Source organism: Methylorubrum sp. GM97 (genome assembly GCF_024347855.1).
Classification (GTDB): domain Bacteria; phylum Pseudomonadota; class Alphaproteobacteria; order Rhizobiales; family Beijerinckiaceae; genus Methylobacterium; species Methylobacterium extorquens.
Window position 1 is genome coordinate 3021322 of sequence record NZ_AP025942.1, and the last position, 223940, is coordinate 3245261.

The window sequence follows — 223940 nt, forward strand, 5'->3', positions numbered from 1 at the left end:
GGGTCTCGATCGAATCCATGGGGGCCTATACCCGGCAACACCCCTGGCGCCTATGGCGCCGGGAGAATGCCAGGGATTCTCCCCGATCAACCGAACCGGACCAAGGACCGGTCCCGGAAAACGGTGCCGGCCAAAAAAAATTGTGGTGCCGGACGGACTTTGTGAAATCTGTTTGACCCTCGGAGCCGGCCGGGTGCTTGCCCGTATCCCGAGGTTGGCGGATAAGCCCGCAACGCAGAGCGTCGCAGGACGCGCGGGCCTCGACGGCATCCGCGAGACGACCCCGCCGCGACGCGCCGCCAAGGAGCGCTCATGACCGCGATCACCAATATCGCCGCCCGCGAGATTCTCGACAGCCGTGGCAACCCCACCGTCGAGGTCGATGTCCTTCTGGAGGACGGCTCTTTCGGCCGCGCCGCCGTCCCCTCCGGCGCCTCCACCGGCGCACACGAGGCGGTCGAGCTGCGGGACGGCGACAAGAGCCGCTACAACGGCAAGGGCGTGCTCAAGGCCGTCGACGCGGTGCAGAGCGAAATTCTCGACGCGATCGGCGGCATGGATGCCGAGGATCAGGTCGCCGTCGATGAGGCGATGATCGCGCTCGACGGCACCCCCAACAAGGCACGGCTCGGCGCCAACGCCATCCTCGGCGTCTCGCTCGCGGTCGCCAAGGCTGCGGCCGAGACCGCCGGCCTGCCGCTCTACCGCTATGTCGGCGGCGTGCAGGGCCGGGTGCTCCCGGTGCCGATGATGAACATCGTCAACGGCGGGGCCCACGCCGACAACCCGATCGACTTCCAGGAATTCATGGTGATGCCGGTTGGCGCCACCTCGCTCTCCGACGCGGTGCGGATGGGCGCCGAGATCTTCCACACCCTCAAGAGCGCCCTGAAGAAGGCCGGCCACAACACGAATGTCGGCGACGAGGGCGGCTTCGCCCCGAACCTGCCTTCGGCCGAGGCTGCGCTCGATTTCGTCATGGAATCGATCAACGCCGCCGGGTTCAAGCCCGGCAGCGACGTGGTGCTGGCGCTCGACTGCGCCGCGACCGAGTTCTTCAAGGACGGCGCCTACCGCTACGAGGGCGAGGGCCAGACCCGCTCGATCGAGCAACAGGTTGATTACCTCGCCAAGCTGACCGAGGCCTATCCGATTCTCTCCATCGAGGACGGCATGTCCGAGGATGATTGGGAGGGCTGGAAGCTCCTCACCGACCGGATCGGCAGCCGTGTGCAGCTCGTCGGCGACGACCTGTTCGTCACCAATGTCGAGCGCCTCGCCCGCGGCATCGAGACGGGGACGGCCAACTCGATTCTCGTGAAGGTCAACCAGATCGGCTCGCTCACCGAGACCCTGGCCGCCGTCGATATGGCCCAGCGCGCCGGCTACACCGCGGTGATGTCGCACCGCTCCGGCGAGACCGAGGATTCGACCATCGCCGACCTCGCGGTCGCGACGAATTGCGGGCAGATCAAGACCGGCTCGCTCGCCCGCTCGGACAGACTGGCCAAGTACAACCAGCTCATCCGCATCGAGGAGGGCCTCGGTGCCCAGGCGCTCTACGCCGGCCGCAGCGCGATCCGCCAGCTCGCCGGGCGCTGATCGCACCTGAATCATCGACGCGCGGCGGGCCGGAAGGGCCCGCCGCGCGTTTTTCGTTTGTGGAGACCAAGGGCGCGCGATTGCGCCGCGCGGAAACGCTTTCTTCACCTTGTTCGGGCGAAGCTCCGAGTTGCCATGGTCATTCGTCGCCGCGTCCGCGCCATCGTCGTCCCCGCCGTCCTCTGGACGGTCTCGGCTCTCGTCGTGGGCTACTTCGTGCATCAAGCGGAGAGCGGCAGCCGCGGCCTCGAAGCCAAACGCGTCCTCAAGGTCGAGGCCTACGGGCTCACCCAGGAATTGAACGCCGCCAAGGCCGAGCGGGCGACCTGGGAACACCGCGTCTCCCTGCTGCGGAGCGAACAGATCGACCGCGACCTTCTGGAAGAGCGGGCCCGCGTCGTGCTCGGCCGCGTCCATGCCAATGACCTCGTTATCATCGGCCCATAAATTTTTATTTCCCCAAGACTAAACGCGATAAATATTCATTTGCACTGTCCTTCCGATTTATCCTCCGTTGCAACCGTGACGGTAACAGCATTTGATGGCTGTCAGCCCGCCCCTCGATTTCCGTAATTCGCTGCCCTAGAACCCTCTGCAACAACGCGATTGCGGGAGGACACCGATGGGTGCGGGCAGCGAGGCGGGGAAACCTGCGGCGGAAACAGACGCGCCGCAACATCGGCCGGCACCGAATATTCCGCAGTTCACGAAGGACGAAGACCTTCACGCCTACCGCGAGATGCTGAGTATCCGTCGCTTCGAGGAGAAGGCGGGCCAGCTCTACGGCATGGGTCTCATCGGCGGCTTCTGTCACCTCTATATCGGCCAGGAAGCCGTGGTTGTCGGCATGCAGATGGCCGGCGAGGACGGTGACCAGAACATCACCGGCTATCGCGACCACGGCCACATGCTCGCCTGCGGCATGGACCCCAAGGGCGTGATGGCCGAGTTGACCGGACGCCGCGGAGGCTATTCCCGCGGTAAGGGCGGCTCGATGCACATGTTCAGCCGCGAGAAGCAGTTCTTCGGCGGCCACGGCATCGTCGGCGCGCAGGTCGCGCTCGGCACCGGCCTCGCCTTCGCCGACGCCTATCTCAAGAACGGTAAGGTCAGCTTCACCTACATGGGCGACGGCGCGGCCAACCAGGGCCAAGTCTACGAGAGCTTCAACATGGCGGCTCTGTGGAAGCTGCCGGTGGTCTACGTGATCGAGAACAACCGCTACGCCATGGGCACTTCGGTGGCCCGCGCCTCGGCGCAGACGGACTTCTCGAAGCGCGGTCTCTCGTTCGGCATCCCCGGCGAACAGGTGGACGGCATGGATGTGCGCACGGTTCGCGAAGCCGCGGCGCGGGCCATCAACCACGCCCGTTCGGGCGAGGGCCCCTACATCCTCGAGATGCAGACCTACCGCTATCGCGGTCACTCGATGTCCGATCCGGCCAAGTACCGGACCAAGGACGAGGTCTCGAAGATGCGCGACGAGCACGATCCGATCGAGATGGTGCGCAAGCGCCTGCTCGAGGCGCACGGCGTGCCCGAGGCGGAGCTGAAGAGCATCGACGCCAAGGTCCGCGAGATCGTCAACGAGTCGGCGGATTTCGCGACCCACGATCCCGAGCCCGATCCGTCGGAACTCTGGACCGACATCCTTCTCGAAGCCCGCGCCTGAATGTGTCCCTGCCCCCCGCGCCGTCTCGGCCCGGGGGGTTCTCAGCGACGCATTCGATAAAAACACGCCCGACCGTCGACGCACCCGGATCGATAGAGCAGCGCATATGGCGACCGACATCCTGATGCCCGCCCTTTCTCCGACCATGGAGGAGGGAAAGCTCGCCAAATGGCTGAAAAAGGAGGGCGATCCGGTCAAGGCCGGCGACATCCTGGCCGAGATCGAAACCGATAAGGCGACGATGGAGGTCGAGGCGATCGACGAGGGCGTCCTCGCCAAGATCCTCGTTGCCGACGGCACCGAGAACGTCGCCGTCAACACGCCGATCGCGATCATCGCCGAAGAGGGCGAGGACGTGTCGGCGGCCGCGAGCGGCGGCAAGGGCAAGTCGGACGGCGCCGCTGGCAGTGCGCCCGCTCCGACCCCCGACATGCAGGCCGAAGGCATGGCCGACAGCTCGGCCGCCACCGCCAAGACCGGCGACGATGCGCAGAAGGCCCCGGCCTCGCCCGCCATCATCACCAACAAGGCGCCGGACCCGGTGATGGAGGAGTTCCCGGCCGACTCGCCGATGAAGACCACGACCGTGCGCGAAGCCCTGCGCGACGCCATGGCCGAGGAGATGCGCAAGGACGACAAGGTCCTCGTGATGGGCGAGGAGGTCGCCGAATACCAAGGCGCCTACAAGATCACGCAAGGCTTGCTTCAGGAGTTTGGCGCGCGCCGCGTGGTCGATACGCCGATCACCGAGCACGGCTTTGCCGGCATCGGCGTCGGTGCGGCCTTCATGGGCCTCAGGCCCATCGTCGAGTTCATGACCTTCAACTTCGCCATGCAGGCGATCGATCACATCATCAACTCGGCGGCCAAGACGCTTTACATGTCCGGCGGCCAGCTCGGTTGCCCGATCGTGTTCCGCGGCCCCAACGGCGCGGCTGCTCGCGTCGGCGCCCAGCACAGCCACGACTACGCGGCGTGGTACTCCAACGTGCCGGGCCTGAAGGTGATCGCGCCCTACACCGCTTCCGACGCCAAGGGCCTGCTCAAGGCGGCGATCCGCGACCCCAACCCGGTGATCTTCCTCGAGAACGAGATTCTCTACGGCCAGTCCTTCCCGGTGCCGGAGATCGAGGATTTCGTCCTGCCGATCGGCAAGGCGCGCGTCCACCGTCCGGGCAAGGACGTCACCATCGTCTCCTTCTCGATCGGCATGACCTACGCCCTCAAGGCGGCCCAGGCGCTGGCCGAGGAGGGCATCGAGGCGGAGGTGATCGACCTGCGCACGATTCGCCCGATGGACAGCGCCACCGTGGTGGAATCGGTGAAGAAGACCGGCCGCTGCGTCTGCGTGGAAGAAGGCTTCCCGCAATCGGGTGTCGGCGCCGAGATCGTCGCCCGCCTGATGGTCGATGCCTTCGACTATCTCGATGCGCCCGTCCTGCGGGTCACCGGCAAGGACGTGCCGATGCCCTACGCGGCCAATCTCGAGAAGCTCGCCTTGCCCAGCGTGGCTGATGTCATCGAGGCGGTCAAAAGCGTCTGCTACAAATAAATATAGGTAAATGTCGGAAACATTCGAAGAACTTGAGATCCCGCCCGACGCCCTGGAACAGGGCGGGATCGAGATCGTGCGCGCCTCCATCGTCGATGGCGCCGTGAGCGTGGCGCTCCGGCGGGCCTTCGATGACCCGGCGACCTGGGGCCGCTTGCTCATCGACCTCGCGCGGCAAGCCGCCCGCGCCTACGCGATGGAAACGGACACCTCGGAGGAGGAAGCCTTCGAGCGCATCCGTGCCGGGTGGGAGGCGGAAAGCCTCGATCCCAACAACGCCCTCAACTGACCCTTCCTCTCAAGGCCGCTCGGGAACGATACGATGCCGATCAACGTCCTGATGCCCGCGCTCTCCCCGACCATGGAGAAGGGCAACCTCGCCAAGTGGCTCAAGAAGGAGGGCGACGCCATCAAGTCCGGCGACGTCATCGCCGAGATCGAGACCGACAAGGCGACCATGGAGGTCGAGGCGGTCGATGAGGGCGTGCTCGCCAAGATCCTCGTGGCCGAAGGCACCGCCGACGTTCCGGTCAACGAGTTGATCGCGCTGATCGCCGAAGAGGGTGAGGATCCGGGCAGCGTCCAGGCGCCCAAGGGTGGTGCCGAGGCGAAGACCGCCCCCGTCGAGCCGAAGGGCACGCCCGACCAGAACGCCGCGCCCGATGGCTCCCACGCCTCCTACGCGCGCGTCGATCAGGTGCCCGAAGGCGCCAAGCCGAACGGCGCGGCGCAGCCGGCAGGCTCCGGCGATCGCGTCTTCGCCTCGCCGCTCGCGCGCCGTATCGCGAAACAGGAAGGCGTCGATCTCTCGGCGGTGAAGGGCTCGGGTCCGCATGGCCGCGTGATCCAGCGCGACGTGCAGGCGGCGATCGAGAACGGCACGGCGAAGGCGGGTGCGGCGGCCAAGCCCGAGGCCAAGTCGGAGGGCAAGAGTGCTCCGGCGCCCGAGAAATCCGCGCCGAAGGCGGCCGCCGCGGGCGGCGCCCCGGCCGGGCTCAGCCTCGATCAGGTCAAGGGCTTCTACGAGAAGGGCAGCTTCGAGGAAGTACCGCTCGACGGCATGCGCAAGACGATCGCAAAGCGCCTCACCGAGGCCATGCAGGTCGCGCCGCACTTCTACCTCACCGTCGATTGCGAACTCGATGCGCTGATGAAGCTGCGCGAGACGCTCAACGGCTCGGCCGGGAAGGACAAGGACGGCAAGCCGCTGTTCAAGCTCTCGGTGAACGACTTCGTCATCAAGGCGATGGGCCTCGCGCTCACCCGCGTTCCCGCCGCCAACGCCGTCTGGGCGGAGGACCGCATCCTGCGCTTCAAGCACGCCGAGGTCGGTGTCGCGGTGGCGATCGATGGCGGCCTGTTCACCCCGGTGATCCGCAAGGCGGACCAGAAGACGCTCTCCACCATCTCCAACGAGATGAAGGATTTCGCAGGCCGGGCGCGCGCCAAGAAGCTGAAGCCCGAGGAGTACCAGGGCGGCGTCACCTCGGTGTCGAACCTCGGCATGTTCGGCATCAAGCACTTCACGGCGGTGATCAACCCGCCGCAATCGAGCATCCTCGCGGTCGGCGCGGGTGAGAAGCGCGTCGTGGTGAAGGACGGGCAGCCAACCGTTGCCCAGGTGATGACGGCGACCCTCTCCTGCGATCACCGCGTCCTCGACGGCGCGCTCGGTGCCGAGCTGATCGCCGCCTTCAAGGGGCTGATCGAGAACCCGATGGGGATGCTCGTCTAGGGCCGTCGACCCGAACCGTCTCTCACGATGCGCGGGGCGAGCGGGATGGCGAATCGGCGCGAGCCGACTGCTCTCGTGATCCCGTCCGTCACCGCCGGCCGATCTGCCCGACCGTCACTCTCACCCCCTCCCCACAAGCGGGAGGGGAGCAGGAGGTCTTGATGTCCGAAACCTATGACGTCCTCATCATCGGCGCGGGGCCCGGCGGCTACGTGGCCGCGATCCGCTCGGCACAGCTCGGTTTCAAGACCGCCGTGGTCGATCGCGAGCATCTCGGCGGCATCTGTCTGAACTGGGGCTGCATTCCCACCAAGGCCCTGCTGCGCTCGGCCGAGATCTACCACTACATGCAGCACGCCTCCGATTACGGCCTCTCCGCCAAGGAGGTCAGCTTCGATGCGGCGGCGATCGTCAAGCGCTCGCGCGGGGTGTCGGGCCGCCTCAACGGCGGCGTTGGCATGCTGCTCAAGAAGAACAAGGTCGATGTGATCTGGGGCGAGGCCTCGATCGAGTCCGGCGCCAAGGGCAACGAGCCCGGCAAGGTCACGGTCAAGGAGACCAAGCGCGCCGAGCCGCCGAAGGGCGCCAAGGGTGCGGGCACCTACGCGGCCAAGCACATCATCGTCGCGACCGGCGCCCGCCCGCGCGTGCTGCCCGGTATCAAGCCCGACAAGAAGCAGATCTGGACCTATTACGAGGCGATGGTCCCCGAAAAGATGCCCAAGAGCCTGCTGGTGATGGGCTCGGGCGCGATCGGCATCGAGTTCGCCTCGTTCTATCGCACGATGGGCGCCGACGTGACGGTCATCGAGTTGCTGCCGCAGATCCTGCCGGTCGAGGATGCGGAGATCGCCGGTCTCGCCCGCAAGCGTTTCGAGAAGCAGGGCATCAAGATCCTGACCAGCGCCAAGGTGACGAAGGTCGAGAAGGGCGCCGACTCGGTCACCGCCACGGTCGAGGACGACAAGGGCAAGACGCAGCAGCTCACCGCCGAGAAGCTGATCTCGGCCGTCGGCGTCGTCGGTAACATCGAGAATCTGGGTCTTGAGAAGGTCGGGGTGAAGATCGAGCGCGGCGTCGTCGTGACCGACGGGCTCGGACGCACCAACGTGCCGGGCGTCTACGCCATCGGCGATGTGGCCGGCCCGCCAATGCTGGCCCACAAGGCCGAGCACGAAGGCGTCCTCTGCGTCGAGACCATCAAGGGCCTACACACCCACCCGATGGACAAGGCCAAGATCCCGGGCTGCACCTATTGCCAGCCGCAGATCGCCAGCGTCGGCGTCACCGAGGGGAAGGCGAAGGAGCTCGGCCTCTCGATCAAGGTCGGCCGCTTCCCCTTCGCGGGCAACGGCAAGGCGATCGCGCTCGGCGAGCCGGACGGTCTCGTCAAGACGATCTTCGATGCCAAGACCGGCCAGTTGCTCGGCGCCCACATGGTCGGAGCGGAAGTCACCGAGCTGATCCAGGGCTACGTCGTCGCGATGACCCTGGAATCGACCGAGGAAGAGCTGATGCACACGGTGTTCCCGCATCCGACGCTCTCCGAGATGATGCATGAGAGCGTGCTCGATGCGTATGGCCGGGTGATCCACACCTGATCCGAAGCGATCGCTACCCCGAGGCTAAGAACATCGATGGGCGTGCAGGATCAGGCTCGTTGCCCCGGCCCTGCGCGCCCACTTCGTTTTGCACGGGCTTCCACGCGCGTTCGGCCCCGCAGCGTGCGGTGCGGGCGCAAAGAATTTCCCGGTGGAATTCGGTAAGGATGTCGGAGGAATTCTTTCGGTTGAACTTCTGAGGCAGAGGCGTGCCGTATACCAGAGATCCTGCACCCTGGATGCGGAAGCTCACCCCCGTCATGATCCTACGAGTTCTTCTGCTCGGCCTCGGACTCGGAGCCATCTACGCTGCGCTGACCACGCTGCGCGTCCACCTCTACGTCACTCTGCTGCTGCTGTTTTTGAGTGCAGGGCCGTTGAGCTACCTCGTCTTCCGGGAAGAGCACGAATAGGCGTCGCCGAGTGCGCCGGAGCCCCTCCCATAGAAAAAGGGCGTGACCGCCTCAGCGCTCACGCCCGTTTTGCTTCGGTCGGACAGGGTCGTTCGCTCAGCGCGGGCCGCCGCCGCGGCGCATGGCGATTTCCTGACCCTCCTGATTCACCGCGCCCGAGGGGGCGTTCCGCTCGTTCGGGACCGGATTCATGCCCTCGTTTGCCGTGCGGGAGGACGGTCGGCCGTCGGCCGGGTTTCCGGCTGCGCGTTTTAGAGCGAGGGCACGGCGGGCCCCGGAGACCGTCCGGCCGCGGGCGTCGGCGACGCGGCGGCGCTCATGCTCCTTGCTGACGCGCTTCACGGCCGCGGCAAGCAAAGCCGCCTTCTCGCGGGTGCCGGAATTGTCGGAGGCCGGGTTCGCTCCGGACGGGGCGGCCTTGCCACGCAGCTCGCGTCTCTGGCGGCGAGACATATCGCGGGCGCGGTCCCGGCGTTCGCGGAGCAGGCGGATCAAGTCGGGCAAGGCCTTGTCGTCTTCCGCATCCAACTCGGGGTGATGCGAGCGCTTCACCAACTCGGTCTCACCGGCATCCAGCAGCCGCTCCTCACGGCGTCGCGATACGGACATGGTTTCCCCCGGTTCCTTCAGACGGCCTGTGGCACGAGCGGACCAGCGCGAGGCGCCAGCGCTCGAACGCCAACACCTCCGTTCCGCGAAGGTTGCCTCGGCCTGCACTCAAGGATCGCGTCGGCGTCATCTTGGCGTCCCTGACACGACCTCCGCTTCGCCGTCCGTGGTGCGGTGGGCCGGCGGTGTTGGTTCCGTAGGGGTCGCAACGCGCGGCAACCGTGACACCCGGGTGGCGTTGGTTGCACAGGCGGACGAGGGCCGGCGCGAAAGCGGGAATCCACCATGACCATGATGCGCACCGTGTGGGTTGGCCTCGTGGCCTCGGGCGTCGGACTCGGCGGCATGCCGGCTCTTGCCCAGACATCCGGCGGCGCTGGATTGCCCTCCGGCTTCACCGCGCCCGGCCTTCCCTTCGGCCCGACTTCATCGGTCGCCACGGTGGCGGCGCCGAGTCCGACCATGGCGCTTGCCAATCCCGGCGGCTTGAGTTTCGGCGGCGCCTCCCGTGCGTCGGGCCTCGGCACATCCACACCGTCCGGCGGCAACGCGGGAGGTTTGAGCTTCGGCGGCGCGGCCTCGACCGCCGTCGGCGGCTCCGGATTGCGTTCGACGGGCGGCGGGGCGGGAGCTCTCGGACGCCGCCCCTCGACGACCTGACCGCCAATCCCGGATCGGGCGGGGGAGGGGGTGCGCCCGCGGGTGCCGGCATCGCCGGCGGCGGAGGCTTCTCCCGCAGACCGACCGATGCTTACTTCGACCCGCTCTCCGGCTCCGGCCTGCGCTGACGGCATGGAGGAGAGCACCACGCTGGGATGTCCACAGTCCGCACCGGTCCCAGTAAGGTTTCGTTAACCAATTCGGTCTGTTCTATCTTCGTTCTCATGCCGAGTCGGAGAAAGAAGATGCCCAAGCCTCAGACTGCCGCGCGGAGCCGAGGCACGTTCACACCCGCAGCCGATCTCAGACAGGAGCGAGCTTCCTCCTGCCCCGTGGAGGAGATTGCGCAGGCCTATCTCAGCAGCACGGACGGTGACGCGGGCATCGCGTTGCGCTGCGCGATCACCGACGCCTTGTCCGATCTGATGGAGGCCGCGCGGCAGGACCGTGAGAACAGTCGCCTCATCTCGCGCGGCTATGTCCGTAACAGACGGCCACATGGGTAGCGATTTGAGGCGTGGCGGTAAGACGCACCGCTTGAAGCGGGGGTGGTGGGACGCATCTTCGAAGGAACGTTGTCCGGGATGACCGATATGCGCCTGTCTTTCCTCACGATTCTTGCGGGCCTCGCCTGCGTCGCCGCGTCCCCGGCGGCGCGGGCCGACCTTCTCATCGCCATCGACAAGGATGCGCAGCGGATGAGCGTGGTGGTCGATGGTTCACCGCGCTACGATTGGCCGGTCTCGACCGGGGTGGCGGGCCACGATACGCCGAACGGCAGCCATCGCCCGTTCCGCATGGAGAAGACGCATTTCTCCCGCGAGTGGGACAACGCGCCGATGCCGCACGCGATCTTCTTCACGCAGGTCGGCCACGCGATCCACGGCACCACGCACACCCGCCGCCTGGGCCGCGCCGCCTCGCATGGCTGCGTCCGCCTCTCACAACGCAATGCCGCGACGCTCTTCTCGCTGGTGAAGCAGCAGAAGATGGCCAACACCCGCGTCGTGATCGAGGGCAGCGTCGGCGACGCCCCGGTCGCCGAGACCCAGCGCCCCGGCAGAGCGCGTTCGGCCGGCCGCGGCTATGACGGCGGCGAGGGTGTGGTCGCCGTGCGCTCCCGGGGCCGGACCTGGGAGGATGAGGCCTACGCGCCCGTGCGGCGCCGCTACCCGGATGTGTTCGACGAGGGATATGGTTCGGGCGTCGGGTACGGCGATCTGTATTGAGGGTCAGGGCACCTAAGCCGCCGACGGCCGGATGATCCCGCCACACGCCGTTGCGTGAGGTCGATGATCTCGGCCCGTCGGTGTTGTTCCACCGACGTCTCGCGATGACGAGCGGATGAAGCGCGTCGTCGTCGCGGGTCGGTCAGGCCGGAAGGTGCCGGCCGTCGATCAGTTCGAGGCTGCGGCGCCGGTCACCCGCCACACGGCATTGCCGACATCGTCCGTCACGAGAAGCGCGCCGGCCTTACCGATCGCCACGCCGACGGGCCGCCCCTGGGCCTTCTCGTCGGCGTTGAGGAAGCCGGTCAGCACATCGACCGGGGCGCCGGCTGGCTGGCCATCCTTGAAGGGCACGTAGATGACCTTGTAGCCGCTCTTCGGCCGACGGTTCCAGGAGCCGTGCTGAGCGACGAAGAGACCGCTCTTCCAGGCATCCGGCAGGCTCGACCCGTTCGCGAAAGCGATGCCCAGCGAGGCCGTGTGGGTGCCGACGGCGTAGTCGGGGGCGATCGCCTGCTTCACCTTCTCCGGCTGCGGCGGCTGCACCCGTTCGTCCACGTGCTGACCCCAGTAGCTCCAGGGCCAGCCATAGAAGGCACCCTCCTTCACGCGGGTGATGTAGTCCGGCACGAGATCGCTGCCGATCTCGTCGCGTTCGTTCACCGCGGTCCACAGGGCGCCCGTCCCCGGCTCGAAGGCGAGACCGTTGGGGTTGCGCAGGCCGGTGGCGTATTCGCGCATCGCCTTGGTGGCGATCGTGTATTCCCAGATCGCGGCCCGGCCCTTCTCGATGTCGAGGCCGTTCTCGCCGACATTGCTATTCGAACCGACGGTGATGAAGAGCTTTTGTCCGTCCGGGCTCGCGACCACGTTCTTGGTCCAGTGGTGGTTGATGCCGGCGGGCAGGTCGACGACCTTTTCGGGGGTCGCCGTGATCTCGGTCTGGCCCTCGGCGTAGGGCACGCGGACCAGCGCGTCGGCATTGGCCACGTAGAGATCAGAGCCAACCAGCGCCATGCCGAAGGGCGAGGTGAGCCCTTTGAGGAAGACGTGGCGCTCCTCGGCGACGCCGTCCCCGTCCCGATCGCGCAGGAGCACGATGCGGTCCGGACTCGCACCGCCGGCTCCGGCGAGGCTCTTCACCTTGTCGGCCACCCAATCGGTGACGCTGGTCGAGTGATCGCCGGATTTCGGTGCCTGGCTCTCGGCGACGAGTACGTCGCCATTGGGCAGCACCACGGGCCAGCGCGGATGGTCGAGCCCGGTCCGCGAAGGCGGCGACGCTCAGGCCCTCTGCGGCTTTCGGCTTGGCGCCCTCCGCCCAGCGCGCCACCCGGGCGATGTTGACGGTCGGCATCAGCGTCGGGTTCGGCGCCGGCAGGGCCGGACTCACCCCGCTGCTCGCCGCCACATCGAGCGCAGCGGATTCCGGATAGACGACGAAACGCAGGAAGGCCGCCCCACCGAGCAGCACGACAGCGAGTGCGGCAAGGCCGACCTTGGCAGAAATGCGCATCGAAAACTCCGCGAGGACCGATCAGGCGGCCGTGGCAGCCGGTGGCACGGCCGCCGCGTCGGCGCCCGGATGGCGGCGGCTCGAATAGTAGAGCCCGATCGCGTTCCAGAACGCGTCGCGCTGCTCCTGGGTGAAGCGTTGGAGCGAGACATCAAGCGCGGTGCGTCCGGCTGCGGCCGCCTCCGCGCGCATCCGCTCTTCGAAAGCGACAGGCGTTTCCGAACGCGTTTCCATCATGGCCCGGCCCTTCGCTGACGCTGATCCAACGCCGTCAACGCCCAAGGTCGCGACTCCGTTCAATGCCGGTCGCGTGTGAGCGCCGAAGGGTGAGCGTGTGCCAAACGACACACCACCCCGGTTTCGATGCCCAGGCTTAACAGTTTCTTTGCACCTGTGGGCGGAATGGTCCAGCTTGGTTACCAACGTCGTCAGCCTTCAGGAGCCTGCATGCGAGCCGACCGGACCCTCCGTCTCCTCTGCCTTTCTGGGCTAGCGCTGACCGGTTCGGGACTTGGGGGATGCGGTCTGCTTCCGCATCAGGCTGAGCTGACCACGGGCTCGATCGCGATGAACGCCAAGGTCGTGCAGCCGCCGACCCCTGCCGACAAGGAATGCCTCGCCCGGGCGATGTATTTCGAGTCGAACCGCAGCGACGAGGAAGGGCTGCTCGCCGTCGGCACGGTGGTGATGAACCGCCTCGACGCACCGGCCTATCCCGGCCGGATCTGCGAAGTCGTCGGTCAGAAGCGGCAATTCGCCAACGGCGTGCTGACGAAGCCCGTCCGTGACCAGGACCGGCCGCGGCTGGAGCGGGTCGCCGACGCACTGCTCTCGGGCAAGCGCCACGACGGGGTGGGGCCGGCGCTGCACTTCCACACCGCGGGCTACAAGTTCCCCTACAACAACATGCACTACGTCGTCGCAGCCGGCGGCAACGTCTTCTACGAGAAGAGCGACCGTGAAGGTTATCTCCCAGCGGTCCAGCCCCGCGCCGTGGTGCAGACGGCCACCGGCCGCCTGATGCCGCTTCAGGTCGCCGCCGCGAATTCCGGCATGATCGGCCTTCCGCTCACCGGCCGCGTCCAGCCGACGCTGACCGCCGAATACACCGCCCCGACGGCCCCCGAGCTGCGCATCCCCGGCCCGGCCCGCTACGCCTCGGCGCCTGCCCGCGACAAGCATTAGGACGGTTCGTCGACGGGGTTACGGCCGGAGCGGGTTGTCGCCCCCGCCCTATGCGCAGGCACCGCAAGGCCTTAAGTCAGGGATGCGGCCGGGTTGCCCGGTCCGGCTCCCGTGAGGCTCACCCCGCATCGCCATGGCCGTTGTCCTCGATCTCCTGAACAAAGACACCCGGCCGAAGCTGGATGCGCCCGCACGTCCGCGCCATCCCGAGAAGGCGCACCGGCCGGACACCGCCATCCAGCGCAAGCCGGACTGGATCCGGGTGAAGGCACCGGGTTCGAAGCTCTGGGCCGAGACCAAGGACATCGTCCGCGCCAACAACCTCGTCACGGTCTGCGAGGAAGCGGGCTGCCCCAATATCGGCGAGTGCTGGGAAAAGCGGCACGCCACCTTCATGATCATGGGTGACACCTGCACCCGCGCCTGCTCGTTCTGCAATGTGCGCACCGGTCTGCCGGCGGCGCTCGATGAGGCCGAGCCGGAGAAGGTCGCCGAGGCGGTGGCCAAGCTCGGCCTGCACCACGTCGTCGTCACCTCGGTCGATCGCGACGACCTCAAGGATGGTGGCGCCGAGCATTTCTCGCGCACCATCGCCGCGATCCGCCGGGCGAGCCCCGGCACCACCGTCGAGATCCTGACGCCCGACTTCCTGCGCAAGCCCGGCGCCCTGGAAGTCGTGGTCGCGGCCAAGCCCGACGTGTTCAACCACAATATGGAGACCGTGCCCGGCAAGTACGTGACCGTGCGGCCCGGTGCCCGCTACTTCCACTCGGTGCGCCTGCTGCAGCGGGTGAAGGAACTCGATCCGACGATCTTCACCAAGTCCGGCATCATGGTCGGCCTCGGTGAGGAACGGAACGAGGTCGTGCAACTCATGGACGATCTGCGTTCGGCGGAGGTCGACTTCCTCACCATCGGCCAATATCTGCAACCGACCCGCAAGCACCATGAGGTCGTGCGCTTCGTGCCGCCGGACGAGTTCAAAGCCTACGAGACCACGGCCTATGCCAAGGGCTTCCTGCTGGTCTCGGCGACGCCGCTCACGCGCTCGTCGCATCACGCCGGCGAGGATTTCGCCCGGCTGAAGGCCGCCCGTCTGGCCAAGCTCGGACCCGCGCCGGTGGCTGCCAGCATCCGCGCCGTCAACGCCTGAGTCCGAATGCCATCCTTCCGCATCACAAGGAAAGTGCGTCACTCAGCGACGCAGATGTATGACCTCGTCGCCGATATCGAGCGCTATCCCGAGTTCCTGCCGCTTTGCGAATCGCTGCGGGTGCTGCGCGACGCGGAGGGGCCGAACGGCACGACGGTCCGGGTCGCGGAGATGGGCGTCGGCTACAAGGCGATCCGCGAGCGGTTCACAACCCGCGTGAGTCTCGACCGCGAGAACCGCAAGATCGTCGCCGAATATATCGACGGGCCGTTCAGGCATCTGGAGAACCGCTGGTCCTTCCGCGATGCCGAGGGCGGTGGCTGTGAGGTCGATTTCTTCATCACCTACGAGTTCAAGAGTCGAACCCTGGGTCTCCTCATGGGCACGATGTTCGACCGCGCCTTCCGCAAGTTCACCGATGCGTTTGAGGGCCGCGCCACCGCGATCTACGGCGTGCCGGCTTAAGCGGCACTGGCAGCGTTCCCGCCGCGCTTACGTCGCCGGGCCGAGAACGATGCGTGATCGGGCGTCTCACGAAGTGCCCCTGGCTCAGCCGCCTTTCCGGGCCGCGAGCAGGATGCTGGTCTCGGAATTGGCGATCCCCTCGAACTGACGAATCGTGCGCAACAGCGCATCAAAATCACCAAGGGTCGGCACCTCGATCTCGGCGACGATATCCCAGCGGCCATTGGTGGTGTGAAGCGCCCGGATCTCCGGCAGGCCGGACAGGCGGCGGATCACGCTCTCGGCATGGCGCCCATCTACCTCGATCAGCGTCACCGCCCGCACGCCTCCGGGCTCTACGTCCCGCACCGTGACGGTGAAGCCGGTGATGATTCCGGACGTCACCAGACGGTCGAGCCGGGCCCGCACCGTCGCCCGCGTGACGCCGAGCGCTGCGGCGAGCTTGGCCACCGGCATCCGCGCCTCGGTGCGCAGCAGGGCGATGAGCTGACGATCGGTCGCGTCGAGCATGGCCTTCCCACTTCGCGCAGCCGAGCTTAGCAGATCGGTCGATTGTCTGTCCCGATCGTGCATTTCATCGGCTGTCGATTGTCCGCTCGTCTCAGCCATGCTTGCGCCACGCAAGATTCGGGAGACGGACGTGACGCGTTATATTGGTAGTGGTGAAATGGCGGCTCTGCTACGCCGGGAGGGACCGGAGCCGATCCTGCGTCGTCTCATCGACGAATTGCGCGCCGATTTCCTGCGCTGGCCCGAGTTCGATCTCGCCCCGCGCCTCGCGAGCCACTCGGCCGGCGGGGTGATCGAGCTGATGCCGATCGCGGACGCGCAGCTCTACAGCTTCAAGTTCGTCAACGGTCATCCCGGCAATACCCGTCTCGGCAAGCAGACGGTCGTCGCCTTCGGCATGCTCGCCGACGTGGCGACGGGTTATCCGCTGCTGATTTGCGAGATGAGCCTGCTAACGGCCCTGCGCACGGCGGCGACCTCGGCACTCGCGGCCTCCCGCCTCGCTCGGCCCGAGAGCCGCTCCATGGCACTGATCGGCACCGGCGCGCAGGCCGAGTTCCAGGCCCTCGCTTTCAAGCTCGCACTCGGCATCAGCGAGATCCGGCTGTTCGACGTCGATCCGGCGGCGATGGCGAAGGCGCGGGCCAACCTCGAGGGCCATGGCTTGCGGCTCGTCTGCGCCCACTCCATCGGTGAGGCGGTGACGGGCGCCGACATCGTGACCACGGCGACCGCCGATAAGACCCGCGCCACGATCCTCACCCCCGGCCTCGTCGAGCCGGGCCAGCATCTCAACGCCATCGGCGGCGATTGCCCCGGCAAGACCGAGTTGCACTCCGACATCGTGGCACGTGCCCGCACGATCGTGGAATACGAGCCGCAATCGCGCATCGAGGGCGAGATCCAGCAGATGCCCGCGGACTATCCCGTTACCGAATTGTGGCGCGTGCTGCGCGGCGACGCGCCGGGCCGCGTAGGCCGGGACGAGATCACCCTGTTCGACTCGGTCGGCTTCGCGCTGGAGGACTTTTCGGCCCTGCGCTGCCTGCGGGCCATCGCCGGCTCTGGGCCGGGCTTGGACATCATCCCCGATCCGAAGGACCCGAAGGATCTGTTCGGGTCTGTCTTTTCACCGGGTGTCGGGTTCGAGAAAGCAGCGTAACAGGTTCGTACAGAGAGTCGGTGGCGCGTCGGACGGGAAGCCGTCCGACGCTCTGGCGACAGAACACGGCGGCCTAAGGCGCCGTGCGCGCCTCGTGGAAAAAATCTGAAGGGCTCTGCGAGACCGAGGCAATATCACCGTCAGCCTCCGGAAAAACCGGAGGTTCAGGTGGCGTAAGGCGGAGGCCCGCGCACAAGCTCGGCACAAGCCACGTGGTTCTGTATGATACCTCCTTCAGAGAATAAGACGCCATGATGCCGATAGGCCAAAGATTCTCGGAATGAGGACTGTGCAATTTTTGTCGTAGGTCGATGATTTCAGCCATTCAATCCGAAGGCCGGACCGTCGGCGCGCGTATTGCCGCAATCGCGACGCATCTCCCTGAGCGCGTCCTCACGAACGAACATCTCGCCGAACTCTATCCCGATTGGTCGTCCGACAAGATCCTGGACAAGACCGGCATCCGCGAACGTCGCGTGGCTGCTGAGTACGAGACGGCAGGCGACTTGGCCTTTCATGCCGCCGAGAAACTGTTTGCTGCGGGCGACTGCGTGCGCGAGGACATCGACTTCCTCATTCTCTGCACCCAGGCGCCCGACTACCTGCTGCCGACCACGGCCTGCCTCCTCCAAGACCGGCTCGGCCTGGGTCGGCATGTCGGCGCGCTCGACGTGAATCTCGGGTGCTCCGGCTTCGTCTACGGTCTCGCCTTGGCAACCGGGCTGATTGCGGCGGGCGCAGCGCGCACCGTGCTTCTCCTGACGGCCGACACCTATTCGAAGTTCATCCATGAGGGCGACAAGAGCGTCCGAACCTTGTTCGGTGACGGTTCCGCAGCAACACTGATCACCGCGAGCAACGAGTCCGTGATCGGCCCGTTTGTGTTCGGCACCGATGGCGCGGGCGGCAAGGATCTGATCGTCGAAGCGGGGGGCTTTCGTACGCCTCGGGGCCGGATACTGCTCTGGCAGAAGCGGATTCACACGGGAATGTTCGTTCGCGCGAGCACCTGTACATGAATGGTGCCAACGTGATGAGCTTTTCCTTGCGGGAGGTGCCACGCACCTTTGCGCGTCTGCTGGAAACAAGCGGCGTTACTCAGTCAGATGTGGATCACGTCGTCCTTCATCAAGCGAACAAGCTTATGTTGAACGCGCTGCAGCGCAAGATGGGCCTCCCAGCCGGAAAGGTGCCGCACCACTACGAAGACATCGGCAACACGGTGTCGTCGACCATCCCCTTCGTCCTGGCAAACCTGCGGGATAAAGGGCAAATGGCACCCGGTCGCCGCCTCGTCGTGATCGGGTTCGGCGTTGGACTCTCGTGGGCCGGGGCTTCGATCGTCTGCTGAGCCTCATGAAGGGATGACAATGAGCGGCTTTTACGAAGAACTCGCGGAGATCCTGGAGGTCGAGCCGGACCAAGTCACGGCCGACCTACGCTTGGAGAGCACGTCGTGGGACTCGCTGGCCGTGGTCTCCACCATTGCCCTGATCGATGAGCAGTATGACAAGGCGGTCAACGCCACGGCCCTCGCTGCGTGCGAGACGGTCGGCGATATCGAGCGCTTGATTGCAGCACGCCAGACCGAGAGCGAGGCGTAAATGGCATCGAGCGGGCAGACCGCGCGCACGTCGGGATCCCGAATCGCCGGGGTGGTCTCCTGTCTGCCCTCGCGTCGAATCGAGAACGAGGACTTTCTCGATCGTTTCGGCGACAAGGTCCACGAGGTGGTCAAGATGACCGGCGTCAGGACCCGCTATTGGGTCGAGGACGGCACCACGACCTCCGACTTGTGCGCCGTCGCCGCCGAATGCTTGCTTGATCGTCTCGGCTGGGAACGCGATAGCGTCGACGGCATCATCTTTGTCTCGCAGACGCCGGATTACCGGCTGCCGGCGACATCCTGCGTGCTGCAGCATCGGCTCGGCCTGCGCACCGGCGTTCTCGCCTTCGACGTGTCGCTAGGCTGCTCAGGATATCCCTACGGCCTCTGGATGGCGATGATGATGGTCCAGACTGGCGCGGCCAAGCGGATCCTTCTCGCCGTAGGCGACACCAGCAGCATCATGAACGATGCCGACGATCGCGGCACCGCCCTTCTGTTCGGCGATGCCGGAACCGTGACCGCGATCGAAGCGACCGTTCCCGACGCCGATCCCGCTTGGTTCATCCTCGGTACCGACGGCCAGGGAGCCGACAACCTCATCGTTCCCGGGGGTGCTTTCCGCAAGCGCGAGGCCACCGGCCGATTGGAGGGCCATCCCCTCGACAAGCTGTTCATGGATGGCGGTGAGGTGTTCAACTTCACGCTCAAGGCCGTGCCGTCGTTGATCAGAGACACCATGGCCGCTGCGGGCGAGGGCGTCGAGGATTACGACATGTTCCTCCTGCATCAGGCGAACGCGTTCATGATCCGCCACCTCGCAAAGAAGGCGAAGCTGCCGCCGGAGAAGGTGCCGATCAACATCGACCGCTACGGCAACACCAGCAGCGCGACCTTGCCGCTGCTCATGACGACCGACCGGGCGGATGCGTTGACCACTGGCGATTGCCGCGTCGCCCTGTTCGGCTTTGGGGTTGGCTACTCGTGGGCCGCGGCCTCGATGCGGATCGGCCCGCTCCGCTGCTGCGAGACGATTTCGCTGTGATCTTTTCCCGCGAAGCCTTCGAGGGACGTCACTTCCTCATCACCGGAGCCTCATCAGGAATCGGTCAGCATACGGCGGTGCGGCTGGCGGAGGCCGGAGCGCGGGTGGCCCTGATCGGCCGCAGCACCGAACGGCTGGCTGCAACCGCTGCCCTGCTCGCGGGCGACGGCCATTCCAGCCATTCCGCCGATCTGAGCGACGCCGAGGTGACAGCGGACCTCGTTCAGGGGATCGCCAAGCAGCACGGTCGTTTCTGCGGCATTTTCCATTCTGCGGGCACGGCGTTGATCCTTCCGGCGCGGGCCACCAAGAACCGCCATCTCGACGATGTCTTCGCGGCGGGCGTCCGCGGCGCCTTCGGCGTCGCTCGGGCGGCGGCGAAGAAGGACGTCGTGGTCGATGGCGGATCTCTGGTGTTCATGTCGTCGGTGTCGTCGATGCGCGGGCGCCCCGGCATGAGTGCTTATTCGGCTGCCAAAGCCGCGGTGGACGGCATGGTGCGCGTGCTGGCTTCGGAAATGGCCGACCGTTGCATCCGGGTGAATTCCATCGTGGCCGGCGGGATCGAGACGGCGATGCACCGTGATTTCACGGAATCGGTCGGCAGCGAAATGGTGCGGAACTACGAGGCGCTGCACATGCTCGGCTTTGGCCGACCCGACGATATTGCCCACGCTGCGATGTTTCTACTCAGCGATGCTTCGCGCTGGATCACCGGCAGCAACATGGTCGTCGATGGAGGGTATACCGCCAAGTGAGCCGCCACCCATGAGGTGCGTGTAGGCGCGCATGAACGCGGCGATCCGGATTTCGTCGCGACCGATCACACCGGGCTTCTCCGACAATTCGACGCCCCGCTGGACATTTTCCAGGATCGCTCGGTCCTCGTCGATCACCGCACGACCCAGCGCCTTGCCCGACTGGTTGATCAGATCCTGTGCCGCGCGCTGCGCACGGGTCAGGTCGAGCTTCGGTTCGAATAGCCGAAAGCGCAGTCCGGTTTCCGTCGCCGACAGAGGCAAAGCGTGGCCGACATAAAAAGACAGACCCTGCGTCGATGAGATGAACAGGTTGGGAAAGATGTGAATGTGGAAAAACGAGTCGTGGGTGAAGGCGCGGGTGTCGAGATAGGCGAGCGCCTTCTGCCGCCGGGCCTCTCCGGCCGTCGCGGTGCGCGGGAAGTGGCTACTGGAATGCGGTCCGTCGAACCGTTCCTGCTCGATGCCTGCTCTGCCAATCCCGAGCGTTTTCACGAACGTGTCCTGATGGACGACCGAGCAATGGTAGCATTCAAGAACGTTCTCGACGAGCAGCTTCCAATTGGCCGCGTGTGAAATTGTTCCAGTATCAATTTCCGGCCCGAAATAGGATCCAATCTGCTCAAGCAGTGGATAGAATGCGCCCAGATACTCGCGCAGAGACGGTCCGCCGCTCCGCTTGCGGAAAAATACGAAAATCCCACACATCTCGATTTCGTAACCGGTCAGGCATAACCGCTCGCGATCATCGAGCGCGAATCCGTCGCGGCGCGGCATGCCGTGCGGGAAACCGGTGCTGTCGAAGCTCCAGCCATGATAGGCACACATCAGCGGCCGGTTGCCGCGCTCGCCCGGCTGGATGCGGTTGAACCGATGGCTGCACACATTGGCGAATGCCCGGATCTCGCCGCGGAAGTTCTGCAGGACGGTCGCGGTGTTCTTGTAATCGACGCAGACGAAATCGCGATCCGCGGCGAGTTCTCCTGCCAGGGCTCCGAATTGCCAGAGTGGATCGAACAGAGTGTCCAGTTCGTCGGCAAGGATCTCGGGACGGTAGTAATTTGCGCAAGGCAGCATGGGCGTTTCGTTCTCGAGCCGGCCTTCTTAGTGTCTCTCACAAAACTCCCGCTGCGCTGCCGTGCTCAGAACGGAGACGATCGGTGGTCGCGAGTTTTGTGAGGCACTCTTACAACTTCCTCGTCAGTCTCGCCTCTCTTGCGAGGTTGGGCCGCGACCATGCCGAGAGAATTTTCCGCCTCAGCACCGCTCAAGTTCGTAGCGGCGAAAGGAAGTGGGATATCGGATTAGGATGATCAGCGGCTCATGTAAAGCAGCACACCAAGTCGCGCCATGTTGAAGAGCTGAGAGAAGGCCCGTCAGTGCGGTGAAATGCAATACCGACATACCAAATTAGCCCAGCATGCAGACGTTTTCCCCTCAAGTTGCGGGGCAAAACACATAAATACAAGGAAAGACCGGCAAAATGGCAGCGCGTGAACGCCTTATTCTGGTCGGTGCCGGCGGATTCGGGCGGGAAGTGTACTTCTGGGCGGGAGACTGCCACGCGGCGGGGACGCTGCCTCCCCTCGCCGGGTATATCGATGACGTGGTCCAGGAGTTGCCCGGCTACGACCTACCCCGACTTGCAGGCCTGCAGGACTACACGCCGGCACCGGGCGATCTGTTCGTGGTCGCGTTAGGCGTGCCTGCCAAGAAACGCCGCGTCGTCGAGTTGCTTCAGACGCGTGGCGCCCGTTTCGCGACGTTGCACCATCCGACCGCAACCGTCGTGCGCACGGCGTCGATTGGGGAGGGCGTCATCCTATGCCCCTATACCATGGCGCTGCCCGACACCCGTATCGAGCGCTTCGTGACACTGAACAATTATTCGGGCTTTGGCCATGACAGCGTGTGCGGGGAGTTCACGACGCTGAGTTCGATGGTCGATGTCACGGGCTATGTGCGGATTGGCCGGGATGTCCTGATCGGTTCGGGGGCACGGCTGTTGCCGAAGGTGACGATCGGCGATGGTGCGACGATCGGGGCAGGCTCGATCGTGGTCCGCTCGGTCAAACCGAACATGACGGTGTTCGCCGCTCCCGCCAAGCTGCTTTCAATGAAGCCCAAAAGCTGAGTGGCAGCGGAAATTCGAAATCCAAAAAATTTCGGACAGAGCGAGTTTTGATCAAATCAATTCTTGCGCGAGAAATTTCTTGATTCTTGGCATCTTGCACTGAATGAGACTTGTGGCCGCCTTCCAATTCCCCCGCTTAAGCGCTGGTTAACAAAATTATCCACGCAAAAGCATCAAGACCGCACCGGGCTCACGCGGAGTGATGCGTCTCGAGCCAGCCTTTCCACATGGAGCGGAACGCGTCGCCCATGTCCTGCGCGAAGCGCGCATGGTCCATGACCGGACCGGCGAACATGCGCTCGCGCAGGTTCGTGCGGATGGCGCGGAGGCGATCCGGATCGCGCGCCAGTTCCAGCGCGCGGGTCGCGTAATCCTCAGGCGTGTCGCCCACGAGTTCTTCCAGTCCGATCGCCTCCAGCAGCGATGAACCGACCCGCGACACCGCCTGGCTGCCCCGCAGCGCGATGAAGGGGACGCCCATGCAGAGCGTGTCGCAACTCGTCGTCCCACCATTGTAGGGAAACGAATCGAGGGCGATGTCGAACTCGTGGTAAAGGTCGAAATATGTCGTCGTGACGCGGGGATGGAGCCGCACCCGGTCGAGCGGAATCCCGGCCATCGACAGGCGTGCATTGACCTTTTCCCGAATGACGGCCGTCTCCACATCGGCCACGACCATGAACAGCCGCGCGTCGGGAAGCGCCTGCAGGATGGCGGCCCAGGTCTTGAAGGCGCCGTCGCTGATTTTCTCGAAGCGGTTCATGACACCGAAGGTGACGAAACCGTTGTCTTCGAAGGGCGGGCGCTCCCGCACGGGCGGGATGTCGTGATGCGCCTCGTAGGTGGCGGAGACGCCCGGCAGCCACCACACCGTCTCCGTGTGCAGGCTCTCCGTTTGGCCGGGCACATCGAGACGGGCATCGGTCAGGCGGTAATCCATGGCGCGCAGGCCCGTGGTCGCCGGGTGGCCCATCCACGTGACCTGAACCGGCGCCGGCTTGCGGGCGAAAACGAGCAGCCGGTGGCCGGCACTGTGGCCGGACAGGTCGACGAGGATATCGATCTTCTCCGACTCGATGAGGTCGGCGGCCTCGTCGTCGTTGAGGCCGGTGATGTTGTGCCAACCATCGAACAGAGTCCGCAGGCGGGCCGAAACCGCGTCTTCCGCTGCCTGGGTCATGTAGGCGCGCGCTTCGAACCGCGTCCGATCCAGGTGGCGCAGGAATGGCTCGATGAAGCGGGCGACGGCGTGGGTGCAGAGGTCGCCCGAGACGAATCCGATTCGCAGGCGGCGCTCGGGATCACGATCGTTGGCGAAGGGGCGCTTGCGCAGCAGTGGATCGGCGAAGCGGGCGCCGAAGCTGCGCGCGTCGGCCGCGTAGTCCGCGTGCGGAACGCCCTCGGCATAGAGCTTGGTGAACAGCCGGTTGGAATGGGCGGTGATATGCGTCGGATCGGTCGCGAGCGCCCGGTCGAAACTCGCGAGCGCCTCGGGCAAGTGGCCGAGACTCTTCAGGCTGCAACCGAGATTGTTGTGCGCATTGGAGAGACCGGGATCGAGCGCAACGGCACGCCGCGCATGGGTCACGGCCGCGCTGTGATGGCTGACGCGCTGATAGACACCGGACAGGTTCGAATGCGCGATCGCGAGGTCGGGATTGAGGGCGACCGCCCGCTCCAGAGCCGAGATGGCGCCGGTGTAGTCGCCCATCGCGATCAGGACGGCACCGAGGCTGCTGAAATAGCCGGCGTTGTCGGGCTCGCGGTAGATCGCGATGCTGAACAGGTCGAACGCCTGCTGGTGTCGGCCCTTCCCCGCGGCGATGGCGCCCGCGAGATGGGTCGCGTTGGCGTGGGTTTCGTCGAGGCCGATGACGAGGTCGGCCAGAGTTTCTGCGCCGGCGAGGTCGCCCGCGCTGTAGCGCTCCTGTCCCCGCGCGAAGGCATGGTCGGCGAAATCCTTGAGGATCGCGCGCGATGCATCGTCGGCGATGTCCCGACTGCGGAATTGCAGGATCAGGGCACGCGCCTCGTCGAGCCGGTTCAGCACGAGGAGCGTCACGGCCAGAGCGAGCCAATAGCGCGGCTGCTCGGGCTCAGCCCTCAGGGCGGCGACGAAATGCGGGACCGCCGGTCCGGGTCCGTCCGCTTTGCTGGTGAGGAGGCCGAGTTCGTGGTGCGTGCCCGCGTGATGCGGCGCCGCGTCCAGCGCGCGCTGAAGGTTGCGGCGGGCTTTGTCATAACGTCCGGCGGTGCGGTGGGCGATGGCCTTGGCGAGGGTACGCTCGATCGAGTCCGCGGCGTGAGCGTGCTCGATCGTCCGCGATTTGCGATGTTCGCGCATGCCCGACGCTCCTTGAGAAGGCAGGAGGGTAGGGACCTTATGCTCAACAAATTGTTAACATCGGCTCTCGTCCACGCTGTCGCGAGACCGACCCAGGCCCTGGGCCTCCGCCCCGTCTAAGGATGGCCCGTCCCTCATGTTCGCGCTCCGGCGACGAAAGCGCGGCGTGGGTTCTGCGGGAGAGACTCAACTGGGCTTGCTTCCGGGCGGCAGGAACCGCCCCGCCCGCGCTTCGAGCAGGCGCACCAGCGCCGGCTCCATGAAGGCGTAGTCGTCGCGCACATCGAGGCAGACGATCCGGGCGTGCCGGAGCGCCGGCCCGAAGCGGCGCATCAGCTTGCGCCGATGCGCGCGCTCCATCACCACGATGGTCTCGGCCCAGGCGAGGTGATCGGCCTCCAGGGGCTCGTCCGCGTCGTCCGAGACACCCGCCGAAGCCGTCTCCAGGCCGGGCCATCGCGAAAACACCTGCTCGGCGGTCGGGCTGCGGGCGCGGGCCCGGCCGCAGACGAACAGGATCCTCACGCGTTCTCCGCCAGCTCCGATTGCCGCTCGAACAGGGCGCGGTAGGCCCCGTTCGGGCGCCGCATCAGCGCGGCATGCGCCCCGTCCTCGACGATGCGGCCCCGGTCGAACACGAGGATGCGGTCGAGGGCGCGCACCGTCGAGAGACGGTGGGCGATGACGATGGCGGTGCGCCCGCGCATCAGCCGCTCCATCGCCTCCTGCACCAGAGCCTCCGATTCCGAGTCGAGGCTGGACGTGGCCTCGTCGAGGATCAGGATCGGCGCATCCGCGAGGAAGGCACGGGCCAGGGCCACCCGCTGCCGCTCGCCCCCGGAGAGCTTGACGCCGCGCTCGCCCACCAGCGTAGCGTAGCCCTTCGGCAGCCGCGCGATGAAGTCGTGCGCGTTGGCGAGCCGCGCCGCCCGCTCGATCTCTTCGGGCGAGGCGCCGGGCCGGGCATAGGCGATGTTCTCGGCGAGCGAGCGGTGGAACAGCACCGGCTCCTGCGGGACGATGGCGACCTGCGCCCGCAGGCTCGCCTGCGTCGCGCCCGCCACGTCCTGCCCGTCGATGCGCACGTGCCCGCCGCTCACGTCATAGAGCCGCTGGATCAGCTTGACGAACGTCGTCTTGCCCGATCCGGAACGCCCGACAAGGCCGACGCGCTGGCCGGCGGGAATCGTCACCGACAGCCCGTCATAGAGTGGCGTGCCGTGGGTGCCGTAGTGGAAGCGCACGGCGTCGAAGCGGATCGCGCCGCCGCTCACAGCGAGCGGCACCGCGCCCGGACGGTCGGCGACGCCCACGGGCTCGGCTTCGAGGGCGACCAGTTCCTCCATCTCGTTGACCGAGCGTTGCAGGTGGTTGATGTGCCCACCGATGTCGCGGAGATAGCCGTGCACCACGAAGTAGGTGGTGAGCACGTAGGCGACTTCGCCGGGGCTCGCCTGACCCTGCCACCACAGCCACAGGGCCGTGGCGACGATGGCGCTGCGGAAGGCCAGCAGCAGCCCGAGCTGAAGGGTGCCGCTCCACGTTACGATCATCCAGGTGCGTCGGGTGCGCCGCCGCCACTTCGACAAGACGCGCGCAAGCCGCTCATCCTCCCGTGCCTCGGCGCCGAACGCCTTCACCACCGCGTTGTTGCCGATCGTGTCGCTGAGCGCGCCGCCGAGCCGCGTGTCGAGGGCATTCGAGAGTGTCGCCGCAGGGGCGATTACCCGCGTCGCCAGGAACACGGCGGTGCCGACATAGGCGAGCGTGCCGAGCCCGATCACCGCGCCCATCGCCGGCCAGTGCAGGCCGAGCACCACGGTCGTGCCCAAGAGCACGACGACGGAAGGCAGAATCGAGAGCAGCAGAACGTCGTTGAGCCCGTCGAGAGCCCACATCCCGCGCGAGATCTTGCGCACGGTCGAGCCGGAGAAGGTGTTGGCGTGCCACTCGGTCGAGAAGCGCTGGACGCGGGCAAAGCTCTGGCTCGCGATGTCGGACATCGTGCCGAGCGTCAGCGGCACCACGAGGCTCCAGGCGACATGGCGCAACAGCACCGTCGCGAGGCTCAGCGCGGTCATGATGGCGAAAGCCGGCAGTGCGGCCTGCAGGGCGGCTTGGCGCTCGGCACCGGCGAGCGCATCGACGAGGCGCCCGGCATAGAGCGGCAGCATCACGTCGGCCAGCGTGGCGAGCGTGATGGCGGCCACGAGAGCGGAGACGAGGCCGACGCGCCGGCGCCAGCCACGGACGACGAAGGCAAGGACGCGGCGGACAACGTCCGCGCGCCGGGGAGAAGACAGGGACATGGCAGTGCCCGACGATGAAGCGTCGGCTCCGAAAGACGCGGGCGCCGCGGATTGGATCGCGCGGTCCGGCGAGGTCAGATCGGGGAGGGTGCGTGAGCCGCGGGGGCCGTCAGGCCGAGCGGCGGGGGAATGCGCCTAAGCGATTCCGGCAGGCGCTACAGCGATTCCTGCACGACGGAAGACGATGCCGACAACCATGCTGCGTCTCCCTGTTCGAACGCGACCGGCTCGACCGATACCGAACGGGGGTCCGATTCGCAACGTCCGATACGGGTCGGCCCGAGCGTATGACTTGGCGGAGAGCGGCACCATCGAAGTCCGTGAAGGCGCGTTCCACTGGTCCGTTATGCCGAAAACTTGCGCTTTGCTACTCAACCTGTCTCGCGGCATTCTTGGTCCAGAATAGCACAGCAGATCCCGTGGGTGTCAGAGTCGATACGGAGACAGCGCGCAGCAAGCCGACCGACAGCAGCACCAAAGGCGCTTCGTCATCACCGATGGAAGCGCTCAAGATGACGAGTTGGAGTGACGATGACGCTCTCCGCAGGTCTCCCGTCGAACCTGAACTGATAGCCGCTGCAACCGCGCGAGAGACGTTCGGCGCAAAGGGGACGGCGTCCGGTCCTCGCGTGGATGACGGGTCTGTCCGGCGCCGGCCAATCGACCATCGCCGATGCGGCCGATTGCGCACTGACGGAAGCAGGCCGGAGCACCACTCGGCCCCCTACGTGGCTCCGACCGAACCGGACCTCGCGCTCCAGACCCGTGACGACGCTGTCGCAGACTCCGCCCAGCTGCTCATCTCCGCGCTGTTCCGCCTGAGCGCCCATGCGCAGGGCCGACCGGCATAGGCCGCTCGCTGCTGCGGCGCCCCGACGAAGGTGAGTGGCATCGAGTTTGCTGAGGCGAGCGTGACGGTCGGTTCCGTCGCATCCCCTGGTCGCGCGCAACGGCCGGGCTAATTGAAACGCTTCCAGACAGGATGCGAGCCCCGGGAGCCGTCTCCGCATGACGTTTCGTCTGACGCTGACCGTCAACGGTGAACCGCGCGCGATCGAACTCGACGATCCGCGCGTCACCCTCCTCGATCTCCTTCGTGAACGGCTCGGCCTCACCGGCTCGAAGAAGGGCTGCGACCGGGGCCAATGCGGCGCCTGCACCGTCCTGCTGAACGGGCGGCGGATCAATTCCTGCCTTGCGCTCGCCGTGAGCCTGGACGGGGCCGAGGTTCTGACCATCGAGGGCCTGGCGGTCGGCGAGCAGCTTCACCCGGTCCAGGCCGCCTTCATCGAGCATGACGGCTTCCAGTGCGGCTTCTGCACGCCGGGGCAGATCATGAGCGCCGTCGGGCTGATCCACGAGGGCCATGCGGGCGATGATCCCGAGCGGGTGCGCGAGGGGATGAGCGGCAATCTCTGCCGTTGCGGCGCCTATATCGGCATCACCGAGGCCGTGCTCGACGCCCAGGCCCGCAGTGCCGGTGTCGATCAGGGAGAGGCTGCGTGAACCGCTTCGACTATGTCCGCCCCGGCAGCGTCGCCGAAGCCGTCGCCGCAGCTGCCGAACCGGGCGCGGCCTATCTCGCGGCCGGCACCAACCTGCTCGATCTGATGAAAGGCGGCATCACCCGCCCCGGCCGCCTTGTGGATGTCACCCATCTGCCCGGCCTCGACCGGATCGAGCACTTGCCGGATGGGGGCGTCCGCATCGGCGCGCTCGTGCGCAACAGTGACCTCGCCTACGATCCGCACGTCTCGAAAGCGCACCCCGCCGTGGCCGAAGCCCTCCTCTCGGGGGCCTCGGCGCAACTGCGCAATGCGGCGACCGTGGCCGGCAACCTGCTGCAGCGGACCCGCTGCCCCTACTTCTATGACCCGGCCAGCGCCTGCAACAAACGCGATCCCGGCGCCGGCTGTGAGGCGCGCGGCGGCGAGACGCGGCTCCACGCCGTGCTCGGCTGGAGCGAGCACTGCATCGCCACCCACCCCTCCGACTTCTGCGTCCCGTTGGTCTCACTCGACGCCGTCGTCGAGATCGAGGGCATAGCCGGCGCCCGCGAGGTGCCGCTCGACGCACTCTACCGCCTGCCGGACGACCGGCCGGACCGGGAGACGGTGCTGGAACCCGGCGACCTCATCGTCGCCCTGCGCCTGCCGGCGGACGCCGCGGGTTTTGCCGGGCATTCCCGCTACCTCAAGGTCCGCGACCGCACCTCCTACGCCTTCGCCGTGGTCTCGGCAGCAGCCTCGCTGCGGCTCGATGGCGGGCGGATCGACGAGGCGCGGATCGCGCTGGGCGGCGTCGCGCTCAAGCCCTGGCGCGCCCGCGCCGCCGAGGCGGTGCTGGCCGGCGCGGAACTGAGCGAGCGGCGTTTTCGTGAGGCGGCGGATGCGGCCCTGGCCGAGGCTCTGCCGTCCGGCGACAATGCCTACAAGATCGAGCTGGCTCGCCGCCTGATCGTACGGGCACTGACCCTTGCCGCCGCCGGCACCCCGGAGCGCATGCCGGCGCTTCCGGCCTCCGCCTTCTCGGGAGACGCGCTCCATGCCTGACATCGCCTACGAGCAGGCCCGGCACGGGTCGAGCATCGGCCAGCCGCTCACCCGCCGCGACGGTCTCCTGAAGGTCACCGGACAGGCGACCTACGCCGCCGACAACCGGCCGGAGGGCTTGCTCCACGCGGTGGTGGCGGTGAGCCGCATCGCCCGCGGCCGGGTGGCCCATCTCGACGTCGCGGCGGCCAAGGCCCATCCCGGCGTGGTCGAGGTGATGACGGGCGCCAACGCGCCGCGGCTCGCCCAGGACCCGGACGCGAAGGACAACCCCTTCATGTTCCGGCTCGATCTGCTGCAGAACGACCGCGTCCGCTACGCGCACCAGCCGATCGCCGTGGTGATCGCCGAGACGCTGGAGGCTGCGACCGAGGGTGCCGAGCTGCTGGCCCCGCGCTACGAGGTGGATTCGCCGCGCATCGGGCTCGATGCCGGGGATCCGGAGGAGCCCGAGGGCGTCGGTGCGGGCGACAAGGCGATCGTGTCGCGCGGCGATGTCGAGGCCGGGCTGGGACAGGCCGAGCGCCGGGTCGAGGCGACCTACGAGACACCGGCGCAGTATCACAACGCGCTCGAACCCCACGCCATCGTGGCGCAGTGGGATGGCGACCGGCTCATCGTCGACACGCCGAGCCAGGGGCTCGCCATGGCCAAGATGCGGCTCGCCGGCCTGTTCGGGCTCAACCCGAAGAACATCCTCGTCCGCTCTCCCTTTCTCGGCGGCGGCTTCGGCTCGAAGGGTTTTCTCTCCGGGCCGCAGATACTCGGCGTGATGGCGGCCAAACTCGTCGGACGGCCGGTGAAGCTCGTGCTGCGTCGGGAGCAGATGTTCGGCCCTGTCGGCCACCGCGCCGAGACGCGGCAGACGCTGCGGCTCGGCACCGACGCAGACGGATCGCTCACCGCCCTCGACCACCACACGCTGACGGCGACGAGCCGGTTCGACGACTTCTACGAGCCGGCCAGCGCCATCTCCCGGTACCTCTACGCCGCGCCCGCGGTCTCGACGCGTCATTCCGGCGTGCGGGTCGATACCGGCACGCCGCTCTTCATGCGCGCGCCCGGCGAGGCTTCGGGCAGCGTCGCCCTGGAGGGCGCGATCGATGAGATGGCGGAAGCCTGCGGCCTCGACCCGCTCGAATTTCGCCTAAGGAACTACGCCGAGGACGAGCCGATCTCCGGCAGGCCGTTTTCCTCGAAGGCCCTGCGCGAATGCTATGCGCAAGGCGCCGCCCGCTTCGGCTGGGACAAGCGCGCCCCGGCGCCCCGATCGATGCGCGATTCCGCCGGGCGCCTCGTCGGCTACGGCATGGGCACGGCCCTGTTCCCGGCCCTGATGATGCAGGCGGAGGCGCGGGCCGAGATTCGCGCCGACGGCACCGGCACGGTCGCGCTCGGCGCCCACGACATGGGGCAGGGCGCCTGGACCGCGCTGGCGCAGATCGCCGCCGACGGCCTCGGGATCGACCTTGCGCAGCTCGATTTCCAGAGCGGCACGTCGGACCTGCCGAATGCCGGCATTGCCGGCGGCTCGGCCCACACCGCCACCGCCGGCACGGCGATCCATTCCGCCGCTGCCGCGGTGCTGGCGCAACTTGCCGACCTCGCGACCAACGATGAGCGCTCGGCCCTCTATGGCGCCGGCAATGCCGGCGTCTACGCTCGCGGCGGCAGGCTGATCCGACGGGACGACGAGGGACGCAGCGAGTCGTTCACCGAGATCCTGAACCGGGCCGGCCGCGCCTCGATCTCGGCGCAAGGGCAGGGCGCCCCCGATCCGGCGGCGCGCGAGGCCTACGCGATGCACGCCCACGGCGCGGTCTTCGCCGAGGTCAGCGTCGATCCCGATCTTGGCCAGATCCGCGTCACCCGCCTCGTCGGCGCGTTCGCCGCCGGCCGAATCGTCAACCCGCGCCTCGTCACGAGCCAGTACAATGGCGGCATGATCTGGGGCGTGTCCTTCGCGCTCCACGAAAACGCCGTGGTCGATCCCCGTTCGGGCCGGGTGATGAATGCCAATCTCGGCGAGTACCATGTGCCCGTGAACGCGGACGTACCGTCGATCGAAGCGATCCTCGTCGACGAGCACGATCCGCACGTGAACCCGCTCGGCATCAAGGGCGTCGGTGAGATCGGAATCACCGGCACGGCGGGCGCCATCGCCAACGCGGTCTATCACGCCACAGGGATCAGGGTGCGCAAGACGCCGATCACGCTGGACCGATTGTTGGGGTGATCGGCGCTTCCAATACACTGCCCTCATCCTGAGGTGCCGCAAAGCGGCCTCGAAGGATCCTCCAGTTCCCGCGCGATCCCTGGAAGATCCTTCGAGGCTCCGCTTCGCGGCGCACCTCAGGATGAGGATCAGGATGGGAGAAGTGGGGTCAGATGGCTTCGCCTGATGGCGAGCCGGGGCGATGCAAATCGACGGATTCCAGAAGCGTCAGCGCCTCCGCCACCGACAGCCGCCGGATCTCGGCTCGGCCCGGATCGCTGAAGCGGCGCTCGGCGTGGCGGGTGGGGCTGTCCTTCACGGCGAGCCCGAAATGCACGAGGCCGACTGGCTTGGCGTCGCTGCCGCCGCCCGGCCCGGCAATGCCGGTGACGGAGACCGCCACGTCCGCGTGTGACGCTGCGAGCGCGCCTTCCGCCATGGCGCGGGCCACCGGCTCGCTCACCGCGCCATGCGCCGCGATGAGGTCCATCGGCACGCCGATCGACTCGGCCTTCGCCTCGTTGGAATAGGTGACGAAGCCGCGCTCCACCACCGCCGAGGAACCGGGCACTGCCGTGAGCAGCCCGGCGACGAGACCGCCGGTGCAGGACTCGGCGGTCGCGATGCATTTGCCCGCCGCCGCATAGGCACGCACCAGCGCCTCGGCGCGGGCCAGCAACGCGGCGTCTTCGATCACGAACGGCGCTCGTTGGTCTCCGCCTCGGTCTCCAGCTCGGCGCAGACCTCCGGTAGCCGCACCGTCGCGGCGGCTTGGGCGGCGAGGCCCTCGGCGCGACCGACGAAGCCGAGCTTCTCCGTGGTCGTTGCCTTGATCGACACCGAGGAGAGCGGCACGCCCGCGATCTCGGCGATGCGCGCGCGGATTGCCTCGCGGTGCTGGCCGATGCGCGGGGCTTCCGCCAGCACCGTGATGTCGAGATGGTCGATCTTGCCGCCGCGCGCCCGCACCAGCTCGCAGGCATGGGCTAGGAACTGGTCGGAGGCCGCCCCGCGCCACTTCTCGTCGGAGGGTGGGAAGTGTGTGCCGATGTCGCCGTCGGCGATGGCGCCGAGCAGCGCGTCGGTGAGGGCGTGCAGCGCCACGTCGCCGTCGGAATGGGCGAGCACGCCGCGGTTGGCTGGGATCTTCACGCCGCCGAGCCAGACGTGGTCGCCCTCCGTGAAGGCGTGGACGTCGAAGCCGGTGCCGAGGCGGGTCACGTAAGTGGTCATGGTGTCATCCGATATCGCGGCCGCAGGTTCAGAGAAAGCCCGTCCGGAGAATGCCCGGTCGGCCTCGATCAGGTCCGCGGCCTGGGTGATCTTGCGGTTGCGGGCGTCGCCCTCGAACACGACGACCGGCAGCCCGGCCCATTCGGCGAGCGCCCCGTCATCGGTGAAGCCGTCGCGGCCCTCGGCAACGGCCCGGCGATGCGCGTCGAGAAGCAGGCCGAAACGGAAGCTCTGCGGCGTCTGCACCGCGCGGAGATTTTCGCGAGCCGGAGTTTCGTGGACGCGGCCGATGCCCGGCGCGATCTCCTCCACGAGCTTGATCGTGTCGGAGACCGCGATGCCCGGCACCGACGCGCCGTGCTCGGAGCCGGCCGCGACCGCGCGGGCGATCAGCGCCTCGTCCACGAAAGGCCGCGCCGCGTCGTGGACGAGCACGAGATCGGGCGCGCCCGAGCGGGCGAGCCCTTCGAGCCCGGCCGCCACGGATTGCTGGCGCGTCGCCCCGCCCGGCACCGGCTCGGCGAGCTTTTCACGATGGGTTTGCTCGAGATCGGCGAGGCATTCGCGATAGAAGTCCTGCGCATCCGGCGCGATCACCGGCTGGATGCGGGTGATGCGGGGCGATTGCGCCAGCGCCGCAAGCGTCCGCGTCAGCACGGCCCGGCCGCCGACGCGGCGATATTGTTTGGGTAAGTCGCCGCCGACACGCAGGCCCTTGCCGGCCGCCACCACGACCGCCGCCACCGATTTATTCCCCGGCTCCTGTCCAGGCGGCCGCGCGGCTTGGTCGGACATGCTGGGCCTCGAATGGAAATCATCTGGGGATGGATGGGGATCGCCGCGTCCTTATGCGGCAAGATGCGCGAAGGCAAACGCCGCAGGCGCTTGCGTCTGCCAGCCGTTTGGCTACTTATTGGGCACAATGACACGTGACCATTATTTGAGCGCGCTACGCGGGGCTGACGATCGGGGGGCGGATAGCCCGCCGGTCCTGCTGGCACCGCTATCGGGCGTCACCGATCTCCATATGCGGCGTCTCGCCCAGCGGCTCGGTGCCAGTGCCGTGGTCTCCGAGATGGTCGCGGCGGCCGAGCTGGCGAAGGGTGACGCCGAATCGCAGGTCCGGGCCGAGGGTGCGGGGGTGGACCCGCATGTGGTGCAGCTAGCCGGCTGCGCGCCCGAACTGATGGCCGAGGGGGCCCGTATCGCCGTGGCGAACGGCGCCGATGCCATCGACATCAACATGGGCTGCCCGGCCAAGACCGTGACCGGCGGCGAATCGGGCTCGGCGCTGATGCGCGACCTCGATCACGCCGCGCGGCTCCTCGCGGCGGTGCGCGGCGCGGTCGATGTGCCTGTCACCGTGAAAATGCGGCTCGGCTGGGATCACGCCAGCCTCAACGCCGCCGAACTGGCACGGCGTGCCGAAGCCCTCGGACTCGACGGCGTAACGGTTCACGGCCGCACCCGGCAGCAATTCTACAAGGGCCGGGCCGATTGGTCGGCGATCCGTCCCGTGGTCGAGGCGGTGCGCATCCCCGTCATCGCCAACGGCGACATCACCGGCGTGGAGGAGGCCCGCGCCTGCCTCAGCCAATCCGGAGCGGCGGGCGTGATGGTCGGGCGCGCGGCGGTCGGGCGTCCCTGGCTCGTCGGCGAGATCGCCGCCGGGCTCGCCGGGCGTGTGGCTGCGCCGCTCTCGGCCGAGCAGCGGGCGGCGGTCGCGGCCGAGCATTACCAGGGGCTGATCGCGCTCTACGGCGCGGCGATGGGCGTGCGCCACGCCCGCAAGCATCTCGCGGCCTATGCCGACGCGGCTGGCGGACTGACCCCGGACGACCGGCGCCGCCTCGTCACCACACACGATCCGGCAGAGGCGCTCCGCCTCCTGCAACGCGCGTTCCTCGAACCGGCCGGGACGGCGACCACGCCCCTCGGCGAGGCAGCCTGATGCCCTTTTCCGACGAGCCCGCCCCCGAATCCCTGCCGCCGGCCGAGGCCGTGTTGAATTCGCTGCCGCTGCCGGTCCTCACCATCGGGCCGGATGAGCGGATTCTGCGGGTCAACCACGCCGCCGAGCTGTTCTTCGACGCCTCGGCCCGGCTGATGCTGCGGGGACGGCTGCGCGACATCATCCCGTTCTCCTCGCCGATCATCGCGCTGGTGACTGAGGTGCGCCGCCGTCGCTCCTCCGTATCGGAATACCGGGTCGAGCTGGTCCAGCCGCGCTCGGGGACCGAGCGCAGCGTCGATGTCTTCGCCACGCCTCTGCGCGACGAGGACGACTCCGTGGTGCTGATGCTCCAGGAGCGCACCATCGCCGACAAGATGAACCGGCAGCTCACCCATCGCGGCGCCGCGCGCTCGATGGTGGCGCTCGGCGCGATGCTCGCTCACGAGATCAAGAACCCGCTCGCCGGCATCCGCGGCGCGGCGCAACTCCTCGAACAGGAGAGCGACGAGGAGGACCGGCTTCTGACCCGCCTGATCTGCGATGAGTCGGACCGGATCGTGCGCATCGTCGAGCGGATGGAGCTGTTCGGCGATGAGCGGCCGGTGGAGCGCGGCCCCGTCAACGTCCACGGCGTGCTCGATCAGGTGAAGCGCTCGGCCCAGTCGGGCTTTGCTCGTCACATCCGCTTCGTCGAGAACTACGATCCCTCGCTGCCGCCCGTCCTCGGCAACAGGGACCAGTTGATCCAAGTGATCCTGAACCTCGTGAAGAACGCGGCCGAGGCGATCGGCACGGACACGGTCGAGGGCGAGATCACCCTCTCGACCGCCTTCCGCACCGGCCTGCGCCTTCAGATCCCCGGTTCGCGCGAGCGCGTCAGCCTGCCGATCGAAGTGGCGGTGCGCGACAACGGGCCGGGCATTCCGCCCGACATGCTGTCGGACCTGTTCGACCCCTTCGTCACCACCAAGGTGCAGGGCTCCGGCCTCGGACTTGCATTGGTGGCCAAGATCGTCGGCGATCATGGGGGCATCGTCGAATGCGATCCCGTACCCCGCCGCACCGCCTTCCGGATCCTCCTTCCCATGTCGAGCGCCCGCGACGGGCGTGAATCGGCCGCGGAGCGCTGAGTCGAGAGCCATGCCCAACGGCCACATTATCGTCGCGGACGACGACGCCGCGATCCGCACCGTGCTCAACCAGGCCCTGTCCCGGGCTGGCTACGAGGTTCGCACCACCTCGAACTGCTCGACGCTCTGGCGCTGGGTCGCCCAGGGCGAGGGCGACCTCGTCATCACCGACGTGATGATGCCGGACGAGAACGTGTTCGACCTGCTGCCGCGCATCAAGCGCGTTCGGCCGGAACTGCCGATCATCGTGATGAGCGCGCAGAACACCTTCATGACCGCGATCCGCGCCTCCGAGCGCGGCGCCTACGAGTACCTGCCCAAGCCCTTCGACCTGAAGGAGCTGATCGCGATCGTCGGCCGGGCGCTGTCACGCCCCCGCGGGACGCCCGCCCCCGGCGCCGGGCCGGAGAATGAGGATATCCCGCTGGTCGGCCGCTCGCCGGCCATGCAGGAGATCTACCGGGCACTCGCCCGTCTGATGCCGACCGATTTGACGGTGATGATCACGGGCGAGTCCGGCACCGGCAAGGAGCTGGTTGCCCGCGCGCTCCACGATTACGGCCGCCGCCGCACCGGGCCGTTCGTGCCCGTCAACATGGCCGCGATTCCCCGCGACCTGATCGAATCGGAGCTGTTCGGCCATGAGAAAGGCGCCTTCACCGGCGCGCTCTCACGCTCGGCCGGCCGGTTCGAGCAGGCGGAGGGCGGCACGCTGTTCCTCGACGAGATCGGCGACATGCCGATGGAGGCGCAGACCCGGCTGCTGCGCGTGCTTCAGCAGGGCGAGTACACCACCGTCGGCGGGCGCGTGCCGATCAAGACCAACGTCCGCATCATCGCCGCGACCAACAAGGATCTGCGCGTCTCAATCCAGCAGGGGATTTTTCGCGAAGACCTGTTCTTCCGCCTCAACGTCGTGCCCCTACGTCTGCCGGCGCTGCGCGAGCGATCGGAGGACGTGCCGGACCTGATCCGCCACTTCTTCGTCCTGGTGGAGCGCGAGGGCCTGACCCGAAAGACCCTCGACGCCGACGCGATGGAGCGGCTGAAGCGCTATCGTTGGCCCGGCAACGTGCGCGAGCTGGAAAACCTCGTTCGCCGTCTGGCCGCGCTCTATCCGCAGGAGACCATCACCGGCCCGGTCATCGAGGCGGAACTCGACACCCTGCCGCTCGCCCAGCCCGCGGCCAACGGAAACGGCGCGGCCCGCAAGAACGCGAACGGGGCCTCCGACAGCGAGACGCTCTCCGGCGCGGTCGAGCGGCACCTCGCCGACTATTTTTCGGGGTATCGCGACACGCTTCCGCCGCCCGGCCTCTACCACCGCATCCTGCGCGAGATCGAAGGCCCGCTGATCGGGGCGGCGCTGGCGGCCACCCGCGGCAACCAGATCCGTGCGGCCGAGCTGCTGGGCGTCAACCGCAACACCCTGCGCAAGAAGGTGCGGGATCTCGATCTGCAGGTGTTTCGGACGTCGCGGTGACGCGCTCCATCCGGGAACGTCGCTTGGATCGCTTCGCCTGACCCTGGCGATCCAGCGGCGCCACGCGGAACCGGACTGTCGCGTTTCTCCTCTGTTCTCCACGGCCGCGCTTCGCTAAAGGCGCGCCATGCTGCGCCTTCGCGAGTACCAGCGCGCCGCCCTCGACGCGCTCGATTGTCATTGGGACCAGGGCGGCGGGCCCGGCCTCGTCGTGCTGCCGACCGGCGCCGGCAAGGCGCTCGTCATCGCGGCGCTGATCCGCGAATGGCTGGATCGGGCGCCGGGGGCGCGGATCTGCGTCCTCACCCATGTCCGCGAACTCGTGGTGCAGAACCACGGCGAGTTGCTCGCGTACTGGCCTGGGGCGCCTGCGGGCATCTTTTCCGCCGGCGTCGGCCGGCGGGAAGTTCACGCGCAGGTCACCTTCTGCTCGATCCAATCCGTGCGTGACCGGGCCGAATTGTTCGGCGCCATCGATCTCATCGTGGTCGACGAGGCCCATCTGGTGCCGCGGGCGAGCGAGACCGGCTACGGCCGCTTCCTCGCCGCGGCGCGGGCCGGCAACCCGGATCTCAAGGTCGCGGGCTTCACCGCCACGCCCTACCGGCTCGATTCCGGCCGGCTCGACGAGGGCGAGGGCCGGGTGTTCGAGCGGATCGTCTACGAATCGCTGGTCGGCGACCTGATCCATCAGGGCTTTCTGGCGCCCCTGGTCTGCAAGGCGACCGCGCTCGCCCTCGACGTGTCGGGGGTGCCGAAGCGCGGCGGCGACTACATCCCCTCGGCGCTGGAGGCGGCGGTCAACCGCGAATGGATCACCCGCGCGGCGGTCGAGGAGATGGTGGGCTATGGCCGCGAGCGGCGGGCGTGGCTCGCCTTCTGCGCCGGGCTCGCGCACGCGGCCTCCGTGCGCGATGCGATCCGGGCGGAAGGGATCTCCTGCGAGACCGTCACGGCCGAGACCGGCAAGCGCGAGCGAGACCGGATGGTGCGCGACTTCCGCGCCGGAAAGATCCGCTGCCTCGTCTCGGTCGGTGTGCTCTCCACCGGCTTCAACGTGCCGGAAGTCGATCTCATCGCCCTGCTGCGCCCGACTCAATCGGCCGGGCTGTACGTGCAGCAGGTCGGCCGGGCCCTGCGCCGGGCGCCGGGCAAGTCGGATGCGATCGTGCTCGATTATGCCGGACTGGTGCGGATGCACGGCCCGGTGGACGCGGTGACCGCCCGCAGCGTCGCGCTCGGGCCGGCGACGTTGGGAATGGCGCGGGCCAAACCCTGCCCCGGCTGCGGCGCGCTGATCGCCCTCAACGCCAGCACCTGCGAAGCCTGCTGGGTCGAGCCCGAACCGGAGGACGAGGAGGCACCCCACGCCGCGAGCGCGGAGGACGCCATGCCGATCCTATCCGAATCGATCTGCCCCTGGCGCGAGGTCGTGGGTTGGCGCCTCGACCGCGGCCCCGGCGGCTCCGGCCCGGACCGGCTCGAAGTCGCCCTGCGCTGGCGGGGCGGCGGCTGCCGGGTCGAGGTCTGCCTGGAGCATTCCGGCCATGCCCGCGAGAAGGCGGTGCAATGGTGGCGCGCGTTCGGCGGCGCCGATCCGGTGCCGATGTCGGTCGCCGCAGCCCTGGAACGGGCCGACGAATTGGAACAGCCGGAGACCCTACGGGTCGAGGCCGCCGGCCGGCTCTCCGAGAGCGTGACGGTGCGTTTTTCCGACGGGCGGCGGTTCCGCGACCTGCGCCGCTGGGGCACCCTGGCCGCCTGATCGGATCCTCATCCGGTCTGATTCGTATTAATTTCGCCACACTGATGTGGCCCCGCATCAGTGATGCCGCTTCTGTCGCGACGTTCTGAAAACGTGCCGTCCGATGCCCCGTCCCCCGAGGACGGCGCCGAGGCGGTCGCGCGCCGGTTCGACTCGCCCCCCGCGGGCCGGGCTGGATCGGGGCGGCGGTGGTGCTCACGGCGCTGATTTCCGCCTCGGTCACCTTCCTCATCCTCGCCGGCATCATCCAGATCACGCGGACGCCGACGACTGGCGTGGCCTTGCTCTCGGTCAACGCCGCGCTGGTTCTTGCGTTGGTCGTCGTGATTGCCTGGGAGGCGCGGGTCTTCCTGCATGCCCGGCGTACCCACGCCTCGGTGGCGCGGCTGCACACCCGGATCGTCGGCCTGTTCAGCCTGATCGCGATCCTGCCGACCATCCTGCTCGCCATCGTCGCCTCGGTGACGATCGATGTCGGCCTGTCGCTCGGCTTCACCGACCGCGTCCGTGACGTGGTGCTGAAATCGGTGCAGGTCGCGGACGCCTATCAGGAGAATCACTGCCAGTCGCTCGCCCGCGAAATCCGCATCTTCGCCGACGACCTGACGCGGGCGCGGCCGAATTTTGATGTGAACCGCGAGTGGTTCGAGGGCTTCATGACCACCCGCGCCCAGGCGCTCGGCCTGCCGATCGTCAAGATCATGCGCGGGCCGAACGAGGTGGTGGCGCGCGCCAATATCGACGTGCTCAAGCAGACGCGGCTGCCCTCGGCCGCCGCCTTCGAGGACGCGGCGAAGTCGAGCGACCCGATCTGTCTGCTGCCGAACGAGGGGCGAGTCTTCGCCGCCCTGATGCGGATGCCGGCCTACGATAACGCCGTGCTGCTGGTGCAGCGCGAGGTGAGCCAGCTCGCCATCGACTTTCCCGGCGTCGCCCGCGCCGCGGCGGCCGAGTACCTGACCTTCGACGAACTGCGCCGCTACGTGCAGATCGCCTTCGCCTCGGTCTTCATCCTCATCGCCCTGATCACGCTGCTCTCGGCGGTCTGGTTCGGGCTGAACTTCGCCAACCGTTTCGTCGCCCCGATCCGTCGGCTCATCAACGCCGCCGACGAGGTCGCCGCGGGCAATTTCTACGCCCGCGTTCCGGCCCGCAAATCCGATGGCGATCTCGCCCATCTCGGCGAGAGCTTCAACACGATGACGCAGGAGCTGCGCCGCCAGCACGATGGCCTGCGCGCGGCCAACGACCTGATCGACCGCCGCCGCCGCTTCACGGAAGCCGTGCTGTCGGGCGTCTCGCCCGGCGTGCTCGGCGTCGATGCCGACGGCGTCATCACCATCGCCAATCCGGGCGCGGAGCGGACGCTGGGCCTCACGGCCAAGGAACTCGTCGGGCAGCCTTTGACGAATGTCGTGCCGGAGATCGCCGCACTGTTCCCAGAGGCGGAGGGACGCCACCGCGCGCTGCAGCAGCAGATCCAGCTCGTACGCGGCGGCCGCGAGCGCACGATTGCCGTCCGCGTCACCAGCGAGCAGGCGCAGGGCGAGGCGCGCGGCTACGTCGTGACGCTCGACGACATCACCGATCTCGTCACGGCGCAGCGCACCTCGGCCTGGGCCGACGTGGCCCGCCGCATCGCCCACGAGATCAAGAACCCACTGACCCCGATCCAGCTCTCGGCCGAGCGCATCCGGCGCAAGTACGGAAAAGTGATCACGACCGATAAGGACGTGTTCGAGCAGTGCACCGCTACGATCGTGCGGCAGGTGGACGAGATCAAGCGGATGGTGGACGAGTTCTCCTCCTTCGCCCGGATGCCGAAGCCCGCGATTACGCAGCAGGATCTGGCCGAGATCGCGCGCCAGAACCTGTTCATGCTGCGCATGGCGCATCCCGACCTCGATTTCCCCTTCGAAACGGTCGGTGCCGACGAGAAGGGCCGCGTCGTCGCCGCCTTCGACGTGCGGCTGTTCTCCCAGGCGCTCACCAACATCCTCAAGAACGCCGTCGAGGCGGTTCAGGCGGTGCCGGAGGACGTGCTGACGGCCGATGGCGGCAAGGGTCGGGTCGCCCTGACGCTGGTCGTCGAAGAGGTCTTCGTGGTGATCGAAGTCACCGATAACGGAAAAGGCTTTCCGGCAGAGGGGCGCCAGCGCTTGCTCGAACCCTATATGACGACCCGCGAGGGCGGGACCGGCCTCGGACTCGCGATCGTTTCCAAGGTGCTCGAAGAGCATGGCGGGGGGATCGAGCTGAACGACAACCCGGAGGGGCGCGGCGGACAGGTCCGCATGCGGCTGCCGCGGGAAGTCGGACGGCCGGACGAACGGAATTCCGGGACCGGTGCGGGACAGGAGCGGGATCGCTCCGCGGCACCGGGTGCGCGTGACAGGACAACGATGGATAAGAATACGGAGGACGCCATGGAAGCGCGACGCGTCGCGGAGGTGCAGCCATGAGCGCCGACATCCTGATCGTCGACGACGAGGCCGACATCCGCGATCTGGTCGCGGGCATCCTGGACGACGAGGGGCATCGCACCCGAACCGCCGCCGGGTCCGACGAGGCGCTGGCGGCGATCGAATCGCGCCGGCCTCACCTCGTCTTCCTCGACATCTGGCTCCAGGGCTCGCGCCTCGACGGCTTGCAGGTGCTCGACCTCATCAAGGCGGGCCACCCGGACCTGCCGGTGGTGATGATCTCGGGCCACGGCAACATCGAGACCGCGGTGGCGGCGATCAAATCCGGCGCCTACGACTTCATCGAGAAGCCGTTCAAGGCCGACCGCCTGATCCTCGTCGCCGAGCGGGCGCTCGAAGCCTCGCGCCTCAAGCGCGAGGTGCGCGACCTCAAGGTCCGCTCGGGCCAAGCCAGCCGCATCGTCGGCGGCTCGGTCGCGGTCAACCAGCTCCGCCAGACCATCGAACGCGTAGCGCCGACCAACGCCCGCGTAATGATCTCGGGGGCGCCGGGCGCCGGCAAGGAACTCTCGGCGCGCACCCTGCACGCCGCCTCCTCGCGGGCGAGCGGGCCCTTCGTCGTCATCAATGCGGCGACGATCACGCCGGAAACGATGGAAGCCGAGCTGTTCGGCGTCGAGGGCGGCGAGGGCCGGGTGCGGCGCGTCGGCGCCCTGGAGGAGGCGCATGGCGGCTCGCTCTACATCGACGAAGTCGCCGACATGCCCAAGGAAACGCAGAGCCGGATTCTGCGCGTCCTCGTGGATCAGAACTTCCAGCGCGTCGGCGGCACGGCCCGCGTCCATGTCGATGTGCGCATCATCTCCTCCTCGTCCCGCGACCTGACGGAGGAGATCGCCGCCGGGCGCTTCCGGGAGGATCTGTTCCACCGCCTCTCGGTGGTGCCGATCCGCATTCCCTCGCTGGCCGAGCGGCGTGAGGACGTGCCGGAGCTCATCACCTTCTTCATGGAGCAGATCTCGGCCGCCACCGGCCTGCCGCGGCGGCGCATCGCCGAGGACGCGATGGCGGTGCTCCAGTCGCACGACTGGCCCGGCAACGTCCGCCAGCTGCGCAACAACGTCGAGCGGCTGATGATCCTGACCCAGAGCGATCCGGATCAGGACGTCACCTCCGAGATGCTGCCGACCGAGATCGGCGCGCTAGTGCCGACGACGCCGACCGGTGCGGGCGGCGAGAAGCTGATGAGCCTGGCCCTGCGCGAGGCCCGCGAGATCTTCGAGCGGGAATATCTCATCGCGCAGATCGCACGCTTCTCCGGCAACATCTCCCGCACGGCCGAATTCATCGGCATGGAGCGTTCGGCCCTCCACCGGAAGCTGAAGTCGCTCGGCATCGGCCCGTAAGACGTCCCTCGCGAAACGCCCGCTCGCCGATCGCCTGCCCTCCGGGTATGGCGGCGCGGCGGGCGTGTCGTGACAGACGTTCAAACGGCCGCCGCAGGCTCGGCGGGCGAATGAGCGGTGGGAGCAGTTGCAAGGGGTGGATATTGACGCTTTGCGCTGCGGGGGGCCTCTTGCATCGCGGCAAGCTTCGCCCTGTAATAGAAATGGCCCGGCAAAGCGGTCCCAACACGTGAGAGCGCCGCCCCGCGCTTCAGCCACGGGATCGTGCTGATCCGTGGCGCGGGTCTCGAAACTAAGGATAAAAAGAAATGGCGGGCGAGCGCGCTCAGAACCTCCAGGACACGTTCCTGAATCATGTCCGCAAGAACAAGATCCCGCTGACGATCTTCCTCGTCAATGGCGTCAAGCTTCAAGGTGTCGTGACGTGGTTCGACAACTTCTGCGTTCTGCTTCGCAGGGACGGGCACTCGCAGCTCGTGTACAAGCACGCAATCTCGACGATCATGCCGGGTCATCCGGTGCAACTGTTCGAGCCCGACGAAACGGCGCCCGAAAAGGCCTGAACGCGCGAAGCGGGCCGGTTCCCGTCATTTGCGGAAGCCAGCGGATGTAAAATGGCGTCATCGTTCCGACATAAGGGAACGATGACACGGAGACGCCATGACTGAAATCCTTCCGCCCGGCGAAGCACGCCTGCAGGCGAAGGCCGCCCCCGAGGGCGAGATTGCCGCCGCGACCCGCACGCTGGTTCTCGGCCCCTATCTCACACGCGCCGCTCAGCGGCTCGCCCCCGGACAGACGGAGACCGTGCGCTCCGACGAGGCGCGGCTCGACGAAGCCGTCGGATTGGCGGCCGCCATCGAGCTCGACGTCACCCGGGCGATCTCGGTGCATATCCAGCGCCCGCGTCCCTCGACCTATCTCGGCAAGGGCCGGGTCGAGGAGATCGCCGGGCTCATCAAGGCCGAGGAGATCGGCCTCGTGGTGATGGATTGCGCGCTCTCGCCAGTGCAGCAGCGCAACCTCGAAAAGGCTTGGGGCGCCAAGGTCATCGACCGGACCGGCCTGATCCTCGAGATCTTCGGCCGGCGCGCCTCGACCCGCGAGGGCACGCTTCAGGTCGAGCACGCCCATCTCGCCTATCAGAAGTCCCGCCTCGTGCGGTCGTGGACCCACTTGGAGCGGCAGCGCGGCGGCTTCGGCTTCCTCGGCGGCCCCGGTGAGACCCAGATCGAGGCCGATCGGCGGATGATCCAGGAGCGGATGACCCGGATCGAGCGCGACCTCGAAGCCGTGACCCGCACCCGCGGTCTTCACCGCAAGAGCCGCGCGCGGGTGCCGTATCCGATCGTGGCGCTGGTCGGCTACACTAATGCCGGCAAGTCGACCCTGTTCAACGCCCTGACCAAGGCCGAGGTGCGGGCGCAGGACATGCTGTTCGCCACCCTCGACCCGACTGCGCGGGCGACCAAGCTGCCGCACGGCGAGACGGTGATTCTCTCCGACACGGTGGGCTTCATCTCCGACCTGCCGACCTCCCTGATCGCCGCCTTCCGCGCCACGCTGGAAGACGTGATCGAGGCGGACATCCTGCTCCACGTGCGCGACGTCTCGCATGGCGACACCCAGGCCCAGGCCGACGATGTCGAGGGCGTGCTGCGCGAACTCGGAATCGAGGCGGATGCGGAGCGGATCATCGAGGTGTGGAACAAGGCCGACCTCCTCGACGAGGGCGAGCGCACCCGTCTGCTCAATCTCAGTGCCGCGCATCGCGGGGCCGGGCCGGCGCCGATTCTCGTCTCGGCGCTGACGGGGGAAGGTCTTCCGGAACTTACCGAGCGGATCGAGGGGCAAGTGGCGCGGGCGCGCTCGACCTTCGCCGTGACGCTTCCGCCCGAGGACGGCGCCGCGCTCAACTGGCTCTACGAGAACGCCGAGGTCCTCGATCGCCAATCCGAGACCGGCGGCGCGATCGCGCTGACGATCCGCATCGCCCCGGAGAAGGAGCCCCGCTTCCTCAACCGGTTTGAGGCAGCCCAGCGCGTCGGCGGTCCGCAGAGTTCGCCGGCCGCGTAGGGCCTCGCCCGCTTGCGGGTAGCAGCGCTGCGAAGAGAAAACGAAAAGGCCGGTACCGCGATGGGCGGCACCGGCCTTTTCTCGTTCCAGATCTTCGACCCGAAAGCCGGTTCCCTGCGTTCGGGTCGAAGCCTTTGTGCTTGCCGTCAGTCCTTCGGCGCGGCGTGAGCGACCATCGCGAGGCTGTGATGCAGGCCGCTCGCGCCGCCGCCGACGACCTCGACCCTCGACCCGGTCTTGGCCCGCCGCGTCGCCCATTCCCGCATCATCTCCAGGCAGGTGTGATCGACGTGGCGTAGATCCTGTGCTGCGAGACGGATCGGCGAGCCTTCCGGCGTCCGCTCCAGCGCCGCATTGAGATGCGGCAGTTGGAGGAAGGTCGCCGAACCCGAGAGCCGCAGTTCCGGCACCGCCTGAAGCGCTCCGCCTTGCACCGTCTGCGACGCGCCGCCCTCGATCTTGAGCGGACCACGCAGGTAGTGCGGGATCACCTGGAGGAGGCTGAGCGCAAGGCCCGTGAGAACACCGGTCAACAGGTCGGTCGCGACGACCATCACCATGGTCGCGAGCCAGATCGCGGCGGTGGGCAGGCCGTAGCGCTCGTGCAGGTGGAAGGCGTGGGCGGGGCTCACGAGGCGCCAGCCCGTCACCACGAGGATACCGGCGAGGGAGGCGGTCGGCACGACCTTCAGCACCATCGGCAGGACCAGCAGGAAGGCGAGGATCCAGCTCCCGTGCAGGATGGTGGAGGCGCGCGTCGCCGCACCCGCCTGGACGTTGGCCGAGGACCGGACAATCACACCGGTCATCGGCAGGCCGCCCGCGAGGCCGCAGAGGATGTTGCCGATGCCCTGCGCCCCGAGTTCGCGGTTGTACTGCGTGCGCGGGCCGTCATGCATCCGGTCCACCGCCGCTGCCGAGAGCAGGCTCTCCGCGCTGGCGATGACCGCGAGGGTGACCGCCATCAGGATCATCGCCGGCTCGGCCAAGCGGCTCCAGTCGCCCATTCCCGGCATGGTCACGGCGGAGAAGATGTTCTCCGGCACCTCGACGCGCTTGACGTCCATGCTGCCGACGACGGCCACGACGGTGCCGGCCAGCACGCCCATGAGCGCACCGGGAATCAGCTTGAGCTTAGCCGGCCGGATCTTCTCCCAGCCGATCATCGCAACGATGGTGGCAAGGCCGACGATCACGGCCCCGGGGCGGTTGCCGTCCGGACCGGAGACGAAGTTGAAGAACGCGGCGGGGATGGCGACGAGGTTGTCGAGGCCGCTGGCCTTGGGCAGGGCGTCGGTCAGCACGTGGATCTGGGCCAGCACGATCAGGATGCCGATGCCGGCGAGCATGCCGTGCACGACCGCCGGCGAGATCGCCCTGAACCAGCCGCCGACCCGGAGCGCCCCGGCGAGAAGCTGGATGGCGCCCGCCGCGACGAGGACCGGCCCGAGCGCGTCGATGCCGTGCTCACGCACGAACTCGAAGACGATGACGGCAAGGCCCGCGGCCGGGCCGCTGACCTGAAGCGGCGAGCCGGCGAGGAAGCCGACGACGATACCGCCGATGATGCCGGTGATGAGCCCGCGCTCGGCGGGCACACCGGAGGCCATAGCGATGCCCATGCAGAGAGGCATCGCCACGAGGAAGACGACGAAGGAGGCCGGAAGGTCCCGGCCGATGGTCGATGGCATCAGCCGGGCGAGGGAGGCGCGCATAGCAAAAATCTACTCCGCTGCGATAGCGTGGGGGATGGGTTCGGGCCCGGCTTGGGGGCTGGCATGGGGACCAGCATGGGGGCCGGCGAATTCCGGTGTGGCGATCCGCGACGCCGAAGCCTGGGCGACGGGGACACCCGTGGCTTCGTCGATGGGGATGAAGCGGCCGCGCTCGCCGCAATAGGCGAGCACCTGGCCGCTCTCGATTTCGAAGAACCAGCCGTGCAGACGCAGCTTGCCGCGGGCCAGAGCCGTCGCCACGCTCGGGTGGGTGCGCAGATGGTTGAGTTGCACCACGACGTTCTCGAGGGCGACGGCGCGGTGGCGCTCCTTCGGGTCCATGCCCCCGGGATAGGCCTCGCAGACGATCTGTTTCGCCGCATGGCTGTGGCGCAGCCACGCCGCCACGTTGGGCATGTTGCCCAGCGCCTCGGGATTCATGAGCCCCTTCATGGCGCCGCAGTCGGAATGACCGCAGATCACGATGTCCAGCACGCCGAGGGCGACGACCGCGTACTCGATCGCCGAGGACACGCCGCCGTTCTGCTGCGAGAAGGGCGGGACGATGTTGCCGGCATTCCGGCATACGAACAGGTCGCCCGGACCGGACTGCGTGATGTGCTCGGGCGAGACGCGGGAATCGGCGCAGGCGATCATGAGCGCCTTAGGCTGCTGACCGTCGCGCACCAGCCGCTGATACATCTGCTGCTGACCCGGAAAGACCGTTCCCCGCAAGTTCGACAGGCCTTGGATGATGCCGTCCACGTCAAACCTCGCTGTCACCACGCGTGAGCCGACACGCCGGGACGCATGAGATGCTGGCCGGATGACACGCGCATCACGCCTGTCGATCCGCGAAGTCTGATCGGGCGAGACGCGGTGATGCCGGCGCCTCCGGCAGGCACAAGGCTGCCTGCGCTGTCGCAAAGGCTGCGACGACGTGTGAGCCGGTACGGTGTCGTCCGGGAGATTCGGGCGGCCCGAATCGGGGCGGCCGGATATCGGGTGGTGAGGACGTGGCCGGCAGCGCGGTTCGAGCGCCGCCGGCGGACAAGCCTTGGTTAGCGCGCGCGGCGCGGCGCGGTGCCGGCGGACCAATGCGTCTGCACGGCGCCGAGACGGGCGGCGGGGCGAATGTCGCCACCCTTGGCGCCGGCGTTCTCGCTCAGCATCGGCGCGCCGAGGATCTGGCCCGAGCCCGCACGCTGCGAGTGGAGCGAACGGGGGTCGTGGTAGGGATCGTCCACGTAGCTGCTCATGAAACCGCCGCCGGCCTGCTGGCGGCTGCCGTTTCCACCGTCCTGCGCCTGCGCCGTGAGCGGCAAAGCAACGGCCGCAGCCGCCAGGAGACCGAGTGTCACAATCCGCTTCATATCGAACATCCTCTCGTAATCCCTGAGTGGCGAACTTTTTTCGTCTTCTTCAGGTGTCGCAATAAGACAGTAATTCCGTGAATTATATTTGGAAAGTGCGTTTTATCACGACGATATACTTTTAATTTAATCCTGGCAGCTCGTTTGCTTGGTGCGCAACGGCACCTTTCGCCGATAAACTTGACGTGATTGAGGGATGAAAATTGATTGCGTTTGATGAGGATTAAACTGGACTGCACTTCGGTGAACGACCCTGATCGTTCATCGACGAGAAGAGCGGCAGCCGATCATCAAGGTCAGCGAGCCGGTGAGACGGCGTAGCGCCTGGACGAGGGCCGCGACCTCCATCGCGAACGGATCAAGCAGCCATTGAACTGCCGGATTCGAACGGCGGACTTAGAGCAACCTGCCTTCCACTGGAGCAGGGCGGTGAGCAGCAAAGAGCAGACGTGCCGGCGAGGACCATTTCCAAAGGGCGGAGGAGAATATCAGCACTCGCACTTGATCGATCGTCTGTCGATCAAAGTGTCTTGAAGCAAGAGGGGCACTTGCAAATCGGACAAATACTCGTCAATTTTTATTAAGAGTGCTTCCCCAGTCTTCATACTGGTGCCGCTTCTCGAAGCACCGCTCCCGCTCCAACGATCGTTGCGCCACAATAACTCAGTGCTTTCGGTGGTCCCCACATTAGGGTCCCGCACGAATGCTCGGCCTCGAAGCATCCCGCACGGTCGATGCCGTGGCATCGATCGAGCGGGAAGCGCTGCGGCATGCTTCGAAGCCGAGCGGTTCAACCGGTGGAACCGTCATGATCTCTGGAGGAGATCAGCAACAGCGTCTCAGCGGTGATCGGTGGCCTGCTTGCGCTTGAGGAAGGCTTCCATCTGCGCGATTTCCGTATCCTGCGCCTTCACGATGTCTTCGGCGAGCTTGCGGATCTCGGGATCCTTCGAGTGTTCGAGGGCGATCTTCGCCATCTCGATCGCGCCGCGATGGTGCGGGATCATCCCACGCACGAAATCGAGATCGACGTCGTTGGTGTAGCGAATGTCCATTTCGCGGTGCATGCGGGCATCGGCATCGCGAAACGCCTTGGTCGCTGCACTATCCTTCGCCGCGGCCTTCGGGTCCGGTTGAGCCTGCCCGTGATGGTGGTGCGGGTCCTGGGCGAGGGCCGTGCCGGCAAAAATGCAGGCGACCAGAACCGCGGGGATTGTTTTCGACATCGAGAAGGCTCCTGGATCGCGGACGAAAATCAGTCGAAGCGGGCGCTGGCGGTGACGCCGCCCGGTCCAGTGATGCGCACCGCGCCCCTGGGACGGTCCCCCAGGGCCGCCTCGGCCTTGCCGGCCAGCCGGTTGCCCTCGGGGCTGAGCAAGATGCGGGCGGCCTTGGCGCTGGATTTGAGGATGGCAACTGCCTTGAACCCCTCGGCCGGCAGAGGCTTGCCGTCGCCGTCGGTGAGGTAGACCGAGACCGTCTCGGCTCGCGTCACGAGTTCGGCGTGCCACGGGCCCGCATCCTCGACCCGGCCGCCATGGGGCCCAGCCGGATGGTCATGGTCGCGCTGAGCGCTCGCGGGTGCGGCCAGAAGGGTCAGCGCCAGCACGGCGCAGGACATCGCGCGGTTCATCGATCGTCTCCTTGAATGCGGTTGGTTCAAAAGGCTTCACGGACGGGTGCGTGCAGCGCGTCGGCTCCGGCCGGAGCATGAAGCCGAGCGAAGGCGCCCCGCCCGAACATCAGGACGAGGACGGGGGTGAGGACGGCGTCGAGCAGGGTCGCGCTCATCAGGCCGCCGAAGATCGTCACGGCGACGGGGTGCAGGATCTCCTTGCCCGGTGCCGTCCCGTCGATCAGCAGCGGCACCAGGGCGATGCCGGCCGATAAAGCCGTCATCAGCACCGGCGTCATCCGCTCCAGGCTCGCCCGGGTCACGAGGGCGGGGCCGAGGGCCAGGCCTTCGTCGCGGGCGAGGTTCAGCATGTGGCTGATCTTGAGGATGCCGTTGCGGGCGACGATGCCGGTGAGCGTGACGAAGCCGATCATCGAGGCGACCGAGAGCGGCAGGTCGGCGATCCACAGGGCGAGCACGCTGCCGATCAGCGCGAGCGGCACGTTGCCCATGACGATGAGGGCTAGCGGCACGGAGCGGTAGCGCCCGTGCAGCAGGGCGAAGACGAGGGCGAGCGACACGAGGCTGAGTCCGCCGATGGTGCGCGCGGCCTCGCCCTGCGCCTCGTAGCTGCCCTCCAGCCGGGCGCTCACGCCCTCGGGCAGGCGCGTCTCGTCCAGCACGCGGCAGATGCCGGCGATGATGGCCGCCATATCGGTGCGGCCGTCGGAATTGGCCTGCACCACGATGCGCCGCCGCCCGTTCTCGCGCAGGATCTGGTTCGGGCCGTCGGTCTCGCGGATGTCGGCGATCTCGCGGGCCGGCACCCAGCCCGACGGCGTCTCGATCAGGAGGTCGCCTAGCGCCTGCGGGCTGCGCCGGGCCTCGGGCAGGCGCAGGGTGACATCGAAGCGGCGCGGCCCGTCGGCGATGGTCGAGAGCGTGCGGCCGTTGGCGAGCCGGGCGATGGTCTCGACCACAGTCGAGGGCGAGACGCCGTAGAGCGCGGCGCGGCCGTAATCGACCCGGATGTCGAGTTGCGGGATGCGCACCTGCCGCTCGACCTGAAGATCGGTGACGCCGGGCACCGACGCTGCAATCCGCTCGCGGACGTCCTCGGCCGCGGTGCGCAGGCTGTCGAGGTCGTCGCCGAACAGCTTCAGAGCGATCTCGGCGCGCACGCCCGAGAGCATATGGTCGAGCCGATGCGAGATCGGCTGGCCGACATTGACCGTCACCGGCAGAACCGCGAGCCGCTCGCGGATCTCGGCGATCACCGTCTCGCGGGGGCGGCCGGCCTTCAGCCGCACTTCGAGATCGGAGGAGTGGACGCCTTCCGCGTGCTCGTCGAGTTCGGCGCGGCCGGTGCGGCGCCCGACGGTGGCGACTTCCGGCACGTCCAGCACCAACCGTTCGGCGATGGCGCCGACGCGGCTGCTCTCGGCGAGTGAGATGCCGGGGCGGAAGGTGGCGTTGATGGTGAGCGAACCCTCGTTGAAGGTCGGCAGGAAGGCGCGCGGCAGATACGCCGCGGCGATGCCCGCCGCGACGACGCAGAGGGCGATGCTGGTCATCAGCACCCGCGGATGAGCCAGCGCGACCTTGAGCAGCGCCGCGTTGCCGGCCTTGAGCCGCCGCACCAGGAGCGGTTCGCGCTCGGTCAGGCTCTTCATGCCCGGCAGCAGCCAGGAGGCGAGGACCGGCGTCAGCGTGACGGAGACGAGCAGGCTCGCCAGTATCGCGACGATATAGGCTTGGCCGAGCGGGGCGAAGAGCCGGCCCTCGATGCCGGACAGCGCGAACAGCGGCACGAAGACCAGCACGATGATCGCGGTGGCATAGACAATGCCGGAACGCACCTCGCTGGAGGCGGCCACCACCACGTCGAACACGCTGCGGGGCGAGCCCTCGGCCCGGTTCTCGCGCAGCCGGCGGAAGATGTTCTCGACATCGACCACCGCGTCGTCGACCAGTTCGCCGATGGCGATGGCGAGTCCGCCGAGCGTCATGGTGTTGATCGAGAAGCCGAGCGCCCAGAATACCAGGGCCGTGGCCAGGATCGAAACCGGGATCGCGGTGAGCGAGATCAGCGTCGTGCGCGCGTTCATCAGGAAGGCGAACAGCACCACGGCCACCACCGCGACCGCCTCCATTAGCACCCGCTCGACATTGGCGAGCGAGGTCTCGATGAAGTCCGCTTGCCGGAACAGGATCTTCTGAGCATCCATGCCTTTCGGCAGGGTAGAGGCGACCTCCTTCAGCGCCGCCTCGACGTCACGCGTCAGGCGCACGGTATCGATGCCGGGCTGCTTCTCGACCGAGAGAATCACCGCCGGCTCGCCGCGATAACCGCCATCGCCGCGCTTGGGCCGGGCCGCGAACGCGACTTCGGCGATCTGGCGCAGATAGACGCGACCCTCGATCGCCGGGTTGCCGGTGCCAGGCAGGTCGGCCGCCGCAGTCGCACCCTGCGGGCCGGTCGGGATCACGAGGTTGCGTAGGTCCTCCAGGCTCAGGGTGCGGCCGATATTGCGGATCAGAATCTCGCGGGCGTTGGCGTCGGCAAAGCCGCCGCCGGCATTGGTGCCGAAGCCGGACAAAGCGGTGACGAGGGCCTCGTTGCTGACGCCGAGCGCCCGCATCGCCGCCGGATTGGGGCTGACGCGGAACTGGCGCACCTCGCCGCCGATGGGGATCACTTGTGCGACGCCGGGAATCGACAGCAGGCGCGGGCGCAGGATGAAGTCGGCCGTCTCGCGGACCTGCATCGGGTCCGATGTCTCACTCGTGACGGCAACGAGCAGGATGCCGCCCATGATCGAGGCGACCGGGCCCATCTGTGGGACGACACCCGTCGGCAGCTCAGAGCGCACCAGGGCGAGGCGTTCGGCCACGAACTGGCGGTCGCGGTAGAGGTCGGTGTCCCAGCCGAATTCGACGGTGACGATGGAGAGCCCAGCACTCGACACCGAGCGGACACGGGTGACGCCGGGCAGGCCGTTCATCCGCGTCTCGATGGGATAGGTGACGAGCTGCTCCACCTCCGGCGGGGCGTAGCCCTCGGCCTCCGTCATCACCGTGACGGTGGGGCGGTTGAGATCGGGCAGCACATCGACGGGCAGGCGCGTGAGCGCGAGGCCGCCGGCCAGCACCAGGCCGAGACAGAGCGCCAGGACCAGCACCCGGTTGAGCAGGGCGCCGCGGACGAGAAGGGCGAACATGGCGAGGCGTCCCCAGAGCATCATCCCGAAAGGTGGTTGCCGGCTTTCGGAAAAAGTTGATGCAAAACAACAGGCTAGAGCATCGTCCCGAATTCTGTATCCGGGACGATGCTCTAGCGGACCTGATCGAGCAGTTCGGCGCCCTGCACCACGACGCGCCGGCCGGCGCCGAGGCCGCCGGCCACGATCACCTGCTCGGCATCCAGCGGCTCGACCCGCACGGGCCGCGGCTCGAACCGCTCGGCGGAGACGTGCTCGTAGACCACCGCGCCGCTCTCGGTGCGGACGATACCCGCCCGGGGCACGGCCAATCCGCCGATGGTCTCGCCAGTCGGCGCCATCACGGTCACGAACTGACCAAGCCGGACACCCTCAGCGTTTCCGGTGATCGCGAACTGCACCGGCACCGCTTGGTTGCGGTCGGCGAGGCCGGCGCCGCGGGATGCCAGCGCCAGCGTGCGCCCGTCGGGCAGCCGTGCGGTCGCGGCGGCGCCGGGCTCCAGGCCGACGAAGCTCAGCGCCTCAACGTAGAGCTTGTCCGGATCGACGATGCGGAACACCATCGTGCCCGCCGCCGCCATCTGACCGGCCACCGCCGCCCGCTCGGCGACCACGCCGTCCACCGGCGCGATCAGCTCTTCGGGCGCGCGGCGAATCGTGTCGAGGGCGGCGCGGCGGTCCTTCAAGCCGGTGAGCTCGGCGCGGGCGTCCTCCAGTGCCGTCTGCGCCACCGCGCCGGTCGTGGCGAGGCGCTCGTAGCGGGCAACCTTGCGGCCGGTGATGGCGATCTGCTGGTCGAGATCGCCTTGGGTCTGGCGCATGTCGGAGAGATCGACCGCCTGGACCGGCGGCGTGACGGTGGCGAGCACCTCACCCTTGCGGACCCGCGTGCCGAGATTCGGGAAGCCGCCGGGCGGGGGGGCGAGGCGGCCGCCGACCGACGATTGCACGACGCCGCTGGCATTCGGATCGGCGATGACGCGCCCCGGCAATTCAACGGTGCGGCGATGGTCGGCGATGCCGGTGAGGCCGGTGCGCAAAGCGAGCAGGCGCTGCGTCGATTTCGGGACGAACACCGCGCCGCCCGGCAGGCGCCGGGCGCGCTCGACGGACACGGCCGTGGGCGCGGTAAGGGCCACGCCCTGGACCGAAGCGGCCTCCCCTTCGCCGGGACCATTTTTCTGGTGATCATGTCCCTCATGGGCGAGGGCGGCGGTGCCGAGGAGCAGCGTCAGGGTCAGGGCGAGAACCGCGAAGGCGGGGAGGGCCCGGCGCGAGCGCACCAGCATGATGACGGCGAGCCCGAGCAGGAATCCGCCCGCGGCCGCACCGATCGGACCCTGGTGGGTGAGATGACGGCGGAGATTGGCGAGCCACGCCGACGCCTCGGCCTGGACCGGCATCGCTGCCGCCGCCAACTCGGGCAGCTGCAGGTCGAGGGCCAGCACATCCATCGTACCGTCGGCGGTCACGGTGGCCAGCAGATCGTATCGCTGACCGCGGGCGAGCCACGGGGCCGCGATCTCGTAGACGCCGTCGCCGACGGCCCGCGTTTCGGCCGGGCCGTCCGGCGTTTCGATTGTGATCTCGGCGCCGTTCACCGGCTCGTTGCTGGTGAAGCGATCGAGGTAGAATCGTATCCGGTCGCCGGACGCCACCGCCACGAGTTCGAAGCTGGCCGAGGCCGCTTCGGCCCGCGGCGTGGTCTGTGCGGGGAGGGCCGGCGCCTCGACGCCGTGGCTGTGACCCTCATGGGCCAGGGCGACACTGCCCGCTGCCGATGCGGCGGCGAGCACGAGCGAGACAGCCAGCGCCCGAAGCGCCGCCGCGAGACGGATGGTCATGGGGAACGAAACCTTCGCCGGATGAGCAACGACATCACCCGGCACGGAGCGTACCGGATGGGGATCGGGCGTCAGGCGAGGGTTCGGGGGGGTTCGATCTGCGCCTCGGGCACGATGCCCGACAGACGCGGTCCGTCGCGCGCAGGGGCACAGGCCTGCGCGCCGGCCGGCGGAAGATCCGGAACCGGTGACGGGGCGAGCCCGGTGGCGCAGCAGGACGACGGCGCATGGCCACAAACACCGCCCGCCGCGCAAGCCGGGCAGGCGCAGGCCATCCGGGATTGCTCGATTACCGGTATCGCGTCCGCTCGAACGATCGACGCCGGAGCGGCGAGCCAAAGGTCCGATCCGGCCATCGCGAGGTCCGGCGCCCGAGCGACGTGCTCATGCACGCCTTGCTCACGCACGCCTTGCTCACGCACGTCTTGCCCATGGGCACTGTGCGCGCGGGCGCCGGACGGCATCAGCGCCGCGGCGATCATGACGATCACCGCCGCCAGCCAGAGCGCTATGGGACGAGCGGACTTCATTGTGCTTGACCCGTAGCATGGACGCGCCGCCGTCAACAGAGGCCGGCGAGCGAAGAGAGCAGCGACCGCCATGTTCACAAGAACGGCATCCCCCGCCTGAAACCGCTGACTTCAATGGACTTCGCGATACAAATCGAGGCTTGATGACGGCGCGACGGATCGTCTCGCATAGGTTGTATAGCAAAGAATATGAGTGCTTAAGGCGCCGACGCGTCACCCGTTTCCCGTCCACCGTCTCGCGGGTTGGCTTGGGGTGCGAGTGCGGTGCGGCATCGTCCTTCCGCTCCGTTGCGCGTAGTGCGGACGTCGCGACGAAACTCTCGTTCCGTCCGTCGCTTATAGGACGTTCCGGCTGCCGTAACGCTCCGGGTCGGGGCCGGAAAAGTTGAGCTATGACACACCACGGGACCGTGCGAGCCCGCCTTCCATTTAACGTTCTACGCTTCAATGGCAACGCTGGACTTGAGTGTGCCGTCCTTAATACCCACAAGCCTGGCGTAGTTTTTTGAATTCTTCTCTTGCATCGGTGCGCATCACGTATGATTTTGGCGCCCGGGGGCCTACGGAACGGACAAGCAGAATGACAGAAGAAAACCAGAAATCGTTCAACGATTTCGTCGAACTGGCGAGCGACATCGTCTCGTCTTATGTGTCGAACAACTCAGTCCCCGCTTCCGAGCTTCCGGGCCTGATCATCAGCGTGCATACGGCGCTGACGACCCTCAGCAGCCCTGAGGCCGTGGCCGCTCCCGCCGAGGAAGTGATCGAGAAGCCGTCCTCCGGGCAGGTCCGCAAGTCGGTGACGCCGGATGCGATCATCAGCTTCATCGACGGCAAGCCGTACAAGACGCTGAAGCGCCATCTCGGCACCCACGGCCTCGATCCGTACTCGTATCGCCAGCGCTACGGCCTGCCGAACGACTATCCGATGGTCGCGCCGAACTATGCCGCGCAGCGCTCCGCCCTCGCGAAGTCGATCGGTCTCGGCCGGCCGGGTGGTCGAATCGAGGAAGAGGCCCCCGCGCCCGAGCCGGCGACGAAGTCGCGTTCGCGCCAGAAGGTCGCCTGATACGACGCTCGCCGCAGGAACGAACGGCCGGACCGGTCGTTCGTGAAACCTTTGCGTTCGGCGAGCGTCAACCGCATGATCGAGGTAACAAGCGGTCCCGTCGTCCGCTACCGCGGCGAACCGCCTCAAGGACATGCGATGGCGCGTTTGCCCACCCTACTGCTCGACATCGCCGGGACGACCTGTGCGTTGCCGCAGGCCGAGATCCGCGAGATCCTCCCGGTGCCGCGCCTGCACACGCCGCCGGCCGCGGGCGGTCCGCTCGCGGGCTTTCTCAATCTGGCCGGCGAACCGGTGCCCGTGATCGATCTCGCCGCCCTGTTCGCGCTTCGCGACGTGGGCGGCGGTCGTGATCCCTACCGGCACGTCTTGCTGGCCCGCGGCGGCGGCATCGCCTTTCTCGTCGATCGGGCGCTCGACCTCGTTCAGCTCGAGGACGAGTCCCTGCGGCCGGTCGAATCCGCCCGCAGCCTCAACGGCTGCGTCGTCGGCGAATTCGCGATGGGCGACAAACTCGTGCACCTCCTCGCCCTCGACCGCATCCTGACCCTCGAAGAGCGGACCCGTCTCGACGCGCTGACCCGGCAGGCGACGACACGGCTTGCCCGGTTCGAGCCCGAGGGGGCGCGAGCCGTCTGAGGACAAAGGTCGTGACGGCGCCCGTCGAGCGGTCCCGACGCGTCGCGAGCGCGACGGTGGATCCCGGATTTCCGGCTCTGAAGGATCGGGTGATCGCCCGGACCGGGCACAATTATTACGAAGACAAGGACGACCTGCTCTACGACCGTCTGCGCAAGCGGATGCGCAGTCGTGGGGTCGCCGACTGCGCCGCCTACTCATCCCTGCTCGACGGCGCGGCCGGCCGGGAAGAATGGGCCGCACTCGAGGCCGAGATCACCATCGGCGAGACCTTCTTCTTTCGCTACGCCGAGCAATTCGCGGCCCTGCGCAAGACGATTCTTCCAGAATTGATCGAGGCGCGCAGCGAGATCCGACGTCTGCGGATCTGGAGTGCCGGCTGCTCCACGGGGGCCGAGCCGTACTCCCTCGCCATCCTCGTGCACGACCTTCTCGGCGAAGCCCTTGCCGACTGGTCCGTGACGATCCTCGGCACCGATCTCAGCGCCGGGGCGCTCGCCGTCGCGCGCGAGGCGGAGTTCGGCCCCTGGGCCCTCCGCACCTTGGACACCGAGGAGCGCGCACGCTGGTTTCGCCGTACCCCCGCCCGACCGGGCTTGCCGCATGGCGGCTACGCTTTGCGGCCGGCGTTTCGCCGCATGGTTCGCTTCGAGCGGCAGAACCTCCTGACCCTGATCGACGGGAGCGACCGGACACAGGGGGGCTTCGACCTGATCCTGTGCCGCAACGTCCTGATCTATTTCAGCACCGACCATGTCACCCGTATCGTGCGGGCGCTCGGCGAGCGGCTCAACCCGCAGGGCTGGCTCCTGATTGGGCATGCCGAGCCCAATCCAACCTTCTCGCAATGGCTGCAGCCCGTGGCCCTACCGGGAACGGTCGCCTACCGCCCGATCGACACGCCGGTGCCCCCGCCGCCGCCTGTCCTCGTGCCCGCGCTTCCGGATCTGGCGCCGATCCTGGTCGCGCCGGAGCCCGCTCCCGCCGCTGCGCCCGCCCTGCCGATACCGATCCCGGCGCCGGCCGCGATCGCGCATCCGCTGTCGCCGGGCGATCTCCTGGCCGAGATCCGCGTGCTGGCCGATGCGGGCGAGACCGCGCGGGCCTGGCGCCGATTGCACGAAGAAATCGACGGCTACGCCACCGATTCGCCCCTGCGCTACTACGAAGGTCTGCTCGCCCTCGATCTCGGGCGGGAGCGAGAGGCCGAGCGGGCCCTGCGGGGGGCACTGTTTCTCGACCGCGGCTTCGTCATGGCCCATTTTCAGCTCGGATTGCTGCTCGCCCGCGTCGGACGCCGGGGCGAGGCCGCCCGCGCCCTCGACAACGCCCTGCGCCTCGCGCAAGGACTGCCGCCCGAAACGATCCTGCCGGAGGGAGACGGAGTGAGCGCCGCACGCTTGGCCGAGAGCGCACGCCGTGCCCTGGCCGGAATCACGGGCCGAGACGCATGAAGATCGGCGTGACCGCCGGGGCGGATGCCGAAGCGCGCGCCGCCGCGTTGCTCGATGCCCGCGCCGCCGCGCTCGCTGCCCGAACGGTAGGGCAGGAGCGGACGATCGAGACCGCGCCCTATCTCGTCTGCGCCTGCGGGGCGGAGCGCTACGGCCTGCCGCTCACCGCGGTCGCGGGCGTCACGCCCGAGCGGCCCTGCACGGCTTTGCCGGGTGCACCGCCGGCGCTCCGAGGCATCACCGCGGTGTCGGGGGTGATCGTCAGTGTCCTCGACCTCGCGGCCTGCCTCGGGCTCGACCGCGCGGAGACGGAAGAAGGCGGACATGTGGTGCGCCTGCGGGCGCAGGAGCCGCCGGTCGCGCTCGCCGTCGATCGCGTCCTCGGCATCGCGCAGATCGAAACCACGCTGACCCGCCCGACGACGGAGTCGGAAAGTCTGGGACGCGGGCCGCTTTCGGGCTATGCACCGCCCGGCTCGGACAGGACGGGCGGAATCCCCGAGGACTTCTCCCTCATCGATATCCCGGCCCTGCTCGCCCGCTTCACGACCTGATCGTCGCGAGCGCTCCTACGCCGAACCGGACGCAGCTTCGGTGGGGCGCGCGTCAAAACACAAGCTTGGAGCCGCCCGCGATGGGGGGCGGCCCCGAGAACCCGAACCCTCTCCCCGCGCCGCCTGCCGGAGTCATGTCGCCCGTGTCGATCTCGATCGGAAAACGCATCCTCCTCGGCTTCGTGGCGGCGAGCCTGATCGTGGCGCTTCTGGGGGCCTACGCGCTGCGCCAGATCGGCAGCGTGCGCGACATGACCGACCTCATCGTGACGCGCGACGTCGGCGTGCTGCGCCAGCTCGACGACCTCGGCAACGTCGCGCGCAATATGGGTCTGGTGCGCCGCAACGCCGTGATCGCCGTTCTGACGCAGGCGCAGGGAAACACCGCGCCGACCTCGGGCCGCTCGGACGATTTCCTGGGAAGCTGGCGCCAGAATGTGGCGGAGCTGGAACGGCTCCTCAACACCATCACCGGCGAGGTGAAGGAGTACCAATCCGCCGCGCTCTCCGCGGATCGCGTCGTGGCCTGGAGCCGCCTCGGAGCCGTCTTCACCGAGACGAGCGAGGCGTTCCGCCAAGTCCGCAACGCCAGCGAGCAGCAGCTCCGCGCCGTAGATGCCCGCGACATCGCCACGGTCGAGGCGAGAAACGAGGACGTCAACCGGCTGCATGACGGCTTGCTGCGCAGCATCTCCAACGCCCGCACCGCTCTCGACGGCGTCATCAGTGCCGGCCAGCGCAGCGTCAGCGACATCTATCGCAACAGCGTGATCTCCGTTGCGATCACGGTTGCCGCCTCGATCCTGCTCTCCATCCTGGTGACGGTTCTGATCAGCCGCGCGGTGGTCCGCCCGCTGGAGGACGTGATGCGCTTCGTCGCGCAGATCGGTGACGGCGACCTCACGGGGCGCCTGAACCGCTCCGGCAACGACGAGATCGGGCGGCTCGGCGACACCTTGAACCGGATGGTGGCCGGATTGTCCGACCTTGCCCGGACCAACCGCGCCGCCACCGCCGACCTCAACGCCGCGGCGGCCGAAATCCGCGCCTCCGCCCAGGAGCAGGCGGCCAGCGTCGAGGAGCAGTTCGCCGCCGTCCAGGAGACCGCGGCGACCGTGGACGAGATCACCCATTCGGGCGCGCAGATCTCGAAGCGCGCCACCGAAGTTATCGCCACCGCCCAGGCCGCGGCGCAGACCGCGCGTTCGGGCCTGCGCGCCGCCACCGACACCGCCAAGGCGATGGATTCGATCCGAGAGCAGGGTGAGGCGGTCGCCGGCAACATCGTCGCCCTCAGCGAGAAGACGCAGGCCATCGGCGAGATCATCGTCACGGTGAACGACATCTCCGAGCGCACCCACCTGCTCGCCCTCAACGCCGCCATCGAGGCGGCGGCAGCGGGCGAAAGCGGGCGCAGCTTCGCCATCGTCGCCTCCGAGATGAAGCTGCTGGCCGACCAAGCGAAGGGCGCGACCGCGCAGGTGCGCGGCATCCTCGGGGAGATCCAGCGCGGCATCAACGCCTCGGTCATGCTCACCGAGGAGGCGGTCAAGCGTGCCGCCGCCGGTAAGAATCGCACCGATTCGACCGTCCGCACCATCGAGGAGATGGCGGCGCGGGTGGAGGAGGGCGTGCAGACCTTCCAGCAGATCGTGGCCTCGACCAACCAGCAGCAGCTCGGCATCGAGCAGGTGATGGGAGCGTTGCAGAACATCCGGCAGGCGAGCCAGCAGACGGCCGCCGGCACCCGCGAGGTCGAAACCGCCTCGGCTAACCTGACCGAGCTGGCACAGGGGCTGATGGCTCTGGCCGAGCGCTACCGGCTTTAGCGGTTCGGCCGAGCGTCCCGCCGCATGGACATCCGCCAGCAGCTTCTCGCCGCCTTCGAGATCGAGCACCGCGAGCATCTCGACGCGATCCGCGCCGCCCTCGCGGCGGAGGGGCCGGTCGATTGGCACGACGTGTTTCGTCGCGCCCACAGCCTGAAGGGCGCCGCCCGCGCCGTCGACCTGCCTCCCGTGGAGGCGGTCTCGCACCAGCTCGAAGCTCTGTTCGAGCGCATCAGCGCCGGACAGCGCCCGCTCGACCGGGCGGCACGGGCCGCGACCCATCTCGCCCTGGACCGGATCGAGGCCTACGTTGCCGCAACGGCGACAGGGCAGGCGAGCATGCCTGAGGATGCGCTGGCCGCGCTGAATGCCTGCCTCGACCCTGAGGCCGCCGCTTCGGAGCCGGCTCGGCCCGAGCCGGATTCGCCGCCAATCACACCGGCCGCCGCATCACCAGCCGCTCCGGCTGCCGCACCCGAGCCGGCCGCCGAGCCTTCGCAGGCCGTTCTTCGCGTCCCCGCCTCGGCCGTCGAAGCCCTGACGCGGGCGAGCTACGGGCTCTGGGCCGCGTTGCCGGGCCAGGGGGCCGTCGCCGAGCGCATCACGCGGCTCTCGGCGAATGCGGGCGCCCTGCGCCGCCGCACGGAGGCCGCCCGCCGTGTTCCGGATACCGTCCCCGGCGGGGCCGACGAAACGGAGGTTGCGGCTTTGCGCCGGGCGCTCGCCGAGATCGAGACCGGACTGGCCGCCTTGTCGCGCGAAGCCTCCGACCTCGCGCAAGGGCACAAGACCGTCATCCTGTCCGTCGAGACCGCCGCGCGCCGCCTGCGCGAGGAAACCGAGCGCCTCGCGCTGGTGCCGGCTGAGACGGTGTTCGGCGGCCTCGCCCGCGCGGTGCGCGACATGGCCCGCTCCGACGGACAGGACGTCGAGGTCACGACGCGCGGGCTCGACCTACCGGTTGACCGGGCGATGCTTCAGGCGCTCAAGGATCCGGTGCTGCACGCCCTGCGCAACGCGCTGAGCCACGGGGCGGAGAGTCCGGAGAGCCGGCAGCGCCAGGGCAAGCCCGCCTCCCTGTCGATCGGGCTCACCGTCGAGGCACAGGGCGGCCGGCTCGTCCTCGGCATTCACGACGATGGCCGCGGGCCCGACCTCGCGGCGATCGAAGCGACGGGTCGCGCCCGCGGGTTGATCGCGCCGGGCGAAAGGCTCGATCCGGATATGCTGCTCGCGCTGCCGTTCGAGCCGGGCTTCTCCACCGCCGGGGCGGTCGATGCCCTGTCGGGCCGCGGCATGGGCCTGTCGGTCGTGGCCGAGGTCGCCCGCTCCCTGCACGGACAGGTGCAGCTCGTCCGCCGTCATCCGCACGGCACGTCGCTGATCCTCACCTTGCCGCTCTCGGCCGCGCGGCGGCCGGTCCTGATCGTCACCGCCGGCGGTACGCGCTTCGCCCTGCCGAGCGGTGCCGCGGAGGCGCTCTCGCGGCTCGATGCCTCGGCCCTGTCCACGGTGGCGGGCCGGCCGGTGGCGCAGGTGGCGGGGGAGGGCGGCGAGACCCTGACGCTGCCGCTCGCCGAACTCGGCGATCTGCTCGGCCTCGGCATCGCCCGTCCGGAGGGCGCGACGATCCCGATCGTGCGTCTGCGCGGCACGCGGGGGCGCTGCCTTCTCGCGGTGGATCGCCTGGAGGAGGTGCGCACGCTCCTCGTCCTGCCCGCGCCGCCGATCGGCAGCGATCCCGCCCTCGTCACCGGCACGGTGATCCTCGGCACCGATACGCCCGCCCTCGTCCTCGATCCCGACGGACTCATCGACCGACTCGGCCGCGCCGGCCCGCGCGCCGCCCGGTCCCCGTCCAAAGGACTTGGGGACGGCAGCGGAACGATCCCGGAAACGCGACGTTCGACGATTCTTGTCGTGGACGACTCGATCACCACCCGCACTTTGGAGAAGAGCATCTTGGAAGCGGCGGGCTACCGCGTGATCGTCTGCGTCGACGGGCAGGAGGCGCTCGACCGTCTGCGCGCGCGCATCGAGCCGGTCGATCTCGTGGTCGCCGACGTCGAGATGCCGCGCCTCACCGGTTTCGGCCTCGTCGAGGCTTTGCGGGCCGAGGAAGACTTCGCGCGTCTGCCCATCGTGCTGATGACGTCGCGCGGCGACGAGGAAGACGTCGCCCGGGGATTGGAACTCGGCGCCGACGCCTACCTCACCAAGCAGAAATTCGATCAGCGCGAACTTTTGGACACCATCGGTCAGTTGCTGTGAACAGAGGGGCTGCGAATCCGCGCGTGCGCGTGCTGGTTGTCGAAGATTCGCTCGTGGTGCGAATTCTCCTCACCCACATCATCGCCCGTGATCCGCGGCTGGAACTGGCCGGCGCGGTGGAATCCGGCGAGGCGGCGCTCGCGGCGATCGAGACCGTGCGCCCGGACGTCATCTCCATGGATATCCGCCTGCCCGGCATCGACGGGCTGGAGACGACCCGACGGATCATGGCGAGCCGGCCGACGCCGATCGTGGTGATCGCCGATTCGGTCGAGGATTCCTCGCTCAAGATCTCGATGAACGCACTTCGGGCCGGCGCGCTCTCGGTGGTCGAGAAGCCGGTGGCTACGACCAATGACGGCTACGAGGCGGTCGCAGGCCAGATCTGTACGCAGTTGCGCATCATGGCCGCGGTCCCGGTCATCCGCCGCCGTCCGATCGGGGCAGAGTGGAACGCGCGCAAGACCGCTCCCATGCCCGAACTGGGCGTCCCCTTGGAGTCGGAGGCCGCACCGAACGTACTGGCCGTGGCTGCCTCGACCGGCGGCCCGCCGGCGCTCGCCAAGGTGATCGGCGGCCTGTCGGCGGATTTCCCGCTCCCGATCCTGCTGGTTCAGCACATGGGCGCCGCTTTCATGGACGGCTTTGCGAGCTGGCTCGACGGCGTCGTGCCGCTCGCCGTCGGGGTGGCGCGGGACGGTCAGACGATGCAGGCCGGCCATGTCTATGTCGCCCCCGGCGACCGTCATCTCGAACTCGGAACGAACGGCACGCTGCGGGTAAGCGACGGCGCCCCCGTCGGCGGCCAGCGCCCGGCCGCGACCGTGCTGTTCCGCTCCGTCGCCCGGCAGGCCGGCGCGCAGGGCATCGGCGTTCTCCTTACCGGCATGGGCGAGGACGGGGCGCAGGGCCTTCTCGACATGCGCAAGGCCGGCGCCGCCACGGTGGCCGAGCACGAGAGCAGCGCCGTCGTCTACGGCATGCCCGCGGCGGCGGTGCGCCTCAACGCGGCGTCCCGCGTGCTCCCCGTCGATCAAGTGGCGCCCCATCTCGTGCGGCTCGCGCAGAGGAAGCCAGCATGACCGCGAGCGCATCGCCCTCCGGCGCGTCGTCCGCCCCGCCCGGCCACCGCCTGCTTCTGGTCGAGGATTCGGAGACCCAGGCGCTCGAATTGCAGCTTCAGCTCGAAGGCCAGGGTTTTTCGGTGCAGCGCTGCGCCACGGCCGAGGCCGCCCTCGACCTGCTCAACACCGACCTTCCCGATCTCGTCGTCGCCGACCACCACCTTCCCGGCATGAACGGCGACGAGTTCACGCGGCAGATGCGACTGTCGCTGCGCACGCGGGCGCTGCCGGTGGTGATGCTCACCAGCGCCCGCAATGGCGAGCGCCACGGCTTCGAAAGCGGCGCCGACGCCTATGTCGAGAAGTCGGCCGATCGCGACCTGCTGGTGCTGCGCATCCGCGCCCTCCTGCGCGAGCGCAAGAGCTCCGCGACGGAGGGGCCGTCCGGCGCTGCGTTCCGCCGCGGCCGGGTGCTGATCGTCGATGGCAGCGCCACCTACCGCGCCTTCTTCACCGGCCTGCTGACCCAGGAAGGCCACACCGTCGTCGCCGCGGCCGACCGCTCGGGGGCGCTCGCCGCCCTCGACGAGCCCGGCGCCGAGTTCGACTGCGTGACCCTCGACCTCGTCGGCAGCGCCTATGACGGCATCGCGCTCTGCACCGAGATCGCCGAGCGCCGCATGAAGGCGCCGGAGGGCGGCGGCAACGCCTTCCCCCTCGTCGGCATGGCCGGCGACAAGCCGGACAAGAGCCTTCTGGTCGCCGCCTTCGCCGCGGGCGCCGACGACGTGGTCTCGAAGGCCGACGGCGAGGTCCTGGCGATGCGCGTGCGCGGCCTCGTCCGCCGCCGCCTGCTCGAAGAGGACAACCGCCGCATCTCCGGCGAGTTCGGCGACCGCGAGCGGGCGGTGGAACGCGCCCGCGCCGAGGCCGAGGCGGCCGCCGCCCGCGCCGCCCTTGCCGACGCCCTCGGACAAGCCAACCGCGATCTGGAGGACGCCAACCGCAAGCTGACGGAGGCGCAGGCCAAGCTGGTTCAGGCGGCCAAGATGGCCTCGCTCGGCGAGCTGGTCGCCGGCATCGCCCACGAGATCAACAACCCGCTCGCCTTCATCCTCGCCCACCAGGGCACGGTGGAACGCCTGCTCGGTGATTTGCCGCCGCCCGACGCACCGGAGGGACAGCGGGCGCTGATGAAGGCGCGCGACCGGGTCGGCTCGATGCGCCTGGGCCTGACCCGAATCCAGGATCTCGTTCTCAATCTGCGGAAGTTCTCGCGGCTCGACGAGGGCGAGCGCGGGCTCGTTAACGTGCCTGAAGCGATCGAAACGGTGCTGGCCCTGATCCAGCATAAGCTCGGCACCCGAATCACGGTGACCCGCGACTTCTCGGGACGGGCCGAGATTTCCTGCACGCCCGCCCTGTTGAATCAGGTCGTCATGAACATCCTCGGCAATGCAGCGGATGCAATCCACGGCGACGGGACCATCACGGTGGCGACCTATTCGGATGCCGAGACCGATATGATCCGCATCAGCGACACCGGTCCCGGTATTCCCGAAGAATTACGCGAAAAGATCTTTGAGCCTTTCTTCACGACGAAGCCGGTCGGATCGGGCACCGGGCTCGGCTTGGCGATTGCCTACAGCGTCGTTCAGGCGCATAGCGGCTCGCTGATCGTCGAGACGGCGCCGGGCGGCGGCGCGAGCTTCGTCATCGGAATTCCGAGGCAACCGGCACCGGTATGAGCAAAGGCACGATTCTGGCCGTCGATGACGAGCCGGACATCCTGATCGCTCTGGAGGACCTGTTCGAGGACGAGTACCGGGTGCTCACCTCGGCCAAGCCCGAAGAGGCGCTCGACATCCTCCGCGCCGACCCGGACATCGCGGTCGTCGTCTCCGACCAGCGCATGCCCGGCATGACCGGCGACGCGCTGCTGGCCGAGGCGCGCAGCTTCCACGAGGCGCAGGCCATCCTTCTCACCGGCTACGCCGACATCTCGGCGGTGATCGCGGCGCTCAATCGCGGCGGCATCATCGGCTACGTCGCCAAGCCCTGGGACCCGACGCTGCTGCGCGCCACGGTGCGCAACGCCTATGAGCGCCACCGCCTCGGCCGCGATCTCGCCACCGAGCGGGCCCTGCTGCGCGGCCTCCTGGATCACGCCGAGGAGGCGATCTCCTTCAAGGACGCGTCGGGCCGCTTCGTGCGCCTGAACGCGCGCAAGGCGAGCCTCGTCGGCGGCACGGTCGAGGCCTGCCTCGGCCGCACCGAAGTCGAGATCGCCGATACGCCACAGGCCCACGAGGCGGAGGCCGCCGACCGCCGTGCGGTCGCGGCCGGGGAAGCGGGCTCGACGGTGATCGCCCGCGGCGCGCTCGGGGCCGAGCGCTGGTCGCACGTCATCCGGGTACCGATCCGCGGCGGGGCCGGCGAGGTCACGCATCTCGCCACGATCGAGCGGGACGTGACCGAGCAGAAGAGCCTGGAGGCGCGGCTGCGCCAATCCGACAAGATGCAGGCGCTCGGCACGCTGGCCGGCGGCATCGCCCACGACTTCAACAACCTGCTCACCGCGATCCTCGGCAGCCTCGAACTCGTCGGCCCCAAGATCGCCGACCAGCCCCGGGTCAAGCGCCTCGTGGACAACGCCACCGGTGCGGCGCAACGCGGCTCGGCGCTGACCAAGCGACTCCTCAGCTTCAGCCGCTCCAACGACGCCCACGCGCGGCCCGTGGACCCGAACGCGCTGATCGAGGGGATGAGCGCGCTGTTCGGCTCCAGCCTCGGCGGCCATGTCAGCGTCGTGCGGGATCTCGAGCCCGACATGCCTTTCGCCCTGGTCGATCCCGACCAGCTCGAACTCGCGGTGCTCAACCTCTGCATCAACGCCCGCGACGCGATGCCGGACGGCGGCACCGTCACCATCTCGACCCGCCGCGCCGAGATCTCCGACGATCCCGATCTCAAGCCCGGCACCTACGCGGTCGTCTCGGTCGCCGACGAGGGCACCGGCATCCCGCCGGAAATTCTGGAACGGGTCTGCGAGCCGTTCTTCACCACCAAGGCGGTCGGGCAGGGCACCGGCCTCGGCCTCGCCATGGTGTTCGGCCTCGCCCAGCAGGCGGGCGGGCGGCTACGCATCACCAGCGAAGTCGGCCAGGGCACCCGGATCGAACTCGCGCTCCCGCGCGCCGAGAGCGCCGCCCAGGGCATCGAAGAGCCGGCGACCCCGGCGGTGGTGACGGCGGCCAGTCCGGCCCGCATCCTCGTGGTCGACGACGACGAGGAGGTGAGGCACGTCACCGCCTCCTTCCTCAGCGATTTCGGCTACAGCGAAACCGAGGCCGCGGACGGGCACACGGCGTTGGACTTAATGGAGAAGGGCGAGCGCTTCGACCTCGTGGTGGCCGACCTCGCCATGCCCGGCATGACCGGGGTCGAGCTCGCCGCCGCGATCCGCGAGCGTTTCTCCGGCGTGCCGGTCCTTCTGCTGACGGGTCATGCGGAGGCCGTGCAGATCCCCGAGGATCTGCCGGTGATGACGAAGCCCTTCGCCTCCGCCGAACTCGCGGCGCGGGTCTCGCAGCTCCTCGACACCACCGCCTGATCGGGTCTCCCGCCCGCGACACCTGACACATCGGCGCCACATCCGCCGATCCCGTGCGCGCATGGATTGCGCTCCGCATCCGCGCGCAGGAAGATGATTGTGCGCCACGCTGCTTCGGGGCGCGGAAAGAATCGTCTCGAAAAGGATGACCCCGATGGCGAGCGTCGATGTCGATATGGTGAAGTGTGCCTGCCCGGACTGCGTGTGTGTGGTCTCGGTCACCAAGGCGGTGAAGCGCGACGAGAAGGCCTTCTGCTGCGACGAGTGCGCCGAAGGTCATCCCGATCATGCCGGCTGCGACCACGCCGGCTGCAGCTGCCACGGCTGACCCGTTGAAGGCCCGACCGGGCGCCGCTCAGTTCGGCCCGGTCGGCGGCGTCCCCGTCGGCTGTCTCTCCGTTGCCTTGGCGAGGAAGCGCATCAGCGCGTCGCGATCCTCGGCGCTGTTGATGGTCTGCTCCGGCATCCGGGTGCCGGGGGTGAAGCGTGCCGGCCCGACTTCGAACAGGCGAGCGACCGTCTCCGGCGTCCAGACGATGTCCATGCCCTTCAGCGCCTCCGAGTAGCGGTAGCCCGAAACCGTCGCGATGCGCCGGCCGAACAGGCCGGCGAGCGTCGGTCCGGCCCGGGGCGCGTCGTCGGGCGCCAAGGTGTGGCAGGCGACGCAGGCGCGGAACACCTCCGCGCCCCGCTCGCCGTGAAACGCGGCGAGCGCGTCCGCGGGCCGGGGCATGGCGAGGGGGCCGATCGGCTCGCCGGTCGCCGCGTTCCAGCGCCGCACGAGGCGGTCGCCGCCGCCGGTGACGAGTTCGCTCCCATCCGGCCGCCACGCCACCGACCAGACCGGCAGGCCCGGCCCGACCAGCGTGAACAGGATCTTTCCGCTCGCCCGCTCGATCATCGCGACGGTGCCGCCCGCGCTCGCCGCGGCAATCCGGGTGCCGTCGGGCGCGGGCGCCAGCGCGATCACCGGGGCAGGGCCGAGTTCGACCTCTGAACGCACCTGCCCATCGCTCGCAAGGAACCGCACCGTGGCATCCGCCCCCGCCGCTGCGATCTCGCCGTCCGTGGTGACGGCCAACGCGCTGAGCGCGCTCGGCAGCGTCGCGGTCAGAACCGTCTCCCCTTGCGGCGTCCAGATCCGCACGCTCGCATCGGCGCCGGCCGTGACGAGGCGCCCGTCGGGCAGGAAGGCGACCGCGTTGACGTTGCCCTTGTGTCCTTCGAGAGTCCGCGCCGGCCCACCCGCCAGCGGCCAGATTCGCGCGGTGCCGTCCCAGGCGGCGGAGGCGAGCATGGTCCCATCGGGCGAGACGGCGAGCCCGGCAACGGGGCCGGCATGTCCCGCGAGTACGCAGTCCGGCTCGGCCTGTCCCAACCGCCACAGGGCGATGCGCCCATCCTCCGAGGCGCTGGCGAAGCGCCCATCGGGAAGAGCCGCCACCGCGTTCACCGCGCCGTCGTGGAAGCGCAGGACGCTCAAAGCCGCGCCGGTTTCGAGACCCCAGACGATCGCCGCCTGATCGAACCCGCCGGAGATCGCGAGGCGGCCGTCGCCCGTCACGGCGAGCGCACGAACCGGCCCGCCATGGCCGCGCATCTGCGCCACCGCGGGCAAGGCGAGCAGGAGGGCCGCGATCAGACCGAGAATCCGCGTCACCCGCATCGGCATCGTCATCCAACTCCGTTTCCCCGGCGGACCATACGCGACCGGTCGGGACGCCGTCCGCCCACCGAAGGTGAGGGTTTGTGTCTCAGGCGCCGGGAGGGCGAGATGCCGAACCTTGATCCGCGCCCGGCGATGGCGCATCGCTCGCGGTGATGAGACAGGACGGAGCCTCACGCATTCTTGCCGCTCAGCCCGCCGCACTGCCGGCGCGCGCGGACGCTTGAATGATGCGCGCCGCCTCCGCCGCCCTGACACCGCTTGCCGACGCACTCGCCCTGCTGCTGCGTTGCGCGAAGCCGGTCGCGCCGCGATCGGTGCCGCTGGTTCGAGCGGCCGGGCACATCGCCGCGACATCGCTCGCGGTTCCCCATGACATCCCGGCCGGGCTTACCGCCCTGCGCGACGGCTTCGCGGTGGAAGCCGCGCAAATCAGCGGTGCCTCACCCTACGCCCCGGTGATGCTGCCACGCGCCCCCGCCTGGGTCGAAGCCGGCGAGCGCCTGCCGCCCGGCACCGACGCGATCCTGGCCGCCGAGGGGTTGGAGCACCGCAGTGCCGTGGCGGAAGCCGGTCCGGGCGAGGGCATCCGCGCCGCGGGCGAGGATTTTTCCGAAGGTGACGCTCTCCTGACGGCGGGCGAGCGGATCGAGCCGCGCCACCTGCTCGGCCTCGCGGCCGCGGGGTTTATCGAAGTCGCGATCCGCGAAGCCCGGATTCGCCTCGTGGTGACGGGGGCGCCGGACGTCCTGTCGCCGACGCTCAGTGCCGTCATCGCGCGGGCGGGCGGGCTCGCCGAGACGGTGGCGGTGCCGGATGACCCCGAACGGATCGCCCGCGCCATCGCGGCCGACGGGGCGGATGCGGTGTTCGTCCTCGGCGGCACCGGTTTCGGGCGCAGCGATCGCAGCGCCGAGGGGCTGGCGCAAGCCGGACGTGTGGTTGCTCACGGCCTCGCCCTGCGGCCCGGCGAGACGGCGGGGATCGGCGAGGCCGGGGAATGCCCGGTCCTGCTCCTGCCCGGCCGACCCGACGCGGCGCTGGCGGCCGTCCTGGCGCTCGGCCGGCCGCTGATCGCCGCACTGACCGGCGCCGTCAAAGCCGCTCCGAGGACGGGGCCGATCTCGCGCAAGATCACCTCGGTCGTCGGGCTTGCCGAGATCGTCTTCGTTCGGTCCGACGGGGCGGACATCGCCCCCCTCGGCGGAGCCGATCTCGCCCTGCGCCGGTTGATCGAAGCGGACGGATTCGTGCTGGTGCCGCCGGAGCGGGAGGGCTACCCGGTCGGCAGCGTGGTCGAGGTGGTGCCGCTATGAGCGCGGATCGCGAGACGGATTTTACCCGGCGCCTCGCCGCGGCCGCCCGGCAGGAGCAGTTCCTGACGGTGATGAGCCGCGACGACGCGCATGCGGCCTTCCGCGCGGCACTTCCCCACGCAGCACTTCCACCGGAGACCGTTCCGCTGGCCCAGGCGCTCGGGCGGGTGCTCGCCGGCGACATCGCCTCGCCGATCGACGTGCCCCCCTTCGACCGCGCCTTGGTCGACGGCTTTGCGCTGCGCGCCGCCGACACCGAAGGCGCCAACGCTGCGCGGCCCCGCCGGCTTGCCCTCAACCGCGAGATCCTGGCCTGCGGCGTCGCCCCGACGGGTTCGGTCGCCACCGGCACCGCGACGCCGATCGCCACCGGCGGCATGATCCCGCGCGGGGCCGACGCCGTTGTGATGGTCGAGCAGACCGAGTTCTTCGAAGACGCCCTCGCCATCGACGTGACGGGTCCGGTCCGGCCGGGGCAGTTCGTCGGCTATGCCGGCGCCGACATGGCCTCGGGCGAAACCGTCCTGCGCAAGGGGGCGGTGGTGACCGCCCGCGAGATCGGCATGCTCGCCGCCTGCGGGCTCGCCGAGATCGCGGTGGTGCGCCGGCCCCGTGTCGCCGTACTCTCGACGGGCGACGAGCTGGTCGCGCCGGGCGGAAAACTACGAGCCGGCGCCATCTACGATTCGAACGGCGCCATCGTCGCGGCCTCGGTCGCCGAGAACGGCGGCGAGCCCGTGCCGCTCGGCATCGTTCGCGACGACGAGGCGGCGCTTGATGGTGCCCTGCGCGATGCCCTGGCGCAGAGCGATCTCGTCGTGCTCTCCGGCGGCACCTCGAAGGGCGCGGGCGATGTCTCGCACCGCATCCTGTCGCGGCTGGGCCCGCCCGGCATTCTGGTTCACGGCGTCGCGCTGAAACCCGGCAAGCCGCTCTGCCTCGCCGTCGCCGAAGGCAAGGCGGTGGTGGTGCTGCCGGGCTTCCCGACCTCGGCGATGTTCACCTTCCACGAATTCGTGGTGCCGCTGGTGCGCGCGCTGGCCGGCCTGCCGCCGCGGGAAGAGGAGGCGGTGTCGGCGCGCCTGCCGCAGCGGCTGACCTCCGAACTCGGCCGCACCGAATTCGTGATGGCCTCGCTCGCTCAGGCGGCGGACGGCTTGGTCGCCCTGCCGCTGCCGAAAGGCTCCGGCTCCGTCACCGCCTTCTCGCAGGCCGACGGCTTCTTCGCCGTGCCGGCCGCGCGCTCGGGCGTCGAGGCGGGCGAGACGGTCTCGGTGGTGCGCCTCGGGGCCGGGGTGCGGCCGCCCGACCTCACCATCATCGGCAGCCACTGCATCGGGCTCGACCAGGTGGTCGGGCTGCTGGCGGAGCGGGGCTTTCGCGCCCGCACGGTGTGGGTCGGCTCGGCCGGGGGCTCGCGGCCCTGCGCCGGGGCGAATGCAATCTGGCCGCCATGCACCTGCTCGACCCCGAGACCGGCCGCTACAACGCGCCCTTCCTCGAACCCGGCATGCAACTCGCCCTCGGCTGGCGTCGGCTCCAGGGCGTGGTGTTCCGTAAGAACGATGCCCGCTTCGAGGGCCGAAGCGCCGCCGACGCGGTGAATGCGGCGCTTGCCGACCCCGACGCAGTGATGGTCAACCGCAACGCCGGCTCCGGCACCCGCCTCCTCGTCGATGGCCTGATCGGGCCGGCCCGCCCGGCCGGCTTCTGGAACCAGCCGCGCTCGCACAACGCCGTCGCGGCAGCGGTGGCGCAGGGCCGGGCCGATTGGGGTGTCGCGATCGCGAGCGTCGCAACGGCCTACGGCCTCGGCTTCCTGCCGCTGGCGCAGGAGCATTACGACTTCGCCTATCGCGAGGCGGACCGCGAGAAGCCCGCGCTCGCCGCCTTCCTGGCGCTGCTCGCCACACGCGCGGCGGATGCGGCCCTGAACGAACTCGGGTTCGAACCCGGCGGAGGCGAATCGTGAGCGACCTGCGCGTCATCGGCCTCGCCGGTTGGAGCGGAGCGGGCAAGACCACGCTGCTCGCCCGCCTCATCCCCGTGCTCGTCACCCGCGGAATGCGGGTTGCGACCCTCAAACACGCCCACCACGCCTTCGACATCGATCAGCCGGGCAAGGATTCCTTCGTCCACCGGCAGGCCGGGGCGAGCGAAGTGATTGTGTCCTCCGCCCGGCGATGGGCGCAGATCCGCGAGGTCGAAGAGGGCGCGGAGGCGACCCTGCCCGAATTGCTGCGCCGGCTGACGCCGACCGGTCTCGCCTTGGTCGAGGGCTTCAAGCGCGAGGCGCATCCCAAGCTCGAAGTGTTCCGCGCGGCCAACGGCCGTCCGCCCCTGCACGGAGACGACCCGCGCATCGTCGGCATCGCCAGCGACGTTCCCTTCCCGCAGGCGGCGGTGCCGGTGGTCGGGCTCGACGACATCGAGGCCATCGCCGATCTCGTGACCGAGCGCGCCGAGGCTCTTGAAACCGTGCTCGCCCGGCTGGAAAGACCCTGAGCCATGGCACAGCTCACCGACGATTGCTTCGCCTTCGGGGGCAAGCCGATGCGGATCGAGGACGCGGTGGCGATGATCGCCGAGCGCTTCCCCGTGGTCGCCGGCACGGAGACCATACCGCTCGGCCTCGCCGACGGGCGGATCGCCGCCGAGGACGTCTTCGCGCGTCACGACCTGCCGCCCTTCGCCAATGCCGCGGTCGATGGCTACGCCGTGCGCTTCGCCGACCTTGAGGCAGAGACCGAGACCGTCCTGCCGGTCAGCGGTCGTCTCGCGGCCGGTTCGGCGGCCGGAGAGCTGGCTGCGGGCACCGCGATCCGCATCTTCACCGGCGCGCCGATGCCGCCCGGCGCCGACACCGTGTTCATGCAGGAGGATGTGCGCCGCGAGGGCGACCGGGTCGTCCTGCCGGCGGGGCTGAAGCCCGGCGCCAACGCCCGGCCGGCGGGCGAGGATCTGGCGGCGGGCGGGCTCGCGATCCCCGCCGGGCGCCGCCTTCGCCCGCAGGATCTGGCGCTGGCCGCCGCGACCGGCCATGCGCAGATTGCCGTGCGCCGCCGGCTGCGGGTCGCCGTGTTCTCGACCGGCGACGAGCTGACCGAGCCGGGCGCTCCGCTCCGCCCCGGCGCGATCCACGATTCGAACCGCGTGCTGCTCGTGACCCTGCTGAACCGGCTCGGCGTCGCGGTGGATGACCTCGGCATCCTGCGCGACGATCCCGTCACCCTGCCGGCCCACCTCGCCGAGGCGGCGCGGGACCACGACCTGATCCTCACCTCCGGCGGCGTCTCGACCGGCGAGGAGGATCACGTGAAGACCGCCGTCGATGCCCAGGGCCGGCTGATGCTCTGGCGGCTGGCGATCAAGCCCGGCCGTCCGGTTGCGGTGGGACTGGTTGCCGGGACGCCCTTCGTCGGGCTGCCGGGCAATCCGGTGGCAGTCTACATCACGCTGCTCTTCGTGGTGCGGCCCCTGCTCGCCCGGCTCGGCGGCGCACGCTACGAGCCGCCGCTGTCCTGGCCGGTGCGGGCGGGCTTCAGCTACCGCAAGAAGGCAGGTCGCCGCGAATTCGTCCGCGTCAGTCTCGTCCGCAGCGGCGAGGGCGACCTGGAAGCGCAGAAATTCCCACGCGACGGGGCGGGCGTGCTGACCTCGCTCACCGAAAGCGACGGCCTCGTGGAGCTGCCCGACGACGCGACCGGCGTGAGCCCCGGCGATTCGCTGGCGTATTATCCGCACGTCTTGCTGTGGTGAGGGCTCGCCTTTCGACCTGATCGGCGAGGCTGAGCCCCAGATCGCGAGCACGCAACATCACGGGGGCGGCGCGTAGCCGGGCGTCCGTCCGGCGCGGCTGCAGAGATCCTCGCGGAGCGCCCCGAGCCGTTCCGTATCGATCCTCGCGCGGATCGCGAGGAAATACGTTTCCCAACCCACGGGCTGGAAATCCAGGGCGAAGCGCTCGGCGACCACGCGGGTGCCCATGCCGACATCGGCCGCGCCGGTGGCGATCAGGGCTGCCACCGCCTGATGCGTGAATTCCTCGGTCTGATGGCCGACGATGCGCGCGAGGTCGATGCCCGCCTCGGCGCAGAGCCGTTCGAACCAGATTCGGGTGCCGGCACCCCGTTGCCGGTTGACGAAGCGCGCCTGCCGCGCGGCGATGTCGGCGACGCTTCCCAAATTGAGCGGGTTGCCGGCGGCACGCATCAGGCCCTGTTCGCGGCGGAACAGCGGGACGACGACGAGGTCGCGCCGGTCGAACACGGCGCCGAAGGGCGCTGGCGGCGGGCCGTCCGAGCCGTAATGGAAGCCCGCGGCATCCACGGACTCGTCATGCAGCCGCGCCAGGGCGTCGAGGCTGCCGGCGACCATCAGGTCGATCTCGCGCCGCGCCTCGATCGCCTCCAGCAGCAGAGGATCGTGGCTCGCTGCGAGACGGATACGCGCATCGGTCGGTTCCAGAAGCCGCCGCAGGCCGTCCGTCAGCGCCATTTCCTCCGCTGCCAGGGCCGGGGCAAGGCGCGTCTGCGACGCCTGAAGCAACGTCAGCAGCGCCACCCCGAGAGGCGTGAGGCTGCTGCCGTGCCCCTTGGTCTTCACCACGACGGGCTGGCCGAGGGCCTGTTCCAGCGCATCGAGTTGCCCCCAGGCCGAGCGGTAGGAAATCGAGAGCACCTCGGCCGCCCCCTGGAGCGAGCCGGTCCGGCCGAGCGCGTCGAGAAGCAGGTGTGTGCCGCGCAGCGCGAAGTCAGATGTGCCTTCGCAGCGGCCCTCCACATGCAGGCGTACGCAGAGCCCGTCATAACCGGAGGCGACCGAAGCCACAGCCCGTCCATCCTCGACAGCCATATGCAAGGCCTTTCCTATTGATCTTGCGCCAGCTGGCGTATCATCCCGGCTTGCGCCGCGCAGCCCCGGATGCACCTCAGGTGCGCTCCAGGTGCGGATGCGATGATCTTTCGAGCCGAGCCCTTGAGCCAAACCCTTCAGGAGACGTTCTCGCGCCTGTGGACGCTCGACCGGGATGTCCTGGCGATCGCGTGGCTGTCCCTGCGCGTTAGCGTCACCGCGGTGGGGATCGGGCTCGTGCTCGGCATTCCGCTCGGAGCGCTGATCGCGGTGGCGCGATTTCCGGGGCGCGGCGCCGTGGTCGGGCTTCTCAACACGTTCATGGGCCTGCCGCCGGTGATCGTCGGGCTGATCCTCTATCTCGCCCTGTCCCGTTCGGGCCCCTTCGGGGCGTTCGGCCTGCTCTTCACCCCCGCTGCGATGGTGGCGGCGCAGGCGGTGCTGGCGACGCCGCTCGTCGCGGCGCTGACGCGTCAGGTCATCGCCGACGCCGAGGCCCATCTGGGCGAGCAACTGCGCTCCCTTCACCTCTCCGCACCGCAGCGAGCGGGGGTGCTGATCTACGATGCACGCTTCTCGCTGGTGACGGCGGCGCTGGCCGCCTTCGGCCGGGCGATCTCGGAAATCGGCGCGGTGCTCGTCGTCGGCGGCAATATCGACGGGCATACCCGCACCATGACGACGGCGATCTCGCTGGAGACGCAGAAGGGCGACCTCAGCCTCGCCTTGGCGCTCGGCCTCGTGCTGATGAGCCTCGTGCTGGCGGTGAACGCCGCCGCCGCGCTCCTGCGCTCCCATGTCGCGAGGGCCTACGGATGAGCGCCGCGCCCGCCATCCATCTCGACGGCGTCAGCCTGACGCTCGGCGGGCGGGTGATCCTCGACCGTCTCGACCTCGACGTCGCCGCGCACGGCATCACCGCGCTGATCGGCCCCAACGGGGCGGGCAAGAGCGTGACCCTGCGTGTGATCGACGGCCTGTTACGGCCGGATACCGGCACAGTGCGCCTCCCACCCGGCCGCCACGCCTTCGTGTTCCAGCGTCCCGCTCTGGTGCGGGCGAGTGCGGCCGCCAACGTCGCCCTCGGACTGGTCGCGCTGCAGCTGTCCCGCCGGGAGCGCGCCGAGCGGATCGCGGCAGCGCTCGCCCGGGTCGGCCTGTCGGAGCGGGCCAACGACGCAGCGACGCGCTTCTCGGGCGGCGAGCAGCAGCGCCTCGCGCTCGCCCGCGCCTGGGCGATGCAGCCCGACCTCCTGCTTCTCGATGAGCCGACCGCGAGCCTCGATCCGGCCGCGACCGAGACCATCGAGAGCCTGATCACCGAGATGGCGCGGGCCGGCACCACCGTGCTCCTCGTCTCGCACAATCTCGGGCAGGTCGCCCGGCTCGCCGACGAGACCGTGGTGCTCGCCGCCGGCCGCGCCGTGGAGCGGGGCCCGACCCGAGCCGCCCTCTTCTCACCCCGCACACCCGAAGCGCGGGCCTACCTCACCGGAGAACTGCCTTGGACCGCCTTCGCCGCAGCTTCCTGACCCTCTCGCTCCTGGCTGTCCTCGGCACAGCCTCGCCGCTGCGGGCCGAGCCCGCCTCGATCGTCGTCGCCTCTACGACCTCGACCGAGCAATCGGGCCTGTTCAAGCACATCCTGCCGCTGTTCAAGCAGAAGAGCGGGATCGAGGTGAAGGTGGTGGCGCTCGGCACGGGCCAAGCCCTCGACGCGGCGCGCCGGGGCGACGCCGACGTCGTGTTCGTCCATGACCGCCCGGCCGAGGACAAGTTCGTCGCCGAGGGCTTCGCCAAGGGGCGGCAGGACGTGATGTACAACGACTTCGTGCTGATCGGCCCGAAGGCCGACCCGGCTGGCATCCGGGGCAAGGGTGTGGACGAGGCCTTCAAGGCCATCGCGTCGGGACAAGCGCCCTTCGTCTCGCGTGGCGATCGCTCCGGCACCCACAGCGCCGAGCTGCGGAGCTGGAAGGAGGCCGGCGTCGATCTCCCGGCGGTCCGCGGCGACTGGTATCGCGACGTCGGACAGGGGATGGGCCCGGCGCTCAACACCGCCTCGTCGCTCGGCGCCTACATCCTGGCTGATCGCGGCACGTGGCTCTCGTTCAAGAACCGGGGCGACCTGACCATCCTCGTCGAGGGCGACGAGCGCCTATTCAACCCCTACGGCGTGATGCTGGTGAACCCGGAGAAGCACCCCACCGTAAAGGTGAAGGAGGGCCAAGCCTTCATCGATTGGCTGGTCTCGCCCGAGGGACAGCGGGCAATCGCCGATTACAAGATCAACGGCGAGCCGCTGTTCTTCCCGAGCGCGAAGAAGGTCTGACGACCGCCCACAGCCCGTACACTGCCTCATCCAGAGGTGCCGCGCAGGGGCCTCGAAGGATCCTCCCGCTCCCGTGCGGCGATGGGACGACCCTTCGAGGGCGACGCTTCGCGCCACCTCAGGGTGAGGAAGAGAGCTGAAAGAAGGTCGCGGCTGTCCCGCTTCTACCGCGGCGGGCCGGACTGACGCTTGCGGGCGAACATCCACAGGGCCAGCACCGCGAGCGCGATCAGCACGCTCACCCAGACCCAGTTGAAATCGGTGGCCGCGGACGTCGCCGCGCCCGAACTGGAGCCGGCCGGCCCCGATTCCGGAATCGGCGGCGCGGGGTTGGTCGCCTGGGCGAGGGCCGCATGAAGTCCGGCGAACCAGACCGTCAGGGCGAAGGCGGCGTGTCTCATGATACGCAAACTCCAAGGGTTCAGGCCGCCCGGGCGGGGGCAGTTACTGTTTCGCCTTCTCGAACTGGAAGGCCGGCGCGTCGTTGAGCTGTGCCTTGGTCAGGCGCACTTCGGCGTGGATCAGGTCGTGGCCCACGAGCACCGTCGCGGGCGTGGAACTCGGCCGTTTCGGCTCGACCGAACCGGTCGACTCAGTGACGCGGCCGCTATGCTGGTTCTGCACCGCGCCCAGCACCTCGGGGGACACGTTCGAGCCCGGCATCGTCTCCGCGCTGGCCTTGTCGGCGGCCTTCTCGCTCGGTGCGTTGTCCGGCGTCACCACCGAGGACGTCCCGCCGGTGAGCGACACGTCCTCGAAATTCCAGGCGAGCTGATCGAAGGGCACCGCGACATATTTTTCGCCGACGCCGAGGAAGCCGCCGACGCCGATCACCACCGCCTGGATGCGGCCTGTCCCGTCTACGAGCACGTCCTCGATCTTGCCGACCCGGACATGGTCCGCGCCGACCACGGCCACGCCGATCACCTTCGAGCCGCGCATCGTGCCCACCTCGGGCCGTTCGATGAAGCGGGCGGCCGCCGGCCCAGCCGGCGCCGTCTCGGCGAGGGCAGGGAGCGGGGCAACCGCGATTGAGAGGACGAGGGCGGCGAGCGCGGATCGCGGGACGCTGGACAAGTTGGGACGCATCCCTGACTCCGGGTTCGGACGTGCTGGTGCCCCGTTAACGGCCGGCGACCCTGCCCAGTTCATCCGCGTCAGGCGACGCCGTCCCACGTCTCGGTGATGACGCGACCCGCATGCGAGAGGCGGGCACGCAGCACCACGTCCCCCGCGGGCCACGGATCGGGCGGCCGGAACTCGGCATAGAGGCGCCAGCCGCCGGTCTGCGGCACCCGCTCGGCATAGGGCTCGACCAGCGCGCCCGCACTCGCCGAGAGCGCCACGTCGATGGCCGCCTTCGGGTCGTCGGGCAGGCCCGGCCCCTCGAAGTCGATGGCGTAGAGGCGCCGCTGCGGCGAGGGCCGGTCGGTCGGCCTCAGGCGCTCGGCCGAACCGACGCGAGTCGAGACCACACGGGCGAGCGGCGGCGCGAGGGAGGGCGCCGGCTCGGCGCCGACGGTGACGAGGGAATAGGCGAGCCGCAGCGTCTTGCCGGCCTCGACCGGCGCCTCCGGCACGAAGGCGGCGACGATGTTGTCGGTCGCCTCCGTGCGCGAGGGGATCTCGAACAGGCGGACCGCGCCCGCGCCGAAGCCGCCCTGCGGCGTCACCCACAGGCCCGGCCGGTCCTCGTGCTGCGCCTGCACGTCGAGATAGGCGGCGAAGTGGCGCTCCCGCTGCAGCAACCCGAAGCCTTCGAGCGGGGCGGCGCGGAACGACGAGATCTGCGGTGCGGGCCGGCCGTTGACGAGGGGCCGCCACAACCGGTCGCCGGGCGTCTGCACCACCAACCCGTCCGAATCGTGCACCTGCGGACGGAAATCGTCGAACGGCTCGGCGCCGCGCAGGCCCGGCCCGTTCTCGCCGAACAGGAACATGCTGGTGAGCGGCGCGAGGCCGAGCGCCGCAATCGGACGGCGCGGAAACAGGGCGGCTTCGACCGCGACATGGGACGGATCGCCCGGCGTGACGGCGAAGCGGTAAGCGCCCGTCAGGCTCGGCCCGTCGAGCAGCGCGAAAATCGTGATCGACGCCGCGTCGCCCTGCGGCGGCTCGATCCAGAAGCTGGTGAAATCGGGAAACTCCTCGCCCTGCGGCAATCCCGTATTCACGGCGATGCCGCGGGCCGAAAGGCCATAGATCTGCCCCCGGCCACGGATGCGGAAGTAGGAGGCACCGAGGAAGACCAGGAATTCCTCGTGGGCCTGCGGCTGGCTCGCGTCGAACCCGTGGGCGATGCGAAAGCCGGCATAACCGAGCGAGGCGGGATAACGGCGGCCCTGCAAGGCCGGTCCGAGATCGAACAGGTCCGGATCGTAGCCGAAGGGGCGCACGCCCTCGGGCGATTGCAGAAAGATCTCCACCCGCCTGGCGTGCAGGTTGCCGCGGTGGAACGGCTGCAGCGAGAAGCGGAGCCCGAGCGGGACCGTCGCCTCGGATCGGAAGCGGATCGCCTGGAAGGCGTCGTAGTCGAGCGCGGCCAGCTCCGGCGGTAGGGGATTGTTCTGCGGCGCGTAAACCTGCGCCGCCAGCCGCTCGGCCCGTGCCGCCACCGCCTCGAACGTGACCGGACGCGCATCAAGGGGAGCTGGGGGTGAGGCGTTTGGCACCGTTTGAGCCATCGTTCTGGCGGCATTCAGGTCGAAGAGGCCAGGAATGCTCAAGCCGGCCGTACCGGCAAGAGCACCTCGAAAAGCGCCACGGACGATGGCGCGCCGCGAAATGTCGATTTCTTCGGGCGCCTCGTTGTCCGCGTCCGACGGTCCTGCCATCCGTTCATCCCTCCCGCGAGTGTCGACGCCGATCATGTCCAGCCCAGACTTGCCGCAGGCTGAACGCTCCGTCGAGGCGGGGGCCGGGGGTGGAGCCCGGCCGAGGGGCGCGGGCCCTGCGCCGCGACCGGCCTCGTTCCGCCTGCGTCGCCTCGCGCTGGCCGGGCCGACGCTGGCCATCGCCGCGGTCATCGCCGCCCTGGCGCTCGCGGCTTACGGCGTGCCGGAGACGTGGCTCGGGCGCGCCGTGCTCGGGCTCTTCGTCGTGCTGATGGCGTGGCAGAGCTTCACCGCGTGGCAGTATCTCTACGGGCTCATCGCCGCGCTGATGGGCGACCGCGCCCTGTCCGCGCTGGAGCGCCGCGCCGCGACGATTTCGACCCGTCCCACGGGCTTGAGCCGCACGGCGGCGGTGGTGGCGATCCATGCCGAGGACCCGCTCGCGGTGTTCTCCGCCATCCGGGTCATGGCCCGCTCGCTCCAGCGCGAGGGCGGCGACGGTTCGGACATCGACATCTTCGTCCTCTCCGATACCCGCGAGGGCGCGATCAGCGCGGTCGAGGAGCACGAATTCGCCCGCATCCAGGCCTGGAGACAGCGCGAAGGCCGCGGCATGCCCCGCATCCGCTACCGCCGCCGTGCCGACAATTCCGGCCGCAAGGCCGGCAACATCGCCGAGTTCTGCGCCACCTACGGGCACGAATACGACTTCATGATCGTGCTCGACGCCGACAGCCTGATGACCGGCGCCGCCATGCGCCGGCTCGCCCGGCTGATGGAGGAGAACCCGCGCACCGGGCTGATCCAGACCGTTTCCTACGCCGCCGGCCGCGACACGCTGTTCGCGCGTATCCAGCAATTCGCCGTGCGCCTCTACGCGCCGCTCTCCTTACGGTGCCTTGAGACGTGGCAGGGGCCGGACGGCTCCTACTGGGGTCACAACGCGATCCTTCGCATCGAGGCCTTCGCGAACAACGCCGAACTTCCGATCCTCTCCGGCAAGCCGCCTTTGGGTGGCGAAATCCTCTGCCACGACATCGTCGAAGGCGCGCTGCTGCGCCGCGCCGGCTGGGACGTGCGCCTGCTGCCGGAGATGGGCGGCACCTGGGAGGAGATGCCCACCAACCTCATCGACCTGCTCGGGCGCGAGCGGCGCTGGTGCCAGGGCAACCTGCAGCATCTCCGCGTGCTGACGATGAAGGGGCTGCTCGGCGCCAGCCGCTGGCATCTCGGCGTGGGTATCCTCGGCTACTGCGTCTATCCGCTCTGGATCGCTTTCCTCGGGCTCGGCACGTGGCAGGCGGTGCGCTCCGGCGAACTCGGGCTGATCGGCTACGGCCTCGACGGCGGCAACGCGGCGGCCTGGGCGCTCGCGACCCTCGTCATTGCGGTGATGGCGCTGCCGAAGCTCCTGAGCATCGGCTACGTCCTCGCCTCGGCCCGGCGCCGGGCGGATTTCGGCGGCACCCGCTCGCTGCTCGTGAGCGCGGCGCTCGAACAGGCGATCTGGGTCTTGCTCTGGCCGGTGATGGCGCTGTTCGCGGCGGGCGCCGTGGTGACGACCCTGTTCGGGCGGGTGGTCCGCTGGGACACGCAGTCCCGCGACGATCGCAGCGTTCCGTGGCGTGAGGCTTTCCGCCTTCAGAGCGACGCGGTCGCGGCGGGCGGGGCGCTCGCGGTGCTGCTCGCCTTCGGCAATTCCTGGCTCGCCCTGTGGATGGCGCCGGTCGCCCTCGCTTTGCTGACGAGCCCGTTCCAGAGCGTGCTCACCAGCAGCACCCGCCTCGGCCTCGGGTCGAAGGCGCGCGGCCTCTTCCTCACCGAGGACGACACGCGCCCGGCTCCGGAACTGCTCGAACTGCACCAGAGCCGCACCGCCGGTGCCGAGCCGGCGGCGATCACCGCCGCGCCGTCCCCGTGGCTCCCGGTGACCATCGACGAGGCGAGCGCGCCGACCCTGCGCTGAGCCTTCGTCGAAGTGGATTACGGTTCGGCGTGAGGGCGAAGTCCCCGGTGCTCATAAGCCCCGAGGATCGGCGCGGATAAGCCGTCGGGCTACTTGCCCTCGAGCACTTCGATCGGGTTGGTGCGCTGGGTGGGCGCGGGCTCGCGGGTGAGGGTGCTCCCACCCTTCCTGTCGCCGCGGCTGGCTGCACCGCCGCCATCGGACTTCCCGGCAGAGTCGAGAGCGGGCTGTGTCGGGACCGCGCCGCTTGCCAGTTCGAGGCAGGTCAGCAGTTCGACATAGGATGGGAAGCCACCGGCCTGGAATTGCTGCGTGCATTGCGTCCTGGCCGCGGCCGGAAACTCGCTCCAGCGCTTCTTCAGATCCCGCTCGGCGCCGCGCTCGGAATTGAGGCAGGCATCCGCGCTCACATTGTCGCTGAGCGTCTTCTGCACCCGCTGTGCCGATTGGCAGGTCGCCGCGACGTCGAGCTTCGGCGGTCCATCCTCAGCCCGCGCTGCGCCGCAGACAAGGCCGAGGGACAGCGCGGCAAGGAGGAGGGGCGTACGGTTCATCATGGCGGTTTTCGTCCCGTTGGGGGCTCGTAGACCCGACAACGCACGGAGCCCCGCAACAGCCACGCGCCTTCACACAATTCGGAACTGCGTCACTCGGTCGGCCGATGCGCGCCCGTCAGAGCGGCGTCGAGATCGCGAAGCAGGTCGTCCGGATCTTCGATGCCGGTGGAGAGGCGCAACAGGTCGGGCGGGCAGGGGGTGCCCGGCCCCTCGACAGAGGCGCGGTGCTCGATGAGGCTCTCCACGCCGCCGAGCGAGGTGGCCCGCTTCCACAGAGCCACCCGCGCGGCGGTCTCGATCGCCGCCGCCTCGCCGCCGGCCACGCGGATCGAGAGCATGTAGCCGAACCCGCCCGTCATCTGCCGCGCGGCCACCGCATGGCCGGGATGGTCGGGCAGCCCCGGATAGAGCACCGCACTCACGAGCGGATGCGCGGAGAGCCGCTGCGCGAGGTGGAGCGCCCCGGCGCTCTGGGCGGCGGCGCGCAGGGGCAGCGTGCGCAAGCCCCGCATCAGCAAATAGGCCTCGAACGGGCCGAGGATCGCGCCCCAGCCGCCGCGGATCGCCACGAGTCGATCCCAGAACGCATCCTTGCGCGCCCCGGCCAGGACGCCGGCCACCACGTCGGAATGGCCGTTCAGGATCTTGGTGGCCGAATGCATCACGATGTCGGCCCCGAGCGTCAGCGGCCGGGTGAGGATCGGGCTCGCGGCGGTCGAGTCCACGGCGACCCGCGCCCCGGCGGCGTGGGCGATCTCGGCGATGCGGGCGATGTCGGCAACCGTGCAGAGCGGGTTGCCGGGCGTCTCGATCCAGACGAGACGGGTCTTGCCGGGCCGGATCGCCGCACGCACGGCCTCGGGGTCGTCCATCGGCACGAAATCGACCGCGAGGTCGAGGCGCGGCGCCTCCTGCCGCAGCCAGCGGCGCAGCCCCCAGTACATGACTTCAGGCGCGATCACGTGGTCGCCGCGCTCCAGAGCGCAGAACACGGCCGACGCCGCCGCCATACCGGAGCCGAACAGCAGAGCGCCCGCTTCCGCCCGTTCGAGCGCGGCGATCACGTCCTCGGCCTCGCGCGTCGTGGCGTTGTCGGGCCGGGCGTAGACGAAACCGGAGCGGTAGGCGTTGTCGGGGTCGCGCAGATAGGTGGTCGAGAGATGAAGCGGCGGCACCACCGCCCGCGTCACCGGATCGATCCGGCCGAGCGCCTGCGCGGCCAGCGTCGCCGGCTGCCATTCCGCGGGCGACAGCGCCTCCGAGGGGGCTGCATCGGAAGTGCCGTGAGGCGCGTTGGACCGGCTCATGGGTTTCCTCGCTCGAGGTCGGATCGCAATGTCGGCTTGAGCGAATCCGCCGGACCGGGCAAGGCGAAGAAATGAGCGACGGAGCATTGCACAGCGCATGAGCGCACTGGACATCCCCGAGCGGCCGGCCCTGCCGCCGATCCCACGGCTTGCCACCGCGATCCTCCCCGTCCTCCTGGTGACGGCGGTGGGGTCGCTCTCGACCGGCGCCAATATCGAGGAGTGGTACACGACGATCCGCAAGCCGGCCTTCAACCCGCCGAACTGGGTGTTTCCGCTGGCTTGGACCGTCCTCTACACCCTGATCGCTGTCTCGCTCTGGCGGCTGCTCGGCGCACGCCCGGTGCCGGGGCCGGCCCGGAAGGCATGGTGGCTGGCACTCGCCGCCTTCGGCGCCCAGCTCGTCCTCAATGCGGCCTGGACACCGGTCTTTTTCGCTGCCCACCAACTCGGCCTCGCGCTGATCGTCGCGCTCGCCATGCTCGTGATGATTCTGTGGACGATCCGCCTCTCCTGGCGCTTCGACCGGGCCGCGGCGTGGCTGCTCGTGCCCTACGCCGCCTGGGTGGCGTTTGCCTGCCTGCTCAACGGAACGATCTGGCAGATGAACTGAGGCTCGTGGGCGCATCCCGACGAAGGGCGCGCCGGTTGGTCGAAACGCGGTGCCTCAAACCCAGCATCGAGAGGCGCCGGTCCGATGCAATCGGGTCGGATACGGTTCTCGTGCATCGTCCCGAAAGGTCGTGGCGGGCTTTCGGCAGAGAGACGATGCGTTAGGCCGCCAGCGCCCGCGTCACCGTGGAGCGCAGGTCGGCCAGGGAGAAGGGTTTGGTCAGCACGTCGGTGACGATGGCATCGAGGCCGCGGGCGCGTTCGCGCTGGTCGGCAAACCCCGTCATCAGCAGGATCGTGAGATCGGGGTAGTCGCGCTTGGCCGCGAGCGACAAAGCGATGCCGTCCATCAGCGGCATGCGGATATCGGTCAACATCAGGTCGAAGCCGCCGCCGGCCTCCGACAGGCGATCGAGGCCGTCGCTGCCATCGATGGCCGTGACGACGGTGTGACCGTCCAACTCCAGCCCGCGCTTGAGGAAGCCGCGAACCGTATCCTCGTCATCCACGAGCAGGATGCGCGCCATGGTCGGGCGTCCTCTACCGTTCCTTCGATGTGGATCGTCGCGCCCGAGTGACCGCTGGGAAGCGCGGCCTGTCAAGCCTCATGCGCCGACAGAGTTCCATCGGCGGCCGATTTCACGCAAGTCTCGCGTTCTTATCAGGAATTTGCCTGACCGGGATTGATGGTCAGGTGCCGCCGAACAGGTCCGCGTCGCTGCTGTCGTAGTCTACCAGGCCGACGAAGGGGAGTTGGCGGAAGGCGTGGGCGGCGTCCATGCCGTAGCCGACGACGAACACGTCCGGGCAGGTGAAACCGACGAAATCCGCGTCGATCGTCACGGCACGCTTGCCCGGCTTCTCCAAGAGCACCGCGGTCAGCACCCGCTTGGCGCCACGGGCCATCAACAGATCCTTGGCGAAAACGACGGTGCGGCCGGATTCGAGGATGTCGTCGACCAGCAGCACGTCACGCCCGCGCACCTCGCTCTGAACGTCGCGCAGGATCTCGACTTGGCCCGAGGAGACGGTGGAGTTGCGGTAGCTGGAGAGATGCACGAACTCGACCTGCGGCGAGAGCCCGGCCCGGTGGAGCGACCGCAGCAAGTCGGCGGCGAACATGAAGCTGCCCTTGAGCACCGCGACGACGAGCAGGTTCTCGGGCTTGGCCGCGACGATCTCGTCGGCCAACTCGTCGTTGCGCTTGGCGATCGCCGCCTCGTCGAACAGGACGCGGACGCGTTTCGATGCGTTGCTCATGCGGCTCGTGATGGTTTCGCGGAATGTTCCAACGGCACGAACCGCCCTCGGTCATGCCACGCCGCACCATACCATGCGCAGCGGGCTCCGCCAGCGTTGCAAGGCCGACGGAACGAGGACACCCGTCGATAGATCGACGCGATGTATCCGAACTTCACCGCGCACGGGCAGTCGGATTTTATGCTACTCTGTCCCCGCGCAAACCGGGGAATCCGAAATGCCGTCGGCTGAAAAGATCAGCATCACCATGACGCCCGAACAGCTTCGGGTTGTGCGGGAGAGTGTCGCCGCGGGCGAGTACGCCTCGACCAGCGAGGTGCTGCGTGCGGCGGTGCGGCTCTGGCAGCGCCAGCGTCAGGAGGATGCCGAGCGCCTCGACGTCATCCGTGCCCGCATCCGCCGCTCGCTGGATGATCCGCGGCCCGACCTCACCGGCGAGGACGTCCGGGCGCGCCTCAAGGCACTCCACGCCGAAACCGTCGAGGCGCAGCGGAATGAAGCGCCTTGAGGTCACCTACCGGAACGAGGCCGAGGCCGACCTTCTCCGAATCTACCGATGGATCTACGAGGCCAGCCTCAGCCCCAAGATCGCCGACCGCTTCCTGAACCGACTCCTTGAACGGTGCGACCGGATCGGCGATGCGCCGCATGGTGGCCGTCCTCGCGATGATCTGGAGCCCGGCCTGCGCACGGTGCCGTTCGAGCATTCGGCCGTTATCGCCTACCGGGTCGAGGCCGACAGGGTGCGCGTCGTCAACGTCTTCTACGGCGGTCGGGATTTCGAGGCTCTGTATCGCGGCCACGCACCGGACGGCGACGACTGAACCCCGCAACGAGTTCCTAATGGGTCTCACCGGCGCCCGCGCCGACGGCGGCATCGTCCGAGAAGCGCACCTCGACCTGTCGGCCCTTCTCCGGGGGGGCCGAGAGACTTGCCTTGAACCGCGCCCGCTCGCCGGGCTCCAGGGCCGCGCGCGGTCCCGGAACGGTCCAGCGGTAGAGCGACTGTCCCCCGGCGTCGCGGACCTCGACCTCGATCGCCGGCACGGCGACGCGGTCCCGGGCAACCGCCACGAGATCCCCCTCCACGACGAGCCGCGCGGGGTTGCTGCCGTCGGCGGCGACCTGAAACGCGGCGATGTCGGTAAGATCGATGCCGCGCAAATTCACCGGCAGGCCGACGCGGGCGAACAGCCCCGCCGTCTGCGGCATCGCCCGTACGACGCTGGCGCGCCCAAGGAGCGCCACCGGTAGGGCGGCGGCAAGGACGAGGCAGGCGGCAAGCGCCGGGGAGAGGCGCCGGGCCTTGCGTTTCGGCTTGCTCCGTTTCCCGGCCTTCCCGGTGCTCGGCCGCGGACGCGGCACGGGTTCGTCGGCCGGTGCTTCGGTTGGCGGCGGCTCCGGGGATGGCGGAGCGGCGCTGGTCTCGGGCGCCTCGGCCGCCGACATTTCGTCGAACATCGCGGCGACCACCTCGTCGGACGAGATGAACCATGTCTCGCGGCAGGCCGCGCAGCGCACCGAGCGCCCGCTGGTGCCGACGCGGTCGGCATCGATGCGATACTCGCTGGCGCAGGCCGGGCAGACGATCAGCATGGGATGGGGTAAGCCGCGTCGGTGTCGGGTCCCGGCAGCGGGTTGCCGCGCTCTCGAAAAGGACACAAACGTTCTCACCGAGTAGGGTTAACCGGCGGTGAAGCCGGGTATGGCACAGCGGTCCTGTGTCGCGTGCGAAGCGTGGAGTGAGCGGGCCTTGTCGGCTGGGATGAAAACGGGCAGCCTCCTGTCCGGCGCGGAGGAGCCCGTCGTCCGGTTCGAGAGCGTCGGCATGCGCTACGGCCTCGGGCCGGAGGTGCTGTCCGATGTGAGCTTCGAGATCGCGCCGCATTCCTTTCAGTTCCTCACCGGCCCGTCCGGGGCGGGCAAGACGACGCTGTTGCGCCTGATCCTGCTCTCGGTGCGCCCGACCCGCGGCATCGTCTCGGTGTTCGGCCGGGAGGTAAGCGGGATCTCCAACGACGCGCTCACGGGCCTGCGCCGCCGCATGGGCGTGGTGTTTCAGGATTTCCGCCTGCTCGATCACCTGACGACCTACGAGAACGTGGCGCTGCCCCTGCGCGTGCAGGAGCGGGCGGAGGCGAGCTACCGGGCGGAGGTCGTCGAATTGCTGCGCTGGGTCGGCCTGGGCGAGCGCATGCACGTTCTGCCGCCGCTGCTGTCGGGCGGCGAGAAGCAGCGCGCGGCGATCGCGCGGGCCCTGATCGCGCGGCCGGAACTGCTGCTCGCCGACGAGCCCACCGGCAACGTCGATCCGAGCCTCGCCCGGCGCCTGCTGCGGCTGTTCATGGAGTTGAACCGGCTCGGTACGTCCGTGGTGATCGCCACCCACGATTACGGCTTGATGGATCTCGTCGAGGCGCGCCGCATGGTGCTCGCCGACGGGCGGCTGCGGGTGGAAGGGCCATGAACGAGGTGCGCTCCCCCGCCCGCAGCGGCGCGGCCGCGGCGAAAGCGGCGGCCTCCGCGTCCGAGGCGCCGCTTCCGGCCAACCTGCGCCGCAACGCGCCCCTGGTGCCGACCGATTCCGCCGCCAGCCGGGCGCTTGCGGCGGTCATCGCGATCCTCACCTTCCTCGCGGCACTCTGCGCGGGTGCGGCGGAGATCGCCGTCTCCAGCGCCAGCCAGTGGCAGGGCAGCGTCGCGCAGGAGGTGACGGTGCAGATCCGGCCCGGAGCCGGGCGCGACATCGAGGCGGACGTGAAGCGGGCCGAAAGCCTCTCACGCGCCGCGCCGGGCATCGTCGGGGCGCGCATCTTCTCCAAGGCGGAATCCGAGCGGCTGCTCGAACCCTGGCTCGGCAGCGGTCTCGACATGTCGGACCTGCCGGTTCCGCGCCTGATCGCACTGACGCTTGCGAGCGACCGGAGCCCCGACCTGACCGCGTTGCGCGCCGCACTCACCGAGGCGCTTCCGGGCGTGGCGAGCCTCGACGACCATGCGCTCTGGCTTCAGCGCCTCTCGACCATGGCCAACACCTTCGCCGGCATCGGCATCGGCATCGTCCTGCTCGTCCTGTTCGCGACCGGGCTCGCCGTGGTCTTCGCGACCCGCGGCGCCATGGCCGGCAACCGCGAGGTGGTCGAGGTGCTGCACTTCGTGGGCGCCGATGACGACTACATCGCCAAGGCCTTCCAGAGCCGCTTCTTCCGCTTAGGTTTGAGGGGAGGGGCGCTGGGTGCCGGCGCCGCACTTCTGACCTGCGCACTCGCCGGCCTGTTCGCGCGGATGTGGCGCTCGGGCCCAGCGGGTGAGGAGATTGAAGCGCTGTTCGGGACGTTCCAGATCGGCTGGCAAGGTTACGCCATCATCGTGCTCATCGGCGTGATCGCGTCCCTCGTCACGGCGGCCGTGTCGCGCTTCACGGTGCGCCGGTTCCTCCGATAGAATCAGCTCGATCGAAGCCGTTAACGTTTCGACAACCATTGGGAACCGAGAGTCCCGGCATCGACACCGTTCATGAGCCCCTGTCCCGTCCGTCATGCTTCCGCGAGTGCCCCGCCGACAGGCGGCCGGCCCGGGCCGGCTCCCAAACGAATCTCCCTCGGAGTCCCACCGCGAGGCGCTCGGATGGTCCTGGGTGGCGGACCTGTCGGCCCACGCCTCGTCGCAGCCCTGCGCAGCTCGAATGATTGAGGCCCCTGCACGGCCGGGGCGCGGCATCCGGCTCCTTCGGGCCTTCGTCGGCCTTTCCCTCGTCGGCCTACTCGTGCTGGCAGGCGGCTTCCTCGCCTTCGTCGCGGTGGTCGAGCGGACGGACCGGCCGGGCCTGGACGGCGTCGACGGCATCGTCGCCATGACCGGGGGCTCGCAACGCGTCGGCGATGCCATCGATCTGCTGGCGGAGGGCCATGGTCGGCGACTGCTGATCTCCGGCGTCAACGAGCGCACCACCCGCGACGAGATCGTGCGCCTCAACCCGTCACAGGAGCACTGGATCACCTGCTGCGTCGATCTCGATTACCGGGCCCGCAACACCATCGGCAACGCCATCGAGACCCGGCGCTGGATGCGGCGCCACAGCTTCGGCACCGTCGTGGTCGTGACGTCGAACTACCACATGCCGCGCACCCTGGTGGAGCTGCGGCACGCCCTGAAGGACGGCGAGACGCTGATCCCCTATCCCGTCGTCTCCGATGGGCTCGATGTCAGCCGCTGGTGGGCGGATCCGGCGGTCACCCGGCTGCTCGGGGCCGAATATCTCAAATTCCTGGTCGCCTGGGGGCGGACCCGTTTCGAGTCCGACCCGGAGCAGTCACGCTTCGCCGTGCTGATCGGGCGCCGCCAGCCGGTGAAGGTCGTGGCCGAACGGTTGCTGCGCGAAGCGAACTGACCGGCGCGGCGGCCCCGCCCATGGCCGGCACGGCGTGCCGACGATTCAGGCCGGGTGTGCCGCTGCCAAAGCCGAAAAGCCGGGGGTCAGGCGGGCGGCATCAGCGTGCTCAACGCCCTCAAGATCGTATCGAACGTCACCGGCTTCTCGAACCGTGGTACGGCGGCGTACGCCTCTGGAATGGCGCCGGCGTCGTAGCCCGTCACGAACACGAAGGGTGTGCGCCGGGCGATCAGTCGCTCGGCAACGTCGTAGGCGCGCGCGCCCCTGAGCCCGAGATCGAGAATCGCCCCGTCCACGGCGACGGCGGGGTCGAGGATATCCAGGGCCGCCTCGACGCTGGCGACCGGACCGTGGACGACGGCCCCGGCCTTCTCCAAGCCATGGCGCAACTCATCGGCCCAGAAGTAATCGTCCTCGACGACCAGAATGCGTCGGTTCAGGAGGGCACTGACCGGCACGGGGGCACTTCCTCCAATTTTTTAGCGCGTCGGGATGCACGCGGGCTTCGCGTGAGGCCACCCCTCGGCACCATCATTCCAGACCACATGATTAACATGGGCTAGTTTGCCTGGCGTATCACTCGTTCGCGAAAAATCACCTAGAAATTGTGCAGGCCCGAATGCGGCGGACGGCTGATCTGCAGCAAGGATCTGGCCAGGACCGGACGTTTGATGCACAGGAACCGTCTTCGACACCGGCACTCGCCAGGCTCCCCGTAACGACTGTCGCATGACCGCGCTTCTCCCTCCCGCTCTCGAAGATTTCCGCCGCGTCGTCGTGAAGGTCGGCTCGGCCCTCCTCGTGGATCGCGCGCGGGGACGCCTGCGTCACGCGTGGCTCGCCGCCCTCGCCGAGGACATCGCTGACCTGCATGGTCGCGGCGTCGATGTCGTGGTCGTCTCCTCCGGCGCGATCGCGCTCGGGCGCACGGTGCTGGGCCTTCCGCCCGGTGCACTGCGCCTGGAGGAGAGCCAAGCCTCGGCGGCGGTGGGCCAGATCGCGCTTGCCCGATACTGGACCGAGGCGCTCGGTCACCACGACATCGTCGCGGGACAGGTGCTGGTGACGCCCAAGGACACCGAGGAGCGCCGCCGCTACCTCAATGCCCGCGCGACCGTGCAAAAACTCCTCGAAGTGCGGGCGGTCCCGGTCGTCAACGAGAACGACACGGTAGCGACCGCCGAGATCCGCTACGGCGACAACGACCGGCTGGCAGCGCGGGTTGCCACCATGATCGGCGCCGACGTGCTGGTGCTGTTCTCCGACATCGACGGCCTCTACACCGCGCCGCCCCACACCGACCCGCAGGCGCGCCACCTGCCGGTGATCGAGCGGGTGACCCCGGAGATCGAGGCGATGGCCGGGGGGCCCGCTTCCGATCTGTCCCGCGGCGGCATGCGCACCAAGGTCGAGGCGGCCAAGATCGCCGCCAGCGGCGGCACCCACATGGTCATCGCCGACGGGCGCGGAAAAAACCCGCTGCGTGTGGTCCGCGAGGGCGGACGCTGCTCGTGGTTCCTGTCGGGTTCGACCCCCACCGCCGCGCGCAAGACCTGGATCGCGGGCTCGCTCGACGCCTCCGGCACCCTCGTCGTCGATGCCGGCGCCGCCCGCGCGCTTCAAGGCGGGGCGAGCCTGCTGCCGGTGGGCGTCACCGCGATCGAGGGAAGCTTCGCCAAGGGCGACACCGTGCTGATCCGCGGACCCGAGGGGCGCATCCTCGGGCGGGGGCTCGTGGCCTATGATAGCGCGGACGCCGCCGCCATCATCGGTCGCTCCAGCCGCGAGATCGCCGCCGCCTCGGTGCAGGCCGGTCGCACGGAGATGATCCACCGCGACGACCTTGCGATGATCGGGGCCTGATGCGGCCCGCTCCGGCGCGGCAACTTAACATGGACGCTTGTTCAACCGCAGGGCGATGTGCAAAGGGGCGCGGGAGGGTGCATATGCATTCAAATGCGCAATCGCGCCGCCCCAGCGGTGCAAGACGGGAAGCACGAGCGTGCCTGTCCTGAATCTCAAGTCCGATCTCGCGGACGCCGACGACCTCGAGACGCTGATGGCCGGCATCGGCCGGCGCGCCCGCGCCGCCGGCCGGGCCATGGCGCTCGCGCCGGCGCAGACCAAGGATCTCGGCCTGCGGGCCATCGCCGAGCAAATTCGCGCCAGCGCCCCGGCGATCCTGCGCGAGAACGCGCGGGACGTCTCCGCCGCGCAGGCCGCGGGCCTCACGAACGCGATCATCGACCGCCTGACCCTGGACGAGGGCCGGGTCGCGGCGATCGCCGAGGCGGTCGAGAAGGTCGCGGGCCTGGCGGATCCGGTCGGACGCCAGCTCGCCGCCTTCGAGCGGCCGAACGGCCTCTTGATCGAGCGCATCTCGGTGCCGCTCGGCGTCGTCGGCGTCATCTTCGAGAGCCGCCCCAACGTGACGGCGGATGCCGGCGCGCTCTGCCTCAAGGCCGGCAACGCCGCGATCCTGCGCGCGGGCTCGGATTCGCACCGCACCGCGACCGCCATCGCGGTGGCGATGAGCGAGGGCCTCGCCCGCGCCGGCCTGCCTGCGGATGCGATCCAGCTCGTCCCGACCCGCGACCGGGCCGCGGTCGGCCTGATGCTTACCGGCCTCGGCGGCTGCGTCGACGTGATCGTGCCTCGCGGCGGGCGCAGCCTCGTGGAGCGCGTCCAGGCGGAGGCCAAGGTGCCGGTCTTCGCCCATCTCGATGGCATCTGCCATGTCTACGTGGCCGAAGGCGCCGACCTCGGCATGGCGCGCAGCCTGCTCCTCAACAGCAAGATGCGGCGTACCGGCATCTGCGGCGCCGCGGAGACGCTGCTCGTCGATGCGGCGGTTGCCGAGACGCACCTCAAGCCGCTGGTCGAGGCGCTGCTCGAATCCGGTTGTGCCGTGCGCGGCGACGCGGCGACGCAAGCAGCCGACCCACGGGTGAGTGCGGCGACCGACGCGGATTGGCGCACCGAGTATCTCGACGCGATCATCTCCGCGAAGGTGGTCGATGGGCTCGATGCGGCGATCGCCCATATCGAGGCCAACGGCTCGCACCACACCGACGCGATCATCACCGACGACACCGACGCCGCCGCGCGCTTCCTCAACGAAGTCGATTCGGCGATCGTGACCCACAACGCCTCGACGCAGTTCGCCGATGGCGGCGAGTTCGGCTTCGGCGCCGAGATCGGCATCGCCACCGGGCGGATGCATGCTCGCGGCCCGGTCGGCGTGGAGCAGCTCACCACCTTCAAGTACCGCGTCCACGGCAGCGGCCAGACGCGGCCGTGACGCGCTGACGGCGGTTCCTCTGCGCGATCACAGGCTGCCGCCGGCCGCGCCCGGCATGCGGATCGGCCTCTACGGCGGTTCGTTCAACCCGGCGCATGCGGGGCACCTGCATGTGAGCCGCACCGCCCTGCGGCGCCTTCGGCTCGACCGGGTCTGGTGGCTCGTTACGCCCGGCAACCCGCTCAAGGACCATGGCGTGCTCGCCCCGCTGGATGAGCGGGTGGCGCAGGCGCGGGCGCTCGCCACCGATCCGCGCATCGCGGTCACCGGCTTCGAGGGGGGATCGGCAGCCGCTACACCGCCGATACGCTGCGCTGGCTGGTCCGGCGCCAACCCGCTCTTCACTTCGTGTGGATCATGGGTGCGGATTCGCTCGGCACCTTCCATCGCTGGCGCCGTTTCGACGAGATCCTGTCGCTGATGCCGGTCGCGGTAATCGACCGTCCCGGTTACACGCTCACGGCGCCTTCGGCGCGGGCGGCGCAGGCATTCGCGTCGGCCCGAATTCCGGAGGCTGACGCTCCCACCCTGGCGATCCGCCCCACGCCGGCCTGGACTTTCCTCCACGGCCCGCGCTCCGCCTTGTCCTCCACCGCTCTGCGCACGCGGTGACGGGCCTCCTGCCGACCGAGTTCCTGCCGACGACATGATGTCGAAGCGCGCCGTCGCCGCGGTCTACGACACCCAGAAGAAGACGGTCGCATCCGTTTGAAAGCCACCGGCCGCGGTGCCGCGCCGGGCAGCATCCGCGCTCGCCGTACGGCGCCCGCTCGCAGCGTGGCCGTCCTCCGATCGGTAGCGAAACCGTCTATGGGATGGGCGCGCGACGCCGCGTTTTGCCTCCCCAATCGCGGCACACGAGGCTTAGGGCGCTTCTTCCGCTTGAAAAGTGGGCCGAAAGCGGCCAATTTCAGCGCGTGGCGGGATCGCCGCGAACTGATCTTCAGGAACCGAGACCCTGTCCGCACACATTCCACACGTCGGTGTCAGCTCCGATGCCGAGCCTGCCTCCTCCGACGCGCTGAAGGCCCTGGCCCTCGGATGCCTCGATGAGATGAAGGCCGAGGAAACCGTCGAGATCGACCTCGCGGGCAAGACCTCGCTCGCCGATACGATGATCATCGCGTCCGGCCGCTCGCAGCGCCATGTCGGCTCGATCGCCGACAAGATCATCCAAGAGATGAAGGCCAAGGGCTTCGGCAATGCCCGCGTCGAGGGCATGCCGGCCTGCGACTGGGTGCTGATCGATGCGGGCGATATCCTCGTCCACATCTTCCGCCCCGAGGTCCGCGGTTTCTACAACCTCGAGAAGATCTGGGGCGCCGACCGGCCGTCGGGCGCGCTTCTGGCCGGCTGAAACCTTGGTCACGGCAGCGCGGCGGTCACTTCGTCGCGCGCATCGACTTGGTCGGAGAACTCCGCCTCCTGGCGTAGCAGCCGGCCGAGCCAAGCGTGACGGATTTCCAGAACGAACCGGAAAGCGCGGGCGCCGGTGGCGCCGTGGCTGACCGTCAGGGTGCCCGGCGTCAGCCATTGCGGCAGGATGAGCCGGAAGCCCGGAAGATCGATGAAGTAGCGCTCGCTGCGAAACACGAGCGCCCGATCCTCCACCAGAACCCGCAGACTCATGCCGAGCCCGGCGCCGACCCGCTCCTCCAGCCCCGTCGGCCCCCGGAAGCGTTTGGCCGAGTGGATCGCCTGCGGGAAGCCTGAGCCGCGGGCGTAGAGCCGCGTCCAGATCTGGCCGTTGCCGGCGCCGTCCTGGGTGACGGCGACAACGCTCGGCACGTTGGCGATCCGAGCTGTCGGCAGCGGGGCGCCGACCAGGCGCAAGACCTGAGCGAGCAACCAGCCGAGCCGGGTCAGTTGGGTCTCGACCACCCGCCCGACATAGACCGCGCTCTCGCCCTCGCCGAGCCGCTTGGAGAAGCGCCGCCGCACGGCAGGGGGCAGCCGCGCCCAATCCGCCTCCGGCACCAGCGCGCGAAAACGCAGGTCGAACAGTTCCGCCGGGCGGACCGGGGCTGCGTTCGGAATGGCGGCTTTGCCGGCGGCGCGCATCAAGGGCCTCCTCAGACACTCCCCCGGAGGCCGGACGCCCGGCCGGCAGGGGATCAGGCCTCGGACTTCACGGGCAGGTAGCGGACGATGCGTCCGCCGAGCCGGATCAGCTTGGCCAGGGTGTTGTGAGGCACGTTCAGCATCTGCGCGTACCAGCCGTCGAGCGTCTGGGTGAAGTCGAGCATCGCCTTGAGCCGCCGCCCGGCCACCGCCCCGACCCGCGGATCGCCTTCCGCCTCGGCCACGCATTCCCGCAGAGCCTTGAGCGCCGGGTCGATCTCTCGCTCTTTGCGGCCGGCGGCGATGCGGGTGACCATCTCCCACAGGTCCGTCTCGGCGACGAAGAAGTCTCGCCGCTCGCCCAGCACCGGCACGCGGCGGATCAGGTTCCAGCCCGCAAGTTCCTTCAGCGAGTTCGAGACGTTCGAGCGAGCGATGCCGAGCGTCCCCGCGATGTCCTCCGCCGCGAGCGGCTTGTCGGAGAGGTAGAGCAGGGCGTGGATCTGAGCGACGGAGCGGTTCACACCCCATTGCCCGCCGAGATCCCCCCAGTGGAGGATGAACCGCTCCACCGCAGGCGCGAGAGTTTGCGGCTGGTCAGAAGTTTCTGTCATGACAGAAACTTCTGACCAAACGAGACGGATGTCAAGCTCCCCGGTTCAGGCTCGTCTCGGTCCTTGCTTTGTGACGGGCTTGTCCGCTCAGCCGACCGAGAACCGGTAGGTGCTGATCGAGGTAAAAACCTCGCCCGGCCTCAGGATGGTGCTCGGAAAGTTCGGGTGGTTCGGCGCATCGGGAAACCCCTGCGTCTCGAAGCAGACGCCGTCGCCCGAGCGGTAGGTGCGGCCGGACGGGCCGACCAGCGAGCCGTCGAGATTGTTGCCGCTGTAGAGTTGCAGCGCCGGCTGGGTCGTCGCGACGTCGAGGCGCCGTCCGCTGGCCGGGCAGAAGCAGGAGGCTGCCGGGCGCAGCGTGCCGGCGGGATCTCCCAGAGCGAAGGTATGGTCGTAGCCGCCCGCGATCACAACCTGCTCGTGACCCTGCCGAATGCGCGCACCGAGCGGCGTGGGCTCGCGGAAATCGAGGGGCGTGCCGGCAACCGGCGCGATGATTCCGGTCGGGATCTGCGTTGCGTCCGTCGGCGCGTAGGCGTCGGCGACGATCTGCACGACGTGATCCATCACGTCGCCCGTGCCCTCGCCGGCGAGGTTGAAGTAGCTGTGATTGGTCAGGTTCAGCACGGTCGGCCGGTCGGTCTCGGCGCGGTAATCGATGCGCAGCGTTCCGGGCTCGGGCAGGCTGTAGACGACCTCCACGTCGAGATTGCCCGGAAAGCCTTCCTCGCCGTCGGGGCTGCGCCGCCTCAGCACGACCCTTGTGTGGTCCGCCTCCGCCACCTGCCAGAGGCGCTTGGCGAAACCCTCGGGGCCGCCATGCATGGAATTGGGCGGCTCGTTGATCGGCAGTTCGAAGGGGGGCCCGTCGAGGGTGAAGCGCCCCTTGGCGATGCGGTTGGCGTAACGTCCGGCAATCGCCCCGAAATGCGGGCTCACCGTCTCGTAGCCCTCCACCGTATCGAGGGCGAGGACGACGTTGGCGCGGCGGCCCTCCCGGTCCGGCACTTCGATGGTGGTGACGATCGCGCCGTAATCGATCACCTGAACCCGCAGATCGTCGCGCACGAGGGTGTACCGCGTGACGTGCTCACCCGCTCGCGTCGTTCCGAATGGCTCTGACCGCATTCCTAGCTCCCGTCGTGACCGGGAACTACGCGCGAGAGGCCGCGCGGGTGGCATGAGGCCGGTCGATTCGCGCCGGCCGATTTCTTGCTGGCACTTTCAGACCGGGGCCGCCTGCGCTTTCGGCACGCCCGAGTCGTCCGACAATTGCAGCCGGTGCAGGCGGGCATAGGTCCCGCTCGCGGCCACCAGCTCGTCGTGGCGCCCGAGTTCGATCACCCGACCCGCCTCCAGCACCGCAATGCGGTTCGCCTCGCGAACGGTCGAGAGGCGGTGGGCGATCACCAGCGTCGTGCGCCCACGCATCAGCCGCTCCAGCGCTTCCTGCACGAGGTGCTCGGATTCGGAATCGAGGGCGGAGGTCGCCTCGTCGAGCAGCAGGATCGGCGCATTCTTGAGGAAGGCACGGGCCAGCGAGATGCGCTGGCGCTCACCGCCCGAGAGCCGGCCGCCGCCCGGCCCGACCCGAAATGCGTAGCCCTCGCCCAGACGGCTAATGAACCCGTGGGCCGCTGCGGCCCTTGCGGCTGCTTCGATCTCGTCCTGCGTCGCGCCGGGCCGGCCGAAGCCGATATTGGCGGCGACGGTGTCGTCGAACAGCACCACTTCCTGCGACACCACCGCGATCGCCGCGCGCAGGGAGGCGATGGTCACGTCGCGCACGTCGGTGCCGTCGATGAGGACCCGGCCCGCCGTCACGTCCTGAAGCCGGGGGACGAGGTTGAGCAGCGAGGATTTGCCGGAGCCGGAGCGCCCGACGAGCGCCGTCGTCGAGCCCGCCGGCACCACGAGGTCGATGCCCTCGAGGGCGGGCGCGTCGGCCCGGTAGCGGAAATGCACGTTCTCGAAGCGGATCTCGCCCCGCGACACCGTGAGTGGACGGGCCGACGCGGATTCGCGGATCGTCGGCTGCTCATCCATCAGGGCGAAGTAGCGCGTCAGCGCCGCCGCCGCCTCCTGCAGGATGGCGTTGAGGGTGCCGAGCGCCCGGGCCGGCTGCGCGGCCAGCAGGAGCGCGGCGACGTAGCCGGTGAAGTCGCCGACGGTGCGGTCGCCCGACATCACCCGCTGGCCCACCAGCACCAGCACGCCGGCCACCGCGAGACCGCCGCCGATCTCCATCAGCGGATCGAGCCGTCCGCGCGCGTTGGCCGCCTTCATCTTGAGGCGGCGCACCTCGTCCAGCGCCTGCGCCGCTCGGTCCTTGAGATAGCCTTCGAGGGCGTAGGTCTTGGCGACGCGGGCGCCCTGCAGGCTCTCGGTGATGAGGCTCGCGGTCGCGCCCATCTGCTCCTGGGTCGTGGTCGAGACCTGGCGCAGCCGCTTGCCGATCCGGTTGACCGGGCCGGCCACAAGGGGGGCCGTGACCGCGGCGGCGAGGGTCAGCAGCGGGTCCATCCAGACCAGTGCGATCACCAGGGCGGCCAGCATCGCCACATCGCGCAGCAGCACCGTCGAGATGCGGGTCAGCGCCTCCTTGATGAAGGCGAAGTCGGTGGTGAAGCGCTGGGTGAAGGCCGCCGGGCTTTCGCGACCGAGCTGGGCGAGGTCGGCATCGATCAGGTGGGCATAGAGCGCAGCCTGCATGTCGGCCTCGACGCGGGTGACGACCCGGTTGGTCAGCACCGTCTGCCCGAACAGGGCGAAGCCGCGCGCGGACGTGACCGCGATGACGATGAGCGGGCCGTAGGCGAGGGCGCTCATGTCCTTGCGGTCGAACGCGTCGAACGCAGCCTTGATGAGGGCCGGATAGAGCCCCGTCGCCACGCCGACGACGGTGATGAGCACGAGCACCACCGCGAGCGTGGCGCGGTGGGGGGCGAGCCACTCCCGCCAGAGCCGCCCGAGCAGGGGAAGGGTGTCGCCTCTCAGGAGCGGCCGGCGCGCCATCATGTACCGTGTCTGTGCTGACCCCGGCGGAACGCCGGGGCCCGCGGTGTTTGCAGCCGTAAGGGCCGTGGATCAAGCGCAGGCGGTTGCCCGCCGCGAAACCGGCCGCCGCGCAATACTCGCCCTGGTGCCGGGGGCGGTGCACACCCGGTCTGCTCCAGGGAAGCTTCTACCTATTGGACGCCCGGCCCGTTATCCGCTGCACAATCTCAACCCAGCCCTTGGCGATGTGATAATGTTACATTATCACCGCAGCCGAGCGGAGGAGTGTCGGTATGGGTTTGGGCGTAGGGCGCGGCGTCGCCATGGTTGTTCTGCTGTGGCTCGGCCTCGCGCCGTCGATGGCCGCGGCGGACGGCGCGCGGCTGAAGGCGGTGGCGACCTTCTCGATCCTGGCCGATCTCGTGGCGCAGGTCGGCGGCGAGCAGGTCGCCGTGACGAGCCTCGTCGGGCCGGATGCCGACGCTCACGGCTACTCCCCCACGCCGGGCGACGCCCGCAAGCTGGCCGAGGCGAATCTTGTCGTCGTCAACGGCCTCGGCTTCGAGGGCTGGATGGAGCGGCTGATCAAGGCTTCAGGCACCAAGGCGCCGGTCACCGTCGCCTCCAAGGGCGTGAAGACGGTCGCGGGCAGCCACGACCACGATCACGCCGAGGATCACGGACACGATCACGGCGACCACCCCGATCCGCATGCCTGGCAGAACGTGGCGAATGCCAAGCTCTACGTCGCCAACATCCGAGACGGCCTCAGCGCCGCCGACCCGGATCACGCCTCGCTCTATGCCGCGAACGCCGCCGCCTACACGCAGAAGCTCGACGCGCTGGACGCGGAGATCCGCGCGGCTTTGGGCGCGATCCCGGAGGAGCGGCGGCGCATCATCACCACGCACGATTCCTTCGGCTATTTCAGCGCGGCCTACGGCATGCGCTTCCTGGCGCCGCAGGGCATCTCCACGGATAGCGAGGCCGGCCCGAAGGATGTCGCCCGCATCATCCGCCAGATCCGCCGGGACAAGGTGCCGGCGGTGTTCGTGGAGAGCATCGCCGATCCGCGGCTGATGCAGCAGATTGCCCGCGAGAGCGGCGCCAAGGTCGGCGGGCGGATCTACTCCGACGCGCTGAGCGCGCCGGGCGGGCCGGCCCCCGGCTATCTGGAGATGATGCGTTCCAATCTCAGCGCGTTCCGGGACGCGCTGAGCTGACGGGGGATCGCGTCCGTCCGGGGATCAGGCCGGCGCCAGAATCGGCCGGCCGTCCGTTCGTCTTGACCCGGCGTCCCAGAGATTGGTCGAACCGTCCCCTCGGGGCCGCGGCCCTGTCTCAGCCGCCGGTCATCGGCGGGAAGAACGCGATCTCCTGCGCTCCGGCGATGGCGCTGCCGGGCTTGGCGTGGACCCGGTCGATCGCCGCGCGCACCACGCCCTCGTTCTCGAAAGCGTAGGCGTATTCCTCACCCCGCATCCGCAGCCAGCCGATCAGGTCGGCGACGGTGGCGACGTCCTCGGGCGGGTTCACCGTCTCCTCGGGCTTGCCGACGCGCTCGCGCACCCAGGCGAAGTAGACGAGCTTCATCGCATTCATCCCCGGCGGCGCCTCGCAGTGCCGCGCCAAAGAATCCCAAGACAATCAGCGCGGATCGTCGATCACGTGCCGGATCCCGGCCCTCATGTAGTCCCAGCCGGTGTAGAGCGTGAGGGCCGCGGCGAGCCAGAGCAGGACGATGCCGGCGGTAAGGCTGCCGGGAAGGACGGCCTCGCCGGCCGGGCCGGCGACGAGGAAGCCGAGTGCGATGAGTTGGACCGTCGTCTTCCACTTGGCGATGCGGCTGACCGGCAGGCCGACCTTCAGCTCCGCCAGGTACTCGCGCAGGCCGGAGACCAGCACCTCGCGGCACAGGATGACGATGGCCGCCCAGAGCGACATGCCGGCGATGGTGCGGTCGGCCGCCAGCATCAGGAGGAGGGCGGCAACGAGGAGCTTGTCGGCGATCGGATCGAGCATCCGCCCGAGCGCCGAACTCTGCGCCCAGGCGCGGGCGACGTAGCCGTCGAGATAATCGGTGATCGCGGCGGCCACGAACACGCCGAAGGCGGTCCAGCGCGCGGCGAACTCGTCCGGCCAGAACAGCAGGACGACGACGACCGGCACCGCGACGAGGCGGCCGTAGGTGAGGCAGTTCGCGAGCGTCCAGGCCTGCGACCGGCGTCGGGGGAGGACGGCGTTCATCGCCGGGGTGAAATCACGGGCGGCGGGGGGCGTCAACCGCGGCGTCGCTGCATCGGGTGCGGGCTCTCTCGGCACGGGGCTCGGCTCAAGCATTGGCATGGAAGAAGTCGTAGACCGCCCGCGCGGTGGCGGCGTTCACGCCCGGCGCCTTGGCGAGATCCTCCAAGGCGGCACGTTCGATGGCTTTCACCGTGCCGAAATGGTGCAGCAGCGCGCGCTTGCGAGTGGGGCCGATCCCAGCAATCTCGTCGAGTGGGTTTTTCGTCATCTCGCGCTTGCGCCGTGCCCGATGGGTGCCGATGGCGAAACGGTGGGCCTCGTCGCGCAGGCGCTGCACGAAATAGAGCACGGGATCGCGCGGCGGCAGCTTGAACGGGCTGCGGCCGGGCACGAAGAACGTCTCGCGGCCGGCATCGCGGTCGCGGCCCTTGGCGATGCCGACCAGCGGCACGCCGGTCACGCCGATCTCGGCGAGCGAGGCGCGGGCCGCCTCCAACTGCCCGGCGCCGCCGTCGATCAGAACGAGGTCGGGCCAGGCGGGGAAGGCATCGGGATCGTCTTGCACCTCGGCCACCGCCGGAACGGCCTGCTCCGGGGCCTGCGGTTCGCCGGCATCAGCCTCCCGCGGGGTGCGCGGCGCCTCCTTGGCCAGCCGCTTGAAGCGGCGGGTCAGCACCTCGCGCATCATCCCGAAATCGTCGCCGGGGCTCAGCTCCTCCGACTTGATGTTGAAGGTGCGGTAATGCGTCTTCATGAAGCCGGTCGGCCCGGCGACGATCATGCCGCCGACCGCGGCCGTGCCGGAAATGTGCGAGTTGTCGTAGACCTCGACACGGCGCGGCGGCTTGTCGAGGCCGAAGGCTTGGCCCAAAGCCGTCAGCAACTTGCCCTGTGACGCGGTGTCGGCGAGCCGGCGTCCAAGCGCCTCCTTGGCGTTGCGCTGCGCGTAATCGACGAGGTTCTTGCGCTCGCCCCGCTGCGGCTGATGGACCTCGACGCGGTGCTCGACCCGGCTCGACAGGGCAGCGGCCACGAGTTCGGCATCCTCGATCGTATGGCTGACGAGGACGAGTTTCGGGGCAGGCTTGTCGTCGTAGAACTGCGAGATGAACGAGGCCAGCACCTCGTCCGCGCTCATGGAGCGATCGGCCTTCGGGAAGTAGGCGCGGTTGCCCCAGTTCTGGAAGTTGCGGAAGAAGAACACCTCGATGCAGAACTGGCCCGCCTGCTCGTCGATGGCGAACACGTCGGCCTCCTCGACCCCTTGGGTGTTCACCCCCTGCACGCCCTGGATCGCCGAGAGCGCGGCGATGCGGTCGCGGAAGCGCGCGGCACGCTCGAATTCGAGCGCCTCGGAAGCGCGCTGCATCTCCTCGCGCATCCGGTCCTTCACCGCGTTCGACTTGCCCGAGAGGAAGGCGCGGGCGCTGTCGGCGAGCGCGCTATAATCCTCGAGGGCGATCTCGCCGGTGCAGGGGCCGGAGCAGCGCTTGATCTGGTAGAGCAGGCAGGGCCGGGTGCGGTTCTCGTAATAGCTGTCCGAGCAGGTCCGCATCAGGAAGGCGCGCTGGAGCGCGTTCACCGTGCGGTTGACCGCCCAGACATTGGCGAAGGGGCCATAGTAGTTGCCCTTGCGGCGGCGCGCGCCGCGATGCTTGACGATCTGCGGCGCCGGCCCGTCGCTGGTCAGCAGGATGTAGGGGAACGACTTGTCGTCGCGCATCAGCACGTTGAAGCGCGGCTTCAACTGCTTGATGAGGTTGGCCTCCAGCAGCAGCGCTTCCGTCTCGGTCGCCGTGGTGACGAACTCCATCGCCGCCGTCTGGGCGATCATGCGGGCGATACGGTTGGAATGCGCCTGGCCGCGGGCGTAGGAGCCGACGCGGGCCTTCAGGTTCTTGGCCTTGCCGACGTAGAGAACGTCGCCCTTGGAGTCGAACATCCGGTACACGCCCGGCGAGTTCGGCAGGGTCGACCAGAATCGGCGGATGATCTCAGTGCCCGCCTGGACGGCACCGGGCTCGAAATCGAAGTCGATCTCGGGCGCCTCGTCGAGGGAGGCAGCCTCGGTCTCGTCCTCGTCGAACCCGTCGGGCGGGACGTCGTCGAAGGCGGATCGGGTCGCGCGGCTCATGGCCCCGATGTAAGCCGCGGCGATTCCGGTTGAAAGGGCCGCGGCGGCCTGAGCCAGGACAATCGCTTCGCGCGATCGGCCTGCGACGGGGAGCGTCAGTCGAACAGGGCGTCGATGTCCGACTGATCGACGTGGCCGGGATCGTCCTGAAGCTTCGGCCCGTTGAGGAGCGAGCTCTCGTCGTTCTCATCGACAGCGGCCGTCTCGACCGCGAGCAGGTCGCGGAAGCCTTCGAGCCCGCTCCAGGCCTCGATGACGCGGTCGAGATGCTCCTCGACGAATTTCAGCACGTTGACGATCTTGCTGATGCGCTGACCGGTGAGATCCTGGAAGTTGCAGGCCTCGTAGGCCGAGATGACGTTGTCGAGGATGCCGTCGACATTCTCCTGCGCCGCCTTGGTCAGACGCAGGCCGCGCATCATGTTGGCGTTGGTCTCGATCCGCTCGATGCTGCCGAGGATGGTCGAGGTGGCCTGCTCGGTCGATTCGACCACCGCATCGAGTTCGCCGGCGACGCGGCGCATCCCCTTGCCCGTGGTCTCGGAGCGGTGAAGGCTCGCGATCTCGCCCTTGGTGCGGGTGATCGCTTCCTTCATCACCTCGAGTTCGTGGCGCATGGCGAACGCCTCGCCGAGTTCGCGGCGGCAGGCTTCGATGGTCTCGCCGGCACTGGCCTGCGTGATGCGACGCAGGTCGTTGATCGCCGTCAGGATCTCGTCGAGCCGCGGATTCGGAGCTGACTCCGCCGGAGCCGCAGAGATACCGGCCGCCGGAACGGGCAAGCCCAGGCTTTCCTCGATGCGGTAGCGCTTGGTGATCATCGGTCGGACAGGCCTTCGAGGTAAAAACTTGCCTGACACAATCCCGTGCAGTCGTTTCGATTTGCTGAAAGTTTTCAGGGGAACGGCGGCATTTACGGCTCGTTGACGACGACTTGGACTTAGCGGGGGCGCAAGCCCCGGAGCGAATGATTCACCACGTCCGTTCATCGCCCGCAGGCACAACCCGGAAAAGACTTGCCGCATCACGTGGGCAGGGCGGGAGTCGGGGATGCGGGCGAAGTGGGGCGTGGCGCTGGCGGCGCTGGCGCTGATGGGTTCGAGCGCGGTGGCGCAGGCGGAGCCGGGCCGCTACGGCGGCGGCTTCATCGAGTTCCTGATGACGGGGGACGGGCGCGGCCCGGCCCGGCGCCCCGCCGTCGACGGCTACGGCGCTCTCGGCGAGCCCCGCCCGGTAGCGGTCGCTCAGCCGCGCGCCCGGTTCGCGGCGCTGCCGACCGGGCAGGGATCTGAGGAAGGTATGATCGCGCGAGCGGTCGATCCGCGCTTTGCCCGGCAGGTCGTCGCCTATGACGGGCCGGGACGGGCCGGACAGATCGTGATCGATACGAACGCGAAGTATCTCTACCTGATCCAGCCGGCCGGGCAGGCGATCCGCTACGGCATCGGCGTCGGGCGGCCGGGCTTCGTCTGGACCGGGGCGAAGACGATCTCGGCCAAGCGGGAATGGCCCGATTGGACGCCGCCGGCCGAGATGCTGCGGCGCCGCCCCGACCTTCCGCGGCACATGGTGGGCGGCCCGGAGAACCCGCTCGGTGCACGCGCGATGTATCTCGGCACCTCGCTCTACCGCATCCACGGCACCAACGAGCCACACACGATCGGGCAGAACGTGTCCTCGGGCTGCATCCGTATGATGAACGAGGACGTGATCGACCTCTACGAGCGCACGCCGGTCGGCACCCGCGTCGAGGTCATCTGACGTCAACTTACAAAAGCAGAAGCCCAGCGCCGTGGGAACGGCGCCGGGCTTTGCAAACATTCAGGACGTGCGGGCGAGATCAGGCCCAGTCGTCGTCGCCGCCATCGCCGAGGTCGCCGCCGAAATCATCGCCGCCACCGCCGCCGAACGAGGCGTCTTGGAAGCCGCCGTCGCTACCGCCGAGCGCCGACCCGAGATCCTGATCGCCGCCGCCACCGAACATGCCGCCGCTCGTCTCACCGCCGGTCAAGCCCGCCGCCGAGGCGCTGCCGAGCTGAGAGTGGCCGCCGGCAAAGGCATTGGAGAGCGCGCTGCCGAGCAGCATGCCGCCCGCTGCGCCCGCCGCCATCGGAAGGGCGGTCGCCAGGAAGCCGCCGCCGCGTGCGGGCTGCTGAGGCTGGCCGCCCCAGGGTCCACCCTGCGGAGCGCCACCATAGCCCTGCTGCGGGCCGCCCTGCGGACCACCATACCCGCCTTGCTGGCTGTAGCCGCCCTGCTGGCCCCAAGCCTGCCCGCCGGGACGCTGCGGCTCGGAACGCTGTCCGCCGCCGAAGATGCTCGACAGGAACCCACCGCCGCCGGCCGGCTGGGACTGAGCCTGCTCGCGGGCCTGTTCGAGCTGCTGGTTGAGGCTCTTGATCGCCTCTTCCTGCACGTAGATGAGCTGCGCCATGGCGTAGGGCGCGTAGGGCTGGTTGCGAAGCTTCTCGGCGATGAAGCGCTCCGCATCGGCGTCGCGGGCCTGTCCGGACGCCTGTTCGAGCCGCTGGAAGATGCCGTTGATGATGTCGCGTTCTTCGCTGTTCATGGAGCCGTCTCCCTGAGGCGCCGACGGCATCGTGACCGCGCGGCGGCTAGAGCCGTATCCGACCTGATCGCATCAGGCCGTCGTCTCTAGGTCTTCGTTTCGACGCGCATTCGTTCGACGAACCGGTGACCACTTCGTCCGAATGCGCTCTAGGAGATGGGGACCAGCCGAGCTTTTGTCAGGGGTCTCGCGTCGATTACCCGCGCGCGAACGGCCGACCGGCATCCGCAACGGTGCGCCGAACGGCCATAAAAAAAGCCCGGCGCGGAGCCGGGCTCTTCTGGGGGAGGTCCGGCGGTCCGGTGAGGGACCGCCGGAGATCCGGATACTAGTACGAGCCGAACTTGTAGTTCAGGCCGGCGCGGACGACGGCGAACTCGGTGTCGCGGACCTGCTGGCCACCGCTGACGAGCACGGTGCCCGGGCTGCCGATGGAGACCGTGCGGCCCTGGTTGTCGGTCGCGAAGGCGCCACGGCCGCCGGTGCCGCGATCGAGGTTCACGTACAGACCTTCGACCTTCAGCGTCACGGCCGACGACTTGAAGAAGTTCAGGAACGAGTCGGTCGGGAGAGCGTACTCGATACCACCACCGGCGGCCCAGCCGGTCTGGAAGTCGTTGCTCGACACGCCGGTGCCGAACTCACGACCGCCGCCGGAGCCGTAGGCGAAGCCGCCGGTGCCGTACACGAGGGTGCGATCGAAGGCGTAGCCGAGGCGACCGCGGACGGTGCCGAAGAAGTCGAGGCCGGACAGACCGCCCGGGTTGAACACCTGCTGAGCGGCCAGCGGGCTGGTCGAGAGGAAGCGGTTCCGGTCACGGCCGAAATCGGCGTACTGGGCGTCGGCCTCGACACCGATCACGACACCGGAGCCCGGGGTGAACTGGTAGTTGTAGCCGATCTGACCGCCGCCGACGAAGCCTTCGTTGGACTCACGGTTGCTGAAGGCGACCACGGCGGTGGTGCCCGGGGGCACGAGCAGGGAGGCCGGGCCGACGCCGATCACGGTCGGGACGCGGTCATCCTGGGTGCCGAAGCCGTAACCGGCGTTGAAACCGGCGTAGAAGCCCGTCCAGGTGAACACCGGCACCGGCTGGAACACCGGCGGCGGAGCCGCGCGGCGCGGGAGGTCGGCGGCGAGCGCCGAACCGGCGAAGGCGATGCCGGCGATGGCCGTGCCGGCGCGAAGGAAGGATTTCATTACTCTGGTCCTCTCTGACTGTACCGATGCTTCCGAAGAAGCGAGGCGGCACGGTGCCCCGTATCTATGCCAGCATCTCGGAAGATGCTGTTGCGGCTTGACCACGCCGACCGTCTCGAAGGCGGCCCCTTTGTGGCGGTGGTCTTCGTCCGCCGTCGTTCCATTCGGGAAACGCTGCCGAACGGCCAAGGTTCACATACGGCCGAGCTTTTTTTGGCTACGCTTCCGGACAGATTGTCGCAGGGATGCAACCACGGCGTTCCGCGACGGGAAGAGGCTTACGATGGATGCAGTGCGGGATGCGAGTGCTTCCGCGCACAAAAGCCCGAACGTAGACACCTGCACAACCAGCGTTGCACGGATGCAACGACTTTTGTGAGATCCCGAGGAAAACCCTCATGGCGTCAAGGCGATCGCCGAGATGAGGCGCCCGTAATCTGGTTCGTTACGGTGCGTGGTGCGACGGAAACTGTAGAACCGCTCGGGATCGGCATAGGTGCACAAGCCGAGCGTGGTCGCCTCGCCGATCCCGGCCTTGGCCAATCGCTCGAGAATGAAGCCCGGCAGATCGAACTGCGCGTGGCCCGGCCGCCCTTCCTCGAAGAACCTCTCGCAATCGGGCACCTCGGCCCGGAAGCGCTCCATGAAGTCCAGGCCGACCTCGTAGGAGGCCTGCGCGATCGTCGGGCCCAGGACGGCGACGATGCTCCGGCGTTCGGCACCGAGCGCTTCCATGGCTGCGACCGTCGCCTCGACGACGCCGCCGAGCGCGCCCTTCCAGCCGGCATGGGCCGCGCCGACGACGCGATTCTCCGGATCGGCGAACAGGATCGGACCGCAATCGGCCGTGGCGATGCCGAGCGCGAGGCCCGGTACTCTTGTGACCATGGCGTCGGCCTTCGGACGCTCGGCCAGGGGGAAGGGCGCTTCGACGGTCACGACCTCGGCCGAATGCACTTGGTAAAGGCTGACGAGGTTCTCGCGCGGGAGCCCGAGTTGCGCGCACATCCGCGCCCGGTTCTCGGCGACCCGTGCAGGATCGTCGTTCGAGCCGATCCCCCCGTTCAACGAGGCGTAGAGCCCTTCCGAGACGCCGCCCTGCCGGGTGAAGAAGGCGTGCCGGATGTAAGAGTGCGAGCTGAGCTCGGGCGCTTCGATGAACATGGTCTCGCAGGCTCTTTCAGGAGGGCTTAGGTAGAAGCGCTCAGGACGGGGGCGGGAGCGCCGGAAGCGGTCCAAGCGCGGGGTGGCTGGCGCAGAGCACCTTGAACAGGGCGCCCATGCCGCGCGGGTCCGGATCGGTCAGGCGAAGGACGGCGGCGTCGATCGCCAGCGCCTGATCCGGCGTCGCGCGCGCCTTTAGCCGCTCGGCGCGCATCGCGAGGCCAAGCCCCAGCAGGAAATCGCGCTGCGTCACGGGGCCGTGCAGGGCGGCGCCTTCCGCGGCCGCTGCGCGGGCCAGCGCGCCGAAATCGACGTGCAGCGTCAGGTCGGCCTCGCCGGGCCGGGCGAGCGGGTCGGCAAAGCGGTGGCCGGCCACCGCCTGGAACGTGTCGCCGAAGCCGGGCCGGTCGTGTCCGTAATCGATCGCAAGGAGGGCGCCGCCCCGCGCGACGAGACGGCGGGCGAGATCGCGCATCACGGCGAGCCCCTGGCTCGGCAGGGTCAGCACCGCGCCCGCCGGCGCTTCCGCGGTGAGACGCGGATCGGGCTCCGGGTCGAGACCGAAGGCCAGGGCGTCGCCCTCCGGCGTGAGGCCGACGCGGCGTTCGCACCAACCAAGCTCGGTCCGGACGAACTGACGGGCGGGAAGGGCGTCGAAGAACTCGTTGGCGATGATGAGGAGCGGCGCGTCCGGCAGGCTCGCCACCGAGTCGTGGAAGATCGGCGCCGCGTCGGCGAGCCGTTCCGCCTGGAGCCCGCGCAACACCGGGCTGGTCTCGACGAGGTGCAGCTCGAAGTCGGTGCCGGCCGCGCGCAGGGCCCGCAGCGCGTCGGCCATCAGCGTGCCGCGGCCGGGCCCGAGTTCGACGAGGCAGGGACGCACGCCCGTCGCCGGCATCATCGCCAGCACCGCCGCGGCCCAGGCGCCGACCAGCTCGCCGAACATCTGGCTGATCTCCGGCGCGGTGACGAAATCGCCGCCCCGGCCGAAGGGATCGCGCGTGGCGTAGTAGCCGTGAAGCGGATGCCCGAGGCAGAGCGCCATGTAACGGTCGAGGCCGAGCGGCCCGCTCGCGCGGATCTCCCGCGCCAGGATCGCCAGCAGCGGCGTCGCCTCGGGGCTCACGCTCAGATCTGTCCCGCTTCGGCCTGGATCTCCGGCCCCGTCTTCCGGGGTCGTGTCACCCCGCGGGCAGCGAGGACGATGTAGACGAGCCCGACCAGCGCCATCGGCACGCAGAGCAGCATCCCCATGGTCACGCCGCCGCCGAGGGCATTGACGTCCTGCCCGAACAGGAAGCCGAGCTGCCGGTCCGGCTCGCGGAAGAACTCACAGGAGGTCCGCGCCAGCGCGTAGCCGAGGACGAAGATGCCGCCGAGCAGCCCCGGTTTGCGGAAGCCGAAGCGGCGCACGGCGAGCGCCATGACGACGAACAGCAGCAAGCCTTCCGTGGCGGCCTCGAAGAGCTGGCTCGGGTAGCGCGGCACGTCGCCCCCGGTGGGGAAGACGACGGCGTAGGGGAAGTCCGGTGCGGCGCGACCCCATAGCTCGCCGTTCACGAAGTTGGCGATGCGCCCGAAGAACAGGCCCACCGGCACCACCACCGCGGCGATGTCGAGCATGGTGTAGCCGTTGAGGCCGCGTGACCGCGCGAAGAGCAGCAGCGCCAGGATCGCCCCGAGGAACCCACCGTGGAACGACATGCCGCCGTTGCGGATCGCCAGGATCTCCATCGGATGATCGAGATAGAGCGGCAGGTTGTAGAACAACACGTAGCCGATCCGCCCGCCGAGCACGACGCCGAGCGCGACCCAGACGATCAGGTCGTCGATGTCGGCGAGCGTCGGGCGCTTGACCACGCCCCAGAGCGAATCCGCCGCGACCAGCCGGCGCGCATAGAACCAGCCGCCGACGAGCCCCGCGATGTAGGACAGGGCGTACCACTTGATCTCGACCGGTCCGATCGAGACCGCGACCGGATCGATGGCCGGGAAGGGGAGGGCGAGAAGCGGCGGCATCGACGGCCCACGAGCGGCTGACGGTTCTGGAATGCGCGCCGCATTGGACCCGCGCCCGGCGAGGCGTCAAGGCGGGGGCTCGCGTTGCGTGACAAGAGCACCGGGCGCAATCTCCGTAGCACGCCTGAATCGGGAGGAGCGATGCTCGGCAACGCAGAGATGGTGGCGCGCCTCGTGCTCGCAGGCGCCATGGGCAGCGTGATCGGCTTCGAGCGGGAGCGGCTGCTCTGGGCCGCGGGCCTGCGCACGCACATGCTGGTCTGCGTCGGCGCCTGCCTGTTCATGATCGTCTCGGCCTTCGGCTTCTCCGACGTGCTCGGACAGAAGAACGTGACCCTCGACCCCTCGCGCATCGCCGCGCAGGTCGTCTCCGGCATCGGTTTCCTCGGTGCGGGCACGATCCTCCTGCGCGGCGAGGTGGTGAAGGGGCTCACCACCGCCGCGAGCCTGTGGGCGGTGGCGGCGATCGGCCTCGCGGTCGGCGGGGCCTCTACGTGGCGGGCATCGCGGCGACGATCCTCGTCGTCGGCATCCTCGCCGGCGTGAAGCCGATCGAGGAGAGTTGGCGCGACCGGATGCGCACCCACACGCTCCAACTCACCGTGAAGGCCGGCAGCCTCTCGATCGACACGCTGCAGGACGCCACCGGCGAGCGGGCCTCGCGGGTGCGCCAGTTCGTGGTGCGCCCCGGCGCGGAGGAGGGGCTGGAGGAGGTGACGATCGCCTTCGTCCGGCTCTCGCAGACGAGCGTCGCGGCCATCGCCGAGCGCCTGCGGGAAAATCCGGCCGTGGTAAAGGTCCGCCTCGGCTCCGACCGCTGATCGCCGCGTCCGACGATACCTAAATCGGCACCGCAACCCTATACGAACCGGCAAACCGCGCTACGACGTGCGCAGTGTGTCTTCCACGAGAATCGAGCGAACCATGGCGTCGAAGCGGGTTCCTACCAGCCCCTATCCGGACCAGAAGCCCGGCACCTCGGGCCTACGCAAGAAGGTGCCCGTCTTCCGGCAGCCGCACTACGTCCAGAACTTCGTCCAGGCGATCATCGACTGCATCCCCGACCGGAAGGGCGCGACCCTGGTGATCGGCGGCGATGGGCGCTTCTTCAACGAACAGGTCGTCCAGATCGCCCTGAAGATCGCCGCCGCCAACGGCTTCGGGCGGGTGCTGGTGGGTCAGAACGGCCTGCTCTCGACCCCGGCCGCCTCCTGCGTCATCCGCAAGCACGGCGCGGTCGGCGGCATCGTGCTCTCGGCGAGCCACAATCCCGGCGGGCCGGAGGGCGATTTCGGCATCAAGTTCAACGGCAGCAACGGCGGCCCGGCGCCGGAGAGCGTCACCGAAGCGATCTTCGCGCGCACCAAGGCGATCGGCGACTACCGCATCTCCGACGCGCCCGATCTCGACCTGGGCCGGATCGGCACCAGCGAGATCGACGGAATGACGGTGGAGGTGATCGACCCGGTCGCCGACTACGCCGAGTTGATGCGCACGCTGTTCGACTTCGAGGCTCTGTCGAAGATGTTCGCCTCGGGCTTCCGGATGCGCTTCGACGCGCTCTCGGCGGTGACCGGCCCCTACGCCAAGGCGATCCTGGAAGGGGCGCTGGGCGCGGCGCCCGGCACGGTCGTCAATGGTGAGCCCAAGCCCGATTTCGGCGGGCACCACCCTGATCCGAACCCGGTCCACGCCCACGAGCTGTTCGAGCTGATGCACGGGCCCGACGCGCCGGATTTTGGGGCGGCCTCCGACGGTGACGGCGATCGCAACATGATCGTGGCACCCGGCCTGTTCGTGACGCCGAGCGACAGCCTCGCCATCCTCGCCGCCCACGCCCACCGCGCACCGGGCTATGCCGCGGGGCTCGCGGGCGTCGCCCGCTCGATGCCGACGAGCCGCGCCGTGGACCGCGTTGCCGCCGCGCTCAAGATCGAGGCGTTCGAGACGCCGACCGGCTGGAAGTTCTTCGGCAACCTGCTGGATGCCGGCCGCATCACGCTCTGCGGCGAGGAGAGCGCCGGCACCGGCTCGAACCATGTGCGCGAGAAGGACGGGCTGTGGGCGGTGCTGCTCTGGCTCAACATCCTGGCCGCGACCGGTAAGCCGGCGCAGGAGTTGGTGCGGGCGCACTGGGCCGAGTTCGGCCGCGACTACTACACCCGCCACGACTACGAAGAGATCGATTCCGGCGCCGCCAACCGGCTGATGGACGGGCTTCGCGCCAAGATCGGCTCGCTGCCGGGCACCCGGATCGGCGGCCTCACCGTGAAGGCGGCGGACGATTTCCGCTACGTCGATCTGGTCGATGGCTCGGTGACGGAGGCGCAGGGCGTGCGCGTCACCTTCGCGGAGGATGCGCGCATCGTCTATCGCCTCTCGGGCACCGGCACCGCCGGGGCGACCCTGCGCGTCTATATCGAGCGTTACGAAGCCGCCCCCGACCGGCTTGAGCTGCCGGTGGCCGATGTGCTCGGACCCGTCGTCGCGGTGGCGCGGGAACTGGCTGATATCGAGGCGATCACCGGCCGCGCGGAGCCGAGCGTCGTGACGTGACACGACGCGGCCGCGCAGGCGGGGCGGGGCTCGGCCTCGCCCTGCTGTTCGCGGCAGGGCTCCCCGCCCGCGCCGCCGAGGTGACACTCGGGTCGTCCCGCTTCGAGCTGCCCGTCATGTTCGAGGGATGGACACGCCGGGAGGCCGGCGACGGCCTCGTGTTCGAGCGCCTCTTCGAGACGACCACGCCGCGCGGGCGCAAGGGCGCCGCGCTCCTGATCATCGCCAAGCCGAAGCCGGCCTCGGGCCGGTTCGACGAGACGTTCAGCGCCTTCGTCCGCAGCCTCAAGCAGATCCCGCCCGGCGAGAAGCCGCTCACGGCGAAGGCCGGCGAAACCCTCGACGGGCACCGCATCCGCGTCGAGCAGCGCTGCTGCCGCACGACCGACGGCCTGCGCATGGCGGCCTGGCATATCGGGATCGCCACCCGGACGAGCGAGCATTTTCTGATGCTCCTCACCCTCCAGCTCGAACGCGAGCAGCAGAACCCAATCCGCGAGGGGTTCGAGGCGCTGGTAGGCTCCTACCGTCCGGCCAAGGACGACCGCGGCCTCGTTCTGGCACCCGTCCGGGGGGATGGCGGCCTCGACGGGCTCTACACGCGCACCAAGACGCAGCTCCGCCCCAACGCCTTCGGCGGGATGGACTTCACTGCCGACCAAGACACGCTGCTGTTCGACAAGGGCGGCCTCTACACCACGGAGCTTCCGCGCGACGGCGACATGGCGGCCCATTGCCGGGCCGAGCCCGCCACCTGCGGCACCTACGCGCTGAAGGGCGGCTGGTTCTCGGCCAACCGCATCGAGCGGGTCGAGGTGGAGGACGGGTTCGGGCGCGTCACGCGCTCCGGCGAAGCGTTTTCCCGCACCAAGGAGGGACTGACCATCGGCGGCGACACCTACGTCGCGGTGCCGCCCTTCGCCGACGGGTACCGCTTCGACGGCACGTGGAGCCACACGTTCGGATCGAGCGGCGCGATGGGCTCGGTCGGCGGCACGCACTCGCTTGCCCTGACGCCGGACGGCCGCTTCACCCGCGAAGGCGGCGTCGGCTTCTCCTCGACCGGCGGCTCGATGGACGGCGGCACCGTCGTGGCAGGCCACAGCCGACGGCCGGTGCGCAGCGGCCGCTACACGGTTTCGGGTTACCGGCTGACACTTGCCGATGAGGCAGGAGGTACCGAAGCGCTGAGCCTGTTCGCGCCCGACCGGGGTTCGGACAAGCTGCTGGTAATCGGCGGCGCCAACTATCTGAGGCAGGGGCGGTGAGCCAATCTTGGCCTGATCACCTCTTTCCAATCCATCCCTCATCCTGAGGTGCAGAGCGAAGCGGAGCCTCGAAGGATCCTCCAGCATTCGCGCGACCTCTGGAACACCCTTCGAGGCCGCTCACGCGGCACCTCAGGATGAGGTCGTCGATGGGATGACGTTTTGAGACACCATCAGGTCTGGTTCGGCTTCAGCTGATAAAAAATGTGCCGGCCGATCATGTCCTTGCGCTTGAGCCGGCGCGACCAGCCGGGGCGGACGTAATCGGCGTGATAGTGGGTCGCGCCACCGACCTCGCTGACATAGGTGCGGCCGTCGATGACCGCGCTGGCGACGCGGGTCGCGCTGCGCCAGGATTCGGCGTCGGTGATGCGCAAAGCCTTGCCCTCGCAGGCGAAGGAGAACTGGCACCCCATGAAGCGGTGGCGGTTCTGGTAGACGACACCGCAGACCGAGGACGGGTAGAGCCCGCTCTTCACACGGTTCAGAATGACCTGCGCGACGGCGGCCTGCCCCTCCTCGGGCTCGCTGCGCGCCTCGAAGTAGACGGCTTCGGCGAGGCAGCGCTGCTCGCGGTCCATCGCATTCGGATCGATCAGGTCGGCATAATGGGACTTGGCCTCCGGCGCCGTCATCTGCGGATCGAGGACGGAAGGACTGCGATCGAGACGGGCCGAGAAGCCGGGTAGGGCGAGGTTCGCCGCCGCGACCTCGATCGGGGTTGCGTCAGCAGGCGCGGGCGTGACCGAGGACAGGGCGACGGCGCGGGGCGTGGCGGGGGTGGCGCCATCCGAGTCGGCGAGCGCGGGCATGCCGTCTTCTCCGGGCTCGGATTCATGGGAGGCGCCGGGCGCCACGAGACCCGCATCGATGACATCCGGGCTCCAGGCGGTGGACGCCACGAGCGCGCCGGTCGCCGTGACATCCCGCTCCGAGAGCTGGGCGGGCCGAAGCGTGGCATCGGTGCCCGCGGTGGCGGTGAAGGAAACCAGCAGGCCGCTCGCCAGCATCCACGGCACCACGGCCGAGACGATCCAGCGGGGGCCGATCCCCAGGCCTCGAACGCGCCTCGTACGCACCGCCGATACTCCACACTCACGAGCGGCCGGAGGCCTCAGCTTAGACCAAGCCGGGGCGACCGTTCCTCATGAGGAGAGTTTAATCTCGAACGTGGTTGCCGGACGGTTAAGGGGTCGGACGGCCGTGACGCTGGGCCATGCCGTGGACGAGGATCGCGGCGTAACTGCTACCGTTCTGGGCGGCGACGATCATCCGGCCCGCGTCACGGCCGTTACGGTCGGCCTCGAGGTAGACGAGCCCCGTGACACCGGCCGCCGCGGTCAACGTCGCGATGATCCAGAGATAGGCCGCCTGCATCGCCCGATGACCGGGAACGATGGCGCGATGATCGAGGAGGGCTGAGGGAGAGTCGGGATGCGACATAGCTTGAAGTCCCGCGGGTGCCCTGGCCGGAAGACCGAGGCGCTCTCCGCGCTATGGACTCCCGCTAGCAGGTAACGTGCCCGCGCGACACGGGTTCAGCGGGCTGTCCGCAAAATTATTGCGAAGCTTCCCCACCGCCCGGAAAGGCCCCGCGGGTCATGCCCGCGGGGTCGTCATGCGTCGTCTCAGGCGTCCTTGCCGAGGGCCGCCTGCGCCGCGGCGAGGCGGGCGATCGGCACGCGGAAGGGTGAGCAGGAGACGTAATCGAGCCCGACCTCCTGGCAGAAGGCGATCGAGGCCGGATCACCGCCGTGCTCGCCGCAGATGCCGAGTTTGAGCCCTTCGCGGGTCTTGCGACCGCGCTCCGCGCCGATCTTCACCAGTTCGCCCACGCCCTCCTGATCGATCGACACAAACGGATCGACCGAAAGGATGCCCTTCTGGGTGTAGGGGCCGAGGAAGGTCGCGGCGTCGTCGCGCGAGATGCCGAGCGCGGTCTGGGTGAGATCGTTGGTGCCGAAGGAGAAGAACTCCGCCGTCTCGGCGATCTCGCCGGCCATCAGCGCTGCGCGTGGCAGCTCGATCATCGTGCCGACCTGATATTCGAGCGTCGCGCCGGTTTCCTCCGTCACGGCCTTGGCCATGGCGTCGATGCGGGCCTTGACGATGTCGAACTCCATCCGCGTGAACACCAGCGGCACCATCACCTCCGACGTCACCGGGGCGCCGGTATCCTTGGCGGCCTGCACCGCGGCCTCGAAGATCGCGCGGGCCTGCATCTCGGCGATTTCGGGGAAGGCGATGGCGAGGCGGCAGCCGCGGAAGCCGAGCATCGGGTTGTGCTCGGAGAGTTCGCGGATGCGGTTGCGGATCTTGTCCTCGCTGATGCCGGTGGCCGACATCACCTCACGGATTTCCTCGTCCGTGTGCGGCAGGAACTCGTGCAGCGGCGGGTCGAGCAGGCGGATCGTGACGGGCAGGCCCGACATGATCGTGAACAGCTCGACGAAGTCCTGGCGCTGGTAGGGCAGGATCTTGGCGAGTGCCGCGCGGCGTCCTTCCGTGTCGTCGGCGAGGATCATCTCGCGCACCGCCACGATCCGGTCGCCCTCGAAGAACATGTGCTCGGTCCGGCACAGGCCGATCCCCTCCGCGCCGAACTTGCGGGCGGCGCGGGCGTCGGCCGGGGTGTCGGCGTTGGTGCGCACCTTCATGGTCCGCACCGCATCTGCCCATTCCATCAGGGCGGCGAAGTCGCCCGACAGCTCCGGCTGGAGCATCTTGACCTCGCCCTGGATCACCTGGCCGGTCGAGCCGTCGACGGTGATGACGTCACCCGCCTTCAAGGTCACGCCGCCGACGGTCAGGGTCTTGGCTTTGTAGTCGATCCGGATCGAGCCGACGCCCGAGACGCAGGGCTTGCCCATGCCGCGGGCGACCACCGCCGCGTGGCTGGTCATGCCGCCGCGCGTGGTGAGAATGCCCTCGGCGGCGTGCATGCCGTGGATGTCCTCCGGGGAGGTCTCGATGCGCACGAGGATACACTTGCGCTCGGCCTTCTTGGCGGCCTCCGCCTCCTCCGAGTTGAAGACGATCTCGCCGACCGCCGCGCCCGGCGAGGCGGGCAGGCCGGTGGCGATCACCGTCCGCTCGGCATCCGGGTCGATGGTCGGGTGCAGGAGCTGATCGAGCGCGCCGGGCTCGATGCGCTTGATCGCCTCTTCCTTCGAAATCAGGCCCTCGCCCGCGAGTTCGACGGCGATACGCAGGGCCGCCTTGGCGGTGCGCTTGCCGTTGCGGGTCTGGAGCATCCAGAGCTTACCCCGCTCGATGGTGAACTCCATGTCCTGCATGTCGCGGTAGTGCTTCTCGAGGATCCCGTAGATCCGCGTCAGCTCGGCGAAGCTCTCGGGCATCGCCTTTTCCATCGACGGCTTGTCGGACTTGGCCTCGATGCGGGCCTTCTCGGTGATGTCCTGCGGGGTGCGGATGCCCGCCACCACATCCTCGCCCTGGGCGTTGATGAGGAACTCGCCGTAGAGCGCGCTCTCGCCGGTCGACGGGTTGCGGGTGAAGGCGACGCCGGTGGCCGAGGTGTCGCCCATATTGCCGAACACCATGGCCTGGACGTTGACCGCCGTGCCCCAGCTCTCGGGAATCTGGTTCAGCTCGCGGTACTTCTTGGCCCGCGGGATCATCCAGGAATCGAACACGGCGCCGATCGCGCCCCAGAGCTGGTCCTCCGCTCCTTGCGGGAACTCGGAGCCGTGCTCGTCGCGGACGATCTTCTTGTAGACGCCGATCAGGTGCTTCCAGTCGTCGGCCTTCAGGTCGGTGTCAAGGGTGAGACCCTTCTGCTCCTTGTAGTGCTCCAGCGCCTCCTCGAAGGCGTGGTGCTCCACGCCGAGCACGACGTTCGAGTACATCGTGATGAAGCGGCGGTAGGAATCGTAGGCGAAGCGCTCGTCGTCGGCATCCTTGGCCAGGGCTTCGACGGTGGCGTCGTTGAGGCCGAGATTGAGCACCGTGTCCATCATGCCCGGCATCGAGGCCCGCGCGCCGGAGCGGACCGAGACGAGCAGCGGCTTTTCCGCATTGCCGAAGCGGCGGCCGGTCAGCGTGCCGACCTTCTCCAAGGCTTCCTTCACCGCGTCGGTGAGCTCGGCCGGGTAGGTCTCGCCATGCTGGTAATAGTAGGTGCAGACCTCGGTCGTGATGGTGAAGCCGGGGGGAACCGGAAGGCCGAGATTGGACATCTCGGCGAGGTTCGCGCCCTTGCCGCCGAGGAGGTTGCGCATCGCTGCCTCACCTTCGGCCTTGCCGTCACCGAAGGAATAGACCCATTTCTTCATAAGGCTCTCCGCTGGACGGATTTGGCGACCCTAGCGCCGTTCACGCGGGCGTGGCGCATCTCATGTCGCAGTGCAAGGATTAGCTTCGCGTCGCCCCGCGGCGGGGAGTGACGATGTGCAGGCGCTGTCAGGAACGAAACGACGCGCGTCACAGGCCAGAGCCCCAGCGCAAGCGCGCCCAGCGCTGCGTATCGCGCTGCGTCGGAGTCACTTCGATTCAGGAAAAATGACGCAGCACACCCAGGCCGATCAACCCGACGACAATCAGGTAGACCGCCACGATGTAGTTGAGGAGCCGCGGTGCGATCAGGATGAGGATGCCCGCCAGGATCGCGATGATCGGCTGCAGGTTCGACACGGTGATGGTCATGAGAACACTCCACGGCCAAGCTTGACCGCACCGGAAAGACGCTTCGGCCCCGGTTCGAGTTCCTTGACCGGGGATCGCGACGGGCGATCCGCGACCGTTCGCACCCCGGCCGGTGCCACGGATGAGCCACCCGGCTTACCGTCGGCCGTTCTGATCCCGCACGCGGCCGCGCCCCACAAAGAGGCCGACCGGCTCGGGCAGGATGCGCGTCAGCTCTTCGACGCGAGAGCGTCCTCAGGCGCGATATTTGCTGCTGCGCTTCACCACCACACGGGCGCCGACGGGGACGCGCTCGAAGAGATCGACGATGTCCTCGTTGAGCATGCGCACGCAGCCCGAGGACATCTGCTCGCCGATGCTCCATGGTTCGTTGGTGCCGTGGATGCGGAACATCGTGTCGCGGTTGCCTTGATAGAGGTAGAGCGCGCGCGCGCCGAGCGGGTTGTCGATACCGCCCTTGCGCGAGCGCTCGATGCCCGGATTGAGCGAGACCATCGTCGTGGTCGGGCTCCAATCCGGCCAGACGCCCTTGCGGCCGATGCGGGCATCGCCCTTCCAGGAGAAGCCCGCCTTGCCGACGCCGACGCCGTATTGGAGGGCCGTGCCGCCCTCCTGCACCAGGGCGAGATGACGCTTGTCGATATCGACGACGATCGTGCCCGGCGCCTCGGGACCGCTATAGGCCACTTCCTGACGGCGATACTTCGGATCGATGCGCGACCGGTCGACCAGCGGCACGTCGAACGGCTTGTCGGGCATCGTGCCGATGTACCAGGCCGCATCGTCGTCGCCGCCGGCCATCGGGCCCGGCTTCGAGGATTGGCAGGCGGCCAGCGGAATGAGGCAGAGCGCGGCGAGCACGACCCGGCGGGTGCTGCGCGCCGTCCTATCGGCGGTTCGGGGGGCTGCCATGGCGGCTCCTGTCGCCGCCGGTGGGGGCGGGTTGGCGTTACAGATCATGCGCCATGACTACCCGCCCTTGAGCGGATCGGGTGTGACTTCGAGGCCGCATCGGCGGAGGAACGTTGCCGTGAGCTCGTCTCGCCTCGGGCCCAGACCGCGTTATCTCCCGCGCAAGATCGCGTGAGGAGGGGCACGATGCCCGAGACCGAGACCGAACTCGTTGCGGAAACGGGCACCGACGTTACGACGCTCGCGCCGGCGATCCATCTCGACCATTGCGTCATCCACGTCTCCGACTGGGAGCGCTCGACGGCCTTCTACCGGGACGTGCTGCGGGCCGAAGTGATCCCGTTCGGCCAAGGCGTGGTTTTTCGGTTCGGCGGCGTGCAGCTCAACGTGCATGGCCCCGGTCAAATCGGCACGCCGCGGGCGCGCGAGCCGGTGATGCCCGGCGGCAGCGACCTGTGCTTCCGCTGGTCAGGCTCGATCGAGGACGCGATGGCGCATCTCGCGGCCCACGGCGTTGCGGTCGAACTCGGTCCGGTCGAGCGCAACGGCGCGGCGGGGCAGGGCGTGAGCGTCTACTTCCGTGATCCGGACGGCTCGCTCATGGAGTTCATCACCTATCCGACGCCGTGAATGCAGCATCGATGGCGCAACCGGCGATGACGGCCGATCGTTGATCCGTCGTGAGGGGCGGCAAGGGACGATGGAGGAGGGACGATGGAGCGAGCGATGCGACGCCTCACGATCACGACGCTGGCCCTGTCCGCGTCGATCCTCTCGGCCAGTCCGGCCTGGGCCTTCGGCCCCGGCGGCGGGTCATCCGGCGAGGGCGACGGCTACCTGCGGCAGGAACTCCAGAATCCCGACTACATCGAACCGAGCCCCTACGCCTATCGCAACGGCTATCGTCCGAACGATCCGGGCGCTGAATACGAGGCGCGCCGACGGGGGTATCCGATCTACGGCCAATGGGGCTGGAAGTATCGCTGAGCGTCCACGCCGCTCAGTCGCGATAAGCTCACGTCTTCGATGGCCTCAGGCGTTGCCGACGTGCTCGGCCAGCCGCTGATTGGTCTGCTCCAGACGCAGGGCGAGTTCGCGCATGACGGCGATGCTGATCTGCGGAAATTGCGCGAGCAACTCGATGAACACGTCGCGGTCGATCCGCAAAGCTGTCGTCGCCATATCCGCCGTGACGGTCGCCGAGCGCGGCTGATCGGCGAGAATGCCCATCTCGCCGACGAGAGCGTTGGGGCCGAGCAGGGCGAGACGGACGGGGCCGAACGGTCCGTCGATGGACACCGCCGCCGACCCTTCGAGGATGAGATAGGCCGCGTCCGCCGCCTCACCGCGCGCGAAGAAGGCCTGTCCCGCCTCGAAATGGACCCGCTCGCTGGTGAAAGCGAGGAGCTTGAGGCGGGACGTCTCCACCTCGCGGAACAACGGCACCTGCCGTAGGGACATCACCTCGGTGTCGAGGGTCATGGACTCACTCCGATGCGCCCCCTGGGCGGCAGGCGGAAAGGGCCGCGGGTAGACGCACCTGCGAACCGTGTCAAAGCCGCGGTTTGCTTGCCCTTCTGAAGTCCCTGAAAACGAGATCCGACACGACCTCGTCATCGCTCTTGCGACCGGCATCATAATGCCGCATGCACCGATCAGCGTTTCGTGGAAAGACCGATCTCACTTGGCCCCGGCGCCTCCCGCTTCACGCTCGCATTGGGCTGCGGCGAATCCACCGGCTCCTCATGCGTCGTCGGTGTCGGACTGTCCTCTGGCGCCGGCATGGCCGGCATCGGCGTCCTGTTCGGCTGAGGGTCGCCCTTGCTTCCCGAAGCCGCAGCAGACTTGGCTGCAAGTGAAGGCTTTACCATATATCGGTTCGTCATCCGGGTTCCTCTCGGCTGTGGATGGCCTGTGGAAACGCGCTCGCAAGTCAGCGCGAGCTGCTGGCGTGAGCCCAGCTAACGTCTGGACGAAAAAGGGGTTTCCCCGGACCCGGCCGTCGATACAGCCAAGGAACAATCGAGTGGGATGATGGTTGAGAGGGGTGTGAAGAGTTAGCCTGAGGAGGCGCTGATGGCATCTGGTAATTCCACCTCGAAGCGAGGTTTCGCTTCCATGAATATCGAACGGCAGCGCGAGATCGCCAGTAAGGGCGGTCGTTCCGTCCCGGCGGACAAGCGGTCGTTCTCGCAAGATCGTGAACTGGCCTCGTCGGCCGGCCGCAAGGGTGGTCAATCGACCGGTCGCACCGGCGAGGCTTAACCCGGCTGAGGCGGTGACGGGCGCGGGGTCCGCGTCCGACCGCCCAGCCTTCTCAAAACAAGAACTATCTTTCTATTCCACAGGCGCTGAGGGCGTCTGTTTTTTTGAGTGGTTGCGGACGCTCAAGATGCTGCGTCTGCGCGTGCCAATTCACGCCATTTGACGACGAGATCCTCGAACGCGCGAAGATCGGTTTCGTCGAGCTGGCCCAGGGTGCGTGCGACATAGTCAGCCTGCGCCGCGATCCCACGATCAGCAACCTCAGCGCCGGCCTCGGTGAGGTGAAGGGCATGGGAACGGCGATCGCCAGGGATCGGACGGCGCTCGACGAGACCGGCCTCGACAAGACGATCGATAAGGCCGGAGACGTTGCCCTTCGTGACGTAGAGCCGGGCGGCCAGTTCCTGTTGCGTCAGCCCCTCCCGCTCGCTCAAGGTCGACAACACGTCGAATTGCGGGATTGACAGGCCGAGTTCCCGCAACTCCGTGGCGACCGCGGCGGTGACCCGCCGGCTGAGACGGATGAAGCGAAACCAGACCCGAAGCGGATCGACGGGTTCGGCGTTCGATGCGGGGCTGTCTTGACGCTCGGACATGTCCGTCCAGCTTGTAGCAGAGGGATGCACCCCCGACAGCCGAGTGGCGCGCCCCACCCCCAACCTGTAGACTGCCGGACAGGTTATCCTCGTCTTCTTCGCCAACTCATTCGTTTCCGGGGCCATGCGCCGTCAGCTTCTCGATGAACCGGTGACCCGGGCCGGCCGCTACGCGCGAACGCTCGCGCTGTTCTCCCTGATCGTGACCGGCATGGCGGTGCTGATCGTGCGCAGCCCTTCGGCAGAGCCGTCAGCGGCCCTTGCCGTGCTGGGAAGCGGGGTCGCGCTCTCCGTCATCGCGGTGGCGCTCGCCCTGTTCGCGATGGCACGGGTCTGGCGGGAAGGCGCGGGCGGGCTCGGTGCCGCCGTCGGCGGCCTGTTCGTAGCGAGCCTGGTCCTGGCCTACCCGGCCTATGCTGCGCTCAAAGGCGTGCGCCTGCCGGCGCTCACCGATGTGACGACGGATACCGAGCGCCCGCCCGCCTTCTCACGCTCGCGCCTTGCCTTCGCCGCCCGCGAAGGCCGCTACCCGACCGAACCCGGCCCGGCGGCCCGAGAGGCACAGCGGGCGGCCTATCCGCAGATCGCGCCCCTCACCCTCGACGTGGAGGCCGACGAAGCCTTCGAACTCGCCCGCAAGGCGGCGGTGAACCGCAAGTGGCAGATCGTCGAGGCGATCCGGCCCGGCGGGCGGATCGGCAACGGCCGCATCGAGGCGGTGGCCCGCACCCGGATCCTGAATCTGCCCGCCGACATCACCGTGCGGGTGCATCCGCGGGCCGACGGCGCGCGCATCGACGTGCGTTCGGCCTCCCGGATCGGCGACCGCGACTTCGGCGACAATGCCGACCGCATCCGCTCCTATCTCGACGAGGTCGCCAACCTCGCCATCGCCCTGAAGTAGCGCTTCGAAGAATCGGGGTTCAGGCGAGGCGGAACGTTCCGTCGAGCAGGGGCGGGCCGTCGGTGACCGCGAGGCCCCGCTCCACCAGATCCTCGAGATGGGCGAAGACCGAGAGGGCCGCCGCCCCCCGCAGATGCGGTGCGAGCCCCTGGTAGACAGTGCCGACGATGGTTGCGATGTCGCGATCGCCCGCGGCCAGCCGGGCGCGGATCGCTGCCTCACGCTGGCGGCGGTGGGCGGCGAGGCCGCGCACGAAACGGCGCGGATCGCGCACGGGCCCGCCATGTCCCGGCCAGTACAGCGTCTCGTCCCGCTCCCGCAGCCGCTCCAGCGATTCCATGTAGGCCCGCATCGACCCGTCGGGCGGCGCGACGATCGAGGTCGACCACGCCATGACGTGATCGCCGGAGAACAGCACGTTCTCCTCGGGCAGGGCGAAGGCGAGGTGGTTCATGGTGTGGCCGGGCGTCGCGACGGCGGTCAGCGTCCAGCCCTCGCCGGTCAGGCTCTCCCCATCCGCCAATTCCCGGTCGGGCCGATGCTCGCGGTCGGCGCTGGCATCGAGGATGGGTAGCTCGTTCTCGGCGAGCTGCCGTGCGGCCCGGTGCGGGCCGCAGCCGACGATCGGTGCGCCGGTCCGCGCCTGTAGCAGACGCGCACCCGGAGAATGATCGCGGTGGGTGTGCGTGACGACGATCGCCGCCACCTCCTCGCCGTCGAGCGAGGCGAGCAAGCCCTCGACATGCCCAGCATCCGCCGGCCCCGGATCGATCACCGCGACCCGGCCGCGCCCGACGATGTAGGAGCAGGTTCCGCTTGCGGTGAACGGGCCGCCATTGGGACAGATCCGCCGCCGCACGAGGGGGCTGAGAGCCTCCGTCCGCCCCGAGACGGGCAACGTGCTCTCGAAACCAGGGGAGGGGGCCTGCGCGTCCGCGGACGATTCACTCATAGACGACGGCTTCGATACGACGAGGATGCCGCCCGCCTACGACAGCCCGGCGCTTTCGCCAACTCGTCGAGCCCGGCGATCAATGCCCGAACGGCGACGGTGACACGACGCGGACCGCCGCGAACCCTTCGCCGCGGGAAACGACCGGCGCGAAACCGGCGGAAGCCCCGTCAGCCGGTAGCGTTGGGATTTGCGCTTCGGCGACCCGGAGGCGCCGCGAGCCGTGCCCCTTCGCGGCTAGAGCCTCACGGAACGCCACTTTCGCCGCATCGCGGCGCAGGGCGCCGACGCGATCCTCAATGGCGTTGCGATGGTGCCGGCTCAAGGTGGCGACGCGGTAATCAACGAGCGCGGGCCCTGCGCGGGAGAGACCCGCGACGAGATCCGCTCCCTCCTCCGACGCGACGACGTCGCCGGGGCGCAGCGTTCGGTCCTCGGCCAACGGCATCAACAGCGCCGTGGCACCCGGCGGCTGACAGGAGCAGTTCTCGACGCGGGTGCGGCGATAGAGGTTAGCCGTGGCGGCACGCAGATAGGGCCGGCCGTCGAGGGCAACGGACCGCTCGAGTTCGGCCCGCCCCGGCGCCAGGGTGAGCAACTCGGTCGGTGCATTGGGACAGGCTGCGGCGCAGGCCGCCGCGTGAACAGGGAGATCGGCCCGCGCATGCAGGCGGCCGAGGGGGAAGACGTAGCCGTCGCAACGGCGCATGCAGACGGTCCGCGTCCCTGCGGCGAAGGAGGCCGGAGAGGCCGCCCTCGCTCGGGTGCGAATGGGCGTCGAACGCGCATCCAGGCGCGGCGTCCGCTGCACGAAGCGATGTCCGGCGATGCGCCGTGGATCGGGGAGCGACGCGTAGCGCCGGGGTGCCTTCGGCGCCGGCTTTGCGATCGTCGCCGGCGCGGGGCTCGCCGCCCCGAACATCGTCTCGAACAGCCCGTCGAGCAGACCACGCTCCGAGGCCCGCACCATCGTCGTCGCGCTGATCGTCCCAAAGCCGATCAGCAGGCCTACCAGCGCGGTGTCGATGAGACTGCGGCGTGGCTGCACCCGTGCTGTGCCGGCACTGCTCTTGTCCACCCATGCGCCGGGCGCACGCTTGCCGAACCCCATCGTTGCCGCCCCCGTCGATCTGGCGCGTTCGCCACGAAGACGAGACCGGCCCGGCGTTTCGCCCGAGATCCAGCTAGTCGGCTGCTTGCGGGGAGGACAATGTCGGCAAACCACGCAGGAACGGCGGCATTCGCCGGCTGAAAATTCGCCAGACCGCAAAGCCTTGCGGCGGCACCCTCTTTCGATCCGTAGGGCGAACGACGCCGCCAATCGACCGGCACCGCCTCTGTGGACAACCTAATGGCGTGAAAAAAGCGCCGCCCGGTGGGACGGCGCTTGGATCGACAGCATTCGGGTCGATGAAAACCTGCCGTTCAGCGGCGGTGAACAGACTTCACGCGAACGGGAATGGGCTGGAGAACCGGCTGCGGTGAGAGCGCCGAAACGAGCCGTGCAGCGGCCTCCAGAACGGCTTTCGCTTGAGCGATACCGGGGACGAGGGTCTTTTTCTGTGCGGGCACGCTGGGGGCCTCCTTCACATCATCAAGTCTGATTGTCGTCTGATCGTCTAGGGGTGAGATGGTGACGAACTGCCGAATTTGCCAGTCGGTTCCAGGGGCGTAGCACGGTCGCAGGCACCCGGTAAAAAAGTGTTCACAGCGTTGGAAACGCAAAAGGAACCTGCGGCGAAAACTTGGCGTTATTGCTTCCAAGAGGCTGCGGCACGGGCCGCGCCAGTTCTTTGGAAGGAAGTTCGACATGCTCGGTTGGGCTGTAACGTTCCTGGTGGTTGCCCTCGTCGCGGCCCTGCTGGGCTTCGGCGGCATCGCCGGTACGGCCATGGAGGCCGCAAAGCTCGTCTTCTTCGTTGCGATCGTCCTGTTCGCGATCTCGGCCGTGATCGGCCTGATGCGCGGTCGTTCGCCGACCTTGTAGCCGTCCGCGACTACGACAAACGAGCCGCACCCGGCTGCGGGAGCGGCTCGCACCACTGACGAAAACAAAGATGACCGATCAGACGCTCGCCGGATCGTCCGGATTGGCGGGTTCGTCCTCAAGACGTGCGATCAGATCGCGAAAGCGATCTGGAATCGGCTGCTGCACGACGGAATCGTAGAGGGTGCGCAGATGGCTTCCGATGCGCCTCTGCGTCTGGTCATTCAAACCATTGCCGCCACGCCCTCGAGTGGGCCGGTCCCCGGAAGGGAACGCGCCGGCCGGCTCGTTCTCATTCATGCGTTCAAGATCCCCTTGGCGCCACATCTGCCGCGATTGTCTTGCAGCTTGACATGAGTCATGGCTGCAGCAGCAACGCCGACATGCGGTTAGGGTTCCGCATGGGCCAGGAACGGACGTCGAGCCCCCGCGTTAGGGGCGCAGCGACAAACGAAGAGCGAAGAGGCTCAGGGGAACTCATGTCCACAGCACAACTGGTCGTGCAGCACCTTCCGTATCTGCGCCGTTATGCGCGCGCGCTCACGGGCAGTCAGGTGGCGGGCGATGCCTACGTCGCGGCTACCCTCGAGACGCTGGTCAACGAGCCCGAGACCCTCGGCCGCAGCACGAACGTCAAGGCCGACCTCTTCCGCGTCTTCACGCGGATCTGGAATTCGCTTTCCGTGAACGGCCACAGCGATCAGGTGCAGCACGATTTGCCGGCCGAAGTTCGGCTCGGCCAGATCACGCCGCTTCCCCGGCAGGCGTTCCTGCTCTCGTGCCTCGAAGGCTTTTCGGAGGAGGATGCGGGCGTGATCCTCGATGTGGACGTGTCCAAGGTGCGCGATCTCGTGGACGAGGCGGGCCGCGAGCTCGCCGCCGACATGGCCACGGAAATCCTCATCATCGAGGACGAGCCGCTGATCGCCATGGATCTGGAAGCCCTGGTCGAAGGCCTCGGCCACAACGTCATCGGCGTGGCCCGCACCCGCACCGAAGCGGTCAAGATCGCCTCCGAGAGCAAGCGCCCCGGCCTGATCCTCGCCGACATTCAGCTCGCCGATGGCTCGTCGGGCCTGGATGCGGTCAATGACCTGCTGAAGACCTTCGAGGTGCCGGTGATCTTCATCACGGCCTATCCCGAGCGCTTCCTCACGGGCGAGCGCCCCGAGCCGGCCTTCCTCATCGCCAAGCCGTTCCAGCCCGCCAACGTGTCGGCCGTCATCAGCCAGGCTTTGTTCTTCCAGCAGAGCGCGCGCCGCCGCGAGGCGCACAACGCCTGAGCTAAAACTTCAGAACAGCAACCGAGGGCGCCGGCCGAGAGGCTGGCGCCTTTTTTCGTGCGCGACGAGCGCCGCGGCGAGCATATCCGCGGGCGGTCGGCTCGATGTAAACGCGCAAGAAAAAACGGGCCGGACCATTGTCCGACCCGTGAAAAGGTTCCGGCCGATGCACAAGGGGAATGCGGGGAGGACCAGAGTGGCCGGGTGATTCTCTAACGAATGACCATTGGCCAGGTTCCGAAATTGGCTCTGGACCCCGCAGATTTTTCATCCACAGGTGCTTTTTTATCACGACCCTCCGGCGCTCGCCCTCTCCACCCATCCGCTGCATTGCGGGAGCGGATGGGCCGATGAAGATCAAAATACTGATGTGATCCGAAGCGGGACAGTGAAGGAACCGAAGATCTGAAAGCAGCGTTGTGATGACAACCTGTCAAGCTCCCATCGGAGATCGCAAAGATGCTTCGGACCGGCTTCGCCCTCGGTGTGAGTGTTCCCGCTGCGATCATGACCCTGCTGCTTCTGCCGGTCGTCCGGCAGGAAGCCGATGCGATGGGAGCCCCGACGGCTCCGCGCGTCGCCTACGAGGCGCCGGCCACGCCGCTTCCGGGCATGCGTCCCTATTCCACCGCTCTGACCCCGATCCATGTGGCGACGGCGCCCCGCCCGTCCACCCGTTCGGAGTCAATGCCGACCCGCTCCGCTCAGGAAGAGTTGCCGGCCAAGCCCCGTCGCCTGACACGGGAAGGCTGCGAGGCGCCGCTCAGCTCGCTCGTCGGGCCGGAGGCGCGCCGCATGGTCCCCGGCCGCTGCATGACCTGACGGATCCGCACGGAACGGACATGCCGGACCGGTCCACGCCGCGACGGCATCGAGATTTCGGGGCGCTGTAAGTTCGCGTGCTTGAGCAACGGACCGCTTCAAGTCAGCTGCGAGACTTTTTCCACGTCGGCGGTCATCCCCGCCGGCGTCATGCGTTCGCGGCCGACCAACCGGTCGCCGGGCCCGAAGGTGCCGAGGGCCACGTCCCGATCCGGCAGGACGACCGTCGTCACCTTGTTGACGTGGACGAGCACGTAGCGCTGCAGCGGCAGCGAAGCCGCAGCCCAGCGCCGCAATTGGTCGTGATACGGCGCGCGCTTCCAGGCTCCCGCCTGACCGGGATCGACCTGCACGTTGAGGAAGCGGGTCACGGGGTCGAGGCTGAGCACCATCTTGGCCCGGTCCGGACGCCATTCGGGGCCGATCCAGGTTTCCGTCATCCAGAGGCAATGGAAGGCCCGGCAATGGTCGGGCCGCTCGGCATGGATGCCGCAGCCGCCGCCGGAGCGGACATGCCGGCACCACCGCCCTGCCGGGCTCTCGACGGCGGGCACGTCGTAGACCTTGCAGCACAAGGTGCACGGGCCGCAGGCGCGGCCCGGAGCGGGCACGGCGACGATGGTGGCCGGATCGAGCATCGCGAGCGGGTCGGTTGTGTCAATCGATGAGGCGAACGGCGCCTTCCTGAGGGAGATTGCGGCCGTTAGTGTGGCGAGGTTGCCGGCGCGCCCCGTCGGCGAAGACTTCCGGCTGCCGCATCATGCTGTCGAACATCGCCGCCCGCGACGTCGAGACCCTGATCCACCCCTATACCAATCTTTCCACCTTCCGGGAGACCGGCCCGCTAGTGCTGGAGCGAGGCCACGGCGTCTGGGTCTACGACACGGACGGACGCCCGTATCTTGAGGGCATGGCCGGGCTGTGGTGCACGGCCCTGGGCTACGGCAACGAGGAATTGGTCGAGGCCGCGGCCGAGCAGATGGGCCGGCTGCCCTTCGCCCACCTGTTCTCGGGCCGCAGCCACGATCCGGCGATCGAGCTGGCCGAGACGCTCAAGGAGCTGATGCCGGTCCCGACCTCGAAGATCTTCTTCACGTCTTCGGGCTCCGAGGCCAACGACGCACAGGTCAAGCTTCTCTGGTACATGAACAACGCGCTGGGGCGCCCGCGCAAGAAGAAGATCATCGCCCGCAGGAAGGGCTATCACGGCGTCACCGTGGCGACCGCTTCGCTCACCGGCCTTCCTGCCAACCACGCCGACTGGGACCTGCCGATCGACGGCTTCCTCCACACCGCCTGCCCGCACCAATACCGCGGCGCCGAGGCGGGCGAGACCGAGGAAGCCTATTCGCAGCGTCTCGCGGCGGAACTTGAGGCGCAGATCCTGGCCGAGGATCCCGACACCGTGGCCGCCTTCTTCGCCGAGCCAGTGATGGGAGCGGGTGGGGCCATCGTGCCGCCGGCCGGCTATTTCCCGGCGATCCAGGCGGTGCTCGACCGCTACGACGTGCGCCTCGTCGCCGACGAGGTGATCTGCGGCTTCGGCCGGCTCGGCACGTGGTTCGGCAGCGAGGCGCTCGGCATGCGCCCGAACACCCTCTCTTTCGCCAAGGCGCTGACCTCCGGCTATCTTCCGCTCGGCGGCATCAGCATCGACGAGCCGCTCTACCGGGCGATGCTCGACGAGAGCGTCAAGCTCGGCGGCTTCGGCCACGGCACCACCTATTCCGGGCATCCCGTCGCCTGCGCCGTGGCCAACCGCACGCTGCACATCTACCGGCGCGACCGTATTGTCGAGCGGGCCGGGGAGCGTGCGCCGCATTTCCAGGCGGCGCTGGCGCGACTGGCCGACCATCCCCTCGTCGGCGAGGCGCGGGGCATGGGGCTGATCGGCGGCATCGAGATCGTGGCCGACAAGCCCTCGAAGCGTCAGTTCGAGCCGAAGGCGGCAGTGGCGGCGCGCTGCGTCGCCTTCGCGCAGGACGAGGGGCTGATCGTGCGCTTCCTGGCCGGCGACCGCATCGCCGTCTGCCCGCCGCTGGTGATCGAGCCCGACGAAATCGACACCTTGTTCGAACGCCTGACCCGCGCCCTGGATCGCACCGCAGCCTGGATCGCGAAGGAGGGTTTGGAACCGATGCCCGCCCCATAAGCCTCATATCATGAGCGGCGTATCGGGACGGCGGTTCAAGTCACCGGCTCTTCCGGTGTAAATCGACTGAGGGCGTTGCAAGATGGGCCACGTTGCAATGCACTATCGCGTGGCCGAAAAGCGACCATAGGCCGTGCCCGATTTGTCGCCGTGCGCGAAATTCAGGCTCAGCCGAAGTCTTAAGCTGCCGTTCATGTAGTTGGGTCGATCAAAGGGCGGACGGCATCTTCGCAATCTCGCCACGAGCGGGGTGTTGAAGGGTCGTCCTCGCCATGTTCGCGAGGCCAACGATCAAGCCGACGCGGTCGCCAACCGGCCGTCCCGACGCGCAAACAGGACAGGATCCATGTACGCCCCCAGCCGAACCCCGACCTTCGCGGCCGAGCCGGGCATCGCCCGCCCGGTAACCGTGGCCGGGGATCGCGAGAATTTCCGCCCCGTCGCTCTGCCGGCGCTTGCCGCCGCGGTCCATGTCAGCAGCGCTGCCATGAAAGCGGCCCGCGCCAAGGCTGAGGCCCGGAACGCCGTCCGCGTCGTTCACGAGGACGAGCCCGTCGATTGAGGCTTGACGCTGCCGCCACGCCATCGGCTCTGGCGGCATGCTCATTCTCCCGACCCGCAGGCAGGTTCTCGGCGGATTCGGCGCCTCGGCGCTGACCCTCAGCTCCGGGGGCGCCTACGCCTTCATCGTCGAACCGCGGTTCCGGCTCGCGCTGACCCGCTACGGCCTGACGCCGCCGGGTTGGGCCCCCGGACACCGGCTGCGCATCGCGGTGCTCGCCGACATCCATGTCTGCGAGCCCTATATGCCGCTCGACCGGGTGGCAGAAATCGTGGCGGCGACGAACGCGCTCGCCCCCGACCTGATCCTCCTGCTCGGCGATTACCCGGCCGGCCGAAAGGTGACCTGGCACCGAGTGCCGTTGTCCGATTTCGCGCGGGTGGCCGAGGGCCTACGCGCACCGCTCGGCACCTACGCCGTCCTCGGCAACCACGATTGGTGGGACGATCCCAAGGCGATGCGTGCGGGCAAGGGCCCCGTCGAAATCCGGCGGCTGCTCGAAGCGCGCGGCATCCCGGTGCTGGAGAACGACGCGATTCGTCTGACACATGACGGCCGGCCGTTCTGGATCGCCGGACTCGCGGATCAGGAGCCGTTCCGCCCGCTCGGCAGCCGTCAGAGCCTCGCCGACCTTCCGGCCACGCTGGCACAGGTGACGGATGCGGCGCCGGTGATCCTGATGGCGCACGAGCCCGACATCTTCGTGAACGTGCCCTCCCGCGTCTCTCTCACGCTCTCGGGCCACACCCATGGCGGCCAGATCCGCGTGTGGGGCTACTCGCCGGTGCTGCCTTCCCGCTACGGCCAGCGCTTCGCCTACGGCCATGTGGTCGAGGACGGGCGCCACCTCATCATCTCCGGCGGCCTCGGCGTCAGCCAACTCGGCATCCGCGTCGGGGTACCGCCGGAAATCGTCCTGATCGAACTCGGCGGCGAACCACCCGCGGCCTGAGGGCTTGCGCGCCCCTCAGCCCTTCCGACGCGGCGCCGCGCCGACATGCAGGAAGCTGCGCTCCCCGGTCGCGGCTTCCGCGACGTGCTGGATGGTGTCGAGAAGCTGGGCGATCGGCCGAGGCCCGGCATGGGGCGCCAGCGCGTCCGGTGCGACTCGGCGGGCGACCGTGCGCCCGGCGACGAGTTGCGCCTCGCTGAGGACATCGAAAGTACGGCCGACTCGTCGGTTCATCGCTCTCTCCGCTGAGCCCAACCGTGACGCGATCATGGTAAACGCGGCGTTAACACCTACAGGACGAGGCGGTAGCGGCAGAAGTCGTCGGCGGCGACAAAGCGCTCATAGAGCCGCCGAGCCTGCGCGTTCCCGGCCCTCGTATGCCAGTAGAGCCGCGACCAGCCCCGCGCCTTGCCCCGCTCGACGAGGTCGGCGATCAGCGCCCGGCCGATCCCGCCGCCGCGCGCCTCGGGCGCGACGAACAGATCCTCCAGGTAGCAGACCGGCGTCGTACTCCACGTCCCCTCGTGCAGGACGTTGACCGTCATGCCGACGAGCGACCCGTCCCGCTCCGCCAGCCGTGCGAAGACCGGCGAGGCCGGATCGAGAATGCGCGCCCAGGTCGCGGCGGTGACCGCCTCCGGTAGGGTCTCACCGTAGAAGGCGAGGTAGCCGGCCCAGAGTCGGCGCCATCCGGCCTCGTCGGCAGCGGCGGGATCACGGATCGTCATGGCATCCTCCGCGCGGCGTCCTCGGCCCAGAGATGGATCGCGGCATAGGCCCGCCAGGGCCGCCAAGCCACCGCACGGTCGAGAAGTGCCAGCCGGCTTGGCCGCCCGTCGCCGGCATCGAGGGCACGCATCAGCCCGACATCCCCCGCCGGAAAGGCGTCGGCTTGGACCAGAGCGCGCATGGCGACGTAATGCGCGGTCCAGTCCCCGATCCCGGGCAGGGCCTTCAGCCGGGCAACCGTCGCGTCGAGTTCGCCGCCGGGCGCGAACAAGTCCGGCGTGGCGAGCATTGCCGCGGCAAGCCCCTGGATCGCCCGGCCGCGGGCGCGGGGCATGTTGAGCACGAGCGAGATCTCGGCGTCCACAAGCTGCTCCGGCGTCGGAAACAGGTGGGTGAGACCCGGCTCGTTCCCGCACGTCTCCGCGTCGAGGGGCGTGCCGAAACCCGCAACGAGGCGGCCGGCGAGACGCGTCGCGGCCGCGACCGAGACCTGCTGGCCGAGGATCGCCCGGACCGCCAGTTCGAACCCATCAAAGGCGCCCGGCATCCGCAGACCCGGCCGGCGCCCCACGAGGGCGGCGGTGAACGGATCGCGGCCAAGTCCGGCGGCGATCGCCCGCGGGTCGGCGTCGAGATCGAACATCCCCCGCACCCGCGCGAGGATGTTTTCGTGGTCGTCGTCCGAGCCGAGGCCGCGGATACGGACCGACAGAGCGTCCGCTTCATTCGTGACGGCGAGGGTGCCGCGGTGCCCGTCGAGGGCGAAGGTGCGGGCATAGCGCCCGGGCGTCACGGCTTCGACGCCGGGGCTCGCATGGTCGGCGAAGAAGCGTTCGAGATGCGCCCAATCGTAGGGCTGGGGGCAGGCCAGCGTGAAGCGGGTCCCGTCCTCTCGGGTCGCAGGCGAAGGGGTGCACGTCATGGATCAGTGGGGAGCGTGGCAGGAAATCGGCCCCACTGTTGGTCCGGCGTCAGCCCGGCGCAACCGGCTCGGTGCTCTCGAACTCCGCGGTATCGCCCACGAGGTCGGTGAGGGACACGGCCAGGCGCCGGGAATCCTTCAGGTGAAGCGTTGCATCCGGCGTGATCCAGAGCGGGTGCAGGGCCGCGTGCCGGCCGGTGAGGCTGCCATGGGCGACGACGATGCCGCTACGGCGCTCGATGACGACCTTGTAGCGGACCGCGACCGGCTCGATCCCCTGAGCGGACACGGCACCGCGTCCGCTCAGAACCTGGAGGACTTCGTTCGGCTCGAACATGGGGAGGGGTCAGCAGCCGGGAATGAGAGGCAAAACGATTTGCCACTTAATCCCGAACTACGGCACCCGCGTTCCAACGCCAAGATGCTGCAATGACAGTTCCCCGCTTCTCCCAGCCTGCATTGGGACATAGGAGCGCCGTCCGCCGCGACGGTGAACGGCTACGGCAGTTCGCGCACGGTGACCCGGCCGCGCTCGACCGAGAGCGCCATGCGCCCGTGCTTGAGCGCCAGAGCCTTGTCGCCGAACAGGGAGCGGCGCCAGCCCTGGAGCACGGCCACATCCGCCGCGTCGTCCTCGGCGAGCGCTTCGAGGTCATCGACGGTGGCGATGATCTTGGGCGCCACGCCTTCGGCTTCGGCCACCGCCTTGAGCAGCACCTTGAGAAGGTCGATGAGCGCGCCGTTGCCGCCACCGCGGGAGCGGCTGCGCTCGGGCACGGCGATCTGCGAGGGGTCGCGGGCAAAACCCCGCTCGACCGCGGCGAGGATTTCGGTGCCGGTGCGCGAGCGCTCGAAGCCGGCCGGGATGGTGCGCAGGCGCCCCAGGGCCTCGACGCTGCGGGGGCCGGCAGTGGCGATGTCGATCACCGCCTCGTCCTTGAGGATGCGCCCGCGGGGGACGTTGCGGCTCTGGGCCTCCGCCTCGCGCCACGCGGCCACTTCCATCAGCACGGCAATCTCGCGCGGTTTGCGCATGCGCCCCGCGAGCCGGCGCCACGCCTGGGCGGGCTCGGCCTGATAGGTCTCCGGCGAGGTGAGGACCGCCATCTCCTCGTCGAGCCAGAGGCCGCGGTCGGTGCTCAGCAGTTCGGCCGCGAGCACCTGATAGATCGTCACGAGATGGGTGACGTCCGACAGGGCGTAGGCGAGCTGCGCCTCGGACAGGGGGCGCCGCGACCAGTCGGTGAAGCGGGAGGACTTGTCGATGCGCGCCTTGGCGACATCGTTGACCAGCTGCTCGTAGGAGACCGAGTCGCCGTAGCCGCAGACCATGGCCGCGACCTGCGTGTCGAAGAACGGCTGCGGCAGCAGCCCGCCGAGCAGCCAGATGATCTCCAGATCCTGCCGGGCCGAATGGAACACCTTCACGGTGCTCTCATCGGCCATCAGGTCGAAGAACGGCTTGAGATCGAGATCTTTCGCGAGCGGATCGACGAGGCAGGCGAATCCGTCGGGCCCGGCCATCTGAATCAGGCAGAGCTTCGGATAGTAGGTCGTCTCGCGCATGAACTCCGTATCGACGGTCACGAACGGCTGCGCGGCGAATTGGGTGCAGGCGTCGGACAGAGCCTGCGTTGCGGAGATCAGTTCCATAGAACCGGCTATACCGAAGGACGCGCGTCACCGCGAGACGACGAGGGGCCTCTTGTCCCCACGCGATTGCGCTTCACGACGAAAACTTCGCTCCTTCACGCCGCCCGGCGGGGGACGCGCACGCTCCGAGCCTTCCGCTGCGCCTCGGCGCGGGCGAGCAGCCAATCCAGGATACCGGTTTCGATCCGCGTGCCCGAGGCGGGCTCGATGAGCCGTCGGATGCGGTCGGCGCGCAGGCCGCGATAGAGCCCATGCGCCCGGTCGGTGCCGCCAAGCAGGGTGCGGCCGGGCCCGAGCTTCAGCTCGCGCGCGTCGAGCGTGCGGGTCGTCCAGGCGCCGCGGGCGTCCTCGTAGACGACCTCGAAGCGGCCTTCGAGCGGCAGCGTGCGCCACTCGCCCTGCACCCCATCGTCCGACGCCGGCGCAGGGGCGCGACGGGAGCGGGAGGAGGGCGCGTCACTGGGGTGAAAGCGTCGAAATTCCATGGGCTTGATATGGGATTTCCCCTGGTTTTCCACAAGGATGTGCACGGCCCTTCGGCGCGGTCATGACGCGCCGCGGAATCGAACTTTGCCTTCGAAATCGAATTGTATCCGGGCTAAGGTCACGCTTGATCTGGGGCGGGCGGCGAACGGGATCGTGGGAGAGGCCAGGATGTGTGAGAGACGGTTCCGAGCGGCGCGCTGGGCGCTCGCGGGAATGCTGGCCGCAATCGTCAGTGCGTTCCTTCATCCGGCGCCCGCGCGCGCCCAGACGTTCCAGACGGCGGCCGCGCACGCGATCCTGATCGATGCCGATTCCGGCTCGGTGCTGTTCGAGAAGGCGGCCGACGAACCGTTCTCCCCGGCGAGCATGGCCAAGCTGATGACGGCGGAAATCGTGTTCCGCGCTATCAAGGAGGGGCGCCTCTCCATGGACACCGAATTCACGGTGACCGAGGACGCATGGCGCCGCGGCGGGGCCGGCGGCGGCGGCTCCTCGATGTTCGCGCAGGTCAACAGCCGCATCAAGCTCTCCGACCTGCTGCGCGGCCTGATCGTGCAGTCGGGCAACGACGCGGCGATCACCATCGCCGAGAACATGGCGGGCACCGAGGACGCCTTCGCCGGGATGATGAACCAGCGCGCCAAGGAGATCGGGCTGACGCGCTCGACCTTCCGCAACGCGACCGGCTACTCGGCCCCCGACCAGAAGGTGACCGCCCGCGACATGGCGCGGATCGCCCAATACCTCATCGACACCTACCCCGAATTCTACAAGATCTATTCCGAGCGTGAATTCACCTGGAACAAGATCAAACAGCAGAACCGCAACCCACTCCTGACCCTCGATATCGGCGCCGACGGCCTGAAGACCGGCTACCTCGAAGAGTCGGGCTACGCGCTCACCGGTTCGGCGGTGCAGAACGGCCAGCGGCTGATCATGGTGGTCTCGGGCCTGAAGACTGCGCGTGATCGCGCGGCGGAAGCCCGCAAGATGATGGAATGGGGGTTCCGCGCCTTCGAGCCGCGGCAGGTCTTCGCCGCGAACGAGACGGTTGCCGAGGTCTCGGTCTTCGGCGGCGAGAAGGGCTCCGTGCCGGTGGTGGCCAACAAGCCGGTGCGCCTGCTGCTGCCGCGCGGCACCTCGGATCGGGTGACCGCCAAGGTGGTCTACCAGGGGCCGCTCGTCGCCCCCGTGGCGCAGGGCCGCGAGGTCGGCCGCCTGCGCGTCACCCGCGGCGACAGCCTCGCCCTGGAGCAGCCGGTTTATGCCGGGGAGACGGTGGAGGCCGGCACCCTGTCGCAGCGGGCCCTCGACGCGGCGATGGAAGTCGGCACAGACCTCGTCCGCCGCGCCTTCGAGAAGGCCAAGGGCGGCAACGGCTCCGGCAACACGTCCACGGCCGGCACGGCCAGCGGCAACTCCTGAGATCGTCTTCCTGACCCCGGACCTACGCGGTCCGGATGTCAGGGCCCCGTCGCCGGCACGTAGGCGCGGATGCCGAGCGGTAGATCGGCGCCGGGCCGCTGGAAGGAATCTGGGGCGGCACGCTGGCGTGCCTCGTCCCCGGTGGGACGCGGCCCGGCGCTGGCCCGAACGCTCACGGCATCCCAGGGACCGGCGATCTCGAACAGCGTGGCGGGGGGTGACGCCCCGTCGGCGGAGGCGGTTGCCCGGGACAGGATCTCGGCCTGCGCCTGGAAGCGCCGGTCGGCCAGGGCGACGCGCCCGTTCAGGGACGCGCCGAGGGTGCGAGAGGCGAGCCTTCCCTCGACGATCTCGCCGACGCCGTCGGCGAACAACAGGGTCACGGCGGCATGCTCGAAGGGCGTCCGGCCGTTGCGCCGGGCCAGCGCCCCCGGCGCCACCGCGCCGCCGCGATGAACCACGTCGGCGAGGTCGAGCCCGGACAGGGCACCGTCCGCACTCTCCAGCGCGACCCGGCCGGATACGGAACGGGCCAGGGCATCGACATCGTGGCCGGCTCCCTCCAGCGCGAGACTGCCCCGCGTCGCCCCGAGCACCCAGCGGGACTGGCCGAGATCGTCGAGCAGGGCACCGAGATCGAGCCCGTCGAAACTGCCCTGCGCCTTCACGCGGGTGGGGGCCGCCTCGCCCCCGTCGGCGGCAAGGGAAACCCGGCCCTTGACCATACCGCCGCGCACGTTGGCGCGGCCGAGCGACGCCTCGATGCCGTCCTCGCGCACGAGAACGCTGGAGGCGAGGTCCGTCAGCTGCACCGGACCGATCCGGGCATTGCCGGCGGAGATCCGCAGATCGAGGTCGCCCCCGGTGAAGGGACGCAGCTCGAGGGACCGGCTGTGCCTGGCCGCGTCGTCGGCGGCACGATCGAAGCCCGTCAGGCGCAGGAGACCGGCGAGCAGCGGCGAGAGGTTGAGGTTTTCGGCCGCGAGCGTGGCCTGCACCGCGTTGCGCTTCGGGCCGAAGGTGGCCGAGCCTGCCCCCTCGAGCACGTTCCCGTCGCTGCGCACGGTGACGCTCGGAAACTGGATCTGACCGGCGGCCGCCTCGAAGCTGCCCTCCACGGCGAAATCCTCGACGAAGGGCGACAGGGCAAGACCCCCGCCGGTCAGGGCCAGCGTCTTGTGCAGGGATCGGGTCTGGAGGCTGCCGGTGCCCGAGGCCTTGAGGCCGTCGCGCAGGCTGCCGTTGCCCTGGGCGCTCAGGGAGCCCGTTGGCCATGTCAGGGCGGCGGTGAAGGGGCTCTCACCCCCGGAAAAGAGCGCGTAGGGCCGCAGATCCGTCAGCGTGATCCGGGCGCTGCCGTCGCTCCAGCGAAATCCCCCGTTCACCGCAAGGCTCTCGCTCCAGGCCGGCCAGGAGATCGTGAGATCGACGTCGCGGGCCGTCTGCAGCGTCCCGTCCCGCGGGTCGCGGCCCTTGAGCGCGCAGCGGGCGAGGATGATCCGCCGGGGCCGGTCGCCGTTCGCACCGGCGATGCTGTGGGTCAGGCGCTCGGCCGCCGCGGACCAGCGGGGATCCCCCGCTTCCTGCGGCAGCACCAGCTCCGACCCGTCGAGCGTCAGGGAATCGACCTCGACTCGGCCGGTGAGCAGCGCGGCGAGGCCGAGCTGAAGCGACAGGTTTCCGCCCGCGGCCAGCACCGGCCCGGCGGCATCGCCCTCGGTCAGGCGGACATCCTCGAACACGATCCGGGGGAGGGGGAGCAGCACGACCTCCGTGCGCCCCCGGGCCGCCAGCGCCACGCCCCAGCCCTGCTGCAAGCCCCGGCTGACGAAGCGGGCGGTGCCGGGAGCCTCGATCGACCACGGCAGGCAGGCAGCCACCAACCCCGCAGCGACGAGTCCGAGTGCGAGGGCGGAAAGGGTGCGGCGCAGCGACATTGCACTCCGTGGGCGGGCGACGCGGATCGGTTCGGCCGAACCGCGTCGGCGTGGCGAGCCGTGCGATCCGACTCCTTAGCCGTTTCCCGTTCTCCTGTCCCGCGAACGGGGTCAGACCCGCCCGCAATGCAGTGGATGGGGTGGGCCGGGCTTCGATGAGGATCGGCCGCAGCCTCGCCCACCGGGCAAGCGGTTACGGCGCGGGGCTTTTGCATTGCGCGCAAATGCGTCGCCGGTTTGACGGGGCCCGCTTCGCGTTGCACACCCGATCGCCATCGATCGGGAGCGCGGCCGGCGCCGAATCTCGGACCGAATCTCGGACATTGTATCGTGGCCAACGAATCATGGCCCGCCCTGGCGGAAGACTAAGGAAGGGACGCTGTCGATGAAGAAGGTCTATCCGGATCCGAAGGCGGCGCTCGCCGGCCTCCTGCGCGACGGCATGACGATCATGGCCGGCGGCTTCGGCCTGTGCGGCATCCCGGACGAGCTGATCGACGCGATCCAGGCCTCGGGCGTGAAGGACCTCACCGTCATCTCCAACAATGCCGGCATCGACGGTGTCGGCCTGGGCAAGCTGCTCGACACCCGTCAGGTGAAGAAGATGATCTCGTCCTATGTCGGCGAGAACAAGGAATTCGCCCGCCAGTATCTCGGCGGCGAACTCGAGATCGAGTTCAACCCGCAGGGCACGCTGGCCGAGCGCATCCGCGCAGGCGGTGCGGGAATCCCGGCCTTCTTCACCAAGACCGGCGTCGGCACCAAGGTCGCCGAGGGCAAGGAAGTGCGCGAGTTCGACGGCGAGAACTACGTGATGGAGCGCGGGCTGTTCGCGGATCTGGCCATCGTCCACGCCTGGAAGGGCGATACCGAGGGCAACCTCGTCTACCGGAAGACGGCGCGCAACTTCAATCCGATGATGGCCACCGCCGCGGAGGTGACGGTCGCGCAGGTCGAGCACCTCGTCGAGCCGGGTGAGATCGACCCCGACCACATCCACACGCCGGGCATCTTCATCGGCCGCATCCTCCACGTGCCGGTGCGCGAGAAGCGCATCGAGCAGCGCACCGTGCGCAAGCGCAAGGAACCGGAAGCAGCGGCAGCCGGCGGCGGCCAGATCTGATTCGACCATCGGCCGAGAGGCCACGAGCGCGACGGCGCGTCACCGCCCGTTTTGGCGGACGGCGCATCGTCGCTCCGAGGATGCGCCAAACGAGGGAACGTCAAGACCATGGCCTGGACCCGTGAGCAGATGGCGGAGCGCGCCGCCCGGGAGCTGGAAGACGGCTTCTACGTGAATCTCGGCATCGGCATTCCGACGCTGGTGTCGAACTACATCCCCGAGGGCATGTCGGTGCAGTTGCAATCCGAGAACGGCATGCTCGGCATGGGGCCGTTCCCCTATGAGGGCGAGGAGGATCCCGACCTCATCAACGCCGGCAAGCAGACCATCACCGCGCTGCCGACCACGAGCTACTTCTCCTCGGCCGACTCGTTCGGGATGATCCGCGGCGGGCATATCGACCTGTCGATCCTCGGCGCGATGCAGGTGGCGCAGAACGGTGACCTCGCCAATTGGATGATCCCCGGCAAGATGGTGAAGGGGATGGGCGGGGCGATGGATCTCGTCGCCGGCGTCAAGAAGGTCGTCGTGGTGATGGAGCATGTCGCCAAGGGCAAGGACGGCTCGGAGAGCGCAAAGCTCCTGAAGGCCTGCGACCTGCCGCTGACCGGCACCGCCGTGGTCGACATGGTCATCACCGATCTCGGCGTCTTCACCATCGACAAGAAGGGCGATGGCGGCATGACCCTGGTCGAACTCGCCGACGGCGTCACCGAGGACGAGATCCGCGCCAAGACCGAAGGCGAGTTCGCCGTCGCGCTGAACTGAGACGCGAGGGCCGGGAGGGAAGGCGGCCCGTTTCGGGACGCCTTCCGCGCCCCTCGGCCGGGCATGGCTAAGCAGGCATTAATCGGGATCGTCGAAAGCTTCGCATCGACCGGACGGCGCCGTGAGAGCGCGCCGGTCGGGGAGCTTTCCGCGATACGAAGGTACCTGTGTATGCGTAGCGTTCCGGGAACGGACAACGTCATCCCCTTCCGTCGGCCTGCGGCCGCGCGGCAGGGCGCCATCAACGCGGCATTCGGAGCGGGCGAACCTCCCCGCAGCCGCTCGAGGAGCGACCAGCGCAACCTGATGGATGCGGTCTATGCCACGGGCAGCCTGCGGGTTCCGGCGGGTGACCGCGAGACCAAGCTCATCGCCTCGCGCCTGCAGGTCTACGGCTTCCTCACGATCGAGGAGATGGATGAGGACGGCGCGCTGCGCCGCCTGCGTCCCTCCGAGGCGATCCGCGCCCGCGCCGAGCGGCCTTGGCGCCTGTCGAAGGCGAGCTACGGCGCGAGCCTCGCGGTGACGATCCCTTCCGTCGATGACTTCCTGTTCGAGCCGGCGGGCATGCCGGCCTGATTCCGCCGCCGCAGGACGCGCGTCACCCGCGCGCGTCCGCGCCGACTGGGCTGTTGTTTTGCATCATCTTCTTCCGAAAGCCGGTAGCCACCTTTCGGGATGATGCTCTAGAAGCATGGCCATGCGCGAGCGCCCGCACCGATCCGTGCACGGCCGCGCGATCATCGGGGTGATCGCGCTCTACGCGCTTGTCTTCCAGGCCTTCCTCGCGGCTCTCGCGCCCGCCCTGCCGCGCCTCGACGGCGGCATTCTCTGCGCGGAGCATCTTACCGCTTCCGGCACGCCGGCCGACGACGAGCTGCCCTGCGGCCATCACGCCTGCTGCACGCAGGTCCAGGCGGCCCATTTCCTCCCGCCGGCGCAGGTCGCGTCCGCAACCGCTATCTGGCCGCCGCGCGCCGCCCCCGTGCCGTGGCGCGCCGCGGCGACGATCCGCGCCCGCGCACCGCCCGATCAGGGCACCAGTCCCCGAGGTCCGCCCGCCGCCTGAGACGATCGCTCCGATCCCTCAGACGCGGATTTCGAACCTATGCCTTCCAGCCTGTCGGGCACCGCCGGTTTCACCGCCGCGGCGGCTTTGCGCGTCTCGCGCGATGCGGTCTATCGTGCCGTATGGCGCTGGCATTTCTATGCCGGCCTGCTCTGCCTGCCCTTCCTGATCCTGCTCTCGGCCACCGGCGCGCTCTACCTGTTTAAGGCCGAGATCAACGCGACCGTGTTCGCCCACCGCACGGTGGTCGCATCCTCGGGCCGAACCCCGCTCGGGCCCGACCGCCTGATCTTCAACGCCATGCAGGCGGTGCCGGAGGGCAACCCGCTCTCCTACACCGAGCCCGCCGGCCCCGCCGCCTCGGCCCTCGTCACCCTCGCCGAGGGTGGGGGCAAGATCCTCGTCTACCTCGACCCCTATACCGGCGACGTGCTCGATCGCGTCGCCGCGGATCGCGAGTTCTTCGGGATCGTGCGCGGCCTCCACAGCCTCACCCTGTTCGGGACGGCGGCGAACGCCCTGATCGAGATCGTGGCTGGGTTCGCAGTCATCCTCGTCGTGACCGGCGCCTATCTGTGGTGGCCGCAAGGGGAGGGGCAGCGCCGGGGGCGTGCCGTAAGCCTGCGCGAGACGCCGCGACGTCGCGTCTGGTGGCGCGATCTTCACGCCGTCACCGGCCTGTTCGCCGGGGCGGGCCTGCTGTTTCTCGCGCTCACCGGCCTGCCCTGGTCGGTCTGGTGGGGGCAGGAATTGCGGGCGTGGTCGAACCGGGCCGGGCTCGGCCAACCGACCCAGCTCTGGGCCGGCAAGGCCGTCTCCACCGTGCCGATGGGCGCGCGCCTGGAAAGCGCCGGCTGGGCGCTCGAAGACGCCTCGATGCCGCGATCGGCCCCCTCCGGAGCGCCGTCCCTCGGCATCGACCGCGCGGTCGCGACCCTTCGCGACATGGCTCTGCCCGGGGGGTTCGAACTGGCGCTGCCGCTGGGCGAGACCGGCGTCTACGCCGCCTCCGCCTATCCGCGCGACGTCACGGGTCAGCGCATGGTCTCCCTGGACCGCTACAGCGGTCAGCCGATCATCGACGTGCACTTTTCCGATCTCGGTCCCGTAGCGCGGGCGATCCAGTACGGCATCGGCATCCACAAGGGTGAGTTCTGGGGGCGGGCGAACCAGCTCGCCATGCTCGCCTTCTGCCTCGCCACGATCCTGCTCTCGGTCACCGCCGCAGTGATGTGGTGGAAGCGGCGCCCGGCCGGACGCCTCGGCACGCCGCCCTGGCCGCGGGACCGGCGCGTCATCGCCACCGTCACCGGCCTGATGCTCGGCCTCGGCGCCCTGTTCCCGCTGACCGGCCTCGCGATCCTGGCCCTGCTCGGCCTCGACCTTGCTGCCCAAGGCCTGCGCCTCGCCGCGCGCACCTGACGCCTGCCATTCGCGGGCCCCTGCGGCCCGACCCGATCTCACGTCGCCACGAGCCGTCCCATGCGTTCCCACTCCGCCGCGCACCGTGCCGCCTGGCTCCTCGCCGCTTCGCCGCTGGCCCTGTCGGGTTTGGCCGCGGCCCAGACCGCCGGCGAGTCCGTCACCCTGGAGGAACTTGCCGTCACCGGCGAGGGCGCGCCGCAAAGACAAGCGGCGGCCGGGTCCGGTGCGCCGGGCTTCGGGGTTTCCGGCCCGCCGGGCGCGGCCGCCCTCGGCATCGAGCGCCCGATCGGGCAGGTCGTCACTGCGGTCGGGCGCGAGGGGACGATCGCCAACCGCCCTGCCACCTCCATCGGCACGGTGCTGCTCGACAGCCCCGGCGTGACCCTGCGCCAGGGCAATGGCGGGCGCGACGTGGTGATCTCGATCCGCGGCAACAACGCCCGCGCCACCGGCGTCACCCGCAACATGGTGGTGCTGGAGGACGGCTTCCCCGTCACCCAGCCCGACGGCGCCTCGCGCTTCGATCTGGTCGATCCCCGCGCCTATTCGCGCATCGACGTGTTCCGCGGGCCGCAATCGGCCCTGTTCGGCAATTTCGCCACCGGCGGGGCGCTGGCCTTCCGCACCCGTACCGGCCGCGAGATCGACGGCTACGAGATCGGCGTCGATGCCGGGAGCTTCGGCTACCTCAGCAACTACTTCAGCGTCGGCGGCGTGAGCGGTCCGTTCGAGATCAGCCTGTTTGCCAGCGACGTGCGCGCCAACGGCTATCAGGACCATTCCTCCTACGACACCCAGACGATCAACCTGCTCGCGAGCTACACGCCGAGCCCCGACAACCGCTTCACCCTCAAGGTCATCAACAACGAGGTCACGGCCAACATCCCCGCCCGGTCCTCGCTCGACCAGTTCCGCATCAACCCATACCAGCGCGGCTGCGACGCAGCGGCGACGGCAGCCCCCGGCTGCACCACCTTCGGCCTCCTGGCGAACGGCGCCTTCGGCCCGCGGGTGCCGGTGACGGCGAGCGAAGGCGCGTTCCGCCGTAACGACCGGCGCACGATCATCGCAGGCCGCTGGGAGCACGACATCGACGCCCAGACCGCGTGGCGGGTGCAGGTCGGCTTCGACGAGCGCAACTACAACCAGCCGTTCTACACGACCTCGGGACGCGGCAGCCTGCCCTCCTATTTCGTGCAGACCGACCTGACCCGCCGCGGCGAGCTGTTCGGCCTGCCGGCCGTCGGCAGCGTGACGCTCGCCTACAGCGCCGTCGATATCGCGGCGTCCGTCTACAACCGTGCGCCCTATGGCGGCGCCCGTCTCGGCGCGCTGATCGGGTTGCAGGAGGCGCTGCAATCGAATCTCGGCGGCCGGGCTCGGCTCGAACTCGAACTCGCACCGCAATGGACGGCCGTGGCCGGCCTCGGCGCGGAGGAATCGAGTATCATCGGGCGCAATCGCACCTTCGCGACGACGGCCGCCGGCACCGGATCGACCCTGGCGCAGGCCGACCGCCGCTTCCTCAACGTCGCGCCGGAACTCGCCCTGGTCTACCGGCCGGATCCGGACTGGGCCCTGCGCGGCCGGGTGGCCACCGGCTACGCGACGCCGTCCTTTTCCAGCATGTTCGTGAACGCGACCGGATTGCCCGGCAACAACACCGACCTGAAGACGCAGGAGAATCTCGGCTTCGATCTCGGCACCGATTTTATGCCCTTGCCGGGACTACGGCTCAGCCTCACCGGGTTCTACGAGTTCTTCCACAATGAGTTCGTCACGCAGTCGCCGGGGGCGGGCCTGCTGAACTACACCTTCAACGCGCCGGCTTCCGAGCATCGCGGCATCGAGGTTGGGGCCGATTGGACCTTCGTTCCGGGCTGGCGCGGGGTGCTGGCCTACACCTTCGACGATCAGGTCTACACCGATTACGTCGAGCAGCTCAGCGCCGCCGCGCTCACCGCCCGCTTCGACCGGGCCGGCAACCGCATTCCCGGCGTGCCGGCGCATCAGCTCCTGGCACGGATCGGCTACGACGTGCCGGCCGGCGCCTTGGCCGGGCTCGGCGGCTTCGCCGAGGTGGTGGCGCAGGACGGCTACTTCATCGACAACGCCAACCTCCTGAAGGTGCCGGGCTTCGCGATCCTGAACCTCAACATCCACTACGCGGCCCTGCTGCCGAACGGCTACGCCCGGCGGATCGACCTGTACGGCGAGGTCCGCAACGTCCTCGACACGACCTATGTCGGCTCGGCCAACCCGCTGGCAAACACGCTCAACGCGGCGACCGGCGCCCAGAACGGCCGCGCCGCGCTCGCCGGCACCACGGGCTCGATCTTTGCCGGCCCCCCGCGCACGTTCGTAGCGGGGATGAAGCTGTCGTTCTGACGGTCCGCCGATCAGCGTGGGACTGCGCTGGCGCGGGCGTTTCCCGCGCCCCGCCTCCGGGTGCCTGAACCGAAACCGGTGTCAGACCTGCGCATCGGCCCCCTCGTCCTCGTCGCCCGCCCCCGCCTCGACATCCTCACTGCGCAGCAAGCGCGCCTGGAGATCGGCGACGCGGCGGACCGATTGCGCGTGTTTGGGCGAGACTGGTTCCAACGGAGCCAGCCCGCGCTTGATCGCCAGGAGGCCGGGGTCGCCCCAGCGTTCGAGCAGCGCCTGGAAGGCGGCGTGGCGGGCGGGGTCGAAGGCGATGCGGCGGCCCATCCCGTCCTTGTAGGGGTGGGGTGGGTGAAGCCCGCCGCAGGGCACGAAGCCGCCGGGGATCGGCGTCGTCGCCGCATGGGTGCGCCCGGCCCGCAGGAGCTTGGGCAGAACGTGCGTGTGCGGTCCCTTGGGGCTGTTGCCGCCGGGACCGGGGATCGGCGCGTAGACCTCGATCCGCCCGATGCGGGCGCGGAAGATCCGGTGCGGGCTCATTGCTGCGAGGTGCGGGCCGATCGGGTTATCGGTGGCGAAGACCGGCTTCCCGACCCCCGCGCGCAGGCAGGCGATGGTGTCCGGATCGCTCGCGCGCACACAGGCATCGACGGCCCGCAGCCCGAGCCCGAGATCGAACAGGATCGCCGCGCGGTCCTGCTCCCGCGCCGCTTCCCGGTCGGGACCGAGCTCGGTGACGGCCGTTCGCACGCTCATGGCGCAAGCGGAGTCGGGCAGGCACAGGGCCACCGCGTGGTTGTAGCCGCCGGAGAATCCGGTCTCGTAGGCGACCGGCCTGAGGCCGGGGCTGAGTGTCAGCGCGATGGCGCCGCGATCGGTGGCGAGGCCGATTCGCGCGTCCGGCAGGGGCCGCACCGGCTCGTCGTCGTCGCGCATGAACTCGGCGATGGCGCCGAAACTGCCGAGGCTCCAGGCGGTGTCGGCATCGTGGAGCGCAGCGCGCAGCAGGCCTTCGACCTCAGACGGGTCGGGGGTCGGCGGCATCTCTCGTCTCCTTGGCTGTCGCGCGGGCCCAGGGCAGGATGTAGGGCGTGCCGTCGGCTGCCTGTCCGCGCCGGACCGTGACACCGAAGGTCGCGGCCAGACGCGCATCGGTGAGCGCGTCCTCGGGCCGCCCGTCGGCGACGATGCGCCCGGCCTCCATCACCACGATCCGGTCGCAGCAGCGAGCGGCCAGCGTGAGATCGTGCAGCACCGCCACCACGCCCGTCCCACCGCGGGCGATGTCGCGGAGCAGGGCCATGGCGTCGAGCTGGTGGGCCGGGTCGAGGGCGGTGATCGGCTCGTCGGCGAGCAACCACGCAGCCTCCACCGCGAGCGCGCGGGCGAGCAGCACCCGCATCCGCTCGCCGGAGGAGAGCGTCGGCTCGAAGCGCTCGGCGAGGTTGGTGATACCGGTCGCCGCCATGGCGCGGGCGATGGCGGCCGCATCGGCATCCGAGAGGCCGGCAAAGGCGCGGCGGTGGGGCAGGCGGCCGAGCGCCACGATCTCGCGGATCCGCATCGGCCAGCCGACACCCGCCCCCTGGAACAGGGCGGCGATCCGACGGGCGCGGGACTCGCGGGAGAGGCGGTCGAGCGGCGCGCCGTCGAGGGTCACGCCACCCTTCGCCGGGGGAAGGAGGCCGGCCAGAACCCGCAGCAGCGTCGTCTTGCCGGCCCCGTTCGGCCCGACCAGGCCGACGAGGCGGCCGGGTTCGAGCGCGAGGCCGATACCGGACAGGAGGGCGCGACCGTCGACGGCGACATCGACGGCGTGGGCGCACAGGCTCATGCGGGCCGCCCCCGGTTCCGCAGCAGCAGGACGACCAGGAACGGCGCGCCAACGAGGGCGGTGACGACACCGAGCTTCAACTCGGGCCGGGTGGCGAGCAGCCGGACGCCGAGATCGGCCGCGAGCACCAGCACGGCTCCGGCAAAGCCGCTCGGCCACAGGCTCGCCCCCGGCCGGCCGCCGACCCACGGCCGCACGAGGTGTGGGACCACGAGCCCGACGAAACCGATGGCGCCGCTCACCGCAACTCCGCTGCCAACGGCAAGCGCCGCCCCCGCGATCATCCGCAACCGAACCGATATGAGATCGAAGCCGAGGCTCGCGGCGGTGTCCTCGCCAAGCGCCAGGGCGTCGAGCGCGGCGGCCGTCGAGAGCATCAGAGCCCAGCCCAGGGCCATCAGCGGCAGGCACAGCAGGACGTGATCGAGGCTGCGGTCGGCCAGCGATCCCATCAGCCAGAACACGATCTCCAGGGCCGCATAGGGGTTGGGCGACAGGTTGAGGGCAAGCGCGGTAAGCGCGCCCGCGAAGCTGGAAAGCCCCACGCCCGCGAGGATCAAGCCGAGCGTACCGCTACCGCGGGCGGCGAGGCCGATCAAAAGAAGCGCGGCGCACGCCGCCCCCGCAATGCCGCCGAGGGGCAGGGCGAGGCCCACACTGCCGGCAAGGCCGCCATAGAACACGATCACCGCGCCGAGGGCCGCCGCCGAGGAGATGCCGAGGATGCCGGGATCCGCCAGCGGATTGCGCAGGAAACCCTGCATCACCGCCCCGGTCAGGCCGAGGCTGAAGCCGACGAGTCCGCCGAGCAGGGCGCGGGGAAGTCGCAGCTCCCACAGCACCAAAGCGGCCAGGGTCTCCCGGCCGGCGATCCGGTCACCCGCTGCCGCGACGAGATCGAAGGGTGCGTAGCCGACCGCCACCGAGGCCAGCGTGAGGAACACCGAGGCGAGCGCGAGGGCAAGCGTCATAGGTGCCGGCCGCGCCGGGCGGAACCGCCGCGTCGGGCGCTCGGTGCGGAAAAGGGGGGCGTTCACGGCGGTTCCGCCCTCTGCCGGGCAGCCTCGGCGAGGCGCGCCACCACCTCGGCGACCTGCGGGCCGGGGCAGGTCCACAACCGGTTCGGGATCGAGACGACGCGGTCCCGTTGCCGGAGCGCGGCGAGGACCGGATGGTGCAGCAGCGTGTCGGCGAGCGAGGGAGTGCCGGGCTCACTCTCGTCCAGGACAATGAAATCGGGGTTCGCCAGGGCTGCGGCCTCCAGCGGCACCTGTCCGAACCGGTCGCGGCCGATCTCTGCGGCGACGTTGACGAGCCCGGCGGCACGGATCAGCGCATCGCCGAGGCTGCCGGGCGCCACGGTGAAAGCGTTCGGGTGCATGACCAGGGCGCGCAGCGGCTTTTCCGACGGCGTGACCGCGGCGACGCGTGCATCGAGATCTGCGACCATCGCGTCGCCGCGCTCCGCATGGCCCAGAGCGGCGGCCACGGTGCGGATCTGTGCGCGCACGCCGTCGAGATCGGCCGGCGCGCCGAGTTCGAGCACAGGGAAGCCGGCGCGCTTCAGCATGGCCACGGTGGTCCGCGTGGTGAACGCGCCCGCCACGACGAGGCCGGGCCGCAATGCCACGATCTCCTCGGAGAGGCCTCGGATCACCGGCAGGCCCTCGGCCCTGTCCGCCACCAGCGAGCTGCGCGGATCGCGGGCAAACCCCGTGATTCCCGCCACCTGCGCCCGGTCGGCGAGGCGCAGGACCAGTTCGTCGGCGCACAGGTTCATCGAGACCACGCGCGCCGGCATCGACGCGGCGAAAGATGCGTGCGGCAGGAAGGTCAGCAGCAGGGTGAGGGCATGGCGCAGCCGCATCACGGGCTCAGAACGAGGTCAGTCGAGCCCCGCCATAGACCGCGGGCCCCGGCCCGAGGAAGCGGAATAGGTTCTGGTAGCCTTTGTCGAACAGCTTAACGATGCGCGTGTGCCCGTCAGCGTGGGTTCGGGCATCGGGCTCCAGAGCCCTTTGAGGCTTACCTTATGGCGCGGGCGGCGCAGAAACTTCGGCGACGCGTCGATGTGTCGAGCGCCGCTGGAACTCGCCCGTGCGATGCGTCATATGACCATCGAGATGGTCAGGAGCCGGCGATGGACACGATTAACTTGGCGGATGCCAAAGGTCGCCTGAGCGAATTGGTCGATCGGGTCGAGGCCGGAGAATCAATCGGCATTACGCGGCGCGGAAAGCCCGTGGCGAGGCTCACGTCTGTCGCAAGACCGCGGCAGCGGATCGATACGTGTATGCTTCGAGCGTTGACGGCAACGATGCCGCCGCAGACCGAGGGCGCTGCCGAGCTCGTCCGCTCGATGCGGGACGGCGACCGTTCCTGATGCTGTATCTCGATACCTCGCTGATCGTCGCCGCCCTCTCCAATGAGACATCGACGGCGCGGACCCAGCAATGGCTGGGCGAGCAGGAGCCTGAAGATCTCGTCATCAGCGATTGGACCATCACCGAGATGTCGTCCGCCCTCGCCATCAAAGTTCGGACGGGTCAGATCGATCTGAAGCAGCGCGCGGCCGCGCTGGCGATGTTTAACAGGCTGATGGCCGAGAGCTTGCAGGTCCTGCCGATCGCTGGCGGACACTTCCGGGTGGCGGCGAAGTTCGTCGATCAGCAGACGCTCGGGCTTCGGGCCGGGGATGCCCTGCATCTCGCCACCGCGTCGATGCACGGCGCGACCGTCTACACGCTCGATCGCCGCCTCGCCGAAGCCGGCCCGGTTCTCGGCGTCCCGACGCAGTTGCTGGCATGAAGCCGCCTGCGCCGACCAAACCGAGACCGAGCCTCTTAGCGGTCCGTTCTCACTCCCACTCGATCGTGCCCGGCGGCTTCGAGGTGATGTCGTAGGTCACCCGGTTGATGCCCTTCACCTCGTTGATGATCCGCGTCGCGACGCGGCCGAGGAAGGCCATGTCGAAGGGGTAGAAGTCGGCGGTCATGCCATCGACCGAGGTGACGGCGCGCAGCGCGCAGACATGGTCGTAGGTGCGCCCGTCGCCCATCACGCCCACCGTCTTCACCGGCAGGATCACCGCGAAGGCTTGCCAGATCGTGTCGTAGAGACCGGCCTGCCGGATCTCGTCGAGATAGATCGCGTCGGCCTTGCGCAGGGCCTCCAGCTTCTCGCGCGTGATCATCCCCGGGCAGCGAATGGCGAGGCCCGGTCCGGGGAAGGGGTGGCGGCCGACGAAGCTCTCGGGCAGCCCGAGTTCCTTGCCCAGCAGGCGAACCTCGTCCTTGAACAGCTCGCGCAGGGGCTCCACGAGCTTCATGTTCATCCGCTCGGGCAGGCCGCCGACATTGTGGTGGCTCTTGATCGTCACGGAGGGACCGCCGGAGAACGAGACGCTCTCGATCACGTCCGGATAGAGCGTGCCCTGGGCGAGGAAGGCGGCGCCGCCGATCTTGCCGGCCTCGGCCTCGAACACGTCGATGAACAGCCGGCCGATCGTCTTGCGCTTCACCTCGGGGTCATCGACGCCCTCGAGCGCGCCGATGAACAGATCCTGCGCCTGCACGTGGACGAGGGGGATGTTGTAGTGGTCGCGGAACAGGCGGACGACCTCGTCGCCCTCGCCGAGGCGCATCAGGCCGTGATCGACGAAGACGCAGGTGAGCTGATCGCCGATCGCCTCGTGGATCAGCACCGCCGCGACCGAGGAATCGACGCCGCCGGAGAGGCCGCAGATCACCTTTTCCTTGCCGACCTGCTCGCGGATCTTGGCGATCGCCTCCTCGCGGTAGGTGCCCATGGTCCAGTCGCCGGAGCAGCCGGCGATGTCGCGCACGAAGTTGCGGATCAGCAGCGCGCCGTGCGGGGTGTGGTGCACCTCCGGATGGAACTGGACGGCGTAGTAATGGCGGGCCTCGTCCGCCACCGCGGCGAAGGGCGCGTTGCGCGACATCGCGATGGTGGCAAAGCCGTCCGGCAGCTTCGTCACCCGGTCGCCGTGGCTCATCCAGACCGGGTATTTCTCACCCGCGTGCCAGACCCCCCGGAACAGCGGCGAGTCCGAGACGATCTCGACCTCCGCACGGCCGAACTCGGCATGGTGGCCGCCCTCGACCTCGCCGCCGAGCTGGGCCGCCATGGTCTGCTGGCCGTAGCAGATGCCGAAGACCGGCACGCCGGATTCGAAGATTTTTTGCGGGGCGCGCGGCGACAGATCCGTCGTGACCGATTCTGGTCCCCCCGACAGGATCACGCCCTTGGGCCGGTGCGCCTCAAAAGCGGCCTCGGCCTTCGTGAACGGCACGATCTCGCAATAGACGCCCTCCTCGCGCACGCGGCGGGCGATGAGCTGCGTCACCTGGGAGCCGAAATCGACGATCAGGATCTTGTCGTGGTGGGAGGTATCGATGGTCATGCTGCCTCGGGCCTTCTGCGATACCGGTTAGACGAGGCCTCGGAACGGCGCAACGCGCCCCTGGGGTCAGGAGGCGCATGCGGCGGCCCTCAAGTCGCTGCCGTTAATCTTACGTTCACGGTTTCGGGGCGACACGGCACGCCCCTCGAAACGGACAGGAGCCATCCGACCATGAGAGCAGCCCTCTTCGGAATCGCCGTCACGATCGCAGGTTTCGGCGCCGCCGCGCCGGCCCAGGCCCTTCCCCTTTCCGGCGCCGCCCGCTGACGGACGGACTGTTCCAGCAGGCTCAGTACAGCCGCCGCGTCGTCCGCGGCCCGCGCTGCCGGACCGTCGTCACCAAGCGCCGTGGCCGGTTCGGCCGCGTGGTCATCACGCGCGAGCGCCGCTGCTTCTGATAACGACCTCTACCTCAGAACGACGAGCGGCCCCCGGAGTCGGGGGCCGTTTTTATTTGGCGTACCTGCCATCGCGCGGAGACGATGTCCGGGCATCGTCCGCCTCCGGCGGGAAGCCGCGATCCCGACCCTTGAGCCCGAAAGCGGATGCGGAGCGGGGCTTTGCCTCAAAAACGGTGGTCGCTTCAGCCGTGTCGCCGGGCCTCATCCGTGAAGGGGCGGTGACTGACGGCTTCGGCGGCGACACCGATCACGGCACCGGCCAGGACATCGACGGGAAAATGCGCACCGCGGACGACCTGGACGGCCGCGATGGCAGCCGCGGCGCAATAGGCCGGGGCCGCGGCGTCAGGATAGGTGCGCGCCACCGATCGCGCCACGGCAACGCTCAAGGCGGCGTGCCCCGAGGGGAAGGATTGCCAGGGGCCGTTGCCGGTCCCAGGCCGACCGCGGGCGTAGTGCCCCTCGTCCATGAACACGTTGGGACGGGTGCGGTGGACCGTCCGCTTGATCGTCGTCTTCACGAGGCTCGCCACAAGGCCCGCCGTGAGCATGTTGCGTCCCGCATGCGCGAGTCGGCGGTCACGGGCGACTAGGCCGAGGGCCAGGGCCGTCGCCGATAACGCGAACAGAGCCTGCCAACTGCCGATTTCGCTGGCCGATCCCATGGCCTGGACGGCCGGACGATCCTTGGCCCGCGCGAGCGAGAGGCCGGAAGCGACGTCGGCCGCCTCGATGCCAACGGCCAATTGCGTGGCTCGGGCGCGGATCGAATGTCTCGGTGTCTTCGCAAGCATGGCCCTAAACGCCCGGGATCGGCAATCGTTCGCGGCACTAGACGCGACCGCGAGAGAGCTTTTGCACCGTGGCCGATCGGTGTCCGCGTGGGAGCGATTGCAGCGGCGCTACGACTTCAGCAGGCCGTGGCCGCGCATCCAGGCCATGAACAGGGCGGGCCAGGCTGCCGCGGGACTGCCGGGCACGCCGAGCCCGAAGCCGTGGCCGCCGCGCTCGAACAGGTGCATCTCGGCGGGCACCTTCGCCGCCCGCAGCGCCGCGTACATCAGGAGCGGATGGTCGGTTACCGCGATCCGGTCGTCGGAGGCCTGGACCATGAAGACCGGCGGGGTGCGCTCGTTGACCTGTACCTCCACCGAATAGGCCCGCCGCCGTGCATCGGGCGGGTCGTCGCCGACGAGCACCCGGCGGCTCGACATGGTCCGGTCGAACGGTGCCCGCATGGTGACGATCGGGTAGATCAGCCCGGCGAAGGAGGGGCGGGCGCTCAGACCGTCCGCCTCGTCGGTATCGTCGTAGAGATCCTGCTCGGCATCGGTCGCGGTCACGCCCATCAGGTGGCCGCCCGCGGAGAAGCCGAGCACGCCGATCCGGTCGGGGTCGAGGCCGTATTCCTCCGCCCGCCAGCGCACGAGGCGCATGGCCCGCTGCGCGTCCTGCCGCGGCGCGTCGGGGCCGTCGCGCCATTCCTCGCTCGGCAGACGGTAGACCAGCACGAAGGCGGTGATGCCGGCGCGGGCCAGCCATTGACCGACCGGAAGGCCCTCATTGCCGATGTCGATGCGCAGATAGCCGCCGCCCGCCGCGATCACGATCCCGGCGCCGTTCGGGCGCTGGGGGCGGATCACGAGAAGGCAGGGCCGCACCACGCCGGTGATGACGCCGGTCAGGGTCTCGTCGAACCGGTATTCCGACCGGAACGGCCCGCCGCCGCCCGGCGGCAGGTCCGGCCACAGATCGATGATTTCGAGGTCGGAGCCGGGCGCGGATTTCGGCAGGGGCTGGACGACCTCACCGGTCTGCGGACGCACCGGAAGACGCACGTCCGGCGGTATCGCCGATTCCTGCGCCCGCGCCTCGGCCCCGGTCAGAACCGCCGCCGTCCCCGCGAGCAGGGCTCGCCGGTGCAACGTCATGGTCTCGGCCTCGCCGTCATCGAAACTCCCGCCGCGGTAATGCGCAGGAATCTCGTCCGTGGCGGTTGCCCCGGCATGTCCCCCGCGCGGTCCCGGTGAACAACGGGATCAACGCGCAACCGATCCGGCCTCGGATCAGCTTTTGCGTGTCAGCGTCGCGACATAGAAACCGTCGGTGCCGGTCAGCGCCGGGCTCATCTGGATGCCGCGGGCCGTCTTACGGACCTTCTCGTCGAGACCGGGCACGGGCGCGAGATCGGTCGCGACGGGCCGGATCGCCCCGCTGCGCTGGAGCAATCCGTCGACGGCGGCGTCGTTCTCCTCGGGCAGGAGCGAGCAGGTGACGTAGACGAGGGTTCCACCGGGGCGCAGCAGACGGGCCGCCCGGTCGAGCACCTCGGCCTGCTCGGCGAGCCGGCCGGCGAGGCTGCCCGGCCGCAGGCGCCACTTGGCATCCGGGTTGCGGCGCCACGTACCGGTGCCGGTGCAGGGCGCATCGACCAGAACCCGATCGACCGTGCCGTCGAGATCGGCCAGCACGTCGGCGCGCGCCTTGCCCGTGCGCGGCGTGCGCACCTCGACCTGCGCACCCGAGCGGCGCAGACGCTCGTGGATCGGGGCGAGCCGGCGCGGATCGGCATCGGTGGCGATGATGTGGGCGGCGTTGCCGGTGATTGCGGCGAGCGCCAGCGACTTGCCGCCCCCGCCCGCGCAGAGATCGACGACGGTCTCGCCCGATTTCGCCCCGGCGAGCAGGCTCGCGATCTGCGAACCCTCGTCCTGAATCTCGAACCCGCCCTCCAGAAACAGCGGATCGACATGGAGCGCCGGGCCGCGCCCGTCCTCGCCGAGCGGGATGCGCAGGCCGAGGGCGGAGAGCGGCGTCGTCTCGGGCGAGAGGTCGGCCAAAGCCGCGAAGGCCTCTTCGCGGCTCTGCTTCAGGGTGTTGACGCGGATATCGAGCGGCGCCCGGCGGCCGAGCGCCCGCAATTCGGGCAGCAGCGCATCGCCGAGCAGCGCGGTCAGCGACGGCAGCACGAAGGCCGGCGCATCGCCCGCGACCTCGGGCGGCGCGTCGGCGAGGCTTCCCTCCGCCAGTCGCTTGCGCTCGTCCTCGGTGAGGGGAGGCGGTGCGAAGCGCGCGCCGTCGAACAGCGAGGCGATGCTGGGCTCGGCCAGACCGCGCTGAAGGCGCAGCATGCCGATCACGATGGCCCGGCCGGTCTGCGCGCCCATCACCCAGGCAGCGGAGGCCCGGCGCCGCAGCCCATCATAGACGAGGCTGGCGATGGCCGCGCGGTCGCCGGACCCGGCGTAGCGGTGGGCGAGCCCCCAATCCTTGAGGGCGTCGGCGGCCGGACGGCGGCGATCGGCGATGTCGTCGAGGATCTCGATGGCGGCGGAGAGGCGGGCGGAGGGGGTCAGGATCGGCTCCGGAAACGTTTCGTTAAACTTGCCGTCTTGCGGCCACGCTTGGACCCGCAACCCGACACGATAAGGCCGAGCTTCCGGCACTTTGGACGTTCAGAACGGCACGATGGCCCTGTCCGTCAAGGACAAGTGAGGAAAGGACCCTTCGGATGCCGTCCGTAAGCCTGAGTTTGAAGCCCTTGGTGTGCGCGAGCCTGCTCGCACTCACGCTTGCCGCCTGCTCCACCGCGCCGGCCGCACCCAGCCTCGATCCGGTGCCGCCGCCCGCCCGCCGGCCCGACGCCAAGACGCAGCTCGAATACGGCAGCCCGCCCCCGCCGCCGGGCCGCTACTGACGACCGGCGCGAGCGGGGCGGCTCGAGTGCCTCACAAAACTCCCGATCCCTGGCCGTTCCCGCCTTGGCGAGGACGGCGCAGCGGGAATTTCGTGAGAGACAGTTAGGCCGCCTCGCGGGCGCGCCGGTGCTCGTAGGCCTTGAGGTGCGTGAGCACCCGGGCGAGCACCGGCGTCTCGACGCCCTTTGACTGTCCGCGCGCGATCAGGTCGCCGATGATGTGGTCGGCCTCGATGCGGGCGCCGCCCTCGATGTCGCGCAGCATTGAAGCGGTCATCGCCGAGCCCTCCGCCGTCAGCATCTTGCGGGCGCCGGCAAAGACCTTCTCGCGGGCGGCGTTCCCGTTGGCGCCGGCCACCGCCTGGCACTCGTCGTGGAGCGCCTCGATGAAGGCCCGGCCGCCGGGCGCCGCGACGATGTCGCCGAGCGCCGAGCGCATCAGGGTCGTCGATCCCGCGAGCGTCGCGAGGAAGACCCACTTCTCCCACATCTCCAGCAGGATCTTGTCGCTGGCCCGCGGCTGGAAGCGCACGCCCTCCATCTGCGCCTCGATGCGTGCGATCCGCTCGGAGCGCGTCCCGTCGCGCTCGCCGTAGGTGAGCGTGTGCAGATCGGTCATCTGCCGGATCTCGCCGTCACCCGTCAGCGTCGCGACGATGGCGCAGCTTCCCCCCAGCACCCGGTCGGCGCCGAACGCCTGATCCAGCACGTCGAGATGGCGCAGGCCGTTGAGGATCGGAAGCACCGCCGTGCCGGGTCCGACGGCCGGCGCCACGTCCGCGACCACCGAGTCGAGGTCGTAGGCCTTGGCGGAGAGGAGGACGAGGTCGAACGGCCCGGCCCCGGCGAGCGCGTCCGCCGTCACGGTCTTCGGCGCATCGATGCGGATGTCGCCGACCGGGCTACGGACCGAGAGGCCCCGCGCCACCAGCTTTTCCGCGCGCGCCGGGCGCACCAGAAACGTCACGTCCCGCCCGGCCTCCACGAGCCGCGCCCCGAAATAGCCGCCCGTCGCGCCGGCTCCGACCACGAGAATCCGCATCGTCCTCCCTTTCCTGTTGCGTCCTCACATACGCCGAAGCCTCGCCGCCCGCACCCCGCCGAAAACGGGATGCGGCTGGTGATTTTCGAGACGTCGGCGTGCCGCGCGCCACGAAGGAATCGTAACGATCCCGCGGCAAAGCTTGAGTCCACCAGACGGCCCCTGCATTCCGCACCGGCGATTGCTGGCTTTTGCGGATTTCAATCATGCGCACCCTGCCGACCCTCGCCGTCCTGGCGGCCGGACTACTTCCTGGCCTCTTCGCACAACCCGTCTCGGCCGCGGAACGCCAGCCGTTCGAAGTCGTGAAGGGTTGGGAAGTCGAGCGGACGGTCGGCGATACCAGTGCCAATCCTTGCATCATGACCCACGCCTACGAGGACAAGGACGACAACAACGCTGCCAATGCCGTCGTCTTCGCTCTTCGGGATTCCACGGCCGTCATGGTGCTGGTCTATCAGGGCTGGGACTTCGACAAGGAGCAGTCGGTCAAGGTGCCGCTGTTCCTCGACAAGAAGCCGATCAAGGTGAAGACGACCTGGATCGGCGACGGGAAGACCCTGCGCACCCAGCTGCCGGACAGCGTCGTTCCCGATCTGCTCGCGGCCAAGACCGTAATCCTGCGCTTCGAGGACAGCGACGCCGATTTCCGAATCCCGGATTTCGCGGCGGGCTACGAGTCCCTGCGGCGCTGCGATGCCACGCCGGCCAAACCCGCCGCGGTTGCGGCACCGCAGGCTGCCCCCGTCGGGCCCCCCGCGCCGTCGCAGCAGCGAATCGCGGCCTACGTGATCGGGGTGTCCGTGCAGCGCGTGCTGAAGGATTGCGACGTCCCCTCCACCGGCAAGCAGCGCGCCGGGGTGGAAGCGAGGATGGCCGCGCTCCAGCCGGAGATGGCACCGCTCGAAGCGCAGGTGCGCAGCGAATTGAAGCGCAACGGCGAGTCCTGCCCCGCGGCGGACAAGCAGGCGGACTTCCAGGAGATCCTGCGGAAGTTCGTCGAGCTGAGCCCCGAAGACTTGGTCGCCGCCCTGGAAGAGCAGCCCGCGCCGGAGAAGAGCCCGAATACCCCGTCCGATTCGAAGCTGTAAGTCGGTTGCCACTCGATCGAAGCGGGACTGTATTACTCAGTCTGCGCAGCAGATGTGCCAAGCCAAATCCGCGATCCCGAAAGGATCGACCGGATTTGGCATGAGGTTTCGCGACCGCAAATACCGTCCGGGGTTCGGCGCGACGGCGTGCCGAGCCCGCGGGTCGGACGAAGACCGTCTTCGCCTCTGCCCATAAAACGCTGTGAGAGACGCCGGCTTCGAGGCTGGTTGCGCCGGCGGGCTGCGGCTAGGCTTCCCAGGCCGGCTGGCCATCCCGCATTCCGCGGGCGGCGGGGGCCGGCCGTCCCCGCGGGAGTGTTCGCGTGCGCCTCTCACCCGTCACGGCAGCGATGCTGGCGACGCTCCTCGGCGGCCCGCTCGCCGCCGCGGACCGCGCGCCGTTCGAGACCGTGCGCGGCTGGACGGTGGAGCGCCGCGGCAGCGAAACCGGTTCCCCCGCCTGCCGGATGACCCACACCGAGAAGGACGCGCAGGGCGAACTCGCCGGCGTCGTGATCGTCTCGATCGATCGGGGCGGGCTCACCCTGGCGGTCGCCGACCGGAACTGGGACTTCTCGGCGGGCGACCGGTTCAGCGTGCCGATACTGCTCGATGGGAAGCCGGCCGGCGCGACATTGATCTGGACCGGCGATGGCCAAATCCTGCGCACGGCGCTTCCGGAGACGATCGTGCTGGCCCTGCTGGACGCGCGGACGCTGTCCCTGCGTTTCGCGGACGGCGATAAGCCGCTCGTGGCTCCCGATCTCGCCGCCGCTGTCGCCGCCCTGCGACGCTGCGCCGCGGCCCCTTCGAACGGGCCAGCGGTCGCCGCCGCACCGCCGCTGCCGCCTCGGGCACGGATGGCCACCTATACGGTGGGGCTGGCCCTGCAGGGTGTGCTGCGGTCTTGCAGCGTGACGGCAACCGATGCGCAGCGCGCCGCCGTCGATACGAAGATGTCCGCGCTCCAGCCCGAAATGGCGCCCTACGAGGCGGCGATGCGGGCGCAGGTCACGCAGTCCCGCGGCTTTGCCTGCCCCACCGCCGACAAGGATGCGGAGTTTCAGGAGGCTTTGCGCCGGTTCATCACCTTGAGTCCGGACGAGTTCGCGACGGTGATCGACCAGCAAGCGGAAGCCGCCCCGGCGGTCTCGACCGTGAAACCGTAGCGTGTTGTCGAAGCGAATTCGCGCGGTTTGATCTACATCATTGAGCGTGCAGATCCGGTTGTGAGAGGCTTCGGTTGCACCAGCCGAAGTCGCCGCTCGAGTTCCGGAGCGTCGGCGAACCCTCGCGGCTCGATGCATTCCTCCCAAGACTTCTCTCCGCGGCCACCCCCAGGCCAGCGGAGACTTTTTGCGGCCAGCGAGACTTTCACGGCCAAGATTGATCTTTATTAAAACGCCAAACCCTGGATTGCCCTACGCTTGTTGTCTCGCGGAGACCGACCATGGGGCGCATCCGTTCTCCGGACCCGACGGCAGCGCAGGACCGCGCCGTCGCCGCCACGCTCTGCGTGCTGGTCTTCCTGGAATGTCTGACCCTGATCGCGAGCCTGATCTGGCTCTGAATGTCTCTCACGAGACGCCCGATGCGCCGCCGTGCCCGGAACGGAGACGATCGCTGATCGGGCGTTTCGTGAGGCACGCTGAATCCAGCGCCGCGCAATTCCCCAATGGAACCGCGCGGCCCCGTCATCAGCGGCTGGGATAGTTCGGGCTCTCGCGGGTGATCGTCACGTCGTGGACGTGGCTCTCGCGCAGGCCGGCATTGGTGATGCGCACGAACTGCGCTCGCTCCTGGAACTCCGGCACCGTCGGGGCGCCGACATAGCCCATCGCCGCGCGCAGGCCCCCGGCGAGCTGGTGCAGCACCGCCGCGACCGGACCCTTGTAGGGCACCTGACCTTCGATCCCCTCGGGCACGAGCTTGTGGGTGTCGTTGACCTCGGCCTGGAAGTAGCGGTCGGCCGAGCCGCGCGCCATCGCGCCGACCGAACCCATGCCGCGGTAGCTCTTGTAGGAACGGCCCTGGTAGAGGAACACCTCGCCCGGCGCCTCGTCGGTGCCCGCCAGCAGCGAGCCCAGCATCGCCACCGAGGCACCGGCCGCGATCGCCTTGGCGAGATCGCCCGAGAACTTGATGCCGCCATCGGCGATTACCGGCACGTCGGCGCCGTGCGCCGCCTCGACCGCTTCCATGAGCGCCGTGAGCTGGGGCACGCCGACACCGGCGACGATGCGGGTGGTGCAGATCGAGCCCGGTCCGATTCCGACCTTGATCGCGTCGGCACCGGCATCGATCAGGGCGCGGGCGCCCTCGGCGGTGGCGACGTTGCCGGCGATGATCTGCACGGCGTTGGAGAGCTGCTTCACCCGGGCGACGCTGTCGAGCACCTTGCGGGAATGGCCGTGGGCGGTGTCGACCACGACCACGTCGCAGCCCGCATCGATCAGGCGCTCGGCACGCTCGAAGCCGGCATCGCCCGTGGTGGTCGCCGCCGCGACCCGCAACCGGCCCTGCTCGTCCTTGACGGCGTTGGGATAGGTGACCTGCTTCTCGATGTCCTTGACGGTGATGAGGCCGATGCAGCGGTAGTGGTCATCGACCACGAGCAGCTTCTCGATGCGGAATTGGTGCAGCAGCCGCTTGGCCTCGTCCTGCGTCACGCCCTCGCGCACGGTGATGAGCCGGTCGCGGGTCATGAGCTCGGCCACGGGCTGGCCGGCATTGGTCGCGAAGCGCACGTCGCGGTTGGTCAGAATGCCGACGAGCTTGCCGCGCGAGCCGTTGGGGCCGCGCTCGACCACCGGGATGCCGGAGATCCGGTTCCGCTTCATCACCTCGAAGGCGTCGGCGAGGGTCTCGTCGGGGTGGATGGTGATCGGGTTGAGCACCATGCCCGACTCGTACTTCTTGACGAGGCGGACCTGCTCGGCCTGCTCGGCCGGCTCGAGATTGCGGTGGATGACACCGAGACCGCCGTTCTGCGCCATGGCGATGGCCATCGGCGCCTCGGTCACGGTGTCCATCGCCGAGGCGATGATCGGCATGTTGAGCCGGATCGTGCGGGTGAGGCGGCTGGCGATATCGACCTCGCCCGGCATCACCGAAGAGGCGGCGGGGCGCAGCAGCACGTCGTCGAAGGTCAGGCCCTCGATGATCGAGTCAGCGCTGATACGGGCCATGGAAACCAACTCCGGAGACGAGTGTTGCGCCGGGCCGGAAGGTCGCGGCCAGCGGGATCGGGTTGGCAGGGGCCAGTATCATGGGCGCCCCGCGCACGCAAAGCCGCCGCATCCATTCGCGGTGCATGGCTGACCGGCAATCGGCAACGCCCGGCCGATCTCGTTGCGAACCGCAAGACACCATTAACCCTTACGTTCCACCATTCGGGCTGGCCATCCGCGTCTCTTCGCGGGACCGGCCGGCTGGAGACGAGCCCCTCGCCATGATGTCGCGCGCCGAACGCAGCCCCCTCGCGGATTGGTGGTGGACGGTCGATCGCGGCCTGCTTGCGGGCCTCGGCTGCCTGATGGTGGCCGGTCTCGTCTTCCTGATGGGCGGCGGACCGCCGGTGGCCGAACGCATCGGCCTGCCGACCTTCTACTTCCTCAACCGGCAGGCGATGTATCTCGCCCCCACCGTCCTGCTCATCATCGCCGTGTCGTTCCTGTCGGTGCGCCACATCCGCCGCTTCGCCCTGGTGACGTGGCTGCTCGGCGTGGTGCTCTGCATCCTGGCCGGCAAGTTCGGCCCCGAGATCAAGGGCGCGCATCGCTGGATCCAGTTCGGCTCCTTCGGCCTCCAGCCGTCGGAATTCGTGAAGCCCGCCTTCGTGGTCGTCACCGCTTGGGCCTTCTCGGAAGGCGCCAATCGCCGCGACATGCCCGGCGTCATCTTCGCCTTCATGCTTCTGCCGATGACCATCGTGCCGCTGATCCTCCAGCCCGATTTCGGCCAGACCATGCTGATCACGATGGTGTGGTGCACCCTGTTCTTCGTCGCCGGGCTGCACTGGTTCTGGGTGGCGGGCCTCGGATTTGCCGGCATCGTCGGCGTCTTCACCGCCTACACCTTCCTCCACCACGTCCGCGAGCGCATCAACCGCTTCATGGATCCCGAATCAGGCGACAGCTTCCAGGAGGTCTGGTCGCGCGAATCGTTCAATTCCGGCGGCTGGTTCGGCACCGGCCCCGGCGAGGGCGTGGCCAAGCGCCACCTGCCCGACGCGCATACCGATTTCATCTTCTCGGTGACCGGCGAGGAATTCGGCGTGCTGGTTTGCCTGGGCCTCGTGGCACTCTTCGCCTACATCGTCATCCGCGGTCTGAAACTCGCGCGCCGCACCGACGACACCTTCACGAGGCTCGCCATTACCGGTCTGACGACGCTCTTCGGCCTGCAGGCCTGCATCAACATGGCGGTGAACACGCAGCTCATGCCGGCCAAGGGTATGACGCTGCCGTTCGTCTCCTACGGCGGCTCCTCGCTGATCTCGCTTGCGCTCGGCATGGGCTTCCTCGTGGCCCTCACCCGCAAGCGCCCGCGCACCACGGCCGTCAACCAGCGCCCGCCCGGCACCATGCCCTCGGCCGTTCCGGGACTGATGCAGTGACCGTCTTCACCCCCCTGGTTCTCGTCTGCGCCGGTGGTACCGGCGGTCACCTGTTCCCGGCCCAGAGCCTTGCCTACGCCCTGAAAGATCGCGGGATTCGCGTCGCGCTCGCCACCGATGCCCGCGTCGATTCGATCGCGGGCGATTTCCCGGCGGAAGAGATCGTCACCATTGCCTCGGCCACGCCCTCGGGCCGCTCGGTGCTGCGCCGGGCCGGCGCCGTCGTCACCCTCGGCCGGGGCTTCGGTCAGGCCGCCCGCGCCGTGAGGCGGCTCAACCCGGCGGCGGTCGTCGGCTTTGGCGGCTACCCGACCGTGCCGCCGATGCTGGCGGCGCAGTTGCTGCGGGTCCCGACCATCCTGCACGAGCAGAACGCGGTGATGGGCCGGGCCAACGGTTTCCTCGCCAAGGGCGCGCGCGTCATCGCCACCGGTTTCAAGGAGGTGCGCGGCGTGCCCGAGAAGGCGACCGCGCGCCGCGTCCATACCGGCAACCCGATCCGCCCCGCGGTGCTGGCCGTGGCCGAGACGCCCTATCCGTCCCTCGACGCGGAGGCGCCGCTCCGGCTCCTCGTGTTCGGCGGCAGCCAGGGCGCCCGCGTGATGAGCGAGGTCGTGCCGGCGGCGATTGAAAAGTTGCCGCAAGACCTTCGCGCCCGCCTCCACCTCGTGCAGCAGGCGCGGCCCGAGGATCTGACCGCGACGCAGAATCGCTACCTCGCCATGGGGCTCGGCGGGATCGAGGCGGCCCCCTTCTTCAAGGATCTGCCTGGCCGCATGGCGAGCGCCCATCTCGTGGTGGCGCGCTCCGGCGCCTCGACGGTCTCCGAACTCGCCGCCATCGGCCGGCCCGCCATCCTCGTGCCGCTGCCCGGAGCGCTGGATCAGGATCAGGCGGCCAACGCCGCGACGCTGGCCCAGATCGGCGCCGCGCTCTCGATTCCGCAGAGCGCCTTCACCCCCGATCGGCTCGCCGCCGAGCTGGTGGATTTGTTCGAAGCGCCGCGGAAATTGACCCAGGCCGCCGCTGCGGCCAAAACCGCCCGCATCCTCGACGCGGCCGACCGCCTCGCCGCGCTCGTCGCCGAGACGGCGGCCGCGACCTGAAATTAGCGGCAAGCCCGAACGGCTTGCCGCGTCCGGCCGACGGTCGCCCCGCACGCGCGGAGTTCGACGATCCGTGATCGTCGGATTCCGGAACGAGACGGCCGGGGCTCGTCAGCGCCCCGGACTCAAAAGGTTTTCGATATGAAGCTGCCCGAAAAGCTCGGCCCCATCCACTTCATCGGCATCGGCGGCATCGGCATGTCCGGCATCGCCGAGGTCATGGCCAATCTCGGCTATACGGTGCAGGGCTCGGACGCGAACGACAACGCCAATGTCCGCCGGCTGGCCGAGAACGGCATCCGCACCTTCGTCGGCCACCGGGCCGAGAACGTCGAGAACGCGGCGCTCGTCGTGGTCTCCACCGCGATCCGCCGCGACAACCCGGAGCTGATCGAGGCCCGCGAGCGCCGCCTGCCGGTGGTGCGCCGCGCCGAGATGCTGGCCGAGCTGATGCGCTTCAAGTCCTGCGTCGCGGTGGCCGGCACCCACGGCAAGACCACGACGACCTCGCTCGTCGCCACCCTGCTCGACGCCGGCAACCTCGACCCCACCGTCATCAATGGCGGCATCATCAACGCCTACGGCACCAATGCCCGCATGGGTGCCGGCGACTGGATGGTGGTCGAGGCCGACGAATCCGACGGCACCTTCCTCAAGCTGCCGGCGGATGTCGCCATCGTCACCAACATCGACCCCGAACATCTCGACCATTTCGGCTCGTTCGAGGCGATCAAGGACGCGTTCCGGCGCTTCATCGACAACATCCCGTTCTATGGCTTTGCCGTGATGTGCATCGATCACCCGATCGTGCAGGATCTGGTCGGCCATATCGAGGACCGGCGCATCATCACCTACGGCGAGAACCCGCAGGCCGACGTGCGCCTCATCGACATCGACCTGAAGGGCGGCCAGAGCCGCTTCCGGGTGATGATCCGCGATCGCCGCCCCGGCTTCCGCATGGAGATCGAGGATCTCGTCCTGCCGATGCCCGGCCGTCACAACGCGCTCAACGCCACCGCGGCTCTGGCGGTGGCCCATGAACTCGGCGTGCCGTCGGATGCGATCCGCAAGGCTTTGGCGGGCTTTGGCGGCGTCAAGCGCCGCTTCACCCGCACGGGCGAGTGGAACGGCGCGACGATCTTCGACGATTACGGCCACCACCCGGTGGAGATCCAGGCGGTGCTGCGCGCGGCCCGCGCCTCGACCGACGGGCGGGTCATCGCCATCGTGCAGCCCCACCGCTACACCCGGCTTCAGTCGCTGTTCGAGGATTTCTGCACCTGCTTCAACGACGCCGACACGGTGATCGTCGCCCCCGTCTACGCGGCGGGCGAGGCGCCGATCGAGGGCATCGACCGCGATTCGCTGATTGCCGGCCTCAAGGCCCGCGGCCACCGCGACGCCGTTGCCCTTGAGCGCCCGGAGGATCTGGCCCGCCTCGTCGCCGGCCGCGCCGGTTCGAACGACTACGTCGTGTGCCTCGGCGCCGGCACGATCACCCAGTGGGCCTACGCGCTACCGGGAGAGCTGGCGGCTTTGCAGGGGTGAGATGTGCGCTCCGCGGACGACGAGCGGAGTCAGTTTCGCAAACGGCTTCGGCACGACCAGACCGAGGCCGAACGCCGCCTCTGGCTTCGTTTCCGCGACCGTCGTCTCGCCGGATTCAAGTTCGTCCGGCAGGAGAGCATCGGCTCCTACGTGGCGGATTTCTGCTGCCGCGAGGCGAGGCTGATCGTCGAGCCCGACGGCAGCCAGCATGCAGACAGTGCCTATGACGCCGCAAGAGATGCGTGGTTGGTCGAGCGCGGCTACCGAGTCTTGCGCTTCTGGAATGCCGAGGTCATGAGCAATACCCTTGGTGTGCTCGACACGATCCTCGCCGCGCTTCCCCCCTCTCCCCGCCCGCGGGGAGAGGGTCGCGACGACCTCGTCGTCGGCGCGACGAGCCCGCAGGGCGATGGTGAGGGGGCTTCTCAAGCGGAGCCTCCTCCTGATCCGCCCCTCACCCTCGGCTGCCGCCTCGCTTTGCCGACGACGAGGTCGGCAAAGCCCTCTCCCCGCCTGCGGGGAGAGGGGGGAAACGGATATGACCGAGCACTCCCTCATCGACGCGATCCGCGCCGCCGCGCCCGATCTTCGCGGCCGCCTCCTTGAAAATCAGTCGCTCGCCGACCTGACGTGGTTCCGCGTCGGCGGACCGGCGCAGGTGCTGTTCAGCCCGGCCGACGAGGCAGATCTGTCCGCCTTCCTCGCCGCCCTCGATCCAGCCGTGCCGGTCACGGTGATCGGGCTTGGCTCGAACCTGATCGTGCGCGACGGCGGCATTCCCGGCGTGACGATCCGGCTCGGCGGCAAGGCCTTCGGCTCGGTCGAGATCGACGGCGAGACGATCCGCTCCGGCACGGCCGTGCCCGACATGCGGCTCGCTAAGGCGGCGGCGGAAGCCAGCCTCGACGGGCTCGCCTTCTTCCGCGGCATCCCCGGCTCCGTCGGTGGCGCGCTGCGAATGAATGCCGGAGCGCATGGCGGCGAGACCACCGACGTGCTGGTCGAGGTCCGCGGCATCGACCGGAAGGGCGAGGTCCGCCGCTTCAGCCATGCCGAGATGGGGTTCCGCTATCGCCACTCCTCGGCGCCGGACGACGTGATCTTCACGGGCGCGACCTTCCGCGGTCGCCCCGGCAACCGCGAGGCGATCGAGGCGGAGATGGACCGGGTGACCGCCGCCCGCGAGGCCGCCCAGCCGATCCGCGAGCGCACCGGCGGCTCGACCTTCAAGAACCCGGAGGGCGGCAAGGCCTGGCAGCTCATCGACGCCGCCGGCTGCCGCGGATTGATCCGGGGCGGAGCCCAGGTCTCCGAGATGCACTGCAACTTCCTGATCAACCGCGGCGGCGCCACCGCGGCCGACATCGAAGGGCTCGGCGAGGAGGTGCGCCGCCGGGTGCGCGAGCATTCGGGCTTCGAGCTGCACTGGGAGATCAAGCGCATCGGCGTCGAGGCCTCGCCCGCCTGATCGCTCTGCCCCCGGAACCGACCTTCGCCTACGGAGCCCCACCATGTCCAAGCACGTCGCCGTCCTCATGGGCGGCTGGTCTTCCGAGCGGGAAATCTCGCTCCGCTCCGGCAATGCCTGCGCCGAGGCGCTGGAAGGGGAGGGGTATCGCGTCACCCGCGTCGATGTCGGGCCTGACATCGCGACGGTGCTGACCGAGCTGCGGCCCGACGCGGCGCTCAACGCGCTCCACGGCCCAGCCGGCGAGGACGGCACGATCCAGGGCCTCCTGGAGATCCTGAAGATCCCCTACACCCATTCCGGCGTGCTGGCCTCGGCGCTCGCCATGCACAAGGAACGTGCCAAAACGGTCATGCGCGCGGCCGGTGTGAGCGTTCCGGAGGGCCGGGTCGTTAACCGTCATGATGCGGCGAAGTCACACCCGTTAACCCCTCCCTATGTCGTGAAGCCGATCGCCGAGGGCTCCTCCATGGGGGTCATCATCGTGCGTGACGAGCGCTCGCACCCGCCCCAGATTCTCGCCTCCGACGAGTGGGTCTACGGCGAGGAAGTCCTTGCAGAGACTTACGTTGCGGGCCGCGAGCTGACCTGCGCGGTGCTGGGCGACCGGGCCCTCGGAGTGACCGAGATCAAGCCCGTCTCGGGGGAGTGGTACGACTTCGATGCGAAGTACGCCGGAGGGGGTCGATCCACGTCCTCCCCGCGGATCTTAAACTAAATATTTACCAGCGTGTCCAAGAGTTGGCGTTAACGGCGCATCAAGCACTGGGATGTCGTGGCGTCAGCCGTGCCGACCTTCGTTACGACGACACGCCGGGTGGAACCGGCGCTCTCGTCGTCCTCGAGGTCAACACGCAGCCAGGGATGACCCAGACGAGCCTTGTGCCGGAGATCGCGGCCCACGCAGGCCAGAGTTTCGGTGAACTCGTCCGATGGATGGTGGAGGACGCTTCTCTCAACCGCTGAACGCAGCCGGTAACCCCGGCAGCGGCGGGATCCTTGCGGGGCTGCGGCTCCCGAAGATCCTCAGGCGGTTCTCGTCGGCACGTCGGCTCCGGCCGGCGGTACCGATCGAGGCACGCGTGCCGCGGCTCGCGGGCACGGCGCTGGTCGCCGGGCTTGCCGGCACCGTCGCGCTGACCGGCTTCGTCATGAGCGGGCGCTACGATAGCTTCGTCGCCGAGAATGGCCGGCCGCTCGACATCCTCGCGCGGATCGCCGGCTTCGGCGTCGAGCGGGTGACCATTACCGGCCTGTCGCGGATGTACGAGCGCGAGGTGCTGAGCACCGCCGGTATCGACTGGCGCTCCTCCGTGCCGTTCCTCGACGTCGATGGCGTACGCGACCGCCTGCTCGCCGAGAAGCTGATCGCCAGCGCCTCCGTGCGGAAGCTCTATCCCAACGAGATCGTCATCAATCAGGTCGAACGCGAGCCCGCCGCGCTCTGGCAGCAGAACGGCGAGATCCAGGTGATCGCCGCCGACGGCAAGGTGATCGATGACCTGCGCGACGAGCGCTACGTCAATCTGCCGCTCGTCGTCGGCGCGGGCGCCAACGAGCGCCTCAAGGAATATCTCGCGCTGATCGAGGCGGCCGGTCCGCTCGGATCGCGCATCCGCGCCGGCACCTACGTCTCCGGCCGGCGCTGGACGCTCAAGCTCGACGGCGTCGACATCCGCCTGCCCGAGGCCGATCCCGCCGAGGCGCTCGCCCGGCTGGTGCGGCTCGAGCGGGAGAGCAAGATTCTGGAGAAGGACATCATCGCGGTGGACCTGCGCATGGCCGACCGCGTCGTGGTGCGCCTGACCGAGGAGGCTGCGGCCGCCCGGGCGGAGAGCCGCAAGAAGCCGAAAAAGGGGACCGCGACATGAGCGCGTTCCGCCCCGCCGCACTCTCTTCCGTGCCCTGTCGCGTATCCGCCGAGTAGCGTCCGATGCAGACCCATCACGGCCTCACGCCGCGCCTGAAACCGCTTTCCGCCCGTCGGAGCGCGACCATGTCGGTGCTCGACATCGGCACCAGCAAGGTCGTCTGCCTCATCGCCGAGCTGCAGCCGGCCGAGGCGATGTCGACGCTGCGCGGGCGCACCCATCTCGCCCGCATCATCGGCATCGGCCACCAGCGCTCGCTCGGGCTCAAGGGCGGCGCCATCGTCGATCTGGAGGCCGCCGAGGGCGCGATCCGTCAGGCGGTCCACGCCGCCGAGCGGATGGCCAAGGCCGAGGTCCAGTCGGTCATCGTCAACATTTCCGGCGGGCGCATCGCCTCGCAGCATTTCGAGGCGCGGGTGAACGTCCGCTCCGGCACGGTCACCGGCTCCGACGTCGAGCGGGTTCTGGAGACCGCGAGCGCCCACGGCGTCAGCCCCGGCCGGGCGGTGCTGCACGCTCTGCCGACCGGCTACGCGCTGGACGGGCAGGGCGCGGTGATCGACCCGTCCGGCATGATCGGCAACGCGCTCGGCGTCGATCTCCACGTCGTCACCGCCGAGGCGGCCGCCGCGCGCAACCTGATGCTGGCGGTCGAGCACTGCCATCTCGGCGTTGATGCGGTGATCGCCACGCCCTACGCCGCCGGCCTCTCGGCGCTCGTGGACGACGAAGCCGAACTCGGCTGCGCCGTCGTGGATATGGGCGGCGGCACCACCAGCGTCGGCGTCTTCATGGGCGGCCATCTCGTCCATTGCGACGCGGTCGCGGTCGGCGGCCACCACGTCACCATGGACATCGCCCGAGGGCTCTCGACCCGTGTCTCCGTCGCCGAGCGGCTGAAGACCCTCTACGGCTCGGCCATCGCCACGGCCTCCGACGAGCGGGACATGATCGCCGTGCACGGCGTCGGCGAGGACGAGGGCGAGGCGCCCGGTCACGTGCCGCGCTCGCAACTCGTGCGCATCGTCAAGCCGCGGGTCGAGGAGGTGCTCGAACTGGTGCGCGACCGCCTGCGCAATGCGGGCTTCGGCGCCCAGGCCGGTCGCCGGGTGGTGCTCACGGGCGGCGCGAGCCAGCTCGTCGGCATGCCGGAGACGGCCCGCCGCATCCTTCAGGGACAGGTCCGGATCGGGCGCCCGCTCGGCATCCGCGGCCTGCCGGAAGCCGCCAAGGGGCCCGCCTTCTCGGCCTCGGTCGGCCTGCTGGTCTACCCGCAGGTGGCGCATGCGGAGCATTTCGAGCCGCGGGGGCAGGGCGCCTTCGCCGGCACGGGAACGGACGGCTACTTCTCGCGGGTCGGTCGCTGGATCCGGGAAAGTTTCTAGAGCGATGTCGCGCGTCGGGTTTCCGGTTCGCGTGAAGACATCGCGATAAAACAACGACTTGGAGGCGTCCCCGACCCTGCCGGACGGGGAACGGCTCCAACAGAACGACCCCGCGCCGCCGCGAGGCCAGCGCGGGACAAGCAAGACAGGGCAGGCGTCACAAGGCGTCGTTCAGGCAATCGAAAGTCACGAAGGGTTCGACCACATGGCCATCTCTCTTCAGGCTCCGGACATCCGGGAACTCAAGCCCCGCATCACGGTGTTCGGCGTCGGCGGCGCGGGCGGTAACGCCGTCAACAACATGATCGAGTCGGGGCTGCTCGGCTGCGAGTTCGTCGTGGCCAACACCGACGCCCAGGCGCTCACCTCCTCGAAGGCCGAGCGCGTGATCCAGATGGGCATCGGCGTGACGCAGGGCCTCGGCGCCGGCTCGCACCCCGAGGTCGGCTCGGCCGCCGCCGAAGAGGTGATCGACGAGATCCGCGATCAGCTCTCGGGCGCACACATGGCCTTCATCACCGCCGGCATGGGCGGTGGCACCGGCACCGGCGCGGCCCCGGTCATCGCCCGCGCGGCGCGTGACATGGGCATCCTGACGGTCGGCGTCGTGACGAAGCCGTTCCAGTTCGAGGGCATGCGCCGGATGCGCACGGCCGAGGCCGGCATCCAGGAGCTTCAGGCGGCGGTCGATACCCTGATCGTCATCCCGAACCAGAACCTGTTCCGGGTCGCCAACGAGAAGACCACCTTCGCCGACGCCTTCGCGATGGCCGACCAGGTGCTCTACTCGGGCGTCGCCTGCATCACCGACCTCATGGTCAAGGAAGGCCTGATCAACCTCGACTTCGCCGACGTGCGCGCGATCATGCGCGGCATGGGCAAGGCGATGATGGGCACCGGCGAGGCGTCCGGCGAGAACCGCGCCAACCGCGCGGCGGAAGCGGCCATCGCCAACCCGCTCCTCGACGACGTGTCGATGAAGGGCGCCCGCGGCCTGCTGATCTCGATCACCGGCGGCTCCGACCTCACCCTCTACGAACTCGACGAAGCCGCCACCCGCATCCGCGAGGAGGTCGATTCCGACGCCAACATCATCCTCGGCGCCACCTTCGACGAGAGCCTCGACGGCATCATCCGCGTCTCGGTGGTCGCCACCGGCATCGAGCCGGCGCTGATCTCGGCCGATTCCCCGAACAACCCGGAAATCGCCCAGACCGAGCAGCGCATCGCCGAGGTCGCCGAGCGTCTGCGCTCCGAGGCCCGTGCCCGCGCCTCCGCCGCCCTGAGCCCCGCCTCGACGCATCAGGCGGCGCAGCAGAACGGCCACCAGCCGTCGCACCGCCCCGGCCCCGAGCCGCTGCTCGCCCCGAACGCCGGCCCGCGGGCCATGCTGTCGGAGCCGGTGGCGCCGGAGCCGATGCGTGCCGAGCCCGCCCCGGCGATGCACCACCACGATGTCGTGCTGACCCAGGCCCCGGCCCGCGCCGCCGTCCCGGCTTACGAGCAGCCGGCCCCGGCCCAGGCCCAGGAGCCCGCCCAGGCCGCGAACGGCCCCTACGTGCCGCCGCGTCCGCAGCTCGCCCGCCCGCCGCGCATGCCGCAGATCTCGGACCTGCCGCCCCACACCCAGGCGCAGATCCTCAAGAGCCGCGGCGAGGAGCCCCAGCCGGAGCCGAACCAGGATTCCAAGCGCATGACCCTGCTGCGCCGGCTCGCCACGGTCGGTTTCGGCGGTCGCCGCGAGGAAGTTGAGGCCGCTCCGGTGCCGGCGCCCCGCGCCGCCGCCCCGGCTCCGGTCGCCGCGCCCCGCGTCGAGCCGGCCCTGCGGGCGCCCGCGCCTCAGGCGCCGCAGTACCGCCCGCTCAGGGCAATCTCGACGCGCAGGGCCGTGCCCTGCCGCCGCGGATGATGGAAGACGACCAGCTCGAAATCCCGGCCTTCCTTCGCCGTCAGGCGAACTGAAACCTGGTTTGCCTGTGGATCGATGGGGGCAACTCGGCCTCCATCGACCCTCATTGGGGTATTTCGGCCACAGACCCGGAACCGCAAGGTTCCGGGTTTAGCTACTTGTTAAGACCCTGATCAGAAAATGCTTTTCAAAGATCGTGGCGAAACCGTGGCTGTAACAGATCGTAAGAATCCGTGATTTGGCCGGCCTGATTGCCACAGCTATACACGCTTCCGGAACGACAGAAGGCGCGGCCGGTCAATCGACTGCCAGCGCTCGCAGGGGCTTCAAGCAGCGGACGGACTTTCTCATACCGCCCCCCGAAACGGGGTGCGCGGGAAGGATCCTGGCCGAGGGCTAAGGTATGCGGACGAACCAACAGACAACACTCAAAACGTCCGTGACGCTGACCGGAATCGGAGTCCACTCCGGCAACCCGGCGGAGATCACGCTCCACCCCGCCAAAGCCAACCACGGTATCGCCTTCCTCCGGACGGGCACGACCACCGGCAACGACCGGATCATCAAGGCCCACTTCGCCTGCGTCTCCGCCACCGAGCTGTGCACCGTCATCGGTGACGTCGAGACCGGTGCCGTCGCCACCATCGAGCATCTGATGTCGGCCCTCTACGGGCTCGGTGTCGACAACGCTCTGGTCGAGATCGACGGCCCCGAGATGCCGATCCTCGACGGCAGCGCCCGCCTCTTCGTCCAGGCCATCGACAGCGTCGGCCTGGCCCTCTGCCGCGCGCCGCGCCGCTGGATCAAGGTACTCCAGCCCGTTCGCATCGAGGCCGGCCGCGCGTTCGCTGAACTCCGCCCGATCGACCGCGGCTTCCGCCTCGACGTGGAGATCGACTTCGAATCCCCGGTAATCGGCCGCTCGCGCAAGGCGATGGACCTGACCCCGGCCGCCTACCGCCGCGAGATCGCCCCCGCCCGCACCTTCGGCATGATGAAGGACGTGGAGCGCTACTGGAAGGCGGGCTTCGCGCTCGGCGCCTCCCTCGACAACACGGTCGCCGTCGGCGAGACCGCCGTCGTCAACCCGGAGGGCCTGCGCTTCGCGGACGAGTTCGTCCGTCACAAGTTCCTCGACGCGGTCGGCGACCTCGCGCTCGCCGGCCTGCCGCTCCAGGGCGCCTACCGCTCCTATTGCGGCGGCCACCGCATGAATGTCGGCATCCTCGAAGCGCTGTTCGCCGACCGCGCGAACTACGCCATCGTCGAGGGCCAGGGCACCCGCCGCGAGACTGCCCGCGCCGACTTCGGTGCCGGCCTGGGGCTCGCCGCCTTCGCCGCCGAACTGTAACCCGGACGCCACATCGGCCCTCGATCCACGTCGCAGGCGGAATACCTTAAAGGTTCCCTACGCCCTGCCGTTTTGACGCCCGAATCGACGGCCAACCGTAAAAGCCTGCGCGTAGGTCGCGCGCCGCTCCTCAAGCGGCCGGGCCTGACAGGGAAATTGACCGCGATGCCTGTGACCTTCCCGACCCGTGGCGCGATGGCGGCCGTGCTCCTCAGCCTGGGCATCGGGCTCGGCGGCTGCGATGCCCTAGATCCGACCAACCTCTTCGCCGAAAAGTACAAGCCCGAGGCGATCCCGGATACGCCGCGGACAAGCTCTACAGCGAGGGCTTGGCGAAGATGGAAGACAGGGATTACGAGAACGCCGCCAAGCAGTTCGACCAGCTCGACAAGCAGTACACCTATTCCGATTGGTCGCGGAAAGGGCTGCTGATGACGGCCTACGCGAACTACGAGGGCGCGAAGTACGACGACGCCATCAACGCCTCGAAGCGCTACCTCCAGCGCCACCCGGCGAGCAAGGACGCGGCCTACGCCCAGTACCTGATGGCGATGTCGCAATATAAGCAGATCCCGGACGTGACCCGCGATCAGGAGCGCTCCGAGCGCGCCCTCATCGCCCTCCAGGAGCTGGTGCAGAAGTACCCGACCTCCGAATACGCCGCCGACGCCAAGGCCAAGATCCAGATCACCCGCGACCAGCTCGCCGGCAAGGAGATGGAAGTCGGCCGCTTCTACCTCGAGAAGCGCGCCTTCCCGGCGGCGATCAACCGCTTCCGCGACGTGGTCAGCAAGTACCAGACGACCCGCCACGCCGAAGAGGCGCTGGAGCGTCTGGTCGAGGCCTACATGGCGCTCGGCCTCACCGGCGAGGCGCAGACCGCCGCGGCCGTGCTCGGCCACAACTTCCCCGACAGCCCCTGGTACCAGGATGCCTACAAGCTCCTGCAGACCGGCGGCCTGGAGCCGCGGGAGGAGAAGTCCTCCTGGATCAGCAAGATCTATCGCGGCGTGATCGGGCGGACCGCCGCTGCGGAGTAGGGCCTCCTCACAGCACTTGCGCGACACAGGCGAAGCCTTCGAACAGCGTCCCGGATCCGAGATCCGGGGCGCTGTTTTCGTTTCCGTCCCTCCGTCGTCTCCGTGATGCGGAGCCGGCGCGATCCGATCCGCGCACCGTCCGGAGATGGTGCACCGCAGGTCGCTTGGCGGCCGCTCGCGATGGCGGCGTCGGAGATTGAGCCAACTCCAACAAGCCGGACGGATCGGGCTTGGCCTAGCCTTGGGCCGGGCGAGCACGCTTCAGATGAGCCGGTTGATCCGCCGCTCGATTCGCTCGGAATAGGCCCTTGCCACGGGCAGGGCGTCGGTGAGTTCGCCGTAGCGGGTGCACACCTCCGAGAGGAATCCGACGAGCGCTCGGACCGACTGCATCTCCGGATCGTTCGGAGGCGTGTAGCGAAGGGGGCCGCCGCGGTAATCCATTGGGTCGTGGATGGCGCTTCGGTCCTCGTTCTTTCTTCCGAGGAACCCGTCGGACCTCAGCAACGTCTCGGGATGGTCTCTGAGAAGCTCGAACGGTCCGCGGTAATGCGCCGAGAAGCCCCGATCCTGGCAGGCTTGCCCGGCGGTGAGGATCTTCGCCCACCCTCTCACGAATTTGGTGACGTACTGCGCCGCGTTGCGCTCGGAGAAATGTGCGATCCAGAGCCGCCGCTCGACGACCACCGTGCCGCGGCTGCCCTCCGGCAGATGCACGTTGTGCTGCCCCTCCAGCACGAGGCCCTTTTCCTTCGCCAGCCGCCAGCTCGCGATGATCTTGCCGTCGCTGGCGATCTCCGTGCGATGAGTGATGCGGCGCGGGACGAGGTTTTCTCCTGCATCATCCCGGGTCGTATAGTTGTAATGAGCCCAGGGAACCCGGACGGCGACGACGTTCCCGCCGGCGTTTTCCAGCTCTTGGAGGTAGTTCCGCAATCCTCCCGGCAACTGGCGCTCGTCGTAGAACTCGTCGCTGTCGAGACAGGCGACCCAATCCGCATCGTGCCGGTCAACCGCCTCGTTGTAGAGCCAGTTGTTCATGTCGCGCTCGGAGAAGCAGATCGACGGCGACTGATAGACCGTGAGCGGAATCCCCTCTTCGGCGAGTTTTCGGACGATCTCGACGGTCCCGTCCCGGCTGCCGTTGTCGAGAATGATGTGATGATCGACGAAGGCCGCCGCGTGCCGAATGAACGCCTCGATGACATCGACCTCATCGAGCACCCGGCTCACCGCGACCACACGCATGCAATGGCTCTCCAGACGCCTTCAGCCGGATGAACGAAGCAGCCTGCCTCGGGGCCGTCGCGCGGCCGATCGTCGGTCGCGGGTCCCACAGCACTTTCCGGATGAAGTCCTCTCCGCTTACGGCTAAACCCGCGCACAATCCAATAAGGGGCTCTGGCGCCGCTTCATGCTCGTCCAGCTCGCGATCCGCGACATCGTTCTGATCGACAAGCTCGAATTGACCTTCTCCGGGGGGCTCACCGTTCTCACGGGTGAGACCGGTGCGGGCAAGTCGATCCTGCTTGACGCGTTCGCCCTGGCGCTCGGGGGGCGCGGCGATGGCGGTCTCGTGCGGCAGGGCGAGGCGCAGGGCGGCGTCACCGCCGTGTTCGACGTGGCCCTCGACCATCCCGCCCGCGCCGTCGCGGCGGCGGCCGAGATCGACACCGATGGCGACCTGATCCTGCGCCGCACGCAATTCGCCGACGGGCGCACCCGCGCCTTCGTCAACGACCAGCCGGTCGGCGTGCAGACCATGCGGGCGATCGGTACGGCGCTCGTCGAGATCCACGGCCAGCACGACGACCGGGCCTTGGCCGACCCCACCACCCACCGCAGCATCCTCGACGCGTTCGGCGGGCTTCAGGGTCCGCTGGCGCAGGTGGCGTCGGCCGCCAAACGCGTGCGCGCCGCCCGCTCGACGCTGGCCGAGCAGCGCGAACGCGTCGAGGCCGCGCAGAAGGAAGCTGACTTCCTCCGCCACGCGGTGGAGGAACTGGGCACCCTCGATCCGCAGGCGGGCGAGGAGGCCAAGCTCGCCGAGCGCCGCACGCTGATGCAGCAGGGCGAGAAGGTCGCCCGCGAGTTGAACGAAGCACTCGACCTCGTCGGCGGCTCCGGCTCGCTCGTGCCGCATCTCTCCTCCGCCGTGCGCCGCCTGGAGCGGCGCAGCGCCACGGTGCCGACCCTGGTCGATCCGAGCATCGCCGCCCTCGATGCGGCCCTCGTCGCGCTGGACGAGGCGCGCGCCGCCCTCGATGCCGCGGTGCTCGCCGCCGAGTTCGATCCGCGCGAGCTGGAACGTGTCGAGGAACGGCTATTCGCCCTGCGCGCCGCCTCGCGAAAATATTCGGTCCCGGCCGACGACCTCGCCGACCTGCGCAGCCGCTACGATGCGGACGTGGCCGCCCTCGATGCTGGCGAGCAGGCGCTTGCCGGGCTCGAGGCCGAACTCACGGCGGCGGAAGCGGCCTATGCCCAGGCCGCCAAGCGGCTCGGCGATGGGCGTCGCAAGGCGGCCAAGGCGCTCGATGCCGCGGTGCAGGCCGAGTTGCCGCCGCTGAAGCTGGAGGGCGCACGCTTCATCACGCAGATCACCGTGGACGAAGCCTCGCGCGACGCCGCCGGCACCGAGCGGGTCGAGTTCTGGGCGCAGACCAATCCCGGCACCCGCGCCGGCCCGATGATGAAGGTCGCCTCCGGCGGCGAGCTGTCCCGCTTCATGCTGGCGCTCAAGGTCGTGCTCGCCGGCAAGGGCTCGGCGCCGACGCTGATCTTCGACGAGATCGACACCGGCCTCGGCGGCGCGGTGGCCGACGCGATCGGCGCACGGCTCGGCCGGCTCTCGGAGCAGGTTCAGGTCGTGGCCGTGACCCACGCGCCGCAGGTCGCCGCCCGCGCGGTGACGCATTTCCGCATCGCTAAGGACAGCGTGAAGGGGAAAACGGCCAAGGGCGCGGAGAAGAGCGCCGAGCGGGTGACGACCCGCGTGGTCGGGCTCGCGGCGGATGCGCGCCGGGAAGAGATCGCCCGGATGCTGGCCGGCGCCACCGTCACCGACGAGGCGCGCGCGGCGGCGGCACGGCTGCTCCTGGGAGCCGAGGGCTAATCGCCCTCGTCGAGTTCGATCCCGTATTCCGCCAGCACCCAGAAGATCGCTTCCAGATCGTCGGCGGTGACGTCGCGGGGCGGCAACGCCTCTTCGAGGTCGTCGTAGGTGAGCGAGCGGCGGCGCTCGGCATCAGCCTTGGCCAGCAGGCGATCGACCGTCATGCGGATGTCGGCCGGCAGGGCATCGTGGCTCGGCAGCACGATCCCGCCGGCCGGGCGCAGGGCGTCGCTGAGCAAGCGATCGATGATCGCCTGCCGTCGCGCGTGAGCTCCGTCCGAACTGTCCATGCCACGGAATATGGACCGTCGCGGGCGCGCGTCGAGTCTCCCGAGGCCGCCGTCTTACATGACTCCTTGCATGGCTCCTCGCGTCACTCCTTGCCGACCGACATCAGCAGGCGCTCGGTACGGGCATCCTCCAGGCGGTTGACCATGCGGCGGCCCTCATGGACGTCGCGAAGAGTCTTGGTGGCGGTGATGCAGGACTGGACCAGCATCACCGTGCCCATGGCGAGATAGCCCTTCATCCAGAAGTCGAGGGGCATGAACAGGATGCCGAAGCCGACGAGCGCGGCGGAGGCGACGAAGGAGGCTTGGGTGAACACGACCCAGGCGCCGGTATGCTGCGCAGTCTCTTGGGACATGGCTGAATTCCTTGGAACGCGGGAGGGCGGATCAGACGGAGGCGGCGCCGGCGGCCTCGGCGCGGCTTCGCAGGCGGGCGAGCACGTCGTCGGAGGAGGGGCGCGTCCGAGGCCCGAAGCCCTCACGTTCGAGGCGCTCGGCAAGAGTCTCCTCGGGCGTCTCGATCGCGGCCAGCGCGTCGTCGGTATCCGTCGCCTCGGCCTGGAGCCGCTGAAGTCGGGCCAGCGTCGCCTCGGCGTCCCGCAACGTCGCGCGATCCCGCACGCCCTCCGTCCGGCGCAGACGCCGGACTGCTTCGGACGCCGCCGCGACCCGCCGCCCGCGCTCTAAGGCCGCCTGTCGCCGAGTCGCATCGGCGAGCACCGTGCGCATCCGGACCACCTCGGCCGCGAAGGTCGCCCGTGCGGCGCGCAGGGCGTCCCGTTCGGCCTCAAGACTCGTGATCGCCTCGGCCGCCTCATGGGCCAGATCCTCGCGGCCCGCCGCAAGCGCGGCCACCGCGCGGGTCTCCAAGTCGGCGGCGCGGGCCTCGACCTGCGTGAGACGCCGCGCCTCCGCGCTGTGCCCGGCCATGGCTGCGGCCAGCATGCGCCGGCCGCGCTCCAGATCGGCGGCGGTCTCGCGGATCTGCTGATCGAGCACGAGGAGGGCGTGGCGGTCGTGGACCTCCTCGCAGGCTTGGGCGGCAGCGCCGCGGGCGAGGGTTCGCAACAGCGTCAACATAGCATCACTCCGAGGGCGTGACCGCGTCGTCACGCCCTCATGGATGAGCCTGGTTTGCACAGCGTGCAAGTGATGATTTGCACACCGTACAATCTTGATCGCCGTCGGGCGCCGAGCCGGCGGAGCCGGACGAGCCCCTGCTCAGTCCCTCACGGCCAATGTCGCCGCCTTTGCGATCCGCACGGGAATCGCCTTGGCCGCCGGCACCTTGGCCTGGGCATCATGGTGCCAGAGCGGGATCAGCACGTTCAGCTCCGGGTAGTAGCCTGCGCAATTGCCGGCGGGGATGTCGTACTTGACGATCCTCAGGCCCTTCACCTCACGGGCGAACTCGTCGGCGGCCTCGGTCACGACATCGACGGTCTCACCATCGGTGAGTTGCAGCCGCTCGATGTCGTTCTCGTTCATGAACAGCACTTGGCGGGTGCCTTTCACCCCGCGGAAGCGGTCGTGATACCCGTAGATCGTGGTGTTGAACTGATCGTTCGAGCGCAGCGTGATGAGGTCGAGCACGTCGCGCCGGTCGCTCTTCATGTCCGGGTCCATGTCGAGCCCGTCCGGCGGCACGACGAAGTTCGCCTTGCCGGTGGACGTCTCCCATTTGCGCTCGCGCGCGGCGATCGGCTTGTGCTGCCCGCCGGGCTCGAACAGGCGCGCGTTGAAGTTCTTGAACTTCTCCGGATAGGTCGCCTCGATGGCGTCGCGCACCCGCGCGTAATCGCCGACCCACGCGTTCCAATCGACCTTGGGGTTGGCCGGCAGCGTCGCCTTAGCCAGCTGCGCCACGATCCAGGGCTCGGAGCGCACATGGTCGCTCACGGGCCGGGCGACGCCGCGCGAGCCGTGGAAGCAGGAGGTCGAGTCCTCCATCGACACGGCCTGCGGCCCGCTCGCCTGCTCGTCCACCTCGATCCGGCCGAGGCAGGGCAGGATGTAGGCGACCTCACCATGCACGAGGTGCGAGCGGTTGAGCTTGGTCGAGATCTGCACGGTGAGACGCAGCGAGCGCCACGCTTCCTCCATCCGCTTCGTGTCGGGCACCGCGCGGATGAAATTGCCGCCGAGCCCAACGAAGGCCTTCACCTTGCCGGAGAGAACGCCTTCGCAGGTCTCGACCGTGTTCATCCCCTTCTCGCGGGGCGGCTCGAAGTCGTACATTTCCTTGAGTTTATCGAGCGGCACCAGCGACGGCTCGTCGGCGATGCCGACGGTGCGCTGGCCCTGCACGTTCGAGTGGCCGCGCACGGGGCAGATGCCGGCGCCGGGCCGCCCGATATTGCCGCGCAGGAGCAGCAGGTTGACGAACATCTGCACCGTCTCGGTGCCGCGGCGGTGCTGGGTCAGGCCCATCCCATAGATGCCGATCACCGCCCGCGCGCGGGCGTAGACGGCGGCGGCCGCCTCCATCCCCTCGCGCCTCAGGCCGGACTTGGTCTCCAGCGCCGGCCATTCGAGCCGGTCGCAGAACTTCTCGAACTTCTCGAAGCCGTGGGTGTGCTCGGCGATGAAATCGATATCGAAAACGCGCGGGCGCCCCTCCGCCTGCGCCTCTCGGTCCATGGCGAAGAGCGCCTTGCAGATGCCGCCGAGCGCCGCGATGTCGCCGCCGGCCTTCACCTGATGGTACTGAGTCGAAATCTGCGTCGAGGAATGGGTCAGCATCTCGACGGGCGATTGCGGGTTGGTGAACCGCTCCAACCCGCGCTCCCGCAGCGGGTTGAAGGTGATGATGGGCACGCCCCGGCGGCGGGCGTCCTGCAGCGGGTGGAGCATCCGCGGCGAATTCGAACCGACATTCTGTCCGAAGAACAGGATCAGGTCGGTGGTCTCGAAATCCTCCAGCACCGTCGTGCCGACGGGGACGCCGATCGATTGCGGCAGCGCCTTCGAGGTCGATTCGTGGCACATGTTGGAGGAGTCGGGCAGGTTGTTGTTGCCGTACATGCGCGCGAACAGCGCGTACATGTAGCTCGTCTCCAGCGAAGCCCGACCCGACGAGTAGAACACGGCCGAGGTCGGGTCCGTCTCACGCAGAGCCTTCAGCTCGCGTCCGATCTCCGCGAAGGCCTCCTCCCAGGAGACGGACACGTAGCGGTCGCGCTGCGGATCGTAGCGCAGGGGGTGCGTGAGCCGACCCTTCTCCTCGAGGTCGTAGTCCGGCCACGTCAGCAATTCGGTGACCGAGTGGCGCTCGAAGAAGTCGGGGCCGATCCGCTTGCGGGTCTGTTCCCAGGCGGTCGCCTTGGCGCCGTTCTCGCAATACTCGAACGTGGACGGCTTGGCCGGCTTCGACCATGCACAGGACACGCACATGAAGCCGCCCGGCTTGTTCTGCTTCATCAGCATCGCCGCGCCGGAAGCCGGGATCTCCTCGCGGGTCAGGATGTCGATGAGCGAGCGGGCCGACCCCCATCCGCCGGCCGGGTCGGTATAGGCTTCGATCTTCTCGTCGGGCATGGCCAGGCTCGCTTCGCGTGAACCTCCGGCCAACATCCGCGCCAAACGCAGAGTTCCGCCCGTGCGACGATGCCTACGGCTCTGTGAGAAGCGCCACGCGGCCTATTGGTCGGCGAACGGTTCCGCCCCCTGGGCGTCGGGGTTCATCCCCTCCACCGGCGCACGGCTGCGGCGGGGTCGTGCCGGAGCGTTCGCCGCCGTCGGCGTCGCGGTGTTGGCGCCGAGCCGGGTTGCGAGCGCGATCGCCCGCGCCTCGGTGAAGCGCAGGTGACAATAGCCGTGCGCGCCCTCGCGGGCATAGGTCCGGCAGGCCTGCTCGCGGTCGGAGGAGAACGCCGCCTGCTCCTGCACGATCGGGCGGACGTCGCCGCCCCGGGCCCGCTGCGTCATGATCTTGTAATTGTCCCGCACCGCCTTGTCGGCGACGCCGCGGGCGGTGTCGAACTCGCCCGCCTGCGAGAGCAGCGCGGCGGCGTTCGGTCCCCACAGGCCTGACGGCGTCGTCTCGCAATCCGCCGCCGTGAAGGTGCAGGCCGACCCCGAGCCGAGCGGCGTGGCGAGCACGCTGCCATCGAGAATCTCGAAGCGCAGCGGGCATTCGGCGCTTGCCGTCGAGAAGCGGGAGACGCCCTGCGCGCGGCCCTCGGCGCTCAGCGGCATCGGCCTGCCGCCGTCGAGCTTGACCGTGCAGTTCTCGGTCGGCTGCGAGATCTTGGTACCCGGCAGCGTCATCTGGGCGGTAAAGGCCGAGCCGCTCCGCTCGATCTTCAGTGATCCGTTCAGCCCGTTCAGCAGCAGGTCCTGACCCGCGACGTTGTCCTCGGCCGGCACCCGTAGCACCACGGGCTGGCGGGGCTGGGCCGGCGCGCTCGGCCGCGTCTCGGCGCCTTCGCCCGGTACCGGAGCGCCCGGCTCCATAGGTTGCGGCGGCGGCTGGACGGGCACGTTGCGCGGCGGCTGCGGGGGACGGGCCGCCCGCCCGATGCCGAACAGCTCCTCGAAGAAGTTCTGCGCCCGCGCCGGGGTGGCCGGGACCACGGCCAGGCCGGCAAGCACGAGCAACGCCCCCGTCGCGACGCGCAACGGGCGAGGCTTCTTCGCGAAAACCCTTTCGGACACGGGCAGGAACATCAGGCGGTCGGCCTCCCGGTTTGCCGCCACTTCACGGGCGGTATGCATGAGCCATATGCCGGTGTCCTAGCACGTCACCCGTGGCGCGGACGTGGCAGCCTGGCAACAAACAAGCCTTCCTCTCGGTGTCGCACCTCGGAAAGCGGCCCCAGCGCGGCGAAGGATGACGCCCGCCGCTCAACCGTTGAGCGCCGTTCTTGCGGCGGCGTAGCCGTCTTCTTATATGCGGCGGGACACGGGACGAGGCCTGGGAAGCACAGCCCGCCAGGGCGATGCGCTTCGGACCATCCCGTTCTCAAACCAGACGTTTTCAACCGCCATGGGTCGAGCTGCTTCGGGGCTCGGCGGTCTGCTTGAAAAATCCAACAGAGGGATCCCACCATGGGTAAAGTGATCGGTATCGACCTCGGCACCACCAATTCCTGCGTGGCCGTCATGGAAGGCACGCAGCCGCGGGTCATCGAGAATGCGGAAGGCGCCCGCACCACCCCGTCCATCGTCGCCTTCACGGACGACGGGGAGCGCCTCGTCGGCCAGCCCGCCAAGCGGCAGGCTGTGACCAATCCTGAGCGCACCTTCTTTGCGATCAAGCGTCTGATCGGCCGGACCTACGACGATCCGCTGACGCAGAAGGACAAGGGCCTCGTGCCCTACAAGATCGCCCGCGGCGACAACGGCGATGCCTGGGTCGAGGCCGACGGCAAGAAGTATTCGCCTTCGCAGATTTCCGCCTTCACCCTTCAGAAGATGAAGGAGACGGCCGAGTCGCATCTCGGCCAGCCGGTGACGCAGGCCGTCATCACGGTGCCCGCCTACTTCAACGACGCCCAGCGTCAGGCCACCAAGGATGCCGGCAAGATCGCCGGCCTCGAAGTGCTGCGCATCATCAACGAGCCGACGGCGGCGGCGCTCGCCTACGGCCTCGACAAGAAGAAGGCCGGCACCATCGCGGTCTATGACCTCGGCGGCGGCACCTTCGACGTGTCGATCCTCGAGATCGGCGACGGCGTGTTCGAGGTGAAGTCGACGAACGGCGACACCTTCCTCGGCGGCGAGGACTTCGACAACCGCGTGGTCGAGTACCTGACCGCCGAGTTCAAGAAGGAGCAGGGCATCGACCTGACCAAGGACAAGCTCGCCCTCCAGCGCCTCAAGGAAGCCGCTGAGAAGGCCAAGATCGAGCTGTCCTCGGCGACCCAGACCGAGATCAACCTGCCCTACATCACCGCCGACGCCTCCGGGCCGAAGCACCTCGCGCTCAAGCTCAGCCGCGCGAAGTTCGAGTCGCTGGTCGATGATCTCGTCCAGCGCACGATCGAGCCGTGCCGCAAGGCGCTCAAGGATGCCGGCGTCTCGGCCTCCGAGATCGACGAGGTCGTGCTCGTCGGCGGCCAGACCCGCATGCCCAAGGTGCAGGAGGTCGTGAAAGCGTTCTTCGGCAAGGAGCCCCACAAGGGCGTCAACCCGGACGAGGTCGTCGCCATCGGCGCCGCGGTCCAGGCCGGCGTGCTCCAGGGCGACGTGAAGGACGTGCTGCTCCTCGACGTGACCCCGCTCTCGCTTGGCATCGAGACGCTGGGCGGCGTGTTCACGCGGCTCATCGACCGCAACACCACGATCCCGACCAAGAAGTCCCAGGTCTTCTCCACGGCCGAGGACAACCAGAACGCGGTCACCATCCGGGTCTTCCAGGGTGAGCGCGAGATGGCGGCGGACAACAAGCTGCTCGGCCAGTTCGATCTCGTCGGCATCCCGCCAGCGCCCCGCGGCATGCCGCAGATCGAGGTGACCTTCGACATCGACGCCAACGGCATCGTCAACGTGACGGCCAAGGACAAGGCGACGAACAAGGAGCACCAGATCCGCATCCAGGCGTCGGGCGGCCTGTCGGACGCCGACATCGAGAAGATGGTCAAGGACGCCGAGGCCAATGCCGAGGCGGACAAGAAGCGGCGCGAGCTGGTCGAGGTGAAGAACCAGGGCGAGAGCCTGATCCACGCCACCGAGAAGTCGGTGTCGGAATACGGCGACAAGGTCTCGGCCGCCGACAAGGGTGCCATCGAGTCCGCCATCACCGCTCTGCGCTCCGCGCTCGAGGGTGAGGACGCCGAGGGCATCAAGGCCAAGACCAACGACCTGATGCAGGCCTCGATGAAGCTCGGCGAGGCGATGTACGCCGCCTCCCAGACCGAGGGTGCACCCGGCGCCGACGGTGCCGCGTCCACGGACGAGAAGAAGGACGACGTCATCGACGCCGACTTCCAGGAAGTGGACGAGAACGAGCGCAAGAAGCGCGCGTAAGTCCGCAAGGACGGTTCGGGAGCGGTGCGCCAGCGCCGCTCCCGACATTATTTTCATCGTCATCGGCGCGGACGGCTTGATCCTCGGGCAAGGCTCGGGGATCAACCATGCCGGGCATCCGATAGAAGCGAAGGTCGATCCGGCCTGTCCCGTTCGAGTCGGGAGGCGGATCGCGGCGCGGCCACAATCCGGCAGGAATGCCGGTCAGCGAGCCGGCAGCCGACGCGAACGAGAGGCTCCAGGGGCCGGGAATGTCGAAGCGGGACTATTACGAGGTCTTGGGCGTCGCGAAGACGGCCTCGGAGAGCGAGCTGAAGGTCGCCTTCCGCAAGCTGGCCATGGTGCATCACCCAGACCGCAATCCCGGCGACAAGGAAGCCGAGATCAAGTTCAAGGAAGTCAACGAGGCCTATCAGTGCCTCTCCGACGGCCAGAAGCGCGCGGCCTATGACCGCTTCGGTCACGCCGCCTTCAGCCAGGGCGGCGCGGGCGGGCCCGGATTCGGCAACGAGTTCGGCGACTTCATGTCGGACATCTTCGAGAATTTCTTCGGGGACGGACGCGCGGCTCCCGGCGGCGGGGCAGGGCGCGGGCGCGGCGGTGCTCCGGGCCGTGAGCGCGGCTCGGACCTGCGCTACAACCTCGAAATCAGCCTCGAAGAGGCTTTCGCGGGCAAGACCGAAACCATCCGCATCCCGACCTCGATCGCCTGCGAGACCTGCTCGGGGACGGGGGCCAAGGCGGGCTCGAAGCCACGCACCTGCTCGACCTGCGGCGGCTACGGCCGTGTGCGGGCGGCGCAGGGCTTCTTCGCCATCGAGCGGACCTGCCCGAACTGTCACGGCCGCGGCGAGGTGGTGGACGATCCCTGCACGGCCTGCTCCGGCGCGGGCCGAGTCAACCGCGAGCGCACGCTGTCGATCAACGTGCCGGCGGGCGTCGATGACGGTCTGCGCATCCGCCTCGCGGGCGAGGGCGAGAGCGGCATGCGCGGCGGGCCGGCGGGTGACCTCTACGTCTTCCTCTCGATCAAGCCGCACCCGTTCTTCCAGCGCGACGGAGCCGACCTGTTCTGCCGCGTGCCGATCTCGATGGTGACGGCCGCGCTGTCGGGCGAAATCACCGTTCCGGTGATCGACGGCTCGCAGACGCAAGTGCGCATCCCGGCCGGCACGCAGACGGGCAAGCAGTTCCGCATCAAGAGCAAGGGCATGCCGGTGCTGCGCTCACGGGAGGTCGGCGACCTCTACATCCAGGTCTCGGTGGAGACGCCGCAGAACCTCACCAAGCGCCAGCGCGAGCTGTTGCAGGAGTTCGACCAGAGCGCCTCGGACGAGAACCACCCGGAGAGTGCCGGGTTTTTCTCGAAGGTGCGTGACTTCTTCGTGAGCGGCGCGACGCGGGCGTGATCGCTCGCGGTGGACGGGATCAAACCCCGCATTCAACCGGTTATGACCGCGGCTTGCCGCCGCGGCCCCACGCCCAGCCCTTTACGGCGAAGCTTGACTGCTTACGGGTTTTCGTCGTCTAGCCTGTTCGATCCATGATGAGCCGAGGACCTTCGGACGTGCCGCCGCTTCGCCGTTCCAGTGCCCGCGCCGTCTCCGCCGCACGCACCGTCCGTGAGCGCAAAGATCCCTTGGAGGACGAGGCGCGCTTTCTGCGCTCCTGGTTCGAGCGTCCGCTCGTCACGGGCGCGGTCACACCCTCGGGACGGATGCTCGCGCGCACCATGGCCGCCTATGCCGACCCGAATGTCAGCGGCCCCGTGATCGAGCTTGGACCGGGCACCGGCCCTGTGACCGAGGCCCTGATCCGCCGCGGCTTCGATCAGGATCGGCTCGTCCTCGTCGAGTTCAACCCAGATTTCTGCACGCTGCTGCGCCGCCGCTTCCCCGGCGTGACCGTGATCTGCGGCGATGCCTACCGGATCCGCGAGACGTTGCGCGACCGGCTCGGCAGCCTCTGCGCCGCCACGATCTCCAGCCTGCCCCTGTTCACCAAGCCGCTCGAGCAGCGCTTCGAATTGCTGCAAGGCGCCCACGACCTGATGCATCCCGGCGCGCCCTTCGTGCAGTTCACCTACGCCGTCGTGCCGCCGATCCCGGCGAAGTGCGAGGCGGGCAGCTACACGGCGAGCCGCTCCAACCGCGTCTGGCTCAACCTGCCCCCAGCCCGCGTCTGGGTTTATCGGCGTCCCGAGCCGAAGGCCGGCACGGTCTGATCCTGGTCACTTCGCGAGGCCGAACCGCGAAGAGCCGGCTCCACCGCACCACGCAATCTTTGAAAAGCGGCTGACCTTATCCGGATGTTCTCGGGCGCATCTCCGGCGCAATCCGGACGATCCAGCCTGGCTTTCCAGGTGTGTCCGCCGGGCTCGAACGGACTTGTTTCCGATTGTTCGGATCGTGCTCAGTGCGCGTTCATCCGCCGGCTCCTAGCTTCGTCATCAAGGCTGTTGGGACAGCCTGATGAACGGAGGTCACACGATGTCGGACACATCCTTGGGGCGTCGAACCCGCTTCGCCTTCGCCGCACTCGCCCTGATGGCCGGCGGCCTGTTCGGCGCGAGCACCGCCAACGCTGCTCCGCTCGCGCCGGCTCCGGAAGCGGCTCTCGCCTCGGAGGCAACGGTTGAGACGGTGCAGTGGCAGCACCACCATTTCGGCCACCGTCACCATCCCCGCCATTGGGGTCACCGCCACCACCATCACGGCCATTGGGGGCATCACCGCCGCCACTGGGGCCACCGCCATCACCATCACGGCCACTGGGGGCATCACCGCCGGCATTGGGGCCACCGCCACCACTGGTAGGGCGTGAGGCGGGCTTAAGCCGCTCGCTCAGCCCAAGCGCTCCATCACGGCCTCGCGTGGCTCCGGCGGCGTTGCGCCGATCTGATAGGCCGCCCGTAGCGATGCCGCCGCCCGCTCGGCGGCGGCCTCGTCCGCGGCATAGACGATGCCGATCGGATCGTTCGGTGACAGTTGGTCGCCCGGCCGCGCGAGGCCGGTGAAACCGACGCGGGCGTCGATGGCATCCTGCGGCCGGGTGCGCCCGCCGCCGAGGCCAATCACCGCGAGGCCGATGGCGCGGGTCTCCACCGCCTCCACCATGCCCGCTTCCTGGGCCAGCACCGGTCGCACGACCGGTGCTGGGGGTAGGTGCCGGTCTGCCGCTTCGACGAAGTCACCGGGGCCGCCCAACGCCGCCACCATCCGCGCGAAGGCCTCGCAGGCCCGGCCCGAATCGAGCGCCGCCGTCAGCCGCCCCTCCGCCTCCGCGATGTTTGCGGCCAGCCCCCCGATCACCAGCATCTCGGTGGCCAGCGCCATCGTCACGGCGTGGAAGCGCGGTTCGCGGGCGCGACCAGTGAGGTAATCGACGGCATAGACCACCTCGACCGCGTTGCCGGCGCAGGAGGCCAGCGGGGCATCCATGTCGGTGATGAGCGCCCGCGTGCGCAGTCCCGCTGCGTTGGCGACCGTCACGATGCTCTCGGCGAGCGCCCGCGCATCCTCGCGACGGGCCATGAAGGCGCCGGAGCCGGTCTTCACGTCCATGACGAGGCCCTGAAGCCCCGCCGCGAGCTTCTTCGACAGGATCGATGCGGTGATGAGATCGAGCGATTCCACCGTCCCGGTGACGTCGCGGATCGCGTAGAGGCGCCGGTCGGCCGGCGCGAGGTCGGCGGTCTGGCCGATGATGGCGCAGCCGGCCTCGGCCGTGACCTTGCGGAAGCGATCGAGGCCCGGCGTCACGTCGTAGCCGGGGATGCTCGCGAGCTTGTCCAGCGTGCCGCCGGTATGTCCGAGGCCGCGCCCTGAGATCATCGGCACGTAGCCGCCGCAGGCCGCGACCATCGCGGCGAGCGGAAGGCTTACGGTGTCACCGACGCCGCCGGTGGAGTGCTTGTCGAGGACGGGGCCGGGCAGATCCCACGCGAGCACCGTGCCCGAATGCGTCATGGCGCGGGTCAGGGCCACGCGCTCGTCGAGCGAGAGGCCGCGGAAGAACACCGCCATGGCAAACGCCGCGGCCTGCCCCTCGGTGACCTGATCCTGCGTCAGCCCCTCGATGAAGCCCGCGATGTCGGCCTCCGACAGGGCATGTCCGTCGCGCTTGTCGCGGATAATCTCCTGGGGGAGCCTCATCGGGCAGCCTCCTCGGCACGCACGAGTTCGGCGTGGAGCGCGCTGGCTCCGATGCGGAAGGTGTTCGGGCTCACCCAATCCGCCCCCATCATCCGGTCGGCGAGCGCGAGATACGCGGCGGCGTCCTCGACCCGGCGCAGGCCGCCCGAGACCTTGAGCCCCACCGGCCGGTCGCCACCGTGTGTGCGGATCGCCTCCAGCATGATCTCGGCCGCCGGCAGCGTCGCCGAGACCGCTGTCTTGCCGGTGGATGTCTTGATGAAATCGGCCCCGGCTTCGAGCGACAGTCGGCTCGCCTGCGCGATCAGGCCCGGGTCTTCGAGTTCGCCGGTCTCGAGAATCACCTTCAGAAGCTGGCCGCCACAGGCCGCGCGCACGGCCTCCACCATCGTGCGGGCGCTCTCCGCGTCGCCCCGGATCAACGCTCGATACGGTAGGACGAGGTCGATCTCGTCGGCGCCGTCCGCGAGCGTGGCCCGGGTCTCCGCGACCGTGCGCTCCACCGCCTCGCGGCCTTCCGGGAAATTGACGACGGTGGCGACCCGAACGCCACTTCCGCGAAGGCCGCGGACCGAATCGGCGACGAAACGCGTCCAGACGCAGACGGCCGCGACCCCACTCGCGCGGGCCTTCTCGCACAGGTCTTCGACGGCGGCGGTGGTGCAGGCGTCGCTCAGGTCGGTGAGATCGAGCAGCGGCAGGGCGCGTCGCGCCAGATCCGCCCTGACTCGGGCCGCATCCTGCGGGGGGAGGGGGCTGAAGCGGTCATCCGTGTTCCCTACGCTTCGGGCAGCCGGCCGACGAAGCCGGCGGCGAGCCGGGCGAGATCCGCCCCGGCGCGGGCGGCGACCGCCTTGGTTTCGGCATGGTGCGGGTCTCCGCCCGCGATCCCCGCCGCAAGGTTCGTCACCACCGAGATCGCGGCCACCGGCATGCCGAGGAACCGGGCGAGGATCGTCTCCGGCACAGTGGACATGCCGACGAGGTCGGCGCCGAGAATCCCGGCCATGCGCACCTCGGCCGGCGTCTCGAAACTCGGGCCCGAGAACCATGCGTAGACGCCGGAAGGCAGCGGCAGCCCAGTCTCCTCGGCCGCCGCACTGAGGTGAGCGCGCAGGCCCGGATCGTAGGCCTCCGTCATCGGCACGAAGCGGGCGTCGCTCGGCTCCCCGATCAGGGGATTGAGGCCTGACAAGTTGATGTGGTCGGCCAGCATCACGAGGCGGCCGGGGCCGATCTCCGGGCGCAGCGAACCGGCAGCGTTGGTGAGCAGCAGCCGCGCCGCGCCGAGCGCCCGCGCGGCGGCGAGCGGCACCCGCATGGCGGCAGCGTTGCCGGTCTCGTAGGCGTGGGTCCGCCCCTCGAACACGAGCACCGGCCGCCCCGACAGACGCCCGCGATGCAGCCGCCCGCCATGGCCGCTCACACCGGGGGCGGGAAAGCCGGGAATCGCCGCGTAATCGAGGCTGACGCGATCCGTGACCGCCTCGACCAGGGCACCGAGCCCGGTCCCCGTCACGATCGCCAGGGCGTAGGGGCCGGCAAAGCCTGCCGCGCGCAGAGGAGCGATGGCCGCGTCGTCAGGCGCCATGGACGAAATGCTCCGGGCCGAAGGAGGCGGGCAGCAATTGCTCCAGCGTGTAGCGCGCCCGCACGCCGTCGGGACCGGCCGAGACGATCGGCGTGTCGGGACGCGCGAATTCCCGGATGCGCTGGCGGCAGGCGCCGCAGGGCGTCACCGGGGCGGGACTGTCGGCCAGGACGAGGATCGCCCGGATCTGCCGGCCGCCGGCCGCGATCATCGCGGCGATGGCGCCGGCTTCGGCGCAGGTGCCGACGGGGTAGGCGGCGTTCTCGACGTTGCAGCCGGCATGGACGCCGCCCGCGTCATCGACCAAGGCGGCGCCGACGGCGAAGCTCGAATAGGGCGCATGGGCCCGTGCGCGCACGGCGGTGGCCGCCGCGAACAGGGCGTCGAAATCGGGCTCGGTCACGGATGAGGCCTGAGCGGTTCGCGGTGCATCCTGCGGTTTGGCCCGAGGAAAGGGGCCGTGTCGAGGGGGCAACGGTCGACAGAGGCGCGCACGGCTTCTAAGGCAGGCCGATCGCGCGCGGGCGCGGCACCGGGAGCCCACACAATGCTCGGACGCTACGATCGGGGATCGACCGGCGGCGAAGCCAAGGTCGAGTACGGCGACGGCACCATGCGAGTGGTCAAGCCCGGCACCTACGTCCGCTGCGCCGTGACCGGCGAGCCGATCGCCCTCGACGCCCTGCGCTACTGGAACGTCGATCGCCAGGAGGCCTATGCCACCCCCGAGGCGGCGATGCAGCGCCTCAAGGAGACCGGCGCGGCGCGTTGACGGCAGGACGGGCCGTCCGCCGCCCGACCTCGACCGACTGGGTCGGACCGCCTTCGGTTCCTGCCGGTGAACGGCGCCCGCGTCAGGCGCGCGGGAAGGCCGCTGCGAGCTGTTGGCGGAGCCGCGTTTCGTCGGCAAAAGCGAGGGTGACCCGCAACACGGCCACCGCCGCGCGCGCCTCGGCCGGCAGGCGGACCGCGTCCTTCTCCGTCGTGACGAGGCAGGCGCCCTCGCGCGCGGCGAGCGCCGACAACGCCACCCAATCGCCCGGCCGATAGGGATGATGGTCGGGGAAGGCCCGTTCCGCCACGATCTCGGCGCCCAGGCTCCGCAGCGTCTCGAAGAACTTCTGCGGACGGCCGATCCCGGCAAAGGCGACGACGCGGCGGCCGGCCCAGTCCGGCCCGGCTTCGGGAACGAGACGGGCACGGTGGACCGGCAGGCCGCGGCTCTCCGCCTCGGCCGCCGCCGCCTCGCCGGGGCTGCCCTCGCCGACCAGCACGAGGCCGGCGACATGGGACCATTGCCGGGCCAGCGGCGCGCGCAGCGGCCCGGCGGGGAAGGGCAGGCCGTTGCCGAGGCCAGCACCCCCATCGACCACCGCGAGCGCGAGCGTCTTGGTCAGACTCGGATTCTGCAGGCCGTCATCCATGACGATCACGTCGGCGCCGGACGCCGCACAGAGGCGGGCGCCGGCCGGACGGTCGCGAGCGACGATGGTGGGCGCCGCCTGCGCCAGAAGCAGCGGCTCGTCGCCGACTTCCGCCGCCGCGTGCCGCGCGGGATCGACGACCAGCGGCCCGGCGAGCCGGCCGCCATAGCCCCGACTCAGCAGGGCGGGCGTTCGGCCGAGATCGCGCAGCAGGCGGACGAGGGCGAGGGCCGTCGGCGTCTTGCCGGCGCCGCCGAGGGTGAAGTTGCCGACGCACAGGACGGGGCAGGGCGGTGTTGCGCCGGGCCGGTCCATCCGGTTGGCGGTCAGGCCGCCATAGACCCGGCCGGCGGGGGCCAGCAGCCGCGCGAGCAGATGTGTGGGCGGCCGGAACCAGAAGCCGGGCGGGCGCATCGCGGCCTCAGTCGCGCTCGCGCGCGGAGAGCTTCATCTGCGCGACGTAGGGTTCGAGCACCGCGAAAGTGCGCGCCACCGCGCCCTCGAAGGGCAAGAGCGCGGCCTGGCCCTTGGCCCACATCGCCGCCAGCGCGCGCGGGTCGGCGACCAGTTCGCCGACGGCCTTGAGCAGTTCCGCCTCATCCGCAACCCTGCGCGCGCCGCCCCTGGTGTCGAGCGCGCCATAGGGTTCGTGGAAGTTGTGGACATGCGGTCCATGCAGGATCGCGCTGTCCAGGCGCACCGGCTCGATCGGGTTCTGGCCGCCATGCGGCACCAGTGAACCGCCGAGGAAGACCAGGGGGCAGAGCCGGTAGAACAGGCCGAGTTCGCCGATCGTGTCGGCGACGTAGAGGTCGATCGAGGGCAGCGGACGCCCGCCCTTGGCGCGCCGGCTCACCCGCAGGCCGGCGGCGGTGGCAATCCGCGCCGCCTCCTCGCCCCGGCGCGGATGGCGCGGCACGATCACCGTCAGCAGGCGCAGGAAACGCGCCTTCAGGCTGGCATGGACACGGGCGACGACCTCGTCCTCGCCGGCATGGGTGCTGGCCGCGACCCAGACGGGCCGATCCCCGATCATGTCGCCAAGATAGGCAAGCTGCTGCGAATCGGCGGGTGGCACGGCCGAATCGTATTTGAGATTGCCGACGACGTTGATGCGCGGCGCACCGAGCCGGGCGAAGCGCTCGCCGTCCTCGCGGGTCTGGACGAGGCAGACCGCGATCCGCGCCAGCAGCGCCCGGGCGGTGTCGGGCGAGCGCGTCCAGGCCTTGAACGAACGCTCCGACATCCGGCCGTTGACGAGCACCAGCGGGATGCCCCGGCGGTGCAGCGACACGATGGTGTTGGGCCAGATCTCGGATTCGGCGACGATGGCGAGATCGGGCTGCCAATGCGCGAGGAAGCGCTCGATCCAGCGCGGCGCGTCGAGCGGCATGTATTGATGCACGGCGCCGGGGGGCAGGCGCTTGCTCAGCAGGTCGGCGGCGCTGCGCGTGCCGGTGGTGACGAGAACCGAGCAGCCGCGGGCGATCATGCCCTCGATCAGCCCGACGAGGGAGAGCGCCTCGCCGATGCTCGCCCCGTGCATCCACACGAGATGACCCACCGGCCGCGCCCGGCCGGGCAGGCCGCGGCGCTCGGACAGCCGGACCGGATCCTCCTTGCCCCGGCGCGAGCGCCACGCCAGCAGCCCGGCCACGGCGGGTTCGCCGAGATAGAGTCCGTAGCGGTAGGCGCGCAGGGCGACGGGGAGCTTCGGGACCCTCACGCCGGACTGCCCTGCGATGCGGGCGCGGACACGCCGCCGACCCGGTCCGGCCGGCCGACGAGGGTGTAGGCCCGGTCGTGGACGCGGTTCAGCTCGTCTTGCACCCGTTGCCGCAAGGCATCGACCTCCTCGGGCGTGACCTCGCGGGGGACGAAGGTCGCCTCGCCGAACACCATGGCGCCGCGGCCGAAGGGCAGGCCGAGGCAGGCCCGGTCCCAGGAATTGAAACGGATGTGCCGGCTCGTCACCACCGCCACCGGAACGATGGGCGCGCCGGAGAAGCGCGCGAGCAGGATGATGCCGGCGTCGCACACGCGGGAGACCTTGGGTACGTCGGCCGAAAACGCGACGGTCTCGCCGCCCTTCAGCGCCTTGACCATGGCCCGCAGGCCCTCGGCGCCGCCCTTGGCGCGGGCATCCTTGACCGCGCGACCGCGGGCGCCGGAGGCGCGCATCACCCGCACCCCCATCCGCGTCAGGGCCATGGTGTTGATGTTGCCGTCGGGCGAGCGGGAGATGATCGTGGCGACCCGGTCCTGCGGACGGCTCATGAACGAGATCATGATGTGCTGGCCATGCCACATGGCCGCGATGAACGGGCCGAACGCATCGAGCCGCGCATAGGCGTCTGCCGGCTCCAGGGTGAAGCGGTTGGTGCGCCGGACGAGCCGGAGATAGCCCGAGGCCAGATGGCTGAGCGCCCATTGGACGCTCGGCTTGCGGCCGATGGTCTTGATCAGGCCCATGGGTTCTGACCGCTCTGTCCCGATTCGCTCAATCGACCGACCGTCGGCCTCCCGCGCCGACATGCGGGGTCGGCGGCTGTCTAGACCCGACCGTACGGTGGACGCAACGGAGCCGCTCCCAGATATTAACTTGTGTTATACGAAGCCAGCAACGCAAAGCCAAGTCGGCATCGGGGTTGATGCCGCAGGATGCCGGATATTGACGCCGGCCCGCGTTGCCGCGATGCGGGGTCGCGTATGTTCCGTCTTGCTCATCTCACCGATCCCCATGTCGGACCGCTGCCGCGGCCGCGCCTGCGCCAGCTTCTCAGCAAGCGGGCGGCCGGCTACGTGAACTGGCGTCGGGGCCGCAGCCGCCACCACGACATGGACCTGCTCGGCGCCCTCATCGCCGACCTGCACGGCCAGGGCGTCGACCATGTCGCCTGCACCGGTGACCTGTGCAATCTCGGCCTTCCGGACGAATGGGAGAGCGCGCGGGTGTTTCTCGAAGCGCTGGGTCCGGCGGACCGCGTGAGCTTCGTGCCGGGCAACCACGACGCCTACGTCCGCGGCTCGCTGGAGGGGCTGCTCGCCGCGTGCGGCGGCTGGACCGAGGCCGACGACGGGCAGATCCGCCTCTTTCCCTATCTGCGGCGGCGGGGGCCGCTCGCCCTGGTGGGGCTGTCCTCGGCGATCCCGACCAAGCCGTTCGTCGCGAGCGGCCGGCTCGGGCCGGTGCAGATCGAGGCGGCCGAACGCATGCTGCGCGACCTCGCCACAGCGCCGGATCGGCCCTGCCGCGTGGTGATGATCCACCACCCGCCCCATCCAGGCGGGGCGGCCTCGGGACGCGAATTGAAGGATGCGGCCGCCTTCGCCGCGATGATCGGCCGGGCCGGGGCGGACCTGATCCTGCACGGGCACAACCATGTCGGCACCGTGGCTCGGATCACCGGGCCCGACGGGCGGCCGGTGCCGGTGGTCGGCGCGCCCTCGGCTTCGGCGCGCACGCTGCTGACCAACCGGCGCGCCTCCTACTACCTCTACACCGTCACGCCGGGTGAGAACGGCTTTCGGATCGCGGTGACCGAGCGCGGCCTCGACGAGGCCGGCGGCATCGGCGAGCTGTCCGGCTTCGACATCGAGACACCGCCTGCGGACCGGATCGGACTGGTCCATCGGCGGCGCCAGCGCCACACCTGAGCCGACCCGGACGGGTCAGAGCGCGCCCATCTTCGACAGGCCGTTGGCCCGGGGCAGGGGACGCAGCAGGCTCTTCACCTGGGAGAACGGCCGCGGCCGGTTGATCACTTCGTCGAGGCGCGACCACAGGGTCTTGGGCGAGAACGGCTTGGAGATGATCTCGTTGACGCCCAGCGCGATCGCCCGATCGACCACGTTGCGGCGCGGCTGGGCCAGCATGAGGATGATCGGCACGGTCGGCGAGGGCGAGGTGGCCGGGGTTCTGGCGAGCCGGATGAACTCCTCGCCCGACAGGATCGCCAAGTCCCAATCGATGATCGTGAGATCGGGCTTGCTCTCGGCGAGCACGCCGAGCGCCTCCGCGCCGTCGGGCGCCTCCAGCACGCGCTTGATGCCGACGCGCATCAGCATGTCGCGCACGATGCGGCGGATGTAGAGGCTCTCGTCCACGACGAGGGCGGAGAGATCCGGAAAGGTCGGAGTTGCGATCATCGGCAGCCGGTGCCCGGCTCGAATCCGGGCCGTTTCGCGGCGAAACTAACCCCGTTGGGTTTGCGTTTTCCTAAAGCGCGGCCGAGTGCGCGGGAATCAGAGGCGAGAATCGTCCCCCTCTGCGCCCCCTGCGTGCAAGCGTGATTCGGAACGGACGGGATCCCAAAGGGGGTACGTACGCAGTTTCACCGCGAAAATGCGGAGCCTACAGCACGGATCGGTTAGAAGAACCTTGCGGTATGGGCGGGATTGCGTCAGACCTGAGGCATCGCTCCCGGTAGCCGCAGCCGGGGGGATGATAGTGCGGCGCGTCGGCTGTCTCGAGATAGCGCGCACGCGGTATTCGAGACTTGGCGGGCGGACGGTTTTTGCGAGCTTTCAATGGGACGTGGTCGTGATTTCAGGGGGCCGCAGAAGCGCGGCTTCGACGAGGGTGGTTCCGAGCCGCGTTGGCCCGATGAACTGCCCCCGAGCGGTGGTGACCGCTTCGGCGGCGGCGGTAGCGCCGGCGGCAACCGCTTCGGCGGCGGTGGTGGTGGTTACGGCGGCGGCGGCGGTGGCGGCTTCGACCGCGGCCCGGCGCGCGCAGCGGCTGCACCGACGGGACCGGAGCGTGATGCGACGGTCAAGTGGTTCAACAAGGAGAAGGGCTTCGGCTTCGTGGAGCTCGGCGACGGCTCCGGCGATGCCTTCCTCCACATCCGCGCGGTCGAGGCCGCCGGTCACGACGACCTCCTTCCCGGCACACGCCTGACGGTCCAGACCGCCCAGGGCCAGAAGGGCCCGCAGGTCACCGCAGTGAACAGCGTCGACACCTCCACGGCCGAGGCGGCTCCGCCCCGGCGCGAGGCCCCGCGCTTCGGCGGCGGCGGTGATCGCTTCGGTGGTGGCGGCGGTGGCGACCGCTTCGGCGGCGGCGGCGACCGTTTCGGTGGCGGCAGCCGTGACCGCTTCGGCGGCGCGGGTGCTGGCGGCGGCGGCGGTGGACGCTTCGCCTCCGGCCCGTCGGTCGAGATGACCGGCACCGTGAAGTGGTACGATCCGGCCAAGGGCTTCGGCTTCGTCTCGGTGAACGACGGCGGCAAGGACGTGTTCGTGCACCGCTCGGCGCTCTCCCGCGCCGGCCTCGACTCGCTGGCCGAAGGCCAGCAGGTCACCCTCGGCGTGGTCGAGGGCCAGAAGGGCCGCGAGGCCTCGAGCATCACCGTCGAATACTAATCGACGCGGGGCGCCCAGCGGCCCGAACGAAAGCTTACGAAGCGGCGGCCTCAGGGCCGCCGTTTTCGTTTGTCGGGTTGGCCGTCTCGGCTGGCTTCGGCCGGCAACGACGATGAGGGAAAACGCGATGCGTCGGACCGTCAGCGCGCTCGGCCTGTTCCTCCTGTGCACGGCCCCCGCCGCGGCGGAGGATTTCTCCGGCTTCTACGCGGGGGTGAATGCGGGCTGGGCGTTCGAACGCGGCGGCGACCGGGATCTGTCCGTACCGGGGGCACCGGGGGCGGCCAAGCCGGAGGAGGGGCTCCCGCCGAGCGTGGCGCGGGTTCAGGAGCGGCAGTTGCCGGCTCCCGCGCATCCGGCCGGGCGCCGCTGAACAGCGAGCGCTCCATCGCAGAACAGGGCCAAAGCGGCGATCGCCGCCCCCTGAAGGCCGTCAGACGTTGCGGCCGTACCGCTCGGCCACCAGGGCGTAGGCGAGGCGGGCGGTCTGGACCTCCCCGCCCTCCGGCCGGCCCGGCTTGGTCGAGGGATTCCAGCCGTAGAGGTCGAAATGTACGTGCGCCTGGGTCCGGCGCACGAAGCGGCGCAGGAACAGGGCGGCGGTGATCGCCCCGGCAAAGCCGCCGCCCGGCGCGTTGTTGAGGTCGGCGACCTTCGAATCGAGCAGGCTCGCATAGGGCAGGTGCAGAGGCAGGCGCCAGACCGGATCGTTGACGCGCAGGCCCGCTTCCGCGACTGCAGCCGCCAGCCCCTCGTCCTCGGTGAAGAAGGCCGGCAGATCGGGGCCCAGCGCCACGCGGGCGGCGCCGGTCAGCGTCGCGAAATCGAGGATAAGGTCCGGCGCCTCGGCATCGGCCAGCGCCAGCGCGTCGGCGAGGATCAAGCGCCCCTCCGCGTCGGTGTTACCGATCTCGACGGTGAGGCCGGCGCGGGAGCGGATCACGTCGCCGGGCCGGAAGGCATCGCCGGCAATGGCGTTCTCGACACTCGGCACGATCAGCCGCAGCCGCACGGGCAGGCCGGCGCCCATGATCATCTCGGCCGCCGCCAGGGCCGCGGCAGCGCCGCCCATATCCTTCTTCATCAGCAGCATGTTGGAGGCCGGCTTGATGTCGAGCCCACCGGTGTCGAACACGACGCCCTTGCCGACCAGCGTCACCCGCGGCGCGTCCTCGGCCCCCCAGGTCAGATCGATGAGGCGGGGCACCCGCGGCGAGGCGGCGCCGACGGCGTGGACGAGAGGAAACTCTTTCTCGAGATCCGCGCCGATGGTCACGGAGACCGTCGCACCGAACCGCTCGCCCAGCGCTCGCACGGCCGCCTCGACTTCGGCCGGTCCGAGATCGTTCGCCGGGGTGTTGACGAGGTCGCGTCCGGCCGCGACCGCAGCCGCGAGCCGTTCGATCGCCGCCGCGTCGATTCCGTCCGGGGCGACGAGGCGTGGGCGCGGCTCGCCCGGTTTACGGTAGCGCTCGAACCGGTAGCTGCCGAGCAGCCACGCCAGCGCCGCCTCGCTCTCATTGAGATCGTCGCACGGCTCGAACCGGTAATTGCCCGGGGGCAGGGCGCCCGGCAGCTTGCCGGCGAGAAAGCGGTCGCGACCGCCCGCCTTCGCGTCGCCCAGGCCGAACAGCACGCGGCCGAGGCCACCGTCCTCTCCGGGTAGGAGGGCGACGCGGCCGGCCTTGGGGGCAAAGCCGGTGGCGTCGGCAAAGCTGCGCTGGAGCGGCGGCAATCCGGCGGCGACGGCGCCCCGTCCTTCCTCCGTCACGCAGCGGATCGGAACCGCATCCGAGCCTGCATCGAGAAGGGAGGGGCCGTGCTGCGAGAGAGGTGCGGACATGGAAAATAAGCTTAACCGGCCATTAGGGTTAACGCTCTATCACCCCGCCATCGGTACGGCGCAAGCGCCGGCCGTGGCATTGGGGGGAGAGGACACCATGACCGGCATTTGCAGCGCGGCTCCGAGCCAGCCTGGAATGGTCCGGACACGCCGTCTGCTCGCCCTGGCGCTCGTCGGCCTCGGGCTGGCCGGCTGCCAGAGCCGCTCGCCCGAGACGACCGGCTCGATCGGCGGCCTCAACCTGCTCGGCGCGAACCGTGCCGAGCGCTCGCCCCGCGCCGAAATCGATGCCCTGGCCGCGCGCTACAACGCGGACCCGAACGACGTGCGCGCCGCCATGCGCTACGCCGCCGCCCTGCGCGCGACCGACCAGAAATCACAGGCCGTGGCGGTGCTGCAGCAGGTCGCCCTGCGCAACCCGAAGGACAAGGTGGTGCTCGCCGCCTACGGCAAGAGCCTTGCCGATGCTGGCCGCTACCAAGAGGCCAACGAAGTCCTTCAGAACGCCCACAGCCCGGCCCAGCCCGATTGGCGCGTGCTCTCGGCGCAGGGGATGGTGGCCGACGAGACCGGCGACCACGCCCGGGCGCAGAACCTCTACGACACCGCCCTCAAGATCGCGCCGAACGAGCCGCGGATCCTGTCGAATCTCGGCCTGTCCTACGCGCTCTCCCGCCGCCTCGACGAGGCCGAGACGACCCTGCGCCTCGCCGTGGCCCAGCCGAAGGCCGATGCCCGCGTGCGCCAGAACCTCGCCCTGGTGCTCGGCCTCAAGGGCCGCTACGACGAGGCGGAGCAAGTGCTGGCCCAGGATCTCGGTCCGGCGGAAGCGGCGGCCAACATGCGTGAGATGCGCGCCATGGCGGCCCGCCGCGCGGCACCGAAGACGGCCCAGGCCGCCGCTGCGGCTCCGGGGCGCCAGCTCGCACGGTCGGCGATCCAGTAAAGCCGGGATCTTGGCCCGCCGACCTTGACGAAACGGGCGCATCTCCCCTATAGGCTCGCCACTTCCATAGGACTCCGCCGGTATCGATTGTCGCGAGGGTTCGACGCCCTCGGCGCGAGAGCCGTGTGGCATTGCCGAAACGCTTCAGCGCCGAGACCCGGCCTAACGTTGACAGGACTGTAACGATGTCGCGTCGCTGCGAACTCACGGGCAAGGCCGTTCAGGTCGGTCACCTCGTGAGCCACTCGAACCGGAAGACCAAGTGCCGGTTCCTGCCGAACCTCTGCAATGTCACGCTGCAGTCGGACACCCTCAACCGCCGCGTCCGCCTGCGGGTGACCGCCCATGCGCTCCGCTCGGTCGAGCATCGCGGCGGCCTTGACGCCTTCCTCGTGAAGGCCCGTGAGATCGAGCTGTCGCAGACGGCCCGCCTGCTCAAGCGCGAGATCGAGAAGAAAATCGCCGAGCCGGCCACGCCCGCCGCCGCGTAAGTCTTGTCGGGCCGGCTCACGGCCCGAACGATCGTCCAACCGAATCGGAGAGGCCACCGGATGCGCGAATCGCGCCCGGTGGCCTTTTCCGTTCGACAGGGTCCCCCGGCCGATGACGGCGCTCACCCTCATCATCCCGATCTTCGGCCTCGTGCTGGTCGGCTGGCTCGCCTCGCTCACCAAGATCATCTCGGAGCGGGTCGGCGACGGGCTGTCCGAATACGTCTTCTCGCTCGCGGTGCCGGCCCTGATCGTCTCGACGCTGACGCGGCCGGGCCTGTCGGGCGAGATCGCCTGGGGCTACTGGGCGAGCTATTTCGGCGGGGCCGCCATTGCCTGGGCCACCGGCTCGCTGATCGGGCGCCGCACCGAGGGCGTGGACCGGCGCGGGGCCGTGCTGCACGGCTTTGCCGCGAGCCAGTCGAACACCGTCTTCGTCGGCGTGCCGATGATTCTCCAGGCCTACGGCGAATCGGGTGCCTTCCCGCTCTTCATGCTCCTCGCCGTCCACCTGCCCTTGATGATGGGCGCGGCGACCTTCCTGATCGAATCGGAGGGCGGGCGCCCCATGGGCCAGCGTCTGAAGGCGCTCGGCCTCGCGCTCGGCAAGAACCCCATCTTTCTGGCGCTCGCCGTCGGCATGGCGATGAAGGCGGCGGGCCTCTCCTTTTCGGGCATCCCCAAGGCCCTGGTCGATTCGCTGGCCGGCACCGCCTCGACCTGCGCGCTGATCGCGCTGGGGGCCGGCCTCACCCGCTACAAGGTGCTGCACGACCTGCGCGGCGCGAGCATCGTTGCCGCTTTGAAGCTCGGCCTGCACCCGCTCGCCGTCTATCTCCTCGCCTTCCACGTCTTCACCATGCCGCCGGCCTATGCCGGCGTCGCCGTGCTGTTCGCGGCGATGCCGGTGGGCATCAACGCCTACCTGCTGGCCGTGCGCTACAAGAGCGAGCAGGGCTTGGTTGCCGCCGCCGTACTGGTCTCGACGCTGGCCGCGACCGCCACGACGGTGGGCTGGCTGATGCTGCTCGGGCGCGGATAGTTTTTCGGACTTCGCTCTCAAGCGGGATCTCGGGGCGTCGCATAGGATGGCTGCGTTGACCCCGGCCCCCTCGCTCCATAGGTTGCCCGCTCTTGCGCCCCGGCCCGAATGGCCGGCGCGGCGCTTGTCCAGACCCCGAAAAGCTTGCTTGTGATGTCCGCGCCCCTCCGCCTCGACCCCGACATTCTGGAGGCCGCCGCCTCCGCCGCCGCCTGGCCGTTCGAGGAGGCGCGCAAGCTCGTGGCGCGGCTGGAGCGCAAGCCCAAGAGCGAGGTTCTGTTCGAGACCGGCTACGGCCCCTCGGGCCTGCCGCATATCGGCACCTTCGGCGAAGTCGCCCGCACCTCCATGGTACGCCACGCCTTCCGCGTGCTGACCAAGGACGCGGTGCCGACCCGGCTGATCGCCTTCTCCGACGACATGGACGGGCTGCGCAAAGTCCCGGACAACGTGCCGAACCGCGAGCGGCTGGCCGAGGCGCTGAACCTCCCGCTGACCCAGGTCCCCGACCCGTTCGGCACGCATGACAGCTTCGGCGCGCACAACAACGCCGAGCTGCGCCGCTTCCTCGACGCCTTTGGCTTCGACTACGAGTTCCGCTCGGCCACCGAATGCTACAAGGCGGGCATCTTCGACGACACGCTGCGCCTCGTCCTGGAGCGCTACGAGGCGGTGATGGCGATCATGCTGCCCTCGCTGCGGGCCGAGCGCTCGGCGAGCTACTCGCCGTTCCTGCCGATCCACCCCGTCACCGGCCATGTCATGCAGGTGTCGATCGACGAGGTGCGGCCCGCCGCCGGCACCATCGTCTGGCGCGATCCGGCGACGAACGAGGCCTACGAGACGCCGGTGACCGGCGGCCACGTCAAGCTGCAATGGAAGCCCGACTGGGCGATGCGCTGGGTCGCGCTCGGCGTCGATTATGAGATGGCCGGCAAGGACCTGATCGATTCGGTCAAGCTCTCGGGACAGATCGCCCGCGCGCTCGGCGCCGAGCCGCCGGAGGGGTTCAACTACGAACTCTTCCTCGACGAGAAGGGCCAGAAGATCTCTAAGTCGAAGGGCAACGGCCTGACCATCGACGAATGGCTGACCTACGCCACGCCCGAGTCGCTCGCCCTGTTCATGTACAACAAGCCGCGCGAGGCCAAGCGCCTGTTCTTCGACGTGATTCCGCGCAACGTCGATGAGTACGACAACTTCCTCGGCCGTTTCGCTGGCCAGGAAGCCAAGCACCGCCTCGGCAACCCGGTCTGGCACCTGCATGCGGGCGAACCGCCGGCCGTCGAGACCATCGACGAGGCCGGCACCACGCTGTCCTTCGGCATGCTCTTGAACCTCGTGGCAGTGGCCAATGCCGAGGACGAGGCGGTTTTGTGGGGCTTCATCCGTCGCTACGCCCCGAATGTCGGGCCGGAGACGCATCCGCGGCTCGCCGGCCTCGTGACGCGGGCGCTCGCCTATTACCGGGATTTCGTGCGGCCGCAGAAGCAGTACCGCGCCCCGACCGAGGAAGAGGCCGCGGCCCTGCGCGACCTCTCGGACACGCTCAAGGAGCACGAGGACTCGACCGACCCGGAGGCGCTGCAGGCGATCGTCTACGAAGTCGGCCGGCGCCACTTCCCCGACCTGTCGGGCAAGGCCAAGAGCCCGGACGGGCGGCCCGGCGTCTCGAAGACGTGGTTCGCCTCGATCTACAACGTGCTGTTCGGCGAGGCGCAGGGGCCGCGCTTCGGCTCGTTCATCGCGCTCTACGGCGTGGCGGGCACCCGGGCGCTGATCGAGAAGGCGCTGAGCGGCGCGCTGGTGGCCGAGCACGCGGCCTTCCTCGAGAGCCGCAAGGCCGCTGCGGCCTGAGCAGGGGTGGGGCCGATGCGGAGGATGCGGGCGTCGGCTGGCATCCTCCGCACCCTCGCTGCCCTGATCACGCCGAACCGGGCGGTGGTGCGGGCCCTGTCGGGAGGCTGAGCCACACCGCTCGGCTCGTCGCCGCCACCTCACATCACGAAAAATCAGCCGGTCGGCGAGCGATCTTCGCGCGAGGCGGCTCGAAATCGATCTCCGCGGCGCCCGGCATCGCCAGCGCATCGGCAACGTTCCGCCGCCCGTCCGGCCGCCGCGTGCTCCGATCGAGCGCCGCCGCCAGCCCGATGCCGGCGGCGTAGGCCACGACGTTCCACGGTGAGAAGACGCGGCCGAGCAGCAACTGCCCCGCCAGCGTCAAGCGGAACGCGTCGAGCCCCGGGGTGTGGACGAGGCGGAACAGCTCGACCAGCACCGCGGCGATCAAAGCGATCGCCGCCAGCCGCGCGACCGGGGCGGCGGGCCGGGCAAGGGCGACGAGCCCGTAGACCATCGCGCCCCACAGGACGGAGCCCGCATACTTCACGACCTCCCTCGGCAGGCAGAGCGGCAGATAGCGCACGCCGACGCCCGCCGCGATCACGGCAAGGACCGCGGCGAAGAGGCGGAGGCGGCGGGATCGCACGCTGGGCATTGCGGTGCGGCGGTTTACAGGGCGGGAGGCGCCCGGTATCACCCCGGACCACACCGACATACGAGTTTCACACCAGATGCGCGCCGAGATCGAACAGGCCTCGGATGCCGCCAAGCAGTCTATAGGGCTGCTGAGGAGGCATCTTTGACTGGGACACCGTCGATAAACGTCTCGCGGAGCTGAACGCGGCTTCCGAGAACCCCGACCTCTGGAACGATCCGGAGGCCGCACAGAAGGTCATGCGCGAGCGCCAGGAGCTCGACGAGGCCGTCACCGCGATCAAGAAGCTCGAACGCGATCTCGAGGATGGCGCGACGCTGATCGAACTCGGCGAGATGGAGGGTGACCAAGCCTCCATCAGCGAGGGCGAGGCCACGATCAAGGCGGTCGAGAAGGAAGCCGCGAGCCGGCAGGTCGAGACCCTGCTCTCGGGCGAGGCCGACGGCTTCGACACCTATCTCGAAGTCCATGCCGGCGCGGGCGGCACCGAGAGCCAGGATTGGGCCAACATGCTTCAGCGCATGTATGCCCGCTGGGCCGAGCGCCGGAAGTTCAAGGTCGAGATCGTCGAGATGACCGACGGCGAAGAGGCCGGGATCAAGGGCGCCACGCTCCTGATCAAGGGCCACAACGCCTATGGCTGGCTCAAGACCGAGTCGGGCGTGCATCGGCTCGTGCGCATCTCGCCCTACGATTCCAACGCGCGGCGGCACACCAGCTTTGCCAGCGTCTGGGTCTATCCGGTCGTCGATGACCGGATCGAGATCGAGATCAAGGAATCGGACTGCCGCATCGACACCTACCGGTCGTCGGGCGCGGGCGGCCAGCACGTCAACACGACCGATTCGGCGGTGCGCATCACGCATAACCCGACCGGCATCGTCGTGGCCTGTCAGCAGGAGCGCTCGCAGCACAAGAACCGGGCCACCGCCTGGAACATGCTGCGCGCCCGCCTCTACGAGGCCGAGCTGAAGAAGCGCGAGGAAAAGGCCAACGCCGAGGCGGCCTCGAAGACCGATATCGGCTGGGGCCACCAGATCCGATCCTACGTGCTTCAGCCGTATCAGCTCGTGAAGGACCTGCGCACGGGCACGCAATCGACCGATCCGGACGAGGTGCTCGACGGCGATCTCGACCCGTTCATGGAAGCCTCGCTGGCGCAACGCGTGTTCGGCGGCAGCGAAGACGTCGCCGACATCGACTGACGCCCCTTAGAGCATCGCCCTGGATATCAGATCCAGGGCGATGCTCTAAGCACTTGTTTTTGCATCATCTTTTCCGAAAGCCGGCAACCACCTTTCGGGACGATGCTCTAGTCTCCTCCCCTCGCGGGGAGGGAACAGCCGGCCTCAATCCGCGAAGACGAGCTGCGCTCCGGCCCGCAGGAACCGCTGCGGATCGACCGGCTCGCCGTCGATGCGGGTCTCGTAATGCAGGTGGCTGCCGGTGGAGCGGCCGGTCGAGCCGGCAAACCCGACCACACTTCCCGCCTCGACCCGCTGGCCGACCGCGACCGCGGTGCCGGAGAGGTGCGCGTAGCGCGTGACAAGGCCGCGCCCGTGATCGACCTCGACCATGTTGCCGTAGCCGCCGGCATACTCGGCCGCCGTGATCCGCCCGGCGGCGGTAGCACGGACCGGGGCACCGGTCTCGGCGCGCATATCCACGCCCGTATGGAGCGCGTAGCCGCGGGTGAACGGATCGAGCCGGGCGCCGAAGCTGCTGGTGAAGGCAAGCTCGCCCGGAAGCGGCTGGCGGAAGGGGAGGGCGGCGGTCACCCGGCGCAGATGCGTCTCCTCCTCGATCTGACGCCGGGCCTCGGCCAGCGCCTGCTCGAAGGCATCGGGCCCGAGCGGAACGAGAGGACCGCCGACGCCGCCCGCAGGCGGATCGAACCGGGCCGGTGATAGACCCGTGCGGGCGATCAGGTCGCGGAACCGCTCAGCGCTGCGCCCGGCCTGAAGGGCGATGCCGGCCGCGGCGCGCGACTGCGCCTCGGCGACACGATGGAGCGCATCCTCCAGGCGCGACAGGCGCGCGGACGAGGCGCGACCGGCGGCCTCGGCCCGGTCCTCGCCGCCCATGCGCAGTTCCGGCGTCGGGAACGGCTTCTGGACACGCGCCGCGGGCTCCGCGACCGGGATCGGGGCAGGCGGCGGCACATCATCGATCGGCGCGGCGGCCCCACCCAGACCGGAGAGCAACCCCTGGCGCTTCTCGATCAGGGCCTGCCGCTCGGTCAGCGCGGAAAGCCGGTTCTCCACACTGCCGCGCTCCGCGTTGCGCTCGGCCGCCGCGCGGTCGAGGGCGCGTTGAAGGGTGCCGATCCGCTCCTCGTAGGTGAACTGCATTGCGCTCTGGCGCGAAACGAAGCGGGCCAGCATCTCGTCGTGGAAGACGAGGTAGTAGCTCGCCGCCGCCGCCCAGAACGTCGAGACGGCGAGCCCGAGGCCGAGCGCCCGGACGAGACGGCTTTGGGAGAGAGGGGAAAGGCCGGCTTTGCGGCGGGCCTGAGCAGTCGATGGCATGGCACGTCGGACGTTCGAAGACGGGCCCGATCACAGACGATTAAGGTTAAGGAAGCCTAGCGTTTGTTAGCGATCCGCGGCCCGCATCGAAACACGAGGCGCCGGTTCAACAGTTCGCATCATCCCGAAAGCCGATGGCCGTCTCTCGGAATGACGCCGGCGTGCGATCCGTCCTCAGGCCAGGGCTTTGACAGCTTCCAGAACTTCCTCGACATGGCCCGGCACCTTCACCTTGTGCCAGACCCGCGCGATTTGTCCCTCGCGGTCGATCAGCACGGTCGTGCGCTCCACGCCCATGTATTTTCGTCCATACATGCTCTTCTCGACCCAGACGCCGTAAGCTTCCAGCATCGATTTCGCCTCGTCGGAGGCGAGCGGGAAGGTCAGACCGTACTTCGCCCTGAACTTATCGTGGCTCTTGACCGAATCCGGCGAGACACCGACCACCTTCGCCCCGGCTGCCGCGAAGGCCTCGCTCTGGGCGTTGAAGTTCTGCGCCTCGAGGGTGCAACCGCTCGTATCGTCCTTCGGGTAGAAATAAAGCACGATCTTGTGACCACGCAGGCTCTCGAGAGAGATGGTCTCGCCGCCGGCTCCGGGTAACGAGAACAGGGGCGCGGCATTGCCGGTCTCTAGCGGCATTTCGCCTTCCTTTCGGCCGATTGATGGTGTGCCTGATCCCATGCACGCAGACCTCCGGGGACGCCATGCCGGAGTGGCTTGAATCCTGAGGAAAGCCGCCGCGGCAAACGACCTTCGCCCGAACCTACGGGTGTAGCAGCGAACGAGTGATGGATCAGGAAACGGCCAGGACCCTGCTCCAAGAGGCGGTCGAGGCGCCTGCGCCGCGCAAAGCGCGCCGCCGTCGCCGGCGGCCGGTGCTCTGGTGCGCGCTGCTCCTCGTCTTCCTGCTCGGTCTCGGCGGCGGGCTCGTCGCCCTGCGGCTGTCGCAGGGGCCGCTGCGCATCGACGGACTGACGCATCAGGTCGCCGAGGCGGTGGCGGGCCGCTTCGGTCCGGGCTGGCGCGTGGCGCTGCGCGACTCTGCGCTCGAACTCGACAGCGAATCCTCGCTGGCACTTCGGGTCGGCGGGCTCGACATCTTCAACCCAGAGGGCGCGCTGGTGGTGCGCGCCCCGCTCGCGGTGGTCAGCCTCGATACGTGGAGCCTGCTGCGCCTCTCGGTCCAGCCGCGCTCCATCGAATTCCGCGACATCGAGATGACCGCCCTCGTCCATGACGACGGCTCCATCGCCTTCGCCGCCTCGTCACCGACGCAGGGGGATGGGGCGGGGGAGGCGGCCAAGCCTCACACCCTGCCGAGCGTGGACGCCGCCCGCGGCACCGTCTCGCCGGTCTCGGCGGCGGTCGCCTCGATCTTCGGCGTGGTGCTCGATCCGGCCGGCGTCATCGGCGCCCTCGATCGGGCGCGGATCACCAACGGACGCCTGACCCTCGTCGACGACGCCCGGCATCAGGCCACCTTCGAACGGGTGAACGGCCTGTTCCGCCGCGGCACCAGCGACGATTCGCGGGTGTTCGAGCTGCGCATCGACGGGCCCCACGGCGAGTGGCGCTTCGGCGGGCGCGTGCACGAGGCAGGGGAAGGGCGGCGCGCGGGCGTCATCACCCTGGACGACCTGCCCATCACCGATCTGCTGCTGCTGTCCGGCCACTCGAAGATGCCGGTGGAGACCGACCTCAAGCTCTCAGCCCGAGCCGATGTGGCGCTGTCGGGCGGCCGCATCGAGACGATGAAGGCCGAGGTGAAGACCGGCGGCGGCACGCTCCTCATCGACGAGAAGGACTTCAACCCGGTCGTCATCGACGAGCTGCGCGCCGAGGCGAGCTGGGACGAAGCGCGACGCGCGCTCGCCATCTCCGCCATCGACTACAAGGGCGGCGGCAACGACGCGCACCTGACCGGCGCCTTCGCCATCGGTCCGCCTGATGCCGTGGACGCCTGGACGCTCGATTTCGCCGGCAAGGATGCGCTCTTGCGCGGCGCCGCCCGCAGCGACCCGTCCTTCCGCATCGGCGAGATCAGCGGGCGGATCACCGGCCGGGCCGGGGGCGTGAACATCGAGTCGATCGCGCTGGCGGGTGACGGCCTGCACGGCCGCCTGAGCGGGACGGTCGGCACGCGGGCCGACGACGAGGGCATCACCCTGCACATCGTCGCCAGCAACACCGACGGCCGCAAGGCCATGCGGCTCTGGCCCGAGAACATCGCGCCGGGCGTGCGCAACTACCTCGTGGACGAGCTGCGCGGTGGACGCCTCGATCAGGCCGACATCCAGATCGACATGAGCGGACCGGAACTCGCTGCGGCGACCCGTGGCGACCCGATGCCGGATGCCGCGCTCAACGTGACCTTCGCGGTCTCGGATGCCGGCCTGACCATCTCTCAGGACGCGCCGCCCCTGAGCCACGGCCGGGTCACCGGCACGATCACCGGCCGCAGCACGACGATCCAGAACGCGACCGCCGAGATCCGCCTCTCCGACACGCGGGCCCTGACGATCTCGGACGCGTCCTTCCTGATCCGCGATCCGCAGCCGGATAAGATCATCGCCCAGCTCGGCCTGCGGCTGTCCGGCTCCGTCGATTCGCTGGCCGCACTCCTCGAAACCCCAATGTTCAAGGGAATCACGGGCGCCGACATCGATCCGGCCACGCTGAAGGGCAAGGCGGACCTGCGCCTCGACGTGCCGATCAACCTCAAGCACGTGCCCGATCTCGCCGAGATGCCGGTGACGCTCACCGGCTCGATCACCGAATTCAGCATGGACAGGGCGGTCGGCAAGGACCGCTTCGAGGCGGGCCGCTTCACCCTCTCCTTCGACCGCAGCGGCTTCGCCCTCAAGGGCGATGGGCGGCTGCTCGGCGCCCCCGTCGCCATCGACCTGAAGCAGCCCAAGCCCGGCGCCCCCGGCGAGGCGGTGGTGAGCCTGAACCTCGACGACGCCTTCCGGGCCAAGCGCGGCCTGCCGACCGCACCGCAGCTCGGCGGGGTCATCCCGGCCCGCGTCGTGTTGCCGATGGGGCGCCCCGCCTCCGCCGGCAAGCCGCCGGCCCGGGTCGAGGCGGACCTGACCCGCGCCTCGATCAACGGTCTGATGCCCGGCTGGAGCAAGCCCGCGGGCAAGGCCGGGCGTCTCGGCTTCACCCTCGTGGAGGCGGCGGGCGGTGGCATGGAGCTGCGCGACATCACCCTCGACGCCGCCCCCGCGCTTGCCCGCGGCAGCGCCACGATTTCGGCCGAGGGCAATCTCGAACGTGCGGACCTGACCGCGCTCAAGCTCTCGCCGGGCGACGACATGCGGGTCAGCCTCGACCGGACCGGCTCGACCTACAAGGTCGCGGTGAAGGGCGCCGTCGTCGATGCGCGGCCCTTCCTCAAGGGCATGACGAGCGGCGACGACAAGGGCGGCAAGGAGCCCGGCAAGGACATCGAGGCGGATGTCGCCGCCAACATCGTCTCCGGCTTCAACGGCGAGTCGCTTACCAACGCGACGCTGAAGGCCAGCTTCAAGGGCGGTGATCTGCGCGCCGCCCAGTTCAAGGGCCGTTTCGGCGGTTCCCCGCTCAGCGCCGTGGTCCGGAGCGAGCGCGGCGCGCCGCTGCTGACCCTCGACTCCGCCGATTCCGGCGCGACGCTTCGCTTCCTCGACATCTACAAGCGGATGTATGGCGGGCGGCTCGCGCTCAACGTCTACCTCAACGACGGCCCGCAGGCCGGCGTGGTCCAGATCAAGGACTTTGCCCTGCGCAACGAGCCCGCCCTGTCGAGCATCGTCGCCCAGGCCCCACCGCCCTCGGACGGACGGCGCGCGGCCCCGAACGCCAACGATGTCGGCTTCGACAAGATGCGCGCGAACTTCACCCGCAGCGGCCCGCGGGTGAGCTTTTCCGACGCGGCGATTTCGAACGCGGCGATGGGCTTCACCGCAACCGGCTGGCTCGACACGGCCAAGGAGCGCACGCAGATCGACGGCACCTTCGTGCCGCTCTACGGGCTCAACAACGTGGTGGCGCAGGTGCCGTTGTTCGGGCCGCTGCTGGCGGGCGGCAGCAACGAGGGCCTGTTCGCAGTGAACTTCAACGTCTCGGGACCGATCGCCAAACCGACGGTCAACGTGAACCCGCTCTCGGCGGTCGCCCCCGGCTTCCTGCGAAAACTCTTCGGCGCCGGAAGCGGCGACACCTTCGCCAACGGCGCCGGGCCGGGCGGGCCCGAGCGGTAGGGTTCGGAAACTCCGCCGTCCTGTCCCTAGGGAGAGACTGGCAGGGCTTGGGAGCGGATGTTCGAGCGGACGACATCCGGACCGCGCCGAGAGCCGGCTTTGATCGGGCGCGATGCGGCACAACAGCGCTCGGCGGCGTCGCACCCTCGGTGAGTGCGTTGAGCCTGATGACGCAGGCGACAGAGCCCACGAAGAGCCCGTATCGAAAATCCGCGTGGGGCGGATCGGCGGTGGGATGGTGCTTCAAGTCGCGCCTTTTCAAGGATCGGCCTTTCGCATACGGCCTTAAGACCAACCGGTTCGAACGGCCTGACCGGTGACGGCTCCCGCGTCCAAGTCCCCCGTCCAAGTCCGGCGCTCATCGCAGCGTCTTCGAAGGACGGGGAAAGTCATCCTTCCGTCCCAATCCCCGTGAGATCACGGCGCAGGGCCGAGCGGGTCGCACCCTCGGACCGGCTTGGCCGGAACCTCAACGACGAACCGTTCGGACCGTGGAAGCGGGACCGACCGCAGCGGCCCGGTCGCATCACGCGATCGGCTCCTTTTCACGCCTATCCCGCCTCGCAAGGCGCTCGACGAACAGGATTGCCGGTCACTGTGATCGCCGCACCATTGAACCCGACCGCGCAGGGCCCGCTCGCGGACGAGGACGCCCGAACCGAGGACGCGAAGCTCGCGCGGGAGGTGGCCCGACACTGCGCCGCGTTCCGCGAACCGATACCCCGGATGGCCTTTCGGCAGGTGGCCGATACGCTGCTGCCCTACCTGATCCTCTGCGCGGTAATGCTCGTCGCGGCGGCGAACGGCTACGCCCTTCTCGCCCTGCCGCTGGCGGTGCCCGCGGGCGGCCTCCTGGTGAGGCTCTTCATCATCCAGCACGATTGCGGGCACGGCTCGTTCCTGCCTTCACGCCGGGGCAACGATGGGCTCGGCCGCGCCCTGAGCCTGCTGACGGTGACGCCCTACGACAGCTGGAAGCGCGCGCATGCTCTGCATCATGCCACGACCGGCGATCTCAGCCGCCGCGGCACGGGCGACGTCCACACCTTGACCGTGCGCGAATACCTCGCGCTGCCGCGCTGGGGCCGGCTGCGCTACCGCCTCTACCGCAATCCGCTCATCCTGATTGTGCTTGGCTCTCCGATCAACTTCCTCATCTTGCAGCGCCTGCCCACCGGCGTCGGGCTGCCGTGGCGGACGGCATGGCGCGATGTGCTGGCGCTCGACGCCGTGCTCTTTGCGGCCTTTGCGGTGCTGGCGCTGGCCGTCGGCGGCATCGGGCCGGTGCTCTGGGTGTTCCTGCCGGTGATCGCCGTCGCCGCCTGGGTCGGCGGCTGGCTGTTCTATGTCCAGCACCAGTACGAGGAGACCGTCTGGGAGGAGGCCGACGCCTGGGATTTCCACCGCGTGGCGCTCGGCGGCAGTTCCTACTACGCGCTGCCGCGGGTTCTTCAGTGGTTCACCGGCAATGTCGGCTTGCACCACGTCCACCACCTCAACAGCCGCATCCCGAATTACCGCCTGCAGGAATGCCTCGACGGCCACGAGGTTCTCGGTCGGGTGGGCCGTTTGACCCTGCGCGACAGCCTGCGCTGCCTGAAGCTGGCGCTCTGGGACGAAGAGGCACGCAAGATGGTCGGCTTCGCCCGTGTGCGCGGGCTTCAGGCCGCCTGAGGCGCGGGACGCGTATCGATCAGGGGCCCGTAGTACGGACCCCTGGCCGGGCGGATCGGCTATTCCGGCCGCAGCAACACGTGCTTCTTGCGCCCGAACGAGAGCTTGATCACGCCCTCGGCCGTCAGGTCTTCTTTGCGAAGCACCGCCTTCTCGTCGCTCACCTGCACGTCGTTGACCCGCAGGCCGCCGCCCTTGATCTGGCGGCGCGCCTCGCTGGTCGAAGGGACGAGCTTGGCGTAGTCCGGCCCGAAAGCGGTGAGCACGCCGAGGCCCGCCTCGAGCACCGCGGGCGGCACGGGAATCGTCGGCAGGGACTGCGCCAGCGTACCCTCGACGAAGGTTTTCCGGGCGGTTTCGGCGGCGGCGGCGGCGGCGTCCGGGCCATGCATCAGCGCCGTCGCTTCCGTGGCGAGGACCGTCTTGGCCTCGTTGATCTCGGCGCCCTGGAGCGCGGCGAGGCGCTCGATCTCGGGGAGCGGCAGCAGCGTGAACAGCTTGAGGAAGCGGCCGACATCGGCATCCTCCGTGTTCCGCCAGAACTGCCAGTAATCGTAAGGGCTGAGCATCCCGGCATCGAGCCAGACGGCACCGGCCGCGGTCTTGCCCATCTTGGCGCCCGACGACGTGGTCAGGAGCGGGCAGGTCAGGGCGTAGAGCTGCGGCGTGCCCATGCGGCGGCCGAGATCGATGCCGTTGACGATGTTGCCCCATTGGTCGGACCCGCCCATCTGCAGGCGGGTGCCGAAGCGGCGGTTCAGCTCGACGAAGTCGTAGGACTGCAGGATCATGTAGTTGAATTCGAGGAACGACAGTTCCTGGTCGCGCTCAAGCCGCATCCGCACGCTGTCCATCGACATCATGCGGTTGACCGAGAAGTGCCGACCGATGTCGCGCAGCATCTCGATGTAGTTGAGCTTCGTCAGCCACTCGGCGTTGTCGACCATGACCGCGCCGTTTCCGCTCTCACCGAAGGAGAGGAAGCGCGAAAACGTCTGCTTGATGCCTTCCTTGTTGGCCTCGATCTGCTCCAGCGTCAGGATCTTACGCGTCTCGTCGCGCCCCGAAGGATCGCCGACGCGGGTGGTGCCGCCGCCCATCAGAACGACCGGCTTGCCGCCGGTCTTCTGCAGCCAATGCAGCATCATGATCGAGAGCAGGTGGCCGACATGGAGCGAAGCCGCCGTGCAGTCGTAGCCGGTATAGGTCGTCAGCCCCCCTTCCGCCGCCAGGGCGTCGATGCCGGCGAGGTCCGAGGCCTGATGGATGTAGCCGCGCTCCTGCAGCACCCGGATGAAGTCGGATTTCGGCGCGAAGCTCTCGGCGGTCATCGTGATCGGTCTCGGATGGTTTGGCGGCGCGACAGGGGCGCTGCCGCAATGCTATCCCGCGAGGGGAAGCGCTCGCGCGCGCTCTTAGCAGGGCAGGCCGCGAAAGGCACGAGCCCGGATTTTGGGGAACAGGGGCGGCCATGGCGATGAAGCGCGCGATCGGCCTGATGAGCGGCACGTCTCTCGACGGGATCGACGTGGCGCTGATCGAGAGCGACGGCGAGCGCATCCGCCTCGTCAAATCCGCCAACGGCCTCGTCGCGCCGCTCGGGCCGACGGGTTATCGCGGCTACGCGGAGGCCGAGAAGGTGCTGCTGCGCGAGGCGACCCGTGACGCGGAAGGGCTGCGGGCGCGCGCCGACCGGCCGGGACGCCTTGCGGAGGCGGAAGATTTCGTCACCCGCGCCCATGCCGAGGCGATCGAAGCGTTCCTGGCGGAGAACGACCTTCGGCCCGAGGATATCGCCGTCATCGGCTTCCACGGTCAGACCGTGATTCACCGGCCGAAGCTCGGCCTCACGGTCCAGATCGGCGACGGTGCGGCTCTGGCCAAGCGTCTCGGCATCCGCGTCGTGTCCGACATGCGCGCCAACGACGTGGCGCAGGGCGGGCAGGGCGCGCCGCTGGTGCCGGTGTTCCACAAGGCGCTGGCCGAGGCCGCAGGCTTTGCCGGCCCGCTCGGCATCCTCAATATCGGCGGCCTCGCCAACGCCACCCTGATCGATTCCGGCGGCAACATGCTCGCCTTCGATACCGGGCCGGGCAACGGGCCGATCAACGACTGGATGAAGGAGCGCACGGGCCAGGATTTCGATGAGGGGGGCGCCACCGCCGCCCGCGGTACGGTGGATGAAGGTCTGCTCGAAAACCTGCTCGGCCATCCGCTGATCCTGCGCGCGCCGCCGAAATCGCTGGACCGCAACTGGTTCTCGCATCGGCTCGCCGGCTATCTCACGGTCGAGGACGGGGCAGCGACGCTCACCGCCTTCACCGCCCACGCCGTCGCCCGCAGCCTCGCCTTCGCCAGCGAGCGCCCGAACCGCTGGATCGTCGGGGGCGGGGGCGCGAGGAACCGCACGCTGATGGTGATGCTGGAACGGCTCCTCGCGGCGGAAGTCCTAAACGCCGACGCGATCGGCTGGTCCTCGGATTTTCTGGAGGCCCAAGCCTTCGCCTACCTCGCGCTTCGCTCGCTGGAGGGCCTGCCGCTGACCTACCCGACAACCACGGGCGTCGCCGCGCCGGTGACGGGTGGGATCGTCTCCGAGCCCTGAGTCCTTCTCGTGAGCCTTGGCCACGCCCTGCGCCGCATCGTCGAGGAATACCCGCTCGCGCGCACCGACCCGCCGGCCGGGCATCCGCTCGCGCACGTGATTCGAAAAGGCGCGCCGGACGAGCTGCGCCGGGCACTCGCGCCGCTGGACGGGCCGTTCCTGGTCAAGGGCAGCCCCGGCCGTGGCAGCCATTGGGCCGCGGTGCCGTGGCTTGCGGTGTTCGACCCCGCCGTGGCGACGAGCGCCACCCGCGGCTACTATCTCGTCTACCTGTTCCCGGCGCACCGGGAGGCGGTGCATCTCTCGCTCGCGCAAGGAACCGTGGCAGCGATCCGCGAGCACGGGCCGCGCTCGGGCGAGTACCTGCGTGCTAGCGGGGCCCGGCTGCGGGAACGGCTCTCGGATTTCTCAGATGTCCTGCCGGTCTCGGCGATCACCCTCGGCAGCGCGGGCGAATTGCCCGAGGGCTACGAGGCCGCCCATATCCTCGGCCTGACCTACGATCTTGCTGACCTCGGCGACGAGCGTCGCCTGCGCGCCGACCTCGCTACGGGCATCGCCGCGTACCGGGCGCTGAAGGCGCGGGGCGGGCTCGACGGCAACGTCTCGGCGCAATGCCGAGCCGATCAGTGAGGAGAGGCGACCGATGCCGTCAGGCGGACGTTCAAGGCATTGAGGACGCGCAGAGCCGTGTCGAGGCTCGGATTGCCGTCGTCCGACAACGCCCGATAGAGGCTTTCCCGCGATAAACCTGTCTCGCGAGCGATCTGAGTCATGCCACGCGCGCGGGCCGCGACACCGAGCGCCCGGCGAAACAGCGCAGCGTCTCCTTCTTCGATGGCCGCAGCCAGATATTCGGCAACCGCCTCATCGCTTTCCAGGAATTCGGCCGAGTCGTAGGGGCTGGTTTCCGTCATCATTCCGTTCCGTCCAGCATCGTCGCCAAGGTCTTCGCTCGGGAAATGTCGCGCTTCTGGCTCGCCTTGTCCCCGCCGCACAGCAGGACGACCAGGGTCTTGCCACGATACGTGAAGTAGATCCGGTAGCCCGGTCCGTAGTCGATCCGCAATTCGCTGACGCCACCGCCGACAGCTTTCGAATCACCCTCATGGCCGAGTGCAAGACGATCGATCCGCAACGCGATCCGTGCCTTTGCGCGATCGTCCCGAAGCCCCTTCAGCCAATCCGCGAACGTTCGGGTGCGGATGATGTCCGGCATATCGAAATGTAGTCCATAGGCTACGAACCAGCAACACCGCGATACGCAGGTGGCTTCTCGGTGGCTCGGCAATCGGCCGAAATTTGTGCCGCCTCGCATCCCGCGCTAAGGCACGCGCGCCATGTCGCACAACACCTTCGGCCACCTGTTCCGCGTCACCACCTTCGGCGAGAGCCACGGGGTGGCGCTCGGCTGCGTGGTGGACGGGTGCCCGCCCGGCCTCGCGCTGGAGGCGGAGGAGATCCAGGCGGAGCTCGACCGGCGCAAGCCCGGCCAGTCGCGCTTCACCACGCAGCGGCGCGAGCCGGATCAGGTGAAGATCCTGTCCGGCGTGTTCAGCGACGACCGCACCGGCGGGCGGCAGCTCACCACCGGCACGCCGATCGCGCTGATGATCGAGAACACCGATCAGCGCTCAAAAGACTATTCCGAGATCCGCGACAGCTACCGCCCCGGCCACGCCGACTTCACCTACGACGCCAAGTACGGCATCCGCGACTATCGCGGCGGCGGACGCTCCTCCGCTCGCGAGACCGCCGCGCGGGTCGCGGCCGGCGCCGTCGCCCGCAAGGTCATCCCCGGCATCACCATCCGCGCTGCTCTGGTGCAGATGGGGCCGCACGCCATCGACCGCGCGAACTGGGACTGGGAGCAGGTCGGCCAAAATCCGTTCTTCTGCCCCGACGCGAAGGCGGCGGCGCTCTACGAGACTTATCTCGACGCAATCCGAAAGGACGGCTCCTCGGTCGGCGCGGTGATCGAGGTGGTGGCCGAAGGTGTGCCGCCCGGGCTCGGCGCACCGATCTACGGCAAGCTCGACGCGGATCTCGCCGCAGCGATGATGTCGATCAACGCGGTCAAGGGCGTCGAGATCGGCGACGGCTTCGCCGCCGCAGCCCTCCGCGGCGAGGACAATGCCGACGAAATGCGCGCCGGCAATGACGGCCGCCCGCGCTTCCTCGCCAACCATGCCGGCGGCATCCTGGGCGGCATCTCGTCGGGCGAGCCGGTGGTTCTCCGGTTTGCCGTGAAGCCGACCTCCTCGATCCTGACCCCGCGCCAGAGCGTGAACCGCGACGGGGCTGAGATCGATCTCATCACCAAGGGCCGCCACGACCCCTGCGTCGGCATCCGCGCCGTCCCCGTCGCCGAGGCGATGATGGCCTGTGTGCTGGCCGACCACACTCTTCGCCATCGGGGGCAGAACGGCGAGCGCCCGTGAGAACGCACGATCTCCCATCGAACCCCTCATCCTGAGGTGCCGCGAAGCGGCCTCAGGGTGAGGCGGTGGATGGGGGATCGTCGATTGGTGTAACGACTCTTTTCGAACCGCTGAACGAGACGAAGCCCGTGCCCCATTGCAGCGTCACCGAGGCCATCGAAGCCTTCGCCCGCGGCCAGATCGTGGTCGTCACCGACGACGACGATCGTGAGAACGAGGGCGACCTCGTCGTCGCCGCCTCGCTCTGCACGCCGGAGAAGATGGCGTTCATCATCCGCAACACCTGCGGCATCGTCTGCGCGCCGATCACCCTCGACGAGGCGCGCCGTCTCCATCTCGACCCGATGGTGGCCTCGAACGACGCGCCGCTTGGCACCGCCTTCACCGTGACGGTGGATGTTCGCCACGGCCTCACCACCGGCATCTCGGCCGAGCAGCGCTGCAACACGGTGCGCGCGCTCGCCAACGGCAATATGGGCGCGGGCGACTTCGTGCGGCCAGGCCACGTCTTCCCGTTGATCGCCCGCGATGGCGGCGTGCTGATGCGCTCGGGCCATACGGAAGCCGCGGTCGATCTGTGCAAGCTCGCGGGTCTGCCGCCGGTCGGCGTGATCTGCGAACTCGCCAACGACGACGGCACCGTGATGAAGGGGCCGCAGATCGACGCCTTTTCCGAGCAGCACAGCCTCAAGCGGGTCTCGGTGGCGGATCTCATCGCCTACCGCCAGGCCCGCGACCGGCTGGTCGAGCGGGTCGGCACCTTCCCGGTGAAGACCGAGTTCGGCGCGATAACCGGCTACGCCTATGTCACGCCGTTCGAGCCGATCCAGCAATTCGCCTTCGTTCACGGCGCCATCGGCGACGGCCGCAATATGCCGGTGCGCCTGCACCGCTCCAACGTCGTCGCCGACGTGATCGAGGGTGGGGGCAGATCGAGAGCGTGATGCGGCGCTTCGCCAAGGAGGGCCGCGGCATCCTCGTCTATCTGCGCGACGGCACCGCGGGCGTGCCGCTCAACCGCTACGCGGAGGAAGAGGGCGCCGAGGCGCAGCGCGTGCGCCAGTGGCGCGAGGTGGGCTTAGGCGCGCAGATCCTGCGCGACCTCGGCGTCGTCTCGATCCGCAACCTGTCCTCGTCGTCGCGCTCCTATGTCGGCCTGTCGGGCTTCGGCATCGAACTGGTCAGCGACGAGCCGCTGGAGGGCTGAGGACCGGCGGCCGCGCGGCCCCTTGCGGGCAAGCGCGGCCGCCGGCGCTGAGCCTTGTTGCCGGAACCTCTCTGTCCGCCAACGCCGTGCTCATCACGCTGGTCCTGGCGCAGGGGTAGGCCATCCGGCCGGGGCGGTGCCCGTCACCGCCCCATCAGCGCATCCATATGCGCGGCAACCGAGCGGGCGAGGCCGTCGAGGCTGTAGCCGCCTTCCAGGATCGACACGACGCGACCGCCGGCATGGCGGTCGGCGACCTCCATCAGCCGCCGCGTCGCCCAGCCGAAATCCGCCTCGTCGAGCTGGATGTTGGCCAGCGGATCGAGCTTGTGCGCGTCGAACCCCGCCGAGATCACGATCAGGTCAGGCGCGAAGGCGTCGAGCCGCGGCAGGATGCGCGCCTCGAAGGCTTCGCGAAACAACTCGCTGCCGTCGAACGCCTTGAGCGGTGCGTTGACGATGGTGTCGTGGTCGCCCCGCTCACCCGTGGCACCGGAGCCCGGAAACAGCGGCATTTGGTGGGTCGAGGCATACATCACGGTCTTGTCGGCCCAGAAGATGTCCTGCGAGCCATTGCCGTGGTGGACGTCGAAATCCACCAGGGCGACGCGGGTGGCGCCGAACGCCTTCTGAGCGTGGCGCACGGCAATCGCCGCGTGGTTGAACAGGCAGAAGCCCATGGCGCGGTCGCGCTCGGCGTGGTGGCCGGGCGGGCGCATGGCGACAAAGGCGTTGGCGCACTCGCCCTTCATCACCGCATCGACGGCGTGGTTCGACCCGCCGATGGCGTGCAGGCAGGTGTTGAGCGAGCCCGGCGACATCAGCGTATCGCCGTCGATCTGAAAGAAGCCCTCGTCGGGCGAGGCCGCGACGATGGTCTCGACGTAGGACGCCGGGTGGACGAGTTCGGCGACCGAAGCCTCCGCCTTCGGGGCGTGGCAGCGCACCAGGGCGGCGAAGCGTTCGTCCTCGAGGGCGCGCTCGACCGCCTGCATGCGGGCCGGCCGCTCTGGATGGCCGGTCGGGACCACGTGTTCGACCGCGCTCGGATGGGTGACGTAGAGGGTGCTCAGGGCCGTTTCTCCCGGTGCCCGAGACGGTGATGCCTTTTGGGCGCCCCGCCTCGTCACGTGCCGCCCTGCCAAAGCCGGGCGAGCGTGTTGTTGCCGATGCGGTGCGCCCGATCTTGCGCCGGACCTGCCACCGCTCTTGTTTTCTCGAACTTGTCGATCTTGGCGCCCCCGCGCAACAACGCAAACCAAGACAGGGGCTCGGATCGATCTCGTCCACAACCGGCCGTATCGCGGTCCAAGCTTGGCCACAAACGCGCCTTCAACCTGCGGTGGTTTTCTTCGAACGACCGGCCACCCATCATGCGCTCTTCGCCCGCCCTCGCGCTTCTCGTGGACCTCACGCCGCTGGCGGCCTGCCAGTCACAGACGGCGCAGGTTGCACAACCCATCCCCATCGTCGCCGAATTGCCCGCCGTTCCACCGCTGCCGCCGGGGCCGGAGCGCGATGCGTCCTGGATGAAGCTCGCGCCGAAAGCGGCCCTCGATCCGGCCCTGGCCCGCGCCACCGTCGATTTCGCGACCCGGGAGCCTGTGGGCACCCTCGTCGAGACGGCCGAGCGGCGGCTCTACCTCGTGCAGCCCGGCGGCAAGGCGATGCGCTACCCCGTCTCGGTGGGGCGGGCGGGTCTTGCATGGACCGGCCGGGCCGAGATCGACCGCAAGCTCGAATGGCCGGACTGGAACCCGGCCCCGGACATGATCGGCCGCCACCCCGATCTGCCGTCGCGCCTGGAAGGCGGCCCGTTCAGCCCGATCGGCGCCCGCGCGCTCTATCTCGCACAGAACCGCAAGGACACGCTCTACCGCATCCACGGCACCAACGAGCCGGAGACGATCGGGCAGGCGGTCTCCTCGGGCTGCATCCGCATGCTCAACGAGGACGTGATGGACCTCTACGAGCGCGTGCCGGTCGGGACGAAGGTCGTGGTTCGCTGAAGAGAGTCTTACTTCGGACAAGCAAGCTTTTCGAAAGGCTCAATCGTGAGCAGCCGTTTACCTGAACACGGGTTCAGATTTGGCCATTAACCTCTTCGAGCGTTGTCGGTCCGTAATGTCAGCACAGACACGGACGAACACCGGCAACAACGAGCTCGAAAGGCACCAGACCATGACCAACACTGCGCTTGAACTGTTCTGCACCCGCATCGTCGACGCCGGCAGCCTGAACCAGGACGACGTCCGCGAACTCGCCCGCGACATCCTCCCCGACGGCATCATGGGCCGCGAAGAGGCCGACCTGCTGCTGGCGCTCGACCGCGCCGTCGCCGACACCCACGAAGGCTTCTCCACCTTCGTCACGGTGGAAGTCGTGAACTTCGCCGTCTACGGCGAGCGCCCCACCGGCATCATCACCCGCGAGATGTCCGCGTGGCTCTCCGCCTCCATCGCCGGCCGCAAGGGCCCGACCGCGCTCGGAAGCCGCATCGCCATGGAGATCGTGCGCGAGGCCGAGACCAGCGACGAGACGCTGATCGCCTTCGCCCTCAAGGCCAAGAGCGCGACGACGAAGAGCGCAATCGCCAAGGCCGCCGCGTGCAGCACCGGTCGCATGCCCTGCGCTGCATGATGAATTCAGTTTTGACCCCAGATGCGCCGACGGCATCGGCCCCGCGGCTAGCATCCGAGCCCCATCGAAATTCGAATTGACGGCCCTTCAATCGGATTTCACCGAAGCTGGCCTTTTGGGGAGTGCAGCACAGCTTCCGTCTCTCGCATAAGTGCTTTATCGGGATGCGTTCGGGCTTGCCTTCGGGAGGGGCAGGTCGGGACAGTCACCCTCAAGAAGCGGCTGCGATGTTCGATAAGATCCTGATTGCCAACCGGGGCGAAATCGCCTGCCGTATCATCAAGACGGCCCAGAAAATGGGCATCAAGACGGTGGCGGTCTATTCGGACGCCGACCGTGATGCGGTCCACGTCGCGATGGCCGACGAGGCGGTGCATATCGGCCCGGCGCCCGCTGCGCAGTCCTACCTTCTGATCGAAAAGATCATCGACGCCTGCAAGCAGACCGGCGCCCAAGCGGTCCATCCGGGCTACGGCTTCCTTTCCGAGCGCGAGTCCTTCCCCAAGGCGCTGGCGGAAGCGGGCATCGTCTTTATCGGCCCCAATCCGGGTGCCATCGCCGCCATGGGCGACAAGATCGAATCGAAGAAGGCCGCGGC

General features: G+C 69.0%; 207 protein-coding genes and 10 pseudogenes (2 of these 217 only partly in view). 124 read left to right on the forward strand and 93 right to left on the reverse strand.

Going from position 1 to position 223940, the window contains the following annotated elements; all coding sequences use genetic code 11:
- A protein-coding gene (gene queF, locus MSPGM_RS13920; RefSeq protein WP_003597466.1) for a preQ(1) synthase crosses the window boundary here: on the reverse strand, window positions 1-19 show its start. 443 nt of this gene lie to the left of the window's left edge; 19 of the gene's 462 nt are visible here — the first part of the coding sequence; it begins with the start codon at window positions 17-19; the stop codon falls past the left edge of the window.
- Between the two features lie 293 nt (window positions 20-312).
- Between queF and eno the strand changes: the two genes are divergently transcribed.
- From eno to MSPGM_RS13960, 8 genes are all read left to right on the forward strand, one after another.
- The gene (eno, locus tag MSPGM_RS13925; protein ID WP_003597464.1) at window positions 313-1602 is read left to right on the forward strand and encodes a phosphopyruvate hydratase; all 1290 of its coding nucleotides are present in this window, start codon (window positions 313-315) and stop codon (window positions 1600-1602) included.
- Between the two features lie 135 nt (window positions 1603-1737).
- Window positions 1738-2049: an FtsB family cell division protein gene (locus tag MSPGM_RS13930; RefSeq protein ID WP_003597459.1), complete on the forward strand. Its 312-nt coding sequence runs from the start codon at window positions 1738-1740 to the stop codon at window positions 2047-2049.
- A 175-nt stretch (window positions 2050-2224) separates the two neighbouring features.
- Window positions 2225-3274: a pyruvate dehydrogenase (acetyl-transferring) E1 component subunit alpha gene (gene pdhA, locus MSPGM_RS13935; protein WP_003597457.1), complete on the forward strand. Its 1050-nt coding sequence runs from the start codon at window positions 2225-2227 to the stop codon at window positions 3272-3274.
- A gap of 106 nt (window positions 3275-3380) precedes the next feature.
- A complete protein-coding gene (locus MSPGM_RS13940; RefSeq protein WP_003597454.1) occupies window positions 3381-4826 on the forward strand; it encodes a pyruvate dehydrogenase complex E1 component subunit beta in 1446 nt (481 codons plus the stop codon).
- Window positions 4827-4836: 10 nt separating this feature from the next.
- Window positions 4837-5115 carry a DUF5076 domain-containing protein gene (locus MSPGM_RS13945; RefSeq protein WP_003597452.1) on the forward strand — a complete coding sequence of 93 codons (279 nt, stop codon included), beginning with the start codon at window positions 4837-4839 and terminating at the stop codon, window positions 5113-5115.
- A gap of 33 nt (window positions 5116-5148) precedes the next feature.
- Window positions 5149-6561 (forward strand): pyruvate dehydrogenase complex dihydrolipoamide acetyltransferase, encoded by a 1413-nt coding sequence (locus MSPGM_RS13950; protein ID WP_003597448.1) that lies wholly within the window; start codon window positions 5149-5151, stop codon window positions 6559-6561.
- Window positions 6562-6722: 161 nt separating this feature from the next.
- Window positions 6723-8162 (forward strand): dihydrolipoyl dehydrogenase, encoded by a 1440-nt coding sequence (gene lpdA / locus MSPGM_RS13955; protein WP_003597447.1) that lies wholly within the window; start codon window positions 6723-6725, stop codon window positions 8160-8162.
- A gap of 260 nt (window positions 8163-8422) precedes the next feature.
- On the forward strand, window positions 8423-8575 hold the full coding sequence (locus MSPGM_RS13960; protein ID WP_012753140.1) for a hypothetical protein: 153 nt from the start codon (window positions 8423-8425) through the stop codon (window positions 8573-8575).
- Between the two features lie 96 nt (window positions 8576-8671).
- Here the strand turns inward: MSPGM_RS13960 and MSPGM_RS13965 are convergent, their stop codons facing one another.
- Window positions 8672-9184, reverse strand: a complete 513-nt coding sequence (locus MSPGM_RS13965) for a hypothetical protein (RefSeq protein WP_003597443.1) — start codon at window positions 9182-9184, stop codon at window positions 8672-8674.
- A 285-nt stretch (window positions 9185-9469) separates the two neighbouring features.
- On the opposite strand from MSPGM_RS13965, the gene MSPGM_RS13970 reads away from it, so the two are divergent.
- From MSPGM_RS13970 to MSPGM_RS13980, 3 genes are all read left to right on the forward strand, one after another.
- On the forward strand, window positions 9470-9844 hold the full coding sequence (locus tag MSPGM_RS13970) for a 1,3-beta-glucanase (protein WP_261925678.1): 375 nt from the start codon (window positions 9470-9472) through the stop codon (window positions 9842-9844).
- A gap of 245 nt (window positions 9845-10089) precedes the next feature.
- The gene (locus tag MSPGM_RS13975; protein WP_043766261.1) at window positions 10090-10350 is read left to right on the forward strand and encodes a hypothetical protein; all 261 of its coding nucleotides are present in this window, start codon (window positions 10090-10092) and stop codon (window positions 10348-10350) included.
- An 87-nt stretch (window positions 10351-10437) separates the two neighbouring features.
- A complete protein-coding gene (locus MSPGM_RS13980) occupies window positions 10438-11073 on the forward strand; it encodes a L,D-transpeptidase (protein ID WP_012753142.1) in 636 nt (211 codons plus the stop codon).
- 168 nt (window positions 11074-11241) lie between these two features.
- Here the strand turns inward: MSPGM_RS13980 and MSPGM_RS13985 are convergent.
- Window positions 11242-12589, reverse strand: a pseudogene (locus MSPGM_RS13985) (PQQ-dependent sugar dehydrogenase).
- 21 nt (window positions 12590-12610) lie between these two features.
- Entirely contained in the window at window positions 12611-12781 is a 171-nt protein-coding gene (locus MSPGM_RS13990; RefSeq protein WP_012753145.1) for a hypothetical protein, read from the reverse strand.
- Between the two features lie 255 nt (window positions 12782-13036).
- Here MSPGM_RS13990 and MSPGM_RS13995 point away from each other — a divergent pair, with 255 nt between their 5' ends.
- The 3 genes from MSPGM_RS13995 (at window position 13037) to MSPGM_RS14005 (ending at window position 15392) form a co-directional block, all read left to right on the forward strand.
- The gene (locus MSPGM_RS13995; protein ID WP_003597437.1) at window positions 13037-13774 is read left to right on the forward strand and encodes a cell wall hydrolase; all 738 of its coding nucleotides are present in this window, start codon (window positions 13037-13039) and stop codon (window positions 13772-13774) included.
- Between the two features lie 133 nt (window positions 13775-13907).
- Window positions 13908-14927, forward strand: a complete 1020-nt coding sequence (gene lipA / locus MSPGM_RS14000) for a lipoyl synthase (protein WP_003597435.1) — start codon at window positions 13908-13910, stop codon at window positions 14925-14927.
- 6 nt (window positions 14928-14933) lie between these two features.
- The gene (locus tag MSPGM_RS14005) at window positions 14934-15392 is read left to right on the forward strand and encodes a type II toxin-antitoxin system RatA family toxin (RefSeq protein WP_003597433.1); all 459 of its coding nucleotides are present in this window, start codon (window positions 14934-14936) and stop codon (window positions 15390-15392) included.
- An 84-nt stretch (window positions 15393-15476) separates the two neighbouring features.
- On the opposite strand, the gene MSPGM_RS14010 is transcribed toward MSPGM_RS14005, so the two are convergent.
- Complete coding sequence (locus MSPGM_RS14010; RefSeq protein WP_003597425.1) at window positions 15477-15902, reverse strand: Lrp/AsnC family transcriptional regulator; 426 nt, start codon at window positions 15900-15902, stop codon at window positions 15477-15479.
- 130 nt (window positions 15903-16032) lie between these two features.
- Here MSPGM_RS14010 and MSPGM_RS14015 point away from each other — a divergent pair, with 130 nt between their 5' ends.
- The 6 genes from MSPGM_RS14015 to MSPGM_RS14040 all read left to right on the forward strand — a co-directional run bounded on the left by MSPGM_RS14015 (window position 16033) and on the right by MSPGM_RS14040 (window position 20473).
- Window positions 16033-17064, forward strand: coding sequence for an ornithine cyclodeaminase (locus MSPGM_RS14015; protein WP_003597421.1), 1032 nt, complete (start codon window positions 16033-16035; stop codon window positions 17062-17064).
- Window positions 17065-17375: 311 nt separating this feature from the next.
- Entirely contained in the window at window positions 17376-18083 is a 708-nt protein-coding gene (locus tag MSPGM_RS14020; protein ID WP_261925679.1) for a 3-oxoacyl-ACP synthase III family protein, read from the forward strand.
- The gene (locus MSPGM_RS14025) at window positions 18080-18415 is read left to right on the forward strand and encodes a 3-oxoacyl-[acyl-carrier-protein] synthase III C-terminal domain-containing protein (protein WP_261925680.1); all 336 of its coding nucleotides are present in this window, start codon (window positions 18080-18082) and stop codon (window positions 18413-18415) included. The genes MSPGM_RS14020 and MSPGM_RS14025 overlap by 4 nt, the downstream gene beginning before the upstream one ends.
- Window positions 18416-18434: 19 nt before the next feature.
- A complete protein-coding gene (locus MSPGM_RS14030) occupies window positions 18435-18668 on the forward strand; it encodes an acyl carrier protein (RefSeq protein ID WP_003597417.1) in 234 nt (77 codons plus the stop codon).
- The gene (locus MSPGM_RS14035) at window positions 18669-19715 is read left to right on the forward strand and encodes a ketoacyl-ACP synthase III (RefSeq protein ID WP_003597416.1); all 1047 of its coding nucleotides are present in this window, start codon (window positions 18669-18671) and stop codon (window positions 19713-19715) included. It abuts the gene before it with no gap.
- Window positions 19712-20473: an SDR family NAD(P)-dependent oxidoreductase gene (locus tag MSPGM_RS14040; protein ID WP_003597415.1), complete on the forward strand. Its 762-nt coding sequence runs from the start codon at window positions 19712-19714 to the stop codon at window positions 20471-20473. The genes MSPGM_RS14035 and MSPGM_RS14040 overlap by 4 nt, the downstream gene beginning before the upstream one ends.
- On the opposite strand, the gene MSPGM_RS14045 is transcribed toward MSPGM_RS14040, so the two are convergent.
- A complete protein-coding gene (locus MSPGM_RS14045; RefSeq protein WP_012753151.1) occupies window positions 20402-21550 on the reverse strand; it encodes an aromatic ring-hydroxylating oxygenase subunit alpha in 1149 nt (382 codons plus the stop codon). The genes MSPGM_RS14040 and MSPGM_RS14045 overlap by 72 nt on opposite strands.
- 406 nt (window positions 21551-21956) lie before the next feature.
- Here MSPGM_RS14045 and MSPGM_RS14050 point away from each other — a divergent pair, with 406 nt between their 5' ends.
- The gene (locus MSPGM_RS14050; protein WP_003597410.1) at window positions 21957-22607 is read left to right on the forward strand and encodes an acetyltransferase; all 651 of its coding nucleotides are present in this window, start codon (window positions 21957-21959) and stop codon (window positions 22605-22607) included.
- Between the two features lie 190 nt (window positions 22608-22797).
- Here the strand turns inward: MSPGM_RS14050 and MSPGM_RS14055 are convergent, their stop codons facing one another.
- The 3 genes from MSPGM_RS14055 to MSPGM_RS14065 form a co-directional block, all read right to left on the reverse strand.
- Entirely contained in the window at window positions 22798-24951 is a 2154-nt protein-coding gene (locus tag MSPGM_RS14055; RefSeq protein WP_003597409.1) for a tetratricopeptide repeat protein, read from the reverse strand.
- A gap of 186 nt (window positions 24952-25137) precedes the next feature.
- Window positions 25138-25476 carry a low molecular weight protein tyrosine phosphatase family protein gene (locus MSPGM_RS14060; RefSeq protein WP_003597408.1) on the reverse strand — a complete coding sequence of 113 codons (339 nt, stop codon included), beginning with the start codon at window positions 25474-25476 and terminating at the stop codon, window positions 25138-25140.
- The gene (locus MSPGM_RS14065; RefSeq protein WP_003597407.1) at window positions 25473-27260 is read right to left on the reverse strand and encodes an ABC transporter ATP-binding protein; all 1788 of its coding nucleotides are present in this window, start codon (window positions 27258-27260) and stop codon (window positions 25473-25475) included. Before MSPGM_RS14065 ends, MSPGM_RS14060 begins: the two co-directional genes overlap by 4 nt.
- A gap of 576 nt (window positions 27261-27836) precedes the next feature.
- On the opposite strand from MSPGM_RS14065, the gene MSPGM_RS14070 reads away from it, so the two are divergent.
- The 4 genes from MSPGM_RS14070 to MSPGM_RS14085 all read left to right on the forward strand — a co-directional run bounded on the left by MSPGM_RS14070 (window position 27837) and on the right by MSPGM_RS14085 (window position 32048).
- Window positions 27837-28082, forward strand: coding sequence for an adenylyl-sulfate kinase (locus MSPGM_RS14070; protein WP_114404485.1), 246 nt, complete (start codon window positions 27837-27839; stop codon window positions 28080-28082).
- Window positions 28083-28268: 186 nt separating this feature from the next.
- Window positions 28269-28766, forward strand: coding sequence for a (2Fe-2S)-binding protein (locus MSPGM_RS14075; RefSeq protein WP_003597405.1), 498 nt, complete (start codon window positions 28269-28271; stop codon window positions 28764-28766).
- A complete protein-coding gene (locus MSPGM_RS14080) occupies window positions 28763-29812 on the forward strand; it encodes an FAD binding domain-containing protein (RefSeq protein WP_003597404.1) in 1050 nt (349 codons plus the stop codon). Before MSPGM_RS14075 ends, MSPGM_RS14080 begins: the two co-directional genes overlap by 4 nt.
- Window positions 29805-32048, forward strand: coding sequence for a xanthine dehydrogenase family protein molybdopterin-binding subunit (locus MSPGM_RS14085; RefSeq protein WP_003597403.1), 2244 nt, complete (start codon window positions 29805-29807; stop codon window positions 32046-32048). The genes MSPGM_RS14080 and MSPGM_RS14085 overlap by 8 nt, the downstream gene beginning before the upstream one ends.
- Before the next feature lie 148 nt (window positions 32049-32196).
- Here MSPGM_RS14085 and MSPGM_RS14090 read toward each other — a convergent pair whose 3' ends face one another.
- Window positions 32197-32724, reverse strand: coding sequence for a CinA family protein (locus MSPGM_RS14090; protein WP_003597402.1), 528 nt, complete (start codon window positions 32722-32724; stop codon window positions 32197-32199).
- Window positions 32721-34055 carry a bifunctional 2-C-methyl-D-erythritol 4-phosphate cytidylyltransferase/2-C-methyl-D-erythritol 2,4-cyclodiphosphate synthase gene (locus MSPGM_RS14095; RefSeq protein ID WP_003597401.1) on the reverse strand — a complete coding sequence of 445 codons (1335 nt, stop codon included), beginning with the start codon at window positions 34053-34055 and terminating at the stop codon, window positions 32721-32723. The genes MSPGM_RS14090 and MSPGM_RS14095 overlap by 4 nt, the downstream gene beginning before the upstream one ends.
- Window positions 34056-34182: 127 nt before the next feature.
- Between MSPGM_RS14095 and dusB the strand changes: the two genes are divergently transcribed.
- The 8 genes from dusB to hflX all read left to right on the forward strand — a co-directional run bounded on the left by dusB (window position 34183) and on the right by hflX (window position 45497).
- Complete coding sequence (gene dusB / locus MSPGM_RS14100; protein WP_043766265.1) at window positions 34183-35211, forward strand: tRNA dihydrouridine synthase DusB; 1029 nt, start codon at window positions 34183-34185, stop codon at window positions 35209-35211.
- Entirely contained in the window at window positions 35211-36344 is a 1134-nt protein-coding gene (locus tag MSPGM_RS14105) for a two-component system sensor histidine kinase NtrB (protein ID WP_003600275.1), read from the forward strand. The genes dusB and MSPGM_RS14105 overlap by 1 nt, the downstream gene beginning before the upstream one ends.
- A 10-nt stretch (window positions 36345-36354) precedes the next feature.
- Entirely contained in the window at window positions 36355-37827 is a 1473-nt protein-coding gene (gene ntrC / locus MSPGM_RS14110; protein WP_003600273.1) for a nitrogen regulation protein NR(I), read from the forward strand.
- Window positions 37828-37954: 127 nt separating this feature from the next.
- Entirely contained in the window at window positions 37955-39592 is a 1638-nt protein-coding gene (locus MSPGM_RS14115; RefSeq protein ID WP_003600272.1) for a DEAD/DEAH box helicase, read from the forward strand.
- Window positions 39593-39780: 188 nt separating this feature from the next.
- The gene (locus MSPGM_RS14120) at window positions 39781-42054 is read left to right on the forward strand and encodes a sensor histidine kinase NtrY-like (RefSeq protein ID WP_261925681.1); all 2274 of its coding nucleotides are present in this window, start codon (window positions 39781-39783) and stop codon (window positions 42052-42054) included.
- Complete coding sequence (locus MSPGM_RS14125; RefSeq protein WP_003600268.1) at window positions 42051-43421, forward strand: sigma-54-dependent transcriptional regulator; 1371 nt, start codon at window positions 42051-42053, stop codon at window positions 43419-43421. Before MSPGM_RS14120 ends, MSPGM_RS14125 begins: the two co-directional genes overlap by 4 nt.
- A gap of 308 nt (window positions 43422-43729) precedes the next feature.
- Complete coding sequence (hfq, locus tag MSPGM_RS14130) at window positions 43730-43984, forward strand: RNA chaperone Hfq (RefSeq protein ID WP_003600267.1); 255 nt, start codon at window positions 43730-43732, stop codon at window positions 43982-43984.
- A 97-nt stretch (window positions 43985-44081) separates the two neighbouring features.
- On the forward strand, window positions 44082-45497 hold the full coding sequence (gene hflX / locus MSPGM_RS14135; protein WP_003600263.1) for a GTPase HflX: 1416 nt from the start codon (window positions 44082-44084) through the stop codon (window positions 45495-45497).
- Between the two features lie 146 nt (window positions 45498-45643).
- Here hflX and MSPGM_RS14140 read toward each other — a convergent pair whose 3' ends face one another.
- From MSPGM_RS14140 to MSPGM_RS14175, 8 genes are all read right to left on the reverse strand, one after another.
- Entirely contained in the window at window positions 45644-47212 is a 1569-nt protein-coding gene (locus MSPGM_RS14140; RefSeq protein ID WP_012753157.1) for a SulP family inorganic anion transporter, read from the reverse strand.
- Window positions 47213-47221: 9 nt separating this feature from the next.
- Window positions 47222-47977, reverse strand: a complete 756-nt coding sequence (locus tag MSPGM_RS14145) for a carbonic anhydrase (protein ID WP_261925682.1) — start codon at window positions 47975-47977, stop codon at window positions 47222-47224.
- Between the two features lie 296 nt (window positions 47978-48273).
- On the reverse strand, window positions 48274-48585 hold the full coding sequence (locus MSPGM_RS14150; RefSeq protein ID WP_003600258.1) for a hypothetical protein: 312 nt from the start codon (window positions 48583-48585) through the stop codon (window positions 48274-48276).
- Between the two features lie 839 nt (window positions 48586-49424).
- The gene (locus tag MSPGM_RS14155; RefSeq protein WP_003600256.1) at window positions 49425-49811 is read right to left on the reverse strand and encodes a DUF305 domain-containing protein; all 387 of its coding nucleotides are present in this window, start codon (window positions 49809-49811) and stop codon (window positions 49425-49427) included.
- Between the two features lie 29 nt (window positions 49812-49840).
- The gene (locus MSPGM_RS14160; protein ID WP_003600255.1) at window positions 49841-50218 is read right to left on the reverse strand and encodes a hypothetical protein; all 378 of its coding nucleotides are present in this window, start codon (window positions 50216-50218) and stop codon (window positions 49841-49843) included.
- Between the two features lie 26 nt (window positions 50219-50244).
- Window positions 50245-53421 carry an efflux RND transporter permease subunit gene (locus MSPGM_RS14165; protein ID WP_043707234.1) on the reverse strand — a complete coding sequence of 1059 codons (3177 nt, stop codon included), beginning with the start codon at window positions 53419-53421 and terminating at the stop codon, window positions 50245-50247.
- Between the two features lie 113 nt (window positions 53422-53534).
- A complete protein-coding gene (locus tag MSPGM_RS14170; protein WP_003600252.1) occupies window positions 53535-55265 on the reverse strand; it encodes an efflux RND transporter periplasmic adaptor subunit in 1731 nt (576 codons plus the stop codon).
- A 71-nt stretch (window positions 55266-55336) separates the two neighbouring features.
- On the reverse strand, window positions 55337-55795 hold the full coding sequence (locus tag MSPGM_RS14175; protein ID WP_012753161.1) for a hypothetical protein: 459 nt from the start codon (window positions 55793-55795) through the stop codon (window positions 55337-55339).
- Between the two features lie 580 nt (window positions 55796-56375).
- On the opposite strand from MSPGM_RS14175, the gene MSPGM_RS14180 reads away from it, so the two are divergent.
- The 10 genes from MSPGM_RS14180 to MSPGM_RS14225 all read left to right on the forward strand — a co-directional run bounded on the left by MSPGM_RS14180 (window position 56376) and on the right by MSPGM_RS14225 (window position 68616).
- The gene (locus tag MSPGM_RS14180; RefSeq protein WP_003600250.1) at window positions 56376-56864 is read left to right on the forward strand and encodes a MucR family transcriptional regulator; all 489 of its coding nucleotides are present in this window, start codon (window positions 56376-56378) and stop codon (window positions 56862-56864) included.
- Between the two features lie 138 nt (window positions 56865-57002).
- Window positions 57003-57503: a chemotaxis protein CheW gene (locus MSPGM_RS14185; RefSeq protein WP_003600249.1), complete on the forward strand. Its 501-nt coding sequence runs from the start codon at window positions 57003-57005 to the stop codon at window positions 57501-57503.
- Between the two features lie 11 nt (window positions 57504-57514).
- Window positions 57515-58957: a CheR family methyltransferase gene (locus MSPGM_RS14190; RefSeq protein WP_003600247.1), complete on the forward strand. Its 1443-nt coding sequence runs from the start codon at window positions 57515-57517 to the stop codon at window positions 58955-58957.
- Window positions 58954-59511, forward strand: coding sequence for a chemotaxis protein CheW (locus tag MSPGM_RS14195; RefSeq protein ID WP_003600245.1), 558 nt, complete (start codon window positions 58954-58956; stop codon window positions 59509-59511). The genes MSPGM_RS14190 and MSPGM_RS14195 overlap by 4 nt, the downstream gene beginning before the upstream one ends.
- 80 nt (window positions 59512-59591) lie before the next feature.
- Entirely contained in the window at window positions 59592-61340 is a 1749-nt protein-coding gene (locus tag MSPGM_RS14200; RefSeq protein ID WP_003600244.1) for a methyl-accepting chemotaxis protein, read from the forward strand.
- Between the two features lie 24 nt (window positions 61341-61364).
- On the forward strand, window positions 61365-63611 hold the full coding sequence (locus MSPGM_RS14205; protein WP_012753163.1) for a response regulator: 2247 nt from the start codon (window positions 61365-61367) through the stop codon (window positions 63609-63611).
- The gene (gene cheB / locus MSPGM_RS14210) at window positions 63608-64693 is read left to right on the forward strand and encodes a chemotaxis-specific protein-glutamate methyltransferase CheB (RefSeq protein ID WP_043766272.1); all 1086 of its coding nucleotides are present in this window, start codon (window positions 63608-63610) and stop codon (window positions 64691-64693) included. Before MSPGM_RS14205 ends, cheB begins: the two co-directional genes overlap by 4 nt.
- Window positions 64690-66423: a response regulator gene (locus MSPGM_RS14215; RefSeq protein ID WP_261925683.1), complete on the forward strand. Its 1734-nt coding sequence runs from the start codon at window positions 64690-64692 to the stop codon at window positions 66421-66423. Before cheB ends, MSPGM_RS14215 begins: the two co-directional genes overlap by 4 nt.
- Window positions 66420-68288, forward strand: coding sequence for a response regulator (locus tag MSPGM_RS14220; protein ID WP_012753166.1), 1869 nt, complete (start codon window positions 66420-66422; stop codon window positions 68286-68288). Before MSPGM_RS14215 ends, MSPGM_RS14220 begins: the two co-directional genes overlap by 4 nt.
- A gap of 154 nt (window positions 68289-68442) precedes the next feature.
- Window positions 68443-68616 (forward strand): metallothionein, encoded by a 174-nt coding sequence (locus tag MSPGM_RS14225; protein ID WP_003606929.1) that lies wholly within the window; start codon window positions 68443-68445, stop codon window positions 68614-68616.
- A gap of 27 nt (window positions 68617-68643) precedes the next feature.
- On the opposite strand, the gene MSPGM_RS14230 is transcribed toward MSPGM_RS14225, so the two are convergent.
- Window positions 68644-69960 (reverse strand): c-type cytochrome, encoded by a 1317-nt coding sequence (locus MSPGM_RS14230; RefSeq protein ID WP_012753167.1) that lies wholly within the window; start codon window positions 69958-69960, stop codon window positions 68644-68646.
- 224 nt (window positions 69961-70184) lie between these two features.
- On the opposite strand from MSPGM_RS14230, the gene MSPGM_RS14235 reads away from it, so the two are divergent.
- From MSPGM_RS14235 to glp, 4 genes and pseudogenes are all read left to right on the forward strand, one after another.
- Window positions 70185-71270, forward strand: a complete 1086-nt coding sequence (locus MSPGM_RS14235) for a molybdopterin-binding protein (RefSeq protein WP_003606453.1) — start codon at window positions 70185-70187, stop codon at window positions 71268-71270.
- Window positions 71267-73242: pseudogene (locus tag MSPGM_RS14240) on the forward strand (molybdopterin biosynthesis protein). The gene MSPGM_RS14235 and the pseudogene MSPGM_RS14240 overlap by 4 nt, the downstream one beginning before the upstream one ends.
- Entirely contained in the window at window positions 73239-73775 is a 537-nt protein-coding gene (gene mobB / locus MSPGM_RS14245; RefSeq protein WP_003606455.1) for a molybdopterin-guanine dinucleotide biosynthesis protein B, read from the forward strand. The pseudogene MSPGM_RS14240 and the gene mobB overlap by 4 nt, the downstream one beginning before the upstream one ends.
- Before the next feature lie 3 nt (window positions 73776-73778).
- A complete protein-coding gene (gene glp / locus MSPGM_RS14250; RefSeq protein WP_209688529.1) occupies window positions 73779-75029 on the forward strand; it encodes a gephyrin-like molybdotransferase Glp in 1251 nt (416 codons plus the stop codon).
- 57 nt (window positions 75030-75086) lie between these two features.
- Here the strand turns inward: glp and MSPGM_RS14255 are convergent, their stop codons facing one another.
- Window positions 75087-76124 carry a substrate-binding domain-containing protein gene (locus MSPGM_RS14255; protein WP_003607091.1) on the reverse strand — a complete coding sequence of 346 codons (1038 nt, stop codon included), beginning with the start codon at window positions 76122-76124 and terminating at the stop codon, window positions 75087-75089.
- A 123-nt stretch (window positions 76125-76247) separates the two neighbouring features.
- Here MSPGM_RS14255 and MSPGM_RS14260 point away from each other — a divergent pair, with 123 nt between their 5' ends.
- From MSPGM_RS14260 to MSPGM_RS14270, 3 genes are read left to right on the forward strand one after another with little or no spacing between them, the layout of a single operon-like run.
- Window positions 76248-76943: an ABC transporter permease gene (locus MSPGM_RS14260; RefSeq protein WP_043708488.1), complete on the forward strand. Its 696-nt coding sequence runs from the start codon at window positions 76248-76250 to the stop codon at window positions 76941-76943.
- Window positions 76940-77656 carry a phosphate ABC transporter ATP-binding protein gene (locus tag MSPGM_RS14265; protein WP_012753173.1) on the forward strand — a complete coding sequence of 239 codons (717 nt, stop codon included), beginning with the start codon at window positions 76940-76942 and terminating at the stop codon, window positions 77654-77656. The genes MSPGM_RS14260 and MSPGM_RS14265 overlap by 4 nt, the downstream gene beginning before the upstream one ends.
- Window positions 77629-78456 (forward strand): extracellular solute-binding protein, encoded by an 828-nt coding sequence (locus tag MSPGM_RS14270; RefSeq protein WP_003606780.1) that lies wholly within the window; start codon window positions 77629-77631, stop codon window positions 78454-78456. The genes MSPGM_RS14265 and MSPGM_RS14270 overlap by 28 nt, the downstream gene beginning before the upstream one ends.
- A gap of 164 nt (window positions 78457-78620) precedes the next feature.
- On the opposite strand, the gene MSPGM_RS14275 is transcribed toward MSPGM_RS14270, so the two are convergent.
- The 3 genes from MSPGM_RS14275 to MSPGM_RS14285 form a co-directional block, all read right to left on the reverse strand.
- A complete protein-coding gene (locus MSPGM_RS14275; protein WP_012254200.1) occupies window positions 78621-78857 on the reverse strand; it encodes a hypothetical protein in 237 nt (78 codons plus the stop codon).
- Between the two features lie 43 nt (window positions 78858-78900).
- The gene (locus tag MSPGM_RS14280) at window positions 78901-79545 is read right to left on the reverse strand and encodes a PRC-barrel domain-containing protein (RefSeq protein ID WP_003606782.1); all 645 of its coding nucleotides are present in this window, start codon (window positions 79543-79545) and stop codon (window positions 78901-78903) included.
- Window positions 79546-79613: 68 nt separating this feature from the next.
- A complete protein-coding gene (locus MSPGM_RS14285; protein WP_003606783.1) occupies window positions 79614-81290 on the reverse strand; it encodes a glucan biosynthesis protein G in 1677 nt (558 codons plus the stop codon).
- 34 nt (window positions 81291-81324) lie between these two features.
- Between MSPGM_RS14285 and mdoH the strand changes: the two genes are divergently transcribed.
- Window positions 81325-83256 carry a glucans biosynthesis glucosyltransferase MdoH gene (gene mdoH / locus MSPGM_RS14290; protein ID WP_209688527.1) on the forward strand — a complete coding sequence of 644 codons (1932 nt, stop codon included), beginning with the start codon at window positions 81325-81327 and terminating at the stop codon, window positions 83254-83256.
- An 89-nt stretch (window positions 83257-83345) separates the two neighbouring features.
- Here mdoH and MSPGM_RS14295 read toward each other — a convergent pair whose 3' ends face one another.
- Entirely contained in the window at window positions 83346-83813 is a 468-nt protein-coding gene (locus MSPGM_RS14295) for a hypothetical protein (protein ID WP_003600581.1), read from the reverse strand.
- An 89-nt stretch (window positions 83814-83902) separates the two neighbouring features.
- Window positions 83903-85120 carry a trans-sulfuration enzyme family protein gene (locus tag MSPGM_RS14300; protein ID WP_003600583.1) on the reverse strand — a complete coding sequence of 406 codons (1218 nt, stop codon included), beginning with the start codon at window positions 85118-85120 and terminating at the stop codon, window positions 83903-83905.
- A gap of 97 nt (window positions 85121-85217) precedes the next feature.
- Here MSPGM_RS14300 and MSPGM_RS14305 point away from each other — a divergent pair, with 97 nt between their 5' ends.
- Entirely contained in the window at window positions 85218-85733 is a 516-nt protein-coding gene (locus tag MSPGM_RS14305) for a TspO/MBR family protein (RefSeq protein WP_261925684.1), read from the forward strand.
- A 160-nt stretch (window positions 85734-85893) separates the two neighbouring features.
- Here MSPGM_RS14305 and MSPGM_RS14310 read toward each other — a convergent pair whose 3' ends face one another.
- Entirely contained in the window at window positions 85894-86259 is a 366-nt protein-coding gene (locus MSPGM_RS14310; protein ID WP_003600588.1) for a response regulator, read from the reverse strand.
- A 163-nt stretch (window positions 86260-86422) separates the two neighbouring features.
- A complete protein-coding gene (gene hpt, locus MSPGM_RS14315; RefSeq protein WP_003600590.1) occupies window positions 86423-86992 on the reverse strand; it encodes a hypoxanthine phosphoribosyltransferase in 570 nt (189 codons plus the stop codon).
- A 217-nt stretch (window positions 86993-87209) separates the two neighbouring features.
- Here hpt and MSPGM_RS14320 point away from each other — a divergent pair, with 217 nt between their 5' ends.
- On the forward strand, window positions 87210-87500 hold the full coding sequence (locus MSPGM_RS14320) for a type II toxin-antitoxin system ParD family antitoxin (RefSeq protein WP_003600591.1): 291 nt from the start codon (window positions 87210-87212) through the stop codon (window positions 87498-87500).
- Window positions 87487-87816 (forward strand): type II toxin-antitoxin system RelE/ParE family toxin, encoded by a 330-nt coding sequence (locus tag MSPGM_RS14325; protein ID WP_003600592.1) that lies wholly within the window; start codon window positions 87487-87489, stop codon window positions 87814-87816. Before MSPGM_RS14320 ends, MSPGM_RS14325 begins: the two co-directional genes overlap by 14 nt.
- Before the next feature lie 16 nt (window positions 87817-87832).
- On the opposite strand, the gene MSPGM_RS14330 is transcribed toward MSPGM_RS14325, so the two are convergent.
- A complete protein-coding gene (locus MSPGM_RS14330) occupies window positions 87833-88588 on the reverse strand; it encodes a zinc-ribbon domain-containing protein (RefSeq protein ID WP_003600593.1) in 756 nt (251 codons plus the stop codon).
- A 169-nt stretch (window positions 88589-88757) separates the two neighbouring features.
- Between MSPGM_RS14330 and ftsE the strand changes: the two genes are divergently transcribed.
- The 3 genes from ftsE (at window position 88758) to MSPGM_RS14345 (ending at window position 91382) form a co-directional block, all read left to right on the forward strand.
- The gene (gene ftsE / locus MSPGM_RS14335) at window positions 88758-89459 is read left to right on the forward strand and encodes a cell division ATP-binding protein FtsE (protein WP_003600594.1); all 702 of its coding nucleotides are present in this window, start codon (window positions 88758-88760) and stop codon (window positions 89457-89459) included.
- Entirely contained in the window at window positions 89456-90436 is a 981-nt protein-coding gene (locus MSPGM_RS14340) for a cell division protein FtsX (protein WP_003600595.1), read from the forward strand. The genes ftsE and MSPGM_RS14340 overlap by 4 nt, the downstream gene beginning before the upstream one ends.
- Window positions 90437-90677: 241 nt before the next feature.
- A complete protein-coding gene (locus tag MSPGM_RS14345) occupies window positions 90678-91382 on the forward strand; it encodes a YdcF family protein (protein ID WP_012753176.1) in 705 nt (234 codons plus the stop codon).
- A gap of 86 nt (window positions 91383-91468) precedes the next feature.
- On the opposite strand, the gene MSPGM_RS14350 is transcribed toward MSPGM_RS14345, so the two are convergent.
- Window positions 91469-91843 (reverse strand): response regulator, encoded by a 375-nt coding sequence (locus MSPGM_RS14350; RefSeq protein ID WP_003600597.1) that lies wholly within the window; start codon window positions 91841-91843, stop codon window positions 91469-91471.
- A gap of 271 nt (window positions 91844-92114) precedes the next feature.
- On the opposite strand from MSPGM_RS14350, the gene proB reads away from it, so the two are divergent.
- The 4 genes and pseudogenes from proB to rsfS all read left to right on the forward strand — a co-directional run bounded on the left by proB (window position 92115) and on the right by rsfS (window position 96043).
- Window positions 92115-93248: a glutamate 5-kinase gene (gene proB / locus MSPGM_RS14355; protein ID WP_003600598.1), complete on the forward strand. Its 1134-nt coding sequence runs from the start codon at window positions 92115-92117 to the stop codon at window positions 93246-93248.
- 139 nt (window positions 93249-93387) lie between these two features.
- Window positions 93388-94686, forward strand: coding sequence for a glutamate-5-semialdehyde dehydrogenase (locus MSPGM_RS14360; RefSeq protein WP_003600599.1), 1299 nt, complete (start codon window positions 93388-93390; stop codon window positions 94684-94686).
- A gap of 55 nt (window positions 94687-94741) precedes the next feature.
- A pseudogene (locus MSPGM_RS14365) lies at window positions 94742-95298 on the forward strand (nicotinate-nucleotide adenylyltransferase).
- A gap of 442 nt (window positions 95299-95740) precedes the next feature.
- The gene (gene rsfS, locus MSPGM_RS14370) at window positions 95741-96043 is read left to right on the forward strand and encodes a ribosome silencing factor (protein ID WP_003600601.1); all 303 of its coding nucleotides are present in this window, start codon (window positions 95741-95743) and stop codon (window positions 96041-96043) included.
- An 8-nt stretch (window positions 96044-96051) separates the two neighbouring features.
- Here the strand turns inward: rsfS and MSPGM_RS14375 are convergent, their stop codons facing one another.
- From MSPGM_RS14375 to MSPGM_RS14390, 4 genes are all read right to left on the reverse strand, one after another.
- Window positions 96052-96747: a DUF4166 domain-containing protein gene (locus MSPGM_RS14375; protein ID WP_003600602.1), complete on the reverse strand. Its 696-nt coding sequence runs from the start codon at window positions 96745-96747 to the stop codon at window positions 96052-96054.
- A 53-nt stretch (window positions 96748-96800) separates the two neighbouring features.
- Complete coding sequence (locus MSPGM_RS14380; protein ID WP_003600604.1) at window positions 96801-97361, reverse strand: GbsR/MarR family transcriptional regulator; 561 nt, start codon at window positions 97359-97361, stop codon at window positions 96801-96803.
- 87 nt (window positions 97362-97448) lie between these two features.
- Window positions 97449-98489 carry an aldose epimerase family protein gene (locus tag MSPGM_RS14385; RefSeq protein WP_043766278.1) on the reverse strand — a complete coding sequence of 347 codons (1041 nt, stop codon included), beginning with the start codon at window positions 98487-98489 and terminating at the stop codon, window positions 97449-97451.
- Window positions 98490-98585: 96 nt separating this feature from the next.
- Window positions 98586-100379: an ABC transporter ATP-binding protein gene (locus MSPGM_RS14390; RefSeq protein ID WP_012753180.1), complete on the reverse strand. Its 1794-nt coding sequence runs from the start codon at window positions 100377-100379 to the stop codon at window positions 98586-98588.
- Between the two features lie 272 nt (window positions 100380-100651).
- Here MSPGM_RS14390 and MSPGM_RS14395 point away from each other — a divergent pair, with 272 nt between their 5' ends.
- The gene (locus tag MSPGM_RS14395; protein WP_012753181.1) at window positions 100652-101581 is read left to right on the forward strand and encodes a metal ABC transporter substrate-binding protein; all 930 of its coding nucleotides are present in this window, start codon (window positions 100652-100654) and stop codon (window positions 101579-101581) included.
- A 118-nt stretch (window positions 101582-101699) separates the two neighbouring features.
- On the opposite strand, the gene moaD is transcribed toward MSPGM_RS14395, so the two are convergent.
- The 4 genes from moaD to MSPGM_RS14415 form a co-directional block, all read right to left on the reverse strand.
- Window positions 101700-101951, reverse strand: coding sequence for a molybdopterin converting factor subunit 1 (gene moaD, locus MSPGM_RS14400; RefSeq protein ID WP_012753182.1), 252 nt, complete (start codon window positions 101949-101951; stop codon window positions 101700-101702).
- A 54-nt stretch (window positions 101952-102005) separates the two neighbouring features.
- Window positions 102006-102605, reverse strand: coding sequence for a CDP-diacylglycerol--glycerol-3-phosphate 3-phosphatidyltransferase (gene pgsA / locus MSPGM_RS14405; RefSeq protein ID WP_015951316.1), 600 nt, complete (start codon window positions 102603-102605; stop codon window positions 102006-102008).
- An 85-nt stretch (window positions 102606-102690) separates the two neighbouring features.
- On the reverse strand, window positions 102691-104739 hold the full coding sequence (gene uvrC, locus MSPGM_RS14410) for an excinuclease ABC subunit UvrC (RefSeq protein ID WP_003600612.1): 2049 nt from the start codon (window positions 104737-104739) through the stop codon (window positions 102691-102693).
- Between the two features lie 95 nt (window positions 104740-104834).
- Window positions 104835-105560 carry a protein phosphatase CheZ gene (locus tag MSPGM_RS14415; protein ID WP_003600613.1) on the reverse strand — a complete coding sequence of 242 codons (726 nt, stop codon included), beginning with the start codon at window positions 105558-105560 and terminating at the stop codon, window positions 104835-104837.
- A 229-nt stretch (window positions 105561-105789) separates the two neighbouring features.
- Between MSPGM_RS14415 and MSPGM_RS14420 the strand changes: the two genes are divergently transcribed.
- Window positions 105790-106500 carry a L,D-transpeptidase gene (locus MSPGM_RS14420; RefSeq protein ID WP_012753183.1) on the forward strand — a complete coding sequence of 237 codons (711 nt, stop codon included), beginning with the start codon at window positions 105790-105792 and terminating at the stop codon, window positions 106498-106500.
- Between the two features lie 79 nt (window positions 106501-106579).
- On the opposite strand, the gene MSPGM_RS14425 is transcribed toward MSPGM_RS14420, so the two are convergent.
- The 5 genes from MSPGM_RS14425 to lgt form a co-directional block, all read right to left on the reverse strand.
- Window positions 106580-107308 carry a DUF2076 domain-containing protein gene (locus MSPGM_RS14425; protein WP_261925685.1) on the reverse strand — a complete coding sequence of 243 codons (729 nt, stop codon included), beginning with the start codon at window positions 107306-107308 and terminating at the stop codon, window positions 106580-106582.
- A gap of 328 nt (window positions 107309-107636) precedes the next feature.
- Window positions 107637-108509 carry an outer membrane protein gene (locus MSPGM_RS14430; protein ID WP_003605905.1) on the reverse strand — a complete coding sequence of 291 codons (873 nt, stop codon included), beginning with the start codon at window positions 108507-108509 and terminating at the stop codon, window positions 107637-107639.
- Window positions 108510-108905: 396 nt separating this feature from the next.
- On the reverse strand, window positions 108906-109673 hold the full coding sequence (pgeF, locus tag MSPGM_RS14435) for a peptidoglycan editing factor PgeF (protein WP_003605906.1): 768 nt from the start codon (window positions 109671-109673) through the stop codon (window positions 108906-108908).
- Between the two features lie 40 nt (window positions 109674-109713).
- Complete coding sequence (locus tag MSPGM_RS14440; RefSeq protein WP_012753184.1) at window positions 109714-110799, reverse strand: class I SAM-dependent methyltransferase; 1086 nt, start codon at window positions 110797-110799, stop codon at window positions 109714-109716.
- A gap of 2 nt (window positions 110800-110801) precedes the next feature.
- Window positions 110802-111692 carry a prolipoprotein diacylglyceryl transferase gene (gene lgt / locus MSPGM_RS14445; protein ID WP_003599431.1) on the reverse strand — a complete coding sequence of 297 codons (891 nt, stop codon included), beginning with the start codon at window positions 111690-111692 and terminating at the stop codon, window positions 110802-110804.
- A 141-nt stretch (window positions 111693-111833) separates the two neighbouring features.
- Here lgt and MSPGM_RS14450 point away from each other — a divergent pair.
- The 3 genes and pseudogenes from MSPGM_RS14450 (at window position 111834) to MSPGM_RS14460 (ending at window position 115516) form a co-directional block, all read left to right on the forward strand.
- Window positions 111834-112513 (forward strand): annotated as a pseudogene (locus MSPGM_RS14450) (MgtC/SapB family protein).
- Between the two features lie 103 nt (window positions 112514-112616).
- Window positions 112617-114248, forward strand: coding sequence for an alpha-D-glucose phosphate-specific phosphoglucomutase (locus MSPGM_RS14455; RefSeq protein WP_012753185.1), 1632 nt, complete (start codon window positions 112617-112619; stop codon window positions 114246-114248).
- Window positions 114245-115516: a hypothetical protein gene (locus tag MSPGM_RS14460; protein WP_012753186.1), complete on the forward strand. Its 1272-nt coding sequence runs from the start codon at window positions 114245-114247 to the stop codon at window positions 115514-115516. The genes MSPGM_RS14455 and MSPGM_RS14460 overlap by 4 nt, the downstream gene beginning before the upstream one ends.
- A 173-nt stretch (window positions 115517-115689) precedes the next feature.
- On the opposite strand, the gene MSPGM_RS14465 is transcribed toward MSPGM_RS14460, so the two are convergent.
- The 5 genes from MSPGM_RS14465 to MSPGM_RS14485 all read right to left on the reverse strand — a co-directional run bounded on the left by MSPGM_RS14465 (window position 115690) and on the right by MSPGM_RS14485 (window position 121093).
- Window positions 115690-116595, reverse strand: coding sequence for a cell wall hydrolase (locus MSPGM_RS14465; RefSeq protein ID WP_003599441.1), 906 nt, complete (start codon window positions 116593-116595; stop codon window positions 115690-115692).
- Between the two features lie 106 nt (window positions 116596-116701).
- The gene (locus MSPGM_RS14470) at window positions 116702-116959 is read right to left on the reverse strand and encodes a hypothetical protein (protein WP_003599443.1); all 258 of its coding nucleotides are present in this window, start codon (window positions 116957-116959) and stop codon (window positions 116702-116704) included.
- Between the two features lie 185 nt (window positions 116960-117144).
- Window positions 117145-119811 carry a pyruvate, phosphate dikinase gene (gene ppdK, locus MSPGM_RS14475; protein WP_261925686.1) on the reverse strand — a complete coding sequence of 889 codons (2667 nt, stop codon included), beginning with the start codon at window positions 119809-119811 and terminating at the stop codon, window positions 117145-117147.
- Window positions 119812-120028: 217 nt separating this feature from the next.
- A complete protein-coding gene (locus tag MSPGM_RS14480; protein ID WP_003599447.1) occupies window positions 120029-120181 on the reverse strand; it encodes a DUF3096 domain-containing protein in 153 nt (50 codons plus the stop codon).
- Window positions 120182-120415: 234 nt separating this feature from the next.
- A complete protein-coding gene (locus MSPGM_RS14485) occupies window positions 120416-121093 on the reverse strand; it encodes a L,D-transpeptidase (RefSeq protein ID WP_003599448.1) in 678 nt (225 codons plus the stop codon).
- A gap of 186 nt (window positions 121094-121279) precedes the next feature.
- Here MSPGM_RS14485 and MSPGM_RS14490 point away from each other — a divergent pair, with 186 nt between their 5' ends.
- Entirely contained in the window at window positions 121280-121723 is a 444-nt protein-coding gene (locus tag MSPGM_RS14490; protein ID WP_003599450.1) for a VOC family protein, read from the forward strand.
- Between the two features lie 96 nt (window positions 121724-121819).
- Window positions 121820-122080, forward strand: coding sequence for a hypothetical protein (locus MSPGM_RS14495; protein WP_043707087.1), 261 nt, complete (start codon window positions 121820-121822; stop codon window positions 122078-122080).
- A 45-nt stretch (window positions 122081-122125) separates the two neighbouring features.
- Here the strand turns inward: MSPGM_RS14495 and MSPGM_RS14500 are convergent, their stop codons facing one another.
- On the reverse strand, window positions 122126-122575 hold the full coding sequence (locus tag MSPGM_RS14500; RefSeq protein WP_003599453.1) for a Crp/Fnr family transcriptional regulator: 450 nt from the start codon (window positions 122573-122575) through the stop codon (window positions 122126-122128).
- A gap of 183 nt (window positions 122576-122758) precedes the next feature.
- Between MSPGM_RS14500 and MSPGM_RS25360 the strand changes: the two genes are divergently transcribed.
- On the forward strand, window positions 122759-122905 hold the full coding sequence (locus MSPGM_RS25360) for a hypothetical protein (RefSeq protein WP_158020957.1): 147 nt from the start codon (window positions 122759-122761) through the stop codon (window positions 122903-122905).
- A gap of 264 nt (window positions 122906-123169) precedes the next feature.
- Window positions 123170-123358 carry a general stress protein gene (locus MSPGM_RS14510; RefSeq protein ID WP_012254235.1) on the forward strand — a complete coding sequence of 63 codons (189 nt, stop codon included), beginning with the start codon at window positions 123170-123172 and terminating at the stop codon, window positions 123356-123358.
- Window positions 123359-123480: 122 nt separating this feature from the next.
- Here MSPGM_RS14510 and MSPGM_RS14515 read toward each other — a convergent pair whose 3' ends face one another.
- Complete coding sequence (locus MSPGM_RS14515) at window positions 123481-123954, reverse strand: MarR family winged helix-turn-helix transcriptional regulator (protein ID WP_003599458.1); 474 nt, start codon at window positions 123952-123954, stop codon at window positions 123481-123483.
- 124 nt (window positions 123955-124078) lie between these two features.
- On the opposite strand from MSPGM_RS14515, the gene MSPGM_RS14520 reads away from it, so the two are divergent.
- Window positions 124079-124858 carry a DUF1499 domain-containing protein gene (locus MSPGM_RS14520; protein WP_003599460.1) on the forward strand — a complete coding sequence of 260 codons (780 nt, stop codon included), beginning with the start codon at window positions 124079-124081 and terminating at the stop codon, window positions 124856-124858.
- A gap of 19 nt (window positions 124859-124877) precedes the next feature.
- Here MSPGM_RS14520 and MSPGM_RS14525 read toward each other — a convergent pair whose 3' ends face one another.
- Both MSPGM_RS14525 and MSPGM_RS14530 read right to left on the reverse strand, forming a co-directional pair.
- Window positions 124878-125810 (reverse strand): MBL fold metallo-hydrolase, encoded by a 933-nt coding sequence (locus MSPGM_RS14525; RefSeq protein WP_003599461.1) that lies wholly within the window; start codon window positions 125808-125810, stop codon window positions 124878-124880.
- 79 nt (window positions 125811-125889) lie between these two features.
- Entirely contained in the window at window positions 125890-126921 is a 1032-nt protein-coding gene (locus tag MSPGM_RS14530) for a DUF2865 domain-containing protein (RefSeq protein ID WP_003599463.1), read from the reverse strand.
- 699 nt (window positions 126922-127620) lie between these two features.
- Between MSPGM_RS14530 and MSPGM_RS14535 the strand changes: the two genes are divergently transcribed.
- Window positions 127621-127797 (forward strand): DUF1328 domain-containing protein, encoded by a 177-nt coding sequence (locus tag MSPGM_RS14535; protein WP_003599466.1) that lies wholly within the window; start codon window positions 127621-127623, stop codon window positions 127795-127797.
- A gap of 78 nt (window positions 127798-127875) precedes the next feature.
- Here the strand turns inward: MSPGM_RS14535 and MSPGM_RS14540 are convergent, their stop codons facing one another.
- Window positions 127876-128097: a NepR family anti-sigma factor gene (locus tag MSPGM_RS14540; protein WP_261925687.1), complete on the reverse strand. Its 222-nt coding sequence runs from the start codon at window positions 128095-128097 to the stop codon at window positions 127876-127878.
- Between the two features lie 179 nt (window positions 128098-128276).
- Here MSPGM_RS14540 and MSPGM_RS14545 point away from each other — a divergent pair, with 179 nt between their 5' ends.
- Window positions 128277-129080 carry a response regulator gene (locus MSPGM_RS14545; protein ID WP_003599470.1) on the forward strand — a complete coding sequence of 268 codons (804 nt, stop codon included), beginning with the start codon at window positions 128277-128279 and terminating at the stop codon, window positions 129078-129080.
- 459 nt (window positions 129081-129539) lie between these two features.
- Window positions 129540-129902 carry a hypothetical protein gene (locus MSPGM_RS14550; protein WP_003599472.1) on the forward strand — a complete coding sequence of 121 codons (363 nt, stop codon included), beginning with the start codon at window positions 129540-129542 and terminating at the stop codon, window positions 129900-129902.
- A 98-nt stretch (window positions 129903-130000) separates the two neighbouring features.
- On the opposite strand, the gene MSPGM_RS14555 is transcribed toward MSPGM_RS14550, so the two are convergent.
- Complete coding sequence (locus MSPGM_RS14555; RefSeq protein WP_003599474.1) at window positions 130001-130540, reverse strand: hypothetical protein; 540 nt, start codon at window positions 130538-130540, stop codon at window positions 130001-130003.
- 122 nt (window positions 130541-130662) lie between these two features.
- Here MSPGM_RS14555 and MSPGM_RS14560 point away from each other — a divergent pair, with 122 nt between their 5' ends.
- The 3 genes from MSPGM_RS14560 (at window position 130663) to MSPGM_RS14570 (ending at window position 133568) form a co-directional block, all read left to right on the forward strand.
- Window positions 130663-132054 carry an aminotransferase gene (locus MSPGM_RS14560; RefSeq protein WP_003599476.1) on the forward strand — a complete coding sequence of 464 codons (1392 nt, stop codon included), beginning with the start codon at window positions 130663-130665 and terminating at the stop codon, window positions 132052-132054.
- Window positions 132055-132400: 346 nt separating this feature from the next.
- Window positions 132401-132616 carry a hypothetical protein gene (locus tag MSPGM_RS14565; protein WP_003599477.1) on the forward strand — a complete coding sequence of 72 codons (216 nt, stop codon included), beginning with the start codon at window positions 132401-132403 and terminating at the stop codon, window positions 132614-132616.
- A gap of 37 nt (window positions 132617-132653) precedes the next feature.
- Complete coding sequence (locus MSPGM_RS14570; RefSeq protein WP_003599479.1) at window positions 132654-133568, forward strand: metallophosphoesterase; 915 nt, start codon at window positions 132654-132656, stop codon at window positions 133566-133568.
- Window positions 133569-133583: 15 nt separating this feature from the next.
- Here MSPGM_RS14570 and MSPGM_RS14575 read toward each other — a convergent pair whose 3' ends face one another.
- The 6 genes from MSPGM_RS14575 to MSPGM_RS14600 form a co-directional block, all read right to left on the reverse strand.
- Complete coding sequence (locus tag MSPGM_RS14575) at window positions 133584-133802, reverse strand: hypothetical protein (RefSeq protein ID WP_003599481.1); 219 nt, start codon at window positions 133800-133802, stop codon at window positions 133584-133586.
- Between the two features lie 56 nt (window positions 133803-133858).
- Window positions 133859-134296, reverse strand: coding sequence for a GNAT family N-acetyltransferase (locus tag MSPGM_RS14580; protein ID WP_003599483.1), 438 nt, complete (start codon window positions 134294-134296; stop codon window positions 133859-133861).
- Window positions 134293-135219 carry a DNA-3-methyladenine glycosylase family protein gene (locus MSPGM_RS14585; RefSeq protein WP_003599485.1) on the reverse strand — a complete coding sequence of 309 codons (927 nt, stop codon included), beginning with the start codon at window positions 135217-135219 and terminating at the stop codon, window positions 134293-134295. The genes MSPGM_RS14580 and MSPGM_RS14585 overlap by 4 nt, the downstream gene beginning before the upstream one ends.
- A 49-nt stretch (window positions 135220-135268) precedes the next feature.
- Entirely contained in the window at window positions 135269-135556 is a 288-nt protein-coding gene (locus MSPGM_RS14590; protein ID WP_003599487.1) for a hypothetical protein, read from the reverse strand.
- A 161-nt stretch (window positions 135557-135717) separates the two neighbouring features.
- Window positions 135718-136872, reverse strand: a complete 1155-nt coding sequence (gene rnd / locus MSPGM_RS14595; RefSeq protein WP_003599489.1) for a ribonuclease D — start codon at window positions 136870-136872, stop codon at window positions 135718-135720.
- Window positions 136873-136967: 95 nt separating this feature from the next.
- Window positions 136968-137357 carry a hypothetical protein gene (locus MSPGM_RS14600; protein WP_261925688.1) on the reverse strand — a complete coding sequence of 130 codons (390 nt, stop codon included), beginning with the start codon at window positions 137355-137357 and terminating at the stop codon, window positions 136968-136970.
- 169 nt (window positions 137358-137526) lie between these two features.
- On the opposite strand from MSPGM_RS14600, the gene MSPGM_RS14605 reads away from it, so the two are divergent.
- Window positions 137527-138783 carry a D-alanyl-D-alanine carboxypeptidase family protein gene (locus MSPGM_RS14605; RefSeq protein ID WP_003599492.1) on the forward strand — a complete coding sequence of 419 codons (1257 nt, stop codon included), beginning with the start codon at window positions 137527-137529 and terminating at the stop codon, window positions 138781-138783.
- A gap of 38 nt (window positions 138784-138821) precedes the next feature.
- Here the strand turns inward: MSPGM_RS14605 and MSPGM_RS14610 are convergent, their stop codons facing one another.
- A complete protein-coding gene (locus tag MSPGM_RS14610) occupies window positions 138822-140720 on the reverse strand; it encodes an AsmA family protein (RefSeq protein ID WP_261925689.1) in 1899 nt (632 codons plus the stop codon).
- A gap of 385 nt (window positions 140721-141105) precedes the next feature.
- Here MSPGM_RS14610 and MSPGM_RS14615 point away from each other — a divergent pair, with 385 nt between their 5' ends.
- The 6 genes from MSPGM_RS14615 to MSPGM_RS14640 all read left to right on the forward strand — a co-directional run bounded on the left by MSPGM_RS14615 (window position 141106) and on the right by MSPGM_RS14640 (window position 147493).
- Window positions 141106-141843, forward strand: coding sequence for a CoA transferase subunit A (locus tag MSPGM_RS14615; protein ID WP_003599496.1), 738 nt, complete (start codon window positions 141106-141108; stop codon window positions 141841-141843).
- A gap of 108 nt (window positions 141844-141951) precedes the next feature.
- On the forward strand, window positions 141952-142611 hold the full coding sequence (locus MSPGM_RS14620; protein ID WP_003599497.1) for a 3-oxoacid CoA-transferase subunit B: 660 nt from the start codon (window positions 141952-141954) through the stop codon (window positions 142609-142611).
- Between the two features lie 171 nt (window positions 142612-142782).
- Entirely contained in the window at window positions 142783-143190 is a 408-nt protein-coding gene (locus MSPGM_RS14625; protein ID WP_003599498.1) for a hypothetical protein, read from the forward strand.
- A gap of 121 nt (window positions 143191-143311) precedes the next feature.
- Entirely contained in the window at window positions 143312-143680 is a 369-nt protein-coding gene (locus MSPGM_RS14630; protein ID WP_012753192.1) for a hypothetical protein, read from the forward strand.
- Window positions 143681-143719: 39 nt separating this feature from the next.
- Window positions 143720-145102, forward strand: coding sequence for a PepSY-associated TM helix domain-containing protein (locus MSPGM_RS14635; protein ID WP_003603032.1), 1383 nt, complete (start codon window positions 143720-143722; stop codon window positions 145100-145102).
- Between the two features lie 60 nt (window positions 145103-145162).
- Window positions 145163-147493: a TonB-dependent receptor family protein gene (locus tag MSPGM_RS14640; protein WP_003603034.1), complete on the forward strand. Its 2331-nt coding sequence runs from the start codon at window positions 145163-145165 to the stop codon at window positions 147491-147493.
- 81 nt (window positions 147494-147574) lie between these two features.
- On the opposite strand, the gene MSPGM_RS14645 is transcribed toward MSPGM_RS14640, so the two are convergent.
- From MSPGM_RS14645 to MSPGM_RS14660, 4 genes are read right to left on the reverse strand one after another with little or no spacing between them, the layout of a single operon-like run.
- Window positions 147575-148531 (reverse strand): DUF6925 family protein, encoded by a 957-nt coding sequence (locus MSPGM_RS14645; protein WP_003603037.1) that lies wholly within the window; start codon window positions 148529-148531, stop codon window positions 147575-147577.
- Window positions 148506-149321, reverse strand: coding sequence for an ABC transporter ATP-binding protein (locus tag MSPGM_RS14650; RefSeq protein WP_003603039.1), 816 nt, complete (start codon window positions 149319-149321; stop codon window positions 148506-148508). Before MSPGM_RS14650 ends, MSPGM_RS14645 begins: the two co-directional genes overlap by 26 nt.
- Window positions 149318-150358: a FecCD family ABC transporter permease gene (locus tag MSPGM_RS14655; RefSeq protein WP_003603041.1), complete on the reverse strand. Its 1041-nt coding sequence runs from the start codon at window positions 150356-150358 to the stop codon at window positions 149318-149320. The genes MSPGM_RS14650 and MSPGM_RS14655 overlap by 4 nt, the downstream gene beginning before the upstream one ends.
- The gene (locus tag MSPGM_RS14660) at window positions 150355-151188 is read right to left on the reverse strand and encodes an ABC transporter substrate-binding protein (protein ID WP_003603043.1); all 834 of its coding nucleotides are present in this window, start codon (window positions 151186-151188) and stop codon (window positions 150355-150357) included. The genes MSPGM_RS14655 and MSPGM_RS14660 overlap by 4 nt, the downstream gene beginning before the upstream one ends.
- Before the next feature lie 273 nt (window positions 151189-151461).
- Here MSPGM_RS14660 and MSPGM_RS14665 point away from each other — a divergent pair, with 273 nt between their 5' ends.
- Complete coding sequence (locus MSPGM_RS14665; protein WP_003603045.1) at window positions 151462-151704, forward strand: type II toxin-antitoxin system Phd/YefM family antitoxin; 243 nt, start codon at window positions 151462-151464, stop codon at window positions 151702-151704.
- Entirely contained in the window at window positions 151704-152129 is a 426-nt protein-coding gene (locus MSPGM_RS14670; RefSeq protein ID WP_209688522.1) for a type II toxin-antitoxin system VapC family toxin, read from the forward strand. The genes MSPGM_RS14665 and MSPGM_RS14670 overlap by 1 nt, the downstream gene beginning before the upstream one ends.
- Before the next feature lie 49 nt (window positions 152130-152178).
- On the opposite strand, the gene guaA is transcribed toward MSPGM_RS14670, so the two are convergent.
- From guaA to MSPGM_RS14690, 4 genes are all read right to left on the reverse strand, one after another.
- Window positions 152179-153744 (reverse strand): glutamine-hydrolyzing GMP synthase, encoded by a 1566-nt coding sequence (gene guaA / locus MSPGM_RS14675; RefSeq protein ID WP_003603047.1) that lies wholly within the window; start codon window positions 153742-153744, stop codon window positions 152179-152181.
- A gap of 583 nt (window positions 153745-154327) precedes the next feature.
- A complete protein-coding gene (locus MSPGM_RS14680) occupies window positions 154328-154939 on the reverse strand; it encodes a phosphatase PAP2 family protein (RefSeq protein WP_003603051.1) in 612 nt (203 codons plus the stop codon).
- Between the two features lie 108 nt (window positions 154940-155047).
- Window positions 155048-156076, reverse strand: coding sequence for an alpha/beta hydrolase (locus MSPGM_RS14685; protein ID WP_003603052.1), 1029 nt, complete (start codon window positions 156074-156076; stop codon window positions 155048-155050).
- Between the two features lie 135 nt (window positions 156077-156211).
- On the reverse strand, window positions 156212-157561 hold the full coding sequence (locus tag MSPGM_RS14690) for an RsmB/NOP family class I SAM-dependent RNA methyltransferase (RefSeq protein ID WP_003603054.1): 1350 nt from the start codon (window positions 157559-157561) through the stop codon (window positions 156212-156214).
- Between the two features lie 95 nt (window positions 157562-157656).
- On the opposite strand from MSPGM_RS14690, the gene MSPGM_RS14695 reads away from it, so the two are divergent.
- Window positions 157657-157842, forward strand: a complete 186-nt coding sequence (locus tag MSPGM_RS14695; protein ID WP_043766282.1) for a hypothetical protein — start codon at window positions 157657-157659, stop codon at window positions 157840-157842.
- 103 nt (window positions 157843-157945) lie between these two features.
- On the opposite strand, the gene panE is transcribed toward MSPGM_RS14695, so the two are convergent.
- Window positions 157946-158884, reverse strand: coding sequence for a 2-dehydropantoate 2-reductase (gene panE / locus MSPGM_RS14700; RefSeq protein ID WP_003602516.1), 939 nt, complete (start codon window positions 158882-158884; stop codon window positions 157946-157948).
- A 206-nt stretch (window positions 158885-159090) separates the two neighbouring features.
- Here panE and MSPGM_RS14705 point away from each other — a divergent pair, with 206 nt between their 5' ends.
- Window positions 159091-159975 carry a hypothetical protein gene (locus MSPGM_RS14705; protein WP_003602514.1) on the forward strand — a complete coding sequence of 295 codons (885 nt, stop codon included), beginning with the start codon at window positions 159091-159093 and terminating at the stop codon, window positions 159973-159975.
- Between the two features lie 323 nt (window positions 159976-160298).
- Window positions 160299-161144 (forward strand): hypothetical protein, encoded by an 846-nt coding sequence (locus MSPGM_RS14710; protein WP_003602513.1) that lies wholly within the window; start codon window positions 160299-160301, stop codon window positions 161142-161144.
- A 528-nt stretch (window positions 161145-161672) separates the two neighbouring features.
- Here MSPGM_RS14710 and guaB read toward each other — a convergent pair.
- Window positions 161673-163163 carry an IMP dehydrogenase gene (guaB, locus tag MSPGM_RS14715; protein WP_003602509.1) on the reverse strand — a complete coding sequence of 497 codons (1491 nt, stop codon included), beginning with the start codon at window positions 163161-163163 and terminating at the stop codon, window positions 161673-161675.
- Between the two features lie 263 nt (window positions 163164-163426).
- Here guaB and MSPGM_RS14720 point away from each other — a divergent pair, with 263 nt between their 5' ends.
- The 12 genes and pseudogenes from MSPGM_RS14720 (at window position 163427) to MSPGM_RS14770 (ending at window position 176271) form a co-directional block, all read left to right on the forward strand.
- Window positions 163427-164593 (forward strand): FtsW/RodA/SpoVE family cell cycle protein, encoded by a 1167-nt coding sequence (locus tag MSPGM_RS14720; protein ID WP_003602507.1) that lies wholly within the window; start codon window positions 163427-163429, stop codon window positions 164591-164593.
- A complete protein-coding gene (gene murG / locus MSPGM_RS14725) occupies window positions 164590-165699 on the forward strand; it encodes an undecaprenyldiphospho-muramoylpentapeptide beta-N-acetylglucosaminyltransferase (protein WP_003602505.1) in 1110 nt (369 codons plus the stop codon). Before MSPGM_RS14720 ends, murG begins: the two co-directional genes overlap by 4 nt.
- 141 nt (window positions 165700-165840) lie before the next feature.
- Window positions 165841-167247 carry a UDP-N-acetylmuramate--L-alanine ligase gene (murC, locus tag MSPGM_RS14730; protein WP_003602503.1) on the forward strand — a complete coding sequence of 469 codons (1407 nt, stop codon included), beginning with the start codon at window positions 165841-165843 and terminating at the stop codon, window positions 167245-167247.
- Window positions 167248-167250: 3 nt separating this feature from the next.
- A pseudogene (locus tag MSPGM_RS25505) lies at window positions 167251-167526 on the forward strand (endonuclease domain-containing protein); the annotation flags it as partial.
- A 66-nt stretch (window positions 167527-167592) separates the two neighbouring features.
- Window positions 167593-167774 (forward strand): annotated as a pseudogene (locus MSPGM_RS25510) (hypothetical protein); the annotation flags it as partial.
- A gap of 11 nt (window positions 167775-167785) precedes the next feature.
- Complete coding sequence (murB, locus tag MSPGM_RS14740; protein ID WP_003602500.1) at window positions 167786-168715, forward strand: UDP-N-acetylmuramate dehydrogenase; 930 nt, start codon at window positions 167786-167788, stop codon at window positions 168713-168715.
- A 43-nt stretch (window positions 168716-168758) separates the two neighbouring features.
- Window positions 168759-169681: pseudogene (locus MSPGM_RS14745) on the forward strand (D-alanine--D-alanine ligase).
- Window positions 169648-170586 carry a cell division protein FtsQ/DivIB gene (locus MSPGM_RS14750; RefSeq protein ID WP_012753198.1) on the forward strand — a complete coding sequence of 313 codons (939 nt, stop codon included), beginning with the start codon at window positions 169648-169650 and terminating at the stop codon, window positions 170584-170586. Before MSPGM_RS14745 ends, MSPGM_RS14750 begins: the two are co-directional and overlap by 34 nt.
- Before the next feature lie 62 nt (window positions 170587-170648).
- Window positions 170649-171971: a cell division protein FtsA gene (ftsA, locus tag MSPGM_RS14755; protein WP_003602496.1), complete on the forward strand. Its 1323-nt coding sequence runs from the start codon at window positions 170649-170651 to the stop codon at window positions 171969-171971.
- Window positions 171972-172176: 205 nt separating this feature from the next.
- Window positions 172177-173933, forward strand: a pseudogene (gene ftsZ / locus MSPGM_RS14760) (cell division protein FtsZ).
- 350 nt (window positions 173934-174283) lie between these two features.
- Window positions 174284-175231 (forward strand): UDP-3-O-acyl-N-acetylglucosamine deacetylase, encoded by a 948-nt coding sequence (gene lpxC / locus MSPGM_RS14765; RefSeq protein ID WP_004447585.1) that lies wholly within the window; start codon window positions 174284-174286, stop codon window positions 175229-175231.
- A gap of 165 nt (window positions 175232-175396) precedes the next feature.
- Window positions 175397-176271 (forward strand): annotated as a pseudogene (locus MSPGM_RS14770) (outer membrane protein assembly factor BamD).
- Between the two features lie 261 nt (window positions 176272-176532).
- On the opposite strand, the gene MSPGM_RS14775 reads toward MSPGM_RS14770, so the two are convergent.
- Window positions 176533-177519, reverse strand: coding sequence for a glycosyltransferase family 2 protein (locus MSPGM_RS14775; RefSeq protein WP_004447591.1), 987 nt, complete (start codon window positions 177517-177519; stop codon window positions 176533-176535).
- Window positions 177520-177685: 166 nt separating this feature from the next.
- Between MSPGM_RS14775 and recN the strand changes: the two genes are divergently transcribed.
- On the forward strand, window positions 177686-179386 hold the full coding sequence (gene recN / locus MSPGM_RS14780) for a DNA repair protein RecN (protein ID WP_004447593.1): 1701 nt from the start codon (window positions 177686-177688) through the stop codon (window positions 179384-179386).
- On the opposite strand, the gene MSPGM_RS14785 is transcribed toward recN, so the two are convergent.
- From MSPGM_RS14785 to MSPGM_RS14805, 5 genes are all read right to left on the reverse strand, one after another.
- Window positions 179383-179676: an RNA polymerase sigma factor region1.1 domain-containing protein gene (locus tag MSPGM_RS14785; protein WP_012254285.1), complete on the reverse strand. Its 294-nt coding sequence runs from the start codon at window positions 179674-179676 to the stop codon at window positions 179383-179385. The two genes, recN and MSPGM_RS14785, sit on opposite strands and share 4 nt — an antisense overlap.
- A gap of 83 nt (window positions 179677-179759) precedes the next feature.
- Window positions 179760-180032, reverse strand: coding sequence for a YiaA/YiaB family inner membrane protein (locus MSPGM_RS14790; protein WP_004447596.1), 273 nt, complete (start codon window positions 180030-180032; stop codon window positions 179760-179762).
- A 31-nt stretch (window positions 180033-180063) separates the two neighbouring features.
- Complete coding sequence (locus tag MSPGM_RS14795) at window positions 180064-180756, reverse strand: PspA/IM30 family protein (RefSeq protein ID WP_012753201.1); 693 nt, start codon at window positions 180754-180756, stop codon at window positions 180064-180066.
- Between the two features lie 141 nt (window positions 180757-180897).
- A complete protein-coding gene (locus MSPGM_RS14800; RefSeq protein WP_003603961.1) occupies window positions 180898-183213 on the reverse strand; it encodes an FdhF/YdeP family oxidoreductase in 2316 nt (771 codons plus the stop codon).
- Window positions 183214-183315: 102 nt separating this feature from the next.
- The gene (locus MSPGM_RS14805; protein WP_003603959.1) at window positions 183316-184392 is read right to left on the reverse strand and encodes a hypothetical protein; all 1077 of its coding nucleotides are present in this window, start codon (window positions 184390-184392) and stop codon (window positions 183316-183318) included.
- A 333-nt stretch (window positions 184393-184725) separates the two neighbouring features.
- Here MSPGM_RS14805 and dnaK point away from each other — a divergent pair, with 333 nt between their 5' ends.
- The 4 genes from dnaK (at window position 184726) to MSPGM_RS14825 (ending at window position 189461) form a co-directional block, all read left to right on the forward strand.
- On the forward strand, window positions 184726-186645 hold the full coding sequence (dnaK, locus tag MSPGM_RS14810; protein ID WP_003603957.1) for a molecular chaperone DnaK: 1920 nt from the start codon (window positions 184726-184728) through the stop codon (window positions 186643-186645).
- Window positions 186646-186896: 251 nt separating this feature from the next.
- Window positions 186897-188054, forward strand: a complete 1158-nt coding sequence (gene dnaJ, locus MSPGM_RS14815) for a molecular chaperone DnaJ (protein ID WP_003603955.1) — start codon at window positions 186897-186899, stop codon at window positions 188052-188054.
- A 158-nt stretch (window positions 188055-188212) separates the two neighbouring features.
- Entirely contained in the window at window positions 188213-188869 is a 657-nt protein-coding gene (locus tag MSPGM_RS14820; protein ID WP_003603953.1) for a class I SAM-dependent methyltransferase, read from the forward strand.
- A gap of 265 nt (window positions 188870-189134) precedes the next feature.
- The gene (locus MSPGM_RS14825) at window positions 189135-189461 is read left to right on the forward strand and encodes a hypothetical protein (RefSeq protein ID WP_003603952.1); all 327 of its coding nucleotides are present in this window, start codon (window positions 189135-189137) and stop codon (window positions 189459-189461) included.
- 27 nt (window positions 189462-189488) lie between these two features.
- On the opposite strand, the gene deoA is transcribed toward MSPGM_RS14825, so the two are convergent.
- The 4 genes from deoA to cdd form a co-directional block, all read right to left on the reverse strand.
- Window positions 189489-190799: a thymidine phosphorylase gene (gene deoA / locus MSPGM_RS14830; protein WP_003603951.1), complete on the reverse strand. Its 1311-nt coding sequence runs from the start codon at window positions 190797-190799 to the stop codon at window positions 189489-189491.
- Window positions 190796-191515, reverse strand: coding sequence for a deoxyribose-phosphate aldolase (gene deoC / locus MSPGM_RS14835; RefSeq protein ID WP_261926405.1), 720 nt, complete (start codon window positions 191513-191515; stop codon window positions 190796-190798). The genes deoA and deoC overlap by 4 nt, the downstream gene beginning before the upstream one ends.
- Window positions 191516-191577: 62 nt before the next feature.
- Complete coding sequence (locus tag MSPGM_RS14840) at window positions 191578-192390, reverse strand: purine-nucleoside phosphorylase (protein ID WP_261925690.1); 813 nt, start codon at window positions 192388-192390, stop codon at window positions 191578-191580.
- Entirely contained in the window at window positions 192380-192793 is a 414-nt protein-coding gene (gene cdd, locus MSPGM_RS14845; RefSeq protein ID WP_003607559.1) for a cytidine deaminase, read from the reverse strand. The genes MSPGM_RS14840 and cdd overlap by 11 nt, the downstream gene beginning before the upstream one ends.
- 144 nt (window positions 192794-192937) lie before the next feature.
- On the opposite strand from cdd, the gene MSPGM_RS14850 reads away from it, so the two are divergent.
- Entirely contained in the window at window positions 192938-193162 is a 225-nt protein-coding gene (locus MSPGM_RS14850; RefSeq protein ID WP_003607557.1) for a DUF2093 domain-containing protein, read from the forward strand.
- Window positions 193163-193244: 82 nt separating this feature from the next.
- On the opposite strand, the gene lpxK is transcribed toward MSPGM_RS14850, so the two are convergent.
- From lpxK to MSPGM_RS14865, 3 genes are read right to left on the reverse strand one after another with little or no spacing between them, the layout of a single operon-like run.
- Window positions 193245-194228: a tetraacyldisaccharide 4'-kinase gene (gene lpxK / locus MSPGM_RS14855; protein WP_012753203.1), complete on the reverse strand. Its 984-nt coding sequence runs from the start codon at window positions 194226-194228 to the stop codon at window positions 193245-193247.
- 7 nt (window positions 194229-194235) lie between these two features.
- Window positions 194236-195540 carry a 3-deoxy-D-manno-octulosonic acid transferase gene (locus MSPGM_RS14860; protein WP_003606674.1) on the reverse strand — a complete coding sequence of 435 codons (1305 nt, stop codon included), beginning with the start codon at window positions 195538-195540 and terminating at the stop codon, window positions 194236-194238.
- A complete protein-coding gene (locus MSPGM_RS14865) occupies window positions 195537-196286 on the reverse strand; it encodes a lysophospholipid acyltransferase family protein (protein WP_003606673.1) in 750 nt (249 codons plus the stop codon). Before MSPGM_RS14865 ends, MSPGM_RS14860 begins: the two co-directional genes overlap by 4 nt.
- Window positions 196287-196523: 237 nt before the next feature.
- Here MSPGM_RS14865 and MSPGM_RS14870 point away from each other — a divergent pair, with 237 nt between their 5' ends.
- The gene (locus tag MSPGM_RS14870; protein WP_003606672.1) at window positions 196524-197471 is read left to right on the forward strand and encodes a metallophosphoesterase family protein; all 948 of its coding nucleotides are present in this window, start codon (window positions 196524-196526) and stop codon (window positions 197469-197471) included.
- 15 nt (window positions 197472-197486) lie between these two features.
- Here the strand turns inward: MSPGM_RS14870 and MSPGM_RS14875 are convergent, their stop codons facing one another.
- Complete coding sequence (locus MSPGM_RS14875; protein WP_003606671.1) at window positions 197487-197963, reverse strand: response regulator; 477 nt, start codon at window positions 197961-197963, stop codon at window positions 197487-197489.
- 381 nt (window positions 197964-198344) lie between these two features.
- Between MSPGM_RS14875 and MSPGM_RS25370 the strand changes: the two genes are divergently transcribed.
- Together MSPGM_RS25370 and MSPGM_RS14890 are read left to right on the forward strand one after the other, a co-directional pair.
- A complete protein-coding gene (locus tag MSPGM_RS25370; protein ID WP_012753204.1) occupies window positions 198345-199181 on the forward strand; it encodes a cold-shock protein in 837 nt (278 codons plus the stop codon).
- 127 nt (window positions 199182-199308) lie between these two features.
- Window positions 199309-199554 carry a hypothetical protein gene (locus MSPGM_RS14890; protein ID WP_003599327.1) on the forward strand — a complete coding sequence of 82 codons (246 nt, stop codon included), beginning with the start codon at window positions 199309-199311 and terminating at the stop codon, window positions 199552-199554.
- 60 nt (window positions 199555-199614) lie between these two features.
- Here MSPGM_RS14890 and MSPGM_RS14895 read toward each other — a convergent pair whose 3' ends face one another.
- Complete coding sequence (locus MSPGM_RS14895; RefSeq protein WP_003599325.1) at window positions 199615-201024, reverse strand: leucyl aminopeptidase family protein; 1410 nt, start codon at window positions 201022-201024, stop codon at window positions 199615-199617.
- Window positions 201025-201121: 97 nt separating this feature from the next.
- On the opposite strand from MSPGM_RS14895, the gene MSPGM_RS14900 reads away from it, so the two are divergent.
- The 4 genes from MSPGM_RS14900 to MSPGM_RS14915 all read left to right on the forward strand — a co-directional run bounded on the left by MSPGM_RS14900 (window position 201122) and on the right by MSPGM_RS14915 (window position 205360).
- Window positions 201122-201970 (forward strand): tetratricopeptide repeat protein, encoded by an 849-nt coding sequence (locus MSPGM_RS14900; protein WP_012753206.1) that lies wholly within the window; start codon window positions 201122-201124, stop codon window positions 201968-201970.
- A gap of 185 nt (window positions 201971-202155) precedes the next feature.
- Window positions 202156-202461: a 50S ribosomal protein L28 gene (rpmB, locus tag MSPGM_RS14905; RefSeq protein WP_003599321.1), complete on the forward strand. Its 306-nt coding sequence runs from the start codon at window positions 202156-202158 to the stop codon at window positions 202459-202461.
- Window positions 202462-202573: 112 nt separating this feature from the next.
- Entirely contained in the window at window positions 202574-203503 is a 930-nt protein-coding gene (locus tag MSPGM_RS14910) for an AEC family transporter (protein ID WP_003599320.1), read from the forward strand.
- A gap of 153 nt (window positions 203504-203656) precedes the next feature.
- The gene (locus tag MSPGM_RS14915; protein WP_043707074.1) at window positions 203657-205360 is read left to right on the forward strand and encodes a lysine--tRNA ligase; all 1704 of its coding nucleotides are present in this window, start codon (window positions 203657-203659) and stop codon (window positions 205358-205360) included.
- 145 nt (window positions 205361-205505) lie between these two features.
- Here the strand turns inward: MSPGM_RS14915 and MSPGM_RS14920 are convergent, their stop codons facing one another.
- Window positions 205506-206114, reverse strand: coding sequence for a DUF2809 domain-containing protein (locus tag MSPGM_RS14920; RefSeq protein WP_315974076.1), 609 nt, complete (start codon window positions 206112-206114; stop codon window positions 205506-205508).
- On the opposite strand from MSPGM_RS14920, the gene prfB reads away from it, so the two are divergent.
- Window positions 206077-207205, forward strand: a protein-coding gene (prfB, locus tag MSPGM_RS14925; RefSeq protein ID WP_003599313.1) for a peptide chain release factor 2 whose coding sequence is annotated in 2 segments (ribosomal slippage) — window positions 206077-206145 and window positions 206147-207205 — 1128 coding nt in all. Because the reading frame shifts where the segments join, the coding sequence is not laid out codon by codon here. The two genes, MSPGM_RS14920 and prfB, sit on opposite strands and share 38 nt — an antisense overlap.
- A gap of 144 nt (window positions 207206-207349) precedes the next feature.
- Here prfB and MSPGM_RS14930 read toward each other — a convergent pair.
- The gene (locus MSPGM_RS14930) at window positions 207350-208528 is read right to left on the reverse strand and encodes a M23 family metallopeptidase (RefSeq protein ID WP_003599312.1); all 1179 of its coding nucleotides are present in this window, start codon (window positions 208526-208528) and stop codon (window positions 207350-207352) included.
- Between the two features lie 174 nt (window positions 208529-208702).
- Window positions 208703-209170: a peroxiredoxin gene (locus tag MSPGM_RS14935; RefSeq protein WP_003599311.1), complete on the reverse strand. Its 468-nt coding sequence runs from the start codon at window positions 209168-209170 to the stop codon at window positions 208703-208705.
- Between the two features lie 149 nt (window positions 209171-209319).
- Between MSPGM_RS14935 and MSPGM_RS14940 the strand changes: the two genes are divergently transcribed.
- Both MSPGM_RS14940 and MSPGM_RS14945 read left to right on the forward strand, forming a co-directional pair.
- Window positions 209320-212775, forward strand: a complete 3456-nt coding sequence (locus tag MSPGM_RS14940) for an AsmA-like C-terminal region-containing protein (RefSeq protein WP_012753208.1) — start codon at window positions 209320-209322, stop codon at window positions 212773-212775.
- A 597-nt stretch (window positions 212776-213372) separates the two neighbouring features.
- Window positions 213373-214449 (forward strand): fatty acid desaturase, encoded by a 1077-nt coding sequence (locus MSPGM_RS14945; protein ID WP_003599309.1) that lies wholly within the window; start codon window positions 213373-213375, stop codon window positions 214447-214449.
- A gap of 59 nt (window positions 214450-214508) precedes the next feature.
- On the opposite strand, the gene tyrS is transcribed toward MSPGM_RS14945, so the two are convergent.
- The gene (gene tyrS / locus MSPGM_RS14950; RefSeq protein WP_003599308.1) at window positions 214509-215780 is read right to left on the reverse strand and encodes a tyrosine--tRNA ligase; all 1272 of its coding nucleotides are present in this window, start codon (window positions 215778-215780) and stop codon (window positions 214509-214511) included.
- A 140-nt stretch (window positions 215781-215920) separates the two neighbouring features.
- On the opposite strand from tyrS, the gene MSPGM_RS14955 reads away from it, so the two are divergent.
- A complete protein-coding gene (locus tag MSPGM_RS14955) occupies window positions 215921-217054 on the forward strand; it encodes an anhydro-N-acetylmuramic acid kinase (protein WP_003599307.1) in 1134 nt (377 codons plus the stop codon).
- A 9-nt stretch (window positions 217055-217063) separates the two neighbouring features.
- Entirely contained in the window at window positions 217064-217687 is a 624-nt protein-coding gene (locus tag MSPGM_RS14960) for a DUF3578 domain-containing protein (RefSeq protein WP_003599306.1), read from the forward strand.
- Here the strand turns inward: MSPGM_RS14960 and MSPGM_RS14965 are convergent.
- Together MSPGM_RS14965 and MSPGM_RS14970 are read right to left on the reverse strand one after the other, a co-directional pair.
- Window positions 217681-217974, reverse strand: a complete 294-nt coding sequence (locus tag MSPGM_RS14965) for an addiction module antidote protein (RefSeq protein ID WP_003599304.1) — start codon at window positions 217972-217974, stop codon at window positions 217681-217683. The two genes, MSPGM_RS14960 and MSPGM_RS14965, sit on opposite strands and share 7 nt — an antisense overlap.
- Complete coding sequence (locus tag MSPGM_RS14970; RefSeq protein ID WP_003599302.1) at window positions 217971-218273, reverse strand: type II toxin-antitoxin system RelE/ParE family toxin; 303 nt, start codon at window positions 218271-218273, stop codon at window positions 217971-217973. Before MSPGM_RS14970 ends, MSPGM_RS14965 begins: the two co-directional genes overlap by 4 nt.
- A gap of 121 nt (window positions 218274-218394) precedes the next feature.
- On the opposite strand from MSPGM_RS14970, the gene aroC reads away from it, so the two are divergent.
- Window positions 218395-219495 carry a chorismate synthase gene (aroC, locus tag MSPGM_RS14975; protein WP_003599300.1) on the forward strand — a complete coding sequence of 367 codons (1101 nt, stop codon included), beginning with the start codon at window positions 218395-218397 and terminating at the stop codon, window positions 219493-219495.
- Between the two features lie 128 nt (window positions 219496-219623).
- Window positions 219624-220702, forward strand: a pseudogene (gene ribB / locus MSPGM_RS14980) (3,4-dihydroxy-2-butanone-4-phosphate synthase).
- A 143-nt stretch (window positions 220703-220845) separates the two neighbouring features.
- On the opposite strand, the gene MSPGM_RS14985 reads toward ribB, so the two are convergent.
- The gene (locus MSPGM_RS14985; protein WP_043707076.1) at window positions 220846-221775 is read right to left on the reverse strand and encodes a histone deacetylase family protein; all 930 of its coding nucleotides are present in this window, start codon (window positions 221773-221775) and stop codon (window positions 220846-220848) included.
- A gap of 300 nt (window positions 221776-222075) precedes the next feature.
- On the opposite strand from MSPGM_RS14985, the gene MSPGM_RS14990 reads away from it, so the two are divergent.
- The 3 genes from MSPGM_RS14990 to MSPGM_RS15000 form a co-directional block, all read left to right on the forward strand.
- Window positions 222076-222711 carry a L,D-transpeptidase gene (locus tag MSPGM_RS14990; RefSeq protein ID WP_261925691.1) on the forward strand — a complete coding sequence of 212 codons (636 nt, stop codon included), beginning with the start codon at window positions 222076-222078 and terminating at the stop codon, window positions 222709-222711.
- Between the two features lie 172 nt (window positions 222712-222883).
- Complete coding sequence (locus tag MSPGM_RS14995) at window positions 222884-223342, forward strand: hypothetical protein (protein ID WP_012753213.1); 459 nt, start codon at window positions 222884-222886, stop codon at window positions 223340-223342.
- Window positions 223343-223569: 227 nt separating this feature from the next.
- On the forward strand, window positions 223570-223940 hold the beginning of the coding sequence (locus tag MSPGM_RS15000; RefSeq protein ID WP_003599287.1) for an acetyl/propionyl/methylcrotonyl-CoA carboxylase subunit alpha. The gene runs 1633 nt beyond the window's last position; 371 of the gene's 2004 nt are visible here — the first part of the coding sequence; it begins with the start codon at window positions 223570-223572; its stop codon lies off the right edge, out of view.

Bases quoted from the DNA above. Each gene is read 5' to 3' on its own strand.
- dnaK (WP_003603957.1), top strand. From the start codon at position 184,726: ATGGGTAAAGTGATCGGTATCGACCTCGGCACCACCAATTCCTGCGTG.
- MSPGM_RS14265 (WP_012753173.1), top strand. From the start codon at position 76,940: ATGAGCGCCGCGCCCGCCATCCATCTCGACGGCGTCAGCCTGACGCTC.
- MSPGM_RS14115 (WP_003600272.1), top strand. From the start codon at position 37,955: ATGCTGCGCCTTCGCGAGTACCAGCGCGCCGCCCTCGACGCGCTCGAT.
- MSPGM_RS14620 (WP_003599497.1), top strand. From the start codon at position 141,952: ATGGCCTGGACCCGTGAGCAGATGGCGGAGCGCGCCGCCCGGGAGCTG.
- MSPGM_RS14495 (WP_043707087.1), top strand. From the start codon at position 121,820: ATGCGACGCCTCACGATCACGACGCTGGCCCTGTCCGCGTCGATCCTC.
- MSPGM_RS14485 (WP_003599448.1), bottom strand. From the start codon at position 121,093: ATGGCAGCCCCCCGAACCGCCGATAGGACGGCGCGCAGCACCCGCCGG.
- MSPGM_RS14165 (WP_043707234.1), bottom strand. From the start codon at position 53,421: ATGTTCGCCCTTCTCGTCCGCGGCGCCCTGCTCAACCGGGTGCTGGTC.
- MSPGM_RS14300 (WP_003600583.1), bottom strand. From the start codon at position 85,120: ATGAGCCGGTCCAACGCGCCTCACGGCACTTCCGATGCAGCCCCCTCG.
- MSPGM_RS14220 (WP_012753166.1), top strand. From the start codon at position 66,420: ATGAGCAAAGGCACGATTCTGGCCGTCGATGACGAGCCGGACATCCTG.
- MSPGM_RS14630 (WP_012753192.1), top strand. From the start codon at position 143,312: ATGCGCGAGCGCCCGCACCGATCCGTGCACGGCCGCGCGATCATCGGG.
- MSPGM_RS14590 (WP_003599487.1), bottom strand. From the start codon at position 135,556: ATGTTCGAGCCGAACGAAGTCCTCCAGGTTCTGAGCGGACGCGGTGCC.
- MSPGM_RS14560 (WP_003599476.1), top strand. From the start codon at position 130,663: ATGCTGTCGAACATCGCCGCCCGCGACGTCGAGACCCTGATCCACCCC.
- hfq (WP_003600267.1), top strand. From the start codon at position 43,730: ATGGCGGGCGAGCGCGCTCAGAACCTCCAGGACACGTTCCTGAATCAT.
- MSPGM_RS14585 (WP_003599485.1), bottom strand. From the start codon at position 135,219: ATGACGTGCACCCCTTCGCCTGCGACCCGAGAGGACGGGACCCGCTTC.
- MSPGM_RS14425 (WP_261925685.1), bottom strand. From the start codon at position 107,308: ATGAACAGCGAAGAACGCGACATCATCAACGGCATCTTCCAGCGGCTC.
- MSPGM_RS14345 (WP_012753176.1), top strand. From the start codon at position 90,678: ATGATTGAGGCCCCTGCACGGCCGGGGCGCGGCATCCGGCTCCTTCGG.
- MSPGM_RS14395 (WP_012753181.1), top strand. From the start codon at position 100,652: ATGGGTTTGGGCGTAGGGCGCGGCGTCGCCATGGTTGTTCTGCTGTGG.
- MSPGM_RS14140 (WP_012753157.1), bottom strand. From the start codon at position 47,212: ATGCGCGCCTCCCTCGCCCGGCTGATGCCATCGACCATCGGCCGGGAC.
- MSPGM_RS14525 (WP_003599461.1), bottom strand. From the start codon at position 125,810: ATGAGTGAATCGTCCGCGGACGCGCAGGCCCCCTCCCCTGGTTTCGAG.
- MSPGM_RS14840 (WP_261925690.1), bottom strand. From the start codon at position 192,390: ATGGCGCCTGACGACGCGGCCATCGCTCCTCTGCGCGCGGCAGGCTTT.
- ftsE (WP_003600594.1), top strand. From the start codon at position 88,758: ATGAAAACGGGCAGCCTCCTGTCCGGCGCGGAGGAGCCCGTCGTCCGG.
- MSPGM_RS14255 (WP_003607091.1), bottom strand. From the start codon at position 76,124: ATGGCTGTCGAGGATGGACGGGCTGTGGCTTCGGTCGCCTCCGGTTAT.
- MSPGM_RS14890 (WP_003599327.1), top strand. From the start codon at position 199,309: ATGCGTCGGACCGTCAGCGCGCTCGGCCTGTTCCTCCTGTGCACGGCC.
- MSPGM_RS14775 (WP_004447591.1), bottom strand. From the start codon at position 177,519: ATGCGTGTGGTCGCGGTGAGCCGGGTGCTCGATGAGGTCGATGTCATC.
- MSPGM_RS14930 (WP_003599312.1), bottom strand. From the start codon at position 208,528: ATGCCATCGACTGCTCAGGCCCGCCGCAAAGCCGGCCTTTCCCCTCTC.
- MSPGM_RS14125 (WP_003600268.1), top strand. From the start codon at position 42,051: ATGAGCGCCGACATCCTGATCGTCGACGACGAGGCCGACATCCGCGAT.
- MSPGM_RS14470 (WP_003599443.1), bottom strand. From the start codon at position 116,959: ATGTCGCATCCCGACTCTCCCTCAGCCCTCCTCGATCATCGCGCCATC.
- MSPGM_RS14085 (WP_003597403.1), top strand. From the start codon at position 29,805: ATGCCTGACATCGCCTACGAGCAGGCCCGGCACGGGTCGAGCATCGGC.
- ppdK (WP_261925686.1), bottom strand. From the start codon at position 119,811: ATGAAGAAATGGGTCTATTCCTTCGGTGACGGCAAGGCCGAAGGTGAG.
- MSPGM_RS14605 (WP_003599492.1), top strand. From the start codon at position 137,527: ATGTGTGAGAGACGGTTCCGAGCGGCGCGCTGGGCGCTCGCGGGAATG.
- MSPGM_RS14375 (WP_003600602.1), bottom strand. From the start codon at position 96,747: ATGCGCGCCGCCGGCAAAGCCGCCATTCCGAACGCAGCCCCGGTCCGC.
- MSPGM_RS14155 (WP_003600256.1), bottom strand. From the start codon at position 49,811: ATGTCGAAAACAATCCCCGCGGTTCTGGTCGCCTGCATTTTTGCCGGC.
- MSPGM_RS14565 (WP_003599477.1), top strand. From the start codon at position 132,401: ATGTACGCCCCCAGCCGAACCCCGACCTTCGCGGCCGAGCCGGGCATC.
- glp (WP_209688529.1), top strand. From the start codon at position 73,779: ATGGCACAGCTCACCGACGATTGCTTCGCCTTCGGGGGCAAGCCGATG.
- MSPGM_RS14645 (WP_003603037.1), bottom strand. From the start codon at position 148,531: ATGCCGCCGACCCCCGACCCGTCTGAGGTCGAAGGCCTGCTGCGCGCT.
- MSPGM_RS14330 (WP_003600593.1), bottom strand. From the start codon at position 88,588: ATGCTGATCGTCTGCCCGGCCTGCGCCAGCGAGTATCGCATCGATGCC.
- murB (WP_003602500.1), top strand. From the start codon at position 167,786: ATGACCGAGCACTCCCTCATCGACGCGATCCGCGCCGCCGCGCCCGAT.
- MSPGM_RS14170 (WP_003600252.1), bottom strand. From the start codon at position 55,265: ATGACCATCCGTCTCGCGGCGGCGCTTCGGGCGCTGGCTGTCTCGCTC.
- moaD (WP_012753182.1), bottom strand. From the start codon at position 101,951: ATGAAGCTCGTCTACTTCGCCTGGGTGCGCGAGCGCGTCGGCAAGCCC.
- MSPGM_RS13940 (WP_003597454.1), top strand. From the start codon at position 3,381: ATGGCGACCGACATCCTGATGCCCGCCCTTTCTCCGACCATGGAGGAG.
- MSPGM_RS14030 (WP_003597417.1), top strand. From the start codon at position 18,435: ATGAGCGGCTTTTACGAAGAACTCGCGGAGATCCTGGAGGTCGAGCCG.
- MSPGM_RS13950 (WP_003597448.1), top strand. From the start codon at position 5,149: ATGCCGATCAACGTCCTGATGCCCGCGCTCTCCCCGACCATGGAGAAG.
- MSPGM_RS14215 (WP_261925683.1), top strand. From the start codon at position 64,690: ATGACCGCGAGCGCATCGCCCTCCGGCGCGTCGTCCGCCCCGCCCGGC.
- MSPGM_RS14635 (WP_003603032.1), top strand. From the start codon at position 143,720: ATGCCTTCCAGCCTGTCGGGCACCGCCGGTTTCACCGCCGCGGCGGCT.
- deoA (WP_003603951.1), bottom strand. From the start codon at position 190,799: ATGAGGCTCCCCCAGGAGATTATCCGCGACAAGCGCGACGGACATGCC.
- MSPGM_RS14575 (WP_003599481.1), bottom strand. From the start codon at position 133,802: ATGAACCGACGAGTCGGCCGTACTTTCGATGTCCTCAGCGAGGCGCAA.
- MSPGM_RS14695 (WP_043766282.1), top strand. From the start codon at position 157,657: ATGCCGTCCGTAAGCCTGAGTTTGAAGCCCTTGGTGTGCGCGAGCCTG.
- MSPGM_RS14875 (WP_003606671.1), bottom strand. From the start codon at position 197,963: ATGATCGCAACTCCGACCTTTCCGGATCTCTCCGCCCTCGTCGTGGAC.
- MSPGM_RS14035 (WP_003597416.1), top strand. From the start codon at position 18,669: ATGGCATCGAGCGGGCAGACCGCGCGCACGTCGGGATCCCGAATCGCC.
- mdoH (WP_209688527.1), top strand. From the start codon at position 81,325: ATGTCCAGCCCAGACTTGCCGCAGGCTGAACGCTCCGTCGAGGCGGGG.
- MSPGM_RS14320 (WP_003600591.1), top strand. From the start codon at position 87,210: ATGCCGTCGGCTGAAAAGATCAGCATCACCATGACGCCCGAACAGCTT.
- MSPGM_RS14455 (WP_012753185.1), top strand. From the start codon at position 112,617: ATGGCGTCGAAGCGGGTTCCTACCAGCCCCTATCCGGACCAGAAGCCC.
- pdhA (WP_003597457.1), top strand. From the start codon at position 2,225: ATGGGTGCGGGCAGCGAGGCGGGGAAACCTGCGGCGGAAACAGACGCG.
- MSPGM_RS14625 (WP_003599498.1), top strand. From the start codon at position 142,783: ATGCGTAGCGTTCCGGGAACGGACAACGTCATCCCCTTCCGTCGGCCT.
- lipA (WP_003597435.1), top strand. From the start codon at position 13,908: ATGGCCGTTGTCCTCGATCTCCTGAACAAAGACACCCGGCCGAAGCTG.
- MSPGM_RS14055 (WP_003597409.1), bottom strand. From the start codon at position 24,951: ATGCGCGAACATCGCAAATCGCGGACGATCGAGCACGCTCACGCCGCG.
- MSPGM_RS14095 (WP_003597401.1), bottom strand. From the start codon at position 34,055: ATGTCCGACCAAGCCGCGCGGCCGCCTGGACAGGAGCCGGGGAATAAA.
- MSPGM_RS14235 (WP_003606453.1), top strand. From the start codon at position 70,185: ATGCGCGCCGCCTCCGCCGCCCTGACACCGCTTGCCGACGCACTCGCC.
- MSPGM_RS14610 (WP_261925689.1), bottom strand. From the start codon at position 140,720: ATGTCGCTGCGCCGCACCCTTTCCGCCCTCGCACTCGGACTCGTCGCT.
- MSPGM_RS14580 (WP_003599483.1), bottom strand. From the start codon at position 134,296: ATGACGATCCGTGATCCCGCCGCTGCCGACGAGGCCGGATGGCGCCGA.
- MSPGM_RS14305 (WP_261925684.1), top strand. From the start codon at position 85,218: ATGAGCGCACTGGACATCCCCGAGCGGCCGGCCCTGCCGCCGATCCCA.
- MSPGM_RS13975 (WP_043766261.1), top strand. From the start codon at position 10,090: ATGCCCAAGCCTCAGACTGCCGCGCGGAGCCGAGGCACGTTCACACCC.
- MSPGM_RS13970 (WP_261925678.1), top strand. From the start codon at position 9,470: ATGACCATGATGCGCACCGTGTGGGTTGGCCTCGTGGCCTCGGGCGTC.
- MSPGM_RS14990 (WP_261925691.1), top strand. From the start codon at position 222,076: ATGCGCTCTTCGCCCGCCCTCGCGCTTCTCGTGGACCTCACGCCGCTG.
- lpdA (WP_003597447.1), top strand. From the start codon at position 6,723: ATGTCCGAAACCTATGACGTCCTCATCATCGGCGCGGGGCCCGGCGGC.
- MSPGM_RS14955 (WP_003599307.1), top strand. From the start codon at position 215,921: ATGGCGATGAAGCGCGCGATCGGCCTGATGAGCGGCACGTCTCTCGAC.
- lpxK (WP_012753203.1), bottom strand. From the start codon at position 194,228: ATGCGCCCGCCCGGCTTCTGGTTCCGGCCGCCCACACATCTGCTCGCG.
- MSPGM_RS14720 (WP_003602507.1), top strand. From the start codon at position 163,427: ATGATGTCGCGCGCCGAACGCAGCCCCCTCGCGGATTGGTGGTGGACG.
- MSPGM_RS14280 (WP_003606782.1), bottom strand. From the start codon at position 79,545: ATGCGTCCCAACTTGTCCAGCGTCCCGCGATCCGCGCTCGCCGCCCTC.
- MSPGM_RS14665 (WP_003603045.1), top strand. From the start codon at position 151,462: ATGGACACGATTAACTTGGCGGATGCCAAAGGTCGCCTGAGCGAATTG.
- MSPGM_RS14570 (WP_003599479.1), top strand. From the start codon at position 132,654: ATGCTCATTCTCCCGACCCGCAGGCAGGTTCTCGGCGGATTCGGCGCC.
- MSPGM_RS14805 (WP_003603959.1), bottom strand. From the start codon at position 184,392: ATGCATACCGCCCGTGAAGTGGCGGCAAACCGGGAGGCCGACCGCCTG.
- MSPGM_RS14615 (WP_003599496.1), top strand. From the start codon at position 141,106: ATGAAGAAGGTCTATCCGGATCCGAAGGCGGCGCTCGCCGGCCTCCTG.
- MSPGM_RS14750 (WP_012753198.1), top strand. From the start codon at position 169,648: ATGGATGGTGGAGGACGCTTCTCTCAACCGCTGAACGCAGCCGGTAAC.
- MSPGM_RS13995 (WP_003597437.1), top strand. From the start codon at position 13,037: ATGCGAGCCGACCGGACCCTCCGTCTCCTCTGCCTTTCTGGGCTAGCG.
- MSPGM_RS14430 (WP_003605905.1), bottom strand. From the start codon at position 108,509: ATGAAATCCTTCCTTCGCGCCGGCACGGCCATCGCCGGCATCGCCTTC.
- MSPGM_RS14500 (WP_003599453.1), bottom strand. From the start codon at position 122,575: ATGACCCTCGACACCGAGGTGATGTCCCTACGGCAGGTGCCGTTGTTC.
- MSPGM_RS14380 (WP_003600604.1), bottom strand. From the start codon at position 97,361: ATGACAGAAACTTCTGACCAGCCGCAAACTCTCGCGCCTGCGGTGGAG.
- MSPGM_RS14910 (WP_003599320.1), top strand. From the start codon at position 202,574: ATGACGGCGCTCACCCTCATCATCCCGATCTTCGGCCTCGTGCTGGTC.
- MSPGM_RS14800 (WP_003603961.1), bottom strand. From the start codon at position 183,213: ATGCCCGACGAGAAGATCGAAGCCTATACCGACCCGGCCGGCGGATGG.
- MSPGM_RS14670 (WP_209688522.1), top strand. From the start codon at position 151,704: ATGCTGTATCTCGATACCTCGCTGATCGTCGCCGCCCTCTCCAATGAG.
- MSPGM_RS14795 (WP_012753201.1), bottom strand. From the start codon at position 180,756: ATGTTGACGCTGTTGCGAACCCTCGCCCGCGGCGCTGCCGCCCAAGCC.
- MSPGM_RS13930 (WP_003597459.1), top strand. From the start codon at position 1,738: ATGGTCATTCGTCGCCGCGTCCGCGCCATCGTCGTCCCCGCCGTCCTC.
- MSPGM_RS14175 (WP_012753161.1), bottom strand. From the start codon at position 55,795: ATGAAGTCCGCTCGTCCCATAGCGCTCTGGCTGGCGGCGGTGATCGTC.
- MSPGM_RS13945 (WP_003597452.1), top strand. From the start codon at position 4,837: ATGTCGGAAACATTCGAAGAACTTGAGATCCCGCCCGACGCCCTGGAA.
- recN (WP_004447593.1), top strand. From the start codon at position 177,686: ATGCTCGTCCAGCTCGCGATCCGCGACATCGTTCTGATCGACAAGCTC.
- MSPGM_RS14545 (WP_003599470.1), top strand. From the start codon at position 128,277: ATGTCCACAGCACAACTGGTCGTGCAGCACCTTCCGTATCTGCGCCGT.
- MSPGM_RS25370 (WP_012753204.1), top strand. From the start codon at position 198,345: ATGGGACGTGGTCGTGATTTCAGGGGGCCGCAGAAGCGCGGCTTCGAC.
- MSPGM_RS14160 (WP_003600255.1), bottom strand. From the start codon at position 50,218: ATGAACCGCGCGATGTCCTGCGCCGTGCTGGCGCTGACCCTTCTGGCC.
- MSPGM_RS14005 (WP_003597433.1), top strand. From the start codon at position 14,934: ATGCCATCCTTCCGCATCACAAGGAAAGTGCGTCACTCAGCGACGCAG.
- MSPGM_RS14295 (WP_003600581.1), bottom strand. From the start codon at position 83,813: ATGATGAACCGTACGCCCCTCCTCCTTGCCGCGCTGTCCCTCGGCCTT.
- ftsA (WP_003602496.1), top strand. From the start codon at position 170,649: ATGCAGACCCATCACGGCCTCACGCCGCGCCTGAAACCGCTTTCCGCC.
- rsfS (WP_003600601.1), top strand. From the start codon at position 95,741: ATGAAGGCCGAGGAAACCGTCGAGATCGACCTCGCGGGCAAGACCTCG.
- MSPGM_RS14205 (WP_012753163.1), top strand. From the start codon at position 61,365: ATGGACATCCGCCAGCAGCTTCTCGCCGCCTTCGAGATCGAGCACCGC.
- proB (WP_003600598.1), top strand. From the start codon at position 92,115: ATGACCGCGCTTCTCCCTCCCGCTCTCGAAGATTTCCGCCGCGTCGTC.
- pgsA (WP_015951316.1), bottom strand. From the start codon at position 102,605: ATGAACGCCGTCCTCCCCCGACGCCGGTCGCAGGCCTGGACGCTCGCG.
- MSPGM_RS14895 (WP_003599325.1), bottom strand. From the start codon at position 201,024: ATGTCCGCACCTCTCTCGCAGCACGGCCCCTCCCTTCTCGATGCAGGC.
- MSPGM_RS14540 (WP_261925687.1), bottom strand. From the start codon at position 128,097: ATGAATGAGAACGAGCCGGCCGGCGCGTTCCCTTCCGGGGACCGGCCC.
- MSPGM_RS13990 (WP_012753145.1), bottom strand. From the start codon at position 12,781: ATGCGCGCGGAGGCGGCCGCAGCCGGACGCACCGCGCTTGATGTCTCG.
- MSPGM_RS14850 (WP_003607557.1), top strand. From the start codon at position 192,938: ATGCTCGGACGCTACGATCGGGGATCGACCGGCGGCGAAGCCAAGGTC.
- MSPGM_RS14065 (WP_003597407.1), bottom strand. From the start codon at position 27,260: ATGTCCCTGTCTTCTCCCCGGCGCGCGGACGTTGTCCGCCGCGTCCTT.
- MSPGM_RS14510 (WP_012254235.1), top strand. From the start codon at position 123,170: ATGGCATCTGGTAATTCCACCTCGAAGCGAGGTTTCGCTTCCATGAAT.
- MSPGM_RS13960 (WP_012753140.1), top strand. From the start codon at position 8,423: ATGATCCTACGAGTTCTTCTGCTCGGCCTCGGACTCGGAGCCATCTAC.
- uvrC (WP_003600612.1), bottom strand. From the start codon at position 104,739: ATGAGCCGCGCGACCCGATCCGCCTTCGACGACGTCCCGCCCGACGGG.
- MSPGM_RS14535 (WP_003599466.1), top strand. From the start codon at position 127,621: ATGCTCGGTTGGGCTGTAACGTTCCTGGTGGTTGCCCTCGTCGCGGCC.
- MSPGM_RS14790 (WP_004447596.1), bottom strand. From the start codon at position 180,032: ATGTCCCAAGAGACTGCGCAGCATACCGGCGCCTGGGTCGTGTTCACC.
- MSPGM_RS13980 (WP_012753142.1), top strand. From the start codon at position 10,438: ATGCGCCTGTCTTTCCTCACGATTCTTGCGGGCCTCGCCTGCGTCGCC.
- murC (WP_003602503.1), top strand. From the start codon at position 165,841: ATGAAGCTGCCCGAAAAGCTCGGCCCCATCCACTTCATCGGCATCGGC.
- MSPGM_RS14555 (WP_003599474.1), bottom strand. From the start codon at position 130,540: ATGCTCGATCCGGCCACCATCGTCGCCGTGCCCGCTCCGGGCCGCGCC.
- MSPGM_RS14970 (WP_003599302.1), bottom strand. From the start codon at position 218,273: ATGCCGGACATCATCCGCACCCGAACGTTCGCGGATTGGCTGAAGGGG.
- MSPGM_RS14940 (WP_012753208.1), top strand. From the start codon at position 209,320: ATGGATCAGGAAACGGCCAGGACCCTGCTCCAAGAGGCGGTCGAGGCG.
- ntrC (WP_003600273.1), top strand. From the start codon at position 36,355: ATGCCCAACGGCCACATTATCGTCGCGGACGACGACGCCGCGATCCGC.
- MSPGM_RS14020 (WP_261925679.1), top strand. From the start codon at position 17,376: ATGATTTCAGCCATTCAATCCGAAGGCCGGACCGTCGGCGCGCGTATT.
- MSPGM_RS14650 (WP_003603039.1), bottom strand. From the start codon at position 149,321: ATGAGCCTGTGCGCCCACGCCGTCGATGTCGCCGTCGACGGTCGCGCC.
- tyrS (WP_003599308.1), bottom strand. From the start codon at position 215,780: ATGACCGCCGAGAGCTTCGCGCCGAAATCCGACTTCATCCGGGTGCTG.
- MSPGM_RS14685 (WP_003603052.1), bottom strand. From the start codon at position 156,076: ATGACGTTGCACCGGCGAGCCCTGCTCGCGGGGACGGCGGCGGTTCTG.
- MSPGM_RS14045 (WP_012753151.1), bottom strand. From the start codon at position 21,550: ATGCTGCCTTGCGCAAATTACTACCGTCCCGAGATCCTTGCCGACGAA.
- guaB (WP_003602509.1), bottom strand. From the start codon at position 163,163: ATGGCCCGTATCAGCGCTGACTCGATCATCGAGGGCCTGACCTTCGAC.
- MSPGM_RS13965 (WP_003597443.1), bottom strand. From the start codon at position 9,184: ATGTCCGTATCGCGACGCCGTGAGGAGCGGCTGCTGGATGCCGGTGAG.
- MSPGM_RS14660 (WP_003603043.1), bottom strand. From the start codon at position 151,188: ATGCGGCTGCGCCATGCCCTCACCCTGCTGCTGACCTTCCTGCCGCAC.
- lgt (WP_003599431.1), bottom strand. From the start codon at position 111,692: ATGCCGCCGCTTCTCGCCCTCCCCTTCCCGGCCATCGATCCGGTCGCG.
- MSPGM_RS14285 (WP_003606783.1), bottom strand. From the start codon at position 81,290: ATGGCAGGACCGTCGGACGCGGACAACGAGGCGCCCGAAGAAATCGAC.
- MSPGM_RS14230 (WP_012753167.1), bottom strand. From the start codon at position 69,960: ATGCCGATGCGGGTGACGCGGATTCTCGGTCTGATCGCGGCCCTCCTG.
- guaA (WP_003603047.1), bottom strand. From the start codon at position 153,744: ATGACCATCGATACCTCCCACCACGACAAGATCCTGATCGTCGATTTC.
- MSPGM_RS14785 (WP_012254285.1), bottom strand. From the start codon at position 179,676: ATGGACAGTTCGGACGGAGCTCACGCGCGACGGCAGGCGATCATCGAT.
- MSPGM_RS14515 (WP_003599458.1), bottom strand. From the start codon at position 123,954: ATGTCCGAGCGTCAAGACAGCCCCGCATCGAACGCCGAACCCGTCGAT.
- hflX (WP_003600263.1), top strand. From the start codon at position 44,082: ATGACTGAAATCCTTCCGCCCGGCGAAGCACGCCTGCAGGCGAAGGCC.
- dusB (WP_043766265.1), top strand. From the start codon at position 34,183: ATGACACGTGACCATTATTTGAGCGCGCTACGCGGGGCTGACGATCGG.
- MSPGM_RS14520 (WP_003599460.1), top strand. From the start codon at position 124,079: ATGCGCCGTCAGCTTCTCGATGAACCGGTGACCCGGGCCGGCCGCTAC.
- MSPGM_RS14105 (WP_003600275.1), top strand. From the start codon at position 35,211: ATGCCCTTTTCCGACGAGCCCGCCCCCGAATCCCTGCCGCCGGCCGAG.
- MSPGM_RS14075 (WP_003597405.1), top strand. From the start codon at position 28,269: ATGACGTTTCGTCTGACGCTGACCGTCAACGGTGAACCGCGCGCGATC.
- MSPGM_RS14225 (WP_003606929.1), top strand. From the start codon at position 68,443: ATGGCGAGCGTCGATGTCGATATGGTGAAGTGTGCCTGCCCGGACTGC.
- MSPGM_RS14900 (WP_012753206.1), top strand. From the start codon at position 201,122: ATGACCGGCATTTGCAGCGCGGCTCCGAGCCAGCCTGGAATGGTCCGG.
- rnd (WP_003599489.1), bottom strand. From the start codon at position 136,872: ATGGAACTGATCTCCGCAACGCAGGCTCTGTCCGACGCCTGCACCCAA.
- lpxC (WP_004447585.1), top strand. From the start codon at position 174,284: ATGCGGACGAACCAACAGACAACACTCAAAACGTCCGTGACGCTGACC.
- MSPGM_RS14185 (WP_003600249.1), top strand. From the start codon at position 57,003: ATGGCGCGTTTGCCCACCCTACTGCTCGACATCGCCGGGACGACCTGT.
- MSPGM_RS14550 (WP_003599472.1), top strand. From the start codon at position 129,540: ATGCTTCGGACCGGCTTCGCCCTCGGTGTGAGTGTTCCCGCTGCGATC.
- MSPGM_RS14600 (WP_261925688.1), bottom strand. From the start codon at position 137,357: ATGGAATTTCGACGCTTTCACCCCAGTGACGCGCCCTCCTCCCGCTCC.
- MSPGM_RS14705 (WP_003602514.1), top strand. From the start codon at position 159,091: ATGCGCACCCTGCCGACCCTCGCCGTCCTGGCGGCCGGACTACTTCCT.
- MSPGM_RS14935 (WP_003599311.1), bottom strand. From the start codon at position 209,170: ATGCCGCTAGAGACCGGCAATGCCGCGCCCCTGTTCTCGTTACCCGGA.
- MSPGM_RS14025 (WP_261925680.1), top strand. From the start codon at position 18,080: ATGAATGGTGCCAACGTGATGAGCTTTTCCTTGCGGGAGGTGCCACGC.
- MSPGM_RS14865 (WP_003606673.1), bottom strand. From the start codon at position 196,286: ATGGGCCTGATCAAGACCATCGGCCGCAAGCCGAGCGTCCAATGGGCG.
- MSPGM_RS14965 (WP_003599304.1), bottom strand. From the start codon at position 217,974: ATGATGACGGAAACCAGCCCCTACGACTCGGCCGAATTCCTGGAAAGC.
- MSPGM_RS14420 (WP_012753183.1), top strand. From the start codon at position 105,790: ATGCGGGCGAAGTGGGGCGTGGCGCTGGCGGCGCTGGCGCTGATGGGT.
- aroC (WP_003599300.1), top strand. From the start codon at position 218,395: ATGTCGCACAACACCTTCGGCCACCTGTTCCGCGTCACCACCTTCGGC.
- eno (WP_003597464.1), top strand. From the start codon at position 313: ATGACCGCGATCACCAATATCGCCGCCCGCGAGATTCTCGACAGCCGT.
- MSPGM_RS14680 (WP_003603051.1), bottom strand. From the start codon at position 154,939: ATGCTTGCGAAGACACCGAGACATTCGATCCGCGCCCGAGCCACGCAA.
- MSPGM_RS14340 (WP_003600595.1), top strand. From the start codon at position 89,456: ATGAACGAGGTGCGCTCCCCCGCCCGCAGCGGCGCGGCCGCGGCGAAA.
- rpmB (WP_003599321.1), top strand. From the start codon at position 202,156: ATGTCGCGTCGCTGCGAACTCACGGGCAAGGCCGTTCAGGTCGGTCAC.
- MSPGM_RS14480 (WP_003599447.1), bottom strand. From the start codon at position 120,181: ATGACCATCACCGTGTCGAACCTGCAGCCGATCATCGCGATCCTGGCG.
- MSPGM_RS14180 (WP_003600250.1), top strand. From the start codon at position 56,376: ATGACAGAAGAAAACCAGAAATCGTTCAACGATTTCGTCGAACTGGCG.
- MSPGM_RS14010 (WP_003597425.1), bottom strand. From the start codon at position 15,902: ATGCTCGACGCGACCGATCGTCAGCTCATCGCCCTGCTGCGCACCGAG.
- MSPGM_RS14195 (WP_003600245.1), top strand. From the start codon at position 58,954: ATGAAGATCGGCGTGACCGCCGGGGCGGATGCCGAAGCGCGCGCCGCC.
- MSPGM_RS14275 (WP_012254200.1), bottom strand. From the start codon at position 78,857: ATGAGACACGCCGCCTTCGCCCTGACGGTCTGGTTCGCCGGACTTCAT.
- MSPGM_RS14825 (WP_003603952.1), top strand. From the start codon at position 189,135: ATGTCGGACACATCCTTGGGGCGTCGAACCCGCTTCGCCTTCGCCGCA.
- MSPGM_RS14640 (WP_003603034.1), top strand. From the start codon at position 145,163: ATGCGTTCCCACTCCGCCGCGCACCGTGCCGCCTGGCTCCTCGCCGCT.
- panE (WP_003602516.1), bottom strand. From the start codon at position 158,884: ATGCGGATTCTCGTGGTCGGAGCCGGCGCGACGGGCGGCTATTTCGGG.
- MSPGM_RS14050 (WP_003597410.1), top strand. From the start codon at position 21,957: ATGGCAGCGCGTGAACGCCTTATTCTGGTCGGTGCCGGCGGATTCGGG.
- MSPGM_RS14200 (WP_003600244.1), top strand. From the start codon at position 59,592: ATGGGGGGCGGCCCCGAGAACCCGAACCCTCTCCCCGCGCCGCCTGCC.
- MSPGM_RS14870 (WP_003606672.1), top strand. From the start codon at position 196,524: ATGTTCCGTCTTGCTCATCTCACCGATCCCCATGTCGGACCGCTGCCG.
- pgeF (WP_003605906.1), bottom strand. From the start codon at position 109,673: ATGTTCATCGAAGCGCCCGAGCTCAGCTCGCACTCTTACATCCGGCAC.
- hpt (WP_003600590.1), bottom strand. From the start codon at position 86,992: ATGAGCAACGCATCGAAACGCGTCCGCGTCCTGTTCGACGAGGCGGCG.
- MSPGM_RS14390 (WP_012753180.1), bottom strand. From the start codon at position 100,379: ATGATGGCGCGCCGGCCGCTCCTGAGAGGCGACACCCTTCCCCTGCTC.
- MSPGM_RS14325 (WP_003600592.1), top strand. From the start codon at position 87,487: ATGAAGCGCCTTGAGGTCACCTACCGGAACGAGGCCGAGGCCGACCTT.
- MSPGM_RS14385 (WP_043766278.1), bottom strand. From the start codon at position 98,489: ATGCGGTCAGAGCCATTCGGAACGACGCGAGCGGGTGAGCACGTCACG.
- MSPGM_RS14310 (WP_003600588.1), bottom strand. From the start codon at position 86,259: ATGGCGCGCATCCTGCTCGTGGATGACGAGGATACGGTTCGCGGCTTC.
- MSPGM_RS14150 (WP_003600258.1), bottom strand. From the start codon at position 48,585: ATGAAGCGGATTGTGACACTCGGTCTCCTGGCGGCTGCGGCCGTTGCT.
- MSPGM_RS14415 (WP_003600613.1), bottom strand. From the start codon at position 105,560: ATGATCACCAAGCGCTACCGCATCGAGGAAAGCCTGGGCTTGCCCGTT.
- MSPGM_RS14530 (WP_003599463.1), bottom strand. From the start codon at position 126,921: ATGGGGTTCGGCAAGCGTGCGCCCGGCGCATGGGTGGACAAGAGCAGT.
- MSPGM_RS14995 (WP_012753213.1), top strand. From the start codon at position 222,884: ATGACCAACACTGCGCTTGAACTGTTCTGCACCCGCATCGTCGACGCC.
- MSPGM_RS14915 (WP_043707074.1), top strand. From the start codon at position 203,657: ATGTCCGCGCCCCTCCGCCTCGACCCCGACATTCTGGAGGCCGCCGCC.
- MSPGM_RS14490 (WP_003599450.1), top strand. From the start codon at position 121,280: ATGCCCGAGACCGAGACCGAACTCGTTGCGGAAACGGGCACCGACGTT.
- dnaJ (WP_003603955.1), top strand. From the start codon at position 186,897: ATGTCGAAGCGGGACTATTACGAGGTCTTGGGCGTCGCGAAGACGGCC.